The sequence below is a fragment of the Streptococcus tangpeifui genome, assembly GCF_011038795.1.
GTDB classification, from domain to species: domain Bacteria; phylum Bacillota; class Bacilli; order Lactobacillales; family Streptococcaceae; genus Streptococcus; species Streptococcus tangpeifui.
Genome location: NZ_JAAKDU010000003.1, coordinates 1 through 230,686, shown reverse-complemented (window position 1 = coordinate 230,686; position 230,686 = coordinate 1). Strand labels below are relative to the sequence as shown.

At 42.0% G+C, this 230,686-nt stretch carries 195 protein-coding genes, 1 tRNA gene, 5 pseudogenes and 1 other annotated feature (1 of these 202 cut by a window edge); of the genes and pseudogenes, 41 read left to right on the top strand and 160 right to left on the bottom strand.

Features of this window, described 5'->3' with window-relative positions; all coding sequences use genetic code 11:
* The 4 genes from ffh to G7Y32_RS04240 form a co-directional block, all read left to right on the top strand.
* Nucleotides 1–1,544 carry the 3' portion of a signal recognition particle protein gene (ffh, locus tag G7Y32_RS04255; protein ID WP_165211081.1) on the top strand. The gene continues 31 nt to the left of window position 1, outside the view, so 1,544 of the gene's 1,575 nt are visible here — the last part of the coding sequence; its start codon lies off the left edge, out of view; its stop codon occupies nucleotides 1,542–1,544.
* A gap of 115 nt (nucleotides 1,545–1,659) precedes the next feature.
* On the top strand, nucleotides 1,660–3,528 hold the full coding sequence (locus tag G7Y32_RS04250; protein WP_241154200.1) for a YfhO family protein: 1,869 nt from the start codon (nucleotides 1,660–1,662) through the stop codon (nucleotides 3,526–3,528).
* A 100-nt stretch (nucleotides 3,529–3,628) separates the two neighbouring features.
* Nucleotides 3,629–4,327, top strand: coding sequence for a SatD family protein (locus G7Y32_RS04245; RefSeq protein ID WP_165211078.1), 699 nt, complete (start codon nucleotides 3,629–3,631; stop codon nucleotides 4,325–4,327).
* Nucleotides 4,320–5,051: a DUF3307 domain-containing protein gene (locus G7Y32_RS04240; RefSeq protein ID WP_165211075.1), complete on the top strand. Its 732-nt coding sequence runs from the start codon at nucleotides 4,320–4,322 to the stop codon at nucleotides 5,049–5,051. Before G7Y32_RS04245 ends, G7Y32_RS04240 begins: the two co-directional genes overlap by 8 nt.
* A gap of 100 nt (nucleotides 5,052–5,151) precedes the next feature.
* Here G7Y32_RS04240 and G7Y32_RS04235 read toward each other — a convergent pair whose 3' ends face one another.
* Complete coding sequence (locus G7Y32_RS04235) at nucleotides 5,152–5,703, bottom strand: TetR/AcrR family transcriptional regulator (protein WP_165211072.1); 552 nt, start codon at nucleotides 5,701–5,703, stop codon at nucleotides 5,152–5,154.
* 113 nt (nucleotides 5,704–5,816) lie between these two features.
* On the opposite strand from G7Y32_RS04235, the gene G7Y32_RS04230 reads away from it, so the two are divergent.
* The 8 genes from G7Y32_RS04230 to G7Y32_RS04195 all read left to right on the top strand — a co-directional run bounded on the left by G7Y32_RS04230 (nucleotide 5,817) and on the right by G7Y32_RS04195 (nucleotide 17,401).
* On the top strand, nucleotides 5,817–6,518 hold the full coding sequence (locus tag G7Y32_RS04230; protein ID WP_165211069.1) for an ABC transporter ATP-binding protein: 702 nt from the start codon (nucleotides 5,817–5,819) through the stop codon (nucleotides 6,516–6,518).
* Nucleotides 6,519–6,527: 9 nt separating this feature from the next.
* Nucleotides 6,528–9,149, top strand: a complete 2,622-nt coding sequence (locus G7Y32_RS04225; RefSeq protein WP_165211066.1) for an ABC transporter permease — start codon at nucleotides 6,528–6,530, stop codon at nucleotides 9,147–9,149.
* A 228-nt stretch (nucleotides 9,150–9,377) separates the two neighbouring features.
* The gene (locus G7Y32_RS04220) at nucleotides 9,378–9,968 is read left to right on the top strand and encodes a TetR/AcrR family transcriptional regulator (RefSeq protein WP_165211063.1); all 591 of its coding nucleotides are present in this window, start codon (nucleotides 9,378–9,380) and stop codon (nucleotides 9,966–9,968) included.
* A 99-nt stretch (nucleotides 9,969–10,067) separates the two neighbouring features.
* Entirely contained in the window at nucleotides 10,068–11,321 is a 1,254-nt protein-coding gene (locus G7Y32_RS04215; protein WP_165211060.1) for an MFS transporter, read from the top strand.
* An 11-nt stretch (nucleotides 11,322–11,332) separates the two neighbouring features.
* Nucleotides 11,333–13,684: an ABC transporter permease gene (locus G7Y32_RS04210; protein WP_165211057.1), complete on the top strand. Its 2,352-nt coding sequence runs from the start codon at nucleotides 11,333–11,335 to the stop codon at nucleotides 13,682–13,684.
* 31 nt (nucleotides 13,685–13,715) lie between these two features.
* Entirely contained in the window at nucleotides 13,716–14,438 is a 723-nt protein-coding gene (locus G7Y32_RS04205; protein ID WP_165211054.1) for an ABC transporter ATP-binding protein, read from the top strand.
* A 205-nt stretch (nucleotides 14,439–14,643) separates the two neighbouring features.
* The gene (gene xerS, locus G7Y32_RS04200; RefSeq protein ID WP_165211051.1) at nucleotides 14,644–15,714 is read left to right on the top strand and encodes a tyrosine recombinase XerS; all 1,071 of its coding nucleotides are present in this window, start codon (nucleotides 14,644–14,646) and stop codon (nucleotides 15,712–15,714) included.
* Between the two features lie 295 nt (nucleotides 15,715–16,009).
* Nucleotides 16,010–17,401, top strand: coding sequence for a cation:dicarboxylate symporter family transporter (locus G7Y32_RS04195; RefSeq protein ID WP_165211048.1), 1,392 nt, complete (start codon nucleotides 16,010–16,012; stop codon nucleotides 17,399–17,401).
* Between the two features lie 117 nt (nucleotides 17,402–17,518).
* Here G7Y32_RS04195 and queF read toward each other — a convergent pair whose 3' ends face one another.
* The 15 genes from queF to G7Y32_RS04120 form a co-directional block, all read right to left on the bottom strand.
* A complete protein-coding gene (gene queF, locus G7Y32_RS04190) occupies nucleotides 17,519–18,013 on the bottom strand; it encodes a preQ(1) synthase (protein ID WP_165211045.1) in 495 nt (164 codons plus the stop codon).
* A gap of 106 nt (nucleotides 18,014–18,119) precedes the next feature.
* Nucleotides 18,120–18,836 carry a 7-carboxy-7-deazaguanine synthase QueE gene (queE, locus tag G7Y32_RS04185; RefSeq protein ID WP_165211043.1) on the bottom strand — a complete coding sequence of 239 codons (717 nt, stop codon included), beginning with the start codon at nucleotides 18,834–18,836 and terminating at the stop codon, nucleotides 18,120–18,122.
* Between the two features lie 2 nt (nucleotides 18,837–18,838).
* Nucleotides 18,839–19,285, bottom strand: a complete 447-nt coding sequence (queD, locus tag G7Y32_RS04180; protein ID WP_165211040.1) for a 6-carboxytetrahydropterin synthase QueD — start codon at nucleotides 19,283–19,285, stop codon at nucleotides 18,839–18,841.
* Nucleotides 19,285–19,938, bottom strand: coding sequence for a 7-cyano-7-deazaguanine synthase QueC (gene queC, locus G7Y32_RS04175; protein WP_165211037.1), 654 nt, complete (start codon nucleotides 19,936–19,938; stop codon nucleotides 19,285–19,287). Before queC ends, queD begins: the two co-directional genes overlap by 1 nt.
* A gap of 281 nt (nucleotides 19,939–20,219) precedes the next feature.
* Complete coding sequence (locus G7Y32_RS04170) at nucleotides 20,220–20,822, bottom strand: hypothetical protein (RefSeq protein WP_165211034.1); 603 nt, start codon at nucleotides 20,820–20,822, stop codon at nucleotides 20,220–20,222.
* 66 nt (nucleotides 20,823–20,888) lie between these two features.
* A complete protein-coding gene (locus G7Y32_RS04165; RefSeq protein WP_165211031.1) occupies nucleotides 20,889–22,022 on the bottom strand; it encodes an AI-2E family transporter in 1,134 nt (377 codons plus the stop codon).
* Nucleotides 22,023–22,175: 153 nt separating this feature from the next.
* Nucleotides 22,176–23,507, bottom strand: a complete 1,332-nt coding sequence (gene trmFO, locus G7Y32_RS04160) for a methylenetetrahydrofolate--tRNA-(uracil(54)-C(5))-methyltransferase (FADH(2)-oxidizing) TrmFO (protein WP_165211028.1) — start codon at nucleotides 23,505–23,507, stop codon at nucleotides 22,176–22,178.
* Nucleotides 23,508–24,000: 493 nt separating this feature from the next.
* Complete coding sequence (locus tag G7Y32_RS04155) at nucleotides 24,001–25,893, bottom strand: FtsX-like permease family protein (protein WP_346773311.1); 1,893 nt, start codon at nucleotides 25,891–25,893, stop codon at nucleotides 24,001–24,003.
* Nucleotides 25,874–26,629, bottom strand: a complete 756-nt coding sequence (locus G7Y32_RS04150) for an ABC transporter ATP-binding protein (RefSeq protein ID WP_165211022.1) — start codon at nucleotides 26,627–26,629, stop codon at nucleotides 25,874–25,876. Before G7Y32_RS04150 ends, G7Y32_RS04155 begins: the two co-directional genes overlap by 20 nt.
* 363 nt (nucleotides 26,630–26,992) lie before the next feature.
* Entirely contained in the window at nucleotides 26,993–27,982 is a 990-nt protein-coding gene (locus G7Y32_RS04145; RefSeq protein WP_165211019.1) for a sensor histidine kinase, read from the bottom strand.
* Nucleotides 27,972–28,658 (bottom strand): response regulator transcription factor, encoded by a 687-nt coding sequence (locus G7Y32_RS04140; RefSeq protein WP_165211016.1) that lies wholly within the window; start codon nucleotides 28,656–28,658, stop codon nucleotides 27,972–27,974. The genes G7Y32_RS04145 and G7Y32_RS04140 overlap by 11 nt, the downstream gene beginning before the upstream one ends.
* A 346-nt stretch (nucleotides 28,659–29,004) precedes the next feature.
* Nucleotides 29,005–29,460 carry a GNAT family N-acetyltransferase gene (locus tag G7Y32_RS04135; protein ID WP_165211013.1) on the bottom strand — a complete coding sequence of 152 codons (456 nt, stop codon included), beginning with the start codon at nucleotides 29,458–29,460 and terminating at the stop codon, nucleotides 29,005–29,007.
* Between the two features lie 387 nt (nucleotides 29,461–29,847).
* Nucleotides 29,848–31,650: a carbohydrate-binding domain-containing protein gene (locus G7Y32_RS04130; RefSeq protein ID WP_165211010.1), complete on the bottom strand. Its 1,803-nt coding sequence runs from the start codon at nucleotides 31,648–31,650 to the stop codon at nucleotides 29,848–29,850.
* A 566-nt stretch (nucleotides 31,651–32,216) separates the two neighbouring features.
* Nucleotides 32,217–32,666 (bottom strand): hypothetical protein, encoded by a 450-nt coding sequence (locus G7Y32_RS04125; RefSeq protein ID WP_165211007.1) that lies wholly within the window; start codon nucleotides 32,664–32,666, stop codon nucleotides 32,217–32,219.
* A gap of 175 nt (nucleotides 32,667–32,841) precedes the next feature.
* Nucleotides 32,842–34,281: a glycoside hydrolase family 1 protein gene (locus tag G7Y32_RS04120; protein WP_165211004.1), complete on the bottom strand. Its 1,440-nt coding sequence runs from the start codon at nucleotides 34,279–34,281 to the stop codon at nucleotides 32,842–32,844.
* 210 nt (nucleotides 34,282–34,491) lie between these two features.
* Between G7Y32_RS04120 and G7Y32_RS04115 the strand changes: the two genes are divergently transcribed.
* Nucleotides 34,492–35,412, top strand: a complete 921-nt coding sequence (locus G7Y32_RS04115) for a helix-turn-helix domain-containing protein (protein WP_165211001.1) — start codon at nucleotides 34,492–34,494, stop codon at nucleotides 35,410–35,412.
* Nucleotides 35,413–35,457: 45 nt separating this feature from the next.
* Here the strand turns inward: G7Y32_RS04115 and G7Y32_RS04110 are convergent, their stop codons facing one another.
* The 13 genes from G7Y32_RS04110 to G7Y32_RS04050 form a co-directional block, all read right to left on the bottom strand.
* Complete coding sequence (locus G7Y32_RS04110; protein ID WP_165210998.1) at nucleotides 35,458–37,134, bottom strand: carboxylesterase family protein; 1,677 nt, start codon at nucleotides 37,132–37,134, stop codon at nucleotides 35,458–35,460.
* 125 nt (nucleotides 37,135–37,259) lie between these two features.
* Nucleotides 37,260–39,149 carry a beta-glucoside-specific PTS transporter subunit IIABC gene (locus G7Y32_RS04105; protein WP_165210995.1) on the bottom strand — a complete coding sequence of 630 codons (1,890 nt, stop codon included), beginning with the start codon at nucleotides 39,147–39,149 and terminating at the stop codon, nucleotides 37,260–37,262.
* A gap of 551 nt (nucleotides 39,150–39,700) precedes the next feature.
* Nucleotides 39,701–40,537 (bottom strand): BglG family transcription antiterminator LicT, encoded by an 837-nt coding sequence (gene licT / locus G7Y32_RS04100; protein WP_165210992.1) that lies wholly within the window; start codon nucleotides 40,535–40,537, stop codon nucleotides 39,701–39,703.
* 193 nt (nucleotides 40,538–40,730) lie between these two features.
* Complete coding sequence (gene gloA2, locus G7Y32_RS04095; protein ID WP_165210989.1) at nucleotides 40,731–41,132, bottom strand: SMU1112c/YaeR family gloxylase I-like metalloprotein; 402 nt, start codon at nucleotides 41,130–41,132, stop codon at nucleotides 40,731–40,733.
* Nucleotides 41,133–41,145: 13 nt separating this feature from the next.
* Nucleotides 41,146–42,870, bottom strand: a complete 1,725-nt coding sequence (locus G7Y32_RS04090) for an ABC transporter ATP-binding protein (protein ID WP_165210986.1) — start codon at nucleotides 42,868–42,870, stop codon at nucleotides 41,146–41,148.
* Nucleotides 42,871–42,872: 2 nt separating this feature from the next.
* Nucleotides 42,873–44,594: an ABC transporter ATP-binding protein gene (locus tag G7Y32_RS04085; protein WP_165210983.1), complete on the bottom strand. Its 1,722-nt coding sequence runs from the start codon at nucleotides 44,592–44,594 to the stop codon at nucleotides 42,873–42,875.
* Nucleotides 44,595–44,596: 2 nt separating this feature from the next.
* Complete coding sequence (locus G7Y32_RS04080; RefSeq protein WP_165210980.1) at nucleotides 44,597–45,202, bottom strand: lysozyme family protein; 606 nt, start codon at nucleotides 45,200–45,202, stop codon at nucleotides 44,597–44,599.
* A gap of 1 nt (nucleotide 45,203) precedes the next feature.
* Nucleotides 45,204–46,181, bottom strand: a complete 978-nt coding sequence (locus G7Y32_RS04075; RefSeq protein WP_004229090.1) for a nucleoid-associated protein — start codon at nucleotides 46,179–46,181, stop codon at nucleotides 45,204–45,206.
* 1 nt (nucleotide 46,182) lies between these two features.
* A complete protein-coding gene (gene glyA / locus G7Y32_RS04070) occupies nucleotides 46,183–47,433 on the bottom strand; it encodes a serine hydroxymethyltransferase (protein ID WP_165210977.1) in 1,251 nt (416 codons plus the stop codon).
* A 392-nt stretch (nucleotides 47,434–47,825) separates the two neighbouring features.
* Entirely contained in the window at nucleotides 47,826–48,425 is a 600-nt protein-coding gene (locus G7Y32_RS04065) for an L-threonylcarbamoyladenylate synthase (RefSeq protein ID WP_165210974.1), read from the bottom strand.
* Nucleotides 48,418–49,248 carry a peptide chain release factor N(5)-glutamine methyltransferase gene (prmC, locus tag G7Y32_RS04060; protein WP_165210971.1) on the bottom strand — a complete coding sequence of 277 codons (831 nt, stop codon included), beginning with the start codon at nucleotides 49,246–49,248 and terminating at the stop codon, nucleotides 48,418–48,420. Before prmC ends, G7Y32_RS04065 begins: the two co-directional genes overlap by 8 nt.
* Nucleotides 49,245–50,324, bottom strand: coding sequence for a peptide chain release factor 1 (gene prfA / locus G7Y32_RS04055; protein ID WP_165210968.1), 1,080 nt, complete (start codon nucleotides 50,322–50,324; stop codon nucleotides 49,245–49,247). The genes prmC and prfA overlap by 4 nt, the downstream gene beginning before the upstream one ends.
* Nucleotides 50,324–50,914 (bottom strand): thymidine kinase, encoded by a 591-nt coding sequence (locus G7Y32_RS04050; protein ID WP_346773312.1) that lies wholly within the window; start codon nucleotides 50,912–50,914, stop codon nucleotides 50,324–50,326. The genes prfA and G7Y32_RS04050 overlap by 1 nt, the downstream gene beginning before the upstream one ends.
* 366 nt (nucleotides 50,915–51,280) lie before the next feature.
* On the opposite strand from G7Y32_RS04050, the gene G7Y32_RS04045 reads away from it, so the two are divergent.
* Nucleotides 51,281–51,463 carry a 4-oxalocrotonate tautomerase gene (locus tag G7Y32_RS04045; RefSeq protein WP_165210962.1) on the top strand — a complete coding sequence of 61 codons (183 nt, stop codon included), beginning with the start codon at nucleotides 51,281–51,283 and terminating at the stop codon, nucleotides 51,461–51,463.
* A 112-nt stretch (nucleotides 51,464–51,575) separates the two neighbouring features.
* Here the strand turns inward: G7Y32_RS04045 and G7Y32_RS04040 are convergent, their stop codons facing one another.
* Nucleotides 51,576–51,764, bottom strand: coding sequence for a Blp family class II bacteriocin (locus G7Y32_RS04040; protein WP_165210959.1), 189 nt, complete (start codon nucleotides 51,762–51,764; stop codon nucleotides 51,576–51,578).
* Between the two features lie 386 nt (nucleotides 51,765–52,150).
* Here G7Y32_RS04040 and G7Y32_RS04035 point away from each other — a divergent pair, with 386 nt between their 5' ends.
* Complete coding sequence (locus tag G7Y32_RS04035; protein WP_165210956.1) at nucleotides 52,151–52,507, top strand: DUF1304 domain-containing protein; 357 nt, start codon at nucleotides 52,151–52,153, stop codon at nucleotides 52,505–52,507.
* A gap of 112 nt (nucleotides 52,508–52,619) precedes the next feature.
* Here G7Y32_RS04035 and G7Y32_RS04030 read toward each other — a convergent pair whose 3' ends face one another.
* The 14 genes from G7Y32_RS04030 to G7Y32_RS03965 all read right to left on the bottom strand — a co-directional run bounded on the left by G7Y32_RS04030 (nucleotide 52,620) and on the right by G7Y32_RS03965 (nucleotide 67,694).
* Complete coding sequence (locus G7Y32_RS04030; protein WP_165210953.1) at nucleotides 52,620–53,579, bottom strand: flagellar basal body-associated FliL family protein; 960 nt, start codon at nucleotides 53,577–53,579, stop codon at nucleotides 52,620–52,622.
* Between the two features lie 19 nt (nucleotides 53,580–53,598).
* Nucleotides 53,599–54,609: a hypothetical protein gene (locus G7Y32_RS04025; RefSeq protein WP_165210950.1), complete on the bottom strand. Its 1,011-nt coding sequence runs from the start codon at nucleotides 54,607–54,609 to the stop codon at nucleotides 53,599–53,601.
* Nucleotides 54,610–54,691: 82 nt separating this feature from the next.
* Entirely contained in the window at nucleotides 54,692–55,933 is a 1,242-nt protein-coding gene (locus G7Y32_RS04020; RefSeq protein WP_165210947.1) for a sensor histidine kinase, read from the bottom strand.
* The gene (locus tag G7Y32_RS04015; protein WP_165210944.1) at nucleotides 55,926–56,621 is read right to left on the bottom strand and encodes a response regulator transcription factor; all 696 of its coding nucleotides are present in this window, start codon (nucleotides 56,619–56,621) and stop codon (nucleotides 55,926–55,928) included. The genes G7Y32_RS04020 and G7Y32_RS04015 overlap by 8 nt, the downstream gene beginning before the upstream one ends.
* Nucleotides 56,622–57,239, bottom strand: a complete 618-nt coding sequence (locus tag G7Y32_RS04010) for a GTP pyrophosphokinase (RefSeq protein WP_165210941.1) — start codon at nucleotides 57,237–57,239, stop codon at nucleotides 56,622–56,624.
* A gap of 629 nt (nucleotides 57,240–57,868) precedes the next feature.
* Nucleotides 57,869–58,498, bottom strand: a complete 630-nt coding sequence (locus G7Y32_RS04005) for an ABC transporter permease (protein WP_165210938.1) — start codon at nucleotides 58,496–58,498, stop codon at nucleotides 57,869–57,871.
* On the bottom strand, nucleotides 58,491–59,249 hold the full coding sequence (locus G7Y32_RS04000) for an ABC transporter ATP-binding protein (protein ID WP_206221353.1): 759 nt from the start codon (nucleotides 59,247–59,249) through the stop codon (nucleotides 58,491–58,493). Before G7Y32_RS04000 ends, G7Y32_RS04005 begins: the two co-directional genes overlap by 8 nt.
* 53 nt (nucleotides 59,250–59,302) lie before the next feature.
* A complete protein-coding gene (locus G7Y32_RS03995; RefSeq protein ID WP_165210932.1) occupies nucleotides 59,303–60,211 on the bottom strand; it encodes a glycine betaine ABC transporter substrate-binding protein in 909 nt (302 codons plus the stop codon).
* Complete coding sequence (locus tag G7Y32_RS03990) at nucleotides 60,208–60,837, bottom strand: ABC transporter permease (protein WP_165210929.1); 630 nt, start codon at nucleotides 60,835–60,837, stop codon at nucleotides 60,208–60,210. The genes G7Y32_RS03995 and G7Y32_RS03990 overlap by 4 nt, the downstream gene beginning before the upstream one ends.
* The gene (locus tag G7Y32_RS03985; protein WP_165210926.1) at nucleotides 60,834–61,280 is read right to left on the bottom strand and encodes a MarR family winged helix-turn-helix transcriptional regulator; all 447 of its coding nucleotides are present in this window, start codon (nucleotides 61,278–61,280) and stop codon (nucleotides 60,834–60,836) included. The genes G7Y32_RS03990 and G7Y32_RS03985 overlap by 4 nt, the downstream gene beginning before the upstream one ends.
* A 463-nt stretch (nucleotides 61,281–61,743) precedes the next feature.
* Nucleotides 61,744–63,171, bottom strand: coding sequence for a DHA2 family efflux MFS transporter permease subunit (locus G7Y32_RS03980; RefSeq protein ID WP_241154198.1), 1,428 nt, complete (start codon nucleotides 63,169–63,171; stop codon nucleotides 61,744–61,746).
* Between the two features lie 519 nt (nucleotides 63,172–63,690).
* Nucleotides 63,691–65,439, bottom strand: a complete 1,749-nt coding sequence (locus G7Y32_RS03975) for an ABC transporter ATP-binding protein (protein WP_165210923.1) — start codon at nucleotides 65,437–65,439, stop codon at nucleotides 63,691–63,693.
* Entirely contained in the window at nucleotides 65,429–67,258 is a 1,830-nt protein-coding gene (locus G7Y32_RS03970) for an ABC transporter ATP-binding protein (protein WP_165210920.1), read from the bottom strand. Before G7Y32_RS03970 ends, G7Y32_RS03975 begins: the two co-directional genes overlap by 11 nt.
* A 7-nt stretch (nucleotides 67,259–67,265) precedes the next feature.
* Nucleotides 67,266–67,694 (bottom strand): MarR family winged helix-turn-helix transcriptional regulator, encoded by a 429-nt coding sequence (locus G7Y32_RS03965; protein WP_165210917.1) that lies wholly within the window; start codon nucleotides 67,692–67,694, stop codon nucleotides 67,266–67,268.
* A gap of 228 nt (nucleotides 67,695–67,922) precedes the next feature.
* Between G7Y32_RS03965 and G7Y32_RS03960 the strand changes: the two genes are divergently transcribed.
* Nucleotides 67,923–70,016 (top strand): surface-anchored 5'-nucleotidase, encoded by a 2,094-nt coding sequence (locus G7Y32_RS03960; RefSeq protein WP_165210914.1) that lies wholly within the window; start codon nucleotides 67,923–67,925, stop codon nucleotides 70,014–70,016.
* Between the two features lie 511 nt (nucleotides 70,017–70,527).
* On the opposite strand, the gene G7Y32_RS03955 is transcribed toward G7Y32_RS03960, so the two are convergent.
* The 7 genes and pseudogenes from G7Y32_RS03955 to G7Y32_RS03925 form a co-directional block, all read right to left on the bottom strand.
* Nucleotides 70,528–77,607 (bottom strand): mucin-binding protein, encoded by a 7,080-nt coding sequence (locus G7Y32_RS03955; RefSeq protein WP_165210911.1) that lies wholly within the window; start codon nucleotides 77,605–77,607, stop codon nucleotides 70,528–70,530.
* A gap of 287 nt (nucleotides 77,608–77,894) precedes the next feature.
* The gene (gene guaC / locus G7Y32_RS03950) at nucleotides 77,895–78,878 is read right to left on the bottom strand and encodes a GMP reductase (protein WP_165210908.1); all 984 of its coding nucleotides are present in this window, start codon (nucleotides 78,876–78,878) and stop codon (nucleotides 77,895–77,897) included.
* A gap of 519 nt (nucleotides 78,879–79,397) precedes the next feature.
* Complete coding sequence (locus G7Y32_RS03945; RefSeq protein WP_165211313.1) at nucleotides 79,398–80,219, bottom strand: alpha/beta fold hydrolase; 822 nt, start codon at nucleotides 80,217–80,219, stop codon at nucleotides 79,398–79,400.
* Between the two features lie 71 nt (nucleotides 80,220–80,290).
* Nucleotides 80,291–80,649, bottom strand: a pseudogene (locus tag G7Y32_RS03940) (ATP-binding cassette domain-containing protein); the annotation flags it as partial.
* Nucleotides 80,650–80,717: 68 nt separating this feature from the next.
* Nucleotides 80,718–81,551, bottom strand: a complete 834-nt coding sequence (locus tag G7Y32_RS03935; protein ID WP_241154196.1) for an alpha/beta fold hydrolase — start codon at nucleotides 81,549–81,551, stop codon at nucleotides 80,718–80,720.
* Entirely contained in the window at nucleotides 81,526–81,972 is a 447-nt protein-coding gene (locus G7Y32_RS03930; protein WP_165210905.1) for a DUF3021 domain-containing protein, read from the bottom strand. Before G7Y32_RS03930 ends, G7Y32_RS03935 begins: the two co-directional genes overlap by 26 nt.
* Complete coding sequence (locus G7Y32_RS03925) at nucleotides 81,962–82,414, bottom strand: LytTR family DNA-binding domain-containing protein (protein ID WP_165210902.1); 453 nt, start codon at nucleotides 82,412–82,414, stop codon at nucleotides 81,962–81,964. Before G7Y32_RS03925 ends, G7Y32_RS03930 begins: the two co-directional genes overlap by 11 nt.
* Before the next feature lie 519 nt (nucleotides 82,415–82,933).
* On the opposite strand from G7Y32_RS03925, the gene G7Y32_RS03920 reads away from it, so the two are divergent.
* Complete coding sequence (locus G7Y32_RS03920) at nucleotides 82,934–83,923, top strand: hypothetical protein (protein WP_165210899.1); 990 nt, start codon at nucleotides 82,934–82,936, stop codon at nucleotides 83,921–83,923.
* 688 nt (nucleotides 83,924–84,611) lie between these two features.
* Here G7Y32_RS03920 and G7Y32_RS03915 read toward each other — a convergent pair.
* From G7Y32_RS03915 to G7Y32_RS03905, 3 genes are all read right to left on the bottom strand, one after another.
* Complete coding sequence (locus G7Y32_RS03915) at nucleotides 84,612–85,637, bottom strand: YdcF family protein (protein ID WP_165210896.1); 1,026 nt, start codon at nucleotides 85,635–85,637, stop codon at nucleotides 84,612–84,614.
* Between the two features lie 678 nt (nucleotides 85,638–86,315).
* Entirely contained in the window at nucleotides 86,316–87,668 is a 1,353-nt protein-coding gene (gene gdhA, locus G7Y32_RS03910; protein ID WP_165210893.1) for an NADP-specific glutamate dehydrogenase, read from the bottom strand.
* Nucleotides 87,669–87,971: 303 nt separating this feature from the next.
* Nucleotides 87,972–88,859, bottom strand: coding sequence for a LysR family transcriptional regulator (locus tag G7Y32_RS03905; RefSeq protein WP_165210890.1), 888 nt, complete (start codon nucleotides 88,857–88,859; stop codon nucleotides 87,972–87,974).
* A 215-nt stretch (nucleotides 88,860–89,074) separates the two neighbouring features.
* Between G7Y32_RS03905 and G7Y32_RS03900 the strand changes: the two genes are divergently transcribed.
* From G7Y32_RS03900 to G7Y32_RS03880, 5 genes are all read left to right on the top strand, one after another.
* On the top strand, nucleotides 89,075–89,452 hold the full coding sequence (locus G7Y32_RS03900; protein WP_165210887.1) for a nuclear transport factor 2 family protein: 378 nt from the start codon (nucleotides 89,075–89,077) through the stop codon (nucleotides 89,450–89,452).
* 124 nt (nucleotides 89,453–89,576) lie between these two features.
* Nucleotides 89,577–90,398 (top strand): SDR family oxidoreductase, encoded by an 822-nt coding sequence (locus G7Y32_RS03895; protein WP_165210884.1) that lies wholly within the window; start codon nucleotides 89,577–89,579, stop codon nucleotides 90,396–90,398.
* A 14-nt stretch (nucleotides 90,399–90,412) separates the two neighbouring features.
* A complete protein-coding gene (locus G7Y32_RS03890; RefSeq protein WP_165210881.1) occupies nucleotides 90,413–90,997 on the top strand; it encodes an NAD(P)H-binding protein in 585 nt (194 codons plus the stop codon).
* Nucleotides 90,998–91,283: 286 nt separating this feature from the next.
* Entirely contained in the window at nucleotides 91,284–92,144 is an 861-nt protein-coding gene (locus tag G7Y32_RS03885) for an aldo/keto reductase (RefSeq protein ID WP_165210878.1), read from the top strand.
* A 219-nt stretch (nucleotides 92,145–92,363) separates the two neighbouring features.
* On the top strand, nucleotides 92,364–92,867 hold the full coding sequence (locus G7Y32_RS03880; RefSeq protein ID WP_165210875.1) for an HdeD family acid-resistance protein: 504 nt from the start codon (nucleotides 92,364–92,366) through the stop codon (nucleotides 92,865–92,867).
* Nucleotides 92,868–93,033: 166 nt separating this feature from the next.
* Here G7Y32_RS03880 and G7Y32_RS03875 read toward each other — a convergent pair whose 3' ends face one another.
* From G7Y32_RS03875 to G7Y32_RS03745, 27 genes are all read right to left on the bottom strand, one after another.
* Complete coding sequence (locus tag G7Y32_RS03875) at nucleotides 93,034–93,252, bottom strand: hypothetical protein (RefSeq protein ID WP_165210872.1); 219 nt, start codon at nucleotides 93,250–93,252, stop codon at nucleotides 93,034–93,036.
* 294 nt (nucleotides 93,253–93,546) lie between these two features.
* Nucleotides 93,547–94,119 carry a GrpB family protein gene (locus G7Y32_RS03870; protein ID WP_004225287.1) on the bottom strand — a complete coding sequence of 191 codons (573 nt, stop codon included), beginning with the start codon at nucleotides 94,117–94,119 and terminating at the stop codon, nucleotides 93,547–93,549.
* 127 nt (nucleotides 94,120–94,246) lie between these two features.
* On the bottom strand, nucleotides 94,247–95,992 hold the full coding sequence (locus G7Y32_RS03865; RefSeq protein ID WP_165210869.1) for an ABC transporter ATP-binding protein: 1,746 nt from the start codon (nucleotides 95,990–95,992) through the stop codon (nucleotides 94,247–94,249).
* 13 nt (nucleotides 95,993–96,005) lie between these two features.
* Nucleotides 96,006–97,745, bottom strand: coding sequence for an ABC transporter ATP-binding protein (locus G7Y32_RS03860; protein ID WP_165210866.1), 1,740 nt, complete (start codon nucleotides 97,743–97,745; stop codon nucleotides 96,006–96,008).
* 141 nt (nucleotides 97,746–97,886) lie between these two features.
* Nucleotides 97,887–99,764, bottom strand: a complete 1,878-nt coding sequence (locus tag G7Y32_RS03855) for an ABC-F family ATP-binding cassette domain-containing protein (protein ID WP_165210863.1) — start codon at nucleotides 99,762–99,764, stop codon at nucleotides 97,887–97,889.
* 66 nt (nucleotides 99,765–99,830) lie between these two features.
* On the bottom strand, nucleotides 99,831–101,039 hold the full coding sequence (locus G7Y32_RS03850) for a CCA tRNA nucleotidyltransferase (RefSeq protein WP_165210860.1): 1,209 nt from the start codon (nucleotides 101,037–101,039) through the stop codon (nucleotides 99,831–99,833).
* Entirely contained in the window at nucleotides 101,036–101,803 is a 768-nt protein-coding gene (gene dapB / locus G7Y32_RS03845) for a 4-hydroxy-tetrahydrodipicolinate reductase (protein ID WP_004229002.1), read from the bottom strand. The genes G7Y32_RS03850 and dapB overlap by 4 nt, the downstream gene beginning before the upstream one ends.
* A 66-nt stretch (nucleotides 101,804–101,869) precedes the next feature.
* Complete coding sequence (locus tag G7Y32_RS03840) at nucleotides 101,870–102,718, bottom strand: DegV family protein (protein WP_165210857.1); 849 nt, start codon at nucleotides 102,716–102,718, stop codon at nucleotides 101,870–101,872.
* A gap of 1 nt (nucleotide 102,719) precedes the next feature.
* Nucleotides 102,720–103,094: a DUF1149 family protein gene (locus G7Y32_RS03835; protein WP_165210854.1), complete on the bottom strand. Its 375-nt coding sequence runs from the start codon at nucleotides 103,092–103,094 to the stop codon at nucleotides 102,720–102,722.
* 179 nt (nucleotides 103,095–103,273) lie between these two features.
* Nucleotides 103,274–103,795 (bottom strand): hypothetical protein, encoded by a 522-nt coding sequence (locus tag G7Y32_RS03830; protein WP_165210851.1) that lies wholly within the window; start codon nucleotides 103,793–103,795, stop codon nucleotides 103,274–103,276.
* A 125-nt stretch (nucleotides 103,796–103,920) separates the two neighbouring features.
* Nucleotides 103,921–105,360, bottom strand: a complete 1,440-nt coding sequence (locus G7Y32_RS03825; RefSeq protein WP_165210848.1) for a 6-phospho-beta-glucosidase — start codon at nucleotides 105,358–105,360, stop codon at nucleotides 103,921–103,923.
* A 113-nt stretch (nucleotides 105,361–105,473) separates the two neighbouring features.
* Entirely contained in the window at nucleotides 105,474–106,076 is a 603-nt protein-coding gene (locus G7Y32_RS03820) for a histidine phosphatase family protein (protein ID WP_165210845.1), read from the bottom strand.
* A gap of 170 nt (nucleotides 106,077–106,246) precedes the next feature.
* Nucleotides 106,247–106,849 (bottom strand): histidine phosphatase family protein, encoded by a 603-nt coding sequence (locus G7Y32_RS03815; protein ID WP_165210842.1) that lies wholly within the window; start codon nucleotides 106,847–106,849, stop codon nucleotides 106,247–106,249.
* Nucleotides 106,846–107,445 carry a histidine phosphatase family protein gene (locus tag G7Y32_RS03810; RefSeq protein WP_165210838.1) on the bottom strand — a complete coding sequence of 200 codons (600 nt, stop codon included), beginning with the start codon at nucleotides 107,443–107,445 and terminating at the stop codon, nucleotides 106,846–106,848. Before G7Y32_RS03810 ends, G7Y32_RS03815 begins: the two co-directional genes overlap by 4 nt.
* Nucleotides 107,446–107,633: 188 nt before the next feature.
* Nucleotides 107,634–108,017: a VOC family protein gene (locus G7Y32_RS03805; protein WP_165210835.1), complete on the bottom strand. Its 384-nt coding sequence runs from the start codon at nucleotides 108,015–108,017 to the stop codon at nucleotides 107,634–107,636.
* A gap of 10 nt (nucleotides 108,018–108,027) precedes the next feature.
* Nucleotides 108,028–108,834: a Cof-type HAD-IIB family hydrolase gene (locus tag G7Y32_RS03800; protein ID WP_165210832.1), complete on the bottom strand. Its 807-nt coding sequence runs from the start codon at nucleotides 108,832–108,834 to the stop codon at nucleotides 108,028–108,030.
* A gap of 888 nt (nucleotides 108,835–109,722) precedes the next feature.
* Entirely contained in the window at nucleotides 109,723–110,016 is a 294-nt protein-coding gene (locus tag G7Y32_RS03795; protein WP_165210829.1) for a hypothetical protein, read from the bottom strand.
* Between the two features lie 172 nt (nucleotides 110,017–110,188).
* Nucleotides 110,189–110,575 (bottom strand): hypothetical protein, encoded by a 387-nt coding sequence (locus G7Y32_RS03790; RefSeq protein WP_165210826.1) that lies wholly within the window; start codon nucleotides 110,573–110,575, stop codon nucleotides 110,189–110,191.
* Between the two features lie 858 nt (nucleotides 110,576–111,433).
* On the bottom strand, nucleotides 111,434–114,613 hold the full coding sequence (carB, locus tag G7Y32_RS03785; RefSeq protein WP_165210823.1) for a carbamoyl-phosphate synthase large subunit: 3,180 nt from the start codon (nucleotides 114,611–114,613) through the stop codon (nucleotides 111,434–111,436).
* A gap of 237 nt (nucleotides 114,614–114,850) precedes the next feature.
* A complete protein-coding gene (locus tag G7Y32_RS03780) occupies nucleotides 114,851–115,939 on the bottom strand; it encodes a carbamoyl phosphate synthase small subunit (protein ID WP_165210820.1) in 1,089 nt (362 codons plus the stop codon).
* Between the two features lie 224 nt (nucleotides 115,940–116,163).
* Nucleotides 116,164–117,090 carry an aspartate carbamoyltransferase catalytic subunit gene (locus G7Y32_RS03775; protein ID WP_165210817.1) on the bottom strand — a complete coding sequence of 309 codons (927 nt, stop codon included), beginning with the start codon at nucleotides 117,088–117,090 and terminating at the stop codon, nucleotides 116,164–116,166.
* Nucleotides 117,091–117,096: 6 nt separating this feature from the next.
* On the bottom strand, nucleotides 117,097–118,359 hold the full coding sequence (locus tag G7Y32_RS03770) for a uracil-xanthine permease family protein (protein WP_165210814.1): 1,263 nt from the start codon (nucleotides 118,357–118,359) through the stop codon (nucleotides 117,097–117,099).
* A 41-nt stretch (nucleotides 118,360–118,400) separates the two neighbouring features.
* Complete coding sequence (gene pyrR / locus G7Y32_RS03765; RefSeq protein WP_165210811.1) at nucleotides 118,401–118,922, bottom strand: bifunctional pyr operon transcriptional regulator/uracil phosphoribosyltransferase PyrR; 522 nt, start codon at nucleotides 118,920–118,922, stop codon at nucleotides 118,401–118,403.
* A gap of 447 nt (nucleotides 118,923–119,369) precedes the next feature.
* On the bottom strand, nucleotides 119,370–120,269 hold the full coding sequence (locus tag G7Y32_RS03760) for an RluA family pseudouridine synthase (RefSeq protein ID WP_165210808.1): 900 nt from the start codon (nucleotides 120,267–120,269) through the stop codon (nucleotides 119,370–119,372).
* Nucleotides 120,253–120,717 (bottom strand): signal peptidase II, encoded by a 465-nt coding sequence (gene lspA, locus G7Y32_RS03755; RefSeq protein WP_165210805.1) that lies wholly within the window; start codon nucleotides 120,715–120,717, stop codon nucleotides 120,253–120,255. Before lspA ends, G7Y32_RS03760 begins: the two co-directional genes overlap by 17 nt.
* A gap of 62 nt (nucleotides 120,718–120,779) precedes the next feature.
* The gene (locus G7Y32_RS03750) at nucleotides 120,780–121,685 is read right to left on the bottom strand and encodes a LysR family transcriptional regulator (RefSeq protein ID WP_165210802.1); all 906 of its coding nucleotides are present in this window, start codon (nucleotides 121,683–121,685) and stop codon (nucleotides 120,780–120,782) included.
* A 683-nt stretch (nucleotides 121,686–122,368) separates the two neighbouring features.
* Entirely contained in the window at nucleotides 122,369–123,058 is a 690-nt protein-coding gene (locus G7Y32_RS03745; RefSeq protein WP_165210799.1) for a YoaK family protein, read from the bottom strand.
* A 275-nt stretch (nucleotides 123,059–123,333) separates the two neighbouring features.
* On the opposite strand from G7Y32_RS03745, the gene G7Y32_RS03740 reads away from it, so the two are divergent.
* Entirely contained in the window at nucleotides 123,334–124,764 is a 1,431-nt protein-coding gene (locus G7Y32_RS03740; RefSeq protein ID WP_165210796.1) for a KxYKxGKxW signal peptide domain-containing protein, read from the top strand.
* A gap of 400 nt (nucleotides 124,765–125,164) precedes the next feature.
* Nucleotides 125,165–126,136: a KxYKxGKxW signal peptide domain-containing protein gene (locus G7Y32_RS03735; RefSeq protein ID WP_165210793.1), complete on the top strand. Its 972-nt coding sequence runs from the start codon at nucleotides 125,165–125,167 to the stop codon at nucleotides 126,134–126,136.
* A gap of 93 nt (nucleotides 126,137–126,229) precedes the next feature.
* On the opposite strand, the gene G7Y32_RS03730 is transcribed toward G7Y32_RS03735, so the two are convergent.
* The 11 genes and pseudogenes from G7Y32_RS03730 to G7Y32_RS03680 form a co-directional block, all read right to left on the bottom strand.
* On the bottom strand, nucleotides 126,230–130,630 hold the full coding sequence (locus G7Y32_RS03730) for a glycoside hydrolase family 70 protein (protein ID WP_165210790.1): 4,401 nt from the start codon (nucleotides 130,628–130,630) through the stop codon (nucleotides 126,230–126,232).
* Between the two features lie 430 nt (nucleotides 130,631–131,060).
* Nucleotides 131,061–131,354: a 50S ribosomal protein L27 gene (rpmA, locus tag G7Y32_RS03725; protein WP_004229856.1), complete on the bottom strand. Its 294-nt coding sequence runs from the start codon at nucleotides 131,352–131,354 to the stop codon at nucleotides 131,061–131,063.
* 23 nt (nucleotides 131,355–131,377) lie between these two features.
* Nucleotides 131,378–131,710, bottom strand: coding sequence for a ribosomal-processing cysteine protease Prp (locus G7Y32_RS03720; protein WP_004228332.1), 333 nt, complete (start codon nucleotides 131,708–131,710; stop codon nucleotides 131,378–131,380).
* 9 nt (nucleotides 131,711–131,719) lie between these two features.
* Nucleotides 131,720–132,034, bottom strand: coding sequence for a 50S ribosomal protein L21 (gene rplU / locus G7Y32_RS03715; RefSeq protein ID WP_165210787.1), 315 nt, complete (start codon nucleotides 132,032–132,034; stop codon nucleotides 131,720–131,722).
* Nucleotides 132,035–132,074: 40 nt separating this feature from the next.
* Nucleotides 132,075–132,175, bottom strand: a sequence feature (ribosomal protein L21 leader region).
* A 64-nt stretch (nucleotides 132,176–132,239) separates the two neighbouring features.
* Nucleotides 132,240–132,827 (bottom strand): TMEM175 family protein, encoded by a 588-nt coding sequence (locus tag G7Y32_RS03710; RefSeq protein ID WP_002264144.1) that lies wholly within the window; start codon nucleotides 132,825–132,827, stop codon nucleotides 132,240–132,242.
* Nucleotides 132,828–132,851: 24 nt separating this feature from the next.
* Nucleotides 132,852–133,384 (bottom strand): annotated as a pseudogene (locus G7Y32_RS03705) (GNAT family N-acetyltransferase).
* 30 nt (nucleotides 133,385–133,414) lie between these two features.
* Nucleotides 133,415–134,593 carry a CapA family protein gene (locus tag G7Y32_RS03700; protein ID WP_165210784.1) on the bottom strand — a complete coding sequence of 393 codons (1,179 nt, stop codon included), beginning with the start codon at nucleotides 134,591–134,593 and terminating at the stop codon, nucleotides 133,415–133,417.
* Between the two features lie 297 nt (nucleotides 134,594–134,890).
* Nucleotides 134,891–135,436 (bottom strand): GNAT family N-acetyltransferase, encoded by a 546-nt coding sequence (locus tag G7Y32_RS03695; RefSeq protein ID WP_165210781.1) that lies wholly within the window; start codon nucleotides 135,434–135,436, stop codon nucleotides 134,891–134,893.
* Nucleotides 135,411–136,064, bottom strand: coding sequence for a hypothetical protein (locus G7Y32_RS03690; protein ID WP_165210779.1), 654 nt, complete (start codon nucleotides 136,062–136,064; stop codon nucleotides 135,411–135,413). Before G7Y32_RS03690 ends, G7Y32_RS03695 begins: the two co-directional genes overlap by 26 nt.
* 10 nt (nucleotides 136,065–136,074) lie before the next feature.
* A complete protein-coding gene (thiI, locus tag G7Y32_RS03685) occupies nucleotides 136,075–137,289 on the bottom strand; it encodes a tRNA uracil 4-sulfurtransferase ThiI (RefSeq protein WP_165211307.1) in 1,215 nt (404 codons plus the stop codon).
* A gap of 57 nt (nucleotides 137,290–137,346) precedes the next feature.
* Nucleotides 137,347–138,492 carry a cysteine desulfurase family protein gene (locus G7Y32_RS03680; RefSeq protein ID WP_165210776.1) on the bottom strand — a complete coding sequence of 382 codons (1,146 nt, stop codon included), beginning with the start codon at nucleotides 138,490–138,492 and terminating at the stop codon, nucleotides 137,347–137,349.
* Nucleotides 138,493–138,673: 181 nt separating this feature from the next.
* Here G7Y32_RS03680 and G7Y32_RS03675 point away from each other — a divergent pair, with 181 nt between their 5' ends.
* Both G7Y32_RS03675 and G7Y32_RS03670 read left to right on the top strand, forming a co-directional pair.
* Nucleotides 138,674–139,186: a DUF4175 domain-containing protein gene (locus G7Y32_RS03675; protein WP_165210773.1), complete on the top strand. Its 513-nt coding sequence runs from the start codon at nucleotides 138,674–138,676 to the stop codon at nucleotides 139,184–139,186.
* Nucleotides 139,186–140,433 (top strand): bifunctional folylpolyglutamate synthase/dihydrofolate synthase, encoded by a 1,248-nt coding sequence (locus G7Y32_RS03670; protein WP_165210770.1) that lies wholly within the window; start codon nucleotides 139,186–139,188, stop codon nucleotides 140,431–140,433. The genes G7Y32_RS03675 and G7Y32_RS03670 overlap by 1 nt, the downstream gene beginning before the upstream one ends.
* Nucleotides 140,434–140,511: 78 nt before the next feature.
* Here G7Y32_RS03670 and gorA read toward each other — a convergent pair whose 3' ends face one another.
* Together gorA and uvrC are read right to left on the bottom strand one after the other, a co-directional pair.
* Nucleotides 140,512–141,864 carry a glutathione-disulfide reductase gene (gene gorA, locus G7Y32_RS03665; RefSeq protein WP_165210767.1) on the bottom strand — a complete coding sequence of 451 codons (1,353 nt, stop codon included), beginning with the start codon at nucleotides 141,862–141,864 and terminating at the stop codon, nucleotides 140,512–140,514.
* A gap of 177 nt (nucleotides 141,865–142,041) precedes the next feature.
* Nucleotides 142,042–143,832 (bottom strand): excinuclease ABC subunit UvrC, encoded by a 1,791-nt coding sequence (uvrC, locus tag G7Y32_RS03660; protein WP_165210764.1) that lies wholly within the window; start codon nucleotides 143,830–143,832, stop codon nucleotides 142,042–142,044.
* A 217-nt stretch (nucleotides 143,833–144,049) separates the two neighbouring features.
* On the opposite strand from uvrC, the gene G7Y32_RS03655 reads away from it, so the two are divergent.
* Together G7Y32_RS03655 and G7Y32_RS03650 are read left to right on the top strand one after the other, a co-directional pair.
* Nucleotides 144,050–148,519: a GH32 C-terminal domain-containing protein gene (locus G7Y32_RS03655; protein ID WP_165210761.1), complete on the top strand. Its 4,470-nt coding sequence runs from the start codon at nucleotides 144,050–144,052 to the stop codon at nucleotides 148,517–148,519.
* 501 nt (nucleotides 148,520–149,020) lie between these two features.
* A complete protein-coding gene (locus G7Y32_RS03650) occupies nucleotides 149,021–149,908 on the top strand; it encodes a fumarylacetoacetate hydrolase family protein (RefSeq protein ID WP_165210758.1) in 888 nt (295 codons plus the stop codon).
* 19 nt (nucleotides 149,909–149,927) lie between these two features.
* On the opposite strand, the gene G7Y32_RS03645 is transcribed toward G7Y32_RS03650, so the two are convergent.
* From G7Y32_RS03645 to G7Y32_RS03625, 5 genes are all read right to left on the bottom strand, one after another.
* A complete protein-coding gene (locus G7Y32_RS03645) occupies nucleotides 149,928–150,431 on the bottom strand; it encodes a hypothetical protein (RefSeq protein ID WP_165210755.1) in 504 nt (167 codons plus the stop codon).
* Nucleotides 150,432–150,484: 53 nt separating this feature from the next.
* Nucleotides 150,485–151,045 (bottom strand): hypothetical protein, encoded by a 561-nt coding sequence (locus G7Y32_RS03640; protein WP_165210752.1) that lies wholly within the window; start codon nucleotides 151,043–151,045, stop codon nucleotides 150,485–150,487.
* A 329-nt stretch (nucleotides 151,046–151,374) separates the two neighbouring features.
* Nucleotides 151,375–151,447 (bottom strand) — tRNA-Thr (locus tag G7Y32_RS03635).
* Nucleotides 151,448–151,530: 83 nt separating this feature from the next.
* Nucleotides 151,531–151,923, bottom strand: coding sequence for a stress response transcriptional regulator NmlR (gene nmlR / locus G7Y32_RS03630; RefSeq protein WP_165210749.1), 393 nt, complete (start codon nucleotides 151,921–151,923; stop codon nucleotides 151,531–151,533).
* Nucleotides 151,924–152,022: 99 nt separating this feature from the next.
* A complete protein-coding gene (locus tag G7Y32_RS03625) occupies nucleotides 152,023–153,177 on the bottom strand; it encodes an Mbeg1-like protein (protein ID WP_165210746.1) in 1,155 nt (384 codons plus the stop codon).
* A gap of 136 nt (nucleotides 153,178–153,313) precedes the next feature.
* On the opposite strand from G7Y32_RS03625, the gene G7Y32_RS03620 reads away from it, so the two are divergent.
* Entirely contained in the window at nucleotides 153,314–153,937 is a 624-nt protein-coding gene (locus G7Y32_RS03620; RefSeq protein ID WP_165210743.1) for a Pr6Pr family membrane protein, read from the top strand.
* 113 nt (nucleotides 153,938–154,050) lie between these two features.
* Here the strand turns inward: G7Y32_RS03620 and G7Y32_RS03615 are convergent, their stop codons facing one another.
* From G7Y32_RS03615 to G7Y32_RS03595, 5 genes are all read right to left on the bottom strand, one after another.
* Complete coding sequence (locus G7Y32_RS03615) at nucleotides 154,051–155,379, bottom strand: GHKL domain-containing protein (protein ID WP_165210740.1); 1,329 nt, start codon at nucleotides 155,377–155,379, stop codon at nucleotides 154,051–154,053.
* Nucleotides 155,376–156,704, bottom strand: a complete 1,329-nt coding sequence (locus G7Y32_RS03610) for a sensor histidine kinase (protein WP_165210737.1) — start codon at nucleotides 156,702–156,704, stop codon at nucleotides 155,376–155,378. The genes G7Y32_RS03615 and G7Y32_RS03610 overlap by 4 nt, the downstream gene beginning before the upstream one ends.
* Nucleotides 156,705–157,526: 822 nt before the next feature.
* Entirely contained in the window at nucleotides 157,527–157,994 is a 468-nt protein-coding gene (locus G7Y32_RS03605; RefSeq protein ID WP_165210734.1) for a GNAT family N-acetyltransferase, read from the bottom strand.
* A gap of 14 nt (nucleotides 157,995–158,008) precedes the next feature.
* Complete coding sequence (locus G7Y32_RS03600) at nucleotides 158,009–158,377, bottom strand: VOC family protein (RefSeq protein WP_165210731.1); 369 nt, start codon at nucleotides 158,375–158,377, stop codon at nucleotides 158,009–158,011.
* Nucleotides 158,378–158,455: 78 nt separating this feature from the next.
* Nucleotides 158,456–158,896 carry a VOC family protein gene (locus G7Y32_RS03595; RefSeq protein WP_165210728.1) on the bottom strand — a complete coding sequence of 147 codons (441 nt, stop codon included), beginning with the start codon at nucleotides 158,894–158,896 and terminating at the stop codon, nucleotides 158,456–158,458.
* A 580-nt stretch (nucleotides 158,897–159,476) separates the two neighbouring features.
* On the opposite strand from G7Y32_RS03595, the gene G7Y32_RS03590 reads away from it, so the two are divergent.
* The 4 genes from G7Y32_RS03590 to G7Y32_RS03575 all read left to right on the top strand — a co-directional run bounded on the left by G7Y32_RS03590 (nucleotide 159,477) and on the right by G7Y32_RS03575 (nucleotide 162,938).
* Nucleotides 159,477–160,214, top strand: a complete 738-nt coding sequence (locus G7Y32_RS03590; RefSeq protein WP_165210725.1) for a DUF4064 domain-containing protein — start codon at nucleotides 159,477–159,479, stop codon at nucleotides 160,212–160,214.
* A gap of 407 nt (nucleotides 160,215–160,621) precedes the next feature.
* Nucleotides 160,622–161,857 carry a beta-ketoacyl-ACP synthase II gene (gene fabF / locus G7Y32_RS03585; RefSeq protein ID WP_165210722.1) on the top strand — a complete coding sequence of 412 codons (1,236 nt, stop codon included), beginning with the start codon at nucleotides 160,622–160,624 and terminating at the stop codon, nucleotides 161,855–161,857.
* A 204-nt stretch (nucleotides 161,858–162,061) separates the two neighbouring features.
* A complete protein-coding gene (locus G7Y32_RS03580; protein WP_165210719.1) occupies nucleotides 162,062–162,439 on the top strand; it encodes a hypothetical protein in 378 nt (125 codons plus the stop codon).
* Nucleotides 162,440–162,545: 106 nt separating this feature from the next.
* A complete protein-coding gene (locus tag G7Y32_RS03575; RefSeq protein ID WP_165210716.1) occupies nucleotides 162,546–162,938 on the top strand; it encodes a hypothetical protein in 393 nt (130 codons plus the stop codon).
* A 148-nt stretch (nucleotides 162,939–163,086) separates the two neighbouring features.
* On the opposite strand, the gene G7Y32_RS03570 is transcribed toward G7Y32_RS03575, so the two are convergent.
* The 4 genes from G7Y32_RS03570 to G7Y32_RS03555 form a co-directional block, all read right to left on the bottom strand.
* Nucleotides 163,087–163,980 (bottom strand): ketose-bisphosphate aldolase, encoded by an 894-nt coding sequence (locus G7Y32_RS03570; RefSeq protein ID WP_004227110.1) that lies wholly within the window; start codon nucleotides 163,978–163,980, stop codon nucleotides 163,087–163,089.
* Nucleotides 163,981–164,008: 28 nt separating this feature from the next.
* Nucleotides 164,009–165,100: a PTS fructose transporter subunit IIC gene (locus G7Y32_RS03565; RefSeq protein WP_004228918.1), complete on the bottom strand. Its 1,092-nt coding sequence runs from the start codon at nucleotides 165,098–165,100 to the stop codon at nucleotides 164,009–164,011.
* 12 nt (nucleotides 165,101–165,112) lie between these two features.
* Nucleotides 165,113–165,430, bottom strand: coding sequence for a PTS fructose transporter subunit IIB (locus G7Y32_RS03560; RefSeq protein WP_004229762.1), 318 nt, complete (start codon nucleotides 165,428–165,430; stop codon nucleotides 165,113–165,115).
* A 368-nt stretch (nucleotides 165,431–165,798) separates the two neighbouring features.
* A complete protein-coding gene (locus G7Y32_RS03555) occupies nucleotides 165,799–166,266 on the bottom strand; it encodes a PTS sugar transporter subunit IIA (RefSeq protein WP_004225791.1) in 468 nt (155 codons plus the stop codon).
* Between the two features lie 223 nt (nucleotides 166,267–166,489).
* On the opposite strand from G7Y32_RS03555, the gene G7Y32_RS03550 reads away from it, so the two are divergent.
* Complete coding sequence (locus G7Y32_RS03550; protein ID WP_165210713.1) at nucleotides 166,490–168,406, top strand: BglG family transcription antiterminator; 1,917 nt, start codon at nucleotides 166,490–166,492, stop codon at nucleotides 168,404–168,406.
* A gap of 65 nt (nucleotides 168,407–168,471) precedes the next feature.
* Here the strand turns inward: G7Y32_RS03550 and G7Y32_RS03545 are convergent, their stop codons facing one another.
* The 13 genes and pseudogenes from G7Y32_RS03545 to G7Y32_RS03485 form a co-directional block, all read right to left on the bottom strand.
* Entirely contained in the window at nucleotides 168,472–169,512 is a 1,041-nt protein-coding gene (locus G7Y32_RS03545; RefSeq protein WP_165210710.1) for an LLM class flavin-dependent oxidoreductase, read from the bottom strand.
* A gap of 189 nt (nucleotides 169,513–169,701) precedes the next feature.
* Nucleotides 169,702–170,328, bottom strand: a complete 627-nt coding sequence (locus G7Y32_RS03540; protein ID WP_165210707.1) for a nitroreductase family protein — start codon at nucleotides 170,326–170,328, stop codon at nucleotides 169,702–169,704.
* A gap of 427 nt (nucleotides 170,329–170,755) precedes the next feature.
* Nucleotides 170,756–171,391 carry an SDR family oxidoreductase gene (locus tag G7Y32_RS03535; protein ID WP_165210704.1) on the bottom strand — a complete coding sequence of 212 codons (636 nt, stop codon included), beginning with the start codon at nucleotides 171,389–171,391 and terminating at the stop codon, nucleotides 170,756–170,758.
* Between the two features lie 422 nt (nucleotides 171,392–171,813).
* A complete protein-coding gene (gene murA / locus G7Y32_RS03530) occupies nucleotides 171,814–173,073 on the bottom strand; it encodes a UDP-N-acetylglucosamine 1-carboxyvinyltransferase (RefSeq protein ID WP_004225790.1) in 1,260 nt (419 codons plus the stop codon).
* 367 nt (nucleotides 173,074–173,440) lie between these two features.
* The gene (gene metK, locus G7Y32_RS03525; protein ID WP_004227152.1) at nucleotides 173,441–174,628 is read right to left on the bottom strand and encodes a methionine adenosyltransferase; all 1,188 of its coding nucleotides are present in this window, start codon (nucleotides 174,626–174,628) and stop codon (nucleotides 173,441–173,443) included.
* 704 nt (nucleotides 174,629–175,332) lie between these two features.
* On the bottom strand, nucleotides 175,333–176,700 hold the full coding sequence (locus G7Y32_RS03520) for an FAD-dependent oxidoreductase (RefSeq protein ID WP_165210701.1): 1,368 nt from the start codon (nucleotides 176,698–176,700) through the stop codon (nucleotides 175,333–175,335).
* Nucleotides 176,701–176,960: 260 nt separating this feature from the next.
* Nucleotides 176,961–177,215 (bottom strand): type II toxin-antitoxin system RelE family toxin, encoded by a 255-nt coding sequence (locus G7Y32_RS03515; protein WP_206221351.1) that lies wholly within the window; start codon nucleotides 177,213–177,215, stop codon nucleotides 176,961–176,963.
* Nucleotides 177,208–177,456, bottom strand: a complete 249-nt coding sequence (gene relB / locus G7Y32_RS03510) for a type II toxin-antitoxin system RelB family antitoxin (protein WP_165210695.1) — start codon at nucleotides 177,454–177,456, stop codon at nucleotides 177,208–177,210. The genes G7Y32_RS03515 and relB overlap by 8 nt, the downstream gene beginning before the upstream one ends.
* A gap of 111 nt (nucleotides 177,457–177,567) precedes the next feature.
* Nucleotides 177,568–179,172 (bottom strand): annotated as a pseudogene (locus tag G7Y32_RS03505) (type I restriction-modification system subunit M).
* 275 nt (nucleotides 179,173–179,447) lie between these two features.
* A complete protein-coding gene (locus G7Y32_RS03500) occupies nucleotides 179,448–181,283 on the bottom strand; it encodes a P-loop NTPase fold protein (protein WP_165210692.1) in 1,836 nt (611 codons plus the stop codon).
* A gap of 9 nt (nucleotides 181,284–181,292) precedes the next feature.
* On the bottom strand, nucleotides 181,293–182,396 hold the full coding sequence (locus G7Y32_RS03495; protein ID WP_165210689.1) for a restriction endonuclease subunit S: 1,104 nt from the start codon (nucleotides 182,394–182,396) through the stop codon (nucleotides 181,293–181,295).
* Nucleotides 182,397–182,412: 16 nt separating this feature from the next.
* Entirely contained in the window at nucleotides 182,413–183,003 is a 591-nt protein-coding gene (locus G7Y32_RS03490) for a hypothetical protein (RefSeq protein ID WP_165210686.1), read from the bottom strand.
* A gap of 60 nt (nucleotides 183,004–183,063) precedes the next feature.
* Nucleotides 183,064–183,375 carry a hypothetical protein gene (locus G7Y32_RS03485; protein ID WP_165210683.1) on the bottom strand — a complete coding sequence of 104 codons (312 nt, stop codon included), beginning with the start codon at nucleotides 183,373–183,375 and terminating at the stop codon, nucleotides 183,064–183,066.
* 185 nt (nucleotides 183,376–183,560) lie between these two features.
* Here G7Y32_RS03485 and G7Y32_RS03480 point away from each other — a divergent pair, with 185 nt between their 5' ends.
* On the top strand, nucleotides 183,561–184,061 hold the full coding sequence (locus G7Y32_RS03480; protein ID WP_165210680.1) for a hypothetical protein: 501 nt from the start codon (nucleotides 183,561–183,563) through the stop codon (nucleotides 184,059–184,061).
* A 677-nt stretch (nucleotides 184,062–184,738) separates the two neighbouring features.
* On the opposite strand, the gene G7Y32_RS03475 is transcribed toward G7Y32_RS03480, so the two are convergent.
* Nucleotides 184,739–185,875: a hypothetical protein gene (locus tag G7Y32_RS03475; protein WP_165210677.1), complete on the bottom strand. Its 1,137-nt coding sequence runs from the start codon at nucleotides 185,873–185,875 to the stop codon at nucleotides 184,739–184,741.
* A gap of 719 nt (nucleotides 185,876–186,594) precedes the next feature.
* Between G7Y32_RS03475 and G7Y32_RS03470 the strand changes: the two genes are divergently transcribed.
* On the top strand, nucleotides 186,595–187,701 hold the full coding sequence (locus tag G7Y32_RS03470) for a hypothetical protein (protein WP_165210674.1): 1,107 nt from the start codon (nucleotides 186,595–186,597) through the stop codon (nucleotides 187,699–187,701).
* Between the two features lie 285 nt (nucleotides 187,702–187,986).
* On the opposite strand, the gene G7Y32_RS03465 is transcribed toward G7Y32_RS03470, so the two are convergent.
* The 5 genes from G7Y32_RS03465 to G7Y32_RS03445 all read right to left on the bottom strand — a co-directional run bounded on the left by G7Y32_RS03465 (nucleotide 187,987) and on the right by G7Y32_RS03445 (nucleotide 194,284).
* Complete coding sequence (locus G7Y32_RS03465; protein WP_165210671.1) at nucleotides 187,987–188,727, bottom strand: Panacea domain-containing protein; 741 nt, start codon at nucleotides 188,725–188,727, stop codon at nucleotides 187,987–187,989.
* Between the two features lie 6 nt (nucleotides 188,728–188,733).
* The gene (locus tag G7Y32_RS03460; protein WP_165210668.1) at nucleotides 188,734–189,372 is read right to left on the bottom strand and encodes a RelA/SpoT-related domain-containing protein; all 639 of its coding nucleotides are present in this window, start codon (nucleotides 189,370–189,372) and stop codon (nucleotides 188,734–188,736) included.
* Between the two features lie 198 nt (nucleotides 189,373–189,570).
* Entirely contained in the window at nucleotides 189,571–190,341 is a 771-nt protein-coding gene (locus G7Y32_RS03455; RefSeq protein WP_165210665.1) for a zeta toxin family protein, read from the bottom strand.
* Nucleotides 190,341–190,817 (bottom strand): helix-turn-helix transcriptional regulator, encoded by a 477-nt coding sequence (locus G7Y32_RS03450; protein ID WP_165210662.1) that lies wholly within the window; start codon nucleotides 190,815–190,817, stop codon nucleotides 190,341–190,343. The genes G7Y32_RS03455 and G7Y32_RS03450 overlap by 1 nt, the downstream gene beginning before the upstream one ends.
* Before the next feature lie 467 nt (nucleotides 190,818–191,284).
* Nucleotides 191,285–194,284, bottom strand: coding sequence for a type I restriction endonuclease subunit R (locus G7Y32_RS03445; protein ID WP_165210659.1), 3,000 nt, complete (start codon nucleotides 194,282–194,284; stop codon nucleotides 191,285–191,287).
* 136 nt (nucleotides 194,285–194,420) lie between these two features.
* Here G7Y32_RS03445 and birA point away from each other — a divergent pair, with 136 nt between their 5' ends.
* On the top strand, nucleotides 194,421–195,362 hold the full coding sequence (gene birA / locus G7Y32_RS03440) for a bifunctional biotin--[acetyl-CoA-carboxylase] ligase/biotin operon repressor BirA (protein WP_165210656.1): 942 nt from the start codon (nucleotides 194,421–194,423) through the stop codon (nucleotides 195,360–195,362).
* Here birA and G7Y32_RS03435 read toward each other — a convergent pair.
* The 14 genes and pseudogenes from G7Y32_RS03435 to udk all read right to left on the bottom strand — a co-directional run bounded on the left by G7Y32_RS03435 (nucleotide 195,337) and on the right by udk (nucleotide 208,315).
* Nucleotides 195,337–195,558, bottom strand: a complete 222-nt coding sequence (locus tag G7Y32_RS03435; protein ID WP_277423760.1) for a DUF3272 family protein — start codon at nucleotides 195,556–195,558, stop codon at nucleotides 195,337–195,339. The genes birA and G7Y32_RS03435 overlap by 26 nt on opposite strands.
* Nucleotides 195,559–195,695: 137 nt before the next feature.
* Nucleotides 195,696–197,384: a DNA polymerase III subunit gamma/tau gene (gene dnaX, locus G7Y32_RS03430; protein ID WP_165210653.1), complete on the bottom strand. Its 1,689-nt coding sequence runs from the start codon at nucleotides 197,382–197,384 to the stop codon at nucleotides 195,696–195,698.
* Nucleotides 197,384–197,881 carry a GAF domain-containing protein gene (locus G7Y32_RS03425; protein WP_165210650.1) on the bottom strand — a complete coding sequence of 166 codons (498 nt, stop codon included), beginning with the start codon at nucleotides 197,879–197,881 and terminating at the stop codon, nucleotides 197,384–197,386. The genes dnaX and G7Y32_RS03425 overlap by 1 nt, the downstream gene beginning before the upstream one ends.
* A gap of 180 nt (nucleotides 197,882–198,061) precedes the next feature.
* Nucleotides 198,062–198,736, bottom strand: a complete 675-nt coding sequence (locus tag G7Y32_RS03420; protein WP_165210647.1) for an MIP/aquaporin family protein — start codon at nucleotides 198,734–198,736, stop codon at nucleotides 198,062–198,064.
* Between the two features lie 329 nt (nucleotides 198,737–199,065).
* Nucleotides 199,066–199,255 (bottom strand): annotated as a pseudogene (locus G7Y32_RS10535) (class I SAM-dependent methyltransferase); the annotation flags it as partial.
* A 26-nt stretch (nucleotides 199,256–199,281) separates the two neighbouring features.
* The gene (locus tag G7Y32_RS03415) at nucleotides 199,282–200,085 is read right to left on the bottom strand and encodes an alpha/beta fold hydrolase (protein WP_165210644.1); all 804 of its coding nucleotides are present in this window, start codon (nucleotides 200,083–200,085) and stop codon (nucleotides 199,282–199,284) included.
* 68 nt (nucleotides 200,086–200,153) lie between these two features.
* Nucleotides 200,154–200,939 carry an L-threonylcarbamoyladenylate synthase gene (locus tag G7Y32_RS03410; protein ID WP_165210641.1) on the bottom strand — a complete coding sequence of 262 codons (786 nt, stop codon included), beginning with the start codon at nucleotides 200,937–200,939 and terminating at the stop codon, nucleotides 200,154–200,156.
* 99 nt (nucleotides 200,940–201,038) lie between these two features.
* Nucleotides 201,039–201,629, bottom strand: coding sequence for a 3-isopropylmalate dehydratase small subunit (gene leuD, locus G7Y32_RS03405; protein WP_165210638.1), 591 nt, complete (start codon nucleotides 201,627–201,629; stop codon nucleotides 201,039–201,041).
* 10 nt (nucleotides 201,630–201,639) lie between these two features.
* Nucleotides 201,640–203,028 carry a 3-isopropylmalate dehydratase large subunit gene (leuC, locus tag G7Y32_RS03400; protein ID WP_165210635.1) on the bottom strand — a complete coding sequence of 463 codons (1,389 nt, stop codon included), beginning with the start codon at nucleotides 203,026–203,028 and terminating at the stop codon, nucleotides 201,640–201,642.
* Nucleotides 203,006–203,296, bottom strand: a complete 291-nt coding sequence (locus G7Y32_RS03395) for a DUF1294 domain-containing protein (RefSeq protein WP_165210632.1) — start codon at nucleotides 203,294–203,296, stop codon at nucleotides 203,006–203,008. Before G7Y32_RS03395 ends, leuC begins: the two co-directional genes overlap by 23 nt.
* Before the next feature lie 2 nt (nucleotides 203,297–203,298).
* The gene (gene leuB, locus G7Y32_RS03390) at nucleotides 203,299–204,336 is read right to left on the bottom strand and encodes a 3-isopropylmalate dehydrogenase (RefSeq protein ID WP_165210629.1); all 1,038 of its coding nucleotides are present in this window, start codon (nucleotides 204,334–204,336) and stop codon (nucleotides 203,299–203,301) included.
* A 49-nt stretch (nucleotides 204,337–204,385) separates the two neighbouring features.
* Nucleotides 204,386–205,939, bottom strand: coding sequence for a 2-isopropylmalate synthase (locus tag G7Y32_RS03385; protein WP_165210626.1), 1,554 nt, complete (start codon nucleotides 205,937–205,939; stop codon nucleotides 204,386–204,388).
* A 962-nt stretch (nucleotides 205,940–206,901) separates the two neighbouring features.
* Nucleotides 206,902–207,666: a hypothetical protein gene (locus G7Y32_RS10360; RefSeq protein WP_241154195.1), complete on the bottom strand. Its 765-nt coding sequence runs from the start codon at nucleotides 207,664–207,666 to the stop codon at nucleotides 206,902–206,904.
* A gap of 22 nt (nucleotides 207,667–207,688) precedes the next feature.
* Complete coding sequence (gene udk / locus G7Y32_RS03370) at nucleotides 207,689–208,315, bottom strand: uridine kinase (protein WP_165210623.1); 627 nt, start codon at nucleotides 208,313–208,315, stop codon at nucleotides 207,689–207,691.
* A gap of 138 nt (nucleotides 208,316–208,453) precedes the next feature.
* Between udk and G7Y32_RS03365 the strand changes: the two genes are divergently transcribed.
* The gene (locus G7Y32_RS03365; protein ID WP_165210620.1) at nucleotides 208,454–209,536 is read left to right on the top strand and encodes a DEAD/DEAH box helicase; all 1,083 of its coding nucleotides are present in this window, start codon (nucleotides 208,454–208,456) and stop codon (nucleotides 209,534–209,536) included.
* A 69-nt stretch (nucleotides 209,537–209,605) separates the two neighbouring features.
* Here the strand turns inward: G7Y32_RS03365 and G7Y32_RS03360 are convergent, their stop codons facing one another.
* The 7 genes from G7Y32_RS03360 to G7Y32_RS03330 form a co-directional block, all read right to left on the bottom strand.
* Nucleotides 209,606–209,947: a YlbF/YmcA family competence regulator gene (locus G7Y32_RS03360; RefSeq protein WP_004225626.1), complete on the bottom strand. Its 342-nt coding sequence runs from the start codon at nucleotides 209,945–209,947 to the stop codon at nucleotides 209,606–209,608.
* A 12-nt stretch (nucleotides 209,948–209,959) separates the two neighbouring features.
* The gene (locus tag G7Y32_RS03355; protein ID WP_165210617.1) at nucleotides 209,960–211,063 is read right to left on the bottom strand and encodes a prephenate dehydrogenase; all 1,104 of its coding nucleotides are present in this window, start codon (nucleotides 211,061–211,063) and stop codon (nucleotides 209,960–209,962) included.
* Nucleotides 211,064–211,191: 128 nt separating this feature from the next.
* Nucleotides 211,192–212,358, bottom strand: coding sequence for a chorismate synthase (aroC, locus tag G7Y32_RS03350; RefSeq protein ID WP_165210614.1), 1,167 nt, complete (start codon nucleotides 212,356–212,358; stop codon nucleotides 211,192–211,194).
* On the bottom strand, nucleotides 212,359–213,426 hold the full coding sequence (gene aroB, locus G7Y32_RS03345) for a 3-dehydroquinate synthase (protein WP_003048890.1): 1,068 nt from the start codon (nucleotides 213,424–213,426) through the stop codon (nucleotides 212,359–212,361).
* Between the two features lie 38 nt (nucleotides 213,427–213,464).
* Nucleotides 213,465–214,331, bottom strand: a complete 867-nt coding sequence (locus tag G7Y32_RS03340) for a shikimate dehydrogenase (protein WP_165210611.1) — start codon at nucleotides 214,329–214,331, stop codon at nucleotides 213,465–213,467.
* Entirely contained in the window at nucleotides 214,321–214,998 is a 678-nt protein-coding gene (aroD, locus tag G7Y32_RS03335) for a type I 3-dehydroquinate dehydratase (RefSeq protein ID WP_004229706.1), read from the bottom strand. The genes G7Y32_RS03340 and aroD overlap by 11 nt, the downstream gene beginning before the upstream one ends.
* 7 nt (nucleotides 214,999–215,005) lie before the next feature.
* Nucleotides 215,006–216,166, bottom strand: coding sequence for a class I SAM-dependent rRNA methyltransferase (locus tag G7Y32_RS03330; protein ID WP_165210608.1), 1,161 nt, complete (start codon nucleotides 216,164–216,166; stop codon nucleotides 215,006–215,008).
* A gap of 117 nt (nucleotides 216,167–216,283) precedes the next feature.
* On the opposite strand from G7Y32_RS03330, the gene G7Y32_RS03325 reads away from it, so the two are divergent.
* Nucleotides 216,284–218,446, top strand: a complete 2,163-nt coding sequence (locus G7Y32_RS03325) for an LTA synthase family protein (RefSeq protein ID WP_165210605.1) — start codon at nucleotides 216,284–216,286, stop codon at nucleotides 218,444–218,446.
* 200 nt (nucleotides 218,447–218,646) lie between these two features.
* Here the strand turns inward: G7Y32_RS03325 and hisE are convergent, their stop codons facing one another.
* From hisE to hisC, 12 genes are all read right to left on the bottom strand, one after another.
* Entirely contained in the window at nucleotides 218,647–218,961 is a 315-nt protein-coding gene (hisE, locus tag G7Y32_RS03320; protein WP_165210602.1) for a phosphoribosyl-ATP diphosphatase, read from the bottom strand.
* A 14-nt stretch (nucleotides 218,962–218,975) separates the two neighbouring features.
* Complete coding sequence (gene hisI / locus G7Y32_RS03315) at nucleotides 218,976–219,305, bottom strand: phosphoribosyl-AMP cyclohydrolase (protein ID WP_165210599.1); 330 nt, start codon at nucleotides 219,303–219,305, stop codon at nucleotides 218,976–218,978.
* Nucleotides 219,302–220,060, bottom strand: a complete 759-nt coding sequence (gene hisF / locus G7Y32_RS03310; protein ID WP_165210596.1) for an imidazole glycerol phosphate synthase subunit HisF — start codon at nucleotides 220,058–220,060, stop codon at nucleotides 219,302–219,304. The genes hisI and hisF overlap by 4 nt, the downstream gene beginning before the upstream one ends.
* A 1-nt stretch (nucleotide 220,061) precedes the next feature.
* The gene (gene hisA, locus G7Y32_RS03305) at nucleotides 220,062–220,781 is read right to left on the bottom strand and encodes a 1-(5-phosphoribosyl)-5-[(5-phosphoribosylamino)methylideneamino]imidazole-4-carboxamide isomerase (RefSeq protein WP_165210593.1); all 720 of its coding nucleotides are present in this window, start codon (nucleotides 220,779–220,781) and stop codon (nucleotides 220,062–220,064) included.
* A 329-nt stretch (nucleotides 220,782–221,110) separates the two neighbouring features.
* A complete protein-coding gene (hisH, locus tag G7Y32_RS03300; protein WP_165210590.1) occupies nucleotides 221,111–221,719 on the bottom strand; it encodes an imidazole glycerol phosphate synthase subunit HisH in 609 nt (202 codons plus the stop codon).
* A gap of 1 nt (nucleotide 221,720) precedes the next feature.
* Nucleotides 221,721–222,305 carry an imidazoleglycerol-phosphate dehydratase HisB gene (gene hisB, locus G7Y32_RS03295; RefSeq protein ID WP_165211301.1) on the bottom strand — a complete coding sequence of 195 codons (585 nt, stop codon included), beginning with the start codon at nucleotides 222,303–222,305 and terminating at the stop codon, nucleotides 221,721–221,723.
* Between the two features lie 21 nt (nucleotides 222,306–222,326).
* Nucleotides 222,327–223,817, bottom strand: coding sequence for an ATP-dependent nuclease (locus G7Y32_RS03290; RefSeq protein ID WP_165210587.1), 1,491 nt, complete (start codon nucleotides 223,815–223,817; stop codon nucleotides 222,327–222,329).
* Entirely contained in the window at nucleotides 223,817–224,464 is a 648-nt protein-coding gene (gene serB, locus G7Y32_RS03285; RefSeq protein WP_165210584.1) for a phosphoserine phosphatase SerB, read from the bottom strand. Before serB ends, G7Y32_RS03290 begins: the two co-directional genes overlap by 1 nt.
* On the bottom strand, nucleotides 224,451–225,734 hold the full coding sequence (gene hisD / locus G7Y32_RS03280) for a histidinol dehydrogenase (RefSeq protein ID WP_165210581.1): 1,284 nt from the start codon (nucleotides 225,732–225,734) through the stop codon (nucleotides 224,451–224,453). The genes serB and hisD overlap by 14 nt, the downstream gene beginning before the upstream one ends.
* Nucleotides 225,731–226,378, bottom strand: a complete 648-nt coding sequence (hisG, locus tag G7Y32_RS03275; protein ID WP_165210578.1) for an ATP phosphoribosyltransferase — start codon at nucleotides 226,376–226,378, stop codon at nucleotides 225,731–225,733. The genes hisD and hisG overlap by 4 nt, the downstream gene beginning before the upstream one ends.
* Nucleotides 226,375–227,349 carry an ATP phosphoribosyltransferase regulatory subunit gene (locus G7Y32_RS03270; protein ID WP_165210575.1) on the bottom strand — a complete coding sequence of 325 codons (975 nt, stop codon included), beginning with the start codon at nucleotides 227,347–227,349 and terminating at the stop codon, nucleotides 226,375–226,377. The genes hisG and G7Y32_RS03270 overlap by 4 nt, the downstream gene beginning before the upstream one ends.
* Nucleotides 227,346–228,392 carry a histidinol-phosphate transaminase gene (hisC, locus tag G7Y32_RS03265; RefSeq protein WP_165210572.1) on the bottom strand — a complete coding sequence of 349 codons (1,047 nt, stop codon included), beginning with the start codon at nucleotides 228,390–228,392 and terminating at the stop codon, nucleotides 227,346–227,348. The genes G7Y32_RS03270 and hisC overlap by 4 nt, the downstream gene beginning before the upstream one ends.
* A gap of 564 nt (nucleotides 228,393–228,956) precedes the next feature.
* Between hisC and G7Y32_RS03260 the strand changes: the two are divergent.
* Together G7Y32_RS03260 and G7Y32_RS03255 are read left to right on the top strand one after the other, a co-directional pair.
* Nucleotides 228,957–229,215, top strand: a pseudogene (locus G7Y32_RS03260) (IS982 family transposase); the annotation flags it as partial.
* A gap of 336 nt (nucleotides 229,216–229,551) precedes the next feature.
* Nucleotides 229,552–230,686: KxYKxGKxW signal peptide domain-containing protein (locus G7Y32_RS03255; protein ID WP_206221350.1), on the top strand; the 1,135-nt coding region annotated here is incomplete at its 3' end.

The window sequence follows — 230,686 nt, the reverse complement described above, 5'->3', positions numbered from 1 at the left end:
AAGGCGTTTTCAAAAATATTCGCGGCAAGAAGAAGCTCTCTGACAAAGATGTCCAAGAGGTTACTAAGGAAATTCGTCTGGCTCTGCTAGAAGCTGATGTCGCATTACCAGTTGTTAAAGATTTTATCAAACGGGTACGCGAACGGGCTGTTGGCCATGAAATTATTGACACCTTGGATCCAACTCAACAAATTATCAAGATTGTCAATGAAGAATTGACAGCAATTCTGGGTTCTGAAACGGCGGAAATTGAAAAATCTCCTAAGATTCCAACCATTATTATGATGATTGGTCTTCAAGGGGCGGGTAAAACAACTTTTGCTGGTAAATTGGCTAATAAATTAGTCAAAGAAGAAAATGCCCGTCCTTTGATGATTGCAGCTGATATTTACCGTCCAGCGGCTATCGATCAGCTGAAAACCTTAGGTCAGCAAATTAGCGTGCCAGTTTTTGATATGGGAACTGATGTCCCTGCGACTGAAATCGTTAAAAGTGGTCTGGCTCAAGCTCGGGAAAATCATAATGACTATGTCTTGATCGATACGGCTGGTCGTCTGCAGATTGATGAGACCCTGATGCAGGAACTGCGGGATGTCAAAGACTTGGCCCAGCCCAATGAAATTCTCTTGGTTGTTGATTCTATGATTGGTCAAGAAGCAGCCAACGTTGCCCGTGAGTTCAACCAGAAACTGGATATCACAGGTGTCGTCCTCACCAAGATTGATGGTGATACACGCGGTGGTGCAGCCTTGTCTGTTCGCCAAATTACTGGCCGTCCGATTAAATTTACCGGTACTGGTGAAAAGATTACTGACATCGAAACCTTCCACCCAGATCGGATGTCTAGCCGTATTTTGGGTATGGGAGACCTACTGACACTGATTGAAAAGGCCAGTCAAGAATACGATGAAAAGCGCTCAGCAGAAATTGCTGAAAAAATGCGCGAAAATACTTTCGATTTTAATGATTTTATTGAGCAGCTGGATCAAATGCAAAGTATGGGACCGATGGAAGATCTTCTGAAAATGCTTCCTGGCATGGCTGGAAATCCTGCACTTAGCAATCTTAAAGTAGATGAGCGTGCGATTGCTCGCAAGCGTGCGATTGTCTCATCGATGACACCAGAAGAACGTGAGAATCCTGATTTGCTCAACCCAAGCCGTCGCCGCCGAATCGCAGCAGGGTCCGGAAATAGCTTTGTTGATGTCAATAAATTTATCAAGGATTTTAATCAGGCTAAGTCTATGATGCAGGGCGTTATGAGCGGTGATATGAACAAGGCTATGAAACAAATGGGCTTGGATCCTAATCAATTGCCTAAAAATGGTTCTGGTATGGACATGTCAGCCCTTGAGGGTATGATGGGACAAGGAGGTATGCCTGATATGTCAGCCTTGGCTGGTACTAATGGTATGCCCGATATGAGTCAAATGCTTGGCGGTGGCTTGAAGGGGAAAATTGGTCAGTTCGCTGTTAATCAAGCTATGAAACGTCAGGCCAATAAACTTAAAAAAGCCAAGAAAAAACGCGGCAAGAAGAAGTAGTAACCGGTAATTTGTTTACAGTCAGAAAAAACGCTATTCTTGCAATTAAAACTATAAAAATACATGAGGCTGGGCTAGGTGTCCCAGCCTCATAACACCTCATAACAGGAAAACAATGACGAATAATACAATGCAACAACCCCAGCCAAATAATCACAGTTCTAATCGAAAGCAATTGGATAATGTTTTAGATATCCTAAGGAAATTATGGCTTATCTTAAAAGAGACCTGCCAGATGCTAATCAAGTATCTTAAAGTCCGTGCTTCTGATCCGCTAAAGGTGTTTTTAGTAGCTCTATTAATCAGTTTGATTTATATCATTCCTTTGATGATGAGCAACGGTGCCTTGTATGGTGATGATTTGCACTTTCATCTTAACCGTGTCCTCAGTCTGGCCAGCATCCATGAAACTCCAGTCAATTTCAAAGCTTTTTATAAGGTCGGACAAGGGGTTAATTTTTTCTATCCTTACTTAACCTATTATCCTTATTATTTGCTTTATAGGTTGACTGGCAGTCTTTACAGTGGTTGGATACTTTATATTTATGGCTTAACAGCGGTAACATACCTAATTTCTTACTATTCAGGCAAAGGAATTACCCATAACCCTTTTAGTTCACATATTTTTGCCATATTTTACGTATTTTCGGCCTATCGCCTTGGCAATATTGTGATTCGCTTTGCAACTGGCGAGGTTATCGCGATGAGCTTTCTTCCCCTAGCTTTTTATGGGCTTTATAATATCGTTAGAGGCAATTATCATAAATGGTATCCTCTGACTTTTGGCATGGCTTTGCTTATTTATAGCCATATTTTAACGGCTTTTATGGCTTCAGCTGTAGTTGGTCTAATCTTTATCACAACAATTGCTTTTCAGCAAAATAGGCTTCAGCGCTGTTGGAATTTCTTTATTGCCGTGATGGCTAGTTTAGCTTTGAGTGCTTTTCAGTTTTTTACCATGTTAGAGCAGTTTCGCTACAGTCGTATTGATAATCCTGGGGGGATATCACTAAACGATTCTACCAGAACGCTCGGTGATATTTTTCACTTTAGCCTTAATAATGCCATTAAGGAGTTAGTGCCTGGAATTCTTGTCATTGTCTGTCTCCTTCTGATTTTACTTCAATTTCGAAAATTAAGAATTGAAGACTACTATCTCATAGGCTGGATAGTGTTGCTTATTTTATTGGAGAGCAAGGTTATCAAATGGCCTGATAGTCCTAATAGTAGTGTCAGTGTTATTCAGTTTGCTTGGCGAGTTAATAGTTTTCTCACCCTCTTTGCTACGTTTTTAGCATCCAAACTTTTTCTTCTTAGAAATCCATCGGTAGGTAGACGGCGACTTTTCTATGTTGAGACTATAGCAGTTCTGGTTGCTTTGTCTGCTATTAATATCAGCAGTTCAGTAACTATATTTAAGACGTTGTCCAGTCATAAACCGATCATTTTTAGCGAACTATCTCATCGTAATAAACAAAAAAGGGTTCTTAACGCTATATCACTCAGAGACTATGCCAATAGGTCGACTAGAGAAAAAAATGAAGTAGCTGATACTGGTAAGAAGCTAGGACATCAGGTTATAGTTAAAGACAGTGATGTTCTTTTAGAATCCAAATTTCGTTTTAGGGATAGCTATGCGACTGGGGTTATCACTAATGATACGGGCAGTGAACAGCGGATTGAACTTCCTTTTTATCGCTATAAGGGACAGGTCGTCACCGTTGATGGTCAAGAAGTTCCGACAACCCTTAGTAAAGCTGGCGCTACGACCATTCATTTTCCCGAGGGAACTCATGAGATCAAGATAACCTACCATTATACTCAGTTGGCTCGCGTAGCTTGGGCAGCTTCAGTGATCAGTTGTCTGTCTATTATTCTTTATGCTATTGCCTACGGACTAGCTGACAGAGGAATTCTTATCTTCCGAAAAGACGGCCTAGTGATTTATCACCCTGAATGGAATTCAGCTGCAACTGAGCGATAAATAAGATATAGGTTGATAAGGGAAAATCCATAAAATGTCTATTTTGATAGACATTTTTGTTTTTGTCTGCTACAATAGACAAAAATAAAAGGAGAAGACCATGACCTACCTTGCTCTTATTGGCGATATTATCAATTCTAAAGGACTCAAAGATCGCGCTCGGGTGCAGGAGGAGCTGCTGAATTTGATGCAGGTCATTAATAAGGACTATGCTTCTGTAATCGTCTCACCCTTTACAGTAACAACGGGTGATGAATTTCAGGCTTTGTTACGACCTAATGATAATATTTTCCAGATTATTGATAGCATACAGATGGAGCTGTTTCCTACTCAGATTCGTTTTGGATTAGGATTAGGGGAGATGCTGACTCCGATTAATGAGAAACAAAGTATCGGTTCGGATGGGCCAGCCTTTTGGCGGGCTCGTGAAGCTATCAACCATGTTCATGATAAGACTGATTATGGGGTTGCGCGTATCGCACTGTCTTGTGATAATCAGCTGATTCAAGAAAGTGTTAATAGCCTGCTGGCCTCTGGAGATTTTATTAAGTCTAAATGGACTGCAAATCAACTGGCTATTTTAAAAGCCCTGCTGGAACAGCAGAGCTATCAAGAACAATTTGAACATCAAATGATTGCAGATGCTTTAGGAATTAAACCCAGTGGCTTTAGCAAACGGCTGAAAGCCAGCGGTTTAAAGCATTATTTACGCAGCCGCAAGGCAGCAGCGCATTTGATTATTGCAGCAAGTAGAAGCAATGATCAACAAAAAAGTAGCGAGGAGGAGAACCATGCTTGAAATTTTAACTTTCTCGGACTACCTCATAGAGAACCCTTTGCTAACCTTGACCTTATTGGCCCATTTTCTAGCAGATTTTCAATGGCAAAGCCAAAGAATGGCTGATCAGAAATCTTACAGTATACGAGTGCTATCGCAGCACCTTATTATTGTCGCCTTACCTCTGTTAGTCTGTTTTGTTTTGAATCCTGCAGCCGGAATCTATCTTTTGGTTGTTTGGCTTAGCCATGTCGTTATCGATAGTGCTAAGTTTTATTTTGTACCAAATATGCACAGCCAATCCTGGCAGCAAGTGATTTTTGTTGGTGACCAGATTTTGCATTATTTGGCTATCTTTTCTGCCTATATTTGCTTTAAACCTGATACCATATTGCTTATCAGCCAGAATAGTGAACTGATTCGTTTGGGCTTATTTTTGACTTTGATTACTAAGCCGATTAATATTGTGTTTAAACTCTTTTTCAGCAAGTATCAAGTTTCTGAGGAACCCCACGAACCAACTGTAGCTGGTGCTGGTGCTCTTATTGGTTTGTTGGAGCGTCTTATTATGGGGATTTTCTTATTGTTTGGGCAATTTGCAGCCATAGGTCTGGTATTTACGGCTAAATCTATTGCTCGTTACGATAGGATTTCGAAAAACCAAGCTTTTGCAGAATATTACCTGATTGGGTCCCTATTCAGCATCATCAGTGTTTTGCTAGTCTATGGTATCTTATTAGTGTGATAGTTTAGTTAATGCATTTCAATTCCATATAAAAAGACTAGCGTATCTTTATTTCAATTGGTATCTCTAAAAAAGCAGTTCACTTCAATGTGAGCTGTTTTTAAATAGGTTCATCTACAAATAGTACTTTTACGATGATATCAGCCATATCAGCTGTACTTTTGTCGGCTCCTTGATTGATCCAATAGGTAATGAGGCTTTCACTACTGGCTAGGTAAACTTCTAAGGCATAGTCTTCCGGAATATCGTAATGCTGGGCGATAGTCTTTTTCCAGTTAGGGTAGCTGATAATAAGCTGAAAAACAAAATCTTTGATGATTTGGGAGAAATTAACATAAGAAGTTTTTGCAATCACAGAGACAAAGTCAAAATCCCTGACAAGATAGTCAAGCACCTCTTTTATCACAGGTCTAGGATCCTCATCTAAATCTTCCTGCAGTAAGATATTAAAGAGCTGAGTCAGCATTTCCTCTTTCATCTGATTGACCATATCATATTTATCCAAGTAATGAAGATAGAAAGTTCCGCGATTAATCCCCGCTGTCTTGGTCAAGTCCGAGATAGTAATCGTTTCAAAATCCTTTTCCGATAGTAGGCGGATTAGAGCCTTCTTGAGATAGTTTTTGGTTTCAGTCTGTCGTTTTTGAGCCATATGCTTTCCTTAAATCAACACTTTGTTTATTTTTGTTCTTGTTAAATCAACAGGCTGATTATATAATATTTCCTGTTATAAATCAACAATGTGTCCAATTAAGGAGGAAAGCGATGGCTTATATCGAAGTTAAACATTCTACTAAGCGTTATCATATGGGGGATACCACTATCTCAGCTAATGATGATGTCAATTTCGAGATTGAAAAAGGAGAGCTCGTGATTATTCTGGGATCATCAGGAGCAGGGAAATCAACCCTGCTCAATATTCTGGGAGGAATGGATACCAATGATGAAGGGCAGGTCATTATTGATGGCACAGATATTGCTCAGCTCAATTCGCACCAGCGGACCAATTACCGCCGTGATGATGTGGGCTTTGTGTTTCAATTCTACAATCTGGTCGCCAATCTGACAGCTAAGGAAAATGTTGAATTAGCCTCAGAAATTGTCAAAGATGCTATGGATCCTGTAACGATTCTAAAAGAAGTCGGACTTGAAAATCGGATCAATAATTTTCCAGCGCAACTATCTGGCGGGGAGCAGCAGCGTGTTTCCATTGCACGCGCCGTGGCTAAAAGGCCAAAGATTCTGCTGTGTGATGAACCGACCGGTGCCCTTGATTACCAAACCGGTAAACAGGTGCTGCAAATCCTGCAGGACATGTCTCGTCAGCAAGGCGCAACAGTCATCATCGTAACCCATAATTCAGCTCTAGCACCCATTGCAGATCGTGTCATTCATATGCGGGATGCCACTGTAAAATCTATCAAAACCAATGATCATCCGCAAGATATTGCAAGCCTAGAGTACTAGGAGGAAGTTATGTCTAAAAAAATCTATTGGAAAGATGTGCGCAAGGCTATTACAGTATCCAAGGGACGTTTTATTTCGATTGTACTCTTATTGATGTTGGGATCCTTTGCCTTGGTCGGTCTTAAATCGACCACACCTGATATACAAACAACTGCCAGTGACTACTTATCCAAGTATCACACGATGGACCTGAGCGTTATGGCCGATTATGGACTGAGTAAGGACGACCAAAAGGAACTGTCTGCTATCAAAGAGGCAAAGGTAGAGTACGGCTACCTAGATGATGTCACAATCAAAGATCATACAGATGCTGTCCGCATTTTCTCCTACGATAATGCCGTTAATAATATCTCTCGCTATGAACTCACATCAGGAAGGTTTCCTAAAAAGACCAAGGAAATTGCCCTATCCAAGGCTTACCGTAAGGATTATAAAATTGGAGACCACATTACTTTTAAAAGGGGCAATAAAACCTCATTGAAGTATGATACCTACACGATCACGGGCTTTATCAACTCAACAGAGATCCTCTCTAAAACAAGCTTGGGCAGCTCAACAGCTGGTGATGGCAGCCTATCAGGGTATGCTGTTACTTTACCAGAAGCCTTCGACAGTGATGTCTATAGTATTGCTCGCATTCGTTATAATGATCTCGCTGGACTTAATCCCTTTCAAAATACCTATAAGGAAAGATTAGCAGATCACCAAAAAGACCTGAATGACTTGCTAAAGGATAATGGTGCCAAGCGTTTGGCTGACCTCAAAGATGATGCTCAAGAAAAAATTGATAAAAAGCAAGCGCAGGTAACTAAGGTCAAGGAGCAATTAGCACAAGCAGGGGCTCAAGCTCAATTACCACCTCAGCAAGCAGCAGAGATCAGCAAGCAAATAAGTCAGGCGCAAGCAAAAATTGCTGCTGCCCAAAAAGAGAAAGACAACTTAACCAAACCAGCCTATACTAGCTACACACGTTCTACACTTCCAGGTGGCGATGGCTATATGGCTTTTGCCGCAACAGCCACGAGTATTGCCATTGTAGCCGATCTTTTCCCCATTGTTTTGTATCTAGTTGCTGCCATGGTCACCTTTACGACCATGACACGCTTTGTTGATGAGGAGCGGCAAAATTCAGGGCTCTTCAAGGCCCTCGGCTATTCGAATCAGGATGTTATCCGTAAATTTGTCATTTATGGCTTTATGGCTGGTATACTTGGGACCGCCCTAGGGGTTACAGCGGGTACTTATTATCTTCCTGTCAATATCGGCAATATCACCATGGGTGATCTGACATTGGATAAAATGAAATTGTTACCTTATGCCTCTTATATCCTTTTAGCATTTGGCTTAGCGATTCTTTCCAGTATTCTGCCGGCTTTCTGGATCGCTTATCGTGAACTGCGCGATAAACCAGCCCAGCTCTTGCTGCCCAAACCGCCAGCAGCGGGTTCTAAAATTCTTTTGGAGCGACTGACTTTTCTTTGGAATCGTCTCAGCTTCACCCACAAGGTAACCGCACGCAATATCTTTCGTTATAAACAGCGCATGCTGATGACCATCTTTGGTGTGGCTGGCTCAGTTGCTTTATTATTTGCTGGATTGGGAATCCAGTCGTCCATTTCCGGAGTGACCGACAAGCAGTTCGGACAGATTTTCTCTTATGATATGATTGCCGTTCGCAACAAGCAAGCCTCATCGCAGGAGAAAGCAGCTGTCAAGAAGGCTATTGCTTCCAAAGACTTTGATAAGTCGTTAAATATTTATTATGAAAAGAGTGAACAGACCATTAAATACGTTACAGAGGCTCAAACTGTAACATGTCTGGTAACACCAGATAAAGATTTTTCTGGCATGATTAATCTATCCTCGTCCAAAGGTCAAAAACTCAAACTTTCAGATGATGGGGTTATTCTATCTGAAAAACTCGCCCAGCTCTATCAGGTAAAGGCCGGTGATCACTTTGACTATATTGATAAGGATGGCCATAAGGTCTCTTTGAAAGTATCTGGCATTGCTCAGATCTATACAGGCCATTTTATCTTTATGACCCAGAATTACTACCAAAAAGCCTTTAAAACTGATCTATCAACCAACGCCTATCTCTTACAGGCCAAAGATGATTCAGACAGCAAGGTTAAAAAACTTTCGACGGATTTTCTGGACTTAAAAGGGGTAGAGGCTGTCTCACAGAATATTGCTATGGTTAATTCCTTAAACAAAGTAGTGGACTCTCTCAACAGCGTCATGCTGATTTTGATTATCGTCTCAATTTTACTGGCCCTCGTGATTCTCTATAATCTCACCACTATCAATGTTGCCGAACGTATTCGTGAACTCTCAACTATCAAGGTGCTTGGATTTCACAGCAAAGAAGTCACCATGTATATCTACCGCGAAACCATCACCTTGTCGCTAATTGGTATTCTGGTAGGCCTTGCCGGTGGTTTTGGACTCCACAGGCTTTTGATCAGTCGGATGGGCGGAGATGATTTCAACTTTAGTTACTCGTTAACCTGGTCGGTTTATCTCATTCCAGTGCTAGCTATTATCATCATTCTGAGCGCCCTAGGCTGGCTAGTTAACCATAGACTAAAAGCCGTTGACATGTTAGAAGCACTCAAAAGCGTTGACTGATAAGATAAAATATTACAAGAACAATTCCAATTCCCTGAAGAATCTCTGCCTGCGCAGGGATTTTTTGGTCAGTTACTCGCATTACTACCTTAGTTGATCGATCCTATAGGGCTGCAGAACGTATTTTCTTGATAGCAGGCTATATTTAGATTTGACAGAAATACAAGGGTTATGTTATGCTGTATTTGAGGAATCGACCATTGGTCGGTTGGTGACGAAGGAGGAAGCATGAGAATTGTCAAAGGGTACGATGAGCGCCGGGCTGAGATTCTTGCAGCTGCTACCCAGCTCTTTCAAGAAAAAGGCTTTGAAAAAGCCAGTGTCAACGATATTTTGAAGGTCGTTGGGATTGCCAAGGGGACATTTTATTACTATTTTAAATCTAAGGAAGAAGTACTGGAAGCTGTTGTAGATGAAGCGACTGCCGTTCTAAAATCAAGAGTAGCAGCCGTTATCAATAAGCCAAACAAGGATCCAAAGGACAAGCTGGCAGAGGCTTTCCAAAGTATGAATATTACAGATATCTATGGCGGAAAGCTGCTGGAAGATATGCACAAACCCAAAAATGCTCTCCTCCATCAGAAATCCTTACAAGCTATCCTGCACGAAGTGACGCCTCTGCTAACAGGCATTATTGAAGAAGGGGTGCAAGCTGGCCAATTTGACTGTCCCTATCCTAAACAACTGGTGCAAATCGTACTTGCTGCTGTAGCAACACTCTTTGATGACGGAATTTTTCAGCTGGATAAGAAGGAGCAGCAGCAATTGCTTGAGGCTTTTCAATTCTTCCTCTTCAAGCAACTTGGTATTGAGAATTGAGTTATTCACTAAGATAAAATTGCCCTTGCTGCAATTTTATTTTTGACCGCAACCGACCGTTGGTCGACATATAAAGATATTATTTAAAGGAGAGCAAAATTGAAAAAATTTTTAACCCTATGGTTTGGGGAATTGATTTCCAGTATTGGCGGAGGGATGTCTGCCTTTGCTATGACTATTTACGCTTTGAAGGTTACAAATAGTGTAACCGCAGTTTCTCTTATAACCCTACTGGCATTTTTGCCAACTGTTCTGTTAGCTCCATTTGGCGGTTTTTTAGCCGATCGCTATGATCGGAGAGCCTTGATGATGATTGGTGACAGCTTCTCAGTCCTAGGCTTGCTTTATATCGTACTGAACTTGAATATCGGCTCAACCAATTTAAGTCCCATCTATATCGGTGTAACCATTAGTGCTGTCTTTTCGTCACTGGTTGAGCCAGCCTATCGTGCAACAGTGAGCGATTTATTGACCAAAGATGAGTATGCCAAGGCAAGCGGCATGGTTCAACTGGCAGCTAGTTCACGTTATTTAATTTCTCCTGCCTTAGCCGGATTCTTTCTAGCCTACTTTGATATTCGCTTTATTCTTTGTCTGGATATCCTATCTTTCCTAGTAGCTGTCCTCTTGATTTTCTGTGTTAAAAAAGGAATCAAGATTTCAAAACAAAAAGACAAAGAGAGGATTTCGTTTGGAGAAACTTGGAAGCTTAGCCGGAGCTATAAGGGTTTGCAATCCTTAATTGCTATGATGACCTTGGTTTGCTTCTTTATCGGACTAGTTCAAATTTTAGTCGAACCTCTGGTACTGAACATGGCTGATACGCAAACTGTTGGAATCATGGAAGCCCTTTGCACAGTAGGGCTCTTAGTCGGCAGTCTCTGGATTGGGGTCAAAGGCATTCATCGGCAGCATGCAGCGATTCTAGCCCAGGCTGGATTGCTAGCAGGTCTCTTCATTGGATTGTGCGGTTTTGTCATGAATATATGGTGGGTCGGTATCACAATTTTCCTCTTTTTTATGACTTTGGCCTTTGTCAATACCTGTGCCGATGTGCTGGTCAGAGTAACCATTCCTAATGAATTACAGGGCAGAATCTGGGGAATGATTAGTTTTATCACCCAATTCGGTACCATTATTGCCTATCTGTGTGCAGGTTTTCTGGCAGACCGTCTATTTGAACCCCTGATGGCCAAACAAGGTGCCTTAGCAGGAACTATTATTGGACAATTGATTGGAAGCGGAGCAGGCAGGGGAATCGGGCTTATGTTGATTATTTCAGGAATTGGCCTGATCCTTAGTTCACTGTTGATCGGCAGCAATCGCTCAATCAAGCAAATGAAAGTAGAGTAAGGAGGTGTCACATGTTCTACAAACTCCTAAAAAGCGACCTCAAGCGGCATCCTATCAAAAATTTGTTGTTAATTGGTCTGACTAGCCTGTCTCTCTTTATCGTTTGTAGCGTTTTCTTTCTCATAAAACAGACGGTATCCAGCATTTCTGACATGTACCAAGTAGCCCAGCCGCCTCATTTCATCCAAATGCATCGCGGTCAGCTAAACCAAGAAGAGATTGATCAATTTAATCAATCATACTCAGGTGTCAAAGCTTGGCAGACTGTGCAGCTATTAAATGTCGAAGGAAAGCAGCTGACCGTTTATCACCAAAACAAAAAGCGCGATGCCTTAGCGGATTCACAGCTGGATATTAGCTTTGTCAAACAGAATAAAACCTACGATCTGCTCTTAAATGCACAGCATGAAAAAATAGCGTTAAAATCGGGAGAAGTAGCCGTTCCAAAACTTTTGCGGGATCAATTTTCTATGAAAATCGGTGATCGGCTTCGTATTCAAGAAGGCGCATTTAGCAAAACCTTTACTATTACAGAGGTTGCTCACGATGCACAGATGAATTCAACCTTGGCTTCCTCTACACGATTTTTAGTGAGCGATGCTGACTTTGCAGAGTTAACAAAAAATCTTTCTCAAAAAGAAGTCATCATCGAAACTTACTTTAACGATACAGGTCAAGCAGACAGCTATCAATCGGCCTATAAGAAAGCAAGTTTACCACAAAACGGGCCATCCTTGACTTATCGCATACTCTTTTTTCTCAGTGCTTTAACAGATTTGGCCACTGCAGCCATCTACTTTCTAGCGGGAGGTTTGCTGCTTGTTATTACACTGATTTGCCTTCGCTTTATCTTACTGGCAGAGATTGAGGCTGAAAGCGGCGAGATCGGACTTTTAAAGGCTATTGGTCTGCCCAACAGGACCATCAAACAGCTCTATCTGCAAAAGATAGTCTTGACGACTGGCTTAGGTAGTTTAATAGGCTACTCTCTGGCTCTTGTTTTTCTACCTGTAACGACGCAAAGAATCAGGGAAACCTTTGGCCAGACAGGTCTCTCATTAGTCGATGGTATGCTAGGTTTTATGATTGTAGTCTTGCTTTTCTTCGTCATCACTTTCTATTCTTGGATAATTTTGAATCGTATTAAAAAAGCAAGTGTTGTGGATCTCCTTGTTCAGGGAAATGGCTTTGTCTTGCGTAGGAAAAAAAGGAAATTTCCTCCTGTCCGCCATCTGTCTGCCAACCTCTTAATAACAAGAAGAAAGCTCAAAAACGGTTATGCTTTTCCGTTTTGGCTCTGTCTTTTTATAAGTCTAACTATCCTCCTGCCTTCTCGCCTTATTCATACCATGAATGCGCCAGAATTCATTACCTACATGGGAAGCGCCAAATACGATATTTCTTTGGAAGTAACAGAAGGAGAAGGAGTCGACGCAAGAGCAAAAACTGCGAGGCAGACCCTACAAAAGATTTCACAGAGCCACTCTGTATCTCTCTCTGAAATCAGAAGAACACAAGTGCAGGCCGCCTCATCACAAGGAGATACAGTCAGTCTCCCAGTAGATATGGGGCAGGATTCAGGAAAAGAACTGCATTATACCCAAGGGCATGCAGCTAGAAATAATCAGGAAATTGCTCTGTCTCTTTTAGCAGCCGAGGAATTAGGGAAGGGTCTAGGAGATAAACTCACTCTTACAGTGAATGGGCAATCCATTTCTCCAAAAATCGTCGGACTCTATCAGGATATTACAAATGGTGGAAAAACAGCGAAATTACCCAGTGAGTTCAGTCAGGCACATTCGCAAAAATACATTTTCTACCTCCGGCTGACCAACCACCATCAGAAGAAAAAAATACTGCAACTATTAACATCGAAGCTTGGTAAGAAAGGCTACCGCATTAACGATGCCAAAGGAATTGTTCAGCAAACCCTAGGCGGAATGATTCAAGAGCTGCAAAAGGCTTCAAATACCACTTTAGGAGTGAGTTTGCTGATTTTTGGCAGCCTTCTCTTCTTATTTTTAAGTTTACATGTCAACCGCAATCTCAAAGAATTCATATTTAAGCGTACGTTGGGATTATCCTTTAGCTCTGTCTATTTACAGGAACTTTATCCGTTAGCCATCAGTTCTTTGCTTGGTGCTTTCAGCGGAATATTATTGGTACAGTATCTAGGAGAACCTTTTATTAGCAGTCTGTTTGGTCTGTTAAATTCTGGTATTCAGCAATTATCATTTGTCGCCATGAGCTGGACCGAACTCGCCGTTTATTTTTGCGTCTTAATCCTTATTATTGCCATCCTCACTTATATGGCACTCATTCCTGTTAAAAAGCAGTCATTCTTAGCCTACAGAAACGAATAACTCGATCATCAGAAAGGAAAAAGGTCATACCATGTTAAGCATTCAACATTTATCTAAATTTTTCGGAAAGAACCAAGTTTTAACCGATATCAATGTAACCGTTCATAAAGGTGATTTTGTGACCATCATGGGGCCGTCAGGCTGCGGAAAAACGACCTTTCTTTACCAAATCAGTGGTTTAGACAGAATCGAGCACGGAGATGTTTCCCTTAATAATCAGTCACTCAGCCAGTTATCTGACAACCAGTTAAGTCAATTGCGTTTAGAAAACATGGGGTTTGTTTTTCAGAAAAATCAATTTCTCAGCAATCTCTCCCTTATTGACAATATCGTTTTGCCAGCTCTCCAGCTAAAAAAAGAAGCCAAAAAAGAGATTTACCAACATGCCTATGACTTACTCGAAACGATGGCAATAGCAGATTTGGCAGATATGGATATCCGCCAAGTATCGGGCGGTCAGCTCCAGCGTGCCAGTATCTGTCGGGCGCTTATTAATCAGCCTGACATCATATTTGCGGACGAACCAACAGGAGCACTCAATTCCCAAATGAGCCTAGAAGTTATGAGTATTTTCCAAAAACTAAACCAAGAAGGAAGGACCATCATCCTCATCACCCATGACAGCCATGTAGCCTCCTATGGAAAACGCTGCCTGTTCATGAAAGACGGCCAGATCATTTCTGAAATCATAAAGGAGGAAACAGAAGATTTCCTACTGAATATTGAACACGAAGCGAAAAAATTAGGAATATAAGACCAGTCCTTGATAAAAACCAGCCACATAAAAGAAATTTATGTGGCTGGTTTTAGTCATGACTCGAAAAGTTTGGGTATTAATCGTTTCGAGTATTTGTTATAACTTCTTTCCGAAAAACTGTAATTTTCTTGAAAAACATATACAGGCGTGATATACTACTATCTGGATAAAAACGATTAAAAAACAAAGGAAAACGAACTTTATGAAACGTCAACGCTTATTAGAAAAAATCGAAGAATTAAAGGCTCTTATGCCATGGTATGTTCTGGAATACTATCAATCCAAATTAGCTGTTCCTTACAGTCTGACGACTTTATATGAATATCTCAAGGAATACCGTCGTTTTTTTGAATGGCTGATAGATGCTGACATTGTTCAGACTGATAAGCTTGCTGACATTCCGCTAGAGATTCTAGAGAAATTAACTAAAAAAGATATGGAATCCTTTATCCTTTACTTGCGCGAACGTCCGTCACTCAATACCTATTCGACCAAAAACGGGGTGTCACAGACCACTATCAACCGTACTTTATCGGCCCTCTCCAGTCTCTATAAATATCTGACTGAGGAGGTTGAAAATGATCAGGGTGAGCCTTATTTCTACCGTAATGTTATGAAAAAAGTCTCCACTAAAAAGAAAAAAGAAACACTTGCTGCCAGGGCGGAAAATATCAAACAGAAGCTCTTCTTAGGTGATGAAACCATGGAATTTTTGGATTATGTCGACAAAGATTATGAAGGCAAGCTTTCCAATCGGGCCAAATCATCTTTCCGAAAAAATAAGGAACGTGATCTAGCTATTATCGCCCTGCTGCTGGCTTCTGGTGTGCGTTTGTCAGAAGCTGTCAATCTTGATCTGAAAGATATCAACCTCAATATGATGGTTATTGAAGTCACTCGTAAGGGTGGTAAGCGAGATTCCGTCAATGTTGCTGGCTTTGCCAAATCTTATTTAGAGGATTATCTAAGAATCCGAAAAAATCGTTACAAGGCCGAAAAACAAGATGTTGCCCTCTTTCTTTCTGAATATCGCGGGGTTCCTAACCGTATCGATGCCTCCAGTATCGAAAAGATGGTGGCTAAGTATTCCGAAGATTTCAAAGTTCGTGTGACTCCCCACAAGCTCCGTCACACGCTAGCAACCCGCCTCTATGATGCCACCAAATCCCAAGTACTCGTCAGTCACCAACTCGGTCATGCTTCGACTCAGGTTACCGACCTTTACACCCATATCGTCAATGACGAGCAAAAAAATGCTCTAGATAATCTATAAAACTTACGTATTATTAATTATGTAAAAATAATAGAATTTAACCAAGCACCTAATTTACCTCACCTATAATTTACTAAGAGGGTGAGGTTTTTATGTCTTTCTGATTAACTAGAAAACTAAGCATGTGTTCAGTGATAGAAATTCTTTATCGCAGAGATTGAAAATTAGAATAACCGAATCTGTTGAATTTATAAGATAGGCGAACTATAATTTACTCATTCATTGAAAACATCTATGTCATTGTTAAAAGCTGTTTAGCAATGACTTTACCTATTATTATAAAGGAGGTCACTCTATGACAGAAAATGCTTTAGCAGGGTTGATCGTGGGGCTTGGTGTCATCATTTTAACCGTCTTGGCTTATTTGCATCGTAGAAAGACAGGATTTACAGCACTTGTTTTCACTGCCTTGATTGCCGGAACAATTTTTGGACTACTGCTGCAGCTAAGTCTAGGTTCTGATCATCCGGCCCTTTCAACAGCACTCGATTGGTTAGGTATCGTGGGCAATGGTTATGTCAGTCTCCTAAAGATGCTGATTATCCCTTTGGTTTTCATCTCTCTCGTCAGCGCTTTTACCCAATTAGAAATCGCGCAAAATATTAAAAAAATTGCGGGAACAACCTTAACTGTTTTGTTAGGGACGACTGCTGTTGCCTCTTTGATTGGCTACCTTTCGACCATCTCATTTAGGTTACAGGGGGCTAATTTTTCAGGGGTTGCTGATAAAGCGGCTTTGGCCAATATTCAGGAACATCAAGATGAACTCACAGGCCTGACACTGCCTCAGCAAATTGTAAATTTCCTACCAAGCAATATCTTTGCTGATTTTTCGGAAACACGTGCAACAAGTACTATTGCTGTTGTTATCTTTGCTATTTTTGTAGGTGTCGCCTATCTAGCTGTCAGAAAATCAGATCCAGAGAGTGCTGAGGTTTTTGCTAAACTCATCAAAAGTCTGCAATTGATCATTAATCGTATCGTTAAGCTAGTCCTTTCGCTAACACCGTATGGTATTTTTGCACTTATTACAAATGCAAGTGCAGTTAATTCTATAAAAACGATTGGACGGCTAGGTATCTTTATCGTTGCAGTCTACGTCGCTTTAGTTGTCGTACTCTTGGTTCATACCATTTTATTGCTAGTCCATGGTGTTAACCCTATTGTGTATTACAAAAAAGCTTGGCCTGCTTTAATATTTGCCTTTAGCTCGCGAACCAGTGCAGGTACACTTCCTTTAAATGTTAAAATCCAAACAGAGTCTCTCGGAGTTGACTCGACCATCGCAAACTTCGCTGCTAGTTTCGGATTAACCATCGGTCAAAATGGTTGTGCTGGTGTTTATCCTTCGATGGTGGCGACGATTATCGCACCAGCTATTGGAATCAATGTTTTTTCATGGCAGTTTATCCTGACTCTTATTTTAATCGATGTGATTGCTTCCTTTGGTGTCGCAGGGGTCGGCGGCGGAGCTTTGTTTACAACCTTGATTGTTCTTGGAACCTTAAACTTACCGGTAGCAACTTTAGGTATTTTGATTGCCATTGATCCAATTGTTGATATGGGTCGCACTCTAGTAAATGTCAATGACAGTATCTTGGCAGGTGTCATCACAGCCAAACGTACAGATCAACTGAATGAAACTCTGCTAAGAGACATTAATATTACTGTCTCCAGTGCTTTATAACTTTCGGCCACACAGGAATAAGGTGATTTTTCATTTAATTGACTTAGAAATGAAGCCTATTAATCAATAGCCAGCTAGAGAATCCTTGCTCTAGCTGGCTATTTCTATGTATCTTGGTTAGCGATTATCAATTGTTTCTGGATACAGATCGTGATTCATGAGACGGTAATTCGCCATTTCTTCATACTTGGTATCTGGCCGCCCATAATTAAAATATGGGTCAATGGAAATACCACCGCGCGGGGTGAATTTCCCCCAAACTTCAAGATAACGCGGTTTGAGGAGATTAATCAAGTCTTTACCAATAGTATTGATACAATTTTCATGGAAGTCACCATGATTGCGATAAGAAAATAGGTAGAGTTTCAGTGATTTAGACTCTACACAGAGTTCATCTGGAATGTAAGACAGATAAATAGTTGCAAAATCAGGCTGCCCAGTAATGGGACAAAGTGAAGTGAACTCTGGGCAGTTAAACTTGATAAAGTAGTCATTTTCTTGATGACGATTTTGGAAGGATTCCAGAATACTTGGGTCATAATCAAAAACATAAGGAATCTGCTGATTGCCCAGCAGAGTTAGGTCTTTGGTTTCTTCGGATTTCTTTGTCATGCTGCTGCTTCTTTCTGTTTGATATTTTGTTAATTAATGATGATGGTACTTGGCCGTTCTACTTCTCAGCTATTAGGCTGGTTTGAAAGGCAAACTCCAAGAGCTTCTAAACCCCTCTTTGGTTGTCATAGACTAAGGTGTGGAGTTGGGGCAGAACTCGGACGTTTCCCCAACTATCATCCTTGGCAACCTTGTCCCAAAGAGCGTGCAGGCGATCCAATTGATGGCGGACAATATCTCCCTCGGCCTTGGGTTCAGGATTGCCAACTGATAGATAAAGGACATCAGGCTGGTAGCGGACTTGGATTTTTTTGGCGAAAGCTAAATCTTCATCGTTAAAGATGGGAATTTTGTAAGTTACTTTTGCAGGATCCAGCCTTCCCACAATAAAGTCCAAGGTTTCCATATTAACGTCCATCTTGCTGGAAGGTGGTTTGGGACTAAGGGTAACTTGGTCGATATCTAGGAGCCAATCCTGCCAGCGAGATCCTTGAGTTTCAACAGCTAGGGTGACACCGCGATCTTTGAGCTTAGTAACTAATTCGGCCATATTAGCTGCCTGAAGGCAGGGATTGCCTCCCGAAAGGGTGACATAGTCATAGGTTCCCAGCTTGTCTAGCTCGGCGATGACTTGGTCGCTGGTCATACGGGTAGGCTTCTCTGAACCATCCCAGGTAAAGGCAGAATCACACCAATCACAATGGTAGTCACAGCCGCCTGTCCGAATAAACATGGTCTTTTGGCCAATAGCACGTCCTTCTCCTTGGAAGGTTGGGCCAAAAATTTCTAAGATGGGGAGCTTGAGATCGCGTTTTTTTCTCATGCTCATGCTAGGTCCCATTCCTTTCTAAACTCAGCATAAGAGCTAGGGGTTTCATAGAGCCGAACGGATTCTATCTGGAGGCCACGCTGGTCAGGGAGGTGAGTTTCTACTGTCTTATAAATCCAATAGACCATATTTTCTGCCGTCGTATTCATATAAGGCAGGCTTTCGTTGAGATAGCGGTGATCCAGTTGAGGTTCTAAATGCTCCTTGTAGATAGCCTTGAGGTCACCGAAATCATAGACCATGCCCCGCTCGTCTAGCATTCCACTGACAGCGATTTGTAAACGGTAGGTGTGACCGTGGAGGGATTTACACTTGCCTTCATACTGAAAGAGATGGTGGGCAGCATCGAAGGTAAATTCTTTGGAAACCAGTACTCTTTTCGGGGTGTAGATTAGAGATTTATTGGGGATTTCCTTCTTGATTTCTTTAGGAGCAAAAAACATTAGTCTTCACCTCTTCTTGCCAAATAGGTATCTAAGCCGTGCTGACGGAGTTTGCAGGCAGGACACTCTCCGCAGCCGGCCCCCATAACTCCATTGTAGCATGTTAGGGTTTTGTCTTTTACGTAGTCAAAAGCGCCTAACTGATCAGCCAATGCCCAGGTTTCTGCCTTATCTAACCACATCAAAGGTGTTTGAATTACAAAATCATAATCCATGGCTAAATTGAGAGTGACATTAAGGGATTTGACAAAAGCATCGCGGCAATCAGGGTAGCCTGAAAAGTCGGTTTCGCAGACGCCCGTCACAATATCGGTAATGTCCTTTTGTTTTGCAAGGACAGCCGCAAAAGAGAGAAAAAGGTGGTTGCGGCCATCAACAAAAGTATTAGGGACTTCTCCTTCTGAGGCTTCGATTTCTATATCAGATGTCAAGGCGTTATTGGTTATCTGGCCCAAAAGAGACATGTCAAGAATGTGATGGCTGATTTTTAAGTCTTTAGCAATTCCCTTAGCGACTTCAACTTCTTGACTGTGACGTTGACCGTAGGCAAAGGTTACGGCTTCAACATGGTCATAGTGCTTGAGCGCCCAAAAAAGACAAGTGGTGGAATCCTGACCGCCAGAAAAGACGACTAGGGCGGATTTACGTTTCATATTTTTTCCTCCAAGTGTATGGCTGCAAAAGAAAAAGCCCTTACCAAACGGTAAAAGCCACTAAAATAACGCTTTGTTAGGTTTTTTTTAGTGATGGCTTTTCCCAAACATCAGTATTTATGCTTCTTTATCTTAGCATGTTGTCAGTTTTAATTCAAGTTTTTCTTATGACTCTCTCGTGCATGAGTTGAATGAGGTAAGCATTTTGATACAAGTTTACCCAGCAATTCCAATGTTGATGCGTAAAAAAGTCAGACTTTCGTCCGACTTTTTTCTTATTCCTAGCGACGATCTTTACGAGAACGACGTCCGACTGGTTTTGGTACTTCTAGATAGTCGTCATCGTCACTTGTTTCAGTAACCTTGTCACCTCTTCTTCTAGGAAGATCTTCTAATTCAGTATCAACTGCTGTACTATCTTTACCAGAGTCACCTTCTTCGTCATGCTCATGTCTCAATTCAGTTGAAACGTGACGACGTCTAGGTCGACTAGCTTCTTTTTCTTCCCGTTCCGAACTCCGATGGCGAGGTGCTTCTTCCTCATCTTCTTCATGGCGATGGCGTCTATGATTGGAGCTGTTATTTACTCTGCGCCCGCTTTCTTCCTGATTGTTCTTTGTCGCTTTGAAGAAATGGATCAAAAGTCCTAGGAAGAAAACGATTTGTAGTACTAACCAAATTGCAAAGATAAAGATAAGTTTTTGCACTGGGCTATCAAGCGATGCTAACTTACCTGTTTTATTGGTAAAGTGGACCCCAATCTGGGTTGCCAATTCCTGAATATGCCAAGCTTCAATAATCAACCAAACAAATAAAGCTAGAGAAACTAACAAAGCTAAGATAACGAGTATTCGCTGTAAAATATTTTTCGTACGATTTGACATAATCTGTCCAACTTTCTTAGAAAATCTTCTATCATTATAACACGATTAAGCCTATTAGGAAAGGGGTTACAGAGATTGACTGGCCTTCTGCTCCTCTTTGGCTTGCTTATGATACACGTGATTTCTAATCAGCTTATAGATTGTTGCAGCTGTTGGGACAGCAATCAGCATACCTAGGATGCCCCAGAGAGAGGCGCCGATGGTAATGACCAAGATAACCCACATGGGTGGCAGACCGATTGAATGGCCAACAACACGGGGATAAATCAAGTTGCCTTCAAACTGTTGCAGGATAACAAGGAAAACAACAAAGAAGATTGCTTTAGGAATGGATAGGGTCATAATCAAGATAGCACCGATTGAGAGACCGATATAGGCTCCGACGACGGGGATAAGGGCCGTAAAACCGACTAAAATACCAACCGTTCCAGCGTATGGAATTTTGAAAATTAGCATGCCCAAGGCACAGAGACTTCCCAAAATCATAGCTTCTAAAGTTTGGCCGACGAAGAAACCATGGAAACTCTCATGGGTAATCCGTCTGACATAGTGGAACTTTTCTTCGTACTTGGGCAAATAGGCATGGACCAGCATGTTTCCCTGACGGCCCAATTTTTCTTTACCTGCCAAAACATAGATTGAAAAGACGAGGCTAATAAAGAGGGAAATGAGGCCTGAAGCTAGACTCGTTGCTGATGTCAGGAGACCGCTAAGAATCCCAATCACAGTTGTTGAAATCTGTTTATTGTACTTATTTAGCAAGCTTGAAGCACTTTTATTCAAATCAATATGGAAATAGTGCATCAGTCGCTGAACATTGGAATCCTTCTGGACATGATTGAAAAATTTACCTAAGCCTTCAAAATCGATTGTTAGCAGCGCTTTTAAACTAGTGATGAGATCTGGTAAGACAATTGAGAAAATCAGGAAAATGGCAATGACAAACGTTAAATAGGACAGGATTAAACTGATGGCTCTTTTTCCTGGAATATCACGGCCCAGAATTTTCTTCAACAGATGCTCATAGCCTGACATGACAATGTTGATGATATAGGCCATTCCGGCACCGGCTAAAAAGGGGAGGCTGGCTCGATAAATCGTCAGGAGGATTCTCTGCCCCAGCGACCAATAAGTAATGGTGGCATAGATTAATGCTATCACAAGAAAGAGATAGCCAAAATGTCTCTTGGTTAATTTCATAGGTCTTATTATAGCTCAAAAAGTTAGTGAGCTCAAGCAGACCTTATAATCTAGCCGTAAAAAAAGTCAGCCTCGATAGGCTGAACTCTTGTGCTAGTGATTGTTTTGTCTTGTTAACAATAGAATTGATTTGAAATAAATAAAGTTTTTTTCTTAGAGAGACAACTTGGATAGATCTTCTAAAGCGCGCTCCGCAATAGCTTCATAACGCTCCTTCTTATCACGAATCCGCGGTCCATCAAGTTCCTTGATGATACCGAAATTGACATTCATAGGCTGGAAATGCTTGCTATCGGTGTGAGTCACATAGTGCGGAAGGCTTCCAATAGCCGTCGTCTCCGGGAAGATCAGAGGTTCTTCTCCCCTAAGTAGACGAGCCGCATTGACCCCAGCCACTAATCCAGAAGCTGCTGACTCGACATAACCTTCGACTCCTGTCATCTGACCAGCAAAGAAGAGATTAGGATTTTTGCGGGACTGGAAGGTTTGAGTTAAAAAGTTAGGTGAATCCATGTAAGAATTGCGGTGCATAACTCCGTAGCGAACAAACTCAGCATTTTCCAGTCCTGGAATCATCTGGAATACACGTTTTTGTTCACCCCATTTGAGATGGGTCTGGAAACCAACGATATTGTAGAGACTGCCCGCTGCATTGTCCTGACGGAGCTGAACAACAGCATAAGGTGTCTTGAAGTCACCATCGCGTGGTCCCTGATAGTCGTCTGGATACTCTAGACCTACTGGTTTCATCGGTCCATAGAGCATGGTTTTAATGCCTCTTTTTGCCATAACCTCAATCGGCATACAGCCCTCAAAGTATTTTTCTTTTTCAAACTCATTGAGAGGCGCTTCTTCAGCATTGACCAAAGCCTCATAGAAATCCATGAACTCTTGCTTGGTCATCGGACAGTTGAGATAGGCAGCCTCACCCTTGTCATAGCGAGACTTGAGATAGACCTTGCTCATATCAACTGTACTGATATCAACAATTGGGGCTGCTGCATCATAGAAATAAAAGCCTTCTCCACCATTGAAGGCATGGATTTTCTCAGCCAGTGCATCTGAGGTCAAAGGACCTGTTGCAACTACGGTGATCGCATCATCAGGAATATCTGTGATTTCTCCACGAATGACTTCAATCAGAGGATGATTTTCCAGTTCAGCAGTAACACTTTCTGCATAGCCCTCGCGGTCCACTGCCATAGCGCCTCCAGCTGGTACACGGTGGGCTTCGCCATTACGCATAATAATGGAATCCAAGCGGCGCATTTCTTCTTTGAGCAGGCCGACCGCATTGGTCAAGCTATCTCCACGGAAGGAATTAGAACAAACCAGCTCAGCAAAATTGCTTGTCTTATGCTGGGGTGTTGGCTTAACACCACGCATTTCATATAATTTAACAGGGATGCCACATTTGGCAATTTGATAAGCTGCTTCTGAACCTGCCAAGCCCGCTCCGATAACATTGATGTAAGATTGAGACAAAACTAATACCTCTTTGCTAGGGATTCCTAGCTCAAATCTTTCTAAAAAATATAGCTTAAGTATATCAAAAAAAGCTTATTTAAGCGAGTCAGCTCACTAAACTCAACTCTATCAAAGAGTAACTTAAAAAAAGAGTGGGGACAAAAATCGGTAAATCGTAATGACATTACGATTTCGATTTCTCTCCACTCTCGTATTTTTAGGTGTTCGACCTGAAACGGTCTCCCAGACCGTTTCACTCCCACCTCCGCATAGTTGATTACTATTGACATGAACTGACGTTCATGGAATTCCTCCAACAGTTTCCCAAACTGTTGGAGCTGTCACTTGCATGGTAGTTAAACAGTCCAGTGGACTGTTTAAGGGGTCGCCTGAAAATGAGAATGCGACCCAAGATAAGGACCTCCAATCAACCACTGCGGCAAACTGCTATATCTTAAATAAATTAAATGAGGCAGGACTTTTGTCCCAGCCTCTTGATAAGTTTTACAAACTAACCTTTTATCTCATAGATACTATTAAATAGTTGCTTTTGGTATTTGTTCTTGACGATAAGATATAAGATAATTTCTATGATGGTACACACACCATAGCAGATAAGAGACAGTTCAGTATAAGACGTTAGGGTGACCCGATTGATAATGATAACAAAGAGCCAAGATATTCCGAGGGCGATTGCAAATGGCGCTAGAAACAGCCACCTAAGCGTACTTGCTGTAACAGCTTTTAAACGTGATTGGCTTAGGCCAATCTTCATCATGATGCTGTACTTCTTACTTTCTTCCTCTAGAGCAGAATAGAGTCTTGAGTAGATAATGCTGGCCATTCCGATTAAAAAGGAGACGCATAAAATACTGCCGACATAAGAGACTAACTTTCTGGTTAAACTTTCATTGTCATAATACATATAATACGATATCAAGGTCTCTTTTCCTTTTTTAAATCCGATCGCTTTCTCCAGCTCTGCCATTTTTCCTGCCTTATCCTCTTGATAGTGGACTTGGTCAAAGGCATAGATGGTGTCTTTGTTTAATTTCTGGGACAGCTCTTCGTATTTTTTATCGGAGATAACGGTAACACTTGTAAAATAGCCTGATAAGGCAATCACTCTCTTATCTAAGCCACTTTTCTTTGTGATGTGATAGCTTGATAATTTTTCTTTAACATTATCTGTTAAAACTGGCTCTGCTTTACCATCAACTCCGACCAGAAAATAGCTGTCGTCTGTAAGGTTAAGCTTCTCTCTATGCAAAAAGTTAGCGATGTCATTGTACATAGTATTCGATAAGATAATATGTCTGGTTGTTCTAAGATTACTTTTTAGCTGGGCATAGTCAATAGTCAGCTGCTTAAAATCATCCGTTTCTGCTAATTTTTTAGAAAGGGTATCTGCCTTTTTAGCGCCCTCTGCTTGATTTTCCCAATTAGCGTACATATAAGAGTACGGGACTACTTTTTTTGTGTCCTGCGCAATATTTCTAGGCGCTCCAACGATATAAACGAGAGAAGTTAAGACGATACTAAATAAAATCATAACGCCGGTCATCGTTTTGATATTCGTATTGATTTTGTATTTAAAATCACTCACCATCACCAAGTTCTGCTTGTTGTACAGCCGTCCGCTCTTTTTCATGACAGAGGCATAGACGGTAAAGATAAGATAGCAGATAAAGTAGGTGCTACTCATATAAGATAATAAATCTAATACATAGATAAAAATTGACGGTGTGTCACCAGAGATTAAATGCAAGTATACCGTTAGAGGAACAACTAATATAACGGCTAGCAAGGACAGGATAAAATGATTTTTTTCCGTCACTTCTTCTTTTTTTAGAAGATCGATGATTTTTTTCTTTCTCAGAATGACTGGAGCAAGCAGGGCTATAACTAAGAATAAGCTTCCCATGAGCACTAAGGTTAGTAAGACTGCCACCAGTGGAAAATAAAAGTGAAGGTCTAATCTGCCTATCATTTGTTGCGCTAGCATCAAGAAGAGCTTAGAAAAAATAATTCCCATGACAATCCCTGAAAACATGGCTGACGTTGACAGGATCATATTTTCAAGGAAAATCAGCTTACTAAATTGTTTCTTGCTGGTTCCGATAATATTTAAGATGGCAAATTGCTTGCTTCGGATTTTCAAAAAATTGCCTACTGAATACAGAATCAGAACAAAGGCAAAAGCTACGGAGACGATACGCGTTAGAAATAAGACGAGCCCAATCGTACCCCTTGAATCCACAATGGCTAAGGCTGGATGCTGGGCCAAGGTTGTGAAGAGAAAGAAGATAAAGACAGAAAAAGTACAACTTAGGAAATGGTATAAATAGGTTCTAAAGTCCCTTTTTATATTATTTAGTGCAAAATCAAATAGCGTCACTGTCATCACCTCCAAGCAGGCTCATCGTATTCAAAATTTCTTTTCTATAGATGTCATCGTTATTTCTGTTAATGATTTCCATATAAATATTGCCATCTTTTATGATATAAGTCTTATCACAGTAAGCTGCAATATTGGGGTCATGAGTTACCATGATAATCGTTACCTTCATGGACTCATTTAACTTTTTAAAAAGCTTCATCACATCTCGTGCTGATTTCGAATCTAAATTTCCGGTAGGTTCATCTGCCAGTAAAATTGATGGATTGTTTATGACTGCTCTGGCGATAGCAACCCGCTGCGCCTGTCCTCCTGAAATTTCATAAGTCCTTTTATTGAGCAAATGGGAAATGCCTAAAAATTCGCTGATGTGTTTAAGCTTTGTACTCATGCTATCCAAGGGCACATTATCCAAGGTCAGTGGCAGAATAATATTTTCTCCCACTGTCAAAGTGTTGATAAGGTTAAACTGCTGAAAAACAAAACCCAACTCTTTTCTTCTGAAAGTTGATAGCTGTTCATCATTCATGTCATAAGGATTGCGTCCAGCAATGAAAACAGAACCTCCCGTGGGTTTATCAATGGTTGATATGGCATTTAAAAAGGTACTTTTCCCGCTTCCGCTGGGACCCATGATGGCGATAAACTCTCCTTCTGCCACCTCCATATTGATGTCGTTTAAGGCTTTGAAAGAGACCTTTCCCTTGTATGTTTTTTCTAAATTTGAAACTGTTAGTATCATGTTGTGCTTCCTTTCAAAATGATTTTAAACGAGGTTGAGACAAAAGTTCTCGGCCTTATTTATTTTGGCAATTTTAGATGCAAGGCGCAGTGGTTGACTGGTGGTCCTTATCTCGGGGCGCACTCCTATTTTCAGGCGCCCCCTTAAACAGTCCACTGGACTGTTTAACTACCACGCAAGTGATAGCAGCCAACCTAATCAACTGTGCGGAGGTGAGACAACGAAATCAAATTCTTTGAATTATTGATTCCTGTCACACTCTTATTCATCTTTTACAAGTATAGTTTACCAAGTATGAACCCAAACAAAAATCCGGTAACATGACAGAACCTTACAGTTTTGTCACGTTATCGGATAGGATCCCTAAAATCTCACTGTTATTGTGGTTCCTTCATCTACTTTGGAATCTACCTCTACATCATGTCCCAAATGCTCGACAACTCTTTTGACAATATAGAGACCAATGCCACTGGAATCAGCTGTATTTCTTCCATTTTTTCCTACGTAAAATAAGTCAAAAATATTTTTTAAGTCAGCCCTTTCTATTCCTGTGCCATCATCCATAATGGACAAGAGAACCTTATCTTCTTCTCTTTTTGCTCTAATTGTCACTGTTTGCCCTTTATGACTGTACTTTATGGCATTTGTCAGAAGTTGGTGGATAACCAATTTCAGCCATTTGGAATCGGAATAAACATAAATAGTATCATCAATGTCTAGTTTAGGATAAATCTGCGATGCGATAAAATAATCTTTCAATCCATTGATCGTATCCCGGCAGAGTTCTTTTAAGAATACCTTTTCGGAGACAAAATCATTCTTAAAGTCATCTAGCCGATAGATGTCTAACATCTGATTTAAGTCATACTCAATCGTACTGATGTTTCTGCGTATTTTTTGATAATGCACTGTATCATGCAGATTTTCACTAGTCAGTCTTAATACCGACAGCGGAGTTTTTATTTGGTGTACAAATCGGTAGATCATTACCTTTTGTAACTTTTTATCTTGCTTCTGCTCTATTTCCCTTAGATTATTGTTCATAATCAAGTTATCTACCATCAAATTAAAACTTTCTTCAAATGAGCTTCTAGGCTTTTGAATTAAATAGTCACTTAAACTATCGCTTTTCAGTAATAATTTTTCATATACCCGCCCTCTTTTATAAAATCTAATGATAAATAAAATGAGTAAGATCACAAAGACTAAAAAGCTGAAATAGAAAATCTCTTCAAGCCAGATTCCTTTAAGATAAAACAACAGTCCAAAGAAAACAACTTGAGTTAAAAAACTCATGAAAAATAAAGGAGCACAGTCTGCAATGAATAATTTTAGGACACTTTTACGCTTCATATTCCACCTTATAGCCCATGCCTCTCACGGTTGTGACTTTTAATTGCGAGTTTAAGTCAGCCAACTTTTTTCTAACCCTGCTAATCGTTACATTTAGCGTATTTTCTTCTACGAAAAGCTCGTTATCCCAGATGCCAGATAGCAACTTTTCACGGCTAATCACGTTTGGATAACTGTCAAACAAAAGCTCTATTAAAGTAGCTTCATTTTTAGATAAATCCACTTGATGTTCTTGGCACATCAAGGTAAATCTGAGTTTGTTAAAGGTGCAATCCCCGCAGATTACTTCAGTCTCATTATGAGCATATTCACCATAGGTCCGTCGTAGCTGTGAGTTGACCTTGGCGAGCAGTAGGTCATGTGAAAAAGGCTTGATTAGATAATCATCCCCTCCGCTCATAATAGCTCTGACTTGGTCAGTATCTTCTGATCTTGCGGACATAAAAATGATAGGAGCTTTGGTTATTTTTCTAATCTCATTACACCAATAAAAGCCATCGTAATAAGGAATGTTAATGTCCAGCAAAACCAGATGCGGGACATATTCCTTAATAAATTGATCAACATGCTTAAAGTCTTTACAAATAGATACTTCAAAATCATACCTAATCAGGTGTTCTTTGATACTTGTTGCCAAATCTGAATCATCTTCGATCATTCCTATTTTAAACACCATATAGCTCTCCTTAAATCATTAGTTATACCCACATGTTGTTAGCTTAACCATTTTAAATGTTTTAGGGCTTTTCGTATGCGGTTTTCATGAGTTTAATCTACCAGTTTCGGTTCCCAAACAAATCTATTATACAATAATTTAACCCAAATGAAATCGCTCTACTAGGGAAACCAATCGCGGGGGCTAGGTCCATACCTCCTCCCCCATCAGCTGACTACTGATCTTTGATCAATACTTTGGTATGTCTGAGAAGACAGTCGTTTTTTGTGTGGAGACTTATTGAGTAGCTATATATTCTTTAGCCTTATTTGCTGATGCACCCTACCACCTTACGATATAACTGGATTTATCTGTATCTTCTCATAATATATTTGAGCTTTGGCGTTTCGAATACTTCATCGATTCTGAATCCAAGTTTATCATAAAGCTTCTTGGCATTTTGATTGAAATCAAAAACAGTTAAGGTGATGCTTTTTATATGGTCATCCTCAAAAATTAAATTTACAAATCCGTTCAGTGCTTCTTTTCCAAGCCCCATTCCTGTTTTTTGGGGGTCTAATACGAATCTCCCTATGTGTATATTATTGCTCTTAACCTCCACTTTTTGTATCACACCTATAAATTCATCATCATTGAAGATTGAAAATATATTTGCTAATTCTTTTATCTTGTCATCATTCAATGGATAAGAAATCTGCGGTCCCATCCATTGCTCTTGGAAGTCCTTTCCCTCTTTATTAGACCACTCACATAACAGCAAAGCATGGTCTTTATTTATCCCTTCTTCAAATCTGATAGTCATCTCACACCCCCACATAAGTTCAAAATATTTGTGCTGTTATCCCCACTCTGTAGCGCTCTCACACAAACTGTTACAATCTTTTACTCACAGCATCTCTGTTCAGCTCTGCTTTACCTTCCCTGCAACTGAAAACAATTTATCCATTAGCCGATGCGCTCGAACATTTTCGAGAAAAATAAAAGGTCCAAAAAACGGTTAGTTTTACTTATAGGGTACCATAATTGAAGGATAAAAACCTTTCTTTAGTGCGCTCAAAAATAGCCCAAGCTAAAAAACTATTCCATTTTATGTCGAAAAATCAACACTTTGGAATAGTTTCTTTTACTTTAGTACCTTAGTTGACTGATATTATAAAATACCAGTGTTTTTGATTCCCGTATAAAAACATTAATGATTATCCTCTGGCGGTGTTCCGCTTCCAGGGAAGGCCGGATGATGGCCGTTGGGTAAGAGAGGAATCGTATCTTTAGGAATATCACGGCGAATTTCTGGATGAGGAGTTGTTTCTTTGGTTGCCCTTACCTTTGCCGGATGACCATCAGCTGTTGTAATGGTGTAAGTCTTTCCTTCCTTGAGGTCTTTACTCGAGTAGACAACATTATCAAAATCAACCTCAGCCTTGGTTTCGGCCACCACTTCGCCGTTTTCATCTGTAACGGTAATGGTATCACCGGCTAATCCTGAGGCAATACCAATAATATAGGCCTGCTTGGTTCCTGTTGAGAAGCCTTGGGCAAATCCCATGTGTCCAATTCCCCAGATAGTGCCGCCAGAAGCCAGACCGATACCATCGTAGTCAATGGCTGAGCTGTAATCGGTCTTAGACTGAATCTTAAGATTACCGCCAGTAACAGTTAAATTACCATTGGAGTCGATACCATCATCATAGCCAATACCATTAACATCGGCATCAGAGAGAATGATAGCAACGCTGTTTTTAATATCAGCTGGGCTGTTGGTCAACTGAGAGAGGTCGGCATCGTCTTTGGCAGTCCACTCAGTAGCATTAATCACATCATCACCGGAATCAATGGTGACAGTTCCTTTTTTCAGCTCAACATGGCGGCCTTCAATCCCTTCGGAATCAGACTTGATGATTATGGTCGTAGAGCCTTTAACGGTTACCTCGTCGTTTACTGTAATGCCTTTACTTGCGGCTGTGATATTTATGGTTGAATCTTTGATTTTGAGATCACCGGCATTGACATCAGTACTATCGCTGACTTGGATTCCATCATCACCAGCGGTAATGGTAAGGTTGGAATTTTTGATACTTACCTCTGTTTGGGCATTAATCCCATCTTTAGTTGCTGAATGAAGGTTCAGATTAATGTCCTCAGCTTTTAGGCTCTTCGCCTTGATCGCATGCGAACCTGTACTAGTCAGCGTCAGGGTACTTTTTTTCTTACCAGTGATAAAGAGTGCTCCACCTGCTTCAATCGTAGCTTTAGATGATGATAAAGAACTGTCTGAGGAAACCTTAATGCTCAAATCTTTTACAGATGAAATACTGGAATCCGTTAGATTGACAGCTTTAAGTTTCAGCTTAACCTTACCCTTTACACCGTCGGCAACAGCAATATGGTAGCCATTGGCAGAACCTGTTAAGGTATAGGTACCGGCAGTCGAAATGGTGACATTTTGGCCATCAATAGTGACACGTGATGATGAAGACTGTGCTCCAGCATCGCTGAAGATAATAGTTGATTTATCCTCATCGTCATCGTCGTCCTCCTGATCGTAGGCCACAGCAGTTTCAGATGACTCTGTCTTAAAGCTTTCATCACTTTCTTCTTCATCTTCTTCTGATTCGTCATCTTCTGGCTCATCTTCATCGGACACGGTTTGTTTACCATTAAGCAGGGCTTCTTGTTTTTCGGTCTGGTCCTTTGTTTCATTGACTGGCTGCTCTTCTGTTTGGCCAGAATCACCAGAAGAAGCACGGTCTGCAGCTGCTGTTTGTTGATTCTCTACCGTTTGTGAAAGACCATCTGGAGTAGCTGTTTCTGTGACCTTATCTTCTGGTGCAGTGGCATGATCATCGGCTGAGACAGTCTGCCCAGCTCCCAATATGACCAGCGTTCCTGCCAAGATAATCCCTGCTAAGAGACCTTTAGAGGAACGGCGTTTAATCCCGTGCCCCTTAGCGTTTGCAAAATTCTGACGGTTAAATAAATATTTTTTGTTCATACTGATTCATAAACCTCCTAAATATTGAAAAGTTGAACGTCGTCTAAATGCTACAATGTCAAGACTGTCACTGTAGGCAGTGTCCATTGTAGCAACAAATCGTAAACTTAACAAATATTTAAAGTAATCTCAGCTATTAAATCTAACGAAATTAAGACCGCCAAGTCCAGAAAAACTCGGATGGGCGGGGAAACTCACTATTAGTTAATCTAAGAGGCAATCTTGCAGTGAATAAGATAATGATTAATGGAATGGCGCACGGACTCAACTATCCAAACAACAAGAAAGCCAGACTAACTAAAAAGAACTGAAATCCCCTGCTATGAGACCTCAATTCTTCTTATAACATCAGTCAACTAGATAATTTCCCTGCAGTTTATAATTCCTATATTTTTCTCCTTGCAAGGTTAAAAATAGGATGAAAGGTCTGTTCCAGTATCGGTACTCATACCCCTTGGCGGTAAGTAAGTTTTAAAAATTTTCTTGCTCTTTCTAAATCTCTATCATAAAGAGCGATATGTCCTCACTTGATCGCAAAACTCTCTCGCTGACCAATCCAATCTAGATCAAAATTCTACAGGATTTCCTAAAATTATAAAAATCAGTAGGCATATCCCAGAATTTATGAGAGACCAAATGTAAAATAATTTCTCTCCTTTAAAATATTTTGATAACACTAGATAATTCGCTAAAAAGGCTACTGATAGCAGTGCTGAAATCCAGATTAATACGGTATTTGTATATAAAAAGTTAATTTTTAAGCAGTAATGCCCTCTGCTAATGGATAGCAGATACAAAGGAATGGCGAGTGAATTACTAATCAAAGTTAGTAAAACTCCCAATTTTATAGATTTCTTCCATCCCCTAACTTTTATGTTGAAATCCTTTTCGACCCAATTAACTGCAAAAAGTATGTTCCAAAGAAGAATAAACTCTGGTCTTATAAAAATAGCTAGATAGCTAGCTATTATAAAAATAAGGACTTGGAATAGTACTCTTTTAAAAATAATCGTCATAATTTTAAATTCCAATCGCTAAAATAGCTTAGATTATATCACGTCTCTTCAAACTTAATGTTGACACAAGAATACTAAAAAACAGATATACTGCCGCAATTAGTCGAATACTCATAATACCTTTCTTTCCAAAAAAAGCAGCAGGCCTTATCCTGCCATACTGCTTTTCCCTGCTTTAATTAAAGAGCACCTCTCCATTGCTGGCAATAACTTCCTTATACCAATTGAAGGATTTTTTCTTGTAACGCGCTAGGGTGCCGCTGCCATCGTCGTTGCGGTCCACATAGATAAAGCCGTAGCGTTTGCTGAGTTGGGCTGTGGAAGCTGAAACTAGGTCAATTGGTCCCCATGTCGTGTAGCCAAGAAGCTCTACACCATCTTTCAAGGCTTCACCGACTTGGACTAAATGCTTTTGCAGGTAGTCAATGCGGTAGTCATCTTCAACAGTTGGGCCGTTAGGGCCATCTACCAAGACATCTTTGGCGCCCAGACCGTTTTCAACGATGAAGAGCGGCAATTGATAGCGATCGTAGAAATTGTTAAGAACGAGTCGGAGACCAACTGGGTCGATTTGCCAGCCCCATTCAGACGCCTCAAGATAAGGATTGTTGATGCCTCCCATAATATTGCCGCGACCTGAGTTATAGTTTTCAGGGTCATGCGCTTGAGCGACACTCATGTAATAAGAGAAGGAAATAAAATCAACAGTATTTTTGAGAATTTCCTCGTCTTCTGGTGCAAATTGGATCTCAATACCATTTTCTTCAAAATAGCGTTTGATATAGTTTGGATATTTTCCACGCGCATGAATATCTGAAAAGAGATAATTTTGATTTTCAAAATCACGCACAGCCAACTGATCCAAAGGATTTGATGTCATAGGATAGGCTGGCATAGCCAGTACCATACAGCCAATCTTGAAGTCTGGATTAATGTCATGCCCTACTTTGGTAGCTAGGGCTGATGCCACCAATTCATGGTGGACAGCTTGATAGAGATCCTGTTTACTGAGCTCTTCAACCGGTGTGGCAATACCGCCTGACATAAATGGCGCGTGGAGAACAGAGTTGACTTCATTGAAGGTCAGCCAATATTTTACTTTATCCTTATAGCGGGTAAAGACTGTACGGACATAACGTTCGTAGAAGCCGATCAAATCACGGTTTGCCCAGCCATTATACTGGCGCGCCAAGTGCAGAGGGGTTTCATAGTGAGAAAGGGTCACTAGAGGTTCAATGCCATACTTAGCCAACTCATCAAAAACATCATCGTAAAATTGCAAGCCAGCTTCGTTGGGTTCCGTTTCATCACCATTTGGGAAAATCCTACTCCAAGCGATGGACAGACGGAAAACCTTGAAGCCCATCTCAGCAAAGAGAGCAATATCTTCCTTATAACGATGATAAAAATCGATGCCTTCCAGTTTAAGATTATTTTCGGTCGGTTGATCCGTAATCAAAGGATTGAGATCACCGTCTTTCGCAGGAATCCCACCTTGAGGGGTGACATCTTGAACGGACAATCCTTTGCCGTCCACATTATAAGCCCCTTCGAATTGGTTGGCAGCGGTTGCTCCGCCCCAGAGGAAATTCTTTGGAAAAATGTTTTTAGTCATATCCTAACACTCCTACTTTCTTGATAATTATAGTATAAATGGTTTTTTAGGAAATCTCTGGCATTATCATCGGAAAATATGATACTATCCTATGAATCTATGGTAAACTAGATTTAATGAGGTGCTTGAATGTTTGGCTTTAGTTTAGAGACTTATGATTTTGGCACAGTTCAAGCAAAAAATTATTCTAAGACTGGAAATAAGAAAAGCATGGTTGAAAAAAATTTACAACAAGATTATAGGGAAGACCTAGATGTTACTCGTCAGACTCTGCCTTACAACTTCTACCATACTGAGGTTAAGGATGGGCGTCCTGATGTCCTTTTTCACTGGCATCCTGAGCTGGAAGTTAGCTATATCTATGAAGGAACCGCCCAGTTTCACATTGACTACGATTATTTTGACAGTCAGGCTGGTGATATTATTCTTATTCGTCCTAATGGTATGCACTCCATCCATCCTAAGGGATATGAGCGCCAGATTAGCGATACGCTGCAGTTTCATCTCGATTTAATTGGCCACTCCTATCTTGATACAGTCAGCCTTCGCTATCTTCAGCCTTTGCAAAATAGCATTTATAAATTTATCCCGGTCATCAAACCCGACATGGTGGGTTATACCGAAATTAAAGATTGTCTCTTTGAAATTTTTAAGCTGCTTAAGGAGAAAGGGCGGCATTTTGAACTCCTTTTCAAAGCTAAGCTCAATGAATTCATCTATTTACTTTTTTACTACCGTTGTGTTATCCGCAAGACTACCGATGATGCTTATCGGAAAAATGAGAAAATTCGCCAGCTGATTGACTATATCAATCAGCACTACGATCAAGCCCTCTCTATCGAGGTTTTAGCCAAGAAGATGGGGTACAGTAAAACACATTTTATGACAGTATTTAAGAAACAGACTGGAACCTCCTGCACGGAATTCATTATACAAGTCCGCCTAAGTAAGGCCTGTGAAAAGCTGATTAATACGAGTGCTTCAATTTTGGAGATCGCAACTAACGTCGGCTTTAATAACCTATCCAATTTCAACCGCCAGTTCAAGCGTTACTATCAGCTAACTCCCAGCCAATACCGCCGCAAAGAAAAGCAAGCTAAGAGCGGCACGGTTTTAGTCAATCCCAGTTGATAGTAAGATGCCCAGCTAATATTCTACTGGGCTTTTTTACTAGACTTATTGGCCATATTGCTCATCAATCGGTTGACTGAACCAGCGACCATTGAGGACATTTTGGTTAAGATTATCTTTTGACTCTTGCGAAATACTAGTATCAGCATCCATTTGATTCAGCACGTCTTGGGCAGTTTGGGTATCTTTTGTCGCCTTGATATCATCCTTATCTTTTGTTGCATCAATGGTAAGAACTTCTCCATCCGAAGTCCATGGTTTCCATGAAACCAGTCCTTGTTGGTTAGGATTTCCATCAGCTAAGAAAGCTTTGAGGTAGGTCTTGAAAGCTTGAGACATATCCTTGCCGCCTTGAGTTTGGAAGTAGTCACCTATGTAGTCCTTATAATTGGACGGGCTTTGCAGCATGGGCTCAAAGATACCATGGAAGGAACCCAGTGTCTTAGTTAAGTCTGGTGTTACTTCAGCATTATCACCATAATAGATCTGACCGACATAAATATTTGACTGATACTTACCCTTCATTTGTCGTGTACTATCAATGGTATTGGACATACGATAGAGCTGGCCGCCATACTTTTTAGCATAAGTAAATTCGGCTGTTTTTTCAGGATTTTTAAAAAGGTCCCCACTCTTAAAATCTTCTTGGAAGTAAGGATCATTGGCTGCAAACATCGAGAACTCATCTGTACCGGTTATCAACATCAATGGCACGTCATTGTAAGTTTTAGTATCAAATCCTTCCTTAGGGATAACAGTGCCATCCTTATAAAGATGAGGGAAAACAGACATTCGAATACCGGCATTTCCCATCAATTTGGCTAAGCGTTTGGCATCAACTTTATAGAGGTAATCTCTGACATCTTTTCCATCAGTCTGAAGCCAGGCCTGTGCCTCTTCTACGCTGGCTTTCACCTTATCTTCAACCACTAAAGGAGCGAGAGCTTTGGCAAAAGTTTCTTGACTTGGAGCAGTATCTGCCAAAGTCATACCGCCACTGAAGGAAATAGCCTTATCATACTTGTCCTTAAAGAGAGGGGAAATAAGAGTTGCCATGACATCGCGGCCACCAGCAGAAAAGCCCGCCAGAGTGATGTTGTTTTTATCGCCGCCAAAAGTTTCAACATTTTCCTTGACCCAGTCCAAGGCTGCTGCAATATCCAGTAAGCTATAGTTGCCAGAATTTTCCTGGGCACTACCAGTTTTTAAAGCTTGAAGAGGATTGAAACCAAGCACTCCAAGCCGATAGTTGACAGAGATATAGACAGCATTAATATCCTTAACGAAGCTATTTCCTTTTATTTCTTGAGCAGAGCCGGTTTGATTATTGCCGCCGTGAAGAAAAACAATGACTGGAAGCTTCTTCTTATTATTGTCTGGCCGTACGACATCCAAATTTAGGGCATTTTCCGAACCTGTAACCTGACCATTTGAAAATTGGATACTTTGTTTACCGGCCTTGGTCGCATCTCTGGTTCCCTTCCAATCCTCAACCTTTTGCGGAGCTTTCCAGCGCAATTTTTTAACGGGAGCCTTGGCGTAAGGAATCCCCAACCATTCGATGGCCTTGTTTTTGGCATCTTTATGCCCCTTTAATTTTCCAGAAGCAACAGTCTTTTCAACTGTATTGTCAAAATTATTCTTGCTACTGTTAATCGATTGGCAGGCAGCTAGTGTTACTAAAGCCAGTCCAATCATAATGTATTTAAAATATTTCTTCATAGTAGTTTCCTCCGTTAATTCATCAACTCATTTCTTTTAAAACCTGAATCTCTCACTTTTGTCAGCGCTTACATGTTGCTTCAAAAATATGATGCCAGGGGAACTCCCCAACATCATATCTATCATTATTTGACCGCTGTTAGGAGATAATCTCCTGCATTAACGCGGTTTTCCTGAGTCACAAGGACATCATCAAAATCGGCAGAATTAGTGACAATAACCGGAGAAATAACTGGCAGGCCAGCATCACGCACAGTTGCTAAGTCAAATTCTAAGAGCTTTTGACCCGCTTCAACTTTTTGACCCGCCTCAACAAAACTCTTAAAGCCTTTACCAGCAAGGGAAACGGTGTCCATACCGATATGGATAAGGAGCTCAGCTCCGTTTTCAGTCTTCATACCGACAGCGTGACCTGTTGGGAACACAAGACTAATTTCACCATTAGCCGGTGCGACAACGGTACCGTCAGTTGGATCAACAGCAACTCCTTTACCCATAGCTCCTGACGCGAAGACTTGATCTGGGACGTTTTCAAGTTTAACAACATTACCAATCAATGGAGATGCGATAATCTCTTGCTTGAGTTCTTTAAGCGGCTGAGCTTGAGGGGCTTCAGCAGATTTAGTATCTGCTGCTTCTTTTGGTCCACCGTAGAGGTAAGGGATTTTAACAAATTGTGTCAAGACGAAACCAAGGATAAGAGAAGCTACGCAGGCGATGAGATAGTAGGTTAGGTTCATTGAGTTTTTACCTGAAATGAACGATGGGATGGTAAAGATTCCGAGTCCTCCCCAGACAAACATTTTGACATCCATCAAACCAAGGAAAGCCCCTTGGATAGCACCGGCGATACAAGTCATAATAAACGGTGTACGCATCGGCAGCGTAATACCGTAAATAGCGGGTTCGGTAACGCCAAAGAAGGCGGAAATCATAGCTGGAACAGCTAGTTCTCGTACTTTTTCTTCCTTGGTCCGCATCATAATGTTGATAAGAGAACCAGCTTGTGAGAAACAGATAGCGACAGTTGCTACCAAGATAACACCAGAACCCTTCGTTTGAATTTCAAGGAGTGCCAAAGGAACAAGTCCCCAGTGGAGTCCAAACATAACCAGTACTTGCCAAAGGGCACCAAGGATGAGACCGTAAACAATTGGACTAAAGCCATAAATACCTGTAAAGATACTACCGACAAGGTCACTCGCATAATTCATAACCGGACCAATGGCCAAGTAAGCTAACGGTACTGTTATTAAAAGAACAAAGAAGGGAACAAGGAAGACTTTGACGACGTCTGGAATAATCTTCTTCAAGAAATACTCAACTTTGGATCCTACCCAGACCGTCAAAATAATCGGCAAGACCGTTTGTAAGTAACTGGAAGCTGGGAAGATTACAGGAATCCCTAAGAAGGTCACGCCTCCCTTGGCAAAACTTGCCGCGATATCCGGATAAACCAGAGCAAAGCCAAGGGCAATAGCTGTAAATTGCTCCATCTTAAAGCGTTTAGCTGCAGTTAGAGCCAAGATTAAAGGCAGAAATTGGAAGAAACCATCACCAGCTGCATTTAAAATGATATAGAGACCATCAGTTTTGGCAACCCCCACTCCTGCTAAAATAGCAACAATCCCTTTAAGCATACCAGCAGCCGAAAGCACACCAAGCATAGGCTGGAACAGTCCGGAAATCAAGGCGATAAAGCGATCAAGAATATTTCCCTTTGGGACATCTCCTTCATCAACATCGATACCGCCATCGCCGGAAATACCAGCAACTTTCAAAACAGCATCGTAAACATCCGGTACATGGTTGCCAATAACCACTTGGAATTGACCGCCGGCTTTAACAACGGTTACAATACCATCACGCTGTTTGAGATAGTCCTCGTCTGCCTTACCTTCATCTTTAAGTGAGAAACGCAGACGCGTCACACAGTGGACAAGCTTGCCGATATTGTCTTTGCCACCGACGTGATCAACAATATCCTGAGCTAATTCAGTATAATCTTTAGCCATATGTAGGCTCCTTTCATAAGATGCTAAGCCTTGAATGACACACGGGAAAATAGGAACCATGACAAAGATGCTTGCATCTAGGAAATGGTTATCATTTTCCAAAGTGTCATAGGCGAGCTTAATTAAAATAAGATGCTAAGCCGTACACGACTCAAAGGAAAATAGGGAAGACAACGAAGAGTTATTGAAGACTCAAGGTGGCTTCATCCTTTTTCAAAGAGTCGTAGGCGAGCTCAATTAAAGCAAGATGCTAAACTATAACAGCTCGTTTGCCTAATCAAACCCAGCTAAGGCTAGTCCTAGCATAATATTTTTAGGAAAGTCGCCGGTCGTGGCAAACAAAAAACCTAAACAAATACCAAACAGCTATCTGCACTCTTAGTGCAAACCATTTTGTATTTATTTAGGTTTTGCCTGCTTACCAGTAACAATCCTTTTGATGTTATTATCATAACAGAATAATTTTGGTTTTGCAAGGGCTTTCATGAAATAATTTAGCTAATTTAAAAATTTCGTCATTAAAAACTCCCCCAAAATTTTGGAGGAGAAGGTTAACTCTCATTTTGCCTTTGGATATGAATAGTGAGGTAGACCTGCTCATCCTTACTCATTTGAAAAGCAAAATGGCCTTCGATATAGTCCTTAATTTTTTGTGTGCAGGCAAAAGCCTCTTGATAATTAGCCTTAACTTGGTCATAGAGAAAATCGTCATTATTGCCCTGAACACTGCCAGAAACTACCCGCTGGGCAAAGTATTGGAGGTGGGTGACAAAACGGTTGTAACTGACAGAATCCTCTGCTGCTAGATGGCCGAAATGCAGACGGACAATTTCCAAGCAGTTGATAACAATTTGGCTGACTTGCTGGCTAGCCTCAATCAAACTGCCGTCTTTCTGGGCATTGATGAAATGTAAGGCGATAGAGGCTGCTTCAGAGGCTTCCATGCTCAAGCCGATATGACTTTCAATTAATTTAAGGCTTTCTTGACCTAGTTCGTATTCTTTCGGGTAAAATTTACGGATTTCCCATGCTAGAGGATTTTGCAAACTAATTCCGTCTCGTGTTCTTTGAATAGCATACTGCAAGTGATCGGCTAAAGCAATATACAGGGAAATCTCAAAAGTCTGCTTTAAGACCTCTTGGCCTCGCTCGATAATGGTCAAAACAAGATTGAGTTCCTGACTCGTTAAATCTTGATAGACACGGGATAACTCGCCGATCATATCTTGGTCGCTTTCCTGCAGGATAAAGCGCTTTTCAATTTTATTTAAATCAACCTCATCTCCTGGTTTCTTTTGAAAACCCAGCCCTTTTCCCATGATGATTTCTTCGTGCTGCTTGTCGGTGACCTGAACGACATTATTATTATAAACACGCTCGATTTTCATGCCAAACCCCTTAAAAATTATTCGATAATTTTATTTTAACAGAAAAATACTAAATTAGTAATAGCCGGAAAAATTTTCAGGTTAGATTAATGATAGTTTCATACTAAAAAGCCGCTTCTCTTTAGAGCGGCTTAGAACAGTCTGGAGTATATGATAGGTAGATTTGCATTATTAGTATGACGTGTGCTATTTATTATTCATGCAGTTCTAAGGGAAGGCCATCAGGATCGAAGAAAAAGGTCATTTTTTCCCCGGTGAAATCATCTGTCCGAATAGGGAGGGATTCGATGCCTAGACTGGTTAATTCAGCTACCACTGCTCCGATATTTTCTACCCGAAAAGCCAAATGTCTTAGGCCGCAGGCTTCTGGGAAGGATAGGCGCTTGGGCGGGGCCTGATAGGCAGAGTCTGTAGTCTTGTTTCCAAAAATCTCTAGTTCTGCATTCCCGCAGCGCAGATCCAGCTTATAATCGTGCCGTTCCGGTCGATGATTCTCGCAGATGACTTCAAAACCTAGTTTATTGACATAAAAATCTCGAGATTTTTCATAATCAGAAACGATAATAGCAACATGGTGAATGGTTGTTAAATTCATAAATATCTCCTTTTTAGGCTTGGCTCTGAGCGGTTTGCATCCTGTAATAAACTCCATGAGTCTCCATAAGTTCTTGATGGTTACCATGTTCAACGATATTGCCATCAACCATAACGAGGATGATATCAGCATTTTGGATGGTTGACAGGCGATGGGCAATGATAAAACTGGTTCGTCCTTCCATCAGTTTTTCAAAGGAATCTTGGATGAGACTTTCGGTTCTGGTATCAATGGAGGAGGTGGCTTCATCCAAAATCAAAATCTTGGGAACAGCAACAAAAATTCGAGCGATAGTCAGGAGCTGCCGCTGTCCTTGCGAAAGCGAAGCGCCGGCATCGGCCAAGTAGGTATCATAGCCAGCTGGCAGCTGTTTGATGAAGAAGTCTGCATTAGCAGCCTTGGCAGCTTCTACAACTAATTCTCGGGTAGCATTTGGGTGGCCAAAAGCTATATTATCGTGAACGGTTGCTTCCTGCAGCCAGGTGTCCTGAAGGACCATGCCAATTTGCTTGCGCAGACTCTCACGAGTATAGGACCTAGTCGGGACACCATCTAAAAGGATTTGGCCAGAATTGACCTCGTAGAAGCGCATAAGGAGGTTAATCAGCGTAGACTTTCCCGCTCCTGTTGGACCAACAATAGCCACTCGGCTGGCAGCTGGTATGTCAATACTAAGATCCTTTATAAGCGTTCTGTGAGGGGTGTAACCAAAATTAACATGCTTAAAAGTTAAACGCCCTTGAACCTGATCGCTGGTCAGGATATCTTGTCCTGTTTCTTCCAGACTATCTTGATCCAGAACTTGATAGAGCCTTTGGGCACAGGCTAGAGCCCCTTGTAATTCTGCTAAGACAGAGGAAATGTCATTGAAGGGCTTAGTATACTGGGTGACATAGTTGAGGAAGGTGGTCAGTTGGCCGATGGAGAAGGCGCCGTTCATAATGCGAATAGCTCCTACTGCGGCTAAGAGGGCATAGATTAATGCATTGATAAAACGGGTTGCAGGATTAACCGTAGATGAGTAGAAAATTGCCCCCTGCGAGTAATCTGCATAGGTCTCATTTACAGCAATGAAACGCTCAACGAATTCATCCTGGGCATTGAAACTGTGGATTAAGCTTTCCTGATTGAGACTTTCTTCAATCAGCTGAGTTTGCCGACCGCGAGATTGGGTCTGCTTTTGGAAGAGGCTAAATGATTTACGCGCAATGAAACGAGCCAAAAAGAGGGATAAGGGGGTCAAGAGCAAGACTAGGAGCATCATGAGCCAATCAATCTTAGCCATGGTGACAAGGAGAACCAGGATAGTCAAAAGCCCAACGAAGAACTGATTGAAAACCATGAGCAGGCCATTGTTAAGCTGTTCGACATCGGTCGTTACCCGGCTCACCATATCACCAACAGATTGTCCTAGAGATGCGATTGGCAGTTCATGAACCTTATCAATAACCCTTTGCCGCAAATCTTGGCTAAAGCTAAAAACTAATTTATTGTAAATCAGAGGATTGAGGTACTGAATTAAGGTGTTGCTCGCAATAACCATCAGCATTTTGGCGATGATTCCCCCAATTAGCAGATGATTATCTGGAACCAAGACGGCATCAACAGCATTCCCAATTAAAATTGGCAGATAAATAGTCAAAGCCACTTGCAGACAAATTCCCACCAAAGCTAGCCCTAACAAAACTTTTTGTTTGGCAAAATCACGGACCAAACGTTTTAAGGGTGATGGTCTCATGTTTACTCCTCCTTGTGCTGCGAATAATGAATGGCTTGGTAAGTCGGACAGTTAGCCAGCAAGCTTTCGTGGCTGCCTAAGCCGACTTGGCTGCCCTTATCTAAAACGAGAATTTTATCGGCTGACTTAAGGCTATTGGTTCGCTGGGAGATTATTATTAGACTTGTTTTGAGTTCAGTCTTAATAGCTTTGAGGAGTCTACTTTCGGTCAGATAATCGAGAGCCGAAGTGGAATCGTCCAAGATTAAGATAGGAGACTGCTTAAGAAGGGCACGGGCAATGGTCAAACGTTGGCGCTGGCCGCCCGAGAAGTTACGGCCGAATTCTTTAACCTCAGAATCTAGCCCTTCCTCCTTCTCCTTAACAAAATCACTGGCTTGAGCGATATCTAAGGCCCACCAGAGCCGTTCATCCGATACGTTACCAGTATCCATACCAAGGGTCAAATTGGAACGAATAGTTCCCAAGAAAAGTTCAGCTTTCTGCGGAACTAAGCCGACCCAGTTGCGCCATTGAGCCAAATTAGCTGGACTTTGCCCATCATTAAAAATTCTCAGCTGCCCTTTCTGAGCTTGGTAAAGTCCCATGATAAGCTGGACAAGGGTCGATTTACCAGATCCAGTACCGCCGATAACCCCTAAGGTTTGGCCTTGCTCCAAACTTAAGGAAAGTTCTGTCAAAGAAGGACGGGCGGCTGTTGGGTAGGTAAATGTCATATCAGAGATCGACAGGATTTCTCCTTTGTCAGTATTTAGTTGTTCAATACTATCATAGAGATTCTCTTCTTCTTGACCGAAGACCTCTGTAATCCGTCCAGCACTAATGAAACTCTGATTGAGGTTGGTTACCATCATAGCTAATTTGAGCAACTCAGCCAGAATATTTAACAGATAGTTGACAAGGGCAATCAATGACCCTTGAGTCAAGAGATTATCACCAATAGCTAGGTTACCTTGCCAGATAACGATAACTAAAGTGGCATTGACAATCCAATAAGTCAAGGGGCTAACCAGACTAGAAAGTAACCCCGCTTTTAGCTGTGCCTTGGTATAAGACTGATTGAGGCTGGCAAACTCCTGCTTGACCCTTTTGATCTGGCCGAAAGCACGGATAACCTGCATACCTTCCAGCTGTTCACGTGTTCGGCTGACCAGACTGTCAGTCAATTTTCTGATTGCCAAATAGAGAGGATTAACCAGACGCGACATGATGTAAATCAAGAGAAACAGGAGAACAACCATGAGAACGAACCAGAAGGTGATTTTAGGACTGATGAGGAAAGCCATGATAACTGACCCAAAAACAATAATCGGTGCCCGCAAAAAGAGGCGCAAAAATTGGTTGATGCCTGTCTGAATTTGGTAAGTATCACTGGATAGTCTGGTGACCAAACTGGACGTTGTCAATTGGTCCCTGCTTTCCTTTGGCAACCTCATTATTTTTTTATAGAGATCCTTGGTCAACTGCCTAGTATAGCCTACTGCGGCTTTTGAGGAATAATACTGAGCAGTGATAGCTACCAAAACGCCGAAGACTGCCAGACAGACCAAAAGACCAATCATCATAAAGAGGTGAGTGGTATCTTTATGAGGAATGGTCCTGTCGACTATCCTAGCTATGATGATGGGGACTAGCAACTCAAAGCTTGCTTCCAAAAGTTTAAAAAGGGGACCGAGGATAGTTTCCTTAATGTAACCTCGGAAATATTTCAATAAGTCTTTCATTTCTATAACCTGTCAACCAATCGAATCAAGAAAAGGTTGAATTGCACTTGCTTGGCATAATAGTGGTTGCCACCATTGACATAAAGCTTACCGCCGCCATAAAGAATGGATATGGTGTTGATATGATAATAGGTCTTGCCAGTCTTATTTCCCAAGCTCGGTGCAACAACATCTTTGGAGTAGGCCTTGGCTAGCTGGATGGTATTCTTCCTACCGTGGTCAGCCACATAGTCGATGTAGTTAGAGCCAAAGTTATAGGCTTGAATAGCTGTCCAAGAATCCGTTTTAGCGGCTTGGGCTTTTTTTAAGTTCTCATCTAAGACCTTGGTTCCCTGTTTGATACTTTCTTTATTATCGTTGATGGATTTAGTGGTCCCCGTTGAGCTCTCACTGGCCTGCATAACATCGTCATCACGCCCCTTGGTCTCTGTGTATATTACTGCTAATACTAAATCTTCATTAGTGCTATTATCATCCTCGGCCAAAACTTGCTCCACCAACGGTCGATAGGCCAACACTCGTTTGGCTGATTGATAAACCTTGACCCCTTGGTAAACTAGGAGCAAGGCAATAATCACATAGATGATTCGTCTAATTTTTTTAAACATATTATTTGTTTTGGATATCCTCAATATTTTTGATTAGGATGGAATAGGTACCATCATTATTTTGGATAAATTCTACCGACTCTGCATCCTGATAAACGCCATTAGGAACAATGAGTTCAATTCCATTTGAGAGAGAAAGTTTCTGACTCTCCAACTTCTTGGACTGACGGGAATAATCCACATCAGCCACTGGGATTGGCTCCGGAATAGCTTCTTTAAGCTGATCTACAAAGGTTAAACGAGCGGTGAGATTATCATCAAAAAGCTGGTTGGCCAATTTCTCTGGGGACAGTTCTTGATCTTCCTCCAAGTTCTTGAAAATAGCTGATTTCATCTTGGATTGGAAATTGAAATCATCCTTGTTGAAATCATCGGCTACCTTCTGAGCTGTCTTCTCCAACTGTTTGATGGACTTATTGATTGATGGCTCAGGCTGAACCTTGAGCAGGTTTTCAGAGAAATAGTTAGCGAAACTACCATTGTGCTTAATGCGTTTTTCGATCAAATAATAACGGTAGGTTTGGCGGTCAATCACCAAAGCCTCATCTGGCGTTTGGGCAGCGGAAGGCAGATTATTCTGGGTGACTTTGAGCGGCTGCTCATCATCTCCCAGAATATGCGCCAAACTATCCTTAAGCACCAGCCGTAAGAAGGCGAAATGTTCAACACCATCCTTATCAAATTGGATAAAGATCAGATCATTGGTTTTTTGATCCTCACTGATGACAAACTCTTCCTTCCAGAGCTGGGCTATTTTGCGGGCAGATTCCATAAAATCATCACCGAGGTTGGCGATAAAGTCATTTTCAGGCTCAAATGTTCCTCGCTTAGCGTCGGCGGTAAAAACCTTAGCTAGCTTTTTGCGGAAATACTCATCTAAACTTGGTGTTAAAGTCAGCGGCCTATCCGCAAAGCGAAGCTCGGTGTCGTCGGGGCTGAATTGGTGGATAATAATCTTTTTTAAATATAAATCTAGCATGTTAGTAAAGTGGGAAAGTGTCTGTCAATAACTTGACATCTTGGCGAATGAGTTCCAGTACAGCCTCATCATCATGATTTTCTAAGGCTTGAATCATCAATTCAGCAATCTTGGTACTCTCAGCAATACCCATACCACGGCTGGTAATAGCTGGACTGCCGATACGGATACCCGACGTTTTAAATGGTGACAGCGTTTCAAATGGGATGCTGTTTTTATTGAGGGTAATATTAACCTCTTCAAGGATATTCTGGGCCAATTTACCATTTTCAACGACCTTAGTCACATCAACGAGAAAGACATGATTATCAGTTCCGCCAGACACGACATGAAAATCAGGGTGGGCATCAAAAACATCAGCCATGGCCTGGGCATTTTTGATGACGTTTTGACCGTACTCTTTAAAAGCTGGGTCCAAGGCTTCCTTGAGGGCAACCGCTTTAGCCGCAATTACATGCTCCAAAGGACCGCCCTGCAAACCTGGGAAGACAGCGGAATTGATTTTCTTAGCCAGATTTTCATCATTGGTCAAAATCAAGCCGCCGCGCGGTCCGCGCAAGGTCTTATGAGTGGTTGTCGTCGTTACGTGAGCATAAGGCACTGGGCTAGGATGGTGGCCCGAAGCAACCAGACCAGCAATATGTGCCATGTCGACCATGAGATAGGCACCGACACTGTCAGCAATAGCTCGGAATTTGGCAAAATCAATAATCCGTGAATAAGCTGAAGCCCCCGCTACAATCAGTTTAGGCTGGTGTTGCACAGCCAGCTGCTGGATCTCGTCATAATCCAAAGCTTCCGTATCCTTATTAACATTGTAAGGAACAAAATTATAGGTCTTACCTGAAAAACTGACGGGTGAGCCGTGGGTAAGATGGCCGCCAGCTGAGAGATCCATTCCCATGACAGTATCTCCGGGTTGGATCAAGGCCATATAGGCTGCGGCATTAGCTTGGCTGCCTGAGTGAGGCTGAACATTAGCAAACTTGGCTCCAAAGAGCTCCTTGGCCCGCTCAATGGCAAGATTTTCAGCCACATCAACGCAGTCGGTACCACCATAGTAACGCTTTCCGGGGTAGCCTTCGGCATACTTATTCGTCAAAACGGAACCTTGGGCAGCCATAACCGCTTTTGAAACCACATTTTCAGATGCGATCAATTCGATATTGTTTTGCTGTCGAACTTCTTCTGCTTGAATAGCCTGCCAAAGTTCTGGGTCGTAAGCCTTGTAATCATTTTTGTCAAAAATCATAAAATCACCTCATAGATTTAATAAAGCACTTCTGGGAGTGGGAAAGAAGTCACGAAATGTAGAATTTTGACTTCTTTCCCAACCCCCGCACAGTTGGCTAGGCTGGTCGCTATCACTGCCTAGAAAGGGATAAGGACAGCCAGCCACTGCGCTAAATGGGTTGGCCATTTCCATTGAATGTAAGTCTGATAATAGTTGGCCAAACTATCTATAGTGTCATAAAAAGTATGGGCACCTTTGCGTTTGTCATCTGAATCGAGCCGAATAAAGGCATAATGCCGTTTTCTAGCTGCTGCTCCGTTCTTTCCTGAGTTAAGGGATATAATGGTTGATGGACTGAACAGCTGGTGTGCCTGATAAAACTAAAAATCTCAACATCAGTCACTGTTCCTTTAGAAATTTAATTCAGGCACCGCCTCCAGCAAGGCTTCCTTGCTGATGGTGCCTTGGCGAAGAATATCGGCTCTATCTCCAGATAAGTCTAAGATCGTAGAATCCAAACCTTGAATGGCTGAGTCATCTGCTACTCCTATCACCTGACGACCCAACTGCTCGACAATGTCCTCGAAGACCGTACCAGACGCTCGACCGGATAGGTTGGCCGATGGACCGATCAAGGGGCCGTATTTCCTAATGAGCTGCTGCGTTACGGGATGATTAGGAAGGCGAAAACCGACCGTTGACAGACCGGAATTGACCCAGCTTGGAACCTTGTCATTAGCCTTGAGGATAATGGTTAGCGGACCAGGCAGGAAAGCTCGATAGAGCTTAGCTAGATAGGCTGGCTGATCCTTACTGTAGGCCAAAATATCTTCCAAGCTAGCAACATTGAGGTTCATAGCCTTGTCGAGCGGACGCTGCTTTAACTCATAGATACGCTCAACGGCTTGCTGGTCTAATGCCTTAGCAAAAAGGCCATAAACCGTTTCAGTTGGCAGGATAACAGCACCACCCTCAGCTAAGATTGTTTTGATAGCTTGTAGATCAGCCATTATCAACCACCACCATTCTGTCTTGACCAAATTGGTCAGGTAAAACTCTCACCCGCTTATCTGGAAAGGCAACTTTAAACATCTGTGAGACTGCCTGTCCTTGCTTATAGCCGATTTCTAGATAAATTTTGCCATCAGGATTGAGGTGGGCTTTGGCTTCTTCAGCGATTCTGCGGTAAACAGCCAATCCTTGCTCCTTGGCAAAAAGAGCTAGATGAGGCTCAGAAATCTGAACATTTAGGCCCACTTCATCTATATCAGCTTGAGCAATATAAGGCGGGTTGCTGACGATAATATCGAAAACTTCCTCAATCTGATCAAAAACATCGGATTGACGAAAATCTACCTGCACCTTGTTAGCTAGGGCATTTTCACCAGCTAAGTCCAAAGCATCTTGAGAAATATCAGAAGCCATTACCTGCCAGTCAAGGCGGCTGTGTGCCAATGATACAGCAATAGCACCGCTTCCGGTCCCAAGATCAAGCAAGCTCAGCCTACTATCTGCATTCTCCTCTAAAACCAAATCAACCAATTCAGCTGTTTCAGGACGAGGAATCAGCACCCGCTTATCTACCTTGAAGCTGAGGTCATGAAAAGTTTCGTAGCCAATAATGTATTGGGCAGGCTCATGGGCAAGCAGACGCTTGGCAATCTGGTCGATCAGAGCCCGATCACCCTCACTTACTTTTTGGCGTAAAAGCAGGACAAACTCAGTCATATCAAGCCCTTTGAGATGTCTAAACGTAAAGGTTAAGCTCTCGGGTTCTTCTTGGTTTTTTTCCAGTTCAAGCTCATACTGCAGGAATAGTTGGGCATAGGTCATTGAGTTAATTCTTCCAGTTTTTGGGTTTGATCGTAAAGAACCAAAGCATCGATGACTTCATCCATTTTACCAGAGAGAATAGAGTCCAACTTTTGCAGGGTGAGGTCGATTCGGTGGTCAGTCACACGATTTTGCGGGAAGTTATAGGTGCGGATCCGCTCAGAACGGTCGCCTGTCCCAATAGTAGATTTACGTTCGGCATCCTGCTCATCCTGAGCAATCTGAGCAAAGTGATCAGCCACACGCGCACGGATAATTTTCATAGCCTTGTCGCGGTTCTTTTGCTGGGTTCGCTCTTCTTGCATCTCAACCTTGATACCGGTTGGGATGTGAACCATGCGGACCGCTGTCGCTACCTTATTAACGTTTTGTCCGCCGGCACCGGAAGCGTGATAGATATCTACCCGCAGGTCTTTAGGATCGATATCGTACTCCACTTCTTCCACTTCAGGCATGACCAAAACGGTTGCTGTCGATGTATGGACGCGGCCTTGACTTTCAGTCACTGGGACACGCTGCACACGGTGAGCACCGGACTCGTATTTGAGTTTGGAATAGACCGAATCCCCAGAAACCATGGCCACGACTTCTTTGATACCGCCTACACCATTATAAGACGCTTCCATGACTTCAAAACGCCAGCCTTGACTTTCAGCATACTTTTGATACATGTTGAGCAGGTCTCCGGCAAATAGGGCGGCTTCATCACCGCCTGCTGCTCCGCGGATTTCCAAGATAATATTCTTATCATCATTAGGATCTTTAGGCAGCAGCAAGATTTTCAGACGTTCTTCGTATTCTTCCTTGGAAGCCTTGGCGTCCTTGAGTTCTTCCTTGGCCATCTCTTCGAGCTCAGGGTCACCTCCAGCATCCTTAATCATCTCTTCGGCGTCGTCGATAGTTTGTAAAACCTGTTTGTATTCTCGGTAAACCGTCACGGTTTCACGCGTATTGGCCTCTTCGCGTGACAGCTTCATAAAGCGTTTGGTGTCAGAAACAACATCAGGGTCACTGAGCAGCTCCCCCAATTCTTCATAGCGGTCTTCCACCGCCTGCAATTGATCGTAGATATTCATTAGCCTTGCTTTTTCTCACTTTCTAGTTGTGGATGGTAATAGTGCTTGCGACAAACCGAGACATAGGTTTCATTGCCGCCGATTTGCACCTGCTGGCCTTCATAAACCGGCTGGCCACCCTTCATCCGAAGGACCATGGTGGCTTTCTTGCTGCAGTATTGACAGATGGTTTTAATTTCTTCGATTTTATCCGCTAAGAGCAAGAGTTCCCTCGATCCTTCAAAAAGATGGTTACGGAAATCATTTTTTAGGCCAAAAGCCATGACCGGAACATCCAGTTCGTCCACTACTCGGGCCAAGTCAAAAACATTTCCTTTGGTCAGAAATTGACATTCATCAACTAAGACACAGTAAGGCTTTTCAGGCAGACTTTCGATATAACCAAAGATATCTGTATCACCCGAAATCGGCTTAGCCTGACGCTTGAGACCAATTCGACTGGAAACCCAACCAATTCCACCACGTGTATCCAGAGCCGAAGTCAAGAGCACAACCGGCTTTCCTTGCTCTTCGTAGTTGTAGGCCACCTTCAAGATTTCAATAGATTTGCCTGAATTCATAGTCCCATAGCGATAATATAACTGTGCCAAAATATCCATCCTGTCTAAAACATTAATGGTTCTATTTTACCATAAATTACCCTTCACTGGCAGGGGGAAATTCCTGTTAATTTTTAGAGCCGATGCTTTTAAAACTTAATATTTTTAGCCCTTTCTAAGGATACGGCAAAGGCTTATTATCTAGGTGTTTCGCACGTGATAGTAAACAAGGCTAGGCAAACACTGTGTTGCTAAGCCCTTAAGCAATGCTAAGAACTTTAGGGAACTTGATGACAAATCTCCTATCCTCCCGAAAATTGATTAACCGACAGCGGTTTATTCACTTTTTTCTCAAGCGCTATTGACTGATTCATGTTAGAATGGTGATGTTCATTAAAAAATTTAGGAGGAATCTCTATGCCATTTGTAAAAATTGATCTCTTTGAAGGTCGTACGCAAGATCAAAAAATCGAATTAGCCCGCGAAGTGACCGAAGTTGTCTCCCGTGTTGCCAATGCGCCCAAAGAAAACATCCATGTCATCATCAAAGACCTGCCAGAAGGCAGTTACTTCCCGCATGGTGAGATGAAGAAGAAATAAATTCAGCGGGCTTATTTTAATTACCAAACATGAAAACCAAAAAGCGCTTGGAAATCTTGTTCCAAACGCTTTTATAATGTAATTATCAGACTTAACTCAGCCGATAGCCCTTTCAGTATCTGGGCAAGAAGTCAACAACAGGTGCACAAGTTTGCAAGAGATACCAAGGAGCAGCAGTTCCGCTAATAGCAGCAGCCCCAGCACCTACAGCATCGTAGTCGTCCCAATAACCCCCGCCTTCTACAGTAGCCAGTGCTTGTTCATCCATCACGTCAAATTGTTCTAAAGTTTTTGTAGTCATAGGATTAACTCCTTTTCTTCTTATTCTGTCAGACTTTTTATCTGACAAAGCCAGTATAAAATTTTTTAAATAGTTTGTGAACCCCCAAACGCCTGATGTTAGGGGAAAACAATCGTTCCGTCAAAGAAGAAATACACGATTAACTTTAGCGCAAAAATTCTTTCAAATGAAACTAAATGAGAAAATCTAGCCAAGTAGCCACTCTGCCAGTCGTAGTCGGAATTGATGCCGCAGATTGGTAAAGGACTGGTGCTTTCACAATTCCTTGATATTCTACGTAAAACGTTAAACCAAAAAGAGCGAGCACTGGACAAGTCATATCCCTTGCAAATAGGTGGGGAGCAACCTATAATGGATGAGAATTATTAAGAAGTGAGGAATTTTAATTGTCAATTTACACGACTGTTTTGTCCATTCTAGTCGCCCTAGAATTTTTCTATATCATGTATCTGGAAACCTTCGCCACCGCTTCTGCTTCCACTGCCCGAGTTTTTGGGATGTCTCAAGAGGAGCTTAAAACGAAAAATCTTAATACCCTCTTTAAAAATCAGGGTATCTATAACGGCCTGATTGGGGTCGGTATTCTCTACGCCTTGGTCTACAATCCCAGCATGATTTTACCGATTATGGTTTATATCGTAGCTGTCGCCGCCTATGGCGCTGCAACTTCTAACCCTAAGATTCTCTTGACTCAAGGAGGTCTGGCAATCCTGACCATTGCCGCTGACTTATTTTTAGGCTAAACGATCTTCATAACAGAAAATGGGATTTTCATTCCCTAAGAATCGGACGATCTTATAAAAAAGACTGAATCCTGTCTAGTACAGAACTCAGTCTTTTTGTTTGCCTTCAATTTTAATAATTATGCTCTGAATCGTATTCGGCCTTTTTAAAGTCTTCTTTTCTCTGATTAGCTTGAGATTTCGAAAGCTTCTTATAGGTTATCTTAGATACTACCTTGCCTTTTTTATCCTTACGGCTAATTGTTAATTTATTTTCTTTAATCTGATAGGATTCTTGATAATCATAAACACTATTAACATCGCTCTTGATCAAATCTTCAATATCTGATTTTGATGTGTGGGATAACTCTTTGTAAGCGGTCTTGCTAACCATTTTCCTATAATCAGACTTAGACATGCTGGTTTCAATTTTCCGATTCCATTGATCGACACGGCGGAAGCTCCTGTATTTATTAGAAAACGGAACAAAGGTGTAGTCGTACTCGCTGGTCATCACTGTAAAGGAAGTATTTTTGATCTGATTGTCTTTATCAATGGTCATGACTTCAGTATAAACTTCGTTAAGTTTGGTGTAATCCTTAAGACGACTTTCCCACTTTTTCTTCTTTTTATTGTAGTAGAGGGACTCTGTCATCTCCCAAGTTCCTCGAATGTCACCGGATTTATAGTGCCACCAGGTAAAGCCGCCGCCACCTGCACCGAGGATCAAGACTACGATAACAACGAGAGCCAGAATTTTCCAAACTAATTTTGTCTTTTTCTTGGGGAGCTGATTGACTGGCGTTTGCATACCAGAGATGCCAGCCTGCATCTGCCCTGCAAAAGCTTGACTGCTGGTTAAGTCAGCTGCTTGAACCTGTGCTTGGGGGTGAGCCATATTCTCTGACCTTGGGTCAGCTTGAACGGCATTGGGATTCACTTCCGTCTGGCTTGCTTGGGCCTGTTGATTGGAGTTTGCTTGCTGCTCATCTGGACTAAAGACGCCAGATGCCTGAGCCGCATCAATTTCTTCCTGACTCGGTTCTCTGCCATTGACAGACTTATAAAATTCAATCCATTCTTCTTTTGTCATATTTGCCTCACTTTATTTTCTAGTTATATTGTTTCTTCATGTTTTTTTCAAATTTGAGCCTAACCGACTTGAGTTGCTTATGAAAATCCTCAGTCCCTTTTTTAGATAATTTTCTATAGGTTAGCGTTTCTACTTTTTTGCCCTTTTTGTCCCGAGCTACCAAGGTCAAGGTATCTCCTTTGACCTGATAGCTGTAGGTATAAGCAAATCTCTCTTGCAAATCTCGGTCAGTGTCAAAGTAGCTAAGATCCCTTATCTTGAGCGTTTCTTTAACACCGATGCGACTGAAGAAACGATTGTAGGATTTGACAACCATCTTTTTGGCCTCCTTTTTAGAGTAGGTCGTCCTGATTGTTTTTTTCCAGTAATTTGCTTTGAGAGAGTTTTGGAAGTAATTGGTGATAGGAAGGCCGACGGAATCCTTATCCTGCTTATCTTGGAGATAGGCAAAAGTATAGAGATTCCTAGCTCTATCGACTGTCAGATATTCCTTATAAGCAACATTAGCCTGAGTGGTAGAGTTGGCATTGCCTTGAACCAGTTTAATTTTATCACCAGAGCTATAGACAACCTTTTTCTCCAATTTCCAAGTTCCAGAGATATTGCCAGATTGGTAGCGCCAAGTTCCATAGCCGGCTAGGGCCAAGATTAACGCAAGAAACAGGCAGGCTAAACTGATTAAGCCGACCTTCAAAATCTTCTGTTTGGCAAACCGTGGCTGGGTCTGCTGAGACTTGGTTGGACTCGTCTGTATCAGGTTCTGTTGCTCCTGACCCACTTCTGCTGATTTTTCCTCAGCCGCTGATTTAACTGGAGTTGCTGAGGACTGAGGAGCTGGACGCTGTCCAGCTGTAGTTTCCTTTTGGAAGCTGTGATTATTTGAGATCTGTGGAGTTGGTTCGGGGGCAGGTTTAGCTTCTTCTGGAACTTGGTCGATAACACCATTTCTGATAGCTGCTTCAATTTCCTGCGCTTCTGGATCCCGTCCATTAACCTCTTTAAATAATGTTATCCAATCTTCTTTATCCATGGATTACCTCGCTTAAACTAGTCTTGATTATTATAGCATAGCCAGATTAAAAAAAGCTAGACATTTTTCAGCTCTAGCCTTTTTATGACTTTGGAAAAACAACCGTAAAGGTGATTGTATCGTCCTTGTAAGTAGCAAAAATACGGCCTCGAAAGAGCTTCGCAACACTTTGAGCCATCGAGAGACCAATACCAAAACCAGACTTTTTCTTGTTGTTATGGGACTCTTCTTCTCGGTAAAAACGCTCGAAAAACTTACTGTAATCAATACCCTGGCCTTCTTTATAGGTATTGGAAATTTGCAGACGGGCCCGTTTTCGGGTGCGGCCAACCTGACTGAGATGAACGCTGACTTGACCGCCCGGATCACAGTATTTATTCGCATTATCGACTAGGATAGTGACTAGTTCAAAGATTGATTTTTCTTCGGCCTGAATATGAATGTCTGGAATAATTTCCATGACAAAGCTCTTGCCATCACGGACAACGGGTCCCTTAAAGTCTTCGGCAGCATCTTGTGTCACTTCTGATAGATTGACATCCGCTAAAACTAAATCAGGCTGTTCTTCCAAACGTGCCAGAGCTACCATTGAATTAATCAGATTGGTCAGGCGGGTTACTTGATCCTTAGTGGAGGTTGACCACTCCGTTTCTCCGGTCATCAATTCCTGAAGCTCTGTATTGGCTTGAATGATGGCTAAAGGGGTTTTCAGTTCATGGCCGGCATTAGTGATAAAACGCCTTTGCTTGTCCATATTTCTAACAAAAGGACGGATGATGCGACCGGAGAAAACCGTAAAAATCACAAGAAAGACTATAAAACTGATGACAGACATAAAATAAGTCAGGCGACTGAGGCGATTGCTGGACTCATAAAACTCGCTGCTATCTAAGACAACGATGAGCGTTCGATGGTTATCTAAAAGGGTTTTCCGATAAGAAAAGGTAATTCCTCTCAGGATAAATTTCCCATCCGGTTCATCGGAACGCGAAAGTTTCTGCATAATAGTATCAATGTCACCGTCCTTAACAGAGCGGATATTTTCTATAGAGGCAGAAACCAGATGATTATCCTTATCTAAAAGGATGCTGAAATAGCGGTATTTATAAAGGGCATCCGGCGACGTAATACCCAGACGCTCTGACGTTTGGCTATTATAGGCTAATTCCCCCTTATTGGTCGATAAAAGCTGAAGCGCACTGTCAATTTGTCGATTTGTCGTGAGATAATAAGCAGAATTAAGGACACTGGCAAAGAGAAAAAGAGCAGCCAAGAGTGCTGCGGCGGCGATCATAATAATACGAATCCGTAAGTGCCTAAACATGACGGTCACCTGCTTCTATTAATTTGAAACTCCTGCCTTTCTCGCCAACAATTTCCAAATCGGCTTGGATGGACTTGAGCTTTTGGCGCAGGTAGGAAACATAAACGTAAACGTAATCCTCAGTGACTCCGTCCTCATCCTTGCTCCAGATTTGCTGAAAAATTTCTGAGGTAGACAGCATTTTAGCAGGATTGAGCATAAAGAATTCCATCAGCTTGTTTTCTTTGCCGGACAGACGGATGGTGTTGCTGGCTGTCATTTCCTGTTCAGCTACATTAAGTTTGACAGAGCCATATTCTAAAATCTTGGCTGTAAAACTCCCCTCAAGTCTGCGCTCCATCGAGCGCAGGCGGGCTAGAAGTTCTTTCAAGGAAATAGGTTTGGTCAGATACTCATCAGCTCCAGCATCCAAGCCAGTTACTCGGTCATTGATTTCAGACATAGCCGTCAGCATGATGATATGGGTGCGGTCCCCCAAGGCGCGAATCTCACTCAATGCTTCCAACCCTGTTTTAATCGGCATCATAATGTCGAGAATAATAACATCATAAGGATTTTCACGGCTTAAATCAACAGCTTCTTGCCCATTTGGGGCGTGATCAACTTGATAACCTTGATGCTCCAAGGCTGCCTGATAAACGCGGGCTAGTTGTTCCTCATCTTCTGCCAATAAAATACGCAAGGTCATTTAATCACCGCCTTCCTCAATTAAATCGCGAATGGTCTGCATACTCAGATCACAAGACGCTAACTCATCCGCACAGCGTTTGAGTTCACGGGTTATCAATTCAGGGTTCTTGATATCATGTTTGTACTTCATCTGATGTTCCAGACTGGCCCAAGAATCCTGAGCAATCGTGCGGAGCTGGACCTCAGCAAAATATTTGCCTCTGGCATTACCATCAATATCAGGGAAATCTGTCTCTAACTGCAAGATAAGGTGGTAGGACCGATAGCCGTTAGGTTTAGCTTGAGCGATATAGTCTTTTTCGGTTATGACCTCAACCCCGGACATATCCTTGAGAATGTCAACAGTTTTGTAGATATCATCAACGAAGCCACAGACGACACGAATACCGATGCTATCATGAATTTCCTTAAGGGCTGATCTAGGAGTTGCTGGCAGGTCCTTGCGACCGCATTTTTCAATCATACTGTCTTCTGATTTGATGCGAGCCAGTAAATGTTCGTAGAGCTTGAAACCGGTTGCTGCCTTTTGATCTTGGTTAGCTGTCTTGATAGCATCGGTTAATGTTTTCAGAATCTGCGGCAGATAATCTGCATAGTCGCCATAGATACCTGTCATAAAATCTTCCTCTAAAATAATAATGGATTTATTATAGCACAATCACTTACATAATTCCCGATATTCGAGCGGGAGCGAGATAACGGCTATGATGGTTTAACTCTCACCCACACAGTCTTGTAATATCTGAAGAGTATGTCTAAAAACCTAATTTTGAAATATAAATTCTTGGCGCAGTGATTGGGAAACCAGACTTGTTGGCTAGGCCAAGAAGTCTTACCGCTGCACAGTTCATTAGTCGCTTTAGCATAAATTTGTTTTTGCTTTTGCCGTAAGGCCAAAGCAGAAAACCTAAAACGAATGTGATGAACAGCTTTCATCTTATTCCAACTATTTCCAGCCTCTTAAAGGTCTCCTAGACCTTTAGAGCTGTGCGGGGTAAGAATGCGAACTCGAATTGTCAATGTTAGGTTCTTTTCATTTCCAGTCACTGCTCTATCCAAACTAGTTAATAGAGAGCTGGATTTTTCTCCTATCCTCCTCAGACAACCGTATAGGACGTTCAGCATATAGCCGTTCAACTCGTCCCTCATTCTACATAGTATTTGTTCCAACAGCTAACTGATCAGTCCTCTATTTATGGCGTACGGCAGGCACATACTCGTCGTCGTAAAGAAAAACAGCCGCCTTCAGGCAGCTGTCTGACTTTCTTTTAAAATCTCTTCAATAAGATAGAGGATAACGTTAACGATCAGGCTGAGAGTCACTGTTAATAGAATACCCCAGGCCATTTTAGGAAAACTCATTGTACGCAGGCCATCGAAAAGAATAGTACCAAGTCCGCCGGCATTGACTGTTGAAGCAATGGTAGCGATGGCAATGATTGCAGTCGCTGCCAAACGGATACCGGCTATAATAGCCGGAGCCGCTAGAGGCAGCTGGATTTTATATAAAATTTGTAGCGGGGTCATTCCCATACCTGCAGCTGCTTCCATTACATTTTGATCCACCTGCAGCAGCCCTTCGAGAAAGGTTCTGACCATCGTATACTGTGCGTAAACAACGAGGGTAATGACTGCTGTTGTTGTCCCAAGCCCTGTCCAAGGAATCAGGAGCGCAAAAAGAGCAAAGCTGGGAACAGCATATAAAAGCGATAGTGTGTAAACAGAGGGCTGACGCAGCTTGGGTACAAAGAGCAAAATGAAAGTGATGACACTAGCAACCAATAAGGCGATCAGCAGAGCCGTTCCTGCAAGAATAATATGTTCAATTGTTGCCGACATCAGCTGGTCGGAAGCCGTTTTAAAATAATCAATCATGGGCAAGACTCCACAAAGATTCCTGTGCACGAGCGGTTTCAATCAGTTTGCTGACAAAGTCGTTCTGCGGATTTTTAATAATCGTCTGGGGACTATCAAACTGGCAAATTCGCCCCTGATCCATTATAAGGATGCGATTTCCTAATTTAAAAGCCTCTGTAATGTCATGGGTGATAAAAATAAAAGTTTTATCAGCTAACTGCTGATGAATACTCAGCAGCTGATTCTGTAGATCGGTTCGTGTAATCGCATCAATAGCACCAAAGGGCTCATCAAAAAGAATGACATTAGGATCGCAGGCCAGAGCACGGGCCACACCGACTCGCTGCTGCTGACCGCCTGAGAGTTCGTGCGGATAGCGATCAGCATACTCTTGAGCCGGCAGCTGTACCAATTCTAAGAGTCGGTTTGTCTCTTGGCGAATACGCTCCTTATCCCATTTTAATAATTTGGGAACAGTGGCAATATTGTCTGCTACTGTCATGTGCGGAAAAAGACCAATCTGCTGCACAACATACCCTATATGGCGTCGATGGGCTATGGGGTCTAGCGCCAGCAAATCCTGTCCATTAAAATCAATCTTTCCCTTACTAGGCTCGATGAGACGGTTGATCATTTTTAAGGTTGTGGTTTTACCAGAACCAGAACTCCCCAAAATGGTAATGAACTCTCCCTTTTCAATGGTAAAGCTGATATCATCAACGACTGCTTTGCCATTATAAAGTTTACTGACATGATCAAAGTGAATGATTGCGGCCATACTCTCTCCTTTTATAATTCATGGCGTTTTCTTGTCTATAGTTATTATTTTATGCTGTTATAGTAATCCTTTGCAACCTCTTTGTAGTCTTTGCCATCTACATCAACTTGAGCATTGAGCTTGGTAACTGTCTTGGTTGATAAGGTTTTAGTCACCTGATTCAGAATCTCCTTTACTTCTGGATATTTTTTAAGTGTTTCATCGCGGATAACAGGCGCTAAATTATACGGCGGCCAAAAGTTTTTATCATCTTTCAGCAGGGTATACTTGTCTGTGTTGACTAATTGACCTTCTGTGGTATAAGCAGGTGTGACATCAGCCTTGTTATTATCGAGAATTTTATATTTTAGGCTGTTGTCATAAACTTTCGAGGACTTCCATGCAAAATCTCCGTAAGTCTTTTTAAGGCCTGGCAACCCATCCTCTCGCTGATCAAATTCCCCTTGGGAAGCAAATCGTAATTCTTGTGCATGTTTTTGCAAATCAGAAATTGTCTTGATTCCCAATTTTTTAGCAACCTCTGTCCGAATTACTAAACCTTGGCTGTCATTAGCCTGCGCATAATCCAACCAGGTCAAGTTAAACTTTTTCTCGTAATCCGTTTTAACCGTCTTATAGACTGCTTTGGAATCAGTCTGCAAGTCTTCTCCGAGAACCGATAAAAGACCCGTTCCGGTATATTCTGGGTAAACATCAATCTCATCATTTTTCAGTGAATTGTGGATGAGCGAGCTTCCGATATTGGCCTTGCGTTCAACCTTGTAACCGTGATCTTCCAAGGCCAGAGAATAGACTTCGGCGACAACTAGATTTTCTGTGAAATCTTTGGAACCAAAGCGGATGGTTCCTTTATTTCCTGCCTTATCAGCCGTTTGTTTGCCCAGGAAAAAGAATCCCCCCACAGCAACCAATAGAACAACTAAAATAAGACCTAATAATAATTTTTTGTTCATTTGATACTACTCCATTTAATTCCTAAATCTAAAATCAGCATACTAAGAAAGGACAAGAGCGCTACCGATCCACCGCCGATAATCAGCAAATCATACCGAAACAGCTGCAAACCTGTGAAGATGAGATTGCCCAGCCCCCCTGCACCAATATAAGTTGCTAATGTGGCACTGGCAATAATTTCAACCAAAGATAGCTTGATGCCATTTAAAATATAGGGCAAAGCCAAAGAAAAACTGACCTTGACCATCAGCTGGCGCTGGGTCATCCCTAACCCTCGCCCTGTTTCCAACAGAGTATCCGGCACCTGTTCAAATCCCACTACTGTATTAACAAGGATAGGCGGCAAACCAAGAAAAATCAGAGCAATCAGAGCCGGCAGGACCCCAACACCAATGAAAGGGATAAGAATGAAGAGAACGCCGAGACTGGGAATGACCCTCAGGGCCTGACTGGTTCCTGTTATCCACTGCCTGAGGCGCGGACTTCTGTAAGCCCAGTAACCCAGAGAAAGTCCGAGTACTAAAGAAACCAGTAAGGCAGCTAAGCTAAGGCTGATATGTTGCCAAACATAACTCCAGTAGGTAGAGCCGTTGGCTGAAAAATAGTGAATGATTTTATTAATCATAGGTCGTCTCCCGTATTTTCTATCAGCTCTTTAAACTTTTGTGAATAGGCCTGAGTCGCCGCTAAAAGCTGCTCCTGCTGCTCCTCAGATAAACTGGCCATAGCTTCGGCTTCATAACGCTGCAGTGGGCCGATCAGTTCTTTAACCTGCTCATTTCCGTTTTCTGTCAATTTCACAATTTTTTGGCGCCTGTCTAACTGGCTGGCTTCCAAGTAAACCCAGCCCTTTTTTAAATAATTTTTGATAATAGCCTGCATGACCTGTTTGGTCGAAAAGGTCCTCTCAGCTAGCTGTCTTTGTGTCATGCCTGAGGGGAAATGATAAACCCACATCAAGACAAATAGAGATTTGCTGTTCATGCCATGTTTTCTGGCATAATCTTCATATAATGAAAACTGTTCATCCCGCAGTCGTGCATAAGACTGAGCCCTAGTAAGTTTCATAATTTCTCTCCTCCCTCTTAGAATTTAATATGGTAAAAAAGTTTTACTATATCACTCTAACACACTCAGAACAAAGCTGCAACGATTTACTACCCGCATGCTTCTCCTTTAGCAATTAGCCTAACCAGACTCTAATAGCTATTGAAACCAATATTTGAATAGATGATTATAGCTGCTCAATAAGATCAGTCACCTTTTACTTCTAATTATTGGTAGCTGGCTGTTAAAAAAGCAGAAATCAGCGAGACCTTCGGACCATTCCCGTAAGTCTTTAGTATGATTAGATGAAACTCGGCCTAAGAAAGGAAGCCTATCTCTAAATCACCGCTATGATCATGAATTTCTCCTAGGATACCATAAATTGCTAAAATGGTTAAAAATTTGATATAGATAAAGTAAAACAGCTGGGATTTCTCCCAACTGTTTGCTATTTCGGTATACGTTTAAGCTGATTCTTTGAGAATCACTTTCTTAGTCTATTCTTGTGTCTTCTCAAGGTCAAGCTTAGCACAAAGGCGATCACTGCCAAACCTAAGGTGAAATAAAATCCATAGTGAACACCATTGGTAAAGGCAAGAGCCTTGCTTTCACCTTGGTAATGCTTTTGACCGAGGACCAAGAAACTGGTTGCCAACGCTGTGGCAATAGCACCAATGATTTGTTGCATGGTGTTCATGATGGTTGAACCATCAGCAGATTCTGCCCCCCTTAAACTATTGAGAGCATGGGTTTGGGCAGGTGACATAGCCAAAGGACAACCAATCATTAAGACGATGTGAGCTGTAATAATGTAGGCGACAGATGAGCTCGGTTTTACCAAAAGCAGCATGATAGCCCCGATTACCGCAATAGCAAATCCCAGTCTAGCAAGAATTGGTGCCCCTAGCGTATCATACAGACGGCCGGATACTGCTGAGACAATGGCATTGACAATACCGCCAGGTAACATGATAATCCCGGTCATCGCAACTGGCAGGCTCATCCCATTTTGAATGAATTGCGGGAAGAGATACATAGCTGACAGGATAATTGCAAAGTCTAACATTACCAGAATGGCTGCCGTACTAAAGTCCAGTTTAGAAAAGATTCTCAAATTGAGGATAGGGTGTTTCAGTTGCAGCTGGCGATAGGTATAGAAAGCTAAAATTAGAATACCAATAACAAGTGAACCTAGGACAATCGAAGACCCCCAGCCGTTTTCGCTGGCGAAGCTGACACCGACAACTAGGGCACCAAAGCCAAGAACACTTGACAAAACAGACAGGAAGTCAACCTTGGGTTTGGTCAGCTCTGCAATATTTCTCAAAAAGGCAAGAGATAGGAGCAAAGCGATAATCAAGATAAGGGCAAAAGCCCAGAAAATATAACGCCAAGACAGTTTGGCCAAGAGCAGTCCTGTCAAGGTAGGGCCCACTGCTGGTGCAAACATGATAACTAGGGCATTGACCCCCATAGCAGCTCCCAATTTTTGCATAGGGAATATTTTCATGGCTACGGTAAAAAGCAAGGGGATAATCAAGCCAGTTCCGATACCCTGAATCATTCGACCAGCCAGTACCATACCGAAGTCTGTTCCCAAGGCTGAAATAATTGAACCACCAATAAAAGCGATTAAGGCGAAGATTACCGTTTGGCGGGTCGTGAACCACTTAGAAATCAGACTAGACAAGGGCAGGACAATTCCGATAACCAGCATATAACCGGTTACCAGCCATTGCAGGGATGAGGTCCCTACGCCCAGTGCTGTTTCTAATTTAGGCAGGGCAATATTGAGTGATGTTTCGGACAACATCCCAACGAAGGCACCAATGAGCAACCCCGCCATAGCTAGCCAAGGATGTTTGACAGGGACAGCTGCCTTGCCAGTAGTCATTTGCGTATGTTCTTTCAAAAAAATTCTCCTTTCAATCGGTAAAAGCGATTTACAAGCCAATAAAAAAGAGTCTTTCAAAAAGCGAGAACATCAAAACCCTAGAAGGGTCTGTTTCTCCTCGAAAAAGCTCATTTTTACAGACTATTAATTAAGCTATCGAACTCATTGAGTCACTATTTATCTTAGCAAAATAAAGATTTTTTCGTAAGTCTTTTTTTGAAAAAATACTTATTTTCTGAAATGATTTGAAAATACAGCTTAAAGTAGAAAAACTCCCTTCTTCTCCTCATCGTTGATAGCTGAATTTTCTAGTCTTTCTTATACTATTATTTGCATCGCGCTGCTCTCCTAACTGTTCTGTTGATACTTTTTTAAAATCACAGTAATCGTAGTCGCAAACTAAACCCGCCTACAAGGCTGTGCGAAAAGATCAGCTTTCCTTGAATCTTTAAATTAATGACTCTGTGTCAAACTTTCTGATTTTCTCTGCGTGTACAAAAAATCCCGGCCTTTTGGGCTCGGGATTTGCTGCCAGCATTAGGCAGAAACAAATTGTGAATTATAGAGATCCGCATAGAAGCCATTCTGAGTCATTAGCTCATTGTGGTTACCTTGTTCGATGATATTACCATCTTTCATGACCAAAATCAAATCGGCATTGCGGATAGTAGACAGGCGGTGGGCGATGACGAAGGATGTCCGTCCTTCCATCAGTTTGTCCATAGCCTTTTGAATCAACTCCTCTGTCCGAGTATCAACCGATGAGGTTGCTTCGTCCAAAATCAGGAGCGGTGAGTCCTTGAGCAAGGCCCGAGCGATAGTCATGAGCTGCTTTTGTCCGACAGATAGGGTAACCGAGTCATCCAGAACAGTATCATAGCCTTTAGGCAGGGTCTTAATGTAGTGGTGGACACCGACAGCCTTGGTCGCCGCCAGCACCTGTTCATCTGTGATATGGTCTTGGTTGAAAATCAGATTTTCTTTAACGGTTCCTTCAAAGAGCCAGGTATCTTGCAAGACCATGGAGAAGGCATCATGGACTTCTGATCGTTTCATGTCGTGGATATTAACACCATCGATAGAAATTTTACCTTTGTTGATTTCATAAAATCGCATGAGTAAATTAACAATGGTCGTTTTACCAGCACCTGTTGGGCCGACAATGGCAATTTTTTGACCAGCCTTGGCTTGTGCTGAGAAGTCATGAATAATAGTTTTGTCAGGGTTGTAGCCAAAGAAAACATCTTCAAAGGCGACATCTCCCTTAACCTTGTCCAGTTGCTTAGTTTTAGCGTCTTCAACTTCCATTTCTTCTTCACCAAGGAATTCAAAGACGCGTCCCATGGCAGCCCTAGCCGCTTGGAGTTGGGTAATGCCTTGAGCAATTTGAGAAATCGGCTGGGTAAAGATGCGAACATAGGTCATGAAGGCAACAATAGTTCCCATAGTAATATCGCCATTGATGGCCATGCGGGCCCCAACGATACAGACCATGACATAACCAAAGTTTCCGATGAACTGCATCATGGGCATCATAATACCCGAGAAAAATTGGGACTTCCACATGCTAGTGTAGAGATTCTTATTAAGTTTTTCAAAGACTTCTTTGGTTTCTTGGCGGGCATTATAGCTAGTCACAATATTGTGGCCAGTGTAAATTTCTTCAACATAGCCAGAGACTTCAGCTAGGTTAGCCTGTTGTTTTTTAAAGAGCGGTTGACTGCGAGCCATGATAAAGCCAGTCAGTACAAAGCCTGCCAAGACTGAGCCAATAGCCGTTCCTGCTAAAGCACCGTTGGTTTTTATCATCATCAAGATGGATCCAATTAAAAGTACAATAGCCGAAACCATGGTGACCAGACTTTGGTTAAAGGATTGGGTCATCAAGTCAACATCATTGGTTACCCGCGATAAGGTATCCCCTTGGGCGTGACTATCAAAGTATTTGAGGGGAATCTTGTTAATCTTGTCAGCAATTGCATCCCGCAAACGTTGTGAAAAACGTTGAATTAGGGTTGAAACGATAAAGCTTGCCATATAAGAGACAATTGCTCCGCCAATATACAAAAGAGCAAGGGTCATGGCAATGGAACCGATTTTATCCAAGTCAATCTTACCAGCCAGTCCCTTGGTCATGGTATCGGTCATCTCTTTCAGCTTATCTGGTCCAATCACGGTAATGGTACTGGAAACAATAGAAAAGATAACAGCTAGACCAAAGAGAGCCTTGTATCCTTTCAAATAAGGAGTCATTTGGCTGATTAGAGAGGTCTTTTTAGTCTTCATTTTCCAATTCCTCCTTTGAAAGTTGTGAGTAAGCAATTTCTTGATAGACAGGGTTGCCGGCCAGCAGTTCCTTGTGAGTCCCTTGACCGACGACCTTACCTTGATCAAGCACAATGATTTGATCAGCATCCATGATAGTTGAAATCCGTTGGGCAACAATCAGTTTAGTTAAATCACCAGTTTTCTTATTGAGTTCCTCACGCAAAATTCTGTCGGTCTTATAGTCCAGAGCTGAGAAGGAATCATCAAAGATGAGAATTTCAGGCTTACGGGCAAGAGCGCGGGCAATAGCCAATCTTTGTTTTTGCCCGCCTGAGAAGTTGGTTCCTCCTTGGGCCACTTCGGTATCCAGACCCTTGTCCTTGCTTTGGACAAAGTCTTTAGCTTGAGCCAACTCAAGAGCTTCCCAAATAGCGTCATCACTCAAGCGCCCTTGAGCGCTTTCACCGAATTCCATATTGGAACGGATGGTGCCGCTAAAGAGGACAGCCGTTTGAGGAATATAGCCCACCTTATTGTTGAGGTCATCGTGGCTGTAGTCTTGCACCTTGACACCATCGATCTTGATCCAACCCTCGGTGGCATCATAGAAACGTGGAATGAGATTGACCAAGGTTGATTTACCAGAACCGGTCGAACCGATAAAGGCAATCGTCTGTCCTTTTTCTGCCTTGAAAGAGACGTGCTCAATAACGGCTGCCGAATTCTTGCTGTAGCGGAAAGAAACATCGTGAACTTCCACTTCTCCTTTATGCCCGTTATCAGATTTGGACTCTTTCTTGAATGTAACAGATGATTTCAAAGCTAATACTTCATTAATCCGCTTAGCAGAAACCAAGGCTCTTGGCAGAATGATAAAAATAGCCACCATCATCATAAAGCCGATAACAACCTGCATGGCATAAGAAGAGAAAACTACCATGTCACTAAAAATGGAAATACGGTCTTTAACAGCCTTAGTAGCTTCTGCTACCATTTTCATGACCATAGGGCTAGTCTTGTCAACCTTGGGAATGGAAACATCCGAAAGCAAATGCGCCCCAATCCAATAAATCGCTAACGTCAAACCGCTGGAAACCATAGTCATCACAGGGTTCATCAAGGACATCAGCCGATAAACAAAGAGATTGAGCTTGGTCAAATTTTCATTTTCCTCACGGAATTTTTTATCTTGGTAAGCCTCGGCATTGTAAGCACGAACAACTCGAACACCTGTCAAAGATTCACGGGTCGTCGCATTAAGGTCATCGGTTAATCCCTGAACCTTACGTTGGCGGGGGAAAGCTACAAATAAGAGAACAGACAAGAGAATGAAAACAATTAAAACAGCCACACCGACAGCCTTGGTCCAATCACCGCTCTTCCCCCAAATTTTTGTCAGAGCCCAGACTGCCATAATTGGTCCCCGTGTGACCACTTGCATAGCCATGGTAATCATGATCTGCAGCTGGGTCAAGTCATTGGTTGTCCGTGTTAAGAGACTCGGAACAGAAAACTGCTTGATTTCAGCTTGCGAATAATCAGCTACTTGATTGAAAATATCTGAGCGCAGGCGAGTGGTAAAACTAGCAGCGGTTCTGGCTGCTAAAAAGCCAACACAGACAGCCATCAAAAAGCTGCCGAAGGAGAACATCAGCATCTTTGAACCAGGGTCCATGATGTCTGAGGTTGTCGTCCCTTTATTTTGCAGTAAGGTTGTGATTTTAGACATATACTCAGGTGTCTTCAAATCCATCCAAACTGCTAAACAGATAAAGATAGTCGACAGAACAATCATGCCCCATTCTTTAGCGCTTAAGCGTTTAAATATTTTGAACATATTCTTCCTACTTTTCTAAATTTGATTTCAGTTGCGTAAAAACCCGACGGGCAACTTCCATGTCTTGCTTATCAATACCATTCAGAACTTTCTCATGAATTTTGATTCGAAAAACCTTTAACTTCTCTGCCTTGTCCAAACCTAAATCAGTCAGAACGATTTGCTTGTAACGTTTGTCCTTTTGAGAAGGTTTGACTTGGATGAACCCATTCTTTTCCATCCGTTTAATGAGATTACTAGCGACAGACTTGGAAATCTCCAGCTTTTCCTCTATGTCCTTAATGAAAATTTCCTTGCCCCGATTTTCGAAAAGGTAAGAGACAGTGAATCCCTGAGGGCCAGCTAAGTGCTCTACCCCGTGAGCTTTTGCTAATTCCTGAACGCTAGTTTCCATAGAATTGATAAAGTTTCTGAAAGTATCAAAAGGATCTTTCATGAAAATACCTCGCTTTTCTTGAAAACAACTAGTTCTCGTGAGAATTATTATAGTCTCTTGGGTTAGCAAAGTCAAGCAATAAGTTTCTATGAAAACTATTCAGCAAACCATGACTGTTTATTTTTTTGGTTTGTTCGCTTTAATTTGAATGATAAAACAAAATACTCTTGAAATATTCGGCTTTTCATTGTAAACTTATGCTGGTTAGAAAAAATTATGGAGGTGTTTATGAAAAAACACATATTTTTAAAAAGTTCACTGCTTGCTTTGGTAGCTGGAGCCAGTTTCTTATCCATTCAGGTAGCGGCAGATCAAGTAGATGTCCAAGTTCTTGGCGTTAATGACTTTCACGGAGCCTTGGATACGACGGGGACGGCTTCTATGCCAGATGGACCTGTCAGGGATGCCGGCGGTGTTGCCCAGCTTGATGCTTATATGGATGATGCTCAGACGCAATTCCAAGCTGAGCATCCACAGGGTGACACGACTCGAGTACAAGCCGGTGATATGGTTGGAGCCAGTCCTGCCAATTCAGGTCTTCTGCAGGATGAACCAACTGTTAAAGCCTTTAATCAAATGGATGTCCAATTCGGAACTATTGGTAATCACGAATTTGATGAAGGTTTAGCTGAGTACAACCGAATCGTTCAGGGACAAGCACCGGAACCGGGTAAATTCGATCCTATTGTCGACCAATATTCAGCTGATGGCCAGCAAGAAGCTGCTAAACAGCAGATCCTAGCCGCCAATATCATTGACCAAAAGACGAATCAGATTCCCTTTGGCTGGCAGCCCTATGCTATCAAAACTATTCCTATTAATGGTAAAGAAGTCAAGATGGGCTATATTGGTATTGTCACGACTGAAATTCCCAATCTTGTCTTGAGGAAAAATCTCGAAGGCTACACTTTCCTAGATGAGGCCGAAACCATTGCCAAATATGCCAAGGAATTGAATGACCAAGGCGTCCATGCTATCGGTGTTCTGGCTCACGTCGCTGCTGACAATGATGCGGGTGAACTCGAAGGTGATGCTGTGCCGATCCTTAATAAGCTCAACCAAATTTATCCAGACAACAGTGTCGATATTTTCTTTGCCGGTCACAGTCACAAGTACGCTAATGGGGTGGTTGGCAGAACACGCGTCGTTCAGGCCACTTCCCAAGGTAAGGCTTTTGAAGATGTTCGCGGCGTCTTAGATACCGATACAGGTGATTTTACTGATATCCCAAGCGCTCAAATTATTCCTGTAGCACCAGGTAAGGCAGGTAGTCCTGACCTTCAAGCTATTGTTGACGATGCCAGCAGGCGAGTGAAAACTGTCACGCAGGCTAAAATCGGAACTGCTACATTTCCTCAAGCTATCACTCGGGAGACCAACCAAGATAAGGAAACAGCTGTTGGTGATTTGGTTACTCAAGGACAATTGACCATTGCTCGTAAAACCTATCCTGATGTTGATTTCGCTTTAACAAATAATGGTGGTGTTCGTTCAGATTTGATTGTTAATCCTGACAAATCTATCACTTGGGGAGCTGCCCAAGCCGTTCAGCCATTTGGTAATGTCTTACAAGTTGTTCAGCTGACAGGCCAACAGATTTATGACGCCCTTAACCAACAATATGACGAGCAACAACGCTATTTCTTTCAAATGGCTGGGCTTCACTATCTCTATACCGATAATCCTGCTGGGGGCAAGGAAACACCTTATAAAGTGGTCAAAGCTTATAAGGATGACGGCAGCGAAATTGATCCGAGTCAGACCTACAAGGTGGTCATCAACGACTTCCTCTATGGTGGTGGTGATGGTTTCTCTGTGTTGCGCAATGCTCCCCTGATCGGTGCGATTGATCCTGATACCGAAACCTTTGTCCAATACATCAAAGATCAAGAGGCTGCCGGTAAAACGGTTGATATACCGGAGATGAACCACAAGACCTATGTCACCGTTCAAACGGCCCATACCTATCAAGACCGACCTGATGGTCGTCATCTGCTGACTATAGAGACCTATGTCAATCGTCAAGGTCAGCCAGTCGGTCAAGCTATTATCAGCGACCAATTGATTAAAGAAAATCAGTCTGAAGCAAGAGCTCAACGAGAAACTCAAGCTCTACCAAGTGCTAGCTTTAACCTCACACCTCTCGCTGACAAGACAGGAAATCAGTCAACCGCTGCTCAAGCTAAACAAGTTAAGCGAACTGAGGCTAAGTCCTTGCCGGAAACGGGGACCGAGGAGAAATCAGCAACCGCCCTCAGCCTAGTCGGTCTGATCATGACATTTACAGTCTTCTTTACAGGAAAGAAAAAGGAAGAAAACTAGCCCTAGCTTAAGAATTTTTCTATGAAATGAAAAAAGCATGACATTTTCCCTTCGTTTGAGGAATGAGATGTCATGCTTTTTTTGTGATAGGTAAAACTAGATTTTCAAGCGGATAAATCAGATCCTTCTTATAGCATAAGAAAACCGAGAATGAGCCAAAGGCATTATGTCAATCGATACTAAGAAAAAATTAGATTCTAGCTTTACTGTAGGTGATGGCATCAGAACCGTTGACTAGTTTTTTCGCTTTAGCCTTGCGGCAAAAGGAAAAACAGCCAGCAGGGGTTCATTGGTGCTAAAATATCTAATGAACTGTGCGGAGGTGGGATAGAAGTCCATTTTTTATATAAATCGACTTCTGCCCATTCTCTCTTTGATCTCGAAAAGGGCTGAGAAATTATTTTATCTCAGCCCTTTTTGTCTGCCAACTGCAGTTGATAAAGGTTCCCTTAGGATTACCATTGGTAGTTGAAAACTATAGATGACTTCGTAAGCTTATTAAAGTTTCTCTTTATTTTTCATCTTTGCGTTTTTTACCAAATGCCAGTATGCTTCCTACAAATAGTGCCAGTAGGCCTACTAGTGAAGGCTGAGCCCCCTTATCACCAGTTTTAGGAAGTTCTTTAGCAGTCACGGCTGGTCCTTCAGCAATCGGAGTTTCAGCTTCAGCCTTAGCTGATTGAGCAAGCATTTCTGCTTTTTCCGAAATAGCTGGTTCATTCGGAACTTCTTTTTCTGGTAGGTTTGGAACATAGTTGATTGGTGTATCTTTAGTTGGATCCTCTGGGATTGGTGGAATATAACCCTTACTTGGATCGTTAGGGTCCACTGGTGTCAATGGCATGTTGGTGTTTGGGTTAATTGGTGTGTAGCCAGGAGTATACGGAATCACCGGATAATCTGGTTCTTCTGGCTGCTTTGGTTTAGTTGGATCTGTCGGATCATTCGGATAAGCATTAGCTGGGAAGTTTGGCACTGGCATGTTTGGTACGTAGCGGCCAAGTTTCGTGTACTTAACAACTTCTTCAGAATCCGGATCTTTCACTTGAACACCTGTCACTTCCGCAACTTTTGCTTTATCTGCGATAAAGCCAGCAATCACCGGCGAGGTAACGGCATCGAATATTGTATCAGTTGCCGTCCATTCATCAAATGTCACTTCACCAGTTACTAAGTTAACCTTAGCTTGGCGAGTGAAGGTCAATGTTTCTGATACTGGAGCAGACGCTTGTGACCCGTCTTTAGCGTAGACATACTTAACGGTCCGAGTAACTGTCTCAGTTCCCGATTGATCTTTAACATTATCTGGCCATACTGGGCTGCTAGGATCGTTCGGTTCTACTGGCTGACCTGGTACTGGCGGGTTAGATGGATCGAATGGTTCGATGCGTTCTCTGAGAATGATGGTAAAGATTTGGTCTGCAAGTTTATCTTTATCAAATACTTGATGGCCACCAAAGTCATCGCTAACAAGAGCGTAACCAGCCTTGAAGTAGTCCACAAGTGCGGAGGTATAGTCTGCTGATGGAATAGCTTCTTCTGACTTGCCAGTTTCCGTTAATTGTGATAATTGACGATCAGTCTCGGTTAGGAAGTTGATAACCGCTTTTTGATTATCTGCTTCGTAATTGATCGGGGTATCCTGTGTTGGATCTTCTGGCGTTGGTGGTATATAGCCTTTAGATGGATCGTTAGGATCTACCGGAGTCAAGGGTGTGTTGGTGTTTGGATCAACTGGTGTATAGCCGGGATTATGCGGAATCACCGGATAATCTGGATCGCTTGGCTGCTTTGGCTTAGTTGAATCTGTCGGATCGTTTGGATATGGATTATCCGGGAAGTTTGGTACTGGCATGTTTGGTATGTAGTGACCAAGAACTTTATAGATAACCACATGACTGTCATCTGCAGAGTTTTGTGTCAAACCCGTTTTTTCAGCGATTGCTGCCTTATCTGCGATGTAACCAGCAATAACCGGTGAGGTAACGGCATCAAAGGTTGTATCACCATCTACTGCTGTCCATGCTTCATCAATAATAACACCTGTCACCAAATTAACTTTAGCTGTATGTTCAAATCTTACTGCATCAGTCACATCCACACTGGCTTGAGAACCATCTTCGAATCTATACCTGATGATACGATGAATGTCCTTAGTTGTTTGGAAATCGCGTACAGATTCCGGCCAATTTGGATTTGGCTTGTTTGGCTCTGGCTGATCTACCGGTTGACCAGGATTAAATGGAATGTTTGGTCCGATTGGTTCGAGACGCTCTTTAAGAACTACAGTGAAGGTCTGATCGCGATTTGAATCGGTATCGAATGTCTTAGTGCCTTTGAAATCATCGCTCACAACAGCATAACCAGCATTAAGATAGCCATCTAATACTCTTTGATAACCAGTCGCAGGAATAGTTAAGCCTGTTTCACCTGTTTCATCAATTGATGTCATCGGAGTGCGTGTAGTACTATCTTGATTTTCCTGTACAAAATCAATCACTGCTTTTTGAATATCCGCAAGATAGTTTACAGGGGTATCTTTAGTCGGATCTATTGGTGCCGGCGGGATATAGCCCTGAGTAGGATTACCTGGAACTACCGGTTGCAATGGATTGCCTTCTGGATCGTAAGGTGTGTATCCTGGCTTGATTGGAATCACAGGATAGTTGGGATTACCAGGTTGTTCTGGTTGGGTTGGATCGTCAGGATCATTCGGATAAGGATTGTCTGGGAAGTTTGGCACTGGTACGTTTGGTACGTAGTGACCAAGTTTCGTGTACTTAACAATTTCTTCAGAATCGGTATCCGTAGCCTGAACGCCTGTCTTAGCTGGAACTTCTTTACGATCTGTGATGTAACCATTTATAACTGGGGAGGTCTTCGCATCAAAGGTTGTATCGGTTGCCATCCATTTATCAAATGTCACTTCACCAGTTACTAAGTTGACCTTAGCTTGACGTGTGAATACCAACGTTTCTGATACTGCAGCAGATGCTTGTGAACCATCTGCTGCATAGACGTAACGGATGGTACGTGTAACTGCTTCAGTACCTTGTTGATTTTCAACCGTACTTGGCCACTTTGGACTGTTAGGATCGTTTGGATTTACGGGCTGATCTGGTACTGGTGGATTTGCTGGATCGAATGGTTCGATACGTTCACGAAGAACAACTGTAAAGGTTTGGTCTACCAGCTGATTTTTGTCAAATACTTGATGGCCACCGAAGTCATCGCTAACAAGAGCGTAACCTGTTTTGAGGTAGCCCGCAAGTGTGACGGTATAGTCTGTTGACGGAATTGCTTCTTCTGACTTACCAGCTTCCGTTAATTGTGATAGTTGACGATTAGTCTCGGTTACGAAGTTGATAATGGCTTTTTGAGTATCTGCTTCGTAATTGATCGGGGTATCTTCCGTTGGATCCTCTGGGATTGGTGGAATATAACCCTTACTTGGCTCGTTAGGGTCCACCGGAGTCAAGGGCGTGTTGGTGTTTGGATCAATTGGTGTGTAACCAGGATTATGCGGAATCACTGGGTAATCTGGATCACCTGGCTGCTTTGGCTTAGTTGGATCTGTCGGATCATTCGGATAAGGATTGTCTGGGAAGTTTGGCACTGGAATATTTGGGACGTAGCGACCAAGTTTCGTGTACTTAACATTTTCTTCAGAATCCGGATCTATCGCTCGAACACCTGTCTTAGCTGGAACTTCTTTACGATCTGCAATGTAGCCATTTACAGCTGGAGAGGTCTTAGCGTCAAAGGTTGTATCAGTTGCCGTCCATTCGCCAAATGCCACTTCACCAGTTACTAAGTTAACCTTAGCTTGACGTGTGAAGGTCAAGGTTTCTGACACTGGGGCAGATGCTTGTGACCCATCTGCTGCGTAGACGTAACGGATGATACGTGTAACTGTTTCAGTACCTTTTTGGTCCTTAACATTATCTGGCCATCTTGGACTGTTAGGATCATTTGGATCAACTGGTTGCCCTGGAACTGGTGGATTTGCTGGATCGAATGGTTCGATACGTTCCTTAAGAACAACTGTAAAGGTTTGGTCTACCAGCTGATTTTTATCAAATACTTGATAGCCTCTGAAGTCATCGCTAACAAGAGCGTAGCCTGCTTTGAGGTAGCCCACAAGTGCGGCAGTATAGTTCGCTGATGGAATAGCTTCTTCTGACTTGCCAGCTTCCGTTAATTGTGATAGTTGACGGCCCGTTTCGGTTACGAAGTTGATAATAGCTTTTTGATCATCTTTTTCGTAATTGATCGGGGTATCTTCCGTTGGATCCTCTGGGATTGGTGGAATATAGCCCTTACTTGGATCGTTAGGGTCCACCGGAGTCAATGGGGTTCCATTTGGATCTTTTGGGGTCATTCCTGGTACGTCTGGAATGACTGGGTAATCTGGATCACCTGGCTGTTTTGGTTTAGTTGAATCTGTCGGATCATTCGGATAAGGATTGTCTGGGAAATTTAGCACTGGAATATTTGGGACGTAGCGACCAAGTTTCGTGTACTTAACAATTTCTTCAGAATCGGCATCCGTAGCCTGAACACCTGTCTTAGCTGGAACTTCTTTACGGTCTGTGATGTAGCTATTTATAACTGGGGAGACAACAACATCAAAGGTTGTATCGGTTGCTGTCCATTCGCCAAATGCCACTTCACCAGTTACTAAGTTAACCTTAGCTTGACGTGTGAAGGTCAAGGTTTCTGACACTGGGGCAGATGCTTGTGACCCATCTGCTGCGTAGACGTAACGGATGATACGTGTAACTGTTTCAGTACCTTTTTGGTCCTTAACATTATCTGGCCATCTTGGGCTGTTAGGATCATTTGGATCAACTGGTTGTTCTGGAACTGGTGGATTTGCTGGATCGAATGGTTCAATACGTTCCTTGAGAACAACTGTAAATTCTTGATCAGTATCGAAGTCAGTATCAAACGTTTTACCACCTGTAAAGTTATCACTCTTAACAGAGTAACCAGCTTTGAGGTAATCATTCAATGTTGTCTTATAATCGACCGTTGGAATCGCATCTCCGTTATTACCAGACTCTGAAACAGTAGTCATAGCAACTGTTGGCTCCGTATCATTCACAAACTTAATGTTCGCTTTTTGTTTAGCGACGATAAGTTGGTAAGTACCAGATGCTGACAAGTCATGAATATCTTTATCAAGAAGTTTAACTGTTTTAGGCGTTGCTTCATCATAACCTATGTCTTCGGTTTTACCATTATATTGAGTTGCCGAATTATCAGTTACTGAAACTTTAACCGTATAAGTACCTTCTGTCGTCGGTGCGGTAAAGTCACCGAGTGCCCCAGCGTAAACTACGGATCCACTAGCATCAGTAACTTCAACTGTTTGTGAGCGATAACCAGAATTATCCTGATCAGCAATTGTCACGTTTGCAGCTGGACTATAAGTAACACCTGGGTTAACCGCTACAACTGGATTAATTGGTGTAACACTCGGAGCTACAGAATATCCGTAATTAACAGTATAGTCCATGCTACCAAGAACATAACCGGTCATAGTATTTCCGTAAGTCACTCGGATAGTTGCAGTGTTATTTGTTCCTGTGCTAGCAATCGGTGTTAAGATTTCCATCTTCTGAACAAAGTCGTGGAATGGTTTGATCGCAACAAGAGTACTATTTTCAGCTTTATAGAAATTGCGGTTAGAGAATACATTCCCATTCTTCATCAAGTAATCAAGCGGTTCTTCACCATAACTAGTTCCCATCCACGTACGGAAGCGAATCAGCTTCTTTAATTCATCTTCTGTGAAGGTTTCGCCTTCATTCTTCACACCAGACAAGCCTTTAACCACTACGTGAGCAAAGTTAACCGCATTGTTATCGTCTGACATCGCTGTACCCGTACTGTCGGTAGCGACAACAGTTACCCCATTAACCATTGCACCTTCACGTCCACCAGCTAGTAATCCGCCAATAGTACCAGTTATAATACCAGTTGCAGGATCGAAGGTAACATCAGCACTTCCGCCTAATTGAGATTGCAACGTTCCATTGACTTGGTTAACAATGTTATTTCCACCAAACGCAACCGCCCGGCTATATATTTGGTCAATTGTTACGCCGCCCGTTGCCTTGGGATTTCCATCGACGATTGCACGAACATTTGAATCTTTAGTCAAGGTCAAACCTATCGGTAAGAAATAGATGGCCGGTTGGATAGTTGGCCCTTGATCCATTGCATAATCTTGCAACCAAAGGTTTACAGAGTCCTTAGCCGCCGCATCGTCTGCTACTCCCCCTGCTGCCATATCGCGTGCCGCTTGTTCAGTTTTACCTTGTGCCACATTGATGGTTAACCCTGTTCCAGTAAGCGATGTTGTATTGACAAGAACCCGGAAACCAACACCAGTTGGGTTAGTAATCGAAGCATTTGGGTTGGTTGTGGATGAAATCACATCAGAAACTAATACTGGGGAATTCGTATACTTGCGATCACCATCAGTACTTGTATAAGCATCTGTGCCACTTGGATAATGTAAACCTGTAGAACCTGTATCAGTCCAGGAATAGTAGGAACCAACAGTTGTATTATCATCTGTACTTACCATAACAGCTGCATACGGATCCGTAATCATGTTCCCACGCAAGTAAATTTGATACTCAATGGTATAGCTTCCATCAGGATTTCGGTTATAGTTATGAAGGTAAACCGCACGAATTAGTTTGTTAGCTGTATTTGAATTTGTAACTTGAAGTGCAATATCTTTTGTATGCAGGTGCGGTGCATAAATTGGCGGGGTTTCACCAGTTCCTTCTGCCATAAATACTGTAACTGGGCTTGCTGATGTCACTGGAGTACTGCCAAGTTTGCCGCTCACTTGGTTAACTTCTTTATCGTTTAACAAGCCTGCACGATACGCTGAGCGAAGATCACTAACCTGAGTATCTGTTGCTAAACCTTGCCGCTTCATATCTTCAAGCGCTGCAGCAAATGCTGATGGCATCTCTGGAGATTGCGATTGCCGTTCAGAGATAATGTTAGATGAGACTAATGGCATCGCTGAAACAGTTTGATTATTAATTTGGCTAGCTGCCGATCTTTCATTACCTCCAAGTTCTGAATTAGCACCAGATGCTGAAACTGCACTAGTTGAGGATTCAGAAGTTTGTACATCTGATGGAGTGCTAATTTGTGAAGCCGCAGTTGGTGTAAGATCCACAGTACTTGTTGCCGGACTTACAGGAGTAGCCTCGTTCTGATTAGTCACAGGAGTCCCAGTTGCTCGAGCAACTTCTGTTTTAGGTGCAGCTGCTTCGGTAGAATTCGCAGTTTCTGCCGAAGTTGCTGCTACAGTATTATCTAAAGTTGGCGATACTTGTGTATCTGCCTGCTGAGTAATTGCCGCTATTGAAGCAGGCGGCTCTGATGCCGGAGACACTGCCCCATCCGCATACACTTGGTCAGCCTGAACACCAAACATTAATGCAGTACCAAGTAAAACCGATGCTGCACCAAAATGGTATTTACGAATTGAAAAACGCTGATAGAGTCCATACCAAGTAAAACTCCTTCTAGAGCGTCTGGCTTTAGAAATTTTCATATTAGATACCTCTCTCTCCCCAAAGGCGTATTTCATTTATTTATGGCCATGTTGGGATTTTCATTGTAATATAAACCATTTTATATTTCAATAATTTTCTAATTTTTCTTAATTTTTTAATCTGCGATTAAGATATAAGGTCAAAAATGCACTTCTCTCCCTGTTTTTCTCTTATATCTTACTTTTGGCTTAAATTGTTTTATACTTCAAAGTATATCATTTTAAAGTATTTGCTCATTTTCTGATGGAAGAACATCAGTGACATTTAGTTATCATTTTGGGTGTTCTTATATTCTGTCTCCGTTCCAAATAGAATTTTTTACCACGACATAATTAACACGTGTCAAACTTTTAAGATCACGTCCGCCAGCATAAGAAATTGAACTCTGCAAATCTTGTTCCATTTCGGCTAAGGTATCTTTGAGATAGCCCTTAGTTGGAAGGAGAATTTTCTTACCCTCAATGTTTTTGCGCTCACCCTTTTGGTATTCCGAAGCCGACCCATAATATTCTTTGAACGTTTCTCCGTCCACTTCTACCAATTTCCCGGGACTTTCGATATGACCGGCAAACAGCGATCCGATCATAACCATTGTTGCTCCGAAGCGAATTGACTTAGCGATATCACCATGCGTGCGGATTCCGCCATCAGCTATAATAGGCTTACGAGCAGCTTTTGCGCACCAACGAAGGGCGGCCAACTGCCAGCCACCTGTTCCAAATCCCGTTTTAACTTTTGTAATACAGACCTTTCCAGGACCAATACCAACTTTAGTAGCATCGGCACCAGCATTTTCCAATTCACGCACAGCTTCAGGAGTACCAACATTCCCTGCGATAACAAACGTATCCGGTAATTCAGTCTTGATGTGCCGAATCATCCTAATCACACTGTCAGCATGACCGTGGGCAATATCAATAGTAATGAACTCAGGGACATTATCTTTTAAGCTTGTCACGAAATCATATTCAGAATCCTTAACCCCAATTGATATTGAGGCGATGAGGCCTTGCTCATGCATGCGTGCGATAAAAGGTTTACGTGACGCTTCATCAAAACGATGCATAATATAGAAATACCCTTCTTTAGCTAGCAATTCAGCAACGTCTGCATCAATAATTGTTTGCATATTCGCGGGAACGACCGGTAATTTAAAACTATAACGACCTAAAGTTACTGCTGTATCAACCTCCGACCGGCTATCAATAGTACACTTATTGGGAATCAGCTGAATGTCTTCATAATCAAAAACTGGGAAATCATTAAGCATAAAAAATCCTCTTTCAGCCATGAACACTGATAGAGGATTTTCTGTGTATCAGAAAAGTCATCTTCAGCCTCTGGCATTAATATGATGACCTTCCTATAACTCTGAAAACTAGCACTGTTATCAGAGCATCGCTAGGTAAATTCTTACCTTTCCGCGATTATATTATAATAATATATTGATTTTGTCCAAAAAGATAACTATATTAAAATATAATGTTCGGTTTTTACACTTTACAATCCATTTTATACCAAAATGCAAAGCAATAAAACAGCTGTCACTAATGATTTATAGAGAAATTTGCTTAATTAAAAGAATTGCTCCATCAACACGCCAACGCGCATCGTAAGTTCGCTTTAAAAATTGAAAAGCCCCTTTTCTATTGTAGTGGTCTTATTAAAACCTGTCAGCTCTTATCTGCGACAAGAACAGCACTTGGCGTGGTGTAGTCTTTAAAAGGCATGTTCTACAAATAGGACAAGTTTTCGAAGACATACCAATTTGAAATGAACAAACAAGGCCTTATATAACATATTTATCTATAAACTCACCGATCAACTTATTTACAATTTCCGCTTGATCGGTATTGGAATTATGCCCGGCATGATCAATCCATTCAACAGGTTTATTAGTACATTTCTCATATTTCTTTAAACATCGTATACAAGAGCCTGCCCGATCCTCTTTCCCGCATATTATCATATGCGGACATTTTATTTCATAGGGCAAATCTTTTTCTACTGCTTTTGCTATCATTTTATAGCCATGTCCTGAAAGATGAGAATATCTTTTCTGATCTCCATCGTAAACCATCATCATGTCAAGCATCAATTTTCTTCCATATTCAGTTGTCGAAGCGCCTTTTGGTCCTGCTTTTAAAAGAGCTTTCCAAGGATATATTTTATAAATCGGCTCCACTATTTTTAATAGCCATAATTCTATAGCTGTATAGTATTTTCTTTGAAGAGGCGGGGTATCAATCATAACAAGTCCCTTAAGCTTATCCGGGAACAGCTCCGCATAAACCTGACCTAAATAGCCTCCCATTGACTGACCGATTAAAACAGGTTTTTCAATCCCCTCTTTTATCAATATTTCATCTAACCATTTTGCCTTATCAAACAAGTCAAAATCGAGTTTAAAAGGATAGGATGAAGCATGACCCGGAGCATCCCAAACCAATAGTCTGAACTTATCCTTAAAATAATTTATCTGCTTCTCAAATAATCTATGGTCAGCAGTCAGTCCGGGTAAAAATATAAGGGCCGTTTTTTTAGTTTTATCAAAATCATTTATCCAATAATGAATTGTTCCTGATGAAGTTTCATATTTTTTTCTAAGCATCATTACCTCCTTACAAATTCAAATTTATTAGTTATTTCTATTTGATCATTATATGTTTTTCTATTTCCTTCTTTTTTACGATTGCCCAGCGAGAGATCTTCAATTTTCTTCTCCAGTGGTACCTCTAAAAGCCGACAAAGCTTGTCCGCTTCTTGCGAACAGTCTTTTTTTCTAGATTTAACCGCAAAAGCAATGACATCTTTGACTTTCATATTAGGATAAAACATGGCTTCTGACGGCATATAACCGATATGTTTGAGATTTTTTACAAAGTCCCATATTTACCGCCAAAGAGCGTCATCTCGCCGCCGCTTGGCTTAATCAGTCCCAGCAAACAGCGAATAGTCGTTGACTTGCCGGCACCATTGGAACCCAGAAAACCAAAGATTTCCCTCTTCTCAACAGACAGCTAAACATCTTCTGCACCCATGCGTCTGCTATAGTATTTGCGCAAATGCTTGATATCAATAACAGCTTCTATATGATTACTTCCTTTCCTTAAATAGAAGTGTTCAAGAATTCCAATAATAGTTGATTATACTTATCAGGCTTGAGCATATTAGACGGATCAAAGGAATCTTCAATAACTTTAATTTGGCTGGATGGCATAACTTGATGAATTCTCTTCATATAGTCGATCAAAAGATTATAACGGCCCCCCACCAACAACAAGATAGGTATTTTTAACTGACCAATCTTCTCAGTATAATTAATTTGGTTAATAGCCCTGCGCTGTAAAACCACTTCCCGACTGCGTAGGTTTCCCATAATGGTCTCCATATAACTTTGTGCTTCTGGAAATCCCTTATACTGTGATTTTACCGACCATTTAAGAAGACCGCGACAATAATAGAGCCATAAACTAGCACTTATAGCCATTTTATTAAGAAATTCCTTGATGTTATGAATAGTCGTATCAGAAAATGTATCAGTTAAAACCAATCCTTTAACATAATTTGGATAGTTGACTGCAATATGCTGACAGACAATCCCACCATATGACGTTCCACAAAATACTGCCTCTTTAATGTTAAGTTCATCCAGTAAAGCGATCACAGCAGCAGCCTGCTTTTCAATCACTTGCTTAACAGGGACTTTTAAAATAGAGGATTTTCCGTTTCCCAATAAATCAGGGCAAATTACTCTATATTGATGCTGAAAAGCTAGAATTTGCTGTAAAAACATTCGTCCATCGCAGCCAAGACCATGTAAAAAAACTAGGGCGATACCTTCCCCAGTATCACTGTAATACATCTCGTCATTATTTAATTTCATTAATTTTATCTCTGACATAATATTCCACTTGTCACTTTCTTTGATTCTTATAATCATCCAACAATTTATTTAGCTTCTTGCTGTCAATGTTACGCTTGATTTTGTTGGCAATAAAAATAGTCAAGTATTCCAGCATCACATAGATGACAAAACAAGCAGCTGCTAGAAGATTGCCATCAAACCAGCTCAGCCATTGCCCAACAAGGCCATAGAGGCAGGAACAAACAATTAAGCCTAATAACTCTCTTCTCGCTAATCTATCGGCTTCATCAAAATTTTTAAACAGGAAAACCTGAATCTGAGTGATAACATAAGCCGCAATAACCATTTCGATTAAATAATAGATATTGGCTGTTGTTCTTCCTTGCAAAAGCTGGTAGACAGCATAGAAAAAATAAACACAAAAGCAATAGATGGCTGTCTTATATTCATTGGCAATTTCCTGACTTAAGAAACGTTCCCACCACTTAGTCTTCATCTTTAATTCCCTCCTGCAAGACCTGTCTGAGTTTATTGGCGTATTTACGTGAGATAAGGACACGTTCACCATTGTCCAGAGTGGCTTCGATTCGGCCATAAGCCTGACTTTTGAAGGACTGAATCTGGTAGATATTGACCACCATAGCCTTGGTACAGCGAAAGAAGCCCTTAAAAGCATAATTGCTGACTAAGTCTTTGAGAGTGCAGGCGACTTGGTAGACTTTTTTTTGCGTGTAGGCAAAAGTCTTACCGTCAATACTCTCAAAATACAGGATATCATCCAAGGCGAGATAGCGCTCACCTTGCTCATTTCTGCCAAGGATTTTCTCCTGCCCTTGGGTGACTAAGTTACTGATAGCCTGAATAGTCGGAGTCATTGTTCGATAACGTACGATAACTTCTTCTTGGCCATCGGAAATGTGTTCTAATCGTAACTTCACTGCTTTTCTCCTTTGCGGTCATTATAACAGAAATTTGGGAGTGCAACTCCCTCTTTTAATTAAGGTGCAAAAATCTCATTCAAGATGCAATCGTTCTTCTTTTGCCGCTGTTTTTACCGTAATGACAGCCAGAAACAGGAGCCCGCTCATTTAAAACTAGCTAGAAAAAATCACTCCTACTTATTTGTTCTACAACTGCTAGCCACTAATACTCACAGAAAAGCAAGGAACAGCCAAGGCGATGAAGTGCAGGCAGCACAAAAGGTTTGGATAGATTGTAAGGACCAAATTTAATCACTACTTTAAAGTATTTTATGGTATAATTAAGGTAGGTAAGCGCTTTCCCTATAAAAATAAATGAGCTGGAGAATTCTTTCCATTTCTGTCATTAAAAAATTATTGAATCATTTTAGTCCGTCAGAGACCTGGATAGCTGCCCTCTTGCTTAATAACCACTCCTGTCATATTAATGATGCTCCCCCAACTATTACTCTAATGACATTTAGCGAGGAAGCTATTATGAAAAAATTTTTTAAATCTAAAATTGGTCGTTTTATTCTAGGGATTTTAGGGATATCACTGATAGCTCTGCTATCTACGGTGGGCTATGCTGTCTTAGTCTCCTGGCGTGAAGACAATACGTCAGACTACTACAGGGCTCTTATTAATAAGCACGCGCCTTATACTGAAGCAGAAATTGACTATATGGCTGCCGTCCGAAAATATCAAGATCCTCTCTTCTTTATTTTTAAAGAAAATAGTTATCGCAAGGCCATGAATTCTTCCACAGGAACCTCAACTAAGGAGCAGCAACAAAGCTCCCTGATTGACTGGGCTGATACCTATCAGAAAACCAAACCGCAAGAGCTAAAGGCCAATGAGTCTTGGCTCCCAGGCACTGATGTTGCTGTCCCGATTCCTAAGCAATGGCAACAAACTTATAAAGATCGACAGGCCCCTATTGATTTTGGCGGTAAATACGGTCTGATTCTCAATAGCAAAGACAATTCGGGCGCTTTCATCTTTTTTGAAATTGCGGCTTTTGGCGGACAATATAAGACTGCAGGAGATTATGCTGCTTCAAAGGAGGCTAAGCGGTTTGCGAAAATAGATAAGTCCCAGTACGATTTTGCCCATGAACTAGAGAGACAAGAGGACATACAATTTAACAGAAATTTAGACAATGTTGGGAATGCCCTTAATCTGACGCATGGAACTATTACTTATGATTCTCTGACACTTCGTGGCCGAACTGTCTATATCTACCAGCAAACGATGTCTTATGCTGACGGTGATGTTATTGAGGCTATCTATCTCTTTAAAGTAGGCTACAATATTGTCACTGCTAATGTCTACTATCCTGCAAAAGATAAGGATAAATTTGAAAATGCTATAGAAAAGTCTATCGCCCAAGCTCATACTTTTAAATTAGACTATATGAGAAAAAACGAACCGAGTCACCACGGTATTACCAAACAAGAAGAAAGGGAAAAGCAAAGCCAAAAATAATGAAGGCCTTTGTCCCATTTCGTTAATGATTCTCTCTCTTTCCTTATTGACCATATCACAGATGGTATAGAGACAGCATTTTGAAAAGCCAGACGGAATTTCTAATGCCGCAGTGATCATCCTTCCTTAGTCTCTTATTTATCGCAAAAATCTCTGGACAGCTTGCACTCCTATAAGTATTGATATTACCAATGCTCATAGGAGTTTTTATCGAGCAGTCTTAAAAAAGAAAATAGATCGAAGAATTGTGTCCAAAACGGACTTTTCTCTTCAATCTATTTTTTAAGATCTCTCCAGTTTCTTTATTAGCATATTACCGTAGGCTCTTTCTCAGATTCGAATTGACCTTTGTCAACAGTAAGCTCTAGGAAAATGGATTGGTAATATAGTCATCACTACCATTTATAACGCTCTTATCTGGTCGTATTCTTTTGTTCCGGCAGATATAAAGATAGTTGGGACTGTAGTATTGTTCCTAATTTCAGAGCACCAGTAAAAACCATCATAATAAGGAATATAATATCCAGCAAAATAAGGTCCGGCTGCTGAGCATCAATAAATTGGTCAATAGACCTAAAAACCTCATAGAGAACTATTTCAAAGTCATATCTTATTAAGTGGCCTTGGACAAAATTGACCAAATCTAAACATCTTCAACGATACCTATTGTAATGGTCATCACAAACTCTTATTTTAATGAAAAGTAGACTAACAGGAGAAAAACTACCGAAATCACAATCAATATTCCCTTTATCTTATTCAAAATGGCAAGGTATTCTCGCAAAAAGGCGCTGGGAATATAGTAACCGGCCGTTTTAGCTCCAACCCCCTCACCATCCATGTGGAGCCGTCTAGCGTACAGGGTCGCACGAAAGACATGGTAGTTATTACTGACAAAGAGGTATTTAGGATTTTCCTTTTGCCCTCTTGTAAGTTCTTGCGAAAATTTTAAATTTTCATAAGTTGAAGTCGATTGCTCTTCTAATATGATACGGTCTTCTTTAATCCCTTTCGCTATTAGATAATCAGCAATTGCTCTCGCCTCAGAAATTATTTCATCACGTCCTTGTCCCCCGCTGGCAATGATGCGAACATCGTCCTTGGTCGCTGCACGATAAGCCCCTATTGCTTTATCTATCCTTGAAGCCAATAATGGAGGAACCTTATCCCCCTCTATCAAGCCCGACCCATGAATAATGATATAATCGTAATCTTTATTCTTAGGTAAAGTCAAATACAAAATAGAGTAAGCCAAGAAAGCAAAAAAGATAAAGAGAAAAACAATAAAGAAGAAACTAAGGATAATATAACTATATTGAGCAATATAGCCCTGCATACTATTTTGAACATAGAGCCTAAACCAATAGCGCACATATAAGATCGTCATCGCTAAATAAAATAAAATCCCTATTCCAAAGAAAATAGACAAACTATTGGCTAGGCTTTTGCGCTCTTTTCTCAAAATAAGGATACCATTGATAATCATGTAAGTCGCAAATATCATCAAACTGACTGGGATAAAGCCATATACAAACAAGATAAAAAGGCCATGAATCGTTTCCCACTGGCGTTCGTAGGCAAAATAAGCAAAACTGAGAAATAACAAGCCTAATGAAAATAAAAACAAGAAGGCATTTGATAACTTTCGCCGATCTATTTTAAACGAAATGATAAACCAAATGACAACAACTGCAGTCAGCGCATACAAGGTCATAGTTTCCCCTTATCTTTTTCTTGCATAAAATTGAATATGTATAACTACTAAAAGAATTATACCATAAACGCCTGATGGTTATTACAAAAATCAGAGTTCCTAACCATCATGTTTTAGAGTAACTATCAGGACACATTAAGATAATAATAGTCTTTGAACATCGAAACGATAGACGCTGTCATGCAATTCGCCTACGATGCTGTAAATTTAAAGGGAAGTACAGAAAAATTGATGCTCGAAAAGCCAATTTCGTAGTAGCCCCTCTGCAAAGTTGATTAAGGTTGGACGCTATCACAAAGTGATAGGTACTGCCAATTGACCACTGTAACTCACTTTTCCTGAGTCTTTAGTAACTCTATTACGTTAAGTTCCTTAAATAACACACAGACCTCTAAAGATTTCCTCAACCTTTGGATCACTCAATGGCCTAGTTTGCACCTGTCTATGTTTCTGTGAAAATTGATAAGCTTTCTCAGGACTTGCTATCCCTCGCCAAATGGCCTAATTTTCTGCTCGTTTTCTTAGTATCCTTTGTACCCGAATTTTAGCTTCCCTTTAAAATACAATACATGAACTTGAGCAAGAAAAAGGCTCGGAAAAAGATATTCCGAGCCTAATCTATTGAAAAATATCGATCGTGCATTAGATCACAGTGAGATCTTTGCCATACGTGTTGGACTAAACAATCCCTTGAGCAGACATTGCTTCAGCGACTTTGAGGAAGCCAGCGATATTAGCACCAACAACGAGATTGCCTTCATGACCGAATTCTTTAGCTGCTGCTGCTGAATTTTCGTAGATACCTTTCATGATGTCATAGAGTTTAGAGTCAACTTCTTCAAATGACCATGATGTCCGTTGGCTATTTTGTGCCATTTCAAGTGCTGATACAGCAACACCACCAGCATTGGCAGCCTTAGCAGGGCCAAAGGCTACACCTGCTTTAAGGAAGACATCAATAGCGCCAAGCGTTGACGGCATATTTGCCCCTTCAGAAACGGCGATAACACCATTCTTCACAAGCGTTTCAGCGTCTGTCTCACTCAATTCATTTTGAGTAGCACATGGGAAGGCCAAATCCGCTTTTATAGACCAAACAGTCTTGTCACCACCAGCTGGTGTGAACGTGGCATTTGGACGAGCATCAGCGTATTTAACGATACGTTCACGCTTAACTTCCTTGATTTCTTTCAAGAGAGCCACATCAATACCATCCGGATCATAGACGAAACCTGATGAGTCAGAAACAGTCACAGCCTTAGCACCGAGAGCTTCCAATTTTTCACAGGCGTAAATAGCAACATTACCGGCACCTGAGACAAGAGCTTTTTTACCCTTGAAGGTTTCACCGCGATCCTTGAGCATTTGTTCAGCAAAGTAAACAGCTCCATAACCAGTTGCTTCTGTACGAGCGAGTGATCCACCCCATTGCAGGCCTTTACCAGTAAGAACGCCAGTATATTCATTGCGAAGGCGCTTGTATTGACCGTAGAGGTAGCCAATTTCACGTCCACCAACACCGATATCACCGGCAGGAACATCAGTATCTGCACCGATGTGTTTGCTCAATTCAGTCATGAAGCTTTGACAGAAGCGCATGATTTCATTGTCAGACTTACCTTTAGGATCAAAATTTGATCCCCCCTTACCGCCTCCGATAGGCTGACCAGTTAGCGAATTTTTAAAGATTTGTTCAAATCCGAGGAACTTGATAATGGATTGGTTCACCGATGGATGGAAACGCAAGCCGCCCTTATAAGGACCAATGGCAGATGAGAATTGCACGCGGAAACCACGGTTTACTTGAACCTTTCCTTGGTCATCAACCCATGGGACACGGAAAGACACGATACGTTCAGGTTCAACCAAACGTTCTAAAAGGTTTTCTTCAATATATTTAGGATACTTATCAAAGACAGGCACCAAAGATTGGAAAACTTCTTCTACCGCTTGCAAGAATTCCGGCTCATGGCTATTTTGCTTTTTTACCTTTTCGAAGACACTATCAACGTACTGCTTACCTGTTGTCATAATTATAAATCCTCCAATACGATTTAATTCGTAAATCTATTTACGTGTGCTATTATACAAATTTTCAGAATATTTTGTCAAGGCCTTTGTGCAATTTTTTTAATTTTTTTCGATTTTTATGTTAGATTTTATAACACGACTCTCAGGCTGCTCCCCTTCTTATCTGGTGGAAAATTAAATCTCAAAAGGGATGATCACTATCTCTAAGTGACTTCTAGCTAAATTTCAAGGAAATCCTTTTTATATCTGATGAATTATAGAGGAGCATTCAAAACGATGCAAAGTTTTGATACTTTAAAATACTTAAAAACGATCTCTCGCCCCATCATATAAATCTTGTAAGATGTCAATCAGCACCTTGACACTAGTGATACGATTATCCTCATGTGTCACTAAGACAAAGTCAAACTGCTCTGGACAATCAAATGGTACCCAAGCAAACTGTCCCGAGTAATCATTGAGGAAACCTGGCGAGAGGCAAATGGCTTTGCCACTTGCGACTTGGATCAGAGTAAAATCATGCGTCGGACTGTTATAGTAATGAATAGGAACACTTGATAAGACGCGCTGCTGGACTTGGCGAAGTTTTGACGATGAACCTCCGTTTACCAGCAAAGTACGGTGGGCCAAGTCATCAGCTGTGATGATTTCTTTCTGAGCGAGCAGATCTGAATTTTGGCACAAGAGATAGATGTGACTTATAAAAAGTGGATGAAGGCTGACGCCAGCTAACTTTTCAGCCTCTTCCCTTGGCAGCAAAATCATGTCCAGCTCTCTGCGCATGAAGGAACTGACGAAATCATCGGGTGACTGAATCTTTGGCACAATCTGCACCGATGGTTGTTTTTTCTCAAAGATTTTGATAGCCTCAGGCAGATAATAGAGGGATGTTCGGGTTGAAAATCCAATTTTAATCGAATCCTTGTAGCGTTCCCCCATATTTTGTGCCTGCTCAATGGCAAACTGCAGCTCCCTCGAAATGCGCTGCAGCGACACAACCAATTCTTCTCCAGCAGGCGTCAGACGAATGCTTTTTCCAATACGATCAAAAATTGCAAAGCCGACTTCTTCTTCAATAACCTTGATTTGGTAGGATAAGGATGGCTGAGAAATGTAGAGATTTTCAGCAGCACGGCTCAAATTCAGGGTTTTAGCCGTTTCAATCAGGTAAGTCATTTGTTTGGTATTCATAATTAAAATAGGCTATTAAGCGAACGTGGCTAAGATAGAAAACTAACCGAAGATACTTGCATCTCAGTGATAAATAACTTTTAACTCACTTCACACACAGCCTGTGTTTAGCTCCTTTCTTTTCCTTATAAAATAATTTTATTAATAATCAAAAATAAGTATTGGATAATTTGATTATAAGGGTTTATACTGAATTCATCAACCAAAAGGAGGTAATGCTTGTGACAGATGATGAAATCTTGAAAAATCTTTACCGCCAAATCAATCAAGCTATGGTGACCAAGGATATTAATATGCTTGAAAAGCTGTTGGAACCAGGTACCTTACTGATTCACATGACAGGTTATCGTCAGCCGGTGAGCGAGTGGCTGGACCAGATCGCTTCAGGGGAGATGACCTACTACTCCTGGCAGGAGGAGGCCATTAAGGGGGTGACTGTCGGGGAAAACAGCGCCAGTCTCATCGGGCAAAGCCGTATCAAAGCGCGGGTTTGGGGCATAGGGCCTTCAATCTGGCGTTTGCAAACCAAAATGTATTTTGAAAAAGTGAACGGTCAGTGGAAAATTACCAAGCAAGTGGCTAGCACCTATTGAGAAAGGATTTTTTACTCTAGCACTCTTAAGTTACTAAGTATTATAATGACTGGAGCAGAAATTTACCGGCTGGGCGTGTAAAATTGATTAAAACTATAGGATAAGGAAGGAATGAATTATAAATATGAAAAAATCAAAGGATATTGTAGTCCTGCTAGGTACAGGAGCTATTGGACTTGAAATTGTGCGCCGCATCGCAACCAGCAAAACACTTATTTTAGGAGATATCAATCAAACAAATCTTGAGAATGCCAAGGAAGATTTGGAGAATGCTGGCTTCACCGTCGAAACAGTCATTGTTGACGCAGGTGAACGCGCCTCTATCCAAGCCTTTGCCGATAAGGCCAAACAACTAGGCGATATCAACTACTACGTCCATACAGCGGGACTTTCACCAAATCAAGCTACTTTTGCGGATGTCCTTCGGGTGGATCTGGTTGGGACAGCTATCGCTCTAGAAATTTTCGGAAAAATCATAGCACCTGGTGGTTCTGGTCTTGTCATTTCAAGTATGGCTGGACACATGTTTACGGACTTTGTGACAGTTGAACAACGTCAAGCCTTGATGACAGCACCAGCAGATGATTTAGGCAAATTGGATTTTATTCAAGAAGATATGCCTGGAGGTGCCTATGGTATCTCCAAGCAGGGCAATATTCTGAGGGTTCAGGCAGAAAGTCTAAATTGGGCAGAGCGCGGAGCTCGACTCAATAGTATCAGCCCTGGTATCATCATTACACCTTTGGCACGTCACGAACTGAAAGCAAATCCGACTGGTTACCAATCTTTGATTGATAATTCGGCCACTAAACGTGTTGGAACAACAGCTGAAGTTGCCACTGCGAGTGCCTATTTACTTAGCGAGGAGGCTAGCTTCATTACAGGAACAGACCTTCTTATTGACGGTGGGGTCATCGCTGCCATGAAGAATGGCCGTATGGGATAGAAAGAGGATATCAAATGACACAAGTAACAATCATCGGCGCAACAGGGTCACTCGGCCGTGCCACAACAAAAATATTATTAGATGAGACAGATGCGGAGCTAACCTTGTTTTCTCGGTCGGCCAATAAACTGCCAGATAGCGCTCGTACGATAAAAATCGCAGCCAGTGTCTTTGATAAAGCTGCCTTAGAACAAGCCCTTACTGGCAGTGATCTCGTTTTCGTTGCTTTATCAGGCGATCTGCCAAGAATGGTAACAGCCATCATCAATGCCATGCAGGCAACACAGACCAAGCGCATTATTTTTATTTCATCTTATGGCATTTATGGTGAATTACCTGGTCAAAATGGCCAAGTTGCAGGAATTCTAAGACCTTATCGACAGGCTGCTGATATTTTGGAAAACTCAGGCCTTGATATCACAATTTTACGACCAGGTTGGCTTGACAATTCAAGCGACCGCTCTTATGATTTAATTCCCAAAGGTGATATCATTTATGCCAACAATATTTCGCGGCTGGCTATCGCTGATTTTGTAAAGGAAGTCGCACTGGAACCAAGCAGATTTGTCAATACAAACTTTGGCATTGTACGCGATTAGCGTACATTACTTGTTTAGTAATAGCTTATATTATTTAGTTAGCTTTTGGCAAATTTTGAAAAAAATAAAACTAGAAGCAGCCAATTCACTCTTATCATTAGCCTTTGTTACCAAGTGCATAACACTTAGCTAACAGATATCTGGCTGTATCTTGTTAATTGAACGCGCCTACGACTCTGTGAAATTAGACTCGCTTTCCTAGGATCTTTAGTGTTTCCTCGTCAGGTTTCCTAAATTTCTTTGAGTCGCTTAACGGCTTTATATCTTGTTAAAAAGGAGAAAAACCATGGTACAAACATTTACACTTAACGACGGCAATACTATCCCCGCAGTTGGTTTCGGGGTCTTCCGCATCCCTGCGGACGGCTCGACTTATACGGCAGTCAAAGAAGCTCTCGCGGTGGGCTATCGCCACATCGACACCGCACAGGCTTACATGAATGAAAAAGAAGTTGGCCAAGCTATTGCGGACTCTGGCATTCCGCGCGAAGAAATCTTCGTGACTACCAAGCTCTGGCTGCAGGATTACGCCTATGATTTAGCCGTCAAAGGCTTAAATACTTCGTTAGAAAAGCTTAATTTAGACTACATCGATTTGGTCCTGCTTCATCAGCCTTACGGAGAGGTCTTAGATGGCTGGCGTGCCTTGGAGAATTTTCAGGCTGCTGGCAAAATCAAATCTATCGGTGTCTCTAATATGACACCTAAACTATGGAAAGAGTATGTGCCACAGTTTAAAACTAGGCCTGCTGTCAACCAAGTTGAAATGCACCCCTATGCCCAACAAAAAGAATTGCGAGAACTGCTAGCTAAAGATAATGTCCTCATCGAGGCTTGGGGACCACTTGGTCAGGGGAATAAGGAGCTGCTGTCTGATCCAGTCATCAAAAAGCTGGCTGAAAAATACGGTAAAGATGTCGGACAAATTATCCTTCGCTTTGAGAACCAAGAAGGTATCCTTGTCTTGCCAAAATCAACTAAACCAGCTCGTATCAAATCGAATCTTGATATTTTCGAATTTGAATTGACAAGCCAAGAAATGGAAGAACTGCGCGCTCTTGATAAAAATCAACCTGCTCACAACCCAGACGCACCGGGCGTTGGTGATTGGCTACTCAACAATTATGACATTCATGCTAATGAGTAACAACATAGAAACTTGCCACGAATGTATTAGGCTGTGTACTCGAAGGCTTATTATTTTGACTTTCAAAGAGTATAAACTACTAGATCTTCTGAGAAAAGGACATAGCGATGGTCTCGAACTATTGCCATGTCCCTATTTTTATTAATAATGATGGGTTCTCTTTGCTTTTCTTTTATTGCTAAACTATAATAGGGATAAACATAGAAGTGAGGTCTACTTATGAAATGGTTTCCTTTAATCGGAGGAGTGTTTTCAATCCTGTACGCTGTCTTTCTCTTTGCTAATCCACTAACAAGCGTGGCTACGATTGCCTGGATCATCGCCTTGATTATCTTTGTGACTGGAATTGCTAGTTTTTTGGAATATTTGAACAGTCCCCAATACCGTAGCATTTGGCAGCTCATTCAAAGTCTGCTTTCTGTCGTCTTTGGCTTTGTACTTCTGAGCAGCTCTGTCTTTTCCTTGACTAAAGCCTTTATGACCATCATTGCTTACTGGGTCTTGCTATCTGGACTGCTGCGCCTAGTCACTGGCGTTCAGCTACGTCGGGCTGGCTATCCGAGATACTCCATCAATCTCTCCTCGGCTGTTCTTACTATCCTATTTGGCCTTATTCTACTGGGCAGCCCCCTGTTTTCGGCCAGTATTATTGGCATTATGGTCGCTTCCTTCTTCTTGATGATTGGCATTGCCCTTCTCTCGCTCTACTTTAGGATTCGCTGAACTGTAAACTATTAAATAACAACAAAAGATCCGAAAAATTTCGGACCTTTTTAATTATGTGACTTTTAGTCCGTCTCGCACCTTGCGGTGCGAGACAAATCATAAAATATTTTCAAAAATTTGGTCAATGGTCAATCCATCCTTTTAATATCCAAATCCAATCTGGCTAATCATAATAAGAAATATTAGCTTCATAACTACAAAGTATTCTCAGCCTTGTAAAATATAAAAATTCAAAAAAGATCGGTAGTGCGAAACACATACTATAAAAAGCCGCTGATGAAATGGCCTGGAGTTCCTGTGTCAAAGCTTCAGAAGTCATAAAGTCTCTTTGTCTAGCAGAAAGGTGTATAACTTCTTGACCTTTATCTTTCAAAATCATCATGCACTTCTCTCCCCTCCTTACATTCTTATCATAGCAATTTTCTTCTAGACATTTGCGAGTGATTTATTTGTTTGGCATCCAAAGCCGCAAAGCGAACTGACAATCGCATAATAAATGGAAACTAGAAGTCTTTATCAGCCACCAGCTAAGCTGGTGGTTTTCTTGTTTTTCTCTTTGAGAAAAACTAGCTTCAAGCCATAATGAAAAATCCTGCATCATGGCCGATGCAGGATTGACAAATGATTAACACTTCAATTGTTTGGCTATCTGTCAAACCGAGGAAAGTAGGCTGTATTATAGGATTTTCCTATTCTTATCACCCTTTTGCTTTTCTAATTCAGTATATTTCCTGATAAAGTCTGCTTTAGCCTCCGTATAACTATTACGGTCGTGTTCGAATTTTTTCCAGAGAGAAAGTTTCAACTCTTCATAAGCTTTAGCCGTTTTCGGATGTTTAATCAGATAGTCTCTAAAATAGAGTTCATCACAATCTCCCAAAAGTCGCAGATGCAGATGAAAAACTCTTGGAGCAAAACCACTTGTTGTGTAACCTTTCTTAAGCGATATGCGAGTTTCAGTCTTGCTCATAAAAAGCCAACCGTTAGCCAGCAGGATGGTCTTAATCTCTTGAAGACTTTGTCTGTTATCAGCTTCCAGTAAAATATCCACAATGTTTTTAGCCCAAATCTTGGGAATAGCGGTGCTGCCAATATGATGAACGCTGACAGAAAATTTATCCGCAAGTAAGTCCAAAATACTCTTTTTCTCCTCTTCATACCAATTTGTCCAGTCATCATTGTGGGCTACCAAAAAGATAGGAAAAAGCTGCCGAAGTTCTTCTGAGCTCATATCTTCTAATCCATTCATTGTTAACTCCTTTGTTTAAAATAGACTTTCCGTGCTTTTTTCATTCTCGATACGCTTCTCCCATAAATACTTTCATTCAAAAGGGCAAAAGAGGTTAGCCTGCAGTGAAGGAATTGATAGCACTGTTTTAAGACTGGCTGAATTGACTCATATAAAGATCATGATAGAAGCCCTTATCAGCCAAGAGCCTGTCGTGAGTGCCCTGCTCAATAATTTGACCGTCCTTGAGAACCAGAATCTTATCAGCTTCTTGAATGGTTGATAAGCGATGGGCAATGACGAAGCTTGTCCGTCCCTCCATAAGTCGACTCATGGCTTTTTGAATCAAGAGTTCTAAACGGGTATCAACCGAGGAAGTCGCCTCATCCAAAATCAGAATCTTTGGATCGGCCAAAAGAGCCCTAGCGATGGTTAAGAGCTGCTTCTGCCCCAGAGAAACATTGCTGGATTCTTGGTTCGTTTCCATATTGTAACCGCCTGGCAGGGTTCGAATAAAGTGGTCAACATTAGCCGCCTTGGCTGCTGCGATAATTTCCTCATCTGTCGCATCTAACTTAGCAAAGCGTAAGTTTTCCTTGATGGTTCCTTCATAAAGCCAAGCATCTTGGAGCACCATACCGAACTGTTGACGGTACTCCTGCCGAGATAGATGGCGAATATCGTGGCCATCTACTGTAATAGCGCCCTTGGTCACATCATAAAAGCGCATAAGCAGGTTGATTAGGGTTGTTTTGCCTGCTCCAGTCGGCCCAACAATAGCAATCATCTGACCAGGCTGAACATCCAAATTAAAGTCCTTAATCAATGGCTTTCCTTCTGCGTATTGGAAATCTACATGCCTGAAGGACACCTGACCGGTTAAATCATGGGAGAGGTGCTCGGTGACATCAGCTACTTCATTCTCTTCATCCAGAACAGCAAAAATCCGTTCTAGAGATGAGCGGGCTGATTGGAGCATAGAAGCTAATTGAGTCAATGTTTGAATGGGCTGCCCAATTTGCCAGAGGTATTGGACAAAAGCTTGAAGATTACCAATGGTCAATTTTCCGGCGATAACCTTGAGGCCGCCCCAGACAGCAATAATCAAATAGGAAGTATCTGAGATGGCATTGAGGATAGGCATCATGATACCTGAAATAAAGCTGGCCTTGAAACCAACCTCCTGCAACTCGTCGAGAATACCGTCGAATTCCTGCGCAGAAGCCTCTTCTCGGCCGTAGAGCTTGATAACATTAAAACCCGTCAGATTTTCTTGAACAAAACCATTCATATCTCCTAAAACATCAGCCTGACGTTTGAAATAGGGCTGGGATTTTTTCAGAAGATAAGACGCTGAGAAATAAGTGATGGGAATCGTTGCAATAACGAAAAGGCCTAATTGGATATTGAGGTAGAGAACCATAGCGATGACCATGGCTAGAGTTAGAACTGCATTGATAATCTGCAAGAAGGATTGCTGCAGGGCGTTAGAAACAGTTTCAACATCGCTGGTAAAGCGCCCCAGCATATCCCCAAACTTGTGCTTATCAAAATAAGATACAGGAATCTTATTGATTTTATGACTGAGATCATGACGCAAATCGTGGATAGAGCGTTGCACCGTTCTGGTCATGAAATAATTAGAACCATAACTACCAATTTCAGATAAAAGACCACGAATAGCATAAACAATAATGAGAAAGAGAATTTTCTTCCCATCAATAGCTCGACCGGATAAAAGGCTAGAGGTCAGTTCTGTCACCATGAGACCCAAAACAAAGGGTTCAACAACACTGGCCACTGCTCCCACAATTTTAAGAAAGATTGCCAGATAGAGGGTGCTCTGATAATGTTTTAAATAGGACCACAAGCGTAAAAAGACATTTTTTGACATAAGCCCCTCCTTTCTAGTTTTCTTCCAAGAGCTTGCCAGCATTGAGCTGGGAGTTAGCGATTTCGCGGTAGATATCATTGGTTTTCATGAGTTCTTCATGGGTACCTCTACCGACGATCTGACCTTCGTTAAGAACAATGATTTGATCTGCATCCATGATAGTTCCCACCCTCTGAGCTACAATCAAGACAGTCGCATCCTGAGTGACTTCCTTGAGCCGTTTTCGCAGCTGTGCATCAGTTTTATAATCCAAGGCTGAGAAAGAATCATCGAAGATATAAATATCAGGCTTTTTGACAACGGCTCGGGCAATGGCTAGGCGCTGCTTTTGACCACCAGAAAGATTGCTGCCGCCTTCGGCTAGATGGGTGGCGTACCCTTCTTCACGACTGTCGATAAATTCCTTGGCTTGGGCTACTGAGGCTGCCTGATCAAGCTCCTGAATGTCAGCATCACGCTTCCCATATTTGAGATTTTCTTCAATCGAACCGGTAAAAAGCAAAGCTTTCTGCGGAACAAAGCCAACCTTCTGCCGCAGGGCCCTGAGATTGTAATCACGGACATCGACACCATCAACCAAAATCTTGCCCAAGGTGACATCGTAAAAACGCGGGACCAGACTGACCAGAGAGGATTTTCCAGAACCAGTTGAGCCGATAAAGGCCGTCGTTTGCCCGGGGCCAGCCTTGAAGGAAATATCGTGGAGAACTGGACTTTCTGTTTCACCCGGATAGGCAAAGGTGACATGATCAAATTCCAGATAACCCCGACTGTCTGTTTCGGTTACCCCGTCAGGATTTTGCGAAATAGATAGGGGCATATCCATGACTTCATTGATCCGTCGACTGGAAACGACCATCCGAGGGTACATATTAAAGAGGTTGGCAAAAATTAAGAAAGAAAAGAGGGCATGAAAACTATATTCGATGAAAGCCACTAAATCTCCGATTTGCAGACTTCCCTGATGCAGAGGTTTCAAAGCAAGCCAGACAATCGCCACAATCATAGCAACAATAATCTGGATAAACAGGGGTTCAGTCAGGCCGGTCAGGGTAAAGAGTTTCGTTGAAATACCAGCATAATCCTGATTTTTTTCGTCAAAACGGTCTTCTTGGAATGACTCACGAGCAAAGGCCCGAATGACCCGCAGGCCGCTCAGATTTTCCCGAACATACTGGTTAATTTTATCTAAAGTCCTCTGCTGCCGCTCAGATAAAGGACGGGTCTTGATCGCCACATAGGCAATGGTTGCTATTAAGAAAGGCATAAAAACAGCAACTACCCAGGCCAAGGACGGGCTGGTGACTAAAATCATGACAACAGAAAAAGTCATCATAAGCGGTGTCACCACCCCCATCCGCAAACTCATTTCGGTAAACTGCATCAAAACAAAGGCATCATTAGTCATACGTGTCACCAGTGAAGAGACACCGATTTTTTCATACTCTTCGTGGGAATAGTCCTGCAGTTTGGCATACATGTCCCGACGCAAATCTCGGACCATATTCGTCGATAGCTTTCCAGTTGCATAGGCCAGTGTCACCCGGCCGATAATTCCCGAAATGACAACAGCCAGCATAATCAGGGCCCAAAAGGTCAGAGACTGCTTATCTTTGGGATTAATAGCTTGGTCAATCATCCGAGCCAAAACCGTCGGTAAGCCCAGATTGACCACTACAAATAAGAAAGCTCCGCAGAAGTCATAAACCAGCCACTTAGGATATTTTTTCAAATAAGACCAGATAAGGTTCATAGAGGGTTTGGTTTCCTTTCTTATACTCGTACTTGATTAAAATCACAATCAGAATTTTGATGCTTTCTTAGGCAGTGCAGACGCAAGCAACTTCTTTTCGGAGTTTCTAACGATCTCGCTACTTAAGAAATAAACTAGTCCTTAGCTCTCCAACTCACTCAGATATTCATAGCGCTCATATTTTTCCAGCAGGTTTTGGTTGAGCTGGTCTAGTTCTTTTTGCAGGTCGGCCAACTTGGTGAAGTCACTGCCATAATTTCCCATATCAGCTTCAACTGCCGCAATCTTATCTTCCAGACTGGCAATGTCATCTTCAATTGAAGCCCATTCCTGCTTTTCCTGCCAAGACATGCGTTTCTTGACAGACTCTTCTTTTGGAGCATCTTGGGATTCTTTTTCAGCCTTTTGACTGTCAGGGCTGGCTTGATGTCGAAGAAATTCTTGCTCATCCAGATAATCAGTATAATTGCCAAAAAACTCCCGAACCGTGTTATTTTCAAAGGCTAAGATTTTATTAGCTACCTTATCTAGGAAGTAGCGGTCGTGACTAACAGTGATAACAGCCCCGCCAAAACCTTGGAGAAAATTCTCCAAAACAGTCAGGGTTGCAATATCCAAGTCATTGGTTGGCTCATCCAGAAGTAAAACATTAGGTTTCTCAATCAAAATCTTAAGAAGGTACAGCCGCTTTTTCTCACCGCCAGATAGCTTGGCAATCCGTGTACCATGACTAGAACGCGGAAATAGGAACTGTTCCAGAAGTTCGGTAATACTGGTTGTCCCCACAGTTGTCCTGACTTCATCGGCCACCTCTTGCAAATAATTGATGACTCGCTTGCTCTCGTCCATCCCCTTAATTTGCTGGGAGAAATAACCAATTCTCACTGTCTCACCAATATCAAGCTGGCCAGAAGTCGGCCGTAAATCTCCATTAATGAGATTGAGGAGGGTCGATTTGCCAACGCCATTATCACCGACAATGCCGATTCGATCCTTGTTCTGCACCAAAAGATTAAAATCCTGCAAAATTGGCTTGTTGGGATAGGCAAAAGATACCCCCTTGAAATTGAGTACCTTCTTGCCAATTCGGCTGGTTTGGAAATTAATGGCCAATTCACCGGTCGAGGATGGCTTTTGTAATTCCCCCTTGAGCTCCTTAAAGCGATTGATTCGGGCCTGTTGCTTGGTAGCTCTGGCTTGGGGTTGGGTCCGCATCCAGGCCAATTCCTGCTTGTAGAGCTGCTGCTTCTTATGCAGATTGGCTGCTTCTCGCTCATCTGCTTCGGCCTTGAGACGGACATAATCTTGGTAGTTGCCTTGGTACTCGGTCAATCGGGCCTGCTCCAATTCAAAAATGCGTGTCGCCACACTATCTAAGAAATAGCGATCATGAGTGATAAAGAAGACGGTTTTCTTGGAGGTTTTGAGAAAATTCGTCAGCCAGGCAATGGTGTCAATGTCGAGGTGGTTGGTTGGCTCGTCCATCAGTAACAAGTCCGCATTCCCTAACAAAACCTGAGCCAGCTGCACCCTCCGTTTTAATCCTCCGGAAAGCTGGCTGACTTTTTGAGTCAATTCGGAAATGCCCAACTTAGACAGGACAGTTTTAACCTCGCTCTCAATAGTCCAAGCATCTAAACTGTCCATTTCAGCCATGATCTGATCCAGCTGGGCTTGATTGGCCTCATCATAGTGGAGCATAAGTTCCTCGTACTGGCGAATCAGCACCATTTCTTTCAAATCAGACGAGAGAACCGTATCTAACACTGTTTGGCTATCATCAAAATCTGGCTCTTGAGTCAGGTAGGCCATTTTATAATCTTTGGCCTTTAAAAAAGGAGAAACATCTCCATCAAAGCCAATCTTATCCGCCAAAACATCTAGGAGTGTTGTTTTCCCAGTCCCATTAACCCCAATCAAACCGATGCGATCCAGATCGTGAATAATAAAGGAAATATCTGAAAAAACGGTCTTATCTCCAACCGATTTGGTCAATCCTTCTACAATAAAATCGTTCATTTTTCCTCCTTAGGACTAGAAAATTCTTTTATATTACATAAATATATTTATGCTAGATAATTATGGTTAGTTATCAGTCTTGGCTCCAGCAAAGGCTAAAATAGCTTCTCGTTCATTAGCTAACTCCCCTTGAACAATAGCGGCCTCTATCTGGTTCAAAACCTGCCCCAGCGCTGGACCTGGCTGGAGTCCTAATTGAGCCATGAGGTCACCGCCGTTGACAACAATCTCTTTCTTATGATGAATGAGGAGACTAGCATCCAACTGGGCAATCAAGTCAAAATCGACCGTCAAACCTTGAGCCTGTCGTAGATTTTCAGCTAACTCTGCCAGAGGCTTACTGTAGCGATAAAGGGTTTGCTTATCGTGGACAGCCGTTAGACGATGGTCGTAAATAGCTACTAATTGTGTTACCATCTTTTGAAAGTGACTGGAGGTCTTCCACTTTTTCAAGAAAGCCTTGCAATTCTTGATTTTCAAGGCTAAGCAGAGAGCAGCCCAGGCTTGTTCGCTGGTCGCAAAGACAAAATCATCTGCATAATCTGTCAGCAAGGTCGCCAATTTGTCAGCCTTCCCTTGTAAATCAGGCAGATAGTCACAAGCCTTAGCCTGAATCAAGGCTTCCAATCCTTTTTTCCAATAAGGAGCAGTCAAGAGCTTATCAAACTCGATAAAGGACCGCTCAACCGAAATTTTTTCTAAGAGAGGAGCGTAGATCTTCATGGCCGCAAAAGTACTAGTTTCAATGGTAAAATTCAAGCTAGCCGCAAAACGAAGCCCACGCATAATTCGCAAGGCATCCTCGCTAAAACGCTCATCAGCTCTGCCAACCGCCCGCAGAACCTGGTTCTCCAAGTCGCTGAAGCCATCAAAAAGATCAACAATTTGGGCATCCTCAGCTAAAGCAAAAGCATTGACAGTAAAATCTCGTCGTTTGAGATCTTCTTCCAAGGAGCGGACGAAAGAGACGCTCTTGGGTCTGCGGTAATCAACATAAACATCTTCAGTTCTAAAGGTCGTAACCTCATACTCGCCGCCATTTTCCAAGACCAAGACTGTTCCGTGTTCAATGCCAATGTCTACCGTCCTCTCAAAGATCCTCTTGGTTTCCTGAGGATAGGAGCTGGTCGCAATATCGACATCGTGGATGGGCCGATTTAAGAGGGCATCCCGCACCGATCCTCCGACAAAATAGGCCTCATAGCCTGCTGATTTTATCTTCTCTAAGACTGGTAAAGCCTCCTGAAACTCAGAAGGCAAATTTTTTAATCTCATAGTAATTCTTCCAACCCATAAACGAGTTCCTCTCGTTTCACCACTTCTTTGATCCCTAGATTAACTCCGCTCATGAAGGAAACGCGGTCATAGGAATCGTGCCGAAGGGTCAAGCCTTGGCCTTCAGCACCAAAGATGACCTCTTGGTGAGCTATCAGACCCGGAAGGCGGACTGAATGGATGCGAAAACCATCAAACTCAGCTCCACGTGCACCAGTCAGGGTCTCCTCCTCATCCGGAGCCCCCTGTTTCTTAGGAGCACGGACCTTCTGAATTAATTCAGCAGTCTTAACGGCCGTTCCGCTAGGGGCATCTTTTTTCTTATCATGATGGAGTTCGATGATTTCTAAATCCGGGAAATACTTGGCTGCCTTAGCAGCAAACTCCATAAGAAGAATGGCTCCGATAGCAAAGTTAGGCGCAATCAGACCACCGACTTTTTGCTGACGAGAAAGTTCGATCAATTCGCTGATTTGCTCAGGTGTAAAGCCTGTTGTCCCAACAACAGGAGCAAAGCCGTTTTCTAAAGCAAAACGAGTATTTTCATAGGCAACCTTGGGCATGGTGAAATCAACCCAAACCTGAGCATCGAAGCCAACTAAGTCTTCCTTCTTGTTGAAGACCGGAATGCCATCAATCTCTTTTTCAGGAGCGAAGGGATCAAGAAGTCCCGCCAATTCCAAATCAGCATCTCCCTTGACCATATCGACAGCGGTTGAGCCCATCCGTCCCTTAAATCCTGCCACAATAACTTTAATACTCATACCTGTTTCCTCCTATAATTGACTAAGTACAGTTGACCAAGTCAGCCTTATTAAAAAATGCGGCCGCTAATCCGCCTTGGGTGTAAAACCGACCGCCACTGCCCCTTCTCCAAGGTGGGTAGAAATCACGCCACAAAAAGGAACAATATCCAAGTCACCTTTAAAGCCACTGGCCAAGAGCTGCTGACGAAAGGCTTGAGCCTTGTCTTGGGCATTGGCCTCAATAATCCAAGTCTTGTAGGCTCTTTCTTCAGCTCTCTGGTCTAAAATCGCAATTAAACGTTTGAGGGCTTTTTTCTCGGTTCTAACCTTCTCGAAAACCTCAATGACCCCATCATTGAAATACATAATGGGTTTGATATTAAGCAGATTTCCCAAAAGAGCAGCTCCATTGGAGAGGCGGCCGCCTTTTACCAAGTGATTGAGGTCATCTACCATAATATAGGCTTCAGTTCCAGCAATCATGATTTCCAACTGGCCTAAAATCTCTTCAAAGCTCAGCCCGGCTTTCGCTCCTTCTAAAGCTGAGGTCACCATATATCCCATGGGACTGCTAGTAATCTTACTATTTGGAAAGGCGATCGTCAGCTGGCTGTGTTCCTCAATCAAATACTGGATATTTTGCCAGAAGCCTGAGATACCGCTGGAAAGGAAAATCCCCAGAATATGGGTGTAACCGCCCTTTTCCAAATTGATCAAGGTCTCCTCTAAATCTGCGATACTGGGCTGACTAGTCATCGGCAGATCGAAAGCTTGCTGCATCTTGGGATAAAATTCCTCAATGGTCAGATTTTTCCCCTCGACATAGGTCTCACCACTAATCATAATGGGAATATCCAAGATATAAAGGTCGGGGTGATCCGAATAATCTTTGGGGAGGTAGACCGAGGAGTCCGTTATAACTGCTAATTTCATTTTAGAATTCCAGATTAATACCTGGACGGTCAAGAGCGATTTCAGACACTTCGTAAGTTAGGCGCTGCAACGTTTCCAAGAGCGGTCCTGCCAAACTTTGAACCTCTTCTTGAGAAAATTCTTTTGGTTCATTAACTAAACGATTATGGACGTGCACCATTTGTGAGATGACACCAGCAATGACAAATTCATCACGGACGATTTGGAACTGCAAAACAGCTACCAAATGAGTTTCGTTTTTCTTGTCATCCTTGCTGACCAATTGGAAAGTTACTTCAACATTGGTTTTGGGTTCACCATTTTGCTTTTCCCATTCCAAATTGCGGGCATCATAGTGATATTGATTAACGAATACTTGATCACGAGTTAGTTCCATTATTCTTCTCCTAATTTGAATCTTTTAACTAGCTTATTATAGCACACTTCGCTCTCGCTTCAAAGGGCTTTTCCTGTCTGGTATTATTTATTTATGGGGCTTAATCCTCAAAGAAAATTCTGGACAGAAAGGGAGATTGGAAATGAGTTTGAAAATTCAGCCTTGGTTACGGTAATCACTTAAAATTTCTTTTGCGGGTGTCGCCGAACAATTTCTGAATGAGCAGCTAAGACCTCTTTACCCTTGGCTGTCAAAGCATACCCCCGCAGAACAAAGAGCGGCGCCAATTCGTCTTCACTGTATACCTCTAACGTTTTTTGCTCCAAGTCCTGCCGCTTCATCTTGGACAAGCCCTTGACTGTCTTAATTTTTAGGAAGTCTTTAAGCTCATCAGCTCGCAAATAGATGAGTGATTCTTGGGCAGACATCAGACGAAGGTAATCGTGTTTTATCAACCAGTCCAATTCCTTCTGGACGTCAATACCATAAGTCGTATAGAAATATTTGTGCTGAGGACTGTAGGTCGTATAGGTACCAAAATTAATCCGCCAAAGCAAGATAATGTGTCCAGGTAGCAAACCTTCTCTCGTTCGTTCCATGTTACGCTTAGGAATGGTCTTGCGTCTCAGCTCGTCCTCATATTTAGCTGAGATATAGGGCATCTCCGCATGGTTGGCATAAATTTCTTCAAAAGTTTTCATGAATTTAGTATAACACAGAATTTTTCGGCATAAGAAAAAGACAACTTTCAGTATAAAAGCGTCTTTTTGAGCTTTAAAGCCACAGAAGTCTGAGGTCTTGACTTTGCCTGTAGTACACTCGGCTTCTAATCAATATCTGTCCCATTGGAAGCAATAACCTTCTTGTACCAGTCGAAGGACTTCTTCTTGGAGCGTTTGAGACTGCCATTTCCTTGGTTATCACGATCAACATAGATAAATCCGTAGCGCTTCTTCATTTCACCAGTACCAGCTGATACGAGGTCAATACAGCCCCAAGTGGTGTAGCCAAGAAGCTCAACACCGTCTTCATTGATAGCCGCATTCATAGTTTTGATGTGTTCCCGCAGGTAGTCAATGCGATAATCATCTTCAACATAGCCATTCGCATCCGGTTCATCAATTGCCCCTAGACCATTTTCGACGACAAATAATGGTTTTTGGTAACGATCCCAGATGGTATTCAAGGTAATCCGAAGTCCTAGAGGATCAATCTGCCAGCCCCATTCAGATGAGGTCAGGTAAGGATTTTTAATGGAAGCAAAGATATTACCTTGTGTTTCTTCATTAGCTTTTGGATCGGCAGAAGCCACTCGGCTGGAATAATAAGAGAAAGAAACAAAATCAACCGTATGGTCTCTCAGGAGTCCCAAATCTTGCTCGGTCATTGTGATATCAAGGCCATCACGTTCAAATTTTTTAAGGAGGTAGTTTGGATAGTAGCCACGCGCCTGAACATCAATCAAAGAATAGCCTTCCCGGTCGTCCTGCATGGCTTGCCAGTAGTCAGCAGGATTAGGGGTATTCGGATAATATTGCCCTGCCGCCAGCATACAACCAACCTTATTTTCAGGATCTACTTCATGAGCTATCTTAGTGGCCAAGGCTGAGGCGACCAGTTCATGGTGCACTGCTTGATATTTGACTTCTTCTTCGTTTTCACCTTCTTCAAAGCAAATACCCGCTCCCATGAATGGTGCATGCAGAATCATATTGATTTCATTGAAGGTCAACCAATACTTAACTAGTCCTTTGTAACGATTAAAGATAGCCCGGCAGAGATTACCGTAAAAGTCAATCAGTTTGCGATTTCGCCAGCCGCCATAATGCTCAATTAAGAACATTGGGCAATCGAAATGAGTAATGGTCACTAGAGGTTCAATGCCATATTTGTGACATTCTTTAAAGACTGCTTCGTAGAAGGCCAAACCTTTTTCATTAGGCTGACTTTCATCCCCTTTGGGGAAAATTCGCGACCAAGCGATAGACATTCGGTAGGTTTTAAATCCCATCTCAGCAAAGAGGGCGATGTCTTCTTTGTAGTGGTGGTAGAAATCGATGGATTCCTTGGCCGGATAGAAATAGCCCTCTTCAAAGTCGAACATTTTTCGTTTACCAGCAATGATTGGGAAACGATCGGGACCAATCGGGACCACATCAACATTGGCTAGGCCACGTCCATCAACATCGTAAGCCCCTTCGCATTGGTTAGCCGCCGTTGCTCCACCCCATAAAAAACCATCTGGAAATGCTTGTAATTTAGTCATGAGAATACTTCCTTTCTTTCATTATTCTTATTATAGCCCGATAAAATTTGGCAAACCTCATCTATCATTAGAAATTCTAATACTATCCTATGCTTTCGCTCTAATCTGACCTTTTAATCAAAGTTATAAACGACCTCTTGAATAGGATCAATTAGCCTTAGTAGCTTGAATTGACCTCGGTCATAGCTGTATTCAAAAATTGAGCAATTGGTCGGAAAAATTTGGTAGGATTCCCAATTAATCCCAACGGCATGGGCAAAATGCATGAGGGCTCCAGCATGACTGACCGCTAAAATTGTTTGTCCATCATAATCTTGAGCCAGCTGGGTGATGGTTGCCTTAAGGCGCTCCTGAACCTGACTATCAGACTCACCACCATGGATTTCATAATAATTACCGACCTTACGACGATAGTCCCGCGGTGGGTGAAGGTACTCTTGCTGCCCTTCAAAGCTACCAAAGCTCATTTCTTTGAGACCCTTGAGACGGCCGTACTTGCTTACGCCTGTCGCCAGCTCTAAGGTATCACAAGCCCGCTCAGTTGTTGAAGCAAAATAAGCGTCTGCCTTAATACCATGCTTTCGCATATAACGGCCCGCCTGCTTGGCTTGATCAACTCCTTTTTGAGTTAAGGGAGAGTCGCACCAACCCTGAATCCGTTTTTGAACATTGAAGAGGGTTTCACCATGCCTCATCAAATAAAGATGTGTTGCCATCTAAGCTACTCCTTCTAGGAAAATGATTTACAAGACTATTATACAACTCTACTTGTCTTAACGAAACAGCTGCTTAAGCCACTACCAAGCAATCAGTTAATAAAAAGGGAAAACTCAACCTCGATCCCATATTTAACACGAATGGCTGAGGTTCCCAAGGAGAGGTTCGACTATTTTTGATAGATAAACTCTTTTTGCATCGGATTGTAGATATAGTGCATATCAAACTGTCCTTTATCATAGGTGAACTTGAGAATAGCACAGTTACTCATTCCTCGCACATCAGGAACTTCTTCCAAAGCTCCTCGAAAAAACTGAGCAATGGCAGCCCCGTGACTGACCGCTAAAACCTGACTGCCTTCTGCTAATTCCCCCATGAGATTGGTGAGCGTTTCAACCATGCGGCGGCGGACAGCCATAGTATCTTCTCCTCCAAAAAAGACGAAGGCATCGCGATAGCCTGTTCCATCCGTATGCAGAGGTGGATTGAGGTATTCCGGCTGTGCCTCATAAGAGCCGAAATCCATCTCTTTGAGTCCCTTGAGACGGATAATATCATTACGACCGCTGACGATTTGGGCTGTATCGCCGGCTCGCTCTTGGGTTGAGGCATAAACAGCATCAAACTCGATTTTCTGGTCATCAAAGAATTGCTTAGCTAATCTGGCCTGTTCAATACCTAACTCTGTCAAGGGAGAGTCTGAAGCTCCTTGGATTCGTTTTTGCACATTAAAACGTGTTTGCCCATGTCGCATGAGGTAGAGTGTTTTCATAAAACCACTTCTTTCTTACCTAAAGGATCAATGACTTTTCTTAGTATTAAACTACCACTCTCGTACTCGTAGAGGCAGATATTGCAGTTACCGAATGTTACTCCTTCTGGAAAAGCCAAATCTAAATGCTGAATGAGTCCCCAGAGGGCTGCTCCATGACTGACCATAATGATTTCTTGTGCTGGGTCATTTTCTGCTGTCATTAGAACCTCTTGACAAACCCGCTCACCAACCTTAATAATATCCTCACCGCCATAAGGAACCAGGAGATTTTCAAAGGAGCGAGCTCCTGGCCGCATTTTTGGTAAAAGATTTTCTGGTTGGGCCTCGAAGATACCAAAGTTCATTTCCTTGAGCCCCTTGAGCTGCTTAATCCTATCATTTTCAGCAATAAGGCGTGCCGTATCTGCAGCTCGTTCTTGGGTTGAAGAATAGATAGCTTGACGGTCAACATCATTGGCCTTAAACCAGTTCCTAGCCTGCTTCGCCTGCTCAATACCATCTGGCGTTAGAGGAGAATCGCACCAGCCCTGAACCCGTTTTTGGGTGTTAAAAAGAGTCTCTCCATGCCGCATCAAATATAATTTCTTGGTCATAAATCAGTTAGGGCCAACCCCCACTCCTTTCGTAAGCTAAGTCTTATTGATATTATAAAACCTTATAACGGCTCTTTCTTATAGAATCCTACTAGGAATTGGTACTATCCTATGATTACATACGGAAAAAGCTGATGAAAATCACCAGCTAAACTCTATATTAAAAGACAGATAAGAAATACGATTATTTAGACAGTTAATTCTATGGTATTATCCTCAAATCCTAGAATAACAGATTCATAATAGCCATCGCCTGTTGTTCGAGGGCCATTGATGCACTTGTAACCATCGGCCTCTAAGCGTTTCGTCAAATCATCAACCGCCTTCCTATTTCCGAGACTCATAGCAAAATGAGCCAACCCAGTTCGATTAGCTGCTTTAGCAAGGTCTAACGTATCTGGCCTACTCATAATTTCCAGTCTAGCCCCATCTGTAAAACTCAAGAAATAAGACCGAAAGCCAGTCTTTGGGTTGTGGTAGAGCTGATTGGACTGGGTTTGAAAGTATGTTTCAAAAAAATTTCGAGCTCCCTCTAAATCCTTGACATAGATAGCTAAATGTTCAATTTTCATAGCTTTCTTCTCACAACCTATCTAGATAGTTTTCAATAACCTGTAAGACCCCATCTTCATTATTCGATGGTGCTAACTGTCCAAACTCCTTAATGCTTTCTGGTGCATTGGCCATGACATAGGATTGACCGGCCAGCTTTAGCATCTCAATATCATTGCCACCATCACCAAAACACATGAGATTAGCTGCTTCCAGCCCCCAATAATCAAGAAGATAGCTCAGCCCTTTCCCCTTATGCATACCAGAGATGATGATATCAACGCTTCCGGGACCACTGGAGGTCCCTGTCAAATTTCGGTCAGCAAAAGTCTGAGAAACTTCCGTCACAACTTGCTGGGTTAATTCTTCAGGAACCCAGACCGTCAGCTGAAAAATAGGATCCTCTGGCATTTGCTCAAAACGCTCGACCAGTTGCATTTTTGGCAACAAATAACTCTTAAGCACATCAATCGTTTTAGGATCGGCATCTGTCAATAAATAAGCCATATCTTTACAGATAACCATATTTAGAGCTTGAGGGAAGTTTTCTTTAAGAAAATTCAAACAGTCAAGAGCTGTCTGCCGCTCGATAAAATTTTCCCAGATCGTTTGATTTTCTGTCACAACATGAGAACCATTTTCTGACACATAGGTCAATCTGTGATCGTATTGCGGAAAATTCAACCGCAACTGGCAATGCTGATTGCCGCTAGCAATAACAAACTTAATATCTCGTTCCTCTAACTTCTTGAGAACCCGGGCAAATCGCTGGCGATCAAAGGTTTTATCATCTCTTAAAAAGGTTCCATCCATATCGGTCGCAATTACCTTAATCATATTTTGCTCCTTCTTCCAATAGTAATAGGAGTATAGCACGATTTCACTCATAAAACTTATACTATCTAGGGAAATACTGATAGAATCCTATGATTTAGACTGTTAAAAAATCTCAGCTATAAAACCGAGACGAAATGCTGAACTGATTGAAACATCCAATTTATATCATTAAACTAGACAGAAGTGATGATTTAGACTGTTTGGGGGTCACTCATAATTTTTTAATAGACATCATCCTCAAACTAAAAGTACTGAAAGGGCCAAAAATATTCCTACAGGCACCAGTCTAACATCCGACTTTCACTATCAGAAATCGCTAGTGCACTGTAAATAAGTCCCCCAAATACACGGGATAATGATAATAGATAAGATTAGAAAAAAGCTGGTCAAGGCTTCAGTCGTCCTTTTTGAATCGGCCATTGCTCATTTTCCTTCTTTAAAAGCCTAAAAGAAAGCGTCTACAAAAATATGCTTGGGAGACTTTCCTCATTTTCAGACACCCCTCTTAAACAGTCACTGAACTGTTTGAGAGCTAAAATTGAACATGCCTACCATACTGTAGAATTAGAGACATAGCTGCTGGCGCTCAGCTCCTTACAAATATGTCTACTGATAATATAAAAAATCTCCTAAGTATTTTATCACCTAGGAGATTTCCTAAATTCCTTTGCATGACTTAACGGCTTTGGATCTTGATTAAACTGTGCGGAGGTAGGAATACAAACTAAAATTTCAACTTTTGAGTTTTTTACTGCTATTCTCCTACTGATTTTGTCTCACTCTCATGAAAAATCCAAAATTGCCGCCAGCAGAAACTTTCACACTGATTAAAAAGCTAAGGTGAGGATAAGCCTATCGTAAAATCATCCCCATCTCTAGGTAAGTTTATTACCAATCACCAATAGTACGATAAGCTTGCTCGAAACGTTCAGCAGGAATAATCCGTCCATTGGTATGGTCGATAACATCACCAACCTGAGCTGTTGCATACATACCATAGCCATAAAAATGGCTGTCACTAGCCCAATTAGGATCCAAAGCTGGAATCAGAACCTGCAAATTCTTGCTATCCCTCCAAGTCAAACACTTCTTTTTAAAGGCCTCTGCCACCCAAGCAGGATAAGGAGCGGCCTTGCTAATTCGCCAGACATCAATTAATTTTCCTTTATAACTTGCTTTCATCACTTTTCTCCATAAAATAAATATCACCTAAATTTTTAACAATAATTAACTTTCAATTAACAACTATTATCGAAAACCCACTCTAACACTTTACCATCCCAAAATAACATCTCAATTACTTATTTTTGTTAATTTTATTAAATAAGATTAGAAGAATAAGCTGATTGGGATGTTATTGGCACTTCTTAGATCTACCATTGGAAGCGCTGATAAACTGAATCCCACAAGTCATTATGAGAAGACTGATAAAGAAATAGTTATCAATCTGAGGTTTGTGGGTCACATAATCGTAGATGACTGTAATAAGTACAAGACCTAAAAATACTAGTGAGTACTTATTGCCGATCAGCCGATAAAATCCTTGTAATGTTTCTCGCAACGTTAATTCACTGCCAGAAGATTCCTCATAAGCTACACGGTAGGCCAAATAGTCTAGGATAAAATTAATTACTCCTAGAAAGATAATCTTCCATAGGGCAATCGACAAGAAAAATCCCAGCCAGATAATGAGCATTAGGGTGATAAGGCTGGTTACAGTAAACCTCCGATAGGTTCTCATTCGCCGCTACCTCCTATAAGACTGTGGCATTGCACATTAAGCTAATACTCTTTAAAAATCAAAACTATATCCCGTTGGCTTCAGCTTGCCGTAACCCAGTACTGTCTATGCTTCGTCGTCTTATCTATTACTGATTTTCTTTGAGTATAAACTAGTAAATAAAGCAAAAGGAAAGCACCCATACGGCCTCTCCTTTTACTATTTGGGAGTAAAGAATCACTCGGGCCTAAAGTAGCAAAGGACCCGAGTTGATTTAAATAAAGAAGGAGTCAGGAAGCTTGTTGAGTTAATCACCAATCAAAAATACTAACAAGCTTCAACTATTGCATCCAACAATGACAGTATAACCTATTTTTTACTTTGTGCACGAAAATGTCGTGAAACGGCCAAAATATGTCGTGAATCGACTTTTTTTAAAATTTTTCGTCTTTTTAATTCCCTAAATTCTAACAATCTATCGGTTAGTTGGGGGATTATAGAATTTCTTCGATGTGAAACTGACCAAATCTTCTTTAAAGTCCAAATGATACATTGTCATCTTCACCTTGCCATACCTTCAATCTTGCAAACTTGTCACTTGCCTTATCCTCAATTTCAAACTACCCACTGAATAGCTTAAACACTCTGTGGCTTGTCACCTAGTCTGACTGCGATTTTTTTGAGGATAAAAATAATGTTATTCATTTGTCAGCGACTGTAAACTGTTTGACGATCAAGAGGCTAAAAGTACGCCGATTTGGCTGCTTCACGCATCACTTTATCAAAATCATCAGTACAGCCAGTTGCATTTTCAGACTTCTAAAAAAGACTGAGAAATTCTCCCAGTCTTAAGTTGATAATAAAAAATTCTAAGGTTCTCTAAATAGCTTGAGTTGTAAAGCTCCTGCTTTCCAGTACTCTAACCATAGCATCTGCCGTATCCAGTGCAGTAAAGAGAGGAACACCTGCTTCAATGGCCGAGCTACGGATAGTCTGACCATCTTCATCTGCTGTTCGCTTGGTACCAACCGTGTTAACAATGGCCTGGACAACACCGGTCCGAACCAGGGCTGGAATGTCATTGTCATCGTTATCACCTAGCTTATCAACAATGACTGAATTTAAACCATGTTTTTTGAAATAGCGGGCAGTTCCAGCTGTTGCATAGATACCATAGCCGATAGCATCAAAGCGGCGCGCCAGCTCCAGAGCCTCTTCTTTGGTATCATCTGCAATAGTGAAGATGACATTACCGAAGGTTGGTAGGTGAAGATAACTGGCTTCGAAAGCTTTATAGAGGGCTTTTTCTAAGGTTTTATCTGACCCCATAACTTCACCAGTTGATTTCATTTCAGGGCCTAAGAGGCTGTCTACTTTAGCCAATTTGGTAAAGGAGAAGACAGGGGCCTTGACATGAACTCGATCACTCTCAGGATAGAGACCGTCCTGATAGCCTAAATCAGCTAAGCTTTGCCCTAAGATCAGCTTAGTTGCTACCTGAGCCATTGGAATATCTGTTACCTTGGATAAAAATGGCACGGTCCGGCTGGCGCGTGGATTAACCTCGATGACATAAACTCTTTCGTCGTGAATGACAAACTGAATGTTCATCATACCATAGCAATTAAGGCCGATAGCCAGACGCTTGGTATAGTCGGTAATGGTATCGATGATCTCTTGAGAGAAGGTTTGCGGTGGGTAAACAGCCATAGAGTCTCCTGAGTGAACCCCGGCTCGTTCGATATGTTCCATGATCCCCGGAATGAGGACATTCTTACCATCTGATATGGCATCGACTTCACACTCACGACCAACCAGATAAGAGTCGACAAGAACAGGATGATCTGGACTCGCCTTAACCGCTGTTCTCATGTAAGAGCGAAGGTCGTCTTCGTTTTCAACAATTTCCATAGCACGACCGCCAAGGACATAGGAAGGACGAACCAATACTGGGAAGCCGATTTGACGGGCTGCAGCTACTGCTTCTTCTTCGTTGGTAGCTGTGTGACCCAGTGGCTGCGGAATATCAAGGTCTTGTAGAGCCTGTTCAAAAAGGTCACGGTCTTCTGCTCGATCTAAATCAGCCACTTGGGTTCCTAAGATTTTAACACCAGCCTTAGACAATGGTTCAGCCAGATTGATAGCGGTCTGACCGCCAAACTGTACGATAACCCCCTTAGGCTGCTCTAAATCAATGACATTCATGACATCTTCGAAAGTGAGAGGTTCGAAATAGAGCTTATCGGATACAGAAAAGTCAGTCGAGACGGTCTCTGGATTGGAATTCATGATAATGGCTTCATAACCAGCTGCCTGCAAGGCTTTAACTGAGTGAACGGTTGCATAGTCAAATTCCACCCCTTGACCGATGCGAATTGGGCCAGAACCCAGTACGATAACTGATTCCTTATCTGATTTGATTGATTCATTTTCAAAGGCATAGGTTGAGTAGAAATATGGAGTCGCAGATTCAAATTCTGCGGCACAGGTATCAACCATTTTGTAAACAGGAATAATATTATTATCTAAGCGCAACTGGCGAATGTCTGCGGCAGCCATTCCCCAAAGTTGACCAATTTTTCTGTCACCAAAACCAAAACGTTTAGCTTCTTTCAAGATATCAAGATTGCCAACATTCTTTTGCAACTCTTGCTCCAATTCAAAAATATGGAGCAACTTATCCAAGAAGAAGATATCAATCTTGGTCAAGTCTGAAATTTCTTCAATGCTAAAACCGCGACGGATAGCTTCCGAAATGTAGAAAAGTCGGTCATCCTGAGCTTTGACAATCTTCTCGAAAAGCTGGTCATCACTAGCTGTCGCTAATTCTGGCATCTCATTGTGGTGAACACCGATTTCCAGCGAACGGCAAGCCTTGAGCAGACTTTCTTCAATATTGCGGCCGATAGCCATGACTTCACCCGTCGCCTTCATCTGTGTTCCTAGGCGGCGTTCTCCATTTTCAAACTTATCAAATGGAAAACGGGGAATCTTTGCCACAACATAGTCAAGGGCTGGTTCAAACATGGCATATGTCGTGCCAGTTACTGGATTGATCATCTCATCAAGTGTCAATCCAACTGCAATTTTAGCAGCCAATTTAGCAATAGGGTAACCTGTTGCCTTAGAAGCCAGTGCTGAAGAACGCGATACCCGCGGATTAACCTCGATGACATAGTATTTAAAACTGTGAGGATCCAGAGCCAGCTGGACATTACAGCCACCTTCGATCTTAAGGGCACGAATGATTTTTAGACTGGCATCCCGCAGCATCTGATTTTCAATATCGGACAGCGTCTGAGTTGGGGCAAACACAATGGAATCTCCTGTGTGGATACCAACAGGGTCGAAATTTTCCATGTTACAGACCACTAAAGCATTGTCAGCACTATCCCGCATAACCTCGTATTCAATTTCCTTGAAACCAGCGATGGATCTCTCAATCAAGCATTGTGTAACAGGCGAGAGCTTCAGGCCATTCTCGGCAATTTCACGCAATTCTTCTTTATTGGTACACATACCGCCACCGGTACCTCCCAGAGTGAAGGCAGGGCGGACAATGACAGGGTAGCCAATCTCGGCCGCAAAATCTAAGGCCTCCTGAACAGTATTAACAATCTGTGATTCAGGAATCGGTTGCTCCAAATCTTCCATGAGCTGCTTGAAGAGGTCACGGTCTTCAGCCTGATCAATAGCTGAAAGCTTGGTTCCTAGAAGTTCAACACCCAGCTCATCCAGAATACCCGCTTTAGACAGTTCCATAGCCATATTGAGCCCGGTCTGGCCACCAAGAGTTGGCAAGAGGGCGTCTGGCCTTTCCTTGCGCAAAATGCGGGTCACAAATTCGGTCGTGATAGGTTCAATATAGACCTTGTCGGCGATTTCTTTATCGGTCATGATAGTGGCTGGGTTCGAGTTAACCAAGACAACCTCATAACCTTCTTCACGCAGAGCTAGGCAGGCTTGGGTACCAGCGTAGTCAAACTCAGCAGCCTGACCAATAATAATTGGACCAGACCCGATGACCATAATTTTAGAAATATCAGAACGTTTTGGCATAATACAAGATACAAAGGGACAGTTTGCTTGCAAAAAATCCTGTAGAAAAATAGGAAATCTGGCGCAGAGGTCAACACCTAGGAAGTTTTACACTGCTAAGTATCTATATCTGTAAAGTGCCAAAGCACCAACAGCTACGTCTCTTTTTTCCTAAGGATTTAGTCCCATGTTCAGTTAGGAACGCTAACCGAACTTCTCCTTTCTACTATTCGTCGTCTCACTGTACAACATTAAATATTAGCGGATAGCTTTCTCTAATTTGAAAGCATCAATCAATTCCAAAAACTCATCAAAGAGATAGCTGGCATCATGAGGACCTGGGGCAGCATCTGGATGGTACTGAACCGAAAACGCTGGATAGTAGCGATGACGAACCCCTTCGACAGACTTATCATTAATCTCTTCATGAGTGACAATCAGACTATCCGGTAAGGTCTCGCGATCAACAGCATAACCGTGATTCTGACTGGTAAAATCAACCCGCCCTGTAGCAATTTCACGCACTGCATGATTAAAGCCCCGATGCCCAAACTTCATCTTATAGGTTCTAGCACCGTTAGCCAAGCTAAAGAGCTGATGTCCCATGCAGATACCAAAAATAGGAATCTTGCCTTGGACTCCCCGGATCATGTCCAGAGCTTCAGGCACATCCTCAGGGTTCCCCGGCCCGTTAGACAGCATGACACCGTCTGGATTGAGGTTGAGGATTTCTTCAGCTGTCGTATTGTAAGGGACAACAGTCACATTACAGCTACGTTTAGAAAATTCCCGCAGAATGGAATGTTTGAGCCCAAAGTCTACCAAAACAATGTTTTTGCCAACACCGGGAGCTGGGTAAGCTGCCTTGGTAGAGACCTGTTCGATATTATTGGTCGGCAGAACTGTCGCTCGTAATTGATCCTGTAGGTGTTCAATGGTATCGCCTGCATTAGCCAAGGTTGCCTTCATAGTACCATGTCGACGGATAATCTTGGTCAGAGCACGAGTATCAATACCAGAAATCCCTGGAATATTCTTGGATTTTAAAAATTCATCCAGAGACATTTGATTACGCCAATTGCTGGCTCGTCTGGCACTTTCCGCCACAACTACTCCTTTACAGGTTGGTGTAATGGACTCATAGTCATCACGGTTGATACCATAATTCCCGATCAAAGGATAAGTGAAGGTTAAAATTTGACCGTTATAGGACTGGTCGGTGATGGATTCCTGATAACCAGTCATACCAGTATTGAAGACAATTTCACCGGTCACATCAATCCCAGCTCCGAAGGCTTGACCTTCAAAAATCGTACCATCTTCTAAAATTAATAGTCTTTTTGTCATAAATCTATCCTCAGGACAAGGTCATATTCTGCAAAAACTTGCAAGAATGAACTTGTTTTCTCCTTTATTTAAGATACAAAGAGCGTTGAAAAATCTGTATAAAATAGGAAACTGACACTATGCTGCCAAAGCACAAGGCAGTTTATCTTTTTACTAAAATTTTAGCTCATACTCAATTAAATGGTTTACATTATTAATCAAATAATTCTAAATTCCAATTTAGCCTAAGCTTTCCCTCTCAGAACGGCTTCGATAATCGCCATACGGACAAAAACCCCATTTTGCATCTGGGCTACAATCCGAGACTTAGGCGCTTCGACCAAGTCATCTTTGATTTCTACATCACGATTGACTGGAGCTGGATGCATGATAATAGCCTCTTCTTTCAAGCGATTATAGCGTTCTTTAGTCAAACCATAGAGACGGTGGTAGCCTTCTTTTGAGAAAGATTCACTACCATCATGGCGTTCATGCTGTACCCGCAGGAACATCATGACATCAACCTGTTCTACAATCTCATCAATAGTGACGTATTGGCCATACACATCGAATTCGTGCGAGTACCACTCCTTTGGACCGCAGAAATAGAGCTGGGCCCCAAGACGCTTAAGAATTTGCATGTTGGACTTGGCTACGCGCGAATGAGTAATATCGCCAGCAATAGCAATTTTAAGATCCTCAAAAGTGCCAAATTCTTGATAGATGGTCATGAGGTCTAAGAGACTCTGACTGGGATGTTGACCCGAGCCATCGCCGCCATTGATGATCGAAGTCTGAATGGTCCGGCTATCAATCAATTCCTTATAGTAGTCATCCTTGGAGTGACGAACCACACAGATGTCTACCCCCAGAGCTGACATAGTCAGAATTGTGTCGTAGAGAGTCTCGCCCTTGTTGACAGAACTGGTCTTAGCATCGAATTCAATCACATCCAGCCCCAGCTTTTTTTCAGCCACCTCAAAGGATTTGTGGGTTCGAGTTGAACTTTCAAAGAAGAGATTTGCTGCAAAATATTGCCGGTCCAAATGAAAGTCAGCTTTTCCTTGTTTAAAGGCCATGCCTCGTTTAATCAGCCCGAGAACTTCTTCATTGGAGAGAGTTTCCATGGTCACCAGATGCTTGAGGGAGACCATACCATTTGTTACTGCCATAGGTCTTTAGTCCTTTTCTGGAAGAATTTGATAGAGAATAATACCAAGAAGTGTTGAGAAAGCGACACTGGTGATTTGGAGATGGGCGATTTGTAACATAAGCCCACCAATCCCTGACACTAAAATAACACTAGCAATGAAGAGATTTTTCTTATTGTCAAAATCGACTTTGTTCTCAACTAGAATTTTCAAACCGCTGGAAGCGATGACCCCAAAGAGAGAGATAGAAACGCCACCCAGAACAGCGACTGGAATGGACTGGAGGAGGGCCGAAATCTTACCAATAAAGCTCATGACTACCGCAATTACTGCAGCCCCGGCAATGACATAAACAGAGAAAATCTTATTGAGGGCCATAACACCGATATTTTCACCATAGGAGGTTACCGGAGGAGCACCGAAGAAACCAGCAATAATTTGAGCTAAACCATCCCCAGTTAAAGTTCTTTCCAAGCCAGGATCCTTAAAGAAATCGCGGCCCGTTAAACTGTTGAGAACCATGACATGGCCGAAATGCTCAGTCATGGTAACAAAAGCAATGGGAGCCATAGTCAAAATAGCACTCGGATAAAGTTTAAAATGACCGTCAGCTAATAGGATATGGAAGTTGGGGATATCTAACCAGGAAGCCTTGGTCACTCCTGAAAAATCAACAATTGTTTGACCTGTTAAGAATCCCAGTCCAACAGCAAAGAAGTAACCAACAATTAAACCCAATAAAATCGGAATGACAGCAACAATCTTTTTCCCATAGATACTAAAAAGAATAACCGAAAAGAGCGTAACCATGGAAACAACCAAACTTGTAATGCTGTATTTATCATCGTTCAGCATGGCATTGTTGACAGCTGATGTTGCCAGACTAAGTCCAATAACCATGATAATGGGGCCAACCACAATGGGCGGCAAAATCTTATCGATCCAATCCTTACCAGCAAACTTAACAATCAGAGCTACCAAAAGATAAACTAGGCCGCCTGAGATAGCTCCCTGAGCCACTGCCGGCATCCCATCTGTCTTCAAGAGGGTTTGCATGGTTGCTATGTAAGCAAAGCTGGAACCCATATAGGCTGGAATCTTATACTTGGTAACAGTTAAGTGAGCCAGAGTTCCCAGACCACTTGAGAAGAGAGCAATGGCAGGGTCGATTCCTACTAGGATTGGTACCAACACTGTCGAGCCAAACATGGCAAAAAGATGCTGGAAAGATAGGCCTAGGAGAAGCCCTGGTTTGGGCATGTCGCTAATATCGTATGTTATTTCTTGCACAACTACTTCCTTACTAATCCTTGTCCTCGGAGGTTTCTATCTTAACTTGGATCACTGATAGTGACACGGTCAGCTCCATCTACCTCTACCATTTCCACAGTAATTTCTTCTGCTGAGCTGGTTGGAATATTCTTTCCGACGTAATCAGCTCGAATTGGCAATTCACGGTGACCGCGGTCAACTAAAACAGCTAAGCTGACACGAGCTGGCCGTCCCAAGCTCACTAAGTTATCAATAGCAGCTCGAATTGTTCGTCCTGTATACAGAACGTCATCAACTAGGATAACATCCTTATCAGTAACGTTAACAGGCATTGTTGTCGTGTCTTTTTCAACCTTGACATCATCTCGGAAGGGTTTAATATCTAATTCACCCGTTGGAACATCAATCCCCTCAATCTGTTTGAGGCGGTCCTGAATCCGACGAGCGATGTAAACGCCGCGAGTCTTGATGCCTGCAAGTACAAGATTATCAAGACTCTTATTGCGCTCAATAATCTCATAAGTGATGCGGGTGATAGCCCGCTTCATGGTTACGTCATCGACGACTTCTTTTGTCTTCATAAGAAATCCTTCCTTATAAAATAATTTTTTTGAACAAAAAATCTCCCTGCCCTTGCAAGGAGATGACACAAAATAAGCGATAAGGGTACAGCCTACCCTATCATTTTTTCTGAGCTTGTCTCCTTGCCTGCCTCTCTGGACAGTTTTAAAGGATTTTATTCATTGGGCTCATTATAGCAAAAACTACTAGCTAAGGCAAGAATTAACCGTAAGTCTTTTGCGACCTCATTGAGCACCTCATTTTTTAAGTTACTCTGATGGTCAAAACAAAAACATCAGTGCAGGAAGTCCACTTGACGAATAGAACAAACATGCATTTTCCTACAAATCGAGGCTGGAGTAAACAGCTAATTGGCCCTCATCCACAAAGTGTTATCATTCTTGAAGAGTTTTCAACCTTGCTGCATAAATATGACTGTGTAACAAAGAGGCCTTAAGTTACACACTTTATGACAACCTACTCTGACGCAAGTTCTCTAAGGTCTCTTGGAAGAGTTTCGGAGGCCGAACAGAAAATTCAAGAAGTTCTCCTGTCGTCGGGTGGGTGAAACCGAGAGTTTGGGCGTGCAGAAACTGCCCGTGACCCTTGAGCGTTTTGCGAGGTCCATAGAGAGGATCGCCAGCGATAGGGTGACCAATATAGGCCATGTGAACACGAATTTGATGAGTTCGGCCAGTCTCTAGGCGCAATTCGACCAGAGTATAGTTTCCAAATCGTTCTAAGACGTGAAAATGCGTCACGGCTGGTTTACCTTTAGCAGTAACGGCTTGTTTTTTTCGGTCTTTGGCTGAACGGCCAATCGGTGCTTCGATCAGTCCTCGATCATTGGGGAGATTACCGTGGACAATAGCCAGATACTTTCTCAAGGACTTCTTATCCTTGAGCTCATCGGCCAAAGCTTGATGAGCTTGATCATTCTTAGCAATCATCAGTAGACCAGAAGTATCCTTATCAATACGATGGACAATACCAGGTCTTACCACACCATTAATGGTGGACAAATCTTTAATATGGTAGAGGAGAGCATTAACCAAAGTGCCGGACGGATGGCCGGCTGATGGATGAACCACCATTCCCTGAGGCTTGTTAATGACAGCAACATCTTGATCCTCATAAACAATTTCCAGAGGGAGGTCTTGGGCGACATAGTCTAAAACCTCTTCTTCAGGCTCTTCGTACGTGATGATATCCCCAGCTTTGACACTGTACTTAGCCTTCTTGACTTGGCTATTAACCAGAACAGTACCGTTCTTGATGGCCTGATGGGCCTGAGAACGCGACAAACTGGTTAAATCCGCAAGCGCCTTGTCCAGTCGCTGTCCCTCTTGATTAATAATGACTTCCATGCTGCTCCTCTCTCCAAAAAGCAATAATTAATAGTAAAACGCCGACACTAAGGCAGGAATCTGCCAAATTAAAAATGGCAAAGTCCATAAAATCAAGATGAACCATATCAACTACATAACCCAGTCTCAATCGGTCAATAAAGTTCCCCAACCCACCAGCAATAATTAATGTCAGAGCGCCGACAAGCCAGAAAGAACCAGATAAATGTTTCCAAAGGTATCGAACTGCCACTCCTATCACTAGGATGGTCATCAAGGTAAAGAACCATTGTTGGTTCTGCAGGATGGAAAAAGCAGCCCCATAATTGCGGACATAGGTTAAACTAAAAATCGGCGGTAAAAATTTTTGCACAGCCCCCTGGCGGATATGCTCAACCACCCAAAATTTACTCAACTGATCCAAAATAACTAATATGATAATCATCAATGGAATCATAAGCTTACGCATGCTTTTTTACTCCTTGCTCGACATTCAGCTAAAAGGTCCGCTGACACTAGCTTTCTTAGCTTCTAGGGTTTAAAACTTTTAAAATACTCAGTCATGACCTCAATAAATTTAAGGGCACAAGTCGAGAGATTAGTGTCAACCCGCTTAACGTAAACCATTTTATTGTCCAGATGATCTTCTAGGGGAATAACTGTAATCCCATTGACACTGCGACTGTCTAAGAAGCCCGATCCTGTCGCATAGGCGTCTGTCCGCTCTAAAATGCCATTCAGAGTAGCCCGGTCTGTTACATTGTACATAAGCGAACTGTCACTAGTGTCTACAAAATTTTCTGAATAGTAGGGGTATTCATCCTTATCTTGGGTAAAGCGAACTGTTGGCAGGCCAGCCAAATCCTCCATGGTCAAGCTAGTCTTCTGAGCCAGCGGGTGATTTTTCCGCAGATAGATATGGGTTTTAAACGGAATCAATTCAACCATTTCCAAGCCTAACTTGGACATCTTCTGCTGAATTCCTTTATTGTTTTGGCGATTGAGGTAGATAATGCCGATATCGCTGTGCCCCTGACCAACCTCATCTAATATCTGAACCGTCGTTGATTCAAAGATCCGAAAATCCTTATAATCTGGATAGCGCTGCGAAAAAGTGGTCACCAACGGCGGCAAAAAATCATAGTGCTGACTCGCGATAGAAAATTGATAGTGATCACCATCAGGCTTCGTGTACTGCTTCTCAAAAGAGTCGAAGCCCCGCACAACATCCAAAGCTTTCTCATAAAAAACCATTCCTCGGCTAGTCAAAACAGTTCCCGTTGTTGTCCGCGTAAAAATTTGAAAACCTAACTCAGACTCCAAGTCCTTGACTGCCACCGAAAGACTGGGTTGACTGACAAAAAGTTTGGATGCAGCTTCTCGAAAGGTTCCGCTGTTAGCTATTGCTACCACATAGCGTAATTGTTGAATATTCATATTGCTTATTACTTGCTTTCAATCATTGCTCAGAATTTAATCGTTCGTGAGCTTACTGAATTATTATAACAAAAATTTATTAGCATTTCCCTTGTTCCTTATTAATGGTCTTAAAAAAGAGTCTGAGACCAAAGTTCAGACTCTTAGCCTTGTTCTAGATTTACTAGATTGACGCAGCGGTTGGGAGTAAGACTTGTTGGCTTACCGACTTAGTCTTCCCCCTGCACAGTTCATTAGGTACTTTAGCACCAATGAACCACTGCTGATTGACAGTCCTTATCTCGGGGCGCATTCCTATTTTCAGGCGTTTTCAGGCGCTCCCTTAAACAGTCCACTGGGCTGTTTAACTACCACTCAAGTGATAGCTCCAACAGTTTGGGGAACTGTTGGAGGTTATCTAATGTGATGAACTTTGTTCATCTTATTTCCAACCTCAAAAGAACTCCCAGACCTTTTGAGGGAGGTGGGTTAAAACGCTCTGGTAGAGCTTTTTAATCGGGAAATAAAGCTTGCAAAGCAAGTGTCAAAATGCTCCAGTTGACTTTGGCAGTCTGGGGATAGACTGCCAAAGCCTGCCAGCTAAAAACAGGAAAGTGGCAGAGATCTGGGGTTTAAAATAAGAGAGCAGGAAAAATCAAAATCGCGATGTTATCACGATTTACTGATTGAGTCCCACTCTCCTTTTAAATATTTTCATCTTCTAAGTGATAGGCTTTAACCAAGGTCGTGTAGACAATAATAATAGCCAGAAGGACCAAGCTGACACACCAGATAGCATAAGGTCCTACTAAATGGGTCAAAATCCCTGTGATAATGGCACCGCCTACAAAGCTACCGACGACTATACTGTAGTTGATAGCCTGACGCTTGGTCTGACGGTGATTGCCCTTGCCTCGAAAAAGATTAAACCAGGCCGTAACCATCTTTCGGTAGTTCCCTGAGGTCATCATAATAACATAGGCATGGTCTTGAACCTTAGTGCCCGTGAAGGTCAGCATCATAAGACCTGTGCTGGCAGATAAAAGCGGAATCCAGAAGAATTCGTCCCTTGGAAAAAATGGGTATAGAAAACTGGTTATGGCTAAGGGCAGGACACTCAGACTCCGCCAATGAGCGTTCTTAGCGTGCTCCTTAACAAGAATTCCCAATAAAAATCCCACAGTAAAGCAGACCAGAGATAAAATGCTGGCAATTGTTCGCTCAGGATGGCCTTGACCCCAGTCAGCAATTAAGAGAAGCATGTTCCCTGTTTGCGTGGCAATCAAAGTACCGAATTGCATATTTGAAAAAACATCAAGGCAACCACCAACCGATCCTAAGAAAAAGGCCATCAGGCGCGTGTCTTGAGGCATTACCGAAAGTTTCTTTGCCATTTCGATTTATCCCTACTCCAATTGTTATAAGCTCATTTTACCCCTTTTCATTGAAATTTACAATTTATTCTCAATTGAGATAATTATTTCAAAAGTTACATTTTCCTATCATTTCCCTGATTTACCGGAATCTAACTTAAAGTAAGCTTGTTTCTATGTTAAAATACAAGTGTCTGAGTAATCAGACAAAAACACGTTAATTGTCTAAATTGTTTGGAATCTCTCCCCATTTATTCGAACAATTTTACTTGCACCTAGTATTAAGGAGGAAAATTATGCAAGAGAAGACACATTACAAACTGCATAAAGTTAAAAAGCACTGGGTGACCATCGCGGTAACCGCAACAGCTGCTACAGCACTTTTTGCAGCTGGCAGTCAAGCCAGTGCTGACCAAGTGACCCCAGCTCCTCAAGAACAGGCAGCTGCTCAGCAAAATACCGAAATCAATCAGGCCGATGATCAAAAAGCAGAACAAGCACCTGTTGTGCAGCAAGAAGCTCCAGCTGCCGAACAAAAACCAGTTCAAGGCACTCCTGAAGTAGCCCCTGGTCAAGATGGATCAGGCGGTGATCAAGGTCAAGCTGAAGAAGCTATTCAGGAAAGGCAAAAACAAGAAGAGCAAAATAACCAAGTCGCTGAGAAACAAGAGGGGCAAGTTGCCAATCAAGCCGCCGCTCAAAATGACCAAGCAAACCAAAAACAAGAGGCACCAGCCAACAATCAGGCAGCTCAACCAGCAACTCCAGCTCAGCCTGCTGGGTTAACCATCCAAGCGCCCAACAACAGCCAAGCTGCTAATTCATTCAATGAAAAAAATGGGAAGTGGTACTTCCTTGATGCCAATAAGCAAAAGGTGACTGGCTGGCTGAATATTAATGGACAGCGACTTTACTTCGACAAAAACGGCACTCAAGCTAAAGGGGTTAATGTCACGCTTGATGGAGACACCTACCATTTTGATCCAGATACCGGTGAAATGTGGACTAACCGTTTTGCTCAAATAACAAGCTATGATTCTGATAATAGCAAATATCCTGATTGGTATTATTTCGGAGCAGATGGCAGCATGCGTACTGGGTGGCAAACTATCGACGGTAGAGAGATGTACTTCATAACTCCAGATAAAGTCATAAATACCCCATATTTTAAACGCAATATAGGAGCTCAAGTTAAAGGACGCCTTCAAACTATTAGCGGACACGACTATTATTTTGATCCAGATACTGGCGAAATGCTGACAAATACCGACATAACTATCAAAGGTATTACCTATCATCTTAACGAAGATGGTCACGCTACTAAAACAACACCTGATCATCCAGAAGATACGCAACAGCACGGCCATTTTGAGCAAAAGGACTTCTACAATGATCCGCATTCTTTTCACTACAATGCCTGGGTTTATATCGGTCAGGACGGTCTGCCAGCGACTGGCATGCAGACGATCAATGGTCAAAAACTTTTCTTCTCCCCCCTTTACGGTGAACAAGCTATAAATAGACTTGTTGGACATGATGGCAACCTCTACTATTTTGGTGAGAATGGTGCAATGGTTACGAATCAAAGAATTAAAATCGAAGATGGTTGGATTCATCTAAGCGCTGACGGAACTGCTGATGATGGCTATCGCCGAAATTATGATGGCAGCGTATCTGTTTACAAAAAAGATGCCAACGACAAGTGGAATTGGGTGAAAACAAACTAATCATTTAACACTTAATTTCTCCAAATCTTAGCGGCAGACCGCATTCGGGTCTGCTTTTTCTCTTTCCATAAAATCATGAGCCCCTTTTCTAGAATTTACTACTCTTTAAAAATCAAAATGCTATTTATTGACCTAGCCTTACCAATCTTCAGTATTATAGTCTGTCGCTGACTTTATCTAGAGACCTAATTATTCGCTGAATAGTTAAGGATGTCTGTGACTCGTCGACTAGTCTGATCCGGGATAACTCGACTACACTTTAAGTTTTCTTGAAGATTAATTTTCTTGCTAAAAAATGAGATTTATCACATCGAGGTTACAATCTGTAATCGTTTTAAAGACGATGCCGACAGGCTTTCCACAGTATGGTACAATACAGGGGCATAAGGAGGTAAATTTTATGCAAGGAAAGAGAACTTATACGATGCACAAAGTGAAAAAGCGTTGGGTAACCATTGCTGGTACTACTACTGTCCTGTCGGCTGCTTTGCTGGCTTCTGGTTCAGTCAAAGCTGACCAGCAAGATTCTACCGTAGTACGTGGCGATAGTGCTGCTGTTGTGACTAAACCTACTGAGACTCAACAAGGTCAAAATATTCAGGCAGAGAATCAGCCAGCAACAGACCAAGAAACAGTTTCTGGGACTGAACAGGTTCAAACGGATACTGAGCAAAAATGGCAAGCCGTTGATCAGCCTAGCCAACCTGAACAGGTAGCTGCTGCTGTTAATCAAGCTCAGGCAGCCAGTCAAGATGCGGTTCAAGTTCAAACGAATGATGCCCAGCAAGAGCAAGCTAGTCCTAAAATCAGGGATAGTCACGCCATTATCAGCAAAGATGATGCCAATGTGGTTGATCAAGATAAGCAGACTGGTTTCTATACAACTGGCGATAATGCATGGTATTACGCTAATGAAGATGGCAGCTTGGCCAAAGGTTTGCAAAGCATCAATGGTCAAACGCTCTATTTCGATACCACAACGGGTAAACAAGTAAAAGGCGACACTGTGAAGATTGATGGAAAAGAATACTACTTCGACCAAGACACAGGTGATATGTGGAAAGATCGCTTCCGCCAAATTGATACTCAGGACTACCGCGGTGTTGCACCAGGTGCCAAGGTAGGTATTGCTTGGCTCTATTACCAAGCTGATGGTTCTGTAGCGTCCGGACTGACAACCACTCCTGATGGTCGTACCCTCATGTTTAATACCTATAACCATCAACAAGTTAAAGGAAAACTAGTCAATACGGATGGTAACAATTACCGCTACTTCGACCTCAATACAGGTGATATGCTGCGTAATACAAGCATCTACGATGGCAGTCAAAAATATAATATCGACGCCAATGGTATTGCAACTAAAGCTTAACGACCTTATCCAAATCCAAAACTACTCTAACAAATAAAAAAGACTTCCTCGAGTGAGGAAGTCTTTTAAATAGCTGTGATTTTACAACCTTTATTAGTTCCAACCACGGTAGATGGCAACGCCATTATTATCGAAATAATAATACTGACCGTTAACTTCTTTCCATTGATTCGTAATCATGCTGCCTGAGTTAGCATCAAAATAACGAAGTTTGCCATCAGAAGTTCTTACGGCTTTGCCTTTGGCTTGGATACCGTTTGCGTCAAAGTAGACACGCTGGCTACCAACTGTTTGCAGACCAGTCAAGACTTGGCCGTTTTTAACGTACAGCCATTGACCTTGAGCGTTTGAGTACCAGCCGCTGCCAGTCACCAATTGGCCTTCCATACTGTAGAAACGGAGAACTGATCCATCTTTGATGGTTTGACCTTTAGCAATGGTTTGGGTGATAGCTACACCATCTTTACCGATGATATAAGTCTTACCATCTGACCCCTTAACAGTGCGGTTATAAACTTGGTCGCCTGAGTTAGCATCATAGTAACGAATCTTACCATCAGCGCCCTTGACGATGTCCCCTTTAACTTGTTGGCCATTAGCCTTGAAGTAGAGTTTTTGACCACGAACAGTTTGTGCACCAGTAACAGCTGCACCATCCTTACCAAGATAGAACCAGTGACCAGTCTTATCTTGGACAAAGGTATCAGTCCACATGTCACCAGAGTCAGCATCAAAGAAGTACAGTTTACCATCTTTAGCTGTTACAAAATCACCCTTGACTTGTTGACCGTTAGCCTCAAAGTAGAGATGTTGTTTGCCAACAGTTTGCGCACCGGTAACCGCAACACCATCTTTACCAAGGTAGTACCAGTGACCAGCTTGGTCAGAAATGAAGGCATTGGTTACTGCATTACCGTTATGCTCATCGAAGTAACGAACCTTACCATCGCGAGTAACGATAATCTTGTTCTTAGCTTGGATACCATCCTTATCGAAGTATTGGTCGTGTCCGGCAACTCGTGTTACACCAACAGCCATTACACCGTTTTCAAAGTAGCGCCAGCTATCATTGCCAAATTGATAGTAACCATTTTCATAACGTTTACCATCATTAGCGTAGTAGTGGCTCTTACCATCTTGATCAGTGAAGATACTATTGCGAAGGGCAGCACCATTAGCGAGGAAGTAATAATTGGCTCCTTGAATGTTTTGAGCACCCATAACCATGTATCCGTCTTTACCGAAGTAGTAAAGATTTCCTGCTTCGGTGATGAAGCTATCCTTAACTTGCTCACCAGTTGTGCTGGAGTTATAGATATATCCTTTACCATCGAAGCGAATACCTGACTCAACAACTTTTCCAAGCATAGCACCTGGCAAGAAGACCTTACCTTCTGCAACGTTGAAATACTTATTGCTTGCTTGGTCGCTGAGGACATAGTTAGCACCGCGTCCAAGGATATTGCTGCCATTGAAGTATTTAGCAGACCATTGTTTAATCTTAACAGATGGATCTATTGCCTGACCGGTAGAAATTTGTTTCTTGGTGAAGAGTTCAGGATATTTCTCCTTCAATTCATCAAGGAAGGCACCACCGTATTTAGCTTGGTAGTCATCACCAGAGCCTTTAGTATCTGTTACATAAAGAGTATGGTTGATTTGACTGCCAGCAATTGGTTTACCAAATTTATCTGTCCGAGTAACGGTAACCACTTCTTTTTTAGGGAAGGTATACATTTGGTCTGGAACCCAGTCTGCCATAACTTTTAGTCCAGCTTTATGAAGCGCTTTAATGGCTTTAACGAGATGTTCTGCGGTACCATATTTATTTGCCTTAGACATACCAAGGTCATAGCGGTCAGTAAAGGCATAACCGTTTTGGATAACAGAATCAAGGAATTGACCGTCTGTAGATGACACGTACTGTGGTGCCATTTCGAAGTCTGTGATTCCCCATGAAACGAATTTGTCAACGTTTTTAGCAATGACAACATTAGTATATTCGTCTTCCTTGGTTGCGAAAGCTTGGAAGTTAGAGAAACCTTCAAACATAACGCGTGAGTCCATAGCAGCATCTTGGTGAAGGGATTTGCCATCTGTGCTTGCGGCATCGCTAGCTGCAACACGGATATCTTGGTCAGCTGGTGCACCAACTGGTACCCAAACTTGAAGGAAACCAGAAATTTGTGGGTTAGCCACACCTTTAAGGTCGTCATTCAAGAAGTACAAATAACCATTTTCATCCGTACGCTTAATCATACCAGCCTTGCTAGCATCTGCATCTGTAGCGTAGGTAGCAACACCGTCTTTAGTTGATACCATAAGGGCACGGTATTCTTGATTAGCATGGGCAGCACCCATATTGAGGGCTACTACTTTACCTTCCAAACTAAAGTTTGGCTGGTTCCCCATAACAACACCGATACCTGATGTGCGAGTTGTTGCATCACCCTTATCGCTTTGTTTAAGAGCACCCTTACCGTAACGGACAGATGTCAAGATTTCACCATTACCAATTTGGTAGTTTTGCATGGCTTGTCCACCTGAAACATACTTCATCCGTGCCTTCAAAAGGGACTCGATGGCATTGTAGTTCACGGTCTTGTTAGCCATGTATTGGCCATCGTCAGTAAACATATCTCCGTAGTAAATACGTGGGATAGAGCCTTTATTTGTTAGGAGCAGAGTGTAAGACAACGGCACATTGTAGTGCGTATATTTCTTGTTGGTCTTCTTCAAGTCTTCGTTGTAGATCTTGAAGGCCTGATCAATTTCTTCTTGAGTGAATGAATATCCAAATGAATTTGGATTAATTTCTGCCTTGATGATATCACGAATCAAATCTTGTACTTCACTATCGTGGGCACGAGCAAAGCTATAACTTGGAATTTTTTCCACTTCACGATCATCAACTTCACGGTCAACCACACTGTTGTGAATCAACGGATTCAAGCCAGAACGTTTATCAAGTGGCTTAGCCAATGACCAAAGCATTGACAAACGGAACTTGTTATCCATATTCATGAGGTTGTCACCTTCATCGTGAAGATAAGGTGTATCATTATCACTCCATGCTTCTACGATAGAAACATGGTCGTTGGCATTTTTATTATTTTTATCAATCTTGTAAGCAGACTTAAGGTAGTCGCTAGAGATTTGCAATAGATCGGCATCAACATTATCCACCGCATCGACACGGATAGAGTCAAAGTTGGCTTCTGGATCATTAGCATAAATACTACCGAAGTTAAGAAGGTAGTGCAACCAGTTCAGGCTTTCAGCTTGTACAACTGGGTTGGAGTTGTCCACATCGTTAGCCAAGAGATACTCGTAGCCTCCAAGCGGATCATTTTGGTTGAAGGTGAAACGAGGATCCAAAGAACCCGTTTGGTTGGTCGGCGTGCGGTTAAGAATACGGTAACCAGACTGAGTATCAGGTGTTAAAGCTGTTTCATTGTCGAACTTGAGAGCACCATTTTGCAGGTGGTCATCATAAGGTTTTTCACTTTCACCATTCCATTGCGGTTGGGTCTTAACAAAGGCAGAAATTGCCTCGCGAAGCCATTTAGTATTCTTTTCACTTGTAATTCTTTGCTCAATACGCGCTTGAACTAATTCTGCTGCTGCTGTCAAATCAGCTTGGCTAGTTTCGGCGGTATAAGTTTTGTCAATACCGACAACCTTGTTCATGTAGTTGACATAGTTACGTTTTGTTTCGGTATCAGGCCACCAAGCCATCAAAAGCGGACGGAAATCATCTTTGGTCGATTCTGTCCAAGTTTTGCCATCTTTCAAGATGGATTTTGGACGATACCATGAGTCAGCTGTCAGATAGTTATCAATAGCTTCAAAGTTTTCTGCTGCTGTGCTGTAAGCACGGTTATTAGCCGCAAATGTTGCTGTTGTCTGATTAGCCGAAGACGAAGTCTTGTCAGCACCTACTTTTGATGTATCTTTATAAGCGCCGGTTTCATCAAAGTAAAAAATAGCATCACCAACACTGACAGCGAAATTCTTTTTCACATTCCCATCAGCATCGTAATAATAATACTTTCCATCAACCTGTTTGACGTTTGACAGATTAGTCAAGGCTTGGGGAACAGATTGGGCATCAGTTGCAGCTACAGCAGCTTGAGGCGTCACAGCATCAGAGACTTCTGAATTATTATCTGTGCTAGGAACCCATTGAGCTTCTTGCCCATCAGTGTTTGCGACCTGAGCGTCTTGGTTAACTGCTACTTCTTCAGTTGAACCAGCATCTTCTGATGTCGCAGTGGCAGGAAGGGGTGCAGCCTGATTATCTTGGCCGCTAACTGCCTGATCTCCTGCTACCGCAGCATTTGCAGCATTGTTCGCATCAGTTGCTGCGGCGTCCGTATCAGCACTGGCTACTGAAGCACCGAGTGCTGAAGCAAGCATAGTGGCAGATGCAACAGAAATAGTTACCCATCTCTTTTTGACCTTGTGCATCTTGTAGTGTACATTCTTCTCCATCAAGGGAGTCCTCCTAATTTGAAAAAAGTAACGATGTCTAACTTTTTTAATAGTTAAACTATTTTAATCGTCAAGCTATTCTAACATAATTTTAAAATTATTTCTAGTTATTGACAATTATGTTAAACGTTTTCTTGTTGATTTTAAAAGAAAAATTGCCGGAAAATCTCTCGTAAACGTTTTCAGATGACTTCCTTTTTCAAAATTTATGTCATAACTTGTCATAAAGCATCATTCTTCTTACTTAATAATACAAAGTCATTTCGTTAAGAACAGAACGATTAGCTAGCAAATACTATCTCCAATTCGATAGACCGTAAAGAAAACGAGAATTGTCCCATAACTGCTCTCGTTCGCCAACTACTTGTTTATTCTTCTCTCAGTTGATGATGAAGGCAATAAAAAAACAGGCCCGAAGCCTGCTTTCTGCTTATTTTGCGATTGGGTAAACAGATACTTGCTTCCTATCGCGTCCTTTACGTTCAAAGCGAACAACACCTTCAACCTTAGCGAAGAGGGTATCATCTCCTCCGCGGCCAACATTGGCACCTGGATAGATATGAGTTCCGCGTTGACGGTAAAGAATTGAACCACCAGTTACGGTTTGACCGTCAGCAGCTTTAGCACCAAGGCGCTTGCTTTCTGAGTCACGTCCGTTTGATGTAGAACCTCCACCTTTTTTGTGAGCGAAGTATTGCAAGTTAGAAAGATTAAGTTTAATCATAATATTTTCCTTTCGTTGAAAGCTTATTTTATGACAGGCCGGGCAACATACTGAGATGAATTTTCCGCTAAATTTTCCAAGCCGATAACGACCGAAGCAAATAGCGTCTGCCAAACCTGCTCTTGATGAGGAGCCAGTTCTTGAGGCTTTTCAACCTTGAGAAAGCCTCCTTCATCTGCTAATTCCATTTTCGGCGACTTACCGGTCAAAACTTCTACCGAATTGATAAAGTTAAGGGCCAGCATAGAAACCGAAGCACAAATCACATCAAAGCCATACTCACCACTGCCGGCGTGACCTGTAATTTGCATCCCAGACCAACCTTTTGCGTCTTTGGTAAATGTTGCTTCAATCATGATTAGAAATTAAGCGTTGATCACGTTGATAACAACCTTGGTGTAAGGTTGACGGTGACCTTGTTTACGGTGGCTACCTTTTTTAGGTTTGTATTTGTATGATACAACCTTCTTTTGTTTTCCTTGTTTTTCAACAGTTCCAACAACGCTAGCTCCGTCAACAAGAGGGCTACCAACCTTAGTAGCATCTCCACCAACAAGAACGACTTGATCAAATGTCACTTCTGCCCCTGCTTCAACGTCAAGTTTTTCAACGTAGATTGCTTGACCGACTTCAACTTTAACTTGTTTTCCACCAGTTTTGATGATTGCGTATGTGCTCATTATGCACCTCCTATAAGATTTTTGGACGAAGGATAAAATCCTTCTTGTGAAGACTCGCCTAGAATCGTGAGAGCCGAACTCTTACTTGACTGAGACTTTTTACTAAAGTCTCAAACGATTTTCGTGCGGTTGCACAGGATGTGCATATTAGTCAACTTTTATAGTATAGCATAGTCACTTAGGTATTTCAAGGAGTACAGTTAATTTATTTAGCTTTTTTCTCTTCAGTAATCGAATTAGGAAAAACAATAGCCAAAGAAACAAATAGAACAGTATACATCATAGCCGATGGCCAAATGGTCAAACTTAAAAACAATCCTAAAGTTTTCAAAAACATATCAAGTTTTAGCCATCGACTCTTTTTGACAGAGAAAGTTTGGATGGCTTCTGCCTTTTGGTTTTCCTTAATATGCGAAAGATCACTCTGCATCCACAAATTTGAACAAGATATCGCTATCACAATAATACCATAAAAGGACTGAGCAGCTGAATTATTGAAATCACTTGCAACCAGATTAGTGGCATAAGGAAAAAAAGAAGAGAAAAACAGCATTAATAAAGACTGCCAAACTGTTTTATTGGAAATACTTTTAATATCATGCCAATTACGATGCAATAAAACCCACATGGCCCCTAACCAAAAGAAGGAAATAGTATAGGCAAAGAAATTCATTCGTAACTGCCATAGATTTTCCCAAGAAATAGGGTTTGGTTTCTTTAATTCTAAAACTAAGATTGTCATGATAATAGCCAGTATAGCATCTGTAAACGCAGCTAAACGTTCCTTTGTCATTGTAAACCTCTCTCATTATGTTTCCTACTGTACTGTTATTGGCACTAAGCCCAGAACCGCTCTTTTGACTAATTTTTGAAAACGTTCTAAATCAATACTCTGTTCCGTAGTCAATATCTGATAGCGCTCCTGCCCCTCGTAATAGTAATGAGATGTCAGTTGGTATCCATTGCGCTCATAAAAGGACAGCCGCTGTCTTCTTTGTCCACTATTGGCGCGTCTTTCTCGACAGGCTCTATCGTTAAAATAAGCGGTTTTCTTCCAGCATATTCACGAATCTGTGCTAATATCATACTGCCATATCCTTTGGAGCGAACTGACCCATTAACAGCTAAAAAAAGGATAAACACCTGCTCCTTAGATTCAATAATATAAGCAAAACCAACAAAGCGTTCCTTATCATAATAGGCATAGCAAGTCACCAGAGAGCGCAAGCTATTTAGCAGCAAGCAAAAATAAGGAAAGCGCTCACGAGGTGGAAAAGCTGAAAGATATAATCTTTTAACATCATGATAAGCTTTACTAAAAAACTTCACTTTTTGCTGAGCTAAAGTCATTGATTCCCTTTCTTATCAACCATATCTTTGCTACCATTTTAAATTCACCAATTCCTTCATTTCTTTATAGGCTGTATCAACCTTCTCTTTCATGGCACTATCTAATTTATGACGGTATTTACCGCCTTTGATGAAATCCTCCAGAACCAACGTTTGATAATTATAGGCATCATAACCTTCATCAACTGTTTGGCCGGTAGGCTGCCGCCAAACCATGGTTGGATGAGCTTTGACGGTTTTGATAACAGTCTTTTGACCCGCCTTTTCAAAAGTCACATCCATCAGCAAACCACGTTCGGTCCAAATATCATCAACTGTTTCTTGATTTTGGTTGGAGATAAAATTTCCCATAGAATAGATGATAAATTTCTTTTGTCCATCCTTATGCAAGGTCTCTGCTGGTTCCACCACATGGGGGTGACCGCCGAAGATGACATCAGCTCCCCAGTCGATCATCTTATGATAGAACTGGACTTGTTCATCGGTCGGATCCTTTTGGTATTCCACTCCCATCTGCGGCATGACAATAGTGATATCCGCCTGCTTTTCAGCTTGGGCAAGTTCGGCTTTCATTTGCTTTTCATTCAAGTCGGATAAATGCTTTTTGTACTCGCTCTTACTTAGATTGGACTCCATGCCGTTATAGCCATAGGAATATCCTAGGATAGCAATTTTAATCCCATTAACCTTTTTTATAAGAAAGGTCTCCTTGCGGCGATTTCTCTGATAGATACCTATGGTATCTAACCCAAGCTTATTGAAAGTTTGAGCAGTTTCCAGAGCACCAGACAGACCGGAATCCAAAATATGATTGTGGGCCAAGTCAATAACATCATAGCCCGTCTCTTTTAAAGTCGTGGCAATAGAGCTAGGAGCATTGAAAAGAGGGTAACCTGCAAGAGGGTAACCACTGCTAATCGTTCCCTCATAATCTCCAAGGGCTAAATCAGCATCTGAAATCCAATTTCTTGCATACTTGAAGTAGGGATTGAAATCATAGCCGCCATCCGACTGTCTAGCGCTCATGTAGAGAATATCGTGGATTAGGATATCACCATTGGCTACAACTCTAGCAGTTTGTACCTGACCGGACTTTGTTTCAGACTTCTTAGCCCAGCCGCTCGCATCGTAAAACGCGGCCACCACAAGAATGGCCAGAACCAAGGTCACACAGATAAGGCTAGTTCTTGAGAGTGGCAACTTTTTCATAGACATTCCCCTTTTGTTTACTATTTATACAGTATTATAGCATGTTTCCGCTTTCAAAAAACTACTATTAGAAAAATCACTCCAATTAAAAATTAAAATCGTGATAAAATCACGATTTTGATTTATTCTTATCCCACTCTCATGAAACTGAAATTAAACAAGAAGCAACAACTACCGAAAAGGTTAGATAAAAAAAGCTTATCCTCATATAGAGAAAGTCAGCGTTTAAAGACCACATATTGAAATGATCAATGTGGTCAAAAATAGCCAACATTCCTGTCATGGACAGCTGTCTCCCTAATCCACGCCAATCTCAACTCCTGTTTGTTCAATCAGCTTAGCCAAGTTCGTGAAATCAGCAAGAGGGAGCCTTGTTTGACTAGCCATAACTTGATACACTTCTGGACCTTCATAATAATAGTGGGGAGTTAAATGATAACCATTCGATTGGTAGAAGGCCAGACGGCGGAGCCGCTGACCGTAATTGCTGGCGGCCTGATCTGAGGGCTCAATAACCAAAACTCTTATCCGACTGCCTGCTTGTTGGGCTACTTTGGCTAGGATGGCCGAACCATAACCTTGGGAATGCTTGTCCTCCACTACTGCTAGAAAGAGCAGATAATAGACTGTATCTGACATAAGACTGTAGGTGAAACCAACAAAATCTGAATCATCATAATAAGCTACAAAATCTGCTTGACCAGAATCCGCTTTCTTCAGTAACCAATCCCAGTCAAGGCGTTCTTCGGGAGGAAAGGCTGTGAGGTAAAGTGATTCAAGATCACTTACTAAACTCTTTGAGACGCTCTTTCGCTTCTTAACCGATTTCGATAATAGCTTCATTTGTTGCTTTTCTTTCTGTGAACCAAATGTGAACAGGTTTGCCTGATTTATTAAGTCCAACTATGACCAGTTGATTTTTCCCAGTATTTCTTACCTTGGCAACTTGCGTAGAATTAGCATCCGAAACAAACACTGAATAGTTCTTACCGTTAGGGTAACCTTTCAAATCTAAATAAATACTTGGATCACTATAACGGCCACCATTATCAGCCTGATAGTCAGTAACTGACATAAATTTAAAGTCAGTCACCTGATTTCTTTTATCTGTAAAATAACGGTGAGCTTGGTAACTTCTTATAGAAGGATATAACCAAAAGCAGAAGATCATCCCCATTAAGAAACAATAAAACAAAAAATTCTCTGAAAAAAATTTTTCTGTTAAAGACTTCTTTAACTGTTTAGCAGTCTTTTTCTTTGATTTAGCAGTCGACTCCTCCCATTCTGGAGCAATGACTACTAGTTTCAGGAAATAAGCTGCCACTAGGACAAATAGTATAACCGCTATTAAAAATCCTGCAGAATAAGCACCTGATGAAGATGGATTAGAGCTGCCTAGCACATTAATCGCATGGCGATCCCAATTATAAGGGCCAAGTACTCCATTTAAAAACTCCCAGATATTGCGCACTTATCATCCCCTACAACAAGTCCTCAATCATATCATCTACGGCATCGTTTTGACCTTCCGGTGTGATTTCAGAAACCATAATGCCTTTAACCGCACGATCAATAAGGCCTTCAACATCGAGTCGAGCTTCGTACTGCTCGACATTTTTGATTTTAGGATTGGTTTTGGGACGGTCAGGTGCAAAAATGGTACAGCAATCTTCAAAAGGTTGGATAGAAATCTCAAAAGTATCAATTTTTTCGGCGATATCAATGATTTCCAGTTTATCCATAGTGACCACTGGACGGATGACTGGCGTTGCTGTTACCGCATTAATGGCTTGCATGGATTCTAGTGTTTGACTGGCAACCTGGCCGAGACTTTCGCCATTTATGATGACCAAACCATGGCGCTGCTCACGGATCCTATCGGTAATCCGCATCATAAAGCGACGAGTCAGGGTCATGAGGTAGGCTTCGGGTGCCTTTTCCTTTATTTCCTCTTGAATCTCCGCAAAGGGAACTTCGATAAATTGGATATTTCCGCCAAATTTCGTTAATTTACGCGTCAAATCCTGCGCCTTCTTCAAAGCACCCGGACTGGTATAAGGTGGGCTAGCGAAGTGGACTGCTTCAATATCTACCCCTCGTTTGAGAGCCAAATAGCCTGCTACAGGTGAATCAATACCACCTGAGAGCATGAGCATACCTTTGCCTGCTGTGCCAACTGGCAGACCGCCAGCACCCTTAATTTCTTCATGAGAGATATAGGCTGCTTCATCACGGATTTCTACCTTGAGAGTAATATCAGGCTTTTTCATCTGAGCCTTGATATTAGGGAGGACATCAAAGACGGCTCCACCAAGATCTTGATTGAGCTCACGACTGTCTAATGCAAATTGATGATCGCTGCGTTTACTGGAAACCTTGAAGGTTAGTCCTTCATGATAGAGACCAGCCATAATGTCTTGGACAGCCTTCCGCAGGGTGGGCATATCTTTTTCCAATTTATAAACTGGTGAAAAGGCTTGAATGCCAAAAATCTGCTTGAGACTTTCAGCGACAGGACGGTAGTCAGCCCCATTAAGGAAAACATGACCGCGATCTCGGTCTGCTGTTACCGTGACCTCTGGGTAGATAGAGAGAACATCTTGCATATTGCGTTTGAGCGTATTAATGAAACGCATGCGATTTTTCCCCTTAGTCGAAAGCTCACCGTAGCGAATCATAATTTCAGAATACTGCATATCATCTTTCAAAAGTCCGACGATCAACTGCCGGACATCCTTTCTTATTTCTTATCCTTAACGGACTTTCTTGGTCTTTTCGTAAACTTGTTTAAAGATAGTTAGGAACTGCTCAACTTGACTCATATCATTGTCATCATCCAGGCTGATTCGGACAGCTGTCTGAGCTGCCTTGGTCGGTACTCCCATCGAAATCAGCGTACCGGCTGGTTTGCCAGCCTTAGAGGAGCAGGCACTGGTGGTGGAGATATAAATTTGATGCTCTTCAAACGCATGTACCACTACTTCTCCCCTAACTCCCTTAATGCCAAAGGTTAAAATATTGGGAGCAAAGTCTTGACTTTTTTCAGAAAAGAGCTTGATATCAGGGTACTTACTCAATTCATCGTAGATAATAGCTTTCATCGCCGCAATCCGAGGCAGGGCCGTTTCTTCCTTAGCCAAGGTCAAACGCAGGGCTTTGGCCATAGCCGCAATACCGGCTAGGTTTTCAGTCGTTGAGCGCAATCCATTTTCCTGACCGCCTCCTGTCAAAAGCGGACTGATGCGCTTACCAACCTTCTTATAGAGAAAGCCGACACCACGAACCGCGTGAAACTTATGTCCCGAGAAGGAAGCAAAGTCAACTCGGTCAGTCAAATAGCTGGCAGTCGGAATTTTTCCGATAGCTTGAACAGCATCTACATGAAAAGAGATAGTCGGCCGATCAGCCAAAATTTCTGAAATAGCTTGGATAGGCTGGACAGAACCAATTTCATTATTGACAGCCATGACTGAGACCAGGATGGTATCCGACCGTAGGAGGCCAGCTAATTGTTTCACATCTACAAAGCCGCGGCTGTCAACAGGGGCATAAGAGACCTCAAATCCTTGAGTAGCCAACCATTTAGCAGATTCTTTGACAGCTGGATGTTCAATATCTGACACGATAATATGTTTGCCGTAGGGGGCTTTTTCAAAGGCTAGTCCCTTGATGGCCCAGTTATCGCTCTCAGTTCCGCCAGATGTGAAAAAAATTTCTTCAGCTGACTTGCCTAATAGCTGAGCAATTTGCTTGCGAGAAGCCTCCAGCAAACGGGTTGCTTGGTCGCCAAGGCCATGCAGGCTGGAAGGATTACCGAAAATTTTAGCTGCCACCTCTTGATAGCTGTGAAGGGCTTCGGAATAGGGTTGGGTTGTAGCTGAATTATCAAAATAAATCATAGTCGTTCCTTTAACAGTCAATTAGTTTCATTATAGCATAATTTAATAGGCAAGAGGCAGGCAGAAAACCGATTCAAGGTTCGGACATGAAGAGAAATGACCCTGCCACTTTATTTAAGAATTTTTTTTCAGATTTTGGTAAACTAGTAGCTAGAAAACTTTTTTAAGGAGAAAATTCACCATGTCTCAATACTCACGTTCGCAACGCAGAAAGAAAGAAAATACGGAACTTAGTCACACCCCTATTCGCCAAGAAACAGAAAGACGTATTCCTAAGGCAAGAGCTACTAAAAAAATTGCTCGTGGCGCTAAGAAAGGTTTCTCAGCACTGCAAAAAATAGTGGCTATTGCGGCAGGGCTTGTTACTATTTTGGGGGCACTGGGTTATTTTGCTATCTCCCGCAATAATTCCAATAACGACAAATCATCTGACACTTCTACGACAACGGTCATTAAAGAAAAAGAGGACAGCAATAGTCAGGCAAGTTCTAGCGATGCTAACAACAGTCAAACGCAAGATGGTCAGCCAACAGAGGATCAAACCCAAGGACAGGATCAAAATGGAGAAGCAGCTGATTCTGGACAAGCTAGTGACCAAGGAGGTCAGATCGACCAAGGGCAAACTGATGGAAATGCTGGTACGACTGATCAAGGGCAAACTGGCGGAGACGCTGGCCAGACACCTCAACAATAATGCTAACCTATCAAGAAACCTTGCAAACTATCCACAGCCACAAGGCTTATGGACGCCGGCCTGATTTCAGGCGATTAAATTGGCTATTAGATAAACTGGGAAGGCCCCAAGCAGGCTTTCCCAGTCTTCATATTGTCGGGACTAATGGCAAAGGTTCAACCACTGCTTTGCTCCAAGCTATCTTTAGTCAAGCCGGCTACAAGACTGGGACCTTTACCTCGCCTTTTATCACTCGTTTTAATGAAAGAATAGCTGTTGACGGCCAGCCTATCAGCGACCAAGATCTAGTAAGAACTTTCGATTTAGTCCGCCCTTGGCTAGAGAAACTGACTGAGACAGAGATGGGGACTTTGACAGAATTTGAATTAGTCACGGTTCTTGCTTTCCTGTATTTTGAGCGTGTACAGCCAGTTGATATCGCCATCATCGAAGCTGGAGTCGGCGGCCGCTTTGATTCAACTAATATCATTACGCCCTTGGCTACTATCTGCACTTCTATTGGTTATGATCATTTGGATACCTTGGGCAACCGTCTGGAAGACATTGTCTGGCATAAGGCCGGAGCCATCAAGTCTGGACGCTCAATAATTCTTGGTCCAGTCCCTCAGAAAGCTCAGATCGTTTTTGAAAATGAAGCCAAGCAGTTACAAGCTCCCCTCTATCAAGCAGGTCGGGACTTTTGGATTGAGGATACCAGCAATGGCTTTGATTTCAAAGGTCCGTTGGGCAGCTTGCAGCATTTAAGCCTGAGCCTTCTCGGGTCTCACCAGCAATATAATGCAGCCTTGGCCACTGAGGCCAGTCTCCTTCTTCAAAAACATTTTCCTAAGATCGATGAGGCTGCAATCAGGACTGGTTTACGATCTGCTTTCTGGCCCGGTCGCGGTGAACTAATCGAACCTAACATTCTGCTGGACGGAGCCCACAATCCCCAAGGTATTCAGGCCCTAATCAATCTTTTAAAAACAGATTTCCCAAACCGCTCTAAACAGCTGCTTTTTGCAGGCTTAAAGCGAAAAAATCTTTCTGGAATGTTAACGCTGCTAGAGGGGCTGGAGCTCAGCGTCACCACTTTTGCTTTCCCAGAAGCAGCCGATTTAGCAGACTACCCTGAAACCTACTCAAAGGTTGCTGATTTTCGAGAATGGCTGGATAAGGCCAAGGATTCTGACGATCTCTTTATCGTGACAGGCTCCCTCTATTTTATTTCGGAAGTGCGCCGTTATCTTTTGGATCAAAAGAACTAGCTAAAATCCCAAATCATGAATTGATTTGGGATTTTTTGTCTTTTATCTTGTCCTCCGTTTGATGCAGATCTATTAGCCTTATCTCATCGTAACAAATTCTTCCGCACCTGTCGGGTGGATAGCGACAGTGTTGTCAAGATCAGCTTTGGTAGCTCCCATCTTAATCGCAACCGCGAACCCTTGGATCATTTCGTCAACACCATAGCCGATACCGTGGAGGCCGACAACTCTTTCATCTTCGCCTTGAACAACTAATTTCATGCGAGCCACTTGGCGATTGTCAGCCAAGGCTGTATACATAGAAGTAAAGGATGAGGTATAGACTTTGATTTGATCTTTCCCATACTGCTTAATAGCTTGTTCTTCCGTCAAGCCAACCTTGCCCATGGCTGGGTGACTAAAGACTACGGTTGGGACATTGGTATAATCCATCTTAGCTGTTGTTTGACCGTTGAAGAGACGCTCTGACAGCTGACGTCCTGCCTTGATGGCAACTGGGGTTAACTCGATCTTACCGTTGACATCACCGATAGCGTAAACACCTGATACATTGGTATTTTCGTATTCATCAGCTTGGATAAAGCCACGCTCGTTAAGCGCCACACCGGTGTTTTCCAGTCCGTAGCCCTTCGTGTTAGCGACACGCCCAATAGCCCAGATAATGACATCAGTGGTATGCTCCTCACCATTTTCAAAGATGAGGGTTAAGGAACCATCAGCATTCTTGACCACTGCTTTTGGTACACAATGTTTATGCAGGGTTGGACCGTCTTTTTCCATTTCTTCCATGAGAGCGTCCGTTAGGTAATTGTCCCAGTTGCGAAGAGGGCGATCCTTACGAACAAAGAGGTGGGCATCACTGCCTAGGGTATGAAGGAGACCAGCAATCTCAACACCGATATAGCCAGCTCCTACAATAGCCACGCGCTTAGGAACCACATCTAACTCAAAGAAGCCATCGGAAGTGATACCATACTCAGCTCCCGGGATATCAGGAACGAGGGCGTGCCCACCTGTCGCAATGAGAATATGGGGCGCTGTATAGGTTTCACCGTCAGCTTCTAAGATATGGGCATCAAGAAAGGTGACATAAGCATTCAGTACCTCTACACCATTTGCCGCAAATCCTCGTTCATAGGAGCCATGGATACGGTCAATGTAGGCTTCACGGTTATTTTTCAGGGTCGTAAAATCAAAAGTTGTATCTCCCACTGTAAAACCGTATTCACCAGCATACTTATGAATCGCTTCAGCAACCTGAGCCCCATACCACATGACCTTTTTAGGAACACAACCACGGTTGACACAGGTCCCGCCAGTCTCCGCTGCCTCAATCAAGAGCACTTTTGCGCCATGCATAGCAGCTCGGTTAGCCGAAGCAATCCCCCCAGAACCACCGCCAAGGACAATATAATCGTATTCTTTTACCATAAGAATCCCTTTCTATCGTTTCAGTAGACTTAGAGTATCATAAATAGGGAAGGCAGGCAATTTTCTGATACGACTATAAAAGGCAAACGATCTTATCGCCTGCCTTTTACTAATTTTTACTCCTAATTATCCTTGCTTCAGATAAAAAAGCTGTAACACACTTGAGTTTATCTTTTTCTATGTCTTATCTACAACTTCTTGTGTCAGTGCTTCCTTTACTGCCTCTGCTACATTCCTCGGTATGCCACAGTTGACGATATCATCCACATCTGCTTCTTGAATCTTGGTCAGGCTTTTGTAATGCTTGAGCAGGAGCTGCTTGCGTTTAGGTCCAAGGCCAGAAATGCCGTCCAATTTGGAGCTGAAGCTATTCTTGCTGCGAACCTGACGATGGAAGGTAATAGCAAAGCGGTGGACCTCATCTTGTACACGCTGAAGGAGAAAGAATTCCTCGGAGTTCCGTGGCAGATCAATGACTTCCAGAGGATCACCAAAGAGCAATTCATGGGTTTGGTGCTTATCGTTTTTTTGAAGACCTGCAATAGGAATGTCTAAGCCTAGACGGTCTTGGATGACCTCTTTGGCAATATTGACCTGACCTTGTCCACCATCGATCACGATTAAATCAGGTGGTGTCAAACCATCTCGCATGACCCGACTGTAGCGACGATAAATAACCTCACGCATACTGGCATAGTCATCTGGGCCAACAACCGTCTTGATTTTAAACTTACGATAGTCTTTCTTACTGGGTTTACCGTCAACGAAGACGACCATAGCAGCAACTGGACTAGTTCCTTGAATATTGGAATTATCAAAGGCTTCAATACGGCGAGGGGCTGGGATATTGAGCAATTCTCCAAGATTTTCAATAGCTCCTTTGGTCTTTCTGATATCTTTTTCCAAAAGGTCAAACTTTTGCTGCAGACTGACTCTGGCATTCTTGGTCGCTAGGTTGACTAACTGCTTCTTCTCGCCGCGCTGTGGTTTAATAACCTTGGTTCTTACGACCGCCTTGACAAGCTCAGCATCAATATCCTGCGGAATAAAAACTTCTTTAGGTAGAAAGTGCTTGCTCTCACGATAGAATTGACCGACATAGGTGAGAAAATCCTCTTCAGGCTCATTGTAGTAGGGAAACATATTGACATCCCGCTGAATGAGCTTGCCCTGACGGACGAAAAAGACCTGTACACACATCCAACCCTTGTCGACATAATAGCCAAAAATATCGCGATCAATCATATCTTGGTTCATGATTCGCTGCTTGGTACGCAGGGTACTGATAGCTTCCAAAAGATCACGGTACTCGGCAGCTCGCTCAAACTCCATCAGCTCTGACGCTTTAAGCATTTTATCGCGGATTTGATCGACAATCTTATTATCCTTGCCGTTGAGGAAATTTTTGACATCCTCTTTGAGACCGTCCCAGTAAGCCTGATCAGTGTGGCAAACAGTGTGGGCATTGCATTGTCCTAAATGATAGTAAAAACAAACCTTATTAGCTGGATTGGTACATTTTTTAAAAGGGAAAATACGATCCAGCAGACGCTTAATCTCGGTTGCTGCTCCTGAATCGGGGTAAGGACCAAAATAAATCCCATCTTTGCGGTGAACCTGACGGGTAATCATGAGGCGAGGATAAACCTCGTTAGTAATCTTAATATAAGGGTAGGATTTGTCATCCTTGAGCCGAATATTATACTTGGGCATATTCTCCTGAATCAGATTGATTTCTAGGAGAAGGGCTTCGGTATTGGATCCCGTGACGATATACTCAAAATCGGCGATTTCTGAGACCAGCATCTCCGTCTTCGTATCGTGACTGCCGTGAAAATAAGATCGCACCCGATTTTTCAGATTCTTAGCCTTTCCCACATAGATGATAGTACCATTTTTGTCCTTGTGGATGTAGCAACCAGGACTAGCTGGCAGCAACTCCAACTTGTGCTTAATCAATTCATTCATAGAATTATTATAACAAATCTCATTTTTAGGGACAGTAATTGACACGATTGGATAATGGCAGATTTTCCTCTAAAAAGGTGGCAAAACCTGCATTAAAATAATATTCTCATTATTTTTTATATGATTTTTGCAAATAGAGAATTGTTATTTGCATATTGTAAAGCGCTCACAAGAGTTTTATAATAAAGGCAAGACGCAAAAAAGGAGGAAATCTATCATGAAAGATAGTCCGTCAAAGGAAACAAAAACACATGGCTGGTATATGCACAAACGCGGCAAACATTGGGTTTACGGCTGCAGTTTGGTTACTCTGCTGGTTGCAGGACTGGCTCTTAGCAATCCTGTTTTTGCTGGGGAAACGGCACCAGCTACTAGCACTCCCAATGCACAAGTGGCTGACACCATCAAGTCTGATGAAACGTCAGAAGGGGCAACAACAATCCCAGCCAATAGCCAAGCTGTTATTGAGAGTAAAGATAACAGTGCGGAAATAAGTGGAAATACCACTTCATCCCAACAAGCAGAGAGGATAGCACAATCGACCGACGAAGGCGGATCAACTGTTGATTCAGAAGCTGATCAAGCAGAAGTCGCTACTTCCGACGATGCAACGCCAGTGGCTGAAAGAGCCGATGCTGGTATCACTGTCGAAAAAGCTGATGTGGCTCAGGTTGCTGAAAAGGGCTATCAAACCAATTTGACCAACCTCAAATCAACAAACGGAACTTGGGAAGTTCGAGATGACGGTCTCTACAGCAATGCCTTAGACAAGGGAGACAGCTGGAATATTTCTGACATTAAGGCTGGTGATTTTGTCTATTCAACAGATATCAAATTTTTGAAAGAACAAGGAGCTGTCGGTCTAATCTTCCGGAGTACAGATCCTAATAATGTTCAAAATAGTTATGCCATTAACATTGATGGAGGCACAAAGAAGAGTAAATTCTGGCGTTGGGACAGAGGAGAAGACCAGCAGCTGATTGATGAAAAGCAAATCGAACCTAGCGCCGATGGCAATTACTTTCTCAGAGTTGTTGCTATTGATTCCTGGCTATCCTTCTACATTAATGGGCACTTAGTCGGTTCTACAGGTGACTATACCCTGCAAAAAGAAGACAAAGGTCAAAGAACCGTCATTAAAGAGGGGTATCTGGGCCTGCTTAACTGGAACGGTGAAGCCGTCTTCCAAAATACTTACTATACCCCAATTACTGATAATCTAAATCCTGAACTAGCTGACATTACTGTCACGTCTGACAAAGGTCAAGTTGAGAAGAAAGGTCAGTTCCTTTCCAATGCTCCCGTCAGCATCCAATATGTTGATAATGCAGCATCCAGTGTTAAATTAGCCATTAAACCAAAGAACGATAAGGCTCAGATTACGATTAGCGACAGCACTGGTAAAGAATATCAGTTAAACGATGATATTCCTCTGGCTGTCGGTGCTAATTACTTGACTGTAACCAGCACAGTTACTACCGAAGCTAATCAAGCCAGTCTGACTTATCGGATCAATGTTCATCGCCGGCAAGCCAAGGAAGTCTACTACAACGAACTCTTCCGTGACCAGTACCACTATTCCGTCAAGGATGGCTGGGGAAATGACCCTAATGGTTTAGTCTATTACAAGGGTAAATACCATCTCTTCTACCAATTCTATGATGATCAGGTATGGGGACCAATGCACTGGGCTCATGCCACCAGTACAGACCTGATTCATTGGGAAGACCAGCCTATCGCTCTCTATCCCGACACTAACGGTACCATGTTCTCAGGCTGTATTGTAGTCGATGAACACAATAGTTCTGGCTTCTTCAAGGATGGTCAAGGCGGTTTAGTGGCTTTGGTCACTGCCGATGGTAACGGACAACGGATTAAATTAGCTTATAGCTCTGATGAAGGTCAAACGTGGATCAAGGTTGATCAAGTGGCGGCAGATTGGTCCGATGACCCACTGCAAAGCAAGGATTTTCGTGATCCTAAAGTCTTCCATTGGAATAATAAGTGGTTCATGGTGCTAGCTGGTGGTCCTTTGCGTATCTATTCTTCTGATAATCTACGAGATTGGTCAGTTGAATCGACTTACCCTGATATCCACACTGAGTGTCCCGACTTCTATCCAATCCAAACAGAGGATGGCACGATCAAATGGGTGCTTTCTCGCGGCGGCCGTTACTATAAGGTAGGTGACTTCAAGCAAGTTGACGGCAAGTGGACCTTCAGCCCAGATCAAGCTTATAAAGAATCTGACGGTGTGATGAACTTTGGCAAAGATTCTTATGCCGCTATGACCTACTATGTTCAGGACTTTGGTACCGAAGCCAATCCAACCATTCCGAAATTGACGGAACTGAATTGGATGAATACGTGGGACTATTGCAATCTAGTCGCTAAAACAGTTGACCAAGATTTCAACGGTACTTACAATCTTAATCTCCAGTTGGGCTTGGTCAAGGAAAATGGCACTTACGTTCTGACGCAAACACCGCTTGAAATTTACAAAACACTTCGGGATACTGCTAAAGCCATCAGCTATCAAGACGTTACCGTTACAGCTCAAAATGATCTACTCAAGGATGTCAAATCTGATAGTTATGAAATTGTTGCAACCTTTAGGCCAAGTGCGACGACGACTAAGGTCGGCTTTAAAGTCCGCCAATCCAAAGACCAAGAGACACTGGTGGTCTATGATTTGAAGCAAGAAGAGCTCTCCATTGACCGAACCAAGTCTGGAGTCATTCTTAACGATAAATTTGCCGAGGTCAACAAGCAAAAGGTGACGACCAATGCTGACGGCAGTATTTCTCTCCATATTTTCGTTGATCGATCCAGTTTAGAAGTTTTCGCCAAGGGGGATACCGTTACTGGTGCTAACCAAATTTTCCCAGCCCCAGACAGTTTGGGAGCCAGTGTCTTCGCAGAAGGAGGCGACGCCAAGGCTGATATTTATTTCTACCCTCTCAAATCCATCTGGACTGATAAAGTTGCAGCTGATAAACCTTTCAAACTGGTCGGAACCGGCCAAACTGAAACACGTTTAAATCTTGGCCAATCAACCAGTTTCGAAGCCTATTTGGCTCCCGCCCAAGTTAAGCAAGATATCAATTGGCAATTGGATAAACCCGACCTTGTTGATTTTAGTCAATCTGGCAGTAAGGTAACCCTGACGGCTAAAAAGGCAGGGACTTTGACTCTGACAGCAAGCTCTAAAGAAAATCCTAACTTGACTAAAACCTATAAGATTAGTATCTTTGAGAATAATTTCAAGACCAACTTAAAAGATCTCAAAGTCATTTCTGGTCAGTGGGTTGTTGATGATAAAGAGTTGCTTGACAGCAATACCAGTGCTAACGATGCCATCATGTCGACCGAGCGCCTCCCTTACTCTGAATACAAACTGGAAGCTGACGTCAAATATCAAAAAGGTTTAGTTAACATCTTTTTTGCCTCTCCAGCAACCGACCCAGCCAACGCCTATGCCTTCCAACTGGGCGATCAGGCTAGTGTCAGACTGTACTACTTCCAAGGAGATACTATCGCTGAACAACCGCTGAATACAGCACTTAACGATAATCACTACCACCATTTGCTTATTAACAAGACCAAGGACAGTGTCAGCCTGAGTATTGATGGTCAGGAAGTCATGAACCACAAATTTGCATCTGTCAAAGACTATTTTAATCAAGCTTATGTTGGCCTAGGACTGTGGGATGGTGCTGTAGCCTTCCAAAATGTCTATCTGACCCCGCTCAATCAAGACGTTAAGCCTCAAGGTTGGTTCACAGCTAACCAACACTGGTATTATCGTAAGGCCGATGGGCAATTAGCAACTGGTTTAACGAGCATTGATGGCAACACCCATTACTTCAACGCCGACGGTTCTCAAGTCAAAGGCGACTTCGCTTCTCCTGATGGCGGACAAACATGGTATTACCTTGACAAGAACAACGGACATGTTCTGACTGGACTGCAAACGATACAAGGGAAAACCTATTACTTCAATGCTGACGGTTCCCAAGTCAAAGGCGACTTTGCCTCTCCTGATGGCGGACAAACGTGGTATTACCTTGATAAAGACAACGGACAAGTTCTGACTGGACTGCAAACGATACAAGGGAAAACCTATTACTTCAATGCTGACGGTTCCCAAGTCAAAGGCGACTTTGCCTCTCCTGATGGCGGACAAACGTGGTATTACCTTGATAAAGACAACGGACAAGTTCTGACTGGACTGCAAACGATACAAGGGAAAACCTATTACTTCAATGCTGACGGTTCCCAAGTCAAAGGCGACTTTGCCTCTCCTGATGGCGGACAAACGTGGTATTACCTTGATAAAGACAACGGACATGTTCTGACTGGACTGCAAACGATACAAGGGAAAACCTATTACTTCAATGCTGACGGTTCTCAAGTCAAAGGTGACTTTGCCTCTCCTGATAGCGGACAAACTTGGTATTACCTTGACAAGGACAACGGACAAGTTTTAACAGGCGGTCAAACGATCAAGGGCAAACGTTATACTTTTGATGAAACAGGCAAACAAATCAAGGGCCGTTTTGTGACCCCCGATGGTGGCAAAACGTGGTATTATCTTGATAAAGATAATGGTCTCAGAGTGACGGGCAGACAGGTCATCAATGGCGAAATCTGTTACTTTGATCAAGACGGCCGTCAAATTAAATAGATCAAGCCTCAGCTAGACTAGACCGTTTGCGACAGGATGCTCCTATTCATCTGCTTCTCTGACATCAATCAAAACCATCCTAGGACAATTTCTCAGCCAAATCCCATACACGAATTTCTTTCATCATGACTAATTTCCAACCACATGGCCAAAACACAAACAAATGAACATTAGCCGATCTTCAGCCTTGTCATACCATGACTGAAGATCGGCCCTCACCTGTGCTGATCGCCTTTCTTATAGCTGATGCTTTCCTACACTACAAACGCTGGCAATTTTCTGACATGCCTGCTCCCCCTTTATTTCCAGTCAGGTCAGTCCTATTTTGTTATAATAAAAGCAGAAAAATTCAAACGCTTTCAAAAAGCTTATAATTGGACCCACCTATGTGATTCTATGAATTTAGATAAAATATCCCAGAAGCTTTAATGCTTCGCTGTCCATTTTCCTAAATTCTGTGAGTCACTTAGCGGCCTGCTATCTTGTAGAAAGGGGATTCCTATGAAACTCAGTGTGATCGAAATTGGCCAAAAACCTGAACTCGTTGTCCAAACGGCAGCTGGTTGGCTTAAATTAACTTCCTACTTTGATCAGGTTGAAGAAGTTCCCGATTTTACTATGGAAAATCTCTTTGACGGCAAAGTTTACAAGGGACTTCAATTTCTTTTAGAATCTGATTTGAGCCAAATTGACAGCTGCTACTGGTTGGATACGATAGAAGACTACGCCTTCTATCCGGTCGTCAGCCACCCCAGAAAAATCTTGGCCGTTGGCCTAAACTACAAAAACCATATTACTGAAGTGCAGATGGACAAACCTCAGGTCCCAGAAATTTTCAATAAGCTAGCGACCAGCCTCAACAGTCACGGCTCTCCCATCTTTCTTCCTAATAACGATTGGGAATATGATTACGAAGGTGAATTGGTCATCGTCGTCGGTAAAAATGCTAAAAACCTCACCTTGGATGAGGCTGATCAAGCGATCTTTGGCTACACCGTCGGTAATGACGTTACAGCGCGTAAGCTTCAATTTCAAACCAGTCAATGGCTGATAGGTAAGTCACTAGATGGTTTTGCTCCTGTCGGACCAAGTCTGCTGACTAAGGATCAAATGAACCTAGGCCAAGCCCGCTTAACAACCAAGGTTAATGGCCAAATCGTTCAAGAAGCTCCGCTGACCGATATGCTCTACAGTCCGCAAGAAATTGTCAGTTACCTCTCACAATATATGACACTTGAACCAGGTGATTTAATTTTCACTGGTACACCCTCTGGTGTCATTATGGGCCACAATCCTAATCAGCTAGACTGGCTGACTCAAGGGGACACTGTCACCGTCTCCATCAGCGGAATCGGAACTTTAGAAAATATCATTAGATATGAAAAATAACCACCAGCCTTGCTGATGGTTATTTTTTACATATCCTCTCCTTTACTTTCTTTAGTAAGCGGCCATTAAGTACGAAGCTTGCGAATTTCAAAACGATCTCTATGGCAGTAAATAAGAGAAAAAGTTTGGGTTGGAATGTGCAATAGGATACAGCTGCTAAGCCAAAACACACAAATTCTAAAATTCCAAGCAAAGTGATTAGGATTCTAAACGTTAATCCCTTTATCACACCAAAACCAAAAATGACAGTAATAATAGGAGGGACTAAAATCAGTATTATAGCACCTAGGCTAATTGGGAGAACAATCGCCGATGCTATTATCCAACCAATCATCTCCTCTGCAGGATCGTTTGTATGAACTAGTAAGCTGCTTTGCTTAAAAAACCACATCATTAACAATCCTGCTGAAACTAGCTGGAAATTTCTTGCTATCTTTACTTGCTTTATTTTCAACTGCCATTCAGCATTTTGCATTTGATCATCCGCAGAGCCTTCACAGTCGAAATTTCTAGTATTTTTCATCACAACTAATATTTGGCATTGCGGCCAAACCATTCTTTTATTTTTTCTTATTATTAATAGTCATTTAACCCTTGCTGATAAATCATTTGTTGGCCTTGCTGACTAGCCTTGATTTCTTTACCCGCTAAGATAAATAAGCCAGTTATCACACAGACTTGGGCAATTTTTGCAAGTCCTAAGCCAATCAGGCCGGTTATAAATATCCGGCTAATGTTTTCTTGGCTCGCATAAATTGATGACCAAGCTACGGCAACAAAGATAAACTCAAGCCCCCATGCTAAAAGGAAGCTAATCAAAAAGCCAAAATGCCGAGACCAAACGCTGGCGGCAATAATACTCACAATATTAGCGCCAAGATTCAAAATCAGTAGAAAAAGAAAGTAAGCATAAAGTGAATACATAAACCAGACGACTCTAAGAATATCTGTAGTAAAGTCATCTTCGTAATTTCCTAGTCCCAGTACATGCATCAAGAAAGATAAAGCATTCTCCCTAAAACTTGCGGAAACCACAAAAATGATGATAAAAATAAGCGTTGGTATTATGACTAAGGAAGCGATAAGCTGCAGGCCCATAGCCCAACCAACAAGTTTTCGTGACGGTGTCTTGATCACAATTATTCTCCTCACTAATAACTAGGCTCGCTTAAGATACACAAATATTGCAGTCTTTTTCATTCAGCAGAAAGTTCCTTATCTGCTCTAGTAGCAACATTGCAAAACTCTCAAATCGAGACCAGCTAGTATTTGCCATCACTAGAATACAATTCTACACAATCGCTCAAGTCAAAGATCCGAATAGACTTCAAGGTGCTGCCCCCTCACCCACATCCATAAGATGCCCTTTAAGACAGCCTCTTGATATTTTGACTACACTTCTCAACTTCTCCCTGCCTTCAAAAAAGTGGCACTGCTAAGCAATGCCACTAGTGGTCTATGAAGAATGCCGATTGCAGGAATTGAACCTACGACCTACGCGTTACGAGTGCGTTGCTCTACCGACTGAGCTAAATCGGCAACTACTTCTATAGTTTATCAATTTGTTTTCAATCTGTCAAGATTTTTTACTTATTTTTTTCTTAAATCTCATTCTAGGCCTATTAACTGTCTTTACTATTATGAAAAAGCCGCTTCTCTTTGAGAGCAATCTTATTCTCGTAATTGTCGATTTTATAATTCAATCGCTTCAGGGCCTCATTTAAATCGTCTATGCGCTTCTGTAGGCCTTCCCGTTGCTCTTTAAGGATAGTCAGGCGGGCCTGAATATTCTCATCACCAGCTTGCAAGAGTTCCGTGTAGGCTTTCAGAGCCCCGATACTCAGACCAGCCCTTTTAAAACAGCGAATGAATTGCAAAATAGAGATATCATGCTCTGTAAAATCACGAACTCCAGCTTGATTGCGCGTCACTGGTGGAATCAAACCAATCCTTTCGTAGTAGCGAATGGTATCTGCAGAAATCCCAGTTAACTTGCTCACTTTCTTAATATTCATCAATATGTGTCCTTTTACTTATTAATCCTCAACATTGTAAGCCTTGGAGTTAACTCCAAGTCAAGGGATAACCTTTATTTGTTATAAGCTAAAGGGCCCTTATCGTTCTTCCCTCTCTCCTAACAAGTTCCGCCATTTTTCCGATAACTGTTTGGGATTTGGAAAATTGAGTTGTTCAAAACGTGATTTCACAAAGATACTCAAGAGACTGAGCGCTGATTTATTGAGTAATTGCCGTTTGTCAGCCGGGAGCTGGGAGAAAGCTGTCATAATTGTTTTGGCACTTTTAAGAATGTCAGCTTGAAAATCATCCAGAGTGGCAACATCATTCTCCAAGAAAATATCAAAGACTGTATCAAAGAGAATTTTGAGCTCTTGCTTGGAAAGCTCTTGTGTCCATTGACTAAAGGTCTCTTCTAAAGCCTGACTGAGTTCAGATTGACCGGAAGCAAATTGCCAGTCTGTACCATTCACTTCCCAAGTGGCCACGTCATGCTGGAAAGTTCCGATGGCCTTGCTTTCAATAAAGCAGCTAGCAAGGTCATTTTTTAACATACTGCCAACTATGGAATCCTTGGGTCTCAGACAGAGCACCTTATCCCGAATGGCCTGATAACCCTGACTGTGCAAAACGCGATTATGCAGGCCCGGTGCATCAAAGATAAATAATTGGTCAATCCTTGCTTGAAAATCTTCTGGTAAATTAGCTGCGGCGTAGAGAGCCAGATTGCCACCCTTAGAATGACCTGTTACAGTATAGCGACAGTCGCTAGCCTCTAAAATCTTAATCAGGTAGGCTAAGGCTTGCCGCTGTGCAGGAATCTCACTGGCATAAGTCATCTTAAAATCTTCCTTCCAACCGATAAGCGTTTCATCAGTTCCTCGGAAAATAACCTGATAATGATTAATATTCGGCAGACTGAGAACCATCGCAGCAAATTGCTTTTCAAATTGCGGATCAATATCATTGATATAAGAGACCAAACTCAAGCCTTGATAGCGTGGAGCAGCAAGGACAGCTTTCAAAAGCTCCACACGCTGCTTGGTAACAGTAAAGGAATAGTGAACTTTTTTACCGCTGGCCTGAAAATCTTCTTTCAGTGCCTGCAAGGTAACTGGCTGCGTTAAATGTAACTGTTCTCCTAAAGGCAGGTAACCCAATTCGTTGATAATAGCTATATCAATGCTGTTGAGCATCAAGTCTGAAAAAGTTTTTTCACCATGATTTTTGATATAGTCTAAAATATTTGGCATAAAATCTCCCTCTCTACTAGCACCAGTATAGCATATTTTTAAAGATATCTGAAAATTATGCTAAGCAGCTAGTCGAAAGCCTTCAACTATGGTAGTATAGTAAACAGATTAAATAATTTGGGAGAGTTATATACTGATGTCTTTAACACAAATCTATCGTCTCATTTTTGGTTTCTGCGGTCTTATCGGTGTCTCAATGCAGATTGCCAAAGATGGGCCTGGAATGATACTTTACTATACTGTTCTGTCCAATATCCTTGTTTTTTCCAGTCATTTTTACCATATCTATTTAGAAGCTAAAGGAGGTTCCATCAATCAGCATCCCACCTTGTTGCGGATTAAGGGAAGTACAACTCTGGTCATTACTTTGACTTTCTTAGTTTATCACTTTATGCTAGCACCTAAGGTAACCCCAGCTGATTACTGGAACATCCGAAACTTCTTAGTTCACTATATCGCACCGCTTGGCATGATTGGTGACACCCTTATCTTTGATCGTAAAAATATTTATAAAGCATTAGATCCCCTAGTTTGGACTCTTATGCCTATTCTCTATTGTATCTGGGCTCTTCTCAATGGTCTTATCTTGAAATGGCCAATTCCTGGTAGCTTAGACAGCCCCTTTCCCTACTTCTTTCTCAACGTTACAAGAAAAGGCTGGGACTACGTCCTGACTTATATTCTAGTTCTGGCCATCTTTTATATCATTATCGGCTATATACTCTTTCTCACCAAGAAAATTCTTGGGAAAAAGCGGTAACCAGTTAAGAAAACGAATCTTTAAAATAAATCAAAAGGATCCTTGCTCAATAGAGCAGGGGCTTTTTTACAAAACAAAAGGCTCTGGGAACATCCCAAAAGCCTTAATTGTGACTAGTTCTCTGTCATTGACAGGGTTTGCCGGAAGCAATAATCTGCCGACCGTGTCGAAAGACTGACATTAGCATACTGAGAAATAATTCGCTCCACATTGGCTAAGCCGATCCCACGATCTTCTCCTTTTGACGAGTAGCCATTTTCAAAAATATGGCTGATAGCGACTTGTTCTTCTTTGGTTGAGTTTTCAATCACAAAGAACTGCTGATTATCAACCTTGAAATAGGCCACATTGACAGCCTTATCTTTGGATTCTTTGGCAGCCTCAATAGCATTATCGCTCAAAATACCAATAATAGTGACTAAATCAATAATCTTCATCGGAATCTGATTAATTTCATCAGGTGCTTCAATAGTAACTTCTAGTCCTTCTTCCTGAGCCAACAAAATCTTAGCCGACAGCATGCTTTTAATCGGTGAAATATGGATAGATGAGAGCTTACCAATGTCAAGGTTTTTAGATTGAATCAGCTGCTGATCTTGGGCAGCATCGCCCATAATCTCATTGTAAGTTGATTGAATCTTAGTCATATCTTGGCTGGCAATGCTCTTAGCCAATTTTTCTAAAGCTGCTTGGTAATTTTTCTTAAAACTACTCAATTCAGCATAAAGCGACTCAACCCGATGATTGTAAGATTCTAGGTTAGCGATGTGCATTTCCCGGTCAGTTTCAATATCTTCCTTCAAAGTCCGTCTAATCCAGCGGTTGAAACCAAAGAGAAACCAGCAAAATACTGTCACCCCAATAAAAATGACCTTGTTGCGATTGTCAGAAATCCAATCAATGGTAGGATTATTGATGTAACGCAGAAGATAAACAGCGTGCAAAATAACATAAGAGATAAAGAGAGCCACTGTGATTTCAACTAAGAATTTCTTAACTCTACTGCTTTCGCTTTCCGTTATTGATTTAAAATTGAGGTTAAAGATAGTATGGACAACCCAGTATTCAGGGATAACCAAAAGATTAGCAAGAATCAACTTGGTCAGCGGGTAGGCCGCTAAGTCGATCTGATTAGGATCCATACCAAAGACAATATAGTAAGACAGGCTGAGGAGAAATTCAAGTCCAATAGCCGTATAGAAGGCATAGAAAAGGAGTTCACGTTTAGGCTGAAACTTAAAGAAGATGAATTCAATTAATAAGAGATGAACAACATCCACTACTGTGCCTGTTTTGGAACTGAAAAAGATAACAATAGCTGAAAAAACTGAAACCGGAAGCAGTTTTTTCAGAGGCAAATTGAGTTTACTGATCCAGTTGAAGACATACCAGCCAGACCAGAAAATTGTCCAAGAAAATAATAACTGTTTTAAAACTATCATCGGTCTGACTTCCTCCTAACACGTAATTCTTGGTAGAAGGTTTGATCATGTACTCCTTGTGCAAAGGTCAATTTACGGTAGTGATTAAGATTCCTTCGGCTTTCAAGCGACAAGTCAGCTAATTGATCCAAGGCCGCCTGCTGATAAGGTGTAAATTCCAAACTAAAGGATTGAACGCCATTTTCCTCAATAATTCTCACATTGACTAAACCTGCAGGATTTTCCTTCAACCAAGGCATAACTCTGTCAAACATTTCTGAAAAAATAGTCAGTCCCGCAGAACTTGAAACACCGCAGTCCATGATAATATCAGGAATATTCAAGACCAGCTTATAATTCTGGCTCTCAAATTCCCCTATTTTGATAAAGAGAAAGGACTTAATCTCGGGCATCATGATATTAATCAATTTAGCCTGACGATCCCTTGAATCCAAACCAGCAATATTTTCCTGGAAAATCTCATCGAAAACTCGGGTAACCAGATGGAGGTCACCACTTTCAATACTCCCTTTCAAACTGAGTAAAATATTGTTGTAATCATGCCGGAAAGAACGAACCGACTGATACAGTTCTTCGATTTGCTGGCTATAACTTTCTAGATTTTCCAGATAGTGCTTTTGTTCCGTACGCCTCAAATCCTTTAGATATTCCCTTGAATAATAGTCAATCAGGATGAGAACCTTCATTAAAACTGCCAAATAAACAACTGTAACTACGATTATCAGTACGGAAACAGGAATTCCCAGTAACTTTCCAATATGCAGCCGCTGCATAAACACAAGGAAATAATACAGAATAAAATAACTCAGCATTTCCGACAGAGTAACCCAAAAATTACTTTGAGTTCGCTTATCCAGCCAGACACTGTTCTTCATGGAGATGTAGTCAATCTGATAGAACTCCCGTAAAAATCGTTCTAATAGAGTTACAGCAATCAAAATCAGCATATTCCAGACGAAGCTGTCCAGAAAATAATTCAAAGGGTGATTAAAGAGGAAGGGAAAAACAATTCTTGCCACAAAATTCCAAAGAATGGAAAAGAGAACCGGCGGATAGAGGGCAAAGAAAAAATTTTCCACAAGACGGCTTTTAGGCATCTTATAACTAATAATCACAAAATAAAGTAAGAGACCAACCGTAACTTCACCAATATAAGGTGTTAGAAAAAAAGACAGAACCATGTGCAGTCCAATCAAAAAACCGACCTTATAAAACCTAGGCCTGATTCCCGTCACATAAGTAAATAATGACCATTCGGCTGCACAAAGGATCAGTTTGAGCATAAACTGCTGGATGATGGCTACTGATAATAGTGCTAGGGACATGTGAGTCCTTTCCGTAAACTGTTAATATAAAGTTATTTTAACATAATCCCCACCCTAGGGAAACTAGTAAAATCAAGAAAAATGAGAAATCATTGAAAATATCCACACAATCTCATTTTAAATTCTAGTGTAGCCATCCTCGTTATCCCTTCGTGTGCTCATTTTAATAGCTGTCTTATGTCATTAAACACGTCTACAATGCTGCACAGAGTTGTTGTCTTTACAAATTAAATTTGGCTACTAAAAGCATAAAATCTCCTAGGTACTTTTTATCACCTGCGTCGATTTTCCTAAATTCCCTTGCATGGCTTAATGGCTTTGTATCCCAATCAAACCGTGTGAAAGTGAGATTGAAAGTCTCCAGTGGCGTTTGGCAGCTGGGGATAGACTGCCTAAAAACAAGGGAGCGGCAGAGGACAGAGTCTAAAAATAAAAGAACGCAGAAAAACGAAATCACCATTTCATAACAATTTACCGATTTTTTTATACGTAATCTCCAGAGATTACAATGCTTTGTGGGTGGGGGCTAGGCTATCATGGCTGTTTGTCTCACTCTCGTTTGTTATCAAGTTCGGATTCCTTAGGGAACAAGCCTCTGCCGTAACTGCATCGTTTCCTTAAGATTAATGGACGTCTAAAAGGCTAACTTTGATTTTAACTGAGTATAAAACCAATAATAATCAGCTTAACCATCGCCTTCAGATTATCATAGTCAGGCAGCGACGCAGAATTTTTATGGTAATAGAAAAGCCTTGTAAAAACTCTTACAAAGCTCTGTAAGTTCAAATGAATAGTCTCAGAGCGCCTATTGGAACTTCTGGTTTACAGGATTTCTTCCATTGAAGTAAACTGTTCCTGCAAACCTTGACGCTTGTAAAAACGCAAAGCCCCTTCATTGGCATTCCAAACGTGGAGAGTCAAGTTATAACAGCCAAGTTCCTTGGCGTAGGCACGAGCAAAATTGAAGAGTTTCTGGCCAATTTGCTGACCACGCGCTTCTTCTGCCACGCAAAGATCGTCAATAAAGAGGGTCTTGCGAGGTTGGTCAGTATTCCCCTCATGCTTTTCAATGACAGTAAAGAGGTGACCTAGGATATTTCCTCGCTCGTCTTCATAAACAAAAATTGGCTTGGACTCCTCGAGCACCAGTTCTTCCAACTCTTGACGGGTAAATTTCTTACCTGTCTCCTTAAAAAGGTCGGGCCGGACGCGATGGTGAACCAAGAGGATATCTTCCAAAAGTTTCTCCAATGCGGGAATATCCGCTACCTTTGCACGCCGAATTGCCATATCGTTACCTCCATTTAAACACCTTTAACAACGTAATAATGACCGCTTGGGCTGGCGAAATTAAAGCTTGGGAAGGGATCAGTCTGGATGGGCCCAACTTTGTCAGTCACAGCTGAAATCTTAGCATGAAGCATCAAAAGCTCCTCACTCTCAAATAAGAGACTAGGCTGGTTGTCTACAACCTCGGGGGAAACTTGACGGATAAACTCTTTGGCATAAACGGTAAAGAGTGCTGAACTGTCAGCTGTCGGCCGCATCTTAAAACTTGGATACCCCATGGTTTCCGTTTCCGATTCAATTTTACAACCGATGGTCTGCCAAAAATCCCTCTCAGAATCTACATCATCCACATAGAGCATAATTCCTACTTCTTTATTTAACATCGTTTACCTCACATTATAGTCTTTTTTTCAGCAAATGGGAATATTTGCCTAACGCATCTTTACGGATACAAAATTATTTTAGAAGTTTACATTTTCAGATACAAAGCCCTCAATAGTCGTATTAATTTGCCACGTCATGCCGAATTTATCAACAATGATTCCGTAAGCGGGACTCCAAGGCATCTCCTGCAGCTCTAGCTCGATATGACGGGCTTCTTGGGCTAATTGATCATATAGTTCACGCGCCTGATCTGCATCATCAAGCTGAAGACAGGCTGAGATATTATTCCCCAAAATGTAGTCAGCTTCTGGGTTATTATCAGAAATTTGCAGGTGAATTCCACCAATATCCAGCTGCGCATTTAAGAGCAGATTCTTGTTTTCTTCTGGACAGTCAGGAATGGCTTGACCAAAAGTAGTCTTGGCTAAAATTTTAGCACCAAAGACCTGCTCATAAAAATCGACAGCCGCCTGGCCGTCTTTGTCCGTTACTAAATAAAGTTCAATAGCTTTAATCATTTCTTCCCTCAATTCTTTTTAGCTTTTATATATTACTACATAGAGATAGTTTGGTCAATCAAACAGTTTGGAACATAGTCTGATACGGATTAATCCCCTATTAACACCCAAACAAAACTCGGATAAATTTATTCTACAGTATTTTTAGATCTAATCTGTATGAGTTTATAATACTACTAATAAAGAAATAAAGGAAAAAATAAATGCCAAAGCTACTCGATATTAAAACGGGATAAGTAAGGTAACCTAATTGACAGAAGTCTTCCCTTTTTCTCCTTTCTAAATTAGCTAAGCGCCAATAACCTATAAACGACTAAGCTCTGGGATTTGTTTGTCTTCTTATTCGCTTCACTGCTCCTTTCACCGGATTCTTTATCAGATGTAAAGATGATGAAACAGGCCCAATTAATCTGAGTTAGTTGCTTCTGGTTTCAGTCACTACTGCTCTTGTCTTGTTAACCTTTTGCTTACTACAATCAGCTCTTATTGTTACAAGCAAAAAATGAGTCCTAATAATCTGCCTTGATTTTCTAACCACTATCTGGTAGGCTAGTAGAAAATTCAGATGGAGGGAAACGTTATGAACCAGAAAACTTTAGCTAAAGCTGCCGGTTTCGTTGGCTTAATTGGAGGGATTCTCACCCTTATATTGAGGATTATTAAGACAGTCATCGATATCGGTGCCTTCTCGGCCGCAAGTTTTGACAGCGATTCAGCTGGATCCTTTTTCGCAACTGCGCTAATATTTACTATATTCATTTTAATGATTCGTATTGCTATTCTTGTGTTTGGGATTTTAGGAGTCGTTAAATTTTCCAAAGATCCAAGAGTAAGTGTTGCAGCACCAATCTTGTTGATTGTGGCTTTCGGAATTAATATCTTTCCCTTATTGGGCGGATTCGCTGCGGATATCCTATCTATCACCGGAGGAATTCTTTTCCTTGTTGCACTGCCAAAGCTGGATCAGCCTTTTATCCCTCAGAATCCTTACCCCTATAATGGATTTCCAAATCAACAAAGCTACTACCAAAATCAAGGAAATACTACTACTCATTTCCAGCAAGAGCCAGTCTGGATGGGTACTTACCATCAAGACCAAGGACTGCCTGCACAGTCCAACACCAGCGTCCAAACCAATGCGCAAAATGCTGGTTCGCAGATGACGCAAGCTTTTTCTGACCCACAAGTGTCGGATCAAACTCAGGCTAGCCTTCAAGCACAGTCCTCAAATTCACAAAAGTCTTTTGCAACAGCGGAGTCGTACCAAACTCCAATGTCTACAGAGGTGCCAGCAAGTTCTGATTCGCCAGAGGCCTAAGAAAACGAACAAAGTCCAGATGCTGGCCAAAAACTCCCCCAGTCTCCCTATTTTGGAATAAACTCTTAGCACAGTGACTGGGAGCAAGACTTGTTGGTTACGTCAATCTGGTTAATCTAGAACATACTAACGAGTTTGGACTTTTGTCTCAGGCTCCTCTTCTCAGACTCCTCTGCTGGTTTTCCTTTTGCCATAAGGCCAATGCAGAAAACCTAAACGAATGTGATGAATCTTATTGCCAACCTCGAAAGGTTCCTGAGCTGTACGTTGTGCGGGAGTGGGATCAATCCGAAATTTTCAATTTTTGGGTTGATCCCACTCCCTTTTACTGTGAGCTCTGGTCAAAATAAATAATATGTAGTACTATTTAATCAGTTAAAAACTTTATGGAGAAATGAGACTACTATATGAATAAAAATCGTGTTGTGATTACAGGTTATGGTATCACTTCCGCTATCGGCAATAATCCTCAAGAATTTTGGACTAGTCTAGAAAGTGGCAAAATTGGTATTGGGCCAATCACCCGTTTTGATACCAGTTCCAGTCAGGTTGTTAATGCCGGTCAGGTTCAGAATTTCCCTTTTGATAAGTATTTCAGCCAAGAAGACTTAGACAAGAAAGATTTGAGCGGTCTGTATGCAATCTATGCTGCACAAGAGGCGTTTGAAGCAGCTGGACTGACTGATCAGACTGGGCTTGATTATGATAGAATTGGCGTCATGATATCATCAACAGTTGGAGGCCTGCAGGAATTTCAGGAACAGATTATCGCCATGAATGATTTAGGGATGACAGCAATCAGTCCAGATTTTGTTTCCAAGGCCTTCTATAATATGCCCGCAGCCAATGTTGCTATCAGTATTGGGGCTAAAGGCAGCTGCAAATCCATTTCTACCGCTTGCTCCTCATCCAACGATGCGATAGGACAAGCTTTTCGTGAAATCAAACGAGGTAGTCATGATATCATTCTTGCAGGCGGTGCTGAAGCTCCAATTACTGAAATCGGTGTCGGTGGTTTCGATGCCCTGACCGCAGTTTCTAGAACGCAGGATCCCAATCGTGCCTCAATTCCTTTCGATAAGGACAGAAATGGTTTTGTTATCGGCGAAGGGGCCGGTGTTTTGGTACTGGAGAGCCTAGAGCACGCTCAGGCTAGAGGAGCCACAATTCTAGCTGAGGTTATCGGTTATGGTAATAACTGTGACGCCTACCACGTGACCAGCCCGTCTCCCGGCGGTCTAGGTGCAGCGAAAGCTATTCGCTTGGCCCTAAATGACGCCCAGATACAGCCAGACCAAGTTGACTATGTCAATGCCCACGGAACGTCAACTCCCGCAAATGATCTCGCTGAAAGTCAGGCTATCGTAAGTGTCTTGGGCAAAGAAGTCCCTGTTTCTTCTACGAAATCTTTTACCGGCCATCTCCAAGGAGCAACAGGGGGAGTTGAGGCGATAGCCACAATCCAAGCGATTAACCACAATTTTGTTCCCATGACAGCAGGAACTCGGGATCTAGGTGATGATATTGAGGCCAATATCATTATCAAGCAAGGCTACAGGACCAAAATCAAGTTCGCCCTCTCCAACACCTTTGGTTTTGGGGGATCCAATGCTGTTCTGGTCTTTAAAAAATGGGAAAATTAAGGCCGTTTATAGACTATCACATCAGGATAAACCCGCCTGGTGCTTTTTTGTCTCAATTAGGTACAAACCATTAAATTGTCAATGCTCAGATGCTGGTTATCCATTCTACTTCAGCTTAACTTTTGTCATCGCAACTTAATTTGCATTAACTGCTTCTCTCTGATAGACTGAATCAAGCAAGCATAAGTATCTAAGGAGAAAGATATGAAATCGAATAACTTAGCCAGCATTAATGCTAAATTAGGTTTATATGGAGGGGGATTGGCCCTAGTTCTAAGACTGTTAAAGTGGGGGATCTTTTCCTATATGGCCTTTCGGTCAACGACTTCCGATGATGAAGCCCTAGCAGGACTCATCTATCTAGTGTTTGCTCTTATCAGTCTCATGATAAAAATTGTCACCTTTATCTATGGCCTTCTGGCTATGAGAAAATATTCTGGACAAAATAACATTCCATCGGCAGCTCATACCCTCTTTATCATTGCTCTCCCCGTTAATATCTTCTTTGGCTTTATCTCAGATATTAGCTGTATCATAGGCGGTCATTTCTACAAGCAAGGTCTTAAAGATTTCGAGGGATAACTGTATGCACTTAAAGCCTGCTTAAAATTGTTGTCATTTTGTAACAATCAATGATAACTATATCTGTTAAACTAGTAGGGTACTAATTTTAGGAGGAGTTTATCTTATGACAAACAATAATGCTGGTTTGAAAAAACTAGCCCAAGCGAACGGTTTACTCGGAGTGATTGGTGGAGTGATTTCGTTTATCTGTGCGACCTTAATGGTTTTAGCTGCTAGAGGAGTTATATCTTCTGCATTTATGTTCCTTAGTCTCCCTGCACTGGCCTTTAGAATTGCTACCTTGATTATGGGGATTATTGGCATAGTCAAATTTAAAGGAACGAATTTCGTTCCAATGGTGGCTCATATTTTCTTCATTATCGCCTTACCTATTGGACCATTAACAGCAATGATTGCTGATATCTTCCCAATTATCGCTGGTATCATCTACTTAACTTCACTTAAGAAATTTGATCAAATTCAAAATACGCAGATACCAAATCAAGATTTTCAATAAACTAGTATCACTTAGCACTAGCTAGGTGATTTTTTATAGGATGGATTTATAGGTAGATTATAAGCATGAAAAGACCACTTGAGATTGTTGTCTCAAATGGTCTTTTATAGTTTATCTGACAATTACACTATGAGCCACGACATGCTTTTTACAAAAATTCTGCTCTCCAAGGTGACAGTTTCTTATAGAGTGGCGCTTTACCAAGGGCGTCGAATAATTGATTCTTATGGTGAACTACTTTCTTGCCTTCTTCAATGCAAACCGGGAATAAATTGTTGGGATCCCAGCCTTCATCATTAGCTAAGACTTCTCTGACTTTGTTAAAAAAGGCATGTTTGAAATCAGAGGAAATATTAACCTTGGAAATACCATTTTTAACAGCTTCTGCAATTTGTCCATCAGGGTTTGATGAACCGCCATGCAGTACTAAGGGGACCTCGACCTGACTAACAATATCCTTTAAAATATCAATCCGAATTTCAGGGGTGACATTTTTAGGATAAATACCATGAGCCGTACCAATTCCGACGGCTAGCGTATCGACACCTGTTTCTTCAACAAATTGCTTGGCATCATCCGGCTTAGTATAAATACCATTCTTTAGGCCATCTTCAACTGCGCGTCCTGTCTGACCGATGGTCCCCAGTTCTCCTTCAACACTAACGCCTACTCTATGACACATCTCAACAGTTTTTCTTGTGATATCAACATTCTCATCCCAAGATAAGAGAGAACCATCTATCATCACTGAGCTAAAGCCATTATGAATTGCCCTTGCAACGCTATCTAAATTATCACCATGATCTAGGTGAAGAACAAAGGGAATTTGACTGTTTTTAATCCGTTGCAGAATGTAGGCAAAGAAATCATCTTTGCAGTAAAAGACTTCCGTAGGATGAACCTCAATAATGGCCGGAGCATTATCTGCCTCACATTGTTCAATCACAATTCTAGCCAATTCTAAATTTGAAATATTATAGGCCCCAACAGCAAATTTATTTTCCTGAGCAATAGCTAACATTTGTTCCATATTGATTAACATAATCATTTCCTCCAAATTTTTCTCTAGTTTACTCAAAGGTCAATCCCGACAAATCAACTTCTTCCTCGCTGTCATCCAAATCAAGATCTTCTTCATCTTCAGCTCTAGCTTTCTTTAAAATAACTAAGAGCACTGCTGTCACGCAGGAACCGATTAAGAGAGCAAGGATGGCTACTAGAGGTCTCGACATGGCAGGAATAACAAATACACCTCCTGATGGAACAGGGCTACCATTATCAAAAGCGTAACTAATGGCTCCCGTGACACCACAGCCTAAAGAGGTCGCAATAACTGTACGAATTAAATCATTCATCGCAATAGGAATGACGCCTTCTGAAATCATGCACAATCCCATTGGGAAGGCTACCTTAATGGCATTGATTTCTTGTTTGGAATAAATTGGTTTTTTGACAATTCTGGATAAGAGGTAAGCGAAAGTGACACCAATCGGGGGTACCATGGCAGCCAGTACCTTAATTCCTTCAGGACCTGTAATCCCATCTAGTAACAAGCCATCACAGATAAGATTTGGAACCTTCGAAATGGCACCACCGTAATCAAGACAGCCGATAAAACCGATAATAAAACCGTACAGCGCTTTCTGAGACTGATCCAATCCCTTAATAAATCCTGTTAAAGCAGCCGTTGCGACTGTCAGAGGAGCTCCAAGTACAAAAAACATAATCAGACCACCGATAATAGCGGATAGGGTTGGAATGATCATCATAGGCATGAGTGCTTGAGCCCAATTCGGTACTTTCAAATACCTCTTGACTAAGAGTGCAATGTAACCCGAAATAAAGCCACCGATGATTCCTCCTAGGAAACCAGCGCCTAAAAAAGATGCAATCTGACCCATTAAAAATCCAGGTGCAATACCAGGCCTGTCTGCGATGGAATAGGAGATATACCCACCAATAAAGGATGGCAAGAGACCCATCCCAAATACCCCCAATGTTGTCATCGCATCAGGAATAGACATGGATTTTAAACTATCAACATTCTGACCTCCCATCAAATTTCCGATGGCAATTAAAAGTCCCGAAGCGACAACCAATGGAAGCATATAGGATATGGCCGTCATCAAGTGGCGCTTTATTTCTTGACCAACTTTCTTCATCTTAACTCCTCCTTATTTTTTAGCTTGCAATTTTGCTTCTACCTCTTCCAACAATTGTTTTGGAGCCTTAACAACAACAGAGGTAGGTACTTTAATGGTTGGCAGGCCTTTAAAACGATCATTACCTGTTGTTTGGATATCAACAGCTAAGATAGCGACATCGGCATTTTTAATATCTTCAGTGCTCAGTTCATCTTCCACACCGATTGTTCCTTGCGTTTCAACATGGATTGTATGCCCTAAAGATTCAGCAGCACGAATAAGTTTTTGCTTAGCAATATAGGTATGGGCAATCCCTGATGTGCAAGCAGCTACAGCTACAATTTTCATTTTGATACCTCCTTCATTAAGATACAAAGGGACGGTTCGCTTTAGCGAAAATTCCCGACAGAAAAATAGAAGATTGGCCGGAAATCCTGATTTCCGAGACAAGCTGTCTTTTTTCCAAGGGAATTAGTCCCGTGTTCAATTCCTAAGATACAAAGCCGTTAAACGACTCAAAGAATTTTAGGGAGCTTGACAACGATGCCTAAGCATCTAGGAAAGTGAGTCTAAATTCACAGAGTCGTAGGCGCGTTCAATTCCTAAGATACAAAGCCGTTAAGCGACTCAAAGAATTTTAGGGACCTAACGAAGAATCAGTAAGATTCTAAGAAGGCCTGTCTAATATTGCAGCATCGCAAGTGGTAGACTCAATTTTATTTCAAGAGCTCAATGAGTTCTTCTTTCGATGAGACCTTATGAAGCCTATCAATAAAGCCATCGTCAGCCAGTAACATTGCAACCTTTTGCAGCAATTTTAAGTGAAGCGTATTTGAATCCCTGTCCCTTACTGCAAAAAGGATGACTGCTGTCACGGGCTCACTATCAAGGCTCTCCCATTCAATGGGAAATTTTGATAAACCGATGGCAATCGTTGTATGGCTAACGGCAGGAGATTTCCCGTGTGGAATGGCGACACCTTGACCGATTCCAGTTAGCCCTTCTGTCTCTCGAAAAAGGACATCTCTGATAAAAGCCTGCTTATCACTAACATCCTGATGCTTATACAATAAATCAGTCAGTTCCTCAATAACCCCTAACTTTGTTCTTGATTTTAAATCAAGTGAAATTAAGTCGGGAGTCACTATTGTTGATATATCCATATCTATTTTATTAGAGCTCATTCCCCACTTCTCCTTTCTATCGCGCTTATTTTCTTTCTTTACCTATAACCCTACATCTTCAATGGTTTGCTGTCACTAACTCGTTTTTCCATTAGATATGTACTTTTATGTGTAAAATATTTTCACGCTTATCACCATTTTTGTAGGAAATTATGTAAAAAGGACTCTGTTGCTTTTGTGTTATATTTATAATAGAAATAAGGTTAGATTGGAGGATTACATTATGTCCAAATTAGATTACGCAAGATTAGATAATATCTTAAACTACCTCATAACCAAGCATCTTCCAGTCTCTCAGGATATTCTTTGCAAAGAGCTGAATATTTCCAGCAGAACCTTAAGACATGATATTAAGATGATTAACGACTATATTAGCGATAATGGTGCTGAAATTGAACTAGTCCGGCGAAAGGGCTATCTGCTTAACTATACCGATAAGGAGAAATTTGAATACTTTTGGCATCATGATGACCAAGGGACGTTCTTATTTACATCAGCTAAAAATAGAATTGATTTCTTATTGAGAGTTTTTCTGACTACCGATAATTATGTTCGTCAAGACTATCTTTTAAATACCTTCTATATCAGCCAAAACACTCTCTATAATGATTTTAGAAACCTGAAGCAGCTCCTAGCCCCCTACCACATTCAGATTATTAATAAGAGCAATGTCGGTTACTACATTTCAGCTGAGGAGAGCGATATTCGTTCCGCCATTCTAAATTTAATTTTTCGAGATAATCTCTATGACTTCATCTCTGGGAAAAATAAGTCAGTCAGGGATATCTGTAATAATATTGACTATAAGATCTTTTCGACAATCTTCTATAATTTCATAGATGGCATTAAATTAAATAGTACCGATTTTTTTGAAAGAAATAGTTTTTCTGCGATTCTTTTAACCCTCAGCCGTATTAAATATGGACATCAGTTACATACAGCATTTAAGCCAGAGCTCAAATTATCTCCTCCGTATCAGAGTGAATTTAATGAGTTTATCTCGGCGTTAAATGAGACTTTTCAGATTAAGCTATCAGCTTATGAACAGTCTTACATCCTTTTCATTCTTTCCGAGAACTATCCAAATATCATTGAACGACTCAACCTTAGCGAAGATAATATTCAATTAGCACACGATATTGTCCAATCACTACTCAACCACCTTGACCAAAAAATTTCAGATGCTTGGATTTATGATAATAATCTCAAAAGCAATCTCACTAACCATATTATCCGTGCTTTAAATGTCCTTGTGATCAAAGGTAACCGAACCAATCCGATTAGCCAGCATATCAAAAATAATTTTCCTTACGCTTTTGATTTGGCCGCTAGCGAAATGTCTAGGATAGAAAATATTTTTCAGTTAACTTTCTCCGAAGATGAAATAGCTTACATCGCCTTATATTTTGCTAATGCTATTGAAAAATACAAAAATTCATCCCGCGATAAAATCAAAATAGCCATCATCTGCGGTACCGGAAAAATTTTGAGTTCCATTATTCAAACAAGGCTGGAACGTTATTTCCCCAATTTAATTGACAGTATTGATCACTTGTCACTGAAGGAATTTGACAGCACTGACAAAAGTGCTTACGATCTCTTTGTAACGACTATTCCAATTAAGGTAAGTGATAAGATTTATTATTTCGATATTAGTAATTTTGAACAAAACTTTAAGGATTTGGAAAAAATTATCCGTTCCAAGCGAACAACTTTGCAACTTTTTAATCCTTTATTTATAAAAACTTTTCCTGATAAAATTACAAAGACAGACCTTATAAAAACTCTAGCCAATGAATTGCTTCAAAAAGGCTATGTTACCGAGTCTTTTGCGCAAGATGTGTTTAAAAGGGAGGAGATTTCGAACACTGTCTTAGACAATATCGTAGCCATTCCTCATCCTATTAACCATAGTGTCAAGAAAAGTGTTATCTCAGTGGCCATTATTCCCAAAGGTATTTACTGGAACCAGAGTCATATTAAATTCGTCTTTTTACTGGCTATCAGACCAGAGGATATCAAATCCCTAGAGTATATTTATGAAAAACTTTTAGACTTTACAACATCAAAAGCTCTGCAAGAAGACCTATTAAGGAATAAGGATATGAAAACACTCGATAAAATTTTTAACACTGAATAAACCAACTGCAATGCCTTTGAGCGCTAAAAGACCGCCCAGATTATTCTGAGCGGTCTCTTTTATTCTTAAAATCGATCTACTGCTGCTTTAAGCAAGGCAAAGGAATGTATCTGTGCAGCTTGGTCATAGATATAACTGTTAACAATGAGTTCATCAAATTCAACCCTGTCTTTTAATTCCTGAATTTGCTGGCTCACTGTCGTTGAATCACCTATCAAGGAAACCTGCGACATCTGCTTGACAATCATTTTTTCCCGATGGATAATATCTTCGCGCTGAAAGGCAATCGGGCCAAAATGCGGAACCTTAGTCGCTTCCACATAAGATTGCCAAACCTGCTCTTCACTATCCAGTGGCGGCTGTAAACCATTTGGCTGACCTGTCACTATTCCTAGAAAAGACTGCAGTTGAGTCGTTGCCAAACGCTGCGCTTCTTGATTGCTATCAGCAAGAATGGCATTGGCTCCCAAGATAACGTAAGGCTGATCCAAAGAGTCAGATGCTTGGAAATTTCTCCGATAAATAGCTATCGCTTCTTCCATCATAGCTGGTGCAAAATGGGAGGCGAAGGCATAGGGAAGACCTAACTTGGCTGCCAGATAAGCACTGTCCGTGCTAGAACCCAAGATATAAAATGGCAGTGCGAGTCCTGCTGCCGGGTAGGCGTGAACAGGATTGCTGTCATTAAAGTAACCAGCTAGTTCAGCTAGATCTTCCGCAAAATGGGGATTGAGATCATCTGTCCGGCGAAGAGCTCGAGCGGTCACCATATCTGTTCCTGGTGCTCTGCCCAGACCTAGATCAACGCGATTAGGATACAAGGTCTCCAAGGTCCCAAACTGCTCAGCTACTATATAAGGACTGTGGTTGGGAAGCATAATACCACCAGAGCCGATACGTATATGATTTGTATTAGCTAGGGCGTGCTGCATGAGAAGGACTGTAGCACTAGAAGCCACACTTTTCATATTGTGATGCTCAGCAATCCACAGACGATGATAGTTCAGCTCCTCAAGTTTTTGCGCCAGAGTCACCATATCTGTCATAGCTGCTTGGTAGTCTTGTCCTTGCCGCAGCGGCAGGAGATTTAAAACGGAAACTTTCATTATTACTACTTTCTAAATTTTAGAATAATAGACTTGTTCGAAAACTAAAGCATTTCAGAATTGCTAATACTACAAACCCACTCAGCTTAACCATTTTAAATATTCTGATTAAAGTTTTAGGGCTTTTCGCATGCAGTTGTCATGAGTTTGGCCGTACTCACTTTGGTTATCGAACAAATCTAATCTATCTTACATAAAACTGGTAATCGTTTCAGCTCTAAGTCGAACAGAGTCATGACCGGTCTCTTTAGCCTGACCAATGGAAAGAATCATAACCGGCACATAGCGCTCCTTGTCCAAACCAAAGGTCTCCGCCAGATGTTCAGCGTCAAAGCCACCAATTGGATTGGTGTCATAACCATGAGCACGAGCAATCAGCATCAGCTGCATCGCAGCTAGGCTGGCATCAACCTTAACGATACTGGTCATGGCTTCCTTAGTCAAAGACTGATACATAGGGATAATAACTGACAGCTGCCGCTCCCGCACATCGGCTGACATCTTTCCTTGATCAACAGCTGTATCATAGATAGTCTGACCGTATTCATAGCATTGCAAATCTCCAAAAATCAGTATCATAGCTGAAGATGTGTCATTTTGAGTCTGGTTGCTGCCGACAAGAGGAGCCAATTTTTCCTTTCCTTCCGGACTATCCACTACAACGAAACGCCAAGGCTGCATATTGACAGAAGACGGAGCGGTCACCGCCTCATCAATCATCGCCAGCATTTCTTCGCGGGGAATCTTAACCGTGTCATCATAGAGACGAATTGAGCGACGGCCAAAAATAATAGCATCAAAATTATTGGTTTTCATTTTTTTATTCTTTCTTAAAAATCTTCATCCAGTCGCCGCCATTCTCACATAAGATCACAGCATGCCCCCACCACATTGATGCAGCAGCTAAGTGCTTTTATCGAGCGAGCTATCATAAAAAATGTGTTCCAAATGGGATTGGCCTGTCGACTCCGAACTTCGACCCGTTTCATGCCATAAGAGGTATCCGCATGATTGAAACTATGCGGCATTCAATCTGTTCGGTGAAAACTAGCCATCGGCAGCTAGACTAATATTTATCAGCGATGAAAAAAGAGGCTCTCCACTCATAATAGAGATTCTCTTTTCAAACAAATTATCATAGGCTGTTTAAGAAGCATCCTAACGCGGCATATTACATGACTTCGCAACCTGGCTTTCCAGCGCATAGTGCATCGCGCAGATTTTCTTCTGCCGCAAGAGCTTCCTATAGTTTTGTCATACTAGCATCAATACTTTCAGTACCTGACAGCATTTGAATGATCTTTCCTTTAGTATTTGGATACTGGATGATTTTGGCCAGCACTTCTGCCACATCAGGAATAGGATTGCGGCCAACCTTTTCAGGAGCAAAGGTTACCAACCCAGTTCCTGCTTCTTCCGCTAAACCGCCTGGCTGCAGGATTGTATAGTCTAGGTCTGTCTGATGCACCAGGTAATTATCGGCAAAAAACTTAGCAATATTATAGTCCGTCAATTGGTCTAAGCCCGCTTGGTTCCACTTTTCTGGCTCTGTCGCAAAGAGAGAACTGAGCATGATATAGCGTTTGATGCCGGCTAATTGAGCTGCTTGCATTGATTTGACAGCGCCGAAAGCATCAGTTTGCAAGAGATCCTTACCTCGTGAACCCGCTAAGAAATAAATGACATCCATACCGCGCAGGCTCTTAGCCAAATCCGCTACAGAATCATGGAGATTGAAGGAGATAGGCTTGACCTTTTCAGTTTCCTCGACCTTGGATAAATCTCTAACGCCCGCGTAAACCGTATGACCAGCCGAGACCAGACGTTCAGACAGTTCACTTGCGACTCGGCCGTTGGCTCCAATAATAAAAATTTTCATTGTAATTCTCCTTAGAATATTTGCTTTAGTAATCACCAAAGGCTAGATGGATTTATTCTATCGCTTTATTAAAGTTCTGTCCAAAAATTGCTACCGGAAGGAGGTAAACAAAAAAACGGGAGTAGGATCAACCCAAAAATTGAAAATTTTGGTTCTCTCCACTCCATGATTTTAAGGTGATGACCTGAAACGGTCTCTTTCCAGACCGTTTTGACACTTGCTTTGCAAGTTTTATTCCACCCCTGCACAGTTGACTAGGTTTTCCGCTTTGGCCTTGTGGAAAAATGGAGGTCAACTGTCTGGGAGACAAGTTGAAGATTGTAGATAAGGCTAGCAGAGCTAGTCTCACTGCCAACCACTGCGCCAAAAGTTTATTCCAAAACAAGAAGACTGGACGATTTTTTGCCCAGCCTCATCTTTGCTTATTCCTCCACCAATTTAATATCTGCTCCCAAAGCTGTCAATTTTTCAATAATATTGGCATAGCCCCGCAGGATAAATTCAATATTGGTGATTTCAGTCTGTCCCTTAGCCATTAATCCAGCCGTTACCAAGGCAGCACCAGCCCGCAGGTCGGTTGCCTTAACTGCTGCTCCAGTCAATTGACTTGGGCCATTGTAGACGATTTTACCTCCTAGAACTGTGATATCAGCCCCCATGCGAGCTAGTTCTGGCACATGATTAATACGTTTTTCATAGATAGTATCAAGGATAGTTCCTCGACCGTGGGCTGTCAATAAGAGCGGAGTAATCGGTTGTTGCAAATCAGTCGCAAAGCCCGGATAAGGTGAGGTCCGAACAGAAATGGCCTTGAGGTTTTCCTGCTTTTCAACATAGATTGCATCTTCGTCAACGGTCATCCGAACGCCCATTTCCTCCAGTTTGGAAATAAAGCTATCCAAGTGTTCGTAGAGGACATTGGTAATACGGACACCCTCACCAATAGCTGCCGCCATGGCGATATAGGTACCAGCCTCAATTCGGTCTGGAATGACTTGGTGACGGGTCCCGCCTAGACGTTCAACGCCATCAATGGTAATGATATTGGTTCCAGCTCCACGAACATGCGCTCCCATATTATTAAGTAAGGTCGCTACATCAATGATTTCAGGCTCTCTGGCAGCATTTTCAATCACGGTTCGGCCTTGGGCCTTGACCGCTGCCAGCATAGTATTGATCGTCGCACCAACGCTGACCGTATCCATATAGATATGAGCCCCTTGCATGGGCTTACCACCGGTCGCCAAACGCATAGCTTCTGCTTCATAGGAAATACTGGCTCCCATGGCTTCAAAAGCCTTAAGGTGTAGGTCAATCGGACGTGGGCCCAAATCACAACCACCAGGCAGACCGACGACAGCCTGACCAAAGCGACCTAGGAGACTTCCATAAAAGTAATAAGAAGCTCGCAGACTGTTGATTTTACCGAATGGCATGGGCATATCTTTGACACCGCGCGGGTCAATTTCAAGCGTTTCACCATCACGCTTGACCTTAGCTCCCATGATCTCCATGATTTCTACCAGACTGTCTACATCACTGATGGCAGGCACTCCATCCAGAGTCACGGGATCATCTGCTAGAATAATGGCGGGAATCAGAGCAACAACAGAATTTTTCGCACCTGATACAGCCACTTCACCTGAAAGCGGCCTACCTCCATTGATAATAATTTTTCGCATACCTTATTTTCTTTCTATCACTTGAATTCAACCTTTTCATTATAGCAGAGATTAAGGAATTTGACAACGAGTGGCAAATATCTCATAAAAATAGGATAGTTCCCAGCATAAGTTCCAATCCTCAGAGAGAGACCGAAGATTACATTAGGCTGAGACTTAATGCTGTCTGAGTTTATCTGCCTTTCTCAACCCAAATTTTCTGTTCTAAAATGTCTGGAACCTAATCTGGGAATCTAGCTTTACTCAAATTAATGGTTGCCCAATCTTAACGGTGGAGTGGCAGGATCGTACTGCTTTTTGGGAATCTGAGTGGGACTATTTCTTGACACAAAAAAACTACACCCGCTCAGGAGTGTAGTTCGTTTGCTTAGTTGACAGCTGCTTTGAGGGCATCCACCTTGTCCAATTTTTCCCATGGCAGGTCGATATCGGTTCGGCCCATGTGGCCGTAAGCTGCCGTTTGGCGATAGATGGGCCGTTTGAGATCCAGCATTTTGATAATACCAGCTGGTCGCAAATCGAAGTTTTCTCTTACTGCTGCTTCTAGCTTGCTTTCAGAAACTTGACCAGTTCCAAAGGTATCCACCCGAACAGAAACCGGATGGGCCACACCGATGGCATAGGCCAACTGAACCTCAGCCTTGTCAGCCAAACCGGCAGCGACAATATTTTTGGCGATATAACGAGCGGCATAAGAGGCCGACCGGTCAACTTTAGTGGCATCCTTACCTGAGAAGGCACCGCCGCCGTGGCGGGCGTATCCACCGTAAGTATCCACAATAATCTTACGGCCGGTCAAACCAGAGTCCCCTTGAGGGCCGCCGATAACAAAGCGGCCAGTTGGATTGATATAAAACTTGGTCTTATCATCCAAATACTGAGCCGGAATAACAGCCTTGATAACCTGCTCAATAACATCCGCATGAATTTGTTCTTGAGTGACATCAGGGTCATGTTGCGTAGAGATGACTACCGTATCCACACGGACAGGTTTGTCATTCTCATCGTACTCAACCGTTACCTGAGACTTGGCATCAGGTCGCAGGTAGCTGATAGCCCCTGACTTTCGCAAATCAGCCAATTTCTTGACTAACTTGTGGGATAAGGAGATAGGCAGCGGCATCAGTTCGGGCGTTTCATTGACAGCAAAGCCAAACATCAGCCCTTGGTCTCCTGCTCCAATCAAACTCAGTTCATCATCGTGACCTTCACGCGCTTCCAAGGCATTGTTAACCCCTTGGGCGATATCTGGCGACTGCTCAATCAATGACGGGTGTACCCCCACCGAATCGGCTGCAAAACCGTAATTAGCATCCGTGTACCCAATATCAGCAATAGTATCGCGTACCACGCGGTTGATATCGACATAGGCGGTTGTGGAGATTTCACCAAAGACATGGACCGAACCTGTATAAACAGCTGTTTCCGCTGCTACATGAGCGTCTGGATCCTGCTCCAAAATCGCATCTAAAACGGCGTCTGAAATTTGGTCGGCAATCTTATCAGGATGCCCTTCCGAAACTGACTCAGACGTGAAAAGTTTACGTTCTGACATAAAAATGTCCCCCCTTAAAAAATAAAATGTGCCAACTGAGGTCGCTCCAAGGACAAATATGCTGACTGGCCAATTCGGCTTGGCTTGTAGGACTGACGCCAAATGACCAAATAATTGGTGTCAGGTTTTTGCCGAGTTACGACGGGTCTTTTTTCTGTTACTTCGAGTAACAAAAAAATTAGTAAGTTGGCTACAAGGAAGGCGAGATACGCCCTCCTTGGTGATGAGTTACGACGTCCTTGAAGCGCTTCGTATTAAAGCACTTCAAAAAACGAGTAAGTCGACTAGCCAGACCGCCTGACAGCGACCTGGCGTCAAATGACAAGACACTTTAGTGCCCGACATTTGGGTAGAGTTACAAAGAACCGGTTTCTCAGTAAGATACTGAGTTTGACCGAGCTAAAGGGTCAGTGGACAGACAAGGGATCCTCTGGCTGTGCTTAGAAACAGACCAAACGAATCCGCAAGCCACCCACCGAAGGCTTTAGCCAGTCAAACCGCCTTTTCGGGACTCATTAACATCATTATTCTAACATAAAAAAAGGGAAGTTCCTAAGATTTAGAAAGACTTCCCCCATTAATCATATTGATGGCTGGCGTGGCCAACCTTCCAAATCCCTGCACAGAATTTTTACAGAATTTCTGAATTTGTATTAATTTTCTTATTAAAAATGCTTGGTAGAATTCTGAAATTAGTATTAGATTTAAAACGGTGCTAAATCCAAAGCATGCTGAGCTGCCAGATTAAGCAGACTCCATTGCCGATCAAATCCTGGTTGGAAGAAGAAATCAGCCTGAGCTAGATCTTCCAAGGTCATCTTGTGACCGACAGCCAGCGATAGAACATTACCCTGAGCTGTGACATCATAGGAGGACAGCACAGCTCCGCCCAAAATCTGATGGGTCAGAGGATTATAGGTTAGGCTGACATAAACTTCTGGATTATGGTCATCAGGAATATAGGCCGGACGCAGACGGTCATGGTAGAAACTAGTCTTGTAAGAGACACCTGCTCGTTCTGCCGTAAAGGCATTGAGGCCACTAGTTGCAAAATGATAGTCAAAGACACTGAGAGCAGAGGAACCAACAACTCCCGCAAAAGCTTGACTCGGTTTAGCTTCAAAGAGATGTTTGACCAGATACTGGGCTTCACGCCGAGCTGTTGTTGCAAGAGCAATTGGCATGGGCTTACCGGCAGGAATGGACAGAGGCTGAACAGCATCCCCAATGGCATAGACATCAGGCAGATTCGTGCGGAAATATTCATCAATCTTGATAAAACCACGTGATTCTAGATCAACCGTTCCCTGCAGCCAGTCGGTGTTAGGCTGAACTCCTGCTGCGACAATCACTAGATCAGCTTTGATGTCTCCCTTGTCAGTGACGACTGTTTGGACCTTGTCGGAGCCTTGGAAGCGCTCGACCTTGGCATTCATATAGAGGTCGATATCGTGACGCTTAAGCTCTTCTGCTACCAGATCAGCCAACTCAGGATTGAGATAGGTCCCTAGCGGGCGGTCAATCACATCAACCAAGCTAACCCGCTTGCCTCGGCTGGCAAAGACATCGACAGCTTCTAGGCCGATATAGCCAGCACCGATGACAACAACATTTTGGATGTTAGACGATTCTAGAGCTTCCTTGATTTTAGTCGCCCAATCATACCCACGCATGAGGTAGATATAGTCAAGATCAGCTCCTTCAACCGGCAGACTGACTGGACGGACACCAGAGCTCAAAATCAACTTGTCATAGGCCACTTCCTCGGACTGACCCGAGTGCATATCCTTGACCGTCACGGTTTTTTGCTCTGGATGAATGGCGGTGACTTGGTGGTTGTTAACAATCTTACCGCCTTTTGCTTCCAAATCAGCCGGCGCAAAATTGCGAACATCATCCTTGGCTGTCACCTCATCCTTGAGGTAGAGCTCCATCCCGCAGGACATAAAGGAAACGAAGTCTCCAGCTTCATAGATGGTCACGTCCAGGTCACGGTAGCGATCCAGCAGCTCAATGGCGGACTCATGCCCACCGTGCGATGCGCCGACAATAATAACTTTCTGCTTACTCATAGATAGACCTCCTGATAAGCTATAAATATATTAGGACGAGGTGAGACGATAACTGACCTCACCCGTCAGATTTCCGATGTAGCGCAGTGAAAAGTAACCGCCTCCCACTACGCCCTCATTCTACTGCTCTCATTGCAATATCTCAAATAATTGGATTATAAATTTGGGAGGGTCTGTTTATCCAGTCAGAAATAATCAGACACTAACAAAAAAAGAAAAACACCAGCTTTCTGACGCCAGTGATTCTCTATCTTGAAAACTTAATAAATATCGCGTCGGTGGCCAACTGACAAGGTTAATACGATCAATTCCTGGTCTTGAATCTGACAGATGACCCGATAATCACCAATGCGATACCGCCATTGACCAGTGCGATTAGCACTAAGAGCTTTTCCGTACTGCCTTGGATCATCCAGAGCATGTGAGGATAAGTAAGCTGTGATTCGCTTTTGCGTAAACTTATCTAGCTTTTTAAGCTGTTTGATAAACCTTTTAGTCGGAACCAACTTATACAAGATCATCCTCCAAATCAAGTTCAGCTAGCATATCCTCCCAGCTCATTGGCTCATGACCTGCTTTGAGGTCATCTAGATATTCTTGATAGGCTAACTCACCGACATGGGCATCGTATTCATCCTCTAGGGATTCTATGGTCTTGTTGCGAATCAATTCAGACAGGGAGACCCCTTCAAACTTTGCCATGGCTTTCATAAATGTCTTATCTGCTTCAGAGACTTTCAATGTAATAGTTGCCATAATTTCCTCCTATCCTCTCGGTAATACCATTGTATTACTTGATTTGATAAAAGTCAATCTCCAAAGGTAGAAGGTGGAGCCATTATAAAATGACTAATAGCTGTATCCAGATTACAGTTTCAACCCTTTCAAAAACTCGTCCAGCTCGGCTTGTGCTTCCGGGGTGGTACCGCGCAGGTCTTTGAGGAGGTTTTCCAACTGGGCAGATTTCTCAGTGATGGTTTGGTTGGTCTTGCTTATGTCGGCCATGATATCTGGCAGCGGGGCAACTGCTTCTTCCTCAAAGGTATCGACATAGCGGGGAATATTGAGATTGTAGTCGTTTTCGACGATCTCCTCAAAGCTGGCTAGATGGGCAAACTTGTCCATATCACGACGCTGAGTATAAGCGTCCAGAATCTTCTCGATATGGCTATCCGTCATGATGTTCTGATTCTTGCCCTTGTCAAACTCTTTTGAGGCATCGATAAAGTAGACATCACGATTGGTACGGTCTTTCTTAAGAATAATGACCGTGGTCGGAATGCTGGTATTAAAGAAGATATTGGCCGGCAGACCGATAACCGTATCGATAGCCCCTTCCTCTAGGAGGTGCTGGCGGATCTGCCCTTCAGCATTGCCACGGAAGAGAACCCCATGGGGTAAGACGATAGCCATGACCCCGCCGTCCTGCTTGAGATGGTAAAAGCCATGCAGGAGAAAAGCAAAGTCAGCCTTGGACTTGGGCGCTAGCTTACCATAAGGCGAAAAACGGGGATCCTCTAGGAAACCAGAGTCCGCAGACCACTTGGCTGAGTAAGGGGGATTCATGAGGACGCCGTCAAAGTTAGTCGGCTCCTCATCCGGCCAGTCGGCATCCAGTGTGTCACCGTTGTTGAGGTGCTGGTTTTCAACAGGGACAGCATGCAGAATCATGTTCATACGAGCCAGATTGTAGGTCGAGGTATTGAGCTCCTGACCATAGTAGGTCACTGTGTTTGGCTGGTTGCTGTACTTCTTGGCATTGAGCAGCAAGGAGCCAGAGCCCATGGTCGGGTCATAGAGGCTAAAACCCTGCCTGTCTTCACGCCCTTGCAGGGCAATGCGGGTCATGAGCTTGGCTACAGGCTGAGGCGTGTAAAACTCGCCGGCTTTTTTACCTGAGTCCGAGGCGAACTGACCGATCAGGTACTCATAGGCATCACCCAGCATATCACCGGCATGACCGGCAAGATCCAGATCAGCCAGCTCCTTCATGACACTGGCAATGGTTTGATTCTACTTCTGCGGCGTTGCGCCCAGCTTTTTAGAGTAGAGGTCAATGTCCTCAAAGAGATTTTCAAAAAGGTCATCACTGCGCTCAATATTGCGAAAGCCCTGAGCTAGGAACTCCAGCTGGAAAGTCCCGTCATTGATGGCAGTGATCAGGGCTGTAAAGGTCAGATCGGGCTCAATGACATAGGATTGCTGATCCATGAGGACGTCGATCAGATCCTCATGAGTCTCCTCATCCGCATAATACTTGCGGTAGAGCTCAAGCGCCTGCTCCAAATCATCGGTCGGCTCCTGCATGGTCTTAGCGACTTCAAAAAGCATCTTGTCTGAGAGATACTTGTAAAAGACTAGACCTAAGAGATAGGACTTGTACTCATTAGCATCCATCTTGGAGCGGAGGATGTCCGCTGAATTCCAAAGCGCCTGATAGAGGGCTTGTGAGGTAGGGGTTGTTTCAGTCATAATTGTCTTTCTAATTTAATATTTAAATTCATTGTCAATGGAAAAAATACTTGTTACCAGAAATATCTCGCAATCCGCTCATAAAAATGAGCGGATTTTAAGCGGATTATGAGCGGATTTTTTAGTGAGGTGATGGCAACTTATAATGCCTGTCACGTGTCGATCCTTCTAGTGTCAGCAAATCCTTTTGAACGAATACCGTATGGAGTTATATGGATGCTCCTTTTTAAGGGGAATAAATCTTTACTAACTCACCTCTTTATTATCTCATAATATTATTCAAAAGATGTGTGAGATATTAAATGTAATTCGTCAGAGTCGGATTTATTAATTTTCACGATGAAATTACTTTTCTTTAATGAATCAATCCTTTGTTTAATATGAGATAAAATAAATGGTCCATCGCTATTCTGATCGAGATTGAATTGGAAGATATTAAACTCAACTTCTCTCAATATATCTCGATCAGCCCAATATCTAATAAAATCATCATCACTTAAAGAATTAACAGCTTCCCAAAATTTTTCTTCCATATCTTTCCAAGAATCCCAATGATCTTTAGAATATCTATCTAGGTATAATAACTTAAACTGATATGTTTTAAAATTCGCTATTGATAGCTCTGGTAAGTCTAAATCAATGTGATCAAATATATTATTGGAGAAATTGCAGTAAGTTACTAATATAAATAGTAGGATACTATAGTCGTTAATTTTAAATTCTTCAAGTCTTTTTTTCCAAAAAATATATAATAACTTTTCAAAGCTAGACTCTTTATTAACTTCACCATTAGTTTTAATATGCTCTTCAGTCACTCTCCTAAGTATAAAGTCTACAGAAAAACTCACATTACCATTTATAGCAAGTTCTTTTAAAGTAATTTTGAGAATCAGCATTTTCGTAATTTCAGAAAGATTATCATATTGATCTTGAAGGTAAATATAGAAATCACTGACAATATCAGAATTAGCGATACATGTTTTGAGTATATCTTCATTCTCAAAAATATTTGCCAATTCTTCGTTTGTCATATTACTTGGTGACTCATAAATGTAGTAATCTTTCTTATTTTTTATAAAGTCTAGTGGAATTTGGTTAATATCTGTTCCTAAGAGCACCTTAAGAATTTTAGGAAAACTATCATCTCCAAGTTCTTCTTCTGGCAGTAAGTATGGTATTTCATCGTTAAATAGTTTTATATATCCGCTTGGGTAAAATAAATAAATGTATATTGCTACGAGCAATTGTTCTACTTGTACATGACCAAATTTATTTCGATCAATAAATTCCTTAGTCACATAATCATTGAAATGGACTCTATCTCTTAAATTCCGTCTCTCTATTATAAAAAGTTGTTTGAATTCGTTAGTTAAAGCGGTATCAAATTTGCTTTCAAGTTCTTTGAAGTACTCATTCCAAATATTTGATGGGTGAAGCCCGAAAGGTAAGTCAATTCTTCTGTCAATAATTTTTGATAGAAAATCGTTAGAAGTATTGTCGTACACTTTTTCAAAATCACCAACAAAAACTATTGGAAGTTTTCCGTTTAATAAAGCAAATAATTTATAGGCTTCTTTTTGCTGTTCTTCTGTTAAGCGATCAAAATCATCAATGATTAGAATTTTATTCAAAATTGGAAGCTTATCAAAAATCCATGCATATAAAATATCTGATTTTGGTTTAAAAAATTGGTAGACAGCAGCAACTAAAGCTATTACGCCAAAACTGGTGATAAAAACTTGTGCATACTTATTAAAAATTCTGTTGATATAGTTTTGGAATCCCAAGTTGAATTGAGCTGTAAATAATAATGAGAGAGCAACTGATAATATTAAAAGGATCTTACCAATCCAATAAAGAAAGAAATGTAGTTTTGAAAAGGCGACTTCAACAATCGAACGCTTATCAGTTAATTTCCACAAATCTAGATAGATAAATTTCTTCTTGTTGGTCTTTTCTTTTTCTACTTGTTTTAAAAAAGTTGTCTTTCCCGACCCCCAAGCACCATTTAGAAAATAGGTTTTATTTTCTTCTAAAAGTTTAGCAACATTTTTAGCTGCTTCTGTCGTATCAATATGAGATAATTGAATTTTTTCAGATTTACCTGTCACCTAATCCTCCTACACAAACATATCCTGTAAGAGCTTCTTCTTCAAAGTTTCTAGTTGCTCAATTTTTTCTTGGCAAGAAGAAATTAAGTCATCTATGCTAGAGAAGAAATCGCCGATGGCTTTTTGTTCCTCAAGCGACGGAAAGTACTCTTTAACAATTTGAATTGTCTTCTTTGATAGACTTGGTACACCTGTTGATTCATCATATTTTTTCCAACTAATTCTGTTAAAAATTTGAAATAGAAAATTCAAATCAGTCTTATTATTACTAGTTACAAAGAATAAAGTATCTACTGTCCAGAAGGGAGCAGTTATTAAAAATGGTTTGTCAATGGTACCTTTACGACCTATACCAATAGCATCTTTATCTGATAATTTGTCATTGATCGATAACATATATCCACCCGTTCCATATACTGGGATATTTCCTTCTGAAAGGTGTTTATAATCTCTACCTGAATTGACTTGGCAAGTATCTCCCAGCTTCTTCTCTTCCCACTCGCCATCAAATCCATCTAAGCGGATTTCAGGGGTGGTCTGTCCTGCCTTTGGAAACATCTTGGACAGCATGGACGCCTTAAAGGCTTGATAGTTGGCCAAATTATCCTTATAGGCAGACAAGAGCTCATCAAGCGTCTGGAAAAGCGCCCCGATAGCGGATTGTTCAGGGAGGGAGGGAACTTTGATTGGCATTTTCATCAAAATATCGGCATTTAGCTTAGCCCTGCTTCCTCCAACGAGATACTTTTCAAAATTAGATTGCTTTAATCTATTCTTGAAAAATGTATTATCAAGCTTATCTTTTTTCCCTGATAAAACATGGGCATGATTATTAACCCAAATCTGTCCTTCAACATAGTGAACAGGATAATCTTTTAAATCATTTGCTCCATCTTCTGCAATTAGAACAAATTCCCCATCATGTGTAAATCCCTGCACATAATCCTGAATTCCATTGGCACCGTAGTAGGGTGTACTTCCAGCATTACGGTCAGATGATGTAATCGGAACTCGTAAATTATCGAACCGATCAGCAATATCTAAAATTTGATGAGTTGTCCACTCATCATCAAAATTTTTAAATCTGAGTTTAGGGGTGTTTTGATTTATCATCTTTACTCTAGTCCTTTTACTTATTTATCAATCGCCAATCATCATCAATCTTATTTCTGCTAGTTGTCCATGGATTCATTACATCAAAAATTTTAAATTCATGGTACCTATCTTTAGTATCAAAATAAGATAATCTGACTTCGTCGAAATCACTATCCAATTCTTTTTTACTAACAATAAAGTATAGATTAAAGCGTTTAATCTCATTGCCTTGAATCAAAAAAGAATACGAGCCTTCATCACCGAAAGAATATCTTTCGGTGTCGTTTGACTTAGAAGTCGATTGGATTGTTTGTCCAACTTTTTGATTATTCAAGTAAAGAGTTAAATTTAAATTTCTGACGATTTGCCTTACAGACTTCGTATTATGTATTTCCAGCCATAAAGGGACTTGAAATACCATATCAGTATCAAAATAATAGAATCCCCAAGCTTTTTGATTAACCTGACTATAGACAGATTTGATATAGAGTTTTACCCTACCTTTATGAGATAGGAAGTTTTGAAATAGTGTCTGAGCAAACATACCAATCAGTGTTGAAATAAGGGATATGACAGCACCTACTAACAGTAACTGATATTGCGGATTTTCTAAAAATACTTTCATTTAATTGTCGTTATCCTTACTGTTTCCTCTAGCTGTTAAATTCTTATGCATCACTTTCATTCACCTTCCTGTCATAAAATAGTATTCCTTCAATGTCAGGGAGTTTTGCACTTGCTCCATAACTTTGAATCCAACCATCAGCCAATGAAGATAAAAAATGATTTCAATTATTTGAATGAGTTTTCTACTTGCATCCGCTAAATAATAATAGTTTAAGTTTTGGATCCTATCATTAAACATTTTAAATAATCTATTTAATCGTAAATGAGTATTTGATAATACCAATCCACATTCCGTACCAAATGTGTTCTCATATAAATACTCATCGTTAATTTTAAACAATGGATTGTTTAAATTTGAGGCTTGTTCCATATGGTTAATTATACCATTTTTCTCATTTTCAAAAAGGTTGCCTCCTCTATAATCATGCGATTGTATGATATTCAATTAAATAAAAGAGCAATTAAGAGCTTATTTTATAAGGTCAATATATAATTGTCGTATTATTTTAATATTTAGTATGCTATAATTCGGATAGCATATTTATGAGGTAAGTTATGAATCTAAAAAGACATTTTAAAGAATTTATGAATAACTGGAAAGACAATCTAAAGATATTTTTATTGTTTTTCTTTTTATCATCCTTTGTATTTTTAGGATTTATTATTAATTCCAAAGATGATTCAGCTATGAAGCTACTTATTTCAATTTTTAAAATTCTTAAGTACAGGTTCTTCTTCTTTGCACTGATTATCATATTTCAAGGAATGCTATTACAAATTTTAATTCACGAAGTCTTTAAGCTTATTTCACTAGAGAAACATAATGATATGAGGCGCTCTTTTAAAACTAGTTACGTACTTACACTAATTATTCTATTAGTATACTTACTAAACACCCTAGCTCTTGATCAGTTTAATTTATTGATTACGATTCTTGGTTTACCTATTTTATCAGTCTATTTTCTACCTGAAAAATTTATGCAATTTTTAAAAAAGAAAGTGAAGAAACAAGATCAATTTAAGAAGAGTTATCACCCCCGTCGTAAATTCCATTAGTCATAACTGCCCATTTTGCTATTTAATATAAAATATGCTATTATACACCTAAAGATAGCTTTCGAAGGATTACCGCTGTGTTCCCGAATGGGAGTAAGTCAATGGACGAGAATTCACACGCGCCTGGGGTTATCTTTTTTAGTATAGCTGTTCTTTAGACCCTCAGTAAAGTTTGAGGGTCTTTTTTCTTTGCTCGAAAATTTGAATATTTTAAAAGCAGCCTCTGATTTGGGCTGCTTTGGTTAGTGACTCATCATATAATCTATCAAAAATATGATTAATGCTATATCTCATAATATGTTAAGCTATTTAATTCCATTGTGCTTAATCTATGCTCTCTCAATTATTGATTTTGAAAATTTATTTGCCACTTCTTCTGTATTATAAAAAACTAATCTGTGGCGTTAATTCATTCTTTTAGTCCGCAAAAAGTTCATTTGGACTATGCTGTAAGTGATCAAACGGACAGAAGGTCAACAAAATGAACTACCTAAATCATAATGCTAAACGTCATCACTTAACGCCCAGCGACCGATCGCCTTTGTCAATTGCTAAGCCTAGTTTATTTGTGGCATTGTCAATTACTGAATAAGTTAGTTTCCGAATAACTCTAATAATCGATTAAATGATTTCACATATCCCTTGATGGAATAATAGCCATTTTTAAAAATTTCTTTTTACAACTTTATGTCTGAGAATTTAGCGACTAATTCTTTGTAATCGTAAATAAAATTAAGTACATAATAAAGATTATTATTATCAGACTTTTTTGCTTGTTTTTTTAATGAACTCAAGTAGTCTGCATTATATTTGAATTCATGAATTTTAATATTCTTTTTAACTTGGAATGCCAAAAAGTCATAAATTCTTCCATATATTGTATTCTCCTCTTGAGTATAATGAGGAACTTTCACTGTAATTTCTGATTTAAAATTTGTATTAAATTTCTTTTTTCCACTCCAAAAAGCTAGATTATAAGAAAGGATACATGCCTCTTGTGTAGCAACTAAAAAATCTATTTGATTAGAGCCTTTACTCAGCTGAACAGTAATTGGTCGTTTTAGAATAGTAGGCCTAGTTTCTAGATTCATTAAAGGATACTTTTCACTAGGACCTAAAAAACCTCTTCCATTAACGGTAAACGAATGATTTTCTGGATCGTAGACAATGATACTAGTTAGTGGGGAACATGAGTTATTCTCAAATTGGACTATGATTTTTAGCCTATCATATTGATCAAAATTTTTAGAGAAAAAATGCAGAATTGAATTTTCATCAGTAATTTTCTTTGAGTAAATGCTTTGAATATCCCCAGGACCAATCTCATTTTCGTGATTTATCACATCAATGGTTAAGGAGTAAGCTCCATCAGCTTGTCCAATTTTTAAAGGCTGGAATTTAATAGATATCTTATCGCTATGACCGACCTCATTTCCATTATTAATCCCTACGATAGTAAAATATTGATTTTCGTTGAAAAATCCACCATCATATAAAATTTCTGAATAATGATATTCTTCATAGTTGATGTCTTCTAGGCTAATATCTGTTAAATTAAATTTATCTTTTCTGGAAGTCTCAACAATCACTCTATGAAGAAATGGACTTGAATATCCGTTTGAGATGTTAGAAAGTAACTTAATTTCACCTAAGTATTTACCAATATTGTATATCCCATTATCTATAATAGAAACCTTTTTTCTGTTATTCCAGAAATTTATCATTGGTTTTAAGAGGAGCCATTTTAATGAACTCACTACTTCACCTACAACTGATATACTAGCCAAAAAATTATCAAAGATGTGCAGTTTCAAAATTTCCTCCTGTCAAGCTTGAATTACATTCATTATACCATGTTTTATACCATGTTTCTCATTTTCTAGCTAATTAAAAAACCGCTCAACCACGCGGTTTTTAGACCCCTTTCAGTATATTAAAAGCAACCGATTTTGCTACCCCAAGAGAAATTTGAAATTATTCCCCATACTTGGCATAATCAACGCTATATTTGGTTGAACAAAATTGTTCCGGTGCCGTAAAATTAAATTAAAAAAATCTCTATCTTTCTAGTTTGTTACGGTTAAATACTGCTCTTCAGGGACAACACCGTTTACATCTTTTGTTTTAGCGATGATAGTAATAATCTTGATTGTAACCAAGATTATTTGTAACAGCAGCATTATAAACTCCATATTCTCCAAAAGATCGTTTATCGTCTTTTTTAAACGAAGTGTTTTTAACTAATTTCTTAACTTCCTCATCACGGTCATTGTTGTTTTATCTATCAAAAGAACACGACAAAATTTCCGTGCTAATTATATCTTATTCTTACTCTTACTATCAATTGTATAACATCCTAATTATAATATTTGCAAAATAGTATAAAAATTCCATAATAACACACTACACTATAACATGTAGTTTATTAAGCAAAATAGATGAATTTTATTCATAATGTTAATTTATATGTAATTGAATCAAGAAGTATAAATTGATAAAATTATGATTAATAATAATTAAAGAGATAGTAGTAATGATAAATCGGAACAAGCATATACTAAACAGAAAATTTCAGTGCTCCTTCAAATTAGTTGGAATTTGCTCTGCAATAAGCTCCATCCCGCTATTTTTTATTGCAAATAGAGACTCTTTCATATATGCCTTTATTTATGTGGTTACCTCTATAGTATCCATATCATATCTACTTTATTATTCTCAATGGGCTTATCGAAAAGGCATTACTTGCGATATTGAATATCAATTACCAAAATTTTTAAGAATGCCAGAAGGTAAATTGAAATTTCCAAAAGAACTTCTTTGCATATCTGCCATTTTTATTTTATTAGTGAATATAGTTTTTCTATTAATTATAGCTTATGGTAAAAATATAGAATCCCATACTTTAGAAATTTCAATACTTTCAATCTATTGTTACTTAAATGCTATTTGGGTCGTATTTGATTACATGAGTAGAGTAATCTTTCAGGATAAGTTTGGTAATATTCTAAAACTATGCTTGCTGATTATTTTGTTTCTATTCCACAATGAAACTTTTGCAACCGCGCTGTTTACAATAATATCACTCTCGTTAAACTGGCTTATCTCTGATGATTTTTTAAATTTTTATCACACAATTAAAAATAGGACGATTAAAAAAGATTTTAGCATTTCAACCGAACAAAAACGAAAAGATGCAATAGCAAAGGCCTATATCATTTTTGTCAATATTTCGTTTGCTATAACGATGGCTATTAAAAAAATACTGCCTTATAAAATTAAAAAATCTGTTACTGATTGGATAATGAATATATTTTTTAAAGGCTCTGATAAAATTATTGCTATTGAGCCAAATAAGTTTAATCGTTGGAGTCTAGTAAATGCAATTATTGATTGGAGTAATAGGTTCTTAACTTCTAGGAGTATGATAATATCTCTAATCCTTATTTTTGTGATTGTGCTATTTTCAGCTATTTTAATTGGAATTATGAATAGAATGCTAAAAAGCGGTAATAAATCTGGAAAACGATACTTGAGTTTTGATTCATTATTTGGATTCAGAATAAGAGTCATTGATAAAGAATTTAGAAAATTTGAAGCTCGTAAGAAAATGAGAAGAAAATATTTAAGCAATAAAAATTGAATACAATAAACACAACATCCCTGACGATAGTACCGACAGGGATTGCTTCTTCTCTCACACTAATATCTGTGTTTGTTTTTAGGACATAGAGTGGTTAGTTTTTTTGTATATCCTGACTCTTTCTATCTCTTAATTTTCCTATTTTTTAAGAGACAGATGTAAGAATTCTCCGACTTATCTCCTGAAATAGCCAAAATTGAGAGATAGCTAATATAGTTTAGGATATCTTTTAAAATAGCTGGAAACTTAAATATAGAAAAAGATAGTGATTTGTTAGCGATATCCTTAAACTAGTTCGATATTATGGTATTTTAAGATGATATTGTCAGTAATTTCATCAAATAATCTCACCTGGCTCCATGGACTTTCAGCTCTGTGGGTGATATCCACCAACTGACCTGCTGATTTCTTACCAAATATTTCTAAAGTGGCCTTAATGGAAGCTAGTATGGTTTGGTTATCATCTGCTTGCAACATCTTTGCAAGGGTCAGAGGTACTGTAATACCGTCTAGATGAACATCTGTTTTATCGTCTGAAGCTTCAGCAATTTCTTCCTTACCATTTCCTTTGTAGTTATCGTAAACAGTGGGAATAACTGGGCCATACTGCATGGCAATAATCTTATCTTCAAATAACCTTTTACCAGTCTTTGTTAGATAATCCGCATAGACTAAATAAATCATCTTTTGGAGCTTTAGGTTGGACATAGGCAGTACTGATAAGAGATACTTAGCAATGTCAAGCGCAGTGATTTCTTTATCTGCAGCTACAACTTGCAGAAAATCGTCTAATGAATCATAGACTTCTAAATCCGCAAAGAAGCTGTCCTTATTAACAACACTACTCCAATCTTTCGAATCCGTTGTTAATTTATGGATGACATAGTCTGGACGTCCTAGTAGCCTGTCTGTTTTATCTCTTAATTCTGTCAAGACATCTTTACAGATGACATCGGCTGTATAATGCCAAGCAATTCGCTTACCCAGTCGGTAAGAACTTGCAATAGCGATAATATGCTGAACCATGTTCTGTTACTCCTTTCTTTGATACTCTTTGTATATTTCTGTCCAATTGATATATTGGCGTTTTTCTTTATGATTTCGGTGAGAACGTTCGTTAGAAATCTCATCAGACTTTTGCCAAATCTGAATTTCCCAAGGGAAATAATGGTTATTATCACTTTTGACGTACAGATGGATACCTTTGTAGTTTTCGTCTGTTCTAACATAGGGTCTAAATAATTTTATATTCAGTTTATCTGACCGCTTTATTTTATCCAATAGACAATCGTAATCAATCGTATTATTAATAATGATGCGAAATCCAAGCAAATCATTCAAGCATTTTTGAACAGGTATTGTAGGATCTGATTTTCCTACGCGATAATAGTATAACTTATTAAGAGCTGACTCCTTATTTTTTCCTCTAAAACGCGTTTCCAAAATTAAAGACTTTGAATTAAATTCAAGAAAAATAAGCCAGTATGATAGTTCTTCAATATAATCATCCACTAAACTAATAAAAGTCTCATCATAAGAGGTCTCTTGTAAAACCTTGTCTACTCTAGTTCTTTTCAGGTTATAAGCGATATGTCCCTTAAAAAAATTATGTGAAAAATCTTGATGCAGCTTACCAATTTCATTTATTAAACTTACAATTTCATCAAACATAACCCACATCCTTTGAGGCAATATCACTGGAATTATACCATAAAACGCACTAAATGAGGTGTATTTGGGCATTTTAGCTATAAAATTATACCACCTGCTCTATCAAGCTTTATCTCCCATTTGTTTATTCATCATATCTGAGTCAAAGGCGAATCTTGTTTCAGATTCATGATTTTACCATCTGGTGAAAACAGCTTTTTACGTCTCATTCTTTTGACGTAAGACTCTTAGCTGGCTTTCCTCCATCTCGAGCATGGCTTTTTCGACTAGGGTCCAGTTTCCAAATAAGGTCTCTTGGAGGATACGGGAGGCAGAACCGTGATCTCGTTCAGAGTCATAGAGGCACTGCTTGTCTCTATGATAGAGCTGGATGCGATCGAATGTCTCGGCTTCTTCTAATGCTCTTAGGTTTTCGACGAGATTGTCAACGATTAAATCATGATGCTCTTTTGGTGTCGCTCTGGCTTGATTAGGATCCTTGCTATAGAGCTCTTGATAGCGAAGCTGAGTGCTCAGGTAAGACAGCTCAGGTTTGGTTGCCATAATGGCCAGCGAGACCATATAACCACGCTTTTTCAGGAGAGTTGCTGTTGATTCGGGAACCTCTACGGTTCTAAGGGTTCCCTCAATGAGGAGATGATAACCGCGCTGGCTGAGTTCATCGACTAAGACTTCAACCATGGCTCCCGCAAATCCTTTGGTATAGTTGACACTGTCCTTGCCGTACTTTTTCTGAAGAGAAAGATAGTTAGGGTGTTGAGGGCGAAAACTATCACCATCAATGATAATGATATTCCCTTGAAATTCCTTTTGCTTGATCCGATGAATGGTCGTTTTACCAGCTCCACTCTGCCCTCCCAGTAAGATAGCCTGCGGTTTATCTGAGGAAATCTTGTTTCGCGTCAATGCGCCTAGGTTTCGGCTGAGGGCTCGGTCAAAATCTGCCTGATGGTATCGACCTAAGTCCATCAAGCCACCACCTGATGATGGGCTGTATCTAGCATACGCTCAATACCGTCAAGATAACCAGTGTAGCGCTCTAACTCTTCAAAAGTGTTAATGAGATAGATTTGCGTATTGAGTAAATCTGATAGATCATCGCTCATGATGACCCATGGATTGCTGGCATCATCAAAAGGAATAGCTTTAGCCTCTTGGTAGCGATAAAGGTTTGCTAGGACAGCTGACGCACGTTCCTTGAAGACTTCTATCTTGAGGGTGAGCTGATAATCTTCAACAGGTGTCAGGAGCTTGTCCTCACCCACTAAGCTAAGATAGGATACGTTAAAAACATGGCAGATGCGATCGATTAACGCTGTTGAGACGGGACTAGCTCCGTTTTCGTAGCGACTGAGGCTGTTGCGTGACACACCGAGCCTCTCAGCAAACTGGGGTTGTGTCAGACCAAGGGATTTGCGAAGCGTTTTAATATTTTCACCGATCATAAAATTCTCCTTATTAAGATACTAAGCCGTGAAACATCACATTAATTTTTATCATTATACCATAAAACGCACCAAATTTGGTGCGTTTGGGATTATTTACTAGAAACAGACCTGACATGTATGATGGAGGGGCTTCTAGATTTGGGAGAGGTAGCTAATTCACCCTAGTGATTGGCGTTTGTTATCAAGTGAAAGCACTTAGATAGCAAGCCTCTGCTGTATCTTAATTAACTGAACATGAAGCTAATCTCTTCGGAAAAAAGATCGACTTCCTTGTGTCCAAGGACACGGCGTCTGTCGCCTATTTTTCGGTCAGGGATTTTCGCTAAGCGAACCGCTTCTTTGCATCTTAACTTAACTGAACACGGGCTAAAAGCTCGGGATTTAGATAAGCTTCCTTGTGTGCCAGCACACGGCGTCACCTTCCTAAAATCCTGGTCGCTTTTTACGCCCTTTGTATCTTGTTATTACCGTCTTAGTCGTAGGGGTTCAATGATGTTTTCGATGAGGTTGATATAGTCAGTTTTGATGTTCTTTTTGTAGAGGAGGGGGTTGAGGGGTTCTGCGACTTGGGCTTTGTAGTCTTGGTAGCGTTGGCTGGCTGCTAGCTGGCTTTCGCCTTCTTGCTTTTTACGGCCTTTTTGGTAGTGGCTGACTAGGTAGCTGAGTTCGTCCTCGCCGATATACCATTTCTTGGCTAACTCTGTGACATGGCCTTGGATGACCTCTGCTACCATCTCATCTAAGACAGCGCTCAAGGATTGTCCACGGTAGCTTTCGGGATCACTCTTGATTTGATACCAGAGGGTGGACATGACTTGAGCTAGGCTGCTGTTGGTTTTAGCGAGATTGGCGATATAGTCATCGATAGTGGCGAGATCCTTGTCTGAAAGGTCGGCCGCTTCTTGACCCTCCTGCGGGATCAGGGCTTGGATAAGGGAGAGAATATACTCGTAGTTGATTTCATCGACATGGACAGACTCGATCTCGTAGAGATAGTTGATGGGTTCCTCTTCTTCTATTCCTTCTTCCTCGCGCCGATGTTTGAGCTCAGCAAGGACATTTTGATAGACGCCCATATAGGTCTCTAACTGGTCTGTGCTGAGACCGTATTCAGCATAGAATTCTGTCTCGTCATACTCTTGGTAGACTTGGAGGGAGGCCAGGCGCTTATCAAACTCCTGAAAGGCCTTGGCAAAGACTTTGAGCTCTTGGGTTGTAGCTTGCTCTGGTGTCAAGCCGAGGTCTGGTCCTTCTGAGATCTGACTGCGAAAGGCGGTGAGCTTGACTTCAAAATTAGCCTTTTCTTCCTCCCAGTCTGGGGCTAGGACGCTGGTCTGGCCGCCGTTTGAGTAGAGCTGGAGGGCATTATCGACGGCTGCTTTGAAGCTATTTGGTACCTGAAAGGTGATGATCTGACCGTGGAGTTTATTCTTATCAAAGATCCGATTGGTCCGGCTAAAAGCCTGAATCAGATCTTGCGGCTGCATGGGCTTTCGGTCGATAAAAAGGGTGGACAGGCAGGGCGCATCAAAGCCAGTCAGGAGACGATTGACCACGATGACCAGATCCAGCTGCTCAGCTCGAAAGAGGTACTTGTCCTTCTTGCGGGCTAGGCGGTTGTTGACATCGGTATTGTAGCTGCGCAGGTCAGCCATAGTGAAGTGGGTGCCAAACTCTTTATTGTAGTCGCTCAAGGATGCTTGCATCTTCTCTTGATTCGAGTGGGAATCCTCTTCATTTTCAGTGACCGAGTAGGTGATGGCGACCTTGGGGAAGTCTGGAAGGACACGCTTGACGGACTCGCTAACCTTGATGGTCGTCTCACCCTTTTTGATACGCTGGATAAGGTCGTAGTACTTCTGTGCCATGGGGATAGACTTGACCGTCAGGATAGCATTGTAGGTCTTGCCAACGCCGTTTTTAAAGCCTAGCGGCCCCTTGGAATGGTTAATGATGGTATCGAGGACCTGCAGCATGTGTTCTTCGTTTTCATAGGCTTGATCTGGGATAGTTTTTTCATCAGCCCCTTCATCAAGAAGCAGGGTGCTTTTGTAGTCGACTTTGAAGCCTAGGACAGCGCCATCGTGAATGGCCTCCTTGACCGTATACTCGTGGAGCTTGCGACCGTAGAGTTCTTCGGTTGTTTGCGCTAGGTTGCCCAGCTGCTGGCGTTTATTTTCACCAAAGATAGGTGTCCCTGTGAAGCCATACCAGAGGGCATGGACAAAGAAGCGTGAGATAGCCTGATGGGCTTGAGGCGTGACTGCTCGGTGGCACTCATCGACCACGAAAGCGACCTTGAGCTGCTTGATTTTCTGGGTATCCTTGCTATAGCGGCCTTCATCAATCTTACGCATGAGAGTGGAGAGCTTCTGGATGGTGGTTACCACCACGCGCTTGTCATTGCCGGTTAGGCGCTTGACCAGATCGTGGGTACTGTCGGTCTCGTCAATATCAATGACATCATTGGTGGCATAGGACAGAAAGCTAGAGGTCGTCTGCTGGTCTAGGTCACGGCGATCCACCACAAAGATGGTCTTTTTGATGGAAGGAATCTGCAGAAGGTTGCGGGCTACCTTATAGGACGTCAGGGTCTTACCAGAACCTGTGGTATGCCAGACATAGCCTGACTCCTGCTTCTTGCTGGCTTCCTGAACCGCCTCGATGGCATGAATTTGATAGGGGCGCAGCAGGATCAAGGCCTTCTTATCATCATCAATCACCGAATACTGCATGACCATCTGGTGAGCACGGGGAATCGAGAGGACCTGCTGGGCGAAAGTAAAAAGCTCTTCAACCGGCTGATTCTTGTCGTCCACCCACTTGGTGAGAAATTTCCTATTGAGCTTGTCGGCCTTGGTGGCAGCGATATAGCGGGTATTGGTCTTATTGGAGATGACAAACATCTGGATGCTTGAAAAAATGCCGCGGAATTTCCCTTCACGGTCGTATTTCTGAATCTGATTGAAGGCTTCATCTGTCGAATGACTGGCACTCTTGAGCTCGATATGGATAAGCGGCAGGCCGTTGATCAGCAAGCTGACATCTGTCCTGCGGTCACGGTCAAGCTCTTTTGAGCGATTGCGGACGACTTGATGGACAACTTCGTAGGATGATCTGCCGCCTGCGACATTGTCACGCCAGATGACCGAGAGACGGGCATTGTCTAAAGCCGCGTCCTCACGCTGGAGATCAACCTTGGCAATCCCATTTTCACCGACCAGCCATTTGGCTGCCTCGTAATAGCTGGTAAAATCCAGCTGTCCCTTGATCTGCTCCTTTTCCTGATTAGTCAGGGGATGGCCGTTGAGAGCAGCTGTATTATTTTGCTCCAGCTTAGCAAAGAAATTATCCCAGAGGTCTTCTTCTGTGCGTAGGTCCTCACGCAGGCTCCACTGACTCTCGCCTGTAATCAATTGTTCAATGAGCTGATTTTCCAGTTCAGCTTCTCTAGTCGTTTGCATATTGGTGACTTTCTAAATTAAAATTGATAGTTTTATTATAGCAGAAAGTCAGTTGATTGCTGCAGTCATTTGAAAAACTAATCCCTTTCCTCTTATTTTTTATGCTACAATAAAGGCAGAAGAATGAGGAAATTTTATGAAAACCTATGAAAAAATCTACAAAATTTTACATGAAACTGACAGTTTTGTCAGCGGACAGGATTTAGCTGAACAGTTAGAAGTTTCACGAACAGCTATTTGGAAATCGATGAAAGTTCTTGAAAATAAGGGGTTGGTTATCGAATCCGTCAAAAATCGAGGCTACCATCTGGTTCTGGGAGACTTGCTTCTGCCGAAGGAAATCAGCCAAGCTACTGGTCTCAAGGTCTATTACAATGAAACTTCTTCCTCTACCCAGCTAGATGCCAAGGAGGGGATTGAAAAAGAGCAGACCAGCCCTGCTCTCTACCTAGCTCCTAATCAAAAAAATGCCCGAGGGCGCTTTGCCCGCCCCTTCTTCTCGCCTGAGTCGGGTGGTATCTATATGTCTCTTCATCTACAGCCCAACCTGCCCCATGATCAGGCTCCTGCCTACACCCTCATGGTCGCTTCCAGCATTGTCAAGGCAATCTCCCGTCTAACGGGAATTGACTGCCAGATCAAATGGGTCAATGATATCTATCTGGGACATAAGAAATTAGCGGGCATTCTGACTGAAGCCATTTCATCTATTGAGACGGGGCTGATTACCGATGTCATCATTGGGGTGGGGCTCAATTTTCTCGTACCAGAGTTCCCTAAGGATCTGCGTGACAAGGCTGCCAGTCTATTTACCACTCAGACTCCAATTACCCGCAATCAGTTGATTTCAGAAATCTGGAACATTTTCCTAGAAACGCCTGAGCGTGACTTGATAAAGGTTTACAAAGAAAAGTCACTCGTTCTGGATAAACGAGTGACTTTCGTGGAAAATCAGCTATCTTATGCGGGCTTAGCGACTGACATCACCGACAGCGGTCAGCTAGTGGTACAACTTGATGACGGTCAGGAAAAGCTCCTCAACTCCGGTGAGATCAGTCTCTCTTCTTGGGAGTCTTAGGTCCTTGTCCATGAGGCAAGGATTTGAGCAATTCCTTAAGCAGACGGTCTGCCAGATAGGCATTTTGTAAATTACGCAAAATCAGGAAAGCCCAAAAACCGGCTAACCAAAAATGTCCTGTAAGCAAGGCTTCGCTGAAAAAATAGCTTTCTAAAGCACACCAGAGCGCCATGCTGATAAACTGTAATCTATTCATATAAGCTAATTATAGCAGAAAATCCACCGCAATGGTGGATTTTTGTTCTCATGAAAAGATTGAGCCATTTATGACTGTTTAGCCGTCATTGGATTGACCTGATTGAATGCTGCAAAATATCAATCACATAATTCCCTCTAGTCTTCTTCTACTTTTAGTCTGTCGGAAAGAAATTCAAAACCATCTGGAATCAGGCTGTCCGACTCGTCCTCTGTTGCTGGTTCGGCTGAAGCGGCAGCTCCTTTTTGATCACGCATTTTTTGAGCAAATTCTGTTCGGATTTTCTCAAAGTCCGCTTTAGGCACTGCCATAATTTGCGGTGAGAAGCCGGCTGCCTGACTCATGATATTGCCAAACATGGTATTGAGATCGGTGCGCTTCATGGCCTGCTCAGCATTGAAGGCTGCCTGAAAGGCCAGAATGGCATTTTCACTATTAGCTAAGACAGGTTCAGACCCCAAAAGCAAGGCTCTATCCTGAGGCCCGATGGAATCTAGAATTTCATTCCAAGAGCTTTTGAGGGCATCCAGATACTGACGGGACTTCTCACTGTCAGCCACTGTTTCTTCCATGATAGTCAAAATCTTAGCCTTATCAACCTTGAATTTGAAGTTAGTGGAAGCCTTAGGTTTGGTAACTGAAGCTGGGGTGGCGAAGTTGCCTGCTTCCAGCTGGGCTTTGAGCTTGCTGACCTCTTGCCTAAGTTCTTGGATTTCCCTTCGCCAATCACCTGAATCATCTGATTGGGCTGGACTATCCTCTTGTTTAGATTCAGCCAGTTGAATGGTCATCATCTCAGCATAGATTTTTGGCTGAGTGCCGTTTTTGAGCTCAGGCATAGCCTGAGTAATCCTATCAATCATAGCAAAGAGCCGTCCTTGCTCCAAGCTCAAATTGTCCTGGAAGGCCTGACTCGTCCGACTGGCCTGACCGCCAGCCTGCACCATGAGAATATCCCGTAGATAATCCAAGAGATCAGTCGCAAACCGGCTCATACTCTTACCACTATCAAAGATCGTATTGAGATCGGTCAAAGCCGCTAGACTGTCCTTCTGGATAAGATGGGCCAAATAATCGTCCAAAGCAGCCTGACCGACTGAACCAGTGATTTCTTCGGCAATGGCTGCTGTGATTTGATTGTCAGCTGACAGGCTGAGGGCTTGATCTAAGATGGACAGGGCATCTCGCATCCCGCCTTCGGCCTGACGGGCAATCAGGTTGAGAGCCTCATCCTCATAAGCGATGCCTTCCTTGTCCAGAATTTCAGCCATGTGCTGGCGAATAGCCGCTTGCTTGATAGCTTTGAATTCAAAACGCTGTACCCGCGAGAGGATGGTAGCCGGAATCTTGTGCAATTCGGTCGTTGCTAGGATAAAAACGACATTCTCCGTCGGTTCCTCCAAGGTCTTAAGCAAGGCATTGAAGGCCCCGGTTGAAAGCATGTGGACTTCGTCAATGATATAGACCTTGTAGGTGGCTCGACTGGGAGCATAGGTTGATTTGTCACGGATTTCGCGAATCTCATCTACTCCATTGTTAGAAGCAGCATCAATTTCGATCACGTCTTCTAGACTGCCTTCGGTAATATCATGGCAGATATCACACTGATTGCAGGGCTCACCGTCCACCTGATGGGGACAGTTCATGGCCTTAGCAAAGATTTTAGCCACACTGGTCTTCCCAGTCCCCCGCGGTCCCGAGAAGAGATAGGCATGACTGATTTTACCAGAAGCCACGGCCTGCCTGAGAGTGGTCGCTACTACTTCTTGGCCGACTAATTCCTCAAAAGTTTGGCTTCTGTATTTTCGATAAAGAGCTTGATACATTAGTCCTTAACTCCAAACATGGCAAAATCCCAGTCTGTTTTCTCAAGCAGAATAGCCACAAATCTTTCGAGATAAACTCGGTCAGTCTCATCATAATCACCAACTAGACTCGAATCCAAATCTAGGACCCCCAGCAGCTGGCCGTCTTGATAGATAGGGACGACAATTTCTGACATTGCTGCCGAATCACAGGAAATATAATTGGCGTGCTGGGTCACATCGTCAACAATCAAAGTCTGATTTTTCTGGGCAGACTCACCGCAGACACCCTTACCAAGGGCAATATGAACACAGGAAACTTTCCCTTGAAAAGGACCGAGAATAAGCTCTTGTCCATCAAACAGATAAAAACCTGCAAATACCGAATTGGGCAGAGCTTCTTTAATCAAGGCCGAAGCATTAGCCAGATTGGCAAGGACGTTAGTCTCCCCTTCCAAAAGAGCTTCTAATTGGGCTAATAACAATTCATAAGTGGATTTTTTCTCTACATTTGTCATAAGGCTATTATAGCAAAAATTACCTATCTAAGCGAGTTGATGCGTTAAGGCTAAATCAATTTCAACATTTACTTTTTATCTTCTTCCTTAATGCGAGCGGACTCTAAAAAGCTGGGAAAATTAAGAAAAAAGACCAGACCATAAAGTTCAGATCTAGTCTCGAATTGTTATTAAATGGACTTAGTCTTCGGTTCCCAGTAATTTATCACCAACGATAGCAGCCAAAACACCGCCTACGATTGGAGCCAAAATAAAAATCCAAACTTGCTTGAGAGCAGAACCTCCGATAAAGAGTGCTGGTGCCAAGCTACGTGCTGGGTTAACAGAAAGACCTGTGATATTTAGTCCCACAAGGATCATCAAAGCCAAGGTCAAGCCGATAACAATACCAGCTATTTTTCCGTTGCCTTTACTTTCCGATGTCACAGTCACAATGACCAAGATAAAGATAAAGCTAGCAACAGCTTCAAAGAGGAAACCGCCCAGAGCAGTGACACCGTCAGCCAAAGCATTTTGCCCAAGACCAACCTTATCAACTGACAGTCCCGAATTGCTTACCAAGAAGTCAAGGAATACTGACGCTAAGAAGGCACCAATAACTTGAGCCACGATGTAGTTTGCTAGGTCTTTAGCGCTAAGACGCTTATTGATAAACATAGCGATAGAAACCGCTGGGTTGAGGTGGGCACCTGATACCGTACCAACTGAGTAGGCTGCTGCTACGATTGACAAACCGAAAGCCAGAGCGATACCAACATGGCCGATTCCCTCCATACCATTACCAAAGGCGACAGTCCCCGTTCCAACAAAAACGAGGATAAAAGTTCCGATTAATTCTGCGAAAAATTTTTTCATTTTTCCCTCCCAAAAAATTATTTATTTTTAGCACAGAATTTATTATAGCTTGGCTTCTTTGAGCAATCAAATGATACGACTTAAAAATGCAATATTTTTGTAATGTATTTGACTTGATTATTTTCAGAAAATCTGGAATTCTTTCACAAATGAAAAAGACCACAGTGGTCCTCTCTCGTTGTTCATTATAAGTCACCCACTACAGTCGACAAAGAGCCATATTTTTTCGCAAAAATAAGCTATTCATAGCCCTCCGATGGGAAGCTAACTATTGAAAGCCAAAAGGGTGATAAAACTTAACAGTTTTCAGCACTTTTCAACTAAACCGGGAAATAATTCAATTTGTTCTGCTCACAAGCCAGTAATAACTGTCCCTTCTCTTTCAGTAAGCGGTAAATTTCACTTAAGCTGCGCGCTCAAATCATCCCAGCAAAAATATATGTGAAAACCACAAACCAAGTCAATACTCGCAGCTAGAAAATCGATCTTCTCAGGATCCAAAATAGTGAAATGTATCTGGTCGAGGTTTTTCACGTTGATTTCATTTAACCACTTTTCTTTTGCAAAAAATCAAAGACCCTCTGATTAAAATCTTTAGCTTCACTATAGGCTGAGTGTCCCAAATTTTCATAAAGGTAGACAGAACAGCCCAGCTTATCTGCCAGCTCTAGACTTGCTTGGCCAGATACTACCAAATCTTTCGCACCGCCAATGACAAGTGTCGGACAGTTGATGGTCGGGAGATCTTCGTAGACATCAAAGGTCAGACAGGCTTCAGCCAAAATCAGAAAACGCTCAATTTCCTTTGGTTTTAAGCATTTAGCCAAGAGTGCAATCAGCCATCTGTGTTTGCGCACATAGGTGTCCGAATACATTTTGGCAAACATGTCCTTGATTAAATCTTCCCAATTATGTTTTTGGGCTAAGGCGATCCAGCCGCCAATAGTTGACTGAACACGAGCATTTTGCTGCGACAGGGTTACTCCCAGCACTAAGCGGCTAACCAATTCTGGATAGTTAATGGCTAAACTTTGGGCAATCATACCGCCCTGTGATATTCCAACAACATGCGCACTTTTAAGACCTAACGCTGTCATCACCAAGGCTAAATCATCTGCCATATCTGATACTCGATAACCTGTCGGGATATGATTTCTGCGGTCAAACATATAAACTTTATAATCTTTGGCAAAGAGCCGGTACATAACAGACATCTGCCAAGCCTTCCCACGCAAGCGTGACAGGCTCAATCCTGAAATCAAAATTAGCGGCTGCTTGCCCAAGCCAAAAGTAAGGTAGTCAACCTCTAAATTATCTCTCTTGAATGAAGCGTTTTTAGCTTTATACATTGCAGTTCTCCTAGAATAACAGTAGTTATGATAGCAAAAAATCACTCTGATGAGTGATTCGATTCTTCTTAATAGTATTCACCTTGGCGGTAATTCCAAGAGTTGAAGGTATCTGACAGGTTCATCATAATTTTGTCAATATCTAGGCCCTTGCGAATAACGACCGGACAGTTATCAATAGAGCGGCTACCTTTGCCTTGTTCAGGAATGAGTTTACCGTCCTTATCAACCATAGAAACCATCACACCTTGTTCATAGCGGGTTTCAACATTCTTATCGGGTTGGATAGAAGCAACATAGTCGTCTGCTTCGATAACCAAGTCAACGGCTTCTTCGATGCGTTGGCCAATGCCTTCAACCTTACCACGGTTACCTTTACCAGATGGGTTGGCAGAGGATGCATAGACCATCTTACCTTCTTTTTCCCACATTTCCTTGGCAATCTGTTCACCAGCTACACCAAACTTGATAACAAAGCAAGATGTCTTGCGACTATCGGTCATCAGCTCTTCACGGCCATCCCCAAAAGCTTGGAGCTTAGTATAGGCCTCTTCCTTCCAAGGGAGGATACAGCCCAGCAGGATATCTTGATCCCAATGCTTTTGGTAGAAGCTTTCAATTTCTGGGGTTAACTGAGCCAGAGCACGAAGCTCATCCATGCTCCCGCAGAGTACCACACCTGGCTTGTTGCGGTTACGGTTCTTGGCAGCGAACTTGCGTTCCAAACCAGCCTTGTCGCTAGTCATAATGATGTAGCCGACCTTGGTTGGGCAGACGATACAGCCGCCTTCACCTTTTACAATCTCAAGTCCTTCTTGTGAAAGATTTCCGTCCCATTGAATGTGTTTTGTCATATTTTTCTCCATTTTTAATCAATTATTTCGCTTATTTTATCATGAAAAGTTGGTATTTTCAAGGTTTTTTCAGAATTTTCAAAAACCAATCAAGCATTACTACTGCCAATAGCTTGGGCGATTTTTTTCGTACTCAGCGATTAAATCTTCATATTGAAGTGTAATACCAATATCATCGAGACCATTGAGGAGCTTGTGTTTCCAATCGCCATCAATTTCGAAGCTAAACTCCCCTACTGGTGATAGAATCTTTTGTTCAGGAAGATCAACGGTGATCTGGTCTGTCGGCGCTAACTGAGCCAACTTCTGACGAACTTCTAAGGGTTGGACAATGGGCAGAATACCATTGTTGAGGTCATTATTATAGTGGATATCACCGAAAGAGCCAGCGATGATTACCTTGAAACCGTAGTCGGCCAAGGCCCAGGCTGCGTGTTCCCTTGAGGAACCTGCTCCGAAATTATCCCCTGTAATTAAGATAGTTGCCTTGCGATAGGGAACTGTATTGAAGATAAAATCAGGATTTTCAGTGTAATTGTCATCAACATAGCGCCACTCATACATCAGGTATTTGCCAAAGCCCTTCTTATCTATCAGTTTGAGGAACTGTTTGGGTAGAATCTGGTCGGTGTCGATATTGTCATTCATCAGAGGCACGGTAGTCCCTGTATAAACGGTAAATTTTTCCATTTTACTCCTCCTACTGGGCTTCCGGTAATTGGCGGACATCGACAAAGTGACCGGCAATTGCTGCTGCGGCTGCCATAGCTGGACTGCAGAGGTGAGTTCTGGCTCCGACGCCCTGACGATCTTCAAAGTTACGGTTGCTGGTTGAGGCACAGTGAACACCGGCAGGAACCTTGTCTGGATTCATCCCCAGACACATAGAACAACCAGGATCCCGCCATTCAAATCCAGCATCGGTAAAGATTTTATCCAAACCTAGCTTTTCCGCAGCTGTCTTGACTGGTCTGGAGCCAGGTACTACAATAGCCGTCAGGTTTGGGGCAATATGCTTACCTTCTACAAATTTAGCTGCTAATTTAAGATCACTCAGTCTGGCATTGGTACAGGAACCAAGGAAGACGTAACCAATGTCTAAGTCCTCAACTTTTTGGCCGGGTCTAGTATCCATGTAGTTATAGGCCCGTTCATCGTTCATATCACGAATGTCTGGGAAGGGCTGGTCAAAAGCCACGCCCATAGAAGGATTGGTTCCCCAAGTGACCATAGGAGCTAGCTCAGAAACATCAAGCTCAATGATCTTATCATAGTGGGCATCTGGATCCGAGACCAGCGTCTTCCAATCGGCAACAGCTTGGTCAAATTTTTCTCCCTTAGGAGCCTGTTCTCGCCCTTTGATATAGTCAAAAGTGGTCTGGTCTGGATTCATGATACCTATTTTGGAGCCAAACTCAATAGACATATTGCAGATTGTCATCCGTTCTTCCATGGAGAGGGCTTGAACAGCTTCTCCTGTATATTCAACCACATAGCCGACTCCGACGGATACGCCATACTGGGCAATCAGGGCTAGGACATAATCCTTGGCATAGACACCTTTTTGTGGCTGCCCGACAAATTTAACCAAAAGCTTCTTGGGTTTGACCTGCCAAATAGTTTGGGTGGCAAAGACGTGTTCAACTTCCGTCGTTCCAATACCAAATCCGATAGCTCCGAAAGCGCCATGAGTAGCTGTGTGACTATCCCCACAGACAATAAATTTACCGGGCTGGGTTCTACCAGTTTCTGGACCGACCATGTGGACGATACCTTGGTTAGCAGAGCCGTGGGCCGCGTGGGGAATGTCAAATTCCTTAAGATTGCGAGCTAGGGCATCCATCTGAGCCTTGGAAATAACATCTCGAATATCGTAGATATTAACGGTTGGTACATTATGGTCAAAGGTTCCAAAAGTCAAGTCAGGCCTACGAACTTTACGTTCTGCTTCTCTCAAGCCATCGAAGGCTTGAGGACTGGTTACTTCGTGAATGTAGTGCTGATCCACATACATCAGCTGGGGGTCGCCTTCCGTACCAGTTATGACATGGCGGTCCCAGACCTTATCAAAAATTGATTGTCCACTCATTTTTAAATCTCCATAAACAATAGATTAAGAGCAAGTCGATTAGCAGGCCTAGAGCCCAAGAAAATCTAAAATACCACTTGCGAGTTTTATGATGAAAAAGATGACTGGCTAGCGCAGATCCCAAACCTGCTCCAGCCAAACTCAGCAAAATCAAAGACTTTTCAGATATGCGCCAAGCTCCCTTGATGGCTCGTCTTTTATCCAGACCATAGACAACAAAGGCGATCAGATTCCAAAGGATAAGCCCTAAACTTAAAATTAGCCTCATCTTTAAAGATTAGCTATAATCGCTGCTGTCATCTGAGCTGTTGTCGCCTGACCGCCTAAGTCACGGGTTAAGACACCCTGCTTAAGGGTCGTATCGACAGCCTGCTCAATCATGCTTGCTCCTGCCTGCTCGTCAAAGGAATCTCGCAGCATCATAGCAACCGAGAGAATCATGCTAACAGGATTAGCAATTCCTTGACCAGCAATATCTGGAGCCGAGCCATGGATGGGTTCATAAAGACTGGGACCGTCTTGTGAATGGCTGGCCGAGGGCATGACCCCAAGGGTGCCAGGTAACACCGATGATTCATCTGACAGGATATCCCCAAAAAGATTTTCTGTCACGACGACATCGAAACGGGCCGGGTCGGTAATCATCAGCATAGCAGCACTATCGACTAATTGGTGTTCCAATGTCACATCAGGAAATTCCTGAGCCACTTGTTCCACAACTTTGCGCCAGAGTTTGGAAGTCGCTAGGACATTTTGTTTATCAATACTGGTCACCTTTTTGCCTCGGCCCTGAGCAATGGTAAAGGCCTTGCGGACAATGCGTCGAATTTCTTCAGCTGAATAATCATTGATGTCACGCGCTGCTGCTTCTTTAAGGTCATGCTGACCGAAATAGATTCCGCCGGTCAATTCCCTTACCACGACAAAATCAACACCGTCAATTCGTTCGGGTTTCAGAGGAGACAGATGCTTGAGCGCTTCGAAAATTTTTACCGGACGAATATTGGCAAAAAGGTTGAGTTCCTTACGCAGAGCTAAGAGGCCCTGCTCAGGTCTAACTGGGGCTCTATCGTATTGGGGACTGCCGATAGCTGCCAAGAGAATAGCATCAGCTGAACGTGCTGCTGCTAGAGTTGCTTCTGGTAGGGGGTGACCGGCCTGGTCAATACCTGCACCGCCAAAAGGCTGAGCATCCAACTCATAGTCAAAATTGATCTTTTTGGCGACAGCTTCCAGTACTTCCAAGCCCGCCGTCATAATCTCGGGGCCAATTCCGTCCCCTGCTAAGGTTACAATTTTTTTGGTCATTACGCTTTCCTTTTTAAATGTTTTATTCAAGGACTATTAATCGGTCTGCTTAGAAGTCTTTTTCTGATACTCTGCGACCAATTTGGCCATCATTTTCTTTTTGCACCAGAACGTTAGCATTAATATAGGCAATAGCACTGGCCTTCATAACATCAAAATCGACACCTGTAGCATTGAAAATAGTCCCTGTATCAACGTTCTCAACAGATACAGCTACTCGGGCTTGGGCATCAATACCATCGGTAATTGCATCAATACTATAACTGAGTAGGCGAACAGTTTGATTGAAGAATTTATCAATGGCATTGAAGGCCGCTTCAACAGATCCCTTACCATTAGCCACTGTATCTACAGCCTCAGCATCCTTATTAGCCATAGAAACTACTGCTGTAACGGTTTCGTCTTGATTAGAGATCAATTTCAAATCGGCAAAGTGGAAACCTTCTGGATTTTCAATATCAACCCCTTCGACCAAGGCGATGATATCAGCATCTCTGATATCGTGTTTCTTGTCAGCCAACTTTTTGAACTTAGCAAAGAGGTCTTTTATTTCGGCCTCAGCAAAGTCCAAATTCAATTCCTTAAGTTTCTCAACAAAGGCATGACGACCGGAGAGTTTGCCCAGTGGCAGAGAATTTTGCTTGACGCCAACCAGCTCGGGAGTAATGATTTCATAGGTGAGTGGGTTTTTGAGAACACCATCTTGGTGAATACCCGATTCATGCGAGAAGGCATTGCCACCGACTACAGCCTTATTCTTAGGAACTGGAATACCTGAGAACCGTGAAACTATAGCTGAAGTATTGGTGGTTTCGTTGAGAACGATATCACTAGTAACCTTGAAATAATCTTCACGAATTTTGAGGGCTACCGCCACTTCTTCCAAGGCAACATTACCAGCCCGCTCACCGATACCGTTAACGGTTCCCTCAATACGGCCGGCACCATTTTTAATGGCAGCCAGAGTATTGGCTGTTGCCATTCCCAGATCATCATGACAGTGGGGACTGAAAATAATATTGCGATCAGATTTGACATTTTCAATCAAGTATTTAAAGATATGGCCGAATTCACTTGGCGTCGTAAAACCAACCGTATCTGGAATATTGATGTAGGTTGCTCCTGCATCAACAGCCGTCTGAACCACTTCCAGAAGATAATCAAGCTCGGTCCGAGTAGCATCCTCAGGAGAAAATTCAACGACATCGAAATACTGGCGGGCATAGGAAACATGTTCTTTGATGACGTCCAAAATTTCTTCTTTGGATTTTTTTAGCTTAAATTCCCGATGGATAGGACTAGTGGCTATAAAGACATGACATTGGGGATACTTGGCATCCTTGAGGGCCTGATAGCAAGCATCAATGTCAGATTTGACTGAACGAGCCAGACCCGTAACAGCTGTCTTAGTCATAGCTGCAGCAATCTGCTTAACTGCTTCAAAAGAGTCGGGACTGGCAGCTGGGAAACCTGCCTCAATAGCAGAAATACCCCATTTTTCTAACTGCTTAGCGATGGCAACCTTTTCTTTGACAGAGAAATTAACACCAGGGGTTTGTTCCCCATCACGAAGACTGGTATCAAGAAATTCTACTTTACGCATAATGACCTCTTTCTTCTGGGTAATGATTGATTAAAAGTGGGTAAATACTGGCCTTAAGGCTATGTCAAAACCTTAGTGACAAATTTAGCCAGAGAACTAAGAATGACACTAACTTCTTAGGGAAAAATAAACTTCCTCGTGTCATGTAATAGACACAGTGTCAGTCTTCTATTTTTCTGGGGAAATTTTACTGCATACAACAGGCCTTTGCATTTCCATTAAAAAAACATCCCGCCAAGCGAGATGTTTTGTAAATCCCGCTTGGTAAGCCAAACAGGACTAATGCTTTTGCATTAGCCCTCACACCTCAACAACAAGACTGTCATAGAACGTGTCATCATTTGACTTTTTCCTTTCGATGTTTTCTTGTTTATTATCCTAACGTATTTGCAAATCAATGTCAAGGCTTTTTTAGAAATTTTCTGAAAAATCGCATAATTTGAGATAGAAAATTCTCTCACTTAGCCATTAGAAAGAAAGTGAGAGTGGGACAAACAGCCATGATAGCTTAGCCCTCATCTACAAAGCATTGTAATCTCTGAAGATTACGTATAAAAAATCAGTAAATCGTGATAAAATCACGATTTTGATTTTCCTCGCTCTCTTATTTTAAGACTCAGGTCTCTGCCACTTTCTTATTTTTAGGTGGCAGGCTTTGGCAGTCTATCCCCAGACTGCCAAAGTCCACTGGAGCATTTTGACACTTGCCTTGCAAGCTTTATTTCCCGATTAAAAAGCTCTACCAGAGCTTTTTAACCCACCTCCGCACAGTTGTGCAAACAATTGAAGAGCAAGGGGTTAGGACTACCAATCAGCAGTGGTTCAGTGAGGCTAAAGCACTAATGAACTGTGCAGGGGTAAGACTTCTTGGTATAGTCAACAAGTCTTACTCCCAGTCACTGCGTCAAGCCGTTATTACTACAAAAAAGAAGGCTGGAATACTTTTTCCCAGCCTTTTCTAGTTACTGTTGGGCCTCAACCTTATGCGTAACCTGCTCCAGTATATTTTTGAGATAACCGATATTAGTGTTTAGCTTCTCATCAAAATCACTAGCATCAGAATTTAAGGGAAAAACAAGCGAGCCAACCAGAATCGAATCCGAAAAACTGCCTGTATTTTCCATATAATAAAATGTGAGTTGGGCAAACTTATCCTTCTTACTGTTGGTCAAGCCAACATGCCAGGTTTTATCCCTGATAGTCACTGTCGTCTTATAGTTAAATTTCTGCTGATCCTGCTCGAGAATAGTATCTAAATCGCTATCGGCATAATGCTTTCCACCATCAAATGGAGACTTATCGTAGGCATTCAGGGTATAGAGCAGGGCATAGATCTGAGGATCCCCAGAACTGGCTTCATAAGTGACATCACGTTGACCATCCTTAGTTCTAGAAGAATCAAGAATCCAAGTATTAGGAATATCATAATACCGCCAATCAATTAACGCCTTACCTGAACCATCGGTCCTTGAAAATCCATTTGGGGCTGAGGCCAGCTGATGGGACTTTTGCTTAGGATCGGCGGGCTCATTATCTTGAACAGCCTTTTCTTCTACCTGAGCCAATTTCTTAAAGTCACTTTCGTTAATAACCTCAATTTCTTGATCACTGCTAGATGATGACGCAGGGCTCTCCTTATGTTGAAATTCATTAAATGAAAAAGGAACACAGGCTGTCAAACTGATCACAGCCAAACTGAGACTCATACTCAGCAATATTTTCTTCATGATACTTTCTCCAATTACAAACCTATTTCTCACCTAAAATTGAGGCGATCTTAGTATTGATGAGATCAATAGCTACGGTATTGGAAACTCCTTCTGGGATAACGATGTCGGCATAGCGTTTGGTTGGCTCGATAAACTGATGATACATGGGTTTAACCACGCTGGTGTATTGCTCGATAATACTATCTAGACTGCGGCCTCGCTCCAGCATATCCCTTTTGATCCGTCGAATAATCCTAATATCATCATCGGTATCGACAAAAAGTTTGATATCCATCAAGTCTCTCAGACGCTCATCTTCCAGCACCAAAATACCTTCAACAATAAAGACATCCTGAGGCTCCTGCCGATAAGTTTCATTGCTTCTGGTATGCTGGGTATAATCATAGATGGGGATATCAACGGGCCGGCCAGCTTGCAGCTCCTTGATATGCTCAATCATGAGATCCGTATCGAAAGCCAGAGGGTGATCGTAATTGGTTGATATTCGCTCCTCAAGGGTCAGGTGGGATTGATCCTTATAGTAGGAATCATGTTCAATCATTGCAATCTTTGAATTAGGAAAATGATTGAGAATTTCCCGAGATACACTGGTTTTACCACCGCCAGAACCGCCTGTCACGCCAATAATAATCGTTTTTTTCTGCATAAGAACCTTACTCATATCTAATCTAAAATCATCCCCTATTATACCCTAAAAGATGATATAATTAAAGTCACTATTAAAGGGACAGAAGACCATTAGACTCTGTTTACAAAGTCCCGAACTAGAATTAAGGAATCCACTATGTCTATTCAATTACCATCACTTTTAGCAGAACAATTAAAATCGGCTGGCATTCAGGAGCTGACACCAATCCAAGAACAAGCCTTCGGGCCAATCCTCTCTGGCCAGACTGTTTTAGGAATCAGTCCAACCGGAACCGGAAAAACACTGGCTTACCTTCTACCACTCCTGAGTAAATTGACCAGCAAAAAAGCCCAACAAATTTTAATCCTAGCCCCCAACACTGAATTAGCCGGTCAAATTTTTGATGTCACCAAAGATTGGGCAGAACCACTTGGTTATACGGCCCAAGTTCTGCTTTCAGGTTCCAGCCAAAAACGGCAGATTGAACGCTTGAAAAAAGGGCCTCAGATTTTAATCGGAACTCCCGGTCGTGTCTTAGAGCTAGTCAAACTTAAAAAAGTCAAGATGATGAATGTCGATACCATCGTCTTGGATGAATTTGATGAACTGTTGAGTGATTCTCAGTACCAGTTTGTCAGCAAGATCTGCCACCACGTTCCACGAGACCATCAACTGATTTATATGAGTGCCACAGCTAAGATCGACCGCAACCAGCTAGCTGAGGAGACACTAGAGATCAACCTGAGCAACCAAAAACTGGACAATATCAGCCACTACTATCTTCAAGTGGACAAACGCCATAGGCTAGAACTACTACGCAAGCTCTCAAATATTCCTGAGTTTCGCGGACTTGTTTTCTTTAACAGTCTCTCCGACTTAGGAGCCGCTGAGGAACGCCTGCAATACAGTGGTGCTTCTGCTGTTTCCCTAGCTAGTGACGTTAATGTCAAATTCCGTAAAGTTATTCTAGAAAAATTTAAAAATCATGAATTAGCCCTGTTACTGGCGACTGATCTTGTTGCCAGAGGAATTGATATTGAAAATCTGGAAACGGTCGTCAATTACGAACTCCCTCGTGATAAGGAAGCCTATACGCATCGAACCGGCCGAACCGGCCGAATGGGCAAGGATGGTGCTGTTGTCACCTTGGTCAGCCATCCTGAAGATTTGAAAAAGCTCAAAAAATTCGCTCATGTTCGAGAAATTGAGCTCAAGAATCAAGCATTTTATGAGAAATAGAGATATGAAAAACCACTCCTAGCAGAGTGGCTTTTCTTGTACTACTGTGAGGCCTTCGACCTTCATTCATCACTTATTTAAATCAGCCAAAGGCTTGAAAACGATCTTCTCAATATCGTTGAGATAGACGGACAGGGCTTGCTGGGCTTCAATGTAGGCCTTGAGGATCGGATTGGCCTCAATTTTTTGCCCCATCTCCTGCATCTTCTTTTGATCATCTTGACTGGGCATTTGACCTGATTGCATGGCGTTATAGATGCCTTCTTGGAAGCTGGTGAATTCAGTGAACAGTTGCTTAGCTTCCTCATCCCCATCAATCTTAGCCTTTTGCTCAGCCAAGGTATGGTATTCTGGCAAGGCGCGGATGCCACGCTCCAATTCATTTGCTAAATCATAAATATTAGTTGTCATTTCTGTCTCCTTTTAGAGGGTTACATTATAGTCTTCATGTTTGCCAAGCAGAGCCATAGCCTTAGCTTGGTCTTTCTGATTTTTAAAGGTAATTTGGAGAATCCCATTGATATCTTCTCTGTTCTCCTCGTTAATACGAATATTCATGACGGAGATACCCCGCAGGACTTCTAGGACCTTGAGAATACTGTCTTCTTCGTCGGGAATAGTGACATAGAGATCAAAGCCACTGTCAACACCGCCCTTTTTATGAATTTCCATAGCTTTTCTGGTCAGGCGAGCTTGATTAAAGAAATTCCAAATTCCATCAGCATCCCCAGCTGAAATCAGTTGGGCCACATTGTCCAAATGAGTCTTAAAATCAGCAATTCGACCCAAGACAGCTTCCTGATTGCTCAAAAGAATTGAAGTCCACATGCCAGGCTCACTCTCAGCAATCCGTGTCATATCTCGAAAACCACCAGCCGCAAAATGATTGGTTAGTTCGTGGTCCTTAGCGTAATCACCCGCCTGTTCCATGAGGCTGGCAGCTAAGACATGAGGAAAATGGGAAACCTGCCCCGTCACTTGGTCGTGCTCAGCGGCTTCAATTTGAACAAAGCGAGCATGGAGACCTGTCAGGAGATCCTTCATTTCAGGAATAGTCGTTTCTCTAGTTAGATTGGTCGGGGTAAAAATATAGTAGGCATTTTCAAAGAGATTAACATCCGCAGCAATGGCTCCTGACTTATGAGAACCAGCCATAGGATGGGAACCAACAAATTGGACCTTGGACGGATCCAGATATTTTTCCGCCGCTATCACAATCTCAGCCTTGGTTGAACCAGCATCAGTAATAAGGACATTATCTTTTAATGGCATATCCGCCAAGGCCTTGATAAAATCAATAGTCTGTTTGATAGGAACCGCTAGAATAATGACATCTGCTCTAGGAGCAAACTCTGCAAAATTGGCAGTCGCCTGATCAACGAGCCCCCGTTCCAAGGCGATATTGCGAGATTTATCAGAGCGATTGTAACCTAGCACCTCATAGTTTGGGTGATCTCGCTTGATGCCCAAGGCCAAGGAGCCACCAATGAGTCCTAGACCTGCAATATAGATCGTTTTTGTTTTCATAAGCGCTCCTAAGCTTCTAGGGGACTGAATCCCAATCGGTAGGCTCAATACCAATCAATGAGCTTACTCTCTGATGCTAAAGTTTGGGAAATAAGAAGCTTACTTTTATTCCAAACTTTTTTATTTATTCAAAAATTCTTGATATAGTCTCGATGGCGATCGACGGCTTCTTTTAATTCTTCAAGATTGTCAGAGGTGAAGGTTTCAAGAATTTCATTAGCTAGGACCGTAGCAACAACGGCTTCCATAACCACACCTGCTGCTGGCAGGGCTGTCGGATCGGATCGCTCAACGGTGGCCTTATATGGCTCATGCGTTTCAATATCAACGGACATGAGCGGTTTATAGAGAGTCGGAATAGGTTTCATAACCCCGCGGATAACCAGAGGCTGTCCATTGGTCATGCCACCTTCAAAGCCACCTAGATTATTAGTTTTACGAGTGTAGCCGTCTTCTGGGTTCCAGAGAATTTCATCCATGACCTGACTGCCAGGCAGATAACCATCTTTAAAACCGAGACCAAATTCAACCCCTTTAAAAGCATTGATAGAGACGACAGCTTGTGCCAACTTAGCGTCCAGCTTTCTGTCCCACTGAACATAAGAGCCCAGACCTGCCGGTACACCGCCGACAACCGTTTCCACAACACCACCGATAGTGTCGCCGTCTTTTTTAATCTGGTCAATGTAGTCTTTAATTTCCTGCTCCCGCTCTTGGTTAACAATGGAAACATCTGACTTAGCGGCTAAGTCCTTAATTTGAGCAACGGAAAGACCATCTGGCACATCAATTTCCTTGCCGCCGAAGACAACAACATGGTTGGCAATTTCGATATCAAGCTCGGCAAGAATCCGCTTGGCCACGGCTCCGATAGCTACCCGCATAGTGGTTTCACGGGCAGATGAGCGTTCCAAGGAATTGCGTAAATCTTCAAAGCGGTATTTCATGCCACCGACTAGGTCAGCATGACCAGGCCTGGGATGGGTGATCTTGCGCTTGCTCTTTAGACGTTCCTCAATATCCTCTGCGGACATGATATCCAACCATTTCTGGTGGTCCCGATTAACCACATCCATCGTAATGGGGGCACCAGTTGTCTTACCGTGACGGACACCAGAAGTAAAGACAATGTGGTCGCTTTCAATTTTCATGCGGCCACCGCGGCCATAACCGCCCTGACGGCGTTTCAAGTCACCGTTGATGTCCTCAGCTGTCAGCGGAAGGCCAGCAGGAACCCCTTCAATAATGGCAGTCAGACGGGGACCGTGCGACTCACCAGCTGTTAAATATCTCATCTACTTCACCAAATAATCTTTCATTTCTGTCAGGGGAATTTGAGTGATGCTGGCTTGACCAATTTCAGGAACCAGTACGATTTTAATATCCTTACCGCGAGCCTTTTTATCGTGACTGAGAGCTTGGTAGAGTTTGTCCACATCCCAAGGTTCAAAATCTGTTGGCAAGCCAAATTTAGTACACATATTGGCAATTTCTTGCGAAATTCCCTGAAGCATAAGACCTTTCTTTTCAGCCACCTTAGCAATCTGTACCATACCGATAGCCACAGCTTCACCGTGCATAACCTTGCCATAGCCAGCTGTTTGCTCAATAGCATGGCCGATCGTGTGACCGAAGTTTAGGTACATGCGAACACCGCCTTCAAATTCATCTTCCACAACAATCTTACGTTTGACATTGCAGGAATGGTAAATAATAGATTCAGCGTGTTCTAGAATAGACTCTTTTGAACCAGACATGGTCTGCAATTCCTGCCAGAGTTCTAAGTCATCAATCAAACCGTATTTAACGACCTCACCCATGCCTTCAATTAATTCACGCTTGCCTAAAGTTTTTAAGGTATCAGGATCAATCAAAACCCCATCGGGCTGGGCAAAGGTGCCGACAATATTTTTAGCCCAAGGAGTATTGACACCCGTTTTACCTCCGATAGACGAATCAACTTGAGCTGTCAGGCTGGTAGGAATCTGCAGGAAGTGAATGCCCCGCATATAGGTTGAAGCCACGAAACCTGCCAGATCGCCAACAACACCGCCACCTAAGGCAATAATGCCGTCACTTCGGGTCATACCGGCTTTAATCAGAAATTCATAGGCTTTATTGGCTGTAGTCAAGGTCTTACTGGCTTCACCTTCAAGAAAGTCAAAAACATGGGCCTCAAAACCCGCTGCTTCCAGCCTTAATTTGACCTTTTCAGCATAGAGGCCACCGACATGGTTATCAGTAATAATGGTAATCTTTTGCTTGCCCCAGAGGCCAGCCACCCAGTCTCCTACCTGACTCAGGCATCCCTTTTCAACAACTAAGTCGTAGGGACTGTGACTCAAATCGACACGTAACTTCATACTGCCTCCCTTTAATCTATGCTTATTAGGATCTATTTTTAAACATCGTAGCGCTTTTCTAGTTCCCGCCAAATTTCATCTGTCGGCATGACTTGTTCAGTCCACAGTTCAAAAGCTTTAGCGGCTTGATAGAGCAACATACCTAGACCATTACTGGCCTTGAGGCCCTTGCTTCTGGCGTATTTTAGAAAGGGAGTCTCAAAGGGCTGGTAGATGGTATCAGCCACTCTTAGACCGGCTGGCAAATCGGTGTCGTCAGCAAGGACCATAGATTTACCGTCCATGCCAACGCTAGTAGCATTGACCAGAAGGTCACTTTCCAAGATTTTTTCCTGAATCAAGGTTTGGTCTTCAACTGGGAAGACATCCAACTGGACATCTGTTGCTGCTGCATATTTTTCAGCCTTGGCCTTAGTTTCTTCCAAAAATTGAGTCTGGTTAAAGATGTTGATTCTCTTTGCGCCATTGAGAGCTGCCTGCACAATGATAGAGGTTGCAGCTCCACCGCCGCCAAGGATGGTCATGGTCTTATCTTTGATAGTAAAACCATCATCTTTTTCTAATGCCTTGAAAAAACCGTAGCCATCGGTATTGTAGCCAACCAAGTGTCCCTGACGGTTGACAACTGTATTGACAGCGCCAATCAGCTGGGCCGCCTGATCTAATTCATCCAAAAAAGGGATTACCACCTGCTTATAGGGCATAGAAATGTTAATCCCAAACATGTCATAACGGCGGACATTTTGGACAGACTCCTGCAAGTCTTCTTCTGGAATGTCCCAAGCTACATAAACACCATTAACACCCGTAATATCGAAGGCATAGTTATGAATAAAAGGCGAAATAGAATGCTTAATCGGCCGCGCGACGACTGCAGCCATCCGCGTATATCCATCAATCTGCATCAAGAATCTCCCTTACTTTAAACATATCAGCCAAGCCGATTTGGCCTGGTGCACTCGCTTCGTCAACACTAGCAAAGGTCCAAGATGATCCCATCAAATCGCTAGCGAGGCGAGAAACCTGACCGAGCTTGCCCATAGCCATGGTGACATAATCCTGTTCAGGATTGAGCACCTTGAAACCTCTGGTGAAATTCATCAAATCCAAGACATCTTGCTCAGTCTGGGGCATGACAGCAACCTTGACCACTCGAGGGGTCAGGGTCGTCAGCTCAGACAGAATACTCATCAGATTATCTGGTGTTTCTTCGAAATTATGATAGGACAAAATCAGATTTGGAAATTCCAACATTTGTGAGAAGATGTCCTGATGAGAATAATATTCAAAGTCGATATAGTCAGGATGATAAAGGGACGATACTTCCTTAATCAAGCTGACATACTCTTCATCAGGCAAAGAAATCTGGCCGCCCTCTGCTTGAGTTCGCAAGGTAAAGATGATTTCTCGACCGGGAAATTTTTCAAAAATGGCTGGGGCTACCTTGATAATATCATCCTTAGGCAAGAAATCGGCCCGCCATTCGATGATATCAGCGTGGTCGTATTTGGCAGCATCAAGCTGATTGACCTCGTCTAGGGAACGAGGCATTACGGGAACTACTATTTTCATATTTTTACTACTCTACCTTTATTGTGTATACTTTTAAATAATTACTTGTTTGATCAGCTTGATTGACCGCAAAATCAGCGGGCAACTGCTTTAAATTGAGATAATGGTGTTTGTGACCTGCAAAACCTTTTTCCAACTGCTTTTTGAATTGTCCAATCGACAGGTTGGAAGCATTGGTAGAAGCGATAAGAATTCCGCCGGGTTTGATAATTTCTAAAGCTTGGGAAATCAACTTGTGATAGTCCTTTGCCACCGAAAAAGTCTGTTTTTTATGGCGAGAAAAACTGGGGGGATCGATGACGATGAGATCATAAGTCAAGCCCTTACGTTTGGCATAACGATAATAGTCAAAGATATCCATGACAACCAACTTGTGCTGATCCATAGCTAGACCATTGGCTAGGAAATGCGCCTGCGACAGCTCGCGAGACCGCTTGGCTAAGTCAACCGAGGTTGTTTCTACTGCGCCTCCCATGGCAGCAGCTACCGAAAAAGCAGCTGTGTAGGAAAAGGTATTGAGAATCGTCTTCCCCAAGGCCAAACCGTTGGTGAGACTGGCTCTGACTTCACGTTGGTCCAGAAAAATCCCTGTCATTAAACCATCATTGAGAAAAACATTGTAGCTAACGCCGTTTTCTAAAATAGTCAAACGATCAGGAGCCTCTTGACCGTAAAGATGGGCAGATTGGTAATCCAAACCCTCAAAACGAACCTTTTCGTAAGCCCCAACAAGCTCAGGATAAACTTCTTGAAAGGCCGCCACAATGCTATCTTTTAAGCTATAAAGATAAGCGTTATACCAAGAGAACAAGGCATAATCCCCATAGCGATCAATGCTGACTCCACCAAAATTATCACCGTCCTGATTGAAGAGGCGGTAAGCTGTAGTCAGATCATCGTTTTCATAAACCTGCCGTTTGGCTCTGGCTTTTTCAAAAAGGTCGATAAAGAAAGGCTTATCTAATTGGACGCTCTTTCGCGAGATCAACCAGCCAATTCCCTTATTTTGTTTGGAAAGGTAGGCTGTCCCCAGAAATTTTCCCTCGGTATTATAAAGGCCAAGAACTTGGTCCGTCATAGAAAAATCATTAAAATCCCGTCCTTGAAGGAGCTGAATTCCACGATTGATTTTCTTTTCAACCAAGACATCCACAATAAGCTTATTCATACTAAGTATTGTACCAAAATTTCAGGAAACTTTCTACCTCGTTTCCTGCCTAAAAATTAAATTGTGGTATAATGTAAACTGGATTTTTTCTGAAATTAAAATTAATGAGGATATGGAATGAAAAAGTATTTAAGCCCCTTAAAGAAATTGGGCAATATTATTAATACACGACTCGGCTTTGTATTAGTCCTTCTCTTTTTTTATTGGATAAAATCACTCTGGGCCTATAGTGTTGATTTTAACTTGGAATTAGAGGACACTGCCCAGATTGTCGTGGCGATTTTTAATCCACTACCCTTAGGACTTCTGATCTTAGGACTTCCCCTCTATTTCAAGAATAGCAAAGTTTTCTACAGTTTGGAAATCCTGCTCTATTTGGTTTTAAATATCCTTATTATTGGAAACTCTGTCTATTTTAGAGAGTTCACCGATTTTATTACTGTGAATACCTTGTTGGCCAGTTCCAAGGCGGCCGCTGGTTTGGGGGATTCTGCTGCCAATCTCTTTGAAGTAACCGATCTTTTCTATTTGGTAGATGTAGTTTTCTTTGCCCTCTTGCTAGCTTTTAAGAAAATTAAATCAGATAAGCGATTTTTCAATAAGCGAGCCAGTTTCGCTGTCACTGCTCTGTCGGTCCTCTTCTTCTCAGCGAATCTTTTCGCTGCTGAAACCATCCGGCCTCAGCTTCTGACCCGCGGTTTCTCCAACTATTATGTCGTGCGCGGTATTGGCCTACCAGCCTTTATGACTTACAGCGCCAATCAAACCTATCAAGCACAAAAGGAAAGAAGTGCAGCAACAGCTGGTGACCTTAAAGAGGTGCAAGATTATGCCAAGAAAAATTACGCCGCTCCCGATAGCAAATATTTCGGCATTGCCAAGGGACGCAATGTTATCGTTATTCACTTGGAAAGCTTCCAACAATTTTTGATTGACTACAAGCTCAAGGCAGATGATAAAGAATACGAAGTCACACCTTTCCTTAATTCCCTCTACCACTCCAAATCTTCGATTTCCTTCTCCAATTTCTTTAACCAAGTTAAAAACGGTAAAACTTCTGATGCTGAAACCATGATGGAAACTTCCCTTTATGGTCTGAATAACGGTTCCTATATGGTTAACTACGGCGGTGATAATACTGCCTATGCTACTCCTTCGATCCTCGCTCAAAAAGGTGGCTACTCCAGTGCTGTCTTCCACGGAAATACCGGAAGTTTTTGGAATCGTAACAATACTTATAAACAGTGGGGCTACAATTACTTCTTCGACTCTACCTATTTTGAGAAACAAGATAGTTCTAATTCTTTCCAGTATGGACTCAATGATAAGTATCTTTTTAAAGACTCCATCAAATATCTGGAACAGCTGCAGCAACCCTTCTACACCAAGTTCATCACTGTATCAAACCATTATCCTTACACCAGCCTCAACGGTGATAAAAATGAACTAGGTTTCCCGTTGGCTGATACTGGAGATGATACAGTTAACGGTTATTTCTCGACGGCTAACTACTTGGATTCAGCCATCAAGTCTTTCTTTGATTATCTCAAGGCCAGCGGTCTCTATGATAAGTCTATCATTGTCCTGTATGGGGATCATTATGGTATTTCCAACGATCGCAATACCAGTCTGGCTCCGCTGCTGGGCAAAGATTCTGAAACCTGGTCTGATTACGACAATGCTATGATGCAAAAAGTTCCTTATATTATTAACATTCCAGGTTATACCAATGGCTTTGTCAGCGATACCTACGGCGGTGAAATTGATTCTCTGCCGACTCTGCTCCATCTTCTAGGAATTGATACTAAGGATTACGTCCAAATGGGACAAGACCTGCTATCACCTAAAAATGATAATTTCGTTCCCCTGCGGACATCAGGTTATTACCTTACACCAACCTACACCAGCTATGGCGGTAAGACCTACTACACACAAAATGGACAAGAAATCACTGAGCCAAACGAGCAGACCAAGGCTGAGCTCGAAAAATATCGCAATGCTGCTGCCGACCAGCTATCTTACAGTGATAAGGTACAAACCGGTGATCTGCTACGCTTTGCTGATATTCCTGGCTTAAAACCAGCAGATGCCAGTGACTATTCCTACACAAAATCAATGACCCAGCTCAAAAAGATTAATAAGAAGAAGGGGGACAAGTCAACCAGCCTCTTCCACCAACGCGGTAACGAAACATCAGAAGATCTTTATGAGGCTAAGTCTTATGCAGAAATTCATGGAACTGATAGCTCTGGCAGCTCTAGTTCTTCAAGTTCTAAATAAATCAAAACACAAATCAAAAGTAGCCGAGTTTAAAAATTCGACTACTTTTTGTATTTTACCTATCGATAAATTAAATCATTTTTTCATTCCATTGATCGAATAATCTATTAATCTCACACAGAAAAGCAGATACCATATTTCATCAAAAAACCTTCAGAACTTAAAACAAGTTCTTGGAATATCTCATTGATGGCTCTCTTTTAATAATCTGTCACTTCTCTGCGGTCATGGATTCTACTTTGTTTGCCTTGGCGGGATTTAAGAACAGTTTCGATATCGTCTGGGGTGACACCGGTTTCGACTAACATAACGGCTAAATGGTAGAGAACATCTGCCGTCTCGTTAGCAATTTCATCTTTGTCAGCATTTTTGGCAGCAATAACAACTTCTGTTGCTTCTTCACCGACCTTTTTGAGAATCTTATCCAATCCTTTGTCAAAGAGATAATTAGTGTAAGAGCCTTCTTTAGGGTTTTGCTTACGATCTAGTGCTTCTTGGTACAGTGTTTCTAGCATATCATAGTTCCTTTCTAATCTTCAGAATATATCTCATTAAAAAAACAAGAATAGGCTCCAGTGTGGCAGGCAGCGCCGACCTGCTCAACTGCGATGAGCAGGGTATCTTGGTCGCAGTCGGTTGCAATGGATTTGACATACTGATAGTGACCAGAAGTTGCCCCTTTATGCCAGAGCTCGTTGCGGCTGCGACTCCAATAGTGCATCTGCTTGGTTTTGAGGGTTAGCCGATAGCTTTCCTCATTCATATAAGCCAGCATAAGGACCTGTCCTGTGAAATGGTCCGTCACAATAACTGGAATCAGTCCGCCCTGCTTAGCAAAATCAAGTTTGATAGCTGTCATAATCTCACCTCAATTCCTGCCTTAGTCATAGCTTTTTTGGTATCAGCAATAGCTACTTCTCCGTAGTGAAAGATAGAAGCTGCTAAAGCACCAGTTGCTGGTGTTTTCTCGAAAACTTCTACCATATGATCACTGTTGCCTGCACCACCTGAAGCGATAATAGGCACGTCCGCTACTGCTGCTACAGCATTGAGCATATCTAAATCAAAACCAGATTTTGTGCCATCTTTATCCATCGAGGTGAGGAGAATTTCACCTGCTCCCAAACTAACCGCTTCTTTGACCCAGTCAATCAAATTTCTGCCGGTATCTTTGCGGCCGCCAGCCACATAAACATGCCAGCTGCCGTCTGCCTGCTTCTTGGCATCAATGGCCACAACCACACACTGACAGCCAAATTTTTCAGCACATTCCTTGATGAGCTGGGGATTAGCCAGAGCAGATGAATTGATAGCAACCTTATCCGCACCGGCCTTGAGCATCTTATTCATGTCCTCAGCCGAGCGAATGCCGCCGCCGACTGTAAAGGGGATAAAGACCTGATCGGCAACGCGACGCACCATATCCACTGTTGTATCGCGCTCCTCATGGGTCGCCGTAATGTCCAGAAAAACCAGTTCATCACAGCCGGCCTCATAGTAAGCACGCGCTGAGTCAACAGGGTCACCCACATCGGTTAAATTGACAAAATTGATTCCTTTGACAACACGCCCATTCTTGACATCCAGACAAGGAATAATCCGTTTTTTCAGCATCTCACTTCTCCAATTCTTTGAGCTCCTCCAAGTTGATATTGCCATTATAGTAGGCCTTACCAACAATAGTCCCTGCTACACCCAACTCTTGTAGTTTAGTCAAATCCGATAGCTCAGCGATTCCGCCGGAAGCAATGACCTGAGCGGTTGTCAGTTCGGTTACTAATTGTTTGTAATGGTCAAAATTAGGACCCGTCAGCGTACCGTCGCGGTCAACATCCGTGTAAACAAAGAGCTTAACCCCCATTTTTTCCATTTCCTTGGCCAAGCTGATGTAGTCAACGGTACTGGTTTCCAGCCATCCTTCGGTGGCCACATAGCCATTTTTAGCGTCAATGCCGACCACAATCTTATCCGATCCAAACTTGTCCAATGCAGCTTTGACAAAAGCAGGATTTTTAACAGCCATCGAACCAATGATAACGCGGTCGATCCCTACTGCAAGGTAGTCCGCAATCTGTTCAAGCGTACGAATGCCGCCGCCTACCTCAACGCCTAGACCTGTCGCAACTTTAAGCGCTGCAATCAAATCACGGTTAGTAGCACGGCCGTCCAGAGCGCCATCCAGATCCACCACATGGATAAACTGAATGCCCGCATCTGCAAAAATCCGTGCTTGTCCCAATACATCAGGGTTGACTACTGTTTTCTGGTTAAAGTCCCCCTTAAACAGACGAACCGCCTGTCCATCTTTAATATCAATCGCAGGTAAAATTTGCATAATTAAGATACCAAGAGCGTTAAGAAAGCGAGATGAAAATAGGAAACTGACGACGTGTGCCCGCACACAAGGAAGTTTAACTTTTTCACGACGCTTTTAGCTCGGGTTCAGTTCAAAAAACTTACTTGTTCTTATCCCTGAACCTTCCTTTCTTTTTTATTATCTAGTTCAAAATAACTCTGTTATTAATACTCTCCTTATGTGGTGGGGGTATCAGCAAACCTTCGGTTTCATGACTAAGCTTCAAGCCAAACTCTCTCGAAAGATTGCGTCCTATTCCACTAGAGCGAGGGTATCTATTTCTACTCACTTCGTTCCTAATAGCCGAGCTACTTACACAAATCCACAAATCGTTTGAGAATACCAAGTCCTACAGCACCTGATTTTTCCGGATGAAATTGAGCGCCGTAGACATTGTCCTTATGAATCATAGCTGGCACTTCGATGTCGTAATCAGCAGTGGCATCGATGTATTCTTTAGGAACATCTGTAAAATAGCTATGCACAAAATAGACATTCTGCTGATCCAGATCCACTGTCAGTGCAGTTGCTTGTTTGACCTGCAAATCATTCCAGCCCATGTGGGGTACTGGGAAACCATCCTTGGCTGGGATTTCACGTGTCACGCCTGAAATGAAGCCTAGGCCAGCCGTTTTATGATGCTCCAGCCCTGTTTCGGTCAGCAATTGCATGCCCAGACAAATCCCTAATAGTGGTGTACCTTTGGCAACAACTTCCTTGATAGCAGGTACCAACCTGCGTTTGTTCAACTCCTCCATAGCTGTCGGATAGGCACCGACACCTGGTAAAATCAAGCCGTCTGCTGCTAAAATCTTAGCGGAATCAGATGATAACTCAGCTTCGACACCAATTTTAGACAGTGCCCGTAAGACATTAGCTGTATTACCGGCATCGTAATCAATAACGATAATTTTCATATCACAAGAGTCCTTTAGTTGAGTTGACGCCCTTAATTTCAGGATTGAGCGTAATAGCTTCACGCAGCGCCCGTCCCGTCGCCTTAAAAAGACTTTCTGCCTTGTGGTGGGTATTCTTTCCATGTAAAATCTTAAGGTGCAGGTTCATCTGAACATTAAAAGCTAACGCTTGGAAAAATTCTTCGACCAATTCGGTATCAAAATTGCCCAGTTTTGGATTCTCAAATCTACAATCAAAAACCAAGTAGCTGCGCCCTGACAAATCAAGACTGGCCATACCTAGCGTTTCGTCCATAGGCACAAAGCTGGTCCCATAACGATTGATACCAGCCTTGTCACCTAGTGCCTCTTTGAGGGCTTGACCAAGAACGATCCCTACATCTTCAACCGTATGGTGGCTGTCTACATACAAGTCACCATCAGCTTTGACAACTAACGACATCCGTCCATGACGAGCAAAAAGTGTCAGCATGTGGTCAAAAAAGCCTATACCAGTATCAATATCAACAGGCTCCTGTACATCCAAATTCAGACTCAGTTTGATTTTGGTTTCAAAGGTGTTGCGTTCAATGCTTGCTTGTCTCAATCTCATAGAAGCTCCTCCAAATCATTTTAATTCTGATTCATATACCTTAAGCATAAATTCAATAGAATCTTTAATTTCTTCTATTGTTGGTTTTTTTCTAACTGGCTGTCCATCTGGATAGTCACCAGGATGATCTATGTAATTTCTTATATAAGATGTCATTGTTTTATCTTGATAACTATTGTTTACTTTGCCTTTAAAATTAACATGTTCAAGATCAGTTGGAATAACATCCGATCTTTCTGATAACCAAGTATCAAAACAAGAAATTCCCTTACCAACTGTCTTTGAACCATTTTCAAATGTTTTATTTTTACTTCTTGCTAGGTTGTGAAGTTCACCAAATAATTCATTATGAAATTCTGGGCTAGCTACTTTGAATGCAAAATAATTTATTTCTCCCCATGATGGGCTGTAGGGTAAAATTCCAATTTGGTTATCTTCTCGCATTCTTTCTTCACCATATTTTCTTGAAAAAATATATAATTTATGATTTCCTTTTTTATAACTTCTTAATAAATAAGGTGAGTGTGTAGTGATGAAGATTTGTGAATTTGTAGAAATTTTTTCAAGAGAATTTAATAATTTATCTTGTGCTTGAGGATGCAAAAATGTCTCTGGTTCATCAATAAAGAAAAATAACGGTGTCCTAGTATCCCCCTCTATATCAATATCTGCGTAAACTTGAATAAGACTTAGAGCTAGGGCACGTTGCATACCTGTCCCCTTCTCAGAAACATCTGTTTTTATTCCATTCTCTTCAAGCAATATATTACCATTCTTAAAAAAATTATCTAAAGTAGGAAGACCAAAATTAAACTCTACTTTCGCTTCACCATATTGCTCATTAAGAATCCCTTGTACCCTACTTTGAACTTCTGATAATAAGTGTGCCAAACCTTCTGTTCCAAAAGCAACACTATGAGCTTCTTCTAATTTTTGCCACTCTGGACTTGTTTTAAATTGCTCTGTAACATCACTGATTAATCGTCCAGCAATATTAGTCTTTCCAAAACCTTGATAATCTTCATTTTTCAAATCCGAGTAGACGAATTGTGTGTCAAACAAAGACGAAAGAACAGTATCAATCCCTGAAGGATTTTCAAAGACTTTCGTTTCAGGATTATAAAAAGTAATATTTTTTAGACTAATATTTTTTTCCTTACCCTTTGAATCTGTCCATGTTGACTCTTTTGAACTTCTTTTCAAAATTAATTTATCGTCACCTACAAGATATGATTGATATTTTTTTAATTTATCTGTCCCTAATAATTGAGCAACATCATCCCCTTTTAGTTCAAGTTCTACTGAAACTTCTGCATCTTCAGAAAGATTCTTAGTAATCCAATCCTCTTTTTGTTTCCCAGATTTTATGAATTCAACAGCCTTAAAAATAGTAGTTTTACCAGCGTTATTATCACCAACAAAAAAGTTTATTCCACTGTTTAAAAGAATATCTGTCTTGCCTTCAAAACATCTAAAATTTTCTAAAGTAATTTTTGAAATATACATTAAAGTTCCACCTCATCTAATATCTCAATCACTTTGTACAGGTCAGGCTCCTGAATTTGGTAGGGGGCTTGCTCGCGTACAACAGGTTTGGCACAAAAGGCAATGCCGATACCAGCCTCGTGAATCATGGGCAGATCATTGGCTCCGTCACCCATAGCAACAGTGTCTGCCAACGTCAGCCCATTTTCCGCAGCCCAATCGCGAAGCTTTTGCACCTTGACCTCCTTGGTCACAATATCACCGTAGGTTCGGCCTGTCAGAATGCCGCTTGCCGTTTCCAAGTGGTTGGCCATGACATAGTCAACATTTGCCTCAGCAGCCAGACGGTCAACCGTCTCATGAAAGCCGCCAGATACCAGACCAACCTTGTAACCGCGCGCGTGCAACTCAGCCACTAATTCCTTGGCTCCCTTGTTAAAATGAATGCGGGCATAAACCTTATCAAAGATGTTTTCTGACAATCCTTTCAAGGCGGCCACGCGCTCAGCCAAAGCTTCCTTAAAGTCCAGCTCCCCTCGCATGGCACGCTCGGTAATGGCAGCTACTTGCTCGCCAACGCCTGCTTCTTCTCCCAACAAATCAATCACTTCTTCCTGAACGAGGGTTGAATCTACGTCCATGACTAACAGTCCTTTAATTTTGGTCATTTCTCACCTCGATGGCTCTGGCATGTGCTTGCAGACCTTCGGCATAAGCAAGGGTCGTAATATCCTTTTCTGCACTGTTAACTGCCGCCTTGCTGTATTGTGTATACTGAATGCGCTTGACAAAATCGTGCACCCCCAGCGCCGATGAAAAACGGCTAGTTGCTGTGGTCGGTAGGATGTGATTAGCACCGGCATAATAATCACCAATCGGCTCGCTCGTATAGTGTCCTAAAAAGACAGAACCGGCATTTTCAACCTGATCTAGGTAATCATAAGCATTTTCCATAGCAATTTCTAAGTGTTCTGGTGCCACTTTATTCATAAGCTCAAACATATCAGCAGTGTTTTCTGCAATAATAATGCGGCCGTTATTCTCAATGGAAGGACGGGCAATGGCCTCACGCGGTAGCTGCTTTAATTGCTGGTCGATTTCTTCTTCGACAGCATCTGCAAGCTTTTTAGAATCTGTCACCAAAATCGCCCGCGCGCGAACATCATGCTCTGCCTGCGAGAGCAAGTCTGCTGCTACATAGGCTGGATTAGCTGTACTGTCTGCAATGATACCAATTTCTGAAGGGCCAGCAATCATGTCAATACCGACAGTACCGTAAACCTGTTTCTTAGCCGTTGCTACAAAGATATTACCAGGACCTGTGATTTTATCCACTTTGGGAATACTTTGGGTGCCGTAAGCCAGAGCGGCGATACCTTGGGCACCGCCCACTTGGTAAATCTTATCCACACCAGCGAGCTTAGCCGCAACCAAAATGGCTGGCACAAAATGTTCTTGCGGCGGCGTGATCATAATAATTTCCCTGACACCAGCAATCTTAGCAGGAATGACATTCATGAGGACTGAGGACGGGTAAGCCGCTGTTCCTCCCGGCACGTAGACGCCTACGCGCTCAATCGGACGGATGAGCTGGCCGCGAAGGACACCGTCTGATGGCTGATCTTCAAAGCCTGTCTCCAGCTGCTGGCGGTGGTAAGATTCAATATTAGACTTGGCATTTTCAAGAGCTGTCAGAACATCCTTGTCAACTTCTGCAAAAGCGCGGTCAATTAAGTCCTGACTGACTTCAAAGTCTGTGAGATCAACCTTATCAAATGTTGCAGAATACTCGCGCAGTGCTTCATCACCGCGACTTTTCACATCTTCAATAATAGCGCGGACAGTTTCCTCAACATCGAGGTTCTCCCGGCTCAGCTCCAGCTGTTCTTGATAGAGAATCTTAGATATAGTTTCATTAGTTCCTGTTAGACGTTTCATTGAAAAGGTACCTCCTCGTCTCCAACAATTGCTTCAATTTTTTTGATGAAAGGCAGTATTTGGGGATTATTTTTAAGGGCAGCCTTGTTGACAATCATCCTGGCTGAGATACGACAAATATTTTCAAATACCTCTAGGCCATTGGCTTTTAGGGTATTGCCCGTTTCGACAATATCAACAATGGCATCAGCTAAACCAATGACAGGAGCAATTTCAACACTTCCTTGAATAGAGATGATTTCGACATCCTCTCCTTTTTGATTATAAAAATCCGTTGCAACTGTGGGATACTTCGTCGCAATACGCTTGCGCTTATGATCGGTTGGGTTAAAACTCGGAATCGAAGCTACGGCGAATTTACAAAGGCCAATATTCAAATCCAGCATTTCCAGATAACCTGTCGGATGCTCCATAAGTACATCTTTGCCCACTACGCCAATATCAGCGACACCATGGTGAACGTAAGTGGTAACATCCGGTGCCTTGACTAACAAGAAGCGAAAACGTTTATCAGGACTTTCAAAAATAAGACTGCGCCCCTTGTCAGCCATGAATGCCATATCAAAACCGGCCTGTTTCAGGAGGTTAACCGTATCTTTTTCGATCCGTCCTTTCGTGAGCGCTATCGTAATCTGTTCTGTCATCGCAGACCTCCTCCTTCTAAGCTATTATGAACGGCCTGATAAATACTATCTAAATCGACCGCCCAGCCAACAGCTGTCAGCTCTGCTGCTCCAAAACGTTCAAACAGCTTGTCATAACGGCCACCTGATACGAAAGCATCTGGGACATTTTCACCAAAAACTTTGAACATCATACCGGTATAGTAAGGCAGCGAAGGAACCTGTGCTAGATCAATTGTTGTCTGAGGCAAAAAGCGGTAGATATCTCCCAGCAGGTCTTCTAAATTATCAAGAGCTTTTAATATTCTCTCGTGTTTAACCAAAGCACGAGCTTTCGTCAGCACATTGTGACTTTCTCCAAATAAGAAAGGCAGAGCCTCAATGAAGGTATCAAATTCGCTAGGGTGGACCTCAGTAAAGGTATGGAGAGCTGTGATATTTTTATCAATAATCGCTCCTTCCAACTGATGCTGGCTCACTTCGTCCAAGCCTAATGCATCATAGATAGTCTGTAAAATGGCTGCATGGGAAAACTCGAACTGATAGACCTTAACCCCAGCTACGTCTAGAGCTGCTTTAGCCGACAAGACAGCTTCTTTAAGTGCTTTATCAGCTGGGTAACCGACAATCTCTACGCCGGCTTGAGTGTGTTCATTGAGTAGACCGCGCAGTTCTTCATTGTAGTGAAAGACCTTTCCTGAGTAGGAAAATTTAATCGGTGTCTCTACTTGAGTTGAGGCAATGACTCGTCCAATCTGACTGGTAATATCTGGTCGCAGACTGAGCAAATCCCCCGACTTATCGAAGAGATGATAGTGAGTATTTTTCAGCTCATCGCCAAACACTTCCGCATGCTCCAAGGTCGGCGTTTCAATGCGCCTGAACTGACGTTCTATCAGCAAATCACTAATATCACGTTCTAAACGATACATGGTCGCAGCCCGCTTAAATAATTTGTCGTGCATACCTACTGGTAATGTTGTTTTTTTCATGAAACTACCTCTTGAATGATCATTATGACTTTCTCCATTTCTTCCTGTCGACCGATAGAGATGCGTAAATATTCCTTAATCCTCTCTACTTTAGGAAAATAACGGACATAGATATTCTTAGTCTGTAAATACTGAAAGAGTTCCTGAGCTGCTAGAGTCGGTTTGACCAAGACAAAGTTGGCCGAGCTCGGTAAAACCTCAAAACCTATGGCTGCGAGTTCTTTGGTAAACCAGTCACGGGTCTCCATAATTTTTTGACAGTTATTGCTGTAGTAATCCCAGTCATCGACAGCTGCTAGAGCTAATTTTTCCGCTATGCTGTCAACGGCATAAGGGTTGAGAGAGTTTTTAACAGCCTCGATAACCTTGATTAATTCGGGGCTGCCAACACCATAGCCCACGCGCAAACCTGCTAGGGAGGCATCTTTGGAAAAGGTGCGCGTGATAAAAAGGTTGGGATATTTTTCCAACAAAGGCAGGGCCGTTTCCCCACCAAAACTAATATAGGCTTCGTCAATAATGACAACAACATCCTGATTGGCCTGAATGATCTTTTCCAGTTCATCCAGAGGCTTATAAATACCTGTCGGGGCATTAGGATTAGCGATAACAAGACCGCCGTTTAGCGCCTGATAATCTGCAGGACCTATCTCAAACTGACTGGTCAGCGGTACTTCATGATAGGCGATATCGTATAAGTCAGCCCAGACCTTATAAAATCCATAAGTCAAATCTGGAAATAAAATAGGTTCATCATTGTTAAAGAAAGCCAAAAAAGCCATGGAAAGGATATCATCGGAACCGTTACCGAGGATAACTTGATCAGCTGCCACTCCTAAATGAGCAGACAAGGACTGACGCAGTTCTTCTTGAGTGAGTGTAGAATATTTGCGCAAATCGGCGCTGTCAAATGCCTTCAAAGCATCCGCCACCTTAGGACTAGGTGGGTAGGCATTTTCATTGGTATTCAGCTTAATGATTCGTTTGCCTTGAGGCTGACTGCCAGCCACATAGGGTTCAATCTCTCTCAGACCTCTGATCATAAAAACCTCCTTATGTTAATGGGACTCATTCAATTTTGGATTAATAAAAAGCCCTCGCAAAAAAATTTTGCAAGGACGTCGCAACGTGGTTCCACCTTAATTCGGAAGACAGTCACCTGCCTTCCCTCGTGAAGTCAAAGACTTCTGGCTTTTAACGGAACCACCCGTCAGGCACTACTGTTAGCGTTCGCACCTGCGCTCAAGACTGTGTGGCCAAATCCAGATGCCTTTCTCAGCAACGGCACTCTCTGTCAGTTGATTTAGCGCTTGTTCTCTCATCGTTTTTCGTATTTTAGGTTAGTATAGCAAAAAATTCTGACAATTTCAACAGCAAAAATAGTTTTCTGACAATTTATCGCGTATTTATTGCCGCCACTCTTCACTCCTTGATAAAATAGCAACACCAGTGACCTGATGATCGAGGGTGGGTCCCATAAAAATAAGGACAATCGGGAAGGCTAAATAAATTGTGCAAAGTACATAAACTGAAGACGGTAGAAAATGTATGCTGCAGAACAACTTCAGGCTAACCCGTGGTGCTAGTTTATATTTTTAGTTCACAAAGCTGAAGAACTGCTTGAGAACACAACTGTTTCTGTTGTTTTAGCGGACTTAGGTTACCTCCGTCAGATTTTTAAACAGCATTTAATCCAGAAGGGCTACTGTTTTTGGACGCCTTTGAGGCGTACAAAAAGCATCATCATTGGAGGCTCAAGGCTGAAAGGAGAACTATTGAAACACGGTTTTCAGTTTTGTGTTCTGAGTTTGACATCGAAAGGCCATTAGCGAGACGTTTAAAGGGTTTGAAGCTTTGGTAGAGTAGGCTATCTTTGCTTATAACCTAGGATTTTTTTACTAGCACCACGGGTTCAGACTACTATATAGGATTGTCTCGTCCGAAGGAGGCTATGCCTCCCAGCACCTGTTCAAACATGAGTTCCTACTGTTTTTGTTAAAATTTTCTTTATTGTCAGTCCTCAAATTTGAAGGCGGGCCAGTCTGCCTAAGACTTATTAACTGTTATTGTAAACGTTTCCAACTAGTGATATAATAATTTTGAGAAAGCTTTAATGTTTATAAACCAAGCTGCTGATAGCTTGGATGGCCATAAGACAAGCCGTTAGAGCTCTTCTCTTCAGCCATTAGAAGGAGGCTAACTATGGAAATCAAACGACGTGTTAAAATGCACAAGGTCAAAAAACACTGGGTAGCCATCGCAACGATGGTAGTGATGCTGACTGGTCTGGGAGCTGTGAGAGTCAGTGCGGACCAAGCGATAGCTCCAGCGGGTAATTCAATCGCAAGCAGTCAGACAAGCGACATCGGTCCTGCTGAAGCGACTGAAACTAGTCCCATCACTGATGGTAAAACCGTTGAAACGGCGACAACACCTGAGGCTAAGTCCCAGATGCAAGGAGTTACTGAGATTGCTGATTCAGAAGGTACTCAGTCTGCTTCTGCCAAGGGAGAGCAACAAGAACTTACCAATGATACCGGGACGGTAGCTGTTTCAGACTCCATCAGTCCAGAAGTTTCAGATGCCAATTCTGAAACCGATGTTACTAAACATCGGGAAGATCAAAACAGTTCTGGAAGCGTCAGTGAAACCCACACATTCAACCAAAATACTCGAATGGATACGGAACAAACAGCCATCGCAACTCCTGCTGCTGGCTGGTACAAAGGGGATACCGGTAAATTTTACAGTGACGGTAACGGTCAAAACCTAATCGGCTTCCAAACGATTGATGGTCTGCTCTATTACTTCCAAGATAATGGCCAACTAGTTGAAAATCAATTCTTTACACCTGACCATGGATCAACTTGGTACTGTGCTGATGAAACTGGTCAACTTCTGACAGGGCTGAAAACTTTTCAAGGAAACACCTACTTCTTTAGGCCAGATGGTTCTCAGGTCAAGGGGGCTTATGCCGAAGTCGATGGAAATTGGTACTATCTTGATAAAGATAACGGTCAGCCGTTAAAATCTTGGCAAACCATCGATGGTACCAAACGTTACTTTGACGATAATGGTGTCCAAGCTAAGAACATTGATAAGACAATCGACGGCCTGCTCTATCATTTTGACGATAACGGCAATCCATCGGGTAACCAAAATGAAGAACACCCTAGCATCACTGGCCATTTTGAAAGGTCTGACAATGGCTACGGTCACGTCTTTATTGATGATAAAACTGGCCAAAAGGTCAGCGGCGTTCAGTATATCAACGGCGAGGAATACCATTTTTCAAGACTTTATTATAATAATTTCCTCGTTAAAATTGGCAAAGATG

What these genes read in the sequence shown, in the direction of transcription:
- G7Y32_RS03290 (WP_165210587.1), bottom strand. Translation starts at nt 223,817, where the DNA reads ATGTATATTTCAAAAATTACTTTAGAAAATTTTAGATGTTTTGAAGGC.
- G7Y32_RS03780 (WP_165210820.1), bottom strand. Translation starts at nt 115,939, where the DNA reads ATGACAAAAAGACTATTAATTTTAGAAGATGGTACGATTTTTGAAGGT.
- G7Y32_RS03710 (WP_002264144.1), bottom strand. Translation starts at nt 132,827, where the DNA reads ATGACAAAGGAACGTTTAGCTGCGTTTACAGATGCTATACTGGCTATT.
- murA (WP_004225790.1), bottom strand. Translation starts at nt 173,073, where the DNA reads ATGCGAAAAATTATTATCAATGGAGGTAGGCCGCTTTCAGGTGAAGTG.
- G7Y32_RS03920 (WP_165210899.1), top strand. Translation starts at nt 82,934, where the DNA reads ATGAAAAAATTTTTTAAATCTAAAATTGGTCGTTTTATTCTAGGGATT.
- G7Y32_RS03470 (WP_165210674.1), top strand. Translation starts at nt 186,595, where the DNA reads ATGATAAATCGGAACAAGCATATACTAAACAGAAAATTTCAGTGCTCC.
- G7Y32_RS03990 (WP_165210929.1), bottom strand. Translation starts at nt 60,837, where the DNA reads ATGATTAATAAAATCATTCACTATTTTTCAGCCAACGGCTCTACCTAC.
- G7Y32_RS04235 (WP_165211072.1), bottom strand. Translation starts at nt 5,703, where the DNA reads ATGGCTCAAAAACGACAGACTGAAACCAAAAACTATCTCAAGAAGGCT.
- G7Y32_RS03750 (WP_165210802.1), bottom strand. Translation starts at nt 121,685, where the DNA reads ATGAATATTCAACAATTACGCTATGTGGTAGCAATAGCTAACAGCGGA.
- pyrR (WP_165210811.1), bottom strand. Translation starts at nt 118,922, where the DNA reads ATGAAGACAAAAGAAGTCGTCGATGACGTAACCATGAAGCGGGCTATC.
- G7Y32_RS03700 (WP_165210784.1), bottom strand. Translation starts at nt 134,593, where the DNA reads ATGAAAAAGTTGCCACTCTCAAGAACTAGCCTTATCTGTGTGACCTTG.
- G7Y32_RS04170 (WP_165211034.1), bottom strand. Translation starts at nt 20,822, where the DNA reads ATGTCAAATCGTACGAAAAATATTTTACAGCGAATACTCGTTATCTTA.
- G7Y32_RS04220 (WP_165211063.1), top strand. Translation starts at nt 9,378, where the DNA reads ATGAGAATTGTCAAAGGGTACGATGAGCGCCGGGCTGAGATTCTTGCA.
- leuC (WP_165210635.1), bottom strand. Translation starts at nt 203,028, where the DNA reads ATGAGTGGACAATCAATTTTTGATAAGGTCTGGGACCGCCATGTCATA.
- G7Y32_RS03420 (WP_165210647.1), bottom strand. Translation starts at nt 198,736, where the DNA reads ATGAAAAAATTTTTCGCAGAATTAATCGGAACTTTTATCCTCGTTTTT.
- G7Y32_RS04195 (WP_165211048.1), top strand. Translation starts at nt 16,010, where the DNA reads ATGACAGAAAATGCTTTAGCAGGGTTGATCGTGGGGCTTGGTGTCATC.
- gloA2 (WP_165210989.1), bottom strand. Translation starts at nt 41,132, where the DNA reads ATGAATTTAACAACCATTCACCATGTTGCTATTATCGTTTCTGATTAT.
- G7Y32_RS04075 (WP_004229090.1), bottom strand. Translation starts at nt 46,181, where the DNA reads ATGCTAGATTTATATTTAAAAAAGATTATTATCCACCAATTCAGCCCC.
- G7Y32_RS04115 (WP_165211001.1), top strand. Translation starts at nt 34,492, where the DNA reads ATGGTTGAAAAAAATTTACAACAAGATTATAGGGAAGACCTAGATGTT.
- G7Y32_RS03810 (WP_165210838.1), bottom strand. Translation starts at nt 107,445, where the DNA reads ATGACCAAGAAATTATATTTGATGCGGCATGGAGAGACTCTTTTTAAC.
- G7Y32_RS04040 (WP_165210959.1), bottom strand. Translation starts at nt 51,764, where the DNA reads ATGACTACAAAAACTTTAGAACAATTTGACGTGATGGATGAACAAGCA.
- G7Y32_RS03670 (WP_165210770.1), top strand. Translation starts at nt 139,186, where the DNA reads ATGCTAACCTATCAAGAAACCTTGCAAACTATCCACAGCCACAAGGCT.
- G7Y32_RS03835 (WP_165210854.1), bottom strand. Translation starts at nt 103,094, where the DNA reads ATGGAACTAACTCGTGATCAAGTATTCGTTAATCAATATCACTATGAT.
- G7Y32_RS03760 (WP_165210808.1), bottom strand. Translation starts at nt 120,269, where the DNA reads ATGGAAGTCATTATTAATCAAGAGGGACAGCGACTGGACAAGGCGCTT.
- G7Y32_RS03575 (WP_165210716.1), top strand. Translation starts at nt 162,546, where the DNA reads ATGACAAACAATAATGCTGGTTTGAAAAAACTAGCCCAAGCGAACGGT.
- G7Y32_RS03880 (WP_165210875.1), top strand. Translation starts at nt 92,364, where the DNA reads ATGAAATGGTTTCCTTTAATCGGAGGAGTGTTTTCAATCCTGTACGCT.
- G7Y32_RS03945 (WP_165211313.1), bottom strand. Translation starts at nt 80,219, where the DNA reads ATGCTTAGAAAAAAATATGAAACTTCATCAGGAACAATTCATTATTGG.
- G7Y32_RS03580 (WP_165210719.1), top strand. Translation starts at nt 162,062, where the DNA reads ATGAAATCGAATAACTTAGCCAGCATTAATGCTAAATTAGGTTTATAT.
- G7Y32_RS04210 (WP_165211057.1), top strand. Translation starts at nt 11,333, where the DNA reads ATGTTCTACAAACTCCTAAAAAGCGACCTCAAGCGGCATCCTATCAAA.
- G7Y32_RS03795 (WP_165210829.1), bottom strand. Translation starts at nt 110,016, where the DNA reads ATGAAAGCAAGTTATAAAGGAAAATTAATTGATGTCTGGCGAATTAGC.
- G7Y32_RS03800 (WP_165210832.1), bottom strand. Translation starts at nt 108,834, where the DNA reads ATGATTAAGGTAATTGCGACCGATATGGATGGAACCTTTTTAAGAGAT.
- G7Y32_RS03540 (WP_165210707.1), bottom strand. Translation starts at nt 170,328, where the DNA reads ATGAAAACCAATAATTTTGATGCTATTATTTTTGGCCGTCGCTCAATT.
- G7Y32_RS03550 (WP_165210713.1), top strand. Translation starts at nt 166,490, where the DNA reads ATGTCCAAATTAGATTACGCAAGATTAGATAATATCTTAAACTACCTC.
- G7Y32_RS03960 (WP_165210914.1), top strand. Translation starts at nt 67,923, where the DNA reads ATGAAAAAACACATATTTTTAAAAAGTTCACTGCTTGCTTTGGTAGCT.
- G7Y32_RS03590 (WP_165210725.1), top strand. Translation starts at nt 159,477, where the DNA reads ATGAACCAGAAAACTTTAGCTAAAGCTGCCGGTTTCGTTGGCTTAATT.
- prfA (WP_165210968.1), bottom strand. Translation starts at nt 50,324, where the DNA reads ATGAATATCTACGATCAATTGCAGGCGGTGGAAGACCGCTATGAAGAA.
- G7Y32_RS03850 (WP_165210860.1), bottom strand. Translation starts at nt 101,039, where the DNA reads ATGAGATTAAAAAATTTGCCTTCTGAGTTTCAGGAGGCTTTACCAGTC.
- G7Y32_RS04065 (WP_165210974.1), bottom strand. Translation starts at nt 48,425, where the DNA reads ATGGCTGATCTACAAGCTATCAAAACAATCTTAGCTGAGGGTGGTGCT.
- thiI (WP_165211307.1), bottom strand. Translation starts at nt 137,289, where the DNA reads ATGCAGTATTCTGAAATTATGATTCGCTACGGTGAGCTTTCGACTAAG.
- G7Y32_RS03330 (WP_165210608.1), bottom strand. Translation starts at nt 216,166, where the DNA reads ATGAATAAGCTTATTGTGGATGTCTTGGTTGAAAAGAAAATCAATCGT.
- G7Y32_RS03455 (WP_165210665.1), bottom strand. Translation starts at nt 190,341, where the DNA reads ATGGACTTAGGTCGATACCATCAGGCAGATTTTGACCGAGCCCTCAGC.
- G7Y32_RS03655 (WP_165210761.1), top strand. Translation starts at nt 144,050, where the DNA reads ATGAAAGATAGTCCGTCAAAGGAAACAAAAACACATGGCTGGTATATG.
- hisE (WP_165210602.1), bottom strand. Translation starts at nt 218,961, where the DNA reads ATGCTAGAAACACTGTACCAAGAAGCACTAGATCGTAAGCAAAACCCT.
- G7Y32_RS03890 (WP_165210881.1), top strand. Translation starts at nt 90,413, where the DNA reads ATGACACAAGTAACAATCATCGGCGCAACAGGGTCACTCGGCCGTGCC.
- hisI (WP_165210599.1), bottom strand. Translation starts at nt 219,305, where the DNA reads ATGACAGCTATCAAACTTGATTTTGCTAAGCAGGGCGGACTGATTCCA.
- G7Y32_RS03355 (WP_165210617.1), bottom strand. Translation starts at nt 211,063, where the DNA reads ATGAAAACAAAAACGATCTATATTGCAGGTCTAGGACTCATTGGTGGC.
- G7Y32_RS03645 (WP_165210755.1), bottom strand. Translation starts at nt 150,431, where the DNA reads ATGAAAAATACTAGAAATTTCGACTGTGAAGGCTCTGCGGATGATCAA.
- G7Y32_RS03545 (WP_165210710.1), bottom strand. Translation starts at nt 169,512, where the DNA reads ATGAAAGTTTCCGTTTTAAATCTCCTGCCGCTGCGGCAAGGACAAGAC.
- hisG (WP_165210578.1), bottom strand. Translation starts at nt 226,378, where the DNA reads ATGACAGAACAGATTACGATAGCGCTCACGAAAGGACGGATCGAAAAA.
- metK (WP_004227152.1), bottom strand. Translation starts at nt 174,628, where the DNA reads ATGTCAGAACGTAAACTTTTCACGTCTGAGTCAGTTTCGGAAGGGCAT.
- G7Y32_RS03600 (WP_165210731.1), bottom strand. Translation starts at nt 158,377, where the DNA reads ATGTTAAATAAAGAAGTAGGAATTATGCTCTATGTGGATGATGTAGAT.
- G7Y32_RS03605 (WP_165210734.1), bottom strand. Translation starts at nt 157,994, where the DNA reads ATGGCAATTCGGCGTGCAAAGGTAGCGGATATTCCCGCATTGGAGAAA.
- G7Y32_RS03365 (WP_165210620.1), top strand. Translation starts at nt 208,454, where the DNA reads ATGTCTATTCAATTACCATCACTTTTAGCAGAACAATTAAAATCGGCT.
- aroC (WP_165210614.1), bottom strand. Translation starts at nt 212,358, where the DNA reads ATGAGATATTTAACAGCTGGTGAGTCGCACGGTCCCCGTCTGACTGCC.
- G7Y32_RS03900 (WP_165210887.1), top strand. Translation starts at nt 89,075, where the DNA reads ATGCTTGTGACAGATGATGAAATCTTGAAAAATCTTTACCGCCAAATC.
- G7Y32_RS03970 (WP_165210920.1), bottom strand. Translation starts at nt 67,258, where the DNA reads ATGTTCAAAATATTTAAACGCTTAAGCGCTAAAGAATGGGGCATGATT.
- G7Y32_RS03270 (WP_165210575.1), bottom strand. Translation starts at nt 227,349, where the DNA reads ATGAAAAAAACAACATTACCAGTAGGTATGCACGACAAATTATTTAAG.
- uvrC (WP_165210764.1), bottom strand. Translation starts at nt 143,832, where the DNA reads ATGAATGAATTGATTAAGCACAAGTTGGAGTTGCTGCCAGCTAGTCCT.
- G7Y32_RS03745 (WP_165210799.1), bottom strand. Translation starts at nt 123,058, where the DNA reads ATGGCAAAGAAACTTTCGGTAATGCCTCAAGACACGCGCCTGATGGCC.
- G7Y32_RS03520 (WP_165210701.1), bottom strand. Translation starts at nt 176,700, where the DNA reads ATGAGTAAGCAGAAAGTTATTATTGTCGGCGCATCGCACGGTGGGCAT.
- nmlR (WP_165210749.1), bottom strand. Translation starts at nt 151,923, where the DNA reads ATGAATATTAAGAAAGTGAGCAAGTTAACTGGGATTTCTGCAGATACC.
- queD (WP_165211040.1), bottom strand. Translation starts at nt 19,285, where the DNA reads ATGTTTTTTGCTCCTAAAGAAATCAAGAAGGAAATCCCCAATAAATCT.
- leuD (WP_165210638.1), bottom strand. Translation starts at nt 201,629, where the DNA reads ATGGAAAAATTTACCGTTTATACAGGGACTACCGTGCCTCTGATGAAT.
- G7Y32_RS03485 (WP_165210683.1), bottom strand. Translation starts at nt 183,375, where the DNA reads ATGGAACAAGCCTCAAATTTAAACAATCCATTGTTTAAAATTAACGAT.
- G7Y32_RS04125 (WP_165211007.1), bottom strand. Translation starts at nt 32,666, where the DNA reads ATGACGATTATTTTTAAAAGAGTACTATTCCAAGTCCTTATTTTTATA.
- hisA (WP_165210593.1), bottom strand. Translation starts at nt 220,781, where the DNA reads ATGCAAATTTTACCTGCGATTGATATTAAAGATGGACAGGCGGTTCGT.
- G7Y32_RS03495 (WP_165210689.1), bottom strand. Translation starts at nt 182,396, where the DNA reads ATGATAAATCAAAACACCCCTAAACTCAGATTTAAAAATTTTGATGAT.
- G7Y32_RS04230 (WP_165211069.1), top strand. Translation starts at nt 5,817, where the DNA reads ATGGCTTATATCGAAGTTAAACATTCTACTAAGCGTTATCATATGGGG.
- G7Y32_RS04110 (WP_165210998.1), bottom strand. Translation starts at nt 37,134, where the DNA reads ATGAAGAAATATTTTAAATACATTATGATTGGACTGGCTTTAGTAACA.
- G7Y32_RS03610 (WP_165210737.1), bottom strand. Translation starts at nt 156,704, where the DNA reads ATGTCCCTAGCACTATTATCAGTAGCCATCATCCAGCAGTTTATGCTC.
- G7Y32_RS04025 (WP_165210950.1), bottom strand. Translation starts at nt 54,609, where the DNA reads ATGGATAAAGAAGATTGGATAACATTATTTAAAGAGGTTAATGGACGG.
- carB (WP_165210823.1), bottom strand. Translation starts at nt 114,613, where the DNA reads ATGCCAAAACGTTCTGATATTTCTAAAATTATGGTCATCGGGTCTGGT.
- G7Y32_RS03735 (WP_165210793.1), top strand. Translation starts at nt 125,165, where the DNA reads ATGCAAGGAAAGAGAACTTATACGATGCACAAAGTGAAAAAGCGTTGG.
- G7Y32_RS03385 (WP_165210626.1), bottom strand. Translation starts at nt 205,939, where the DNA reads ATGCGTAAAGTAGAATTTCTTGATACCAGTCTTCGTGATGGGGAACAA.
- G7Y32_RS03955 (WP_165210911.1), bottom strand. Translation starts at nt 77,607, where the DNA reads ATGAAAATTTCTAAAGCCAGACGCTCTAGAAGGAGTTTTACTTGGTAT.
- G7Y32_RS04045 (WP_165210962.1), top strand. Translation starts at nt 51,281, where the DNA reads ATGCCATTTGTAAAAATTGATCTCTTTGAAGGTCGTACGCAAGATCAA.
- dapB (WP_004229002.1), bottom strand. Translation starts at nt 101,803, where the DNA reads ATGAGTATTAAAGTTATTGTGGCAGGATTTAAGGGACGGATGGGCTCA.
- queE (WP_165211043.1), bottom strand. Translation starts at nt 18,836, where the DNA reads ATGAGAAAAAAACGCGATCTCAAGCTCCCCATCTTAGAAATTTTTGGC.
- fabF (WP_165210722.1), top strand. Translation starts at nt 160,622, where the DNA reads ATGAATAAAAATCGTGTTGTGATTACAGGTTATGGTATCACTTCCGCT.
- guaC (WP_165210908.1), bottom strand. Translation starts at nt 78,878, where the DNA reads ATGCTTAATGATTTCCCAGTTTTTGATTATGAAGACATTCAGCTGATT.
- leuB (WP_165210629.1), bottom strand. Translation starts at nt 204,336, where the DNA reads ATGACCAAAAAAATTGTAACCTTAGCAGGGGACGGAATTGGCCCCGAG.
- hisC (WP_165210572.1), bottom strand. Translation starts at nt 228,392, where the DNA reads ATGATCAGAGGTCTGAGAGAGATTGAACCCTATGTGGCTGGCAGTCAG.
- G7Y32_RS04155 (WP_346773311.1), bottom strand. Translation starts at nt 25,893, where the DNA reads ATGACAGTGACGCTATTTGATTTTGCACTAAATAATATAAAAAGGGAC.
- G7Y32_RS03895 (WP_165210884.1), top strand. Translation starts at nt 89,577, where the DNA reads ATGAAAAAATCAAAGGATATTGTAGTCCTGCTAGGTACAGGAGCTATT.
- G7Y32_RS03650 (WP_165210758.1), top strand. Translation starts at nt 149,021, where the DNA reads ATGAAACTCAGTGTGATCGAAATTGGCCAAAAACCTGAACTCGTTGTC.
- G7Y32_RS03415 (WP_165210644.1), bottom strand. Translation starts at nt 200,085, where the DNA reads ATGTATAAAGCTAAAAACGCTTCATTCAAGAGAGATAATTTAGAGGTT.
- G7Y32_RS03730 (WP_165210790.1), bottom strand. Translation starts at nt 130,630, where the DNA reads ATGGAGAAGAATGTACACTACAAGATGCACAAGGTCAAAAAGAGATGG.
- G7Y32_RS03975 (WP_165210923.1), bottom strand. Translation starts at nt 65,439, where the DNA reads ATGAAGACTAAAAAGACCTCTCTAATCAGCCAAATGACTCCTTATTTG.
- G7Y32_RS04150 (WP_165211022.1), bottom strand. Translation starts at nt 26,629, where the DNA reads ATGATACTAACAGTTTCAAATTTAGAAAAAACATACAAGGGAAAGGTC.
- G7Y32_RS03425 (WP_165210650.1), bottom strand. Translation starts at nt 197,881, where the DNA reads ATGACAAATGTAGAGAAAAAATCCACTTATGAATTGTTATTAGCCCAA.
- G7Y32_RS03620 (WP_165210743.1), top strand. Translation starts at nt 153,314, where the DNA reads ATGTCTTTAACACAAATCTATCGTCTCATTTTTGGTTTCTGCGGTCTT.
- G7Y32_RS04005 (WP_165210938.1), bottom strand. Translation starts at nt 58,498, where the DNA reads ATGATTGATTATTTTAAAACGGCTTCCGACCAGCTGATGTCGGCAACA.
- birA (WP_165210656.1), top strand. Translation starts at nt 194,421, where the DNA reads ATGAAAACCTATGAAAAAATCTACAAAATTTTACATGAAACTGACAGT.
- G7Y32_RS03460 (WP_165210668.1), bottom strand. Translation starts at nt 189,372, where the DNA reads ATGTTTGATGAAATTGTAAGTTTAATAAATGAAATTGGTAAGCTGCAT.
- G7Y32_RS04165 (WP_165211031.1), bottom strand. Translation starts at nt 22,022, where the DNA reads ATGAAATTAACCAAGAGACATTTTGGCTATCTCTTTCTTGTGATAGCA.
- G7Y32_RS03560 (WP_004229762.1), bottom strand. Translation starts at nt 165,430, where the DNA reads ATGAAAATTGTAGCTGTAGCTGCTTGCACATCAGGGATTGCCCATACC.
- udk (WP_165210623.1), bottom strand. Translation starts at nt 208,315, where the DNA reads ATGCAGAAAAAAACGATTATTATTGGCGTGACAGGCGGTTCTGGCGGT.
- G7Y32_RS03740 (WP_165210796.1), top strand. Translation starts at nt 123,334, where the DNA reads ATGCAAGAGAAGACACATTACAAACTGCATAAAGTTAAAAAGCACTGG.
- queF (WP_165211045.1), bottom strand. Translation starts at nt 18,013, where the DNA reads ATGACAAAGAAATCCGAAGAAACCAAAGACCTAACTCTGCTGGGCAAT.
- G7Y32_RS03865 (WP_165210869.1), bottom strand. Translation starts at nt 95,992, where the DNA reads ATGTCAAAAAATGTCTTTTTACGCTTGTGGTCCTATTTAAAACATTAT.
- G7Y32_RS04130 (WP_165211010.1), bottom strand. Translation starts at nt 31,650, where the DNA reads ATGAACAAAAAATATTTATTTAACCGTCAGAATTTTGCAAACGCTAAG.
- G7Y32_RS03830 (WP_165210851.1), bottom strand. Translation starts at nt 103,795, where the DNA reads ATGAAAACTTTTGAAGAAATTTATGCCAACCATGCGGAGATGCCCTAT.
- G7Y32_RS04245 (WP_165211078.1), top strand. Translation starts at nt 3,629, where the DNA reads ATGACCTACCTTGCTCTTATTGGCGATATTATCAATTCTAAAGGACTC.
- G7Y32_RS03555 (WP_004225791.1), bottom strand. Translation starts at nt 166,266, where the DNA reads ATGAGCTCTAATAAAATAGATATGGATATATCAACAATAGTGACTCCC.
- G7Y32_RS03905 (WP_165210890.1), bottom strand. Translation starts at nt 88,859, where the DNA reads ATGAATACCAAACAAATGACTTACCTGATTGAAACGGCTAAAACCCTG.
- G7Y32_RS03480 (WP_165210680.1), top strand. Translation starts at nt 183,561, where the DNA reads ATGAATCTAAAAAGACATTTTAAAGAATTTATGAATAACTGGAAAGAC.
- G7Y32_RS03410 (WP_165210641.1), bottom strand. Translation starts at nt 200,939, where the DNA reads ATGACAAAACACATTCAATGGGACGGAAATCTTTCACAAGAAGGACTT.
- G7Y32_RS03435 (WP_277423760.1), bottom strand. Translation starts at nt 195,558, where the DNA reads ATGAATAGATTACAGTTTATCAGCATGGCGCTCTGGTGTGCTTTAGAA.
- G7Y32_RS03570 (WP_004227110.1), bottom strand. Translation starts at nt 163,980, where the DNA reads ATGTTAATCAATATGGAACAAATGTTAGCTATTGCTCAGGAAAATAAA.
- G7Y32_RS03965 (WP_165210917.1), bottom strand. Translation starts at nt 67,694, where the DNA reads ATGAAAGATCCTTTTGATACTTTCAGAAACTTTATCAATTCTATGGAA.
- G7Y32_RS04010 (WP_165210941.1), bottom strand. Translation starts at nt 57,239, where the DNA reads ATGACAGGTATCTATGGCGACTATGCAGATTATCTGCCGCAGATTCTG.
- G7Y32_RS03820 (WP_165210845.1), bottom strand. Translation starts at nt 106,076, where the DNA reads ATGGCAACACATCTTTATTTGATGAGGCATGGTGAAACCCTCTTCAAT.
- G7Y32_RS03395 (WP_165210632.1), bottom strand. Translation starts at nt 203,296, where the DNA reads ATGAGGCTAATTTTAAGTTTAGGGCTTATCCTTTGGAATCTGATCGCC.
- G7Y32_RS03450 (WP_165210662.1), bottom strand. Translation starts at nt 190,817, where the DNA reads ATGATCGGTGAAAATATTAAAACGCTTCGCAAATCCCTTGGTCTGACA.
- G7Y32_RS04240 (WP_165211075.1), top strand. Translation starts at nt 4,320, where the DNA reads ATGCTTGAAATTTTAACTTTCTCGGACTACCTCATAGAGAACCCTTTG.
- G7Y32_RS03805 (WP_165210835.1), bottom strand. Translation starts at nt 108,017, where the DNA reads ATGAAAATTGAACATTTAGCTATCTATGTCAAGGATTTAGAGGGAGCT.
- rpmA (WP_004229856.1), bottom strand. Translation starts at nt 131,354, where the DNA reads ATGATTAAACTTAATCTTTCTAACTTGCAATACTTCGCTCACAAAAAA.
- G7Y32_RS03675 (WP_165210773.1), top strand. Translation starts at nt 138,674, where the DNA reads ATGTCTCAATACTCACGTTCGCAACGCAGAAAGAAAGAAAATACGGAA.
- serB (WP_165210584.1), bottom strand. Translation starts at nt 224,464, where the DNA reads ATGACCAAAATTAAAGGACTGTTAGTCATGGACGTAGATTCAACCCTC.
- G7Y32_RS03445 (WP_165210659.1), bottom strand. Translation starts at nt 194,284, where the DNA reads ATGCAAACGACTAGAGAAGCTGAACTGGAAAATCAGCTCATTGAACAA.
- G7Y32_RS04105 (WP_165210995.1), bottom strand. Translation starts at nt 39,149, where the DNA reads ATGGCTAAAGATTATACTGAATTAGCTCAGGATATTGTTGATCACGTC.
- prmC (WP_165210971.1), bottom strand. Translation starts at nt 49,248, where the DNA reads ATGACCTATGCCCAACTATTCCTGCAGTATGAGCTTGAACTGGAAAAA.
- gdhA (WP_165210893.1), bottom strand. Translation starts at nt 87,668, where the DNA reads ATGACAACAGGTAAGCAGTACGTTGATAGTGTCTTCGAAAAGGTAAAA.
- rplU (WP_165210787.1), bottom strand. Translation starts at nt 132,034, where the DNA reads ATGAGCACATACGCAATCATCAAAACTGGTGGAAAACAAGTTAAAGTT.
- G7Y32_RS04090 (WP_165210986.1), bottom strand. Translation starts at nt 42,870, where the DNA reads ATGAGACCATCACCCTTAAAACGTTTGGTCCGTGATTTTGCCAAACAA.
- G7Y32_RS03535 (WP_165210704.1), bottom strand. Translation starts at nt 171,391, where the DNA reads ATGAAAATTTTTATTATTGGAGCCAACGGCCGAGTCGCAAGTGAACTG.
- G7Y32_RS03885 (WP_165210878.1), top strand. Translation starts at nt 91,284, where the DNA reads ATGGTACAAACATTTACACTTAACGACGGCAATACTATCCCCGCAGTT.
- G7Y32_RS04225 (WP_165211066.1), top strand. Translation starts at nt 6,528, where the DNA reads ATGTCTAAAAAAATCTATTGGAAAGATGTGCGCAAGGCTATTACAGTA.
- G7Y32_RS04020 (WP_165210947.1), bottom strand. Translation starts at nt 55,933, where the DNA reads ATGTTTAGGCACTTACGGATTCGTATTATTATGATCGCCGCCGCAGCA.
- G7Y32_RS03860 (WP_165210866.1), bottom strand. Translation starts at nt 97,745, where the DNA reads ATGAACCTTATCTGGTCTTATTTGAAAAAATATCCTAAGTGGCTGGTT.
- G7Y32_RS04080 (WP_165210980.1), bottom strand. Translation starts at nt 45,202, where the DNA reads ATGTTTAAAAAAATTAGACGAATCATCTATGTGATTATTGCCTTGCTC.
- G7Y32_RS04030 (WP_165210953.1), bottom strand. Translation starts at nt 53,579, where the DNA reads ATGACAAAAGAAGAATGGATTGAATTTTATAAGTCTGTCAATGGCAGA.
- G7Y32_RS03915 (WP_165210896.1), bottom strand. Translation starts at nt 85,637, where the DNA reads ATGACCTTGTATGCGCTGACTGCAGTTGTTGTCATTTGGTTTATCATT.
- G7Y32_RS03490 (WP_165210686.1), bottom strand. Translation starts at nt 183,003, where the DNA reads ATGAAAGTATTTTTAGAAAATCCGCAATATCAGTTACTGTTAGTAGGT.
- gorA (WP_165210767.1), bottom strand. Translation starts at nt 141,864, where the DNA reads ATGGTAAAAGAATACGATTATATTGTCCTTGGCGGTGGTTCTGGGGGG.
- glyA (WP_165210977.1), bottom strand. Translation starts at nt 47,433, where the DNA reads ATGATTTTTGACAAAAATGATTACAAGGCTTACGACCCAGAACTTTGG.
- G7Y32_RS03565 (WP_004228918.1), bottom strand. Translation starts at nt 165,100, where the DNA reads ATGAAGAAAGTTGGTCAAGAAATAAAGCGCCACTTGATGACGGCCATA.
- aroD (WP_004229706.1), bottom strand. Translation starts at nt 214,998, where the DNA reads ATGAAAATAGTAGTTCCCGTAATGCCTCGTTCCCTAGACGAGGTCAAT.
- G7Y32_RS03720 (WP_004228332.1), bottom strand. Translation starts at nt 131,710, where the DNA reads ATGATTGAAGCAACATTTACCAAAGACGCAAAAGGTTGGTCTGGGATG.
- hisF (WP_165210596.1), bottom strand. Translation starts at nt 220,060, where the DNA reads ATGCTGAAAAAACGGATTATTCCTTGTCTGGATGTCAAGAATGGGCGT.
- G7Y32_RS03465 (WP_165210671.1), bottom strand. Translation starts at nt 188,727, where the DNA reads ATGGTTCAGCATATTATCGCTATTGCAAGTTCTTACCGACTGGGTAAG.
- G7Y32_RS03985 (WP_165210926.1), bottom strand. Translation starts at nt 61,280, where the DNA reads ATGAAACTTACTAGGGCTCAGTCTTATGCACGACTGCGGGATGAACAG.
- G7Y32_RS04205 (WP_165211054.1), top strand. Translation starts at nt 13,716, where the DNA reads ATGTTAAGCATTCAACATTTATCTAAATTTTTCGGAAAGAACCAAGTT.
- lspA (WP_165210805.1), bottom strand. Translation starts at nt 120,717, where the DNA reads ATGCGTAAGCTTATGATTCCATTGATGATTATCATATTAGTTATTTTG.
- G7Y32_RS03995 (WP_165210932.1), bottom strand. Translation starts at nt 60,211, where the DNA reads ATGAACAAAAAATTATTATTAGGTCTTATTTTAGTTGTTCTATTGGTT.
- licT (WP_165210992.1), bottom strand. Translation starts at nt 40,537, where the DNA reads ATGAAAATCGAGCGTGTTTATAATAATAATGTCGTTCAGGTCACCGAC.
- hisD (WP_165210581.1), bottom strand. Translation starts at nt 225,734, where the DNA reads ATGAAACGTCTAACAGGAACTAATGAAACTATATCTAAGATTCTCTAT.
- G7Y32_RS03325 (WP_165210605.1), top strand. Translation starts at nt 216,284, where the DNA reads ATGAAAAAGTATTTAAGCCCCTTAAAGAAATTGGGCAATATTATTAAT.
- G7Y32_RS04015 (WP_165210944.1), bottom strand. Translation starts at nt 56,621, where the DNA reads ATGACCTTGCGTATTTTATTGGCAGAAGATGAGGAACAACTAGCCCGC.
- aroB (WP_003048890.1), bottom strand. Translation starts at nt 213,426, where the DNA reads ATGAAGTTACGTGTCGATTTGAGTCACAGTCCCTACGACTTAGTTGTT.
- G7Y32_RS04145 (WP_165211019.1), bottom strand. Translation starts at nt 27,982, where the DNA reads ATGAAGCGTAAAAGTGTCCTAAAATTATTCATTGCAGACTGTGCTCCT.
- G7Y32_RS03790 (WP_165210826.1), bottom strand. Translation starts at nt 110,575, where the DNA reads ATGAGAACCTATCGGAGGTTTACTGTAACCAGCCTTATCACCCTAATG.
- G7Y32_RS03825 (WP_165210848.1), bottom strand. Translation starts at nt 105,360, where the DNA reads ATGACTAAATTACAAGCATTTCCAGATGGTTTTTTATGGGGTGGAGCA.
- G7Y32_RS03695 (WP_165210781.1), bottom strand. Translation starts at nt 135,436, where the DNA reads ATGAAGCTATTATCGAAATCGGTTAAGAAGCGAAAGAGCGTCTCAAAG.
- G7Y32_RS03615 (WP_165210740.1), bottom strand. Translation starts at nt 155,379, where the DNA reads ATGATAGTTTTAAAACAGTTATTATTTTCTTGGACAATTTTCTGGTCT.
- queC (WP_165211037.1), bottom strand. Translation starts at nt 19,938, where the DNA reads ATGAAACGTAAATCCGCCCTAGTCGTCTTTTCTGGCGGTCAGGATTCC.
- hisH (WP_165210590.1), bottom strand. Translation starts at nt 221,719, where the DNA reads ATGAAAATTATCGTTATTGATTACGATGCCGGTAATACAGCTAATGTC.
- G7Y32_RS03625 (WP_165210746.1), bottom strand. Translation starts at nt 153,177, where the DNA reads ATGCCAAATATTTTAGACTATATCAAAAATCATGGTGAAAAAACTTTT.
- G7Y32_RS03595 (WP_165210728.1), bottom strand. Translation starts at nt 158,896, where the DNA reads ATGATTAAAGCTATTGAACTTTATTTAGTAACGGACAAAGACGGCCAG.
- G7Y32_RS03930 (WP_165210905.1), bottom strand. Translation starts at nt 81,972, where the DNA reads ATGAAGACTAAGTGGTGGGAACGTTTCTTAAGTCAGGAAATTGCCAAT.
- G7Y32_RS04135 (WP_165211013.1), bottom strand. Translation starts at nt 29,460, where the DNA reads ATGACTATCAGATTTGAAGAAGGGATAAATAAAGACCATGCTTTGCTG.
- G7Y32_RS03870 (WP_004225287.1), bottom strand. Translation starts at nt 94,119, where the DNA reads ATGAATGGATTAGAAGATATGAGCTCAGAAGAACTTCGGCAGCTTTTT.
- G7Y32_RS10360 (WP_241154195.1), bottom strand. Translation starts at nt 207,666, where the DNA reads ATGAAGAAAATATTGCTGAGTATGAGTCTCAGTTTGGCTGTGATCAGT.
- G7Y32_RS03815 (WP_165210842.1), bottom strand. Translation starts at nt 106,849, where the DNA reads ATGAAAACACTCTACCTCATGCGACATGGGCAAACACGTTTTAATGTG.
- G7Y32_RS03680 (WP_165210776.1), bottom strand. Translation starts at nt 138,492, where the DNA reads ATGATTTATTTTGATAATTCAGCTACAACCCAACCCTATTCCGAAGCC.
- G7Y32_RS04120 (WP_165211004.1), bottom strand. Translation starts at nt 34,281, where the DNA reads ATGACTAAAAACATTTTTCCAAAGAATTTCCTCTGGGGCGGAGCAACC.
- relB (WP_165210695.1), bottom strand. Translation starts at nt 177,456, where the DNA reads ATGGCAACTATTACATTGAAAGTCTCTGAAGCAGATAAGACATTTATG.
- G7Y32_RS03840 (WP_165210857.1), bottom strand. Translation starts at nt 102,718, where the DNA reads ATGAAATTAGCAGTTATAACGGACTCCTCGGTCTACCTCCCCAAAGAT.
- G7Y32_RS03875 (WP_165210872.1), bottom strand. Translation starts at nt 93,252, where the DNA reads ATGATGATTTTGAAAGATAAAGGTCAAGAAGTTATACACCTTTCTGCT.
- G7Y32_RS03935 (WP_241154196.1), bottom strand. Translation starts at nt 81,551, where the DNA reads ATGATTATAAGAATCAAAGAAAGTGACAAGTGGAATATTATGTCAGAG.
- G7Y32_RS03855 (WP_165210863.1), bottom strand. Translation starts at nt 99,764, where the DNA reads ATGAACGATTTTATTGTAGAAGGATTGACCAAATCGGTTGGAGATAAG.
- dnaX (WP_165210653.1), bottom strand. Translation starts at nt 197,384, where the DNA reads ATGTATCAAGCTCTTTATCGAAAATACAGAAGCCAAACTTTTGAGGAA.
- G7Y32_RS03775 (WP_165210817.1), bottom strand. Translation starts at nt 117,090, where the DNA reads ATGGCAGTAACAAATGGTATGGTCTCCCTCAAGCATCTGGTGACCATG.
- G7Y32_RS04140 (WP_165211016.1), bottom strand. Translation starts at nt 28,658, where the DNA reads ATGGTGTTTAAAATAGGAATGATCGAAGATGATTCAGATTTGGCAACA.
- G7Y32_RS03340 (WP_165210611.1), bottom strand. Translation starts at nt 214,331, where the DNA reads ATGCAGATTGATGGATATACGCGGATGGCTGCAGTCGTCGCGCGGCCG.
- G7Y32_RS03360 (WP_004225626.1), bottom strand. Translation starts at nt 209,947, where the DNA reads ATGACAACTAATATTTATGATTTAGCAAATGAATTGGAGCGTGGCATC.
- G7Y32_RS04250 (WP_241154200.1), top strand. Translation starts at nt 1,660, where the DNA reads ATGACGAATAATACAATGCAACAACCCCAGCCAAATAATCACAGTTCT.
- xerS (WP_165211051.1), top strand. Translation starts at nt 14,644, where the DNA reads ATGAAACGTCAACGCTTATTAGAAAAAATCGAAGAATTAAAGGCTCTT.
- G7Y32_RS04085 (WP_165210983.1), bottom strand. Translation starts at nt 44,594, where the DNA reads ATGAAAGACTTATTGAAATATTTCCGAGGTTACATTAAGGAAACTATC.